Genomic DNA, 230686 nt, shown 5'->3' with positions numbered 1-230686 from the left:
GGTGTGACCCCGCGTCGCCACAGCGTTGAGATTCGCACCCCGGACGCTTCCTCTTACGAGGTCGGCCAGTCCGTTGGTGTCGACATCTTCGGCGAAATTGAGTACGTCGACGTCACTGGTACCTCTAAGGGCCACGGCTTCGCCGGTGGTATGAAGCGCCACGGCTTTGCTGGCCAGGGTGCTGCTCACGGTAACCAGGCTGCTCACCGTCGTGTTGGTGGCATTGGCGCTTGCGCCACGCCAGGACGCGTCTTCAAGGGCAAGCGCATGGCAGGCCGCATGGGTAACGACCGGGTCACGACCCAGAACCTGAAGATCCAGAAGGTTGACGCTGACGCGAACCTGCTGCTCATCAAGGGCGCAGTTCCGGGTGCACGCGGCGGCCTGCTGGTTGTTAAGACTGCCACGAAGGGTGGTGCTCACGCATGACCAACCTCAAGCTAGACGTACACACCGCTGAAGGCGGCGTGAACGGTTCGGTTGAGCTTCCTGCTTCCGTGTTCGACGCGGAGGTGTCCATCGCCCTGATGCACCAGGTTGTTGTCGCACAGCGTGCAGCAGCTCGCCAGGGCACCCACAAGGTCAAGACCCGCGGTGAGGTTCGCGGCGGTGGCCGCAAGCCGTGGCGCCAGAAGGGTACCGGTCGTGCTCGTCAGGGTTCGATCCGTGCTCCGCACTGGACCGGCGGTGGCATTGTCCACGGCCCGGTGCCGCGCGACTACAGCCAGCGCACCCCGAAGAAGATGATTGCAGCTGCTCTGCGCGGCGCACTCTCTGACCGTGCTCGCCACGACCGCATCCACGTTGTCGAGGAACTGGTCCCAGGCCAGACCCCGTCCACCAAGGCAGCTCGTACTTTCGTCGAGCGTCTGACTGAGCGCCGCAACGTGCTCGTCGTTCTGCCGCGCGAGGACGTCAACTCGTGGAAGTCGGTTCGTAACCTGCCAGGTGTCCACATTCTGTCTGAGGATCAGCTGAACACCTACGATGTTCTGAAGGCCGATGACGTTATCTTCGCCGTTCAGGCACTCAATGACTTCATCACTCGCACCGCCGGTAAGGAGGAGAAGTAATGGCTACCATCGCAGATCCCCGCGACATCATTGTTGCACCGGTAGTGTCTGAGAAGTCCTACGGACTCATGGAGCAGGGCGTTTACACGTTCCTGGTCCACACCGACGCTAACAAGACCCAGATCAAGATCGCGGTCCAGGAGATTTTCGGTGCCAAGGTCGCTTCCGTCAACACCCTCAACCGTGAGGGCAAGCGCAAGCGTTCCCGCACCGGCTACGGCAAGCGCAAGAACACCAAGCGCGCCTACGTGACTCTCGCGGCCGGCAGCGATCCCATCGACATCTTCGGCGGTTCGGCAGCTTAGCCGCTAGCCGACGAGGAAGTTAAGGAAGAGCAAAAGTATGGCTATTCGTAAGTACAAGCCGACTACGCCGGGTCGCCGCCAGAGCTCCGTCTCCGAGTTCAGCGAGATTACTCGCTCGACTCCTGAGAAGTCTCTGCTGCGCCCGCTGTCGAAGACCGGTGGCCGTAACGTTCACGGTCACATCACCACTCGCCACAAGGGTGGCGGACACAAGCGCCAGTACCGTGTCATCGACTTCCGTCGTAATGACAAGGACGGCATTCCGGCAAAGGTCGCTCACATCGAGTACGACCCGAACCGTACCGCCAACATCGCACTGCTGCACTATGCAGACGGTGAGAAGCGCTACATCATCGCTCCGAAGAACCTGAAGCAGGGTGCCATCGTTGAGTCCGGCGCTAATGCCGACATCAAGGTTGGTAACAACCTGCCGCTGCGCAACATCCCGACCGGTTCCACTATTCACTGCGTGGAGCTCAAGCCGGGCGCTGGTGCACAGCTGGCACGTTCTGCTGGTGCTTCTATTCAGCTTCTCGGTAAGGAAGGCAAGTACGCAGTTCTGCGTATGCCGTCCTCTGAGATCCGTCGCGTCGACGCACGTTGCCGTGCAACCGTCGGTGAGGTCGGAAACCAGGATCAGATCAATATCCGTTGGGGCAAGGCCGGCCGTATGCGCTGGAAGGGCTGGCGCCCGACTGTCCGCGGTGTTGTCATGAACCCGGTCGACCACCCGCACGGTGGTGGTGAGGGTAAGACCTCCGGTGGTCGCCACCCGGTTTCCCCGTGGGGCCAGAAGGAAGGCCGCACCCGTAAGCCGAACCGTCCGAGCGACCAGCTGATCGTTCGTCGCCGTCGTACCAACAAGAATAAGAAGCGCTAAGGAGGGAACTGAGAATGCCACGCAGCCTTAAGAAGGGCCCGTTCGTCGATGAGCACCTCCTCGCGAAGGTCGATGCACAGAACGAGAAGGGCACCAAGCAGGTCATTAAGACCTGGTCTCGCCGCTCCACGATTCTCCCCGATTTCATCGGCCACACCTTCGCCGTTCACGACGGTCGCAAGCACGTGCCGGTGTTCGTGGATGACTCTATGGTCGGCCACAAGCTGGGCGAATTCGCCCCGACCAAGACCTTCAAGGGTCACGTCAAGGATGACAAGAAGGGACGTCGATAAGCCATGAGCAACGACATTACTTCTGCACGCGCAACTGCGCGCTTCGTCCGCGTTACTCCGATGAAGGCACGTCGCGTCCTGGACACCGTTCGCGGTAAGTCCGTCGACGAGGCATTGAACATCCTGGAGTACGCTCCGCAGGGTGCTGCTGATCCGGTCGCCAAGGTTGTTGCGTCTGCAGCTGCAAACGCTGAGAACAACTTCGGCCTGGACCGTCGTACTCTGGTCATCTCCGAAGCTTACGCCAACGAGGGACCGACCATGAAGCGCTTCCGCCCGCGTGCGCAGGGCCGTGCTTTCCACGTCCGCAAGCGCACCAGCCACATCACCGTGGTCGTCGAGAGCCAGAAGGAAGGTGACCGATAGTGGGACAGAAGATCCATCCACACGGTCTTCGCCTCGGTATTTCCAGCGACTGGAAGTCCCGCTGGTACGCCGACAAGCAGTACGCTGACTACCTGGCCGAGGACATCAAGATCCGCGATCTGCTGTCCACCGGTCTTGAGCGCGCCGGCATCTCCGATGTCGTTATCGAGCGCACCCGTGACCGCGTGCGTGTGGACATCCACACCGCACGCCCGGGCATTGTTATCGGTCGTCGTGGCTCCGAGGCTGACCGCATCCGCGGCCAGCTCGAGAAGCTCACCGGCAAGCAGGTTCAGCTGAACATCCTCGAGGTCAAGAACATTGACGCGGATGCGAAGCTGGTTGCTCAGTCCATCGCTGAGCAGCTCGCCAACCGTGTCGCTTTCCGTCGTGCAATGCGCAAGGCTATCCAGTCTGCAATGCGTCAGCCGCACGTCAAGGGCATCAAGGTTGTCTGCTCCGGTCGTCTCGGCGGTGCCGAGATGGGCCGCACCGAGCGCTACCACGAGGGTCGCGTTCCGCTGCACACCCTGCGTGCGGAAATCGACTACGGCACCCACGAGGCTCACACCACCTTCGGCCGCATTGGCGTCAAGGTGTGGATCTACAAGGGTGACGTAATCGGTGGCCGTCGCGAGTCCGAGATCAACGCCGGCAACGACCGCCAGCGTCGCGGCAACGACCGTCCGCGTCGTGGTGGCAAGCGTCGTCAGCGTGCATCTGAGAAGAAGGAGGGCTAATTCATGCTCATCCCGAAGCGCGTTAAGTTCCGTCGCCAGCACCGCCCGACCCGTTCTGGTATGTCCAAGGGCGGCAACAAGGTGACTTTCGGTGACTACGGTCTCCAGGCTCTCGAGCCGGCCTACATCACCAACCGTCAGATTGAGGCAGCGCGTATTGCTATTAACCGCCACGTCAAGCGTGGTGGTAAGGTCTGGATCCAGATTTTCCCGGACCGTCCGCTGACCCAGAAGCCACTGGGTGTTCGTATGGGTTCCGGTAAGGGCCCGGTCGAGAAGTGGGTTGCAAACGTCAAGCCGGGTCGCATCATGTTCGAGATGTCCTACCCGGACGAGGCAACTGCTGTCGAGGCACTGAAGCGCGCAGGCGCTAAGCTGCCGATTAAGACCCGAATCGTTCGGAAGGAGGATCAGTACTGATGTCGAACGGCATTCCCGCCCACGAGCTTCGCTCGCTGGATAACGATGACCTGGTTGCCAAGCTCAAGGAGTCTAAGGAGGAGCTGTTCAACCTCCGTTTCCAGAGCGCTACCGGTCAGTTGACCAACAACCGCCGTCTCCGCACTGTCCGCAAGGATATTGCTCGCATTTACACCGTTATGCGTGAGCGCGAGCTCGGCCTGTCTGCTGCACCAACCGATGGTGATGCAGCATGAGTGAGGAAAACATGAACACCACCGAGGCTGGCGCACGCAAGGTGCGCACCGGTTACGTCGTGTCCGACAAGATGCAGAAGACCATCGTCGTCGAGCTCGAGGACCGCAAGCAGCACGCCCTGTACGGCAAGATCATGCGCACGAACTCTAAGGTCAAGGCGCACGACGAAAACGAAGAGGCTGGCGTGGGCGACCGCGTCCGCATCGAAGAGTGCCGTCCGCTCTCCAAGGACAAGCACTACCGCCTGATCGAGATCATCGAGAAGGCTAAGTAAGACCCGTCAGCTGAGCAATCAGCTTGGGCTTTACGACGAGAACCCCGCCGCGGGAAACACGAAAGTGTTTTCTGTGGCGGGGTTTTGTTTTTTTAGAAAGCCATGTTCCTTTGTATTTCTAGTCCGCTCAGTCCAGGTTTGATGGGTTTTTATCTCTGATAGCATTGGCCAGGATTTGTGCTTTGTGAGGGGAGAAGTCCGGTGACTACTGACGTGACCAGGATTGATGATCGAGATCTTGAGTCCGCGCTTCGCTCACATGACGTGGCTACGCTGTCGCGGCTCTTAACTGATATTGAACCCAAGGCTGCCGCTCGAAAGATGCGCCGCCTCAGCCATGGGGAACGTGCGCTGTTCTACCGCACACTGCCGAAAGACACGGCGGTTGAAACCTTCGATGAGCTGAACTCGGCTCTGCAGGCGCACCTGATTGACAGCCTCCGTGATCCTGAAGTCACCGCAGTTTTCGCGGAGATGGAACCGGACGATCGAGCAGAGCTGCTCGACGAGCTTCCTGCGTCTGTCGCTGCAAAACTGCTTGCCGATCTGCCGGATGATGAGCGAGAGCTAACCAACATCGTCCTCGGCTACCCCGACGGTTCCATTGGGCGTCGGATGAGCCCGGAGCTGGTGTCGCTTCACGACGATATGACGGTGGGGGAGGCTCTGGAGACCGTCTACAAGCATCTGGATGATGCCGAATCCATCTACACGCTGCCGGTGTCGAACCGGAACCGTCGGCTGGTGGGCGTGGTTAGCCTTCGTGAACTGATGCGCGCCAGCAGTGATATCCATGTTGCGGCTATCTTGCGGAAGGCTGATTACGCAGAAGCTACCGAACTCGAAGAGAAGGTAGCCCGCATGTGCGCTGATCGTAAGCGCCTAGCTCTGCCGATTGTCGACAGCGAGCGGCGTGTTATCGGTCTGCTCACGGTGGACGACGCCCTCCGGATTCTGGAAGAGGCAGACTCCGAGGACCAAGCTCGTATTTCCGGTTCTGAGCCTCTGCGCTTGCCCTATCTCGCGACGCCCATTTTCGAGATTGTTCGCTCTCGTGTGGTGTGGCTGCTCGTGCTTGCTATCGGTGCGACATTGACCGTGCAAGTCCTGGAAACTTTCGAAGAGACTCTTTCTCAGATGGTGGTTCTCTCGGTATTCGTGCCGCTGCTGATCGGTACAGGTGGCAATACCGGTAACCAGGCAGCAACCACGATTACGCGTGCGTTGGCGCTGGGGGATGTCCAACCCCGCGATATATTCAAAGTCATTCTCCGCGAGGTGAGAGTCGGTGCCTTCCTCGGTTTATTGCTTGGTACTCTCGGCCTGCTATTGGCTGGCTTGGTTTACGGCTGGGACATTGGCCTAGTGATTGGCCTGACGCTGCTGGGTATTTGTACTCTCGCGGCAACTGTCGGTGGCATCATGCCGCTGATTGGTAAGAAGTTCGGCATTGACCCAGCCGTCTTCGCTAACCCGTTCATTACAACTCTCGTCGATGCCTCCGGTCTGATCATCTACTTCCTGATCGCTAAGTCAGTATTGGGAATCTAGTCCCGTCGCGCAGGGGACGTCGGCGGTATAGAAAAGAGACCAACTGCGCCATAATGGTGGCCATGAGCAATGGCACCCACAATCACCGCACTTGGAAAGAAATTATCGCCGCCGATCCGCAGCATTCCCGCCGCTACGCCAACCGCTGGCGGGGATTCGTGCGCGAGGGCCGCGATATTGACGGCGAGGCGCGGTTGGTGGATGCAATGGCGCCACGCCACGCTCGAATCCTGGATGCCGGCTGTGGGCAGGGGCGCGTCGGCGGTTACCTGGCGAAGGCTAGTCATCGAGTCGTCGGTGTCGATGTCGACCCCTATCTCATCGACGAGGCAAAGCGACAGTTCCCGGATGCGACGTGGTTGGTAGGGGACTTGGCGCAATTGCCGCATGTGCTTGACGACGGGCTGGAGAACACACCCCACGATGACACGGCATCCGCCTTCGACGTCATCATTTGCCCCGGCAATGTGCTGACTTTCGTAGCGGCAGAAGACCGCGCGAAGGTACTGCAGGGCTTCGCGGAGGTGCTGAATCCGGAGAGCGGTCGTGCCATTATCGGCTTCGGCGCTGGCCGTGGTTGGGACTTTGCCGATTTTGAAACCACTGCGCAGGAGGCTGGGCTCACCGTGATTCAGCGTTATTCCACGTGGGATCTTCGTCCCTTTGACAAAGAGTCTCAGTTCCTGGTTGCAGTGCTTGAGCGAGCTAAATAGAGCGGGCTAAGCAGCGCGGACTAGGAATCTTTAGCCAGGAGTTCTTCGACTTCGGTTTTCGTCGGCGGCTGCGCTCCCTTGCGGGACACAGTGATGGCAGCCGCGGCGGCCGCATAGTGCAGAATCTCGCGCCACTGATCTGGTGATACGGAAGTCAGGTCAGCTGCCGTCAGACCTCGTTCCTCAATTTGCGCCAAAAGTGCGCCCATAATTGTGTCCCCAGCACCGATGGTGTCAACGACATTCGCGTTGACGGCTGGGACATCGATGCGGTTTCCGTCGGCAAGCAAAGTGAGCCCATCGCCACCTCGGGTGATGACGGCGGCCGGAACTTTAGTCAGCGCCTCTTCGCCAAGGAACTCGACTTCCTCGTCCGAGAGCTTCAACAAATTGACGTAGGGGAGCAAGCTCATGAGGAATTCGCGGTGTGCATCCGTTGCGTAAATGGGGCGAATATTTGGATCCAAAGCGACCAGGGTGCCATTGGCCGCGAACTGTTTGAGCAATTCCGCGTACCGGCTGGCACCTGGTTCTAGCGCCAGTGACAGGGTGCCGAAGCATGCGATATTCGCATCGATGTGCTTCGGCTCCACCAACGGGGTGGCCGTGCCGTCGGTGTAAAAGGTGTACGTTGCAGAGCGATCGTCGTGGATGGTGGTTACCGCCAGAATGGTCGGCTCTGGGCCACGCTGAACGTAAGAGGTGTCGACCCCTTCGTTTTCCAAGTGCTTGACCAGCTCATTTCCGAAACCATCCGTGGACAGGCGGGACTGGAAAATAACATCCGCACCGAGGCGAGAGGCCGTAACCGCGACGTTGTAGGGGCCTCCGCCTAGCGCCGGCACGTGGTTATTGAGGCTGCCAGGAGATACCGGAACGAGGTCAACCAGACCTTCGCCGCAAACACAAATAGCCATGACTTCAATAATATCGGGGGGGGGTATGACCTATCGGTCGAATTACCATCTGTCACCGCCACAGGGCCGACTGAATGACCCGAATGGCCTTTTCGTGGACGGCGAGACACTGCATGTGTTCTACCAGCATGATCCATGCTTTCCACATGCGCCGAAGAGAACTGGGTGGGGGCATGCGTCCGCGTCGCTCACGACAGCCGAGCGGTGGCGTCATCACCCCGATGCGCTGTATCCGGACATGCCCTATGACAAGCATGGTTGTTATTCGGGCGGCGCAGTCGTCGATGGCGATGATGTGTGGCTCTTCTATACCGGCAACCTGAAGGTAGACGGGCGCCGCATTCCGTCGCAGAATCGGGTCCGTGCGCTTGCTCCCTCCGGCCCAGAGGGTGGGATTCATCTTGCCGATTCTGGTTATCTCATGGATTCTCGCAACGATTGAGAAGTTCTTCCATAAGCGTCTCAAGGGCACTGTCGACTTCATGCTGACACCACTGTTGACGTTGCTCATCACTGGTTTCATCACCTTTGCCGCCATTGGTCCAGTACTGCGCACTGCAGGTGAATGGCTGGGTATTGGTCTTGCAAATCTGTACGAATTCGCGGGACCTGTGGGTGGCTTCTTGTTCGGCTTGGTCTACTCGCCAATTGTCATCACTGGTCTGCACCAGTCCTTCCCTCCAATCGAGTACATGCTGTGGGATCAGGGAGGCTCGTTCATTTTCGCGACGGCATCGATGGCCAATATCGCTCAAGGTGGTGCCGCACTGGCGGTGTACTTCCTGGCCAAGAGCGAGAAGCTCAAGGGTTTGGCAGGCGCCTCCGGTATGTCGGCACTATTCGGAATTACCGAGCCAGCCATCTTCGGTGTGAACCTACGTTTGCGCTGGCCGTTTTACATCGGCATGGGTGCCTCGGCCATTGCCTCAACCATGAAGGACGAGCCGAAGTCAGAAACTGCTGCGAAACCTGCTGTTACCGCAGAGAAGAAGTAAATCTGCCTCTCTTCGACGGTGAATCGCAGTTCCTGGTTGCAGCGCCTAAGGAGGGGTAGGGCGCTGTGACCGTCGTAAAGCGGTTGCGATTCCGCGTCAGCCTGTCGTTATTCTTTTATGCGAATAACTGCAATTAACGGCACGCAGGGAAAGGCTTCGGCGGTGATGCTATACGAAACGCTGGATACGGCTGGCGACAAGAAACAGGAACTGTTGACGCAGGACTACGGACGATTTGCCGTGCGAGCGGTCCTGGCGGGTATGTACCTGACGCTCGGGACGGCATTTGCTGCGGTGGCCGGGCAAGTAGCAGAGGGCGTCGCGCCGGGGACTGGGGGACTGGTTTTTGCGTGCCTATTCGGGGTTGGACTGTTCGCCATTGTGGTGCTCGGTGCAGAGCTTGCGACCGGCAGCATGATGTTTGTGTCCTGGTCCGCCGCACGCGGACGCATGGCGTGGGGAGTTGCCTTTCGAATGGTGGCCGTCGCTACGTTCTACAACTTCATCGGTGCGGCGATTGTGGCGCTGGTGCTCAGCCAGAGCGCCAAGCTCGGTGGGATTGATGACACACATCTGATTTCCACCTTGACTGAGGGGAAGCTGGCCAAGCCGTTCTTCGGCGCTTTCGTAGAGGCCATGGGTGCGAATTTCGTGGTCAACATGGCTGTCTTAGGTGCGCTACAAGCCAAAGAAATCATTTCGAAGTTCGCTGTGATTCTGCCGATCATTGCAGTGTTCGTCGGGCTCGGACTCGAGCACGTGATTGCGAACTTCTCGTTGTTTTCCTTGGCCTTTTTCGCTGATCCGCATCCTGTAGGCTTCGATGGTCTGCACATAACTGTTAACTGGGTGGCCGTGTGGCTGGGCAACTTCGTAGGTGGTGGCCTGGGAATCGGCGCGGTCTACGCCTGGTTGAACCAGACGAAGACCAGCTATGTTGACTAGTTTTTGAGCTTCGCCGGAGTCTTAGAGTGCCGAGTTTCTTGAGCAGGGCTCTTATGTCAGTCGGTGTGAGCGTTTGTGGAGGCCGGCGCGCGTCAATGTCAACACCGCGGTCAGCGCAATCAATGCACAGGTCAACATCGAAATAGCCATCGAGAGGGGCAGATTGGAACCAAGCCCCACCAACGGGGAAACCGTGGCGGCCGCGAGGAACTGTGTGAAGCCCATGAGACCGGAACCTGAGCCAATTCCGATATCTCGAACCTCCTCAATTCCGAGTGCCGTGGCATTGGCGAAGATTAGCGGCATCATCGGTACCGTAATGAACAGCAACAGCCAAGTAGTGAAGAAGGTAATCCCGACGAGGGCATTAATAATCAGGCCTATCGACGTCACGAGCATGACCGTAAGGGCAACTAAAATGCCTTTGCGGGGATGAAGCCGGTTGATCATCTTTCCGTTGAGGACTGACACAAATGTCAACATCGCTGCATTGGATGCGAACACGAGAGAAAACTGAGTAGGGGTTAGCCCCAGCAGCTCCTGGAAGATAAAGGGTGACGCAGCGATATAGGAAAGCATCACCGAGAAGCCACCAGCGAAAGCCAACAAGTAGCCGACAAATACTGGCCGCCGCAGCAGCCTGCCAATATTGGGCAGGAGATTGCGCAGAGCGCCTGTGGAGCGTCGCTCAGGCGGCAGGGTTTCCGGAACCATCAGGATCACAATCGCGACCATCGCGACGTTGATGGCTGCGAGAAACCAGAACACGCTGCGCCAGCCGAATGTGGGGCCTAGAAAACCGCCCACAAGGGGAGCGATTGCCGGGGCGATGGAGGAAATGCCCATCAGCGTGGAGAAAGCTCTCGCTGATGCCTTGCCCGTCAAGAGGTCTGGTACTACAGAACGAGCCAGAACAACTGTGGAGCCACCAGCTAACCCCTGGAACAGGCGCATTGCAATAAGCGTGCCAATATTCGGTGCTACTGCACAGAGGATTGACGAGCCCAAGAACACCAAAGTCGCAATGAGAAGCAGCTTCTTGCGGCCCAAACTATCGGAAAGGGCGCCAATGACGAGCTGTCCAGCAGCCATGCCAATCATGAAGGTTGTCAGCGTGAGCTGAACCATCGACTCGGTCGTGGAGAACTCGCGTGCAATCTCCACGAAGGATGCCAGATATGTATCTGCGCCGAACGGGGCGGCGGCGGATAATAAGGCCAAGCCGGCAAGTAGCGATACCGGCAGCGTCTGTGCTGGCTGTGTCTGAGCGCTCCCGGAATGTTGATTTGTCACTGTCTTAGTATAGGGTTGCCGCACAAGGCATAAACCATGTTGGGGGCATGAAACTAAGGGATTTTGTTGTCCCGCACGAACGTGCCATAATACACAGGTTGCGCGAAGCGACTGCGTGCTGCTCTCAACGGTCTAGAACCGTAGTAAGCACGAGGTCAAAGCGATAGGAAAGCTACCTCTAGCAGGTGCTTCCGTCGTAAAGCGTAAACGCAAGACATAAAGACCGCGTGCGTTTAGGACGGAAATCTGACGCACAATGCAACCAGGTCAGGAGAAACGCAGTGATTCAGCAGGAATCCCGTCTGCGCGTTGCCGACAACACTGGTGCACGTGAAATTCTGTGCATCCGCGTTCTCGGTGGCTCGACCCGACGCTTCGCTGGCATTGGCGACACCATTGTCGCAACTGTCAAGGAAGCTACTCCGGGCGGCAACGTCAAGGCAGGCGAAATTGTTAAGGCAGTCATCGTCCGTGCGAAGAAGGAGACCCGTCGTCCGGACGGCTCCTACATTTCGTTCGACGAGAATGCAGCTGTCATCATCAAGGCCGACGGCGAGCCAAAGGGCACCCGTATTTTCGGCCCGGTCGCGCGTGAGCTGCGTGACAAGAAGTTCATGAAGATTGTCTCGCTCGCACCGGAGGTGATTTAAGTGAAGATCCGTAAGGGCGATACCGTGCTGGTTATCTCCGGTCCGGACAAGGGTGCTCAGGGCAAGGTCATCGAGGCCTACCCGAAGCGCGACAAGGTCCTGGTCGAGGGCGTTAACCGTATCAAGAAGCACGTTGCAAACTCCGCTGCGGAGCGCGGCGCTTCCTCGGGTGGCATTGTCACTCAGGAAGCTCCGATTCACGTGTCGAACGTCATGCTGGTCGACGAAGATGGTACCCCGACTCGCGTCGGTTACCGCTTCGATGAGGACGGCAAGAAGGTTCGCATCTCCCGCCGTACCGGGAAGGACATCTAAGCATGAGCGAAAATTACACCCCTCGTCTGAAGGCCCGTTACCGCGATGAGATTCGCGGCAAGATGCAGGAAGAGTTCTCCTACGAGAACGTCATGCAGATTCCGGGCGTCACCAAGGTCGTCGTCAACATGGGCGTCGGCGCTGCTGCTCAGGACAAGAAGCAGATCAACGGTGCTATCAACGACCTGACTCTGATTACCGGTCAGAAGCCGGAGACCCGTCGTGCTCGCAAGTCGATCGCTAACTTCAAGCTCCGTGAAGGCGATGCCATCGGCGCTCGCGTCACCCTGCGTGGCGACCGTATGTGGGAGTTCCTGGATCGTCTGCTGACCGTGGCTCTGCCGCGAATCCGCGACTTCCGCGGTCTGTCTGATCAGCAGTTCGATGGTCACGGTAACTACACCTTCGGCCTGTCTGAGCAGACCATGTTCTACGAGATCGACGTTGACAAGATCGACCGCCCGCGCGGTATGGACATCACCGTCGTGACCACCGCTACCAACAACGAGGAAGGCCGCGCGCTGCTGCGCGAGCTGGGCTTCCCGTTCAAGAAGTAGTTTTGCCTCTTCGGTAGCTTTTGCCTGAAGCCCCGGATGCCGCTTGGCCTCCGGGGCTTTTTGCTGCTCTGTTAACTGCTTATGTTCGTGGGGGAGTGAGGTCGCTGTGCGGGGCCTGCGTAAAAGTTACCAGTGTTGCTGGTGGGAAAGTTGACCCTTTTTGGGGGTTGGAAATTAGTAAAGCCACAAGGTTTCTCAGTTGAAAGTTAGGCGTTTGTGATGATTTCGTTGTAAACTGCCATTCGTCATAGTGACGGCCGCCAAAATGCATTGTGGTCGTTATCAATTTGGGCAAGACTTAAGTGACTTCAGCTTCTGTGTGATTGAGCCAGTGGTTCTACACAGAGCGGTTCTTAAGTTAAAACGCAAAGGGATTAACTACATGAAGAACTTCTCCGTGGCCGTCCGCTCGGCTGCTATTGCAACTGTTGCGGCTCTGGGTCTGAGCTTGGGTGCAGGTGCTGCCAACGCACAGCCGGCACTGCCGGAAATGCCGAACATTCCGATTCCGGGTATCGGCGACACCGGCCCGAAGGGCGTCAAGCAAATCGTTACCTTCGGTGACTCCTTCACCGCTAATGCCGGTAAGGGCGGCCCGCGTGGCCTGGCGCCGGGACAGAACGCACTGGTCGCTAACTGCGCTACCGACATGGAAAACTGGCCGAAGATCGCAGCTACGAAGCTGAACAAGTCCCTGGGTGACTGGTCCTGTAACGGTCTTGGCGGCTTCCCGGGTCAGCTCCTCGCATACCTGGAAGCTTCCATCCAGTACGGCGACATCGGAGAGGGCACTGAGAAGGTTGTCCTGATGTACGGCGGCATGGACTGGGTCCAGTGGGTTGACGTGGCAGGCGAGCTTGTCGCAAAGCCGGACCCCAAGGCTCCGTCGCTGTTTAAGCAGACGCTGCGTCAGTTCACTGACCGCGTCCACCAGGTTGCTCCGGGCGCTCAGGTCGTCCTGGCTTCGTACCCTGAGTACGCCACTGATGACCAGCTGTGCCTGGTGAACACCCCGAACCAGACCTTCCCGATCCCGGCACCGGGTGCCAGCGAGGTTCAGGGTGCATTCCGTGACAGCATTCGCTCCGCATCTCAGCACGTAGGTGCCGGCTTCATTGACGTCTACGAGGCAACCCTCGGCCACGGTACCTGCAACCCGAACCCGGATGAGCGCTTCGTCGCCGGTTTCGCAGATCCGGTGATGGGCCCGATGACCAATCACCCGACGGTGGCTGGCGAAAAGGCTATGGGTAACATCATCGCCGACCAGCTCTACTAATTTTCTCCAGCCGGCACCATGTCGGCTAGGAATTGAGTTCCACTGATAATTGGTGGGGCCTCACGCCGCGAGCGGACTAATGTCCGTCTGCGGCGTTTTTGCATTTCGGTCGGTATTTGTTAGTATCACCAGGTCTGCCCTCTGCAAGAGGTGCGGCAGTAAAAATGTAAGAACTTTGCTGTAGGCCCCTCGCCTCGCATCGTCTCTGGCGTCACCTGGGTGGCGAGCTGACTCGGCTATTGAACCGAGTTGGCGAACAGTAGCCCTTAAATCGCCGGAATCACGATATTGGTAGTCGCTCCATCTTAAGCTTTTGCCGTGTGACAGTTGCTGTTTGTGCGGTCATTGGAGTTAGCCACGAGGTGGGAAGGAACCGCAGCGAGAAAGGAAGCGGTCACTAACCATGACCATGACTGACCCAATCGCCGACATGCTGTCGCGCGTGCGCAACGCTAACAACGCGTACCACGACTCTGTCTCGATGCCGTCGTCCAAGCTGAAGGCTAACATCGCCGAGATCCTCAAGTCTGAGGGTTACATTGCGGACTACGCAGTCGAGGATGCCAAGGTCGGCAAGACCCTGACCCTGAACCTGAAGTACGGCCCGTCCCGCGAGCGTTCAATCGCTGGCGTGCGTCGCGTCTCCAAGCCGGGTCTGCGTGTTTACGCAAAGTCCACTAACCTGCCGAAGGTCCTCGGTGGCCTGGGCGTGGCTATCATCTCCACGTCTCAGGGCCTGCTGACTGACCGTCAGGCTTACGAGAAGAAGGTTGGCGGGGAAGTCCTCGCTTACGTCTGGTAAAGGGGGAACTACACAATGTCTCGTATTGGTAAGAACCCTGTCGTTGTCCCGGCAAATGTTACTGCACAGGTCAACGGCCAGGACGTTTCCGTCAAGGGCCCGAAGGGCGAGCTGTCTGTCTCTATCCCGGCTCCAATTACCGTTGAGCTGAAGGACAATGAGATTGTGGTCAACCGCCCGGATGACCACCGCAAGAGCCGCTCCCTGCACGGTCTGTCCCGTTCGCTGATTAACAATATGGTTGTCGGTGTGACCGAGGGCTACACCATCAAGATGGAAATCTTCGGTGTCGGTTACCGTGTCGCCAAGAAGGGCAAGGACCTCGAGTTCTCCCTGGGCTACTCGCACCCAGTCCTGATCGAAGCACCGGAAGGTATCACCTTCGATGTCGACGGCACCACCAAGCTGTCGATCACAGGTATTGATAAGCAGCAGGTCGGACAGCTCGCAGCTAACATCCGTCGTCTGCGTAAGGATGATCCTTACAAGGGCAAGGGCATTCGTTACGATGGCGAGCAGATCCGTCGCAAGATCGGAAAGACGGGTAAGTAATGAGCAACACCAACGAAAAGCGCCTCCCGGTAGGCAAGGACATCTCGACTCGTCGTCGTGTCGCCCGCGCCCGCCGTCACGCACGCTTGCGCAAGAACGTCCGCGGCACCTCCGAGGCACCGCGCCTCGTCGTGCACCGCTCTTCCCGCCACATCACCGCTCAGGTTATCGACGATTCTATCGGTCGTACCCTGGCAGCTGCTTCCACTCTGGACGCAGATCTCCGTGGCTTCGAGGGCGACAAGAAGGCCAAGAGCGCCAAGGTCGGCGAGTTGATTGCTGCTCGCGCTAAGGATGCTGGCATCGAGAAGGTCGTTTTCGACCGCGGTGGCTACCAGTACCACGGCCGCGTTGCTGCTCTGGCCGAGGCTGCCCGTGAAGGTGGTCTGAAGTTCTAATGCGCACTTACAAGTCCAACGGAAGGAATGCGTGATGTCGGAACGCGATAAGCGCGAAGGCGGACGTAACTCCGCTGACAACAAGAACAACAACCGTCGTGGTGGCCGCGGTAACGACCGTCGCCAGCAGGACGAGCGTTCGCAGTACATCGAGCGCGTAGTAACTATCAACCGAGTTTCCAAAGTCGTCAAGGGTGGTCGTCGCTTCAGCTTCACCGCTCTGGTCATCGTCGGTGACGGCGAGGGCATGGTCGGCGTCGGCTACGGCAAGGCCAAGGAAGTACCGGCAGCTATCCAGAAGGGTGCTGAAGAGGCTCGTAAGAACTTCTTCCGCGTCCCGATGATTGCTGGCACCATTACCCACCCGGTTCAGGGTGAGACCGCTGCTGGCATCGTCCTGCTGCGCCCGGCTGCTCCGGGTACCGGTCTGATTGCCGGCGGCGCTGTCCGCCCGGTTCTCGAGTGCGCCGGTGTTCAGGATGTTCTGTCCAAGTCGCTGGGTACCAACAACTCCATCAACGTTGTTCACGCAACCGTTGATGCCCTCAAGCAGCTGGTTCGCCCTGAAGAGGTCGCCGCACGTCGTGGCAAGTCCCTCGAAGAGGTCACCCCAGCACGTATGCTGCGCGCACGCGCAGGTCAGGGAGCGTGATTTCCATGGCACTGAAGATTACCCAGGTCCGTGGTACCGCTGGTACCAAGCAGAACCAGAAGGATTCGCTGCGCACCCTCGGCCTGAAGCGCATCAACGATTCCGCCGTTCGCCCGGATACTCCGGCTGTGCGCGGTCTCGTGAACGTTGTGCGTCACCTGGTCGAGGTTGAAGAAGTAGCGGGGGAGTAGGTAAACCATGAGCGAACCAATTAAGCTCCACGACTTGGCCCCGGCTCCGGGTGCTAAGAAGAAGAAGACTCGCGTCGGCCGTGGTGAGGCTTCCAAGGGTAAGACCGCTGGTCGCGGCACCAAGGGCACCAAGGCCCGCAAGCAGGTTTCGGCAGCATTCGAGGGTGGCCAGATGCCACTTCACATGCGTCTGCCGAAGTTGAAGGGCTTCAAGAACCCGGCGAAGGTCACCTTCCAGGTGGTCAACGTTTCGGATCTGGAGCGTCTGTTCCCGAACGGTGGCGACGTCACCATCGCCGACCTGGTTGCAAAGGGCGCTGTCCGCGCTAACCAGCCGGTGAAGGTCCTCGGCGACGGCGACATCAACGTCTCCGTCAACGTCACCGCAACCAAGTTCTCGGGCTCCGCAAAGTCCAAGATCGAGGCTGCAGGCGGCTCTGTCACTGAGGCCTAAAGCATTTAAGCTTTAACAAAAGAGCTCTTAACCCAAGTGGTTAAGAGCTCTTTTTGTATTGAGGGGGAGGAAAGGGGAGGGGAGGGCAGCGCAAACCGCCCGCTTACAGCAGGCCGGTGTGGCGCAGAGCCTGCTCCAGTCGGTCGATGTCAGCGTCCGTATGGAGCGCGGTAATGGTCAATCGCAACATTGCCTCACCACGGGGAACCGTCGGGTAGCGAATCGCAGGTATGTACACGCCTAGCTCCGCCAACCGTGCTGAGGCGTCCATCGCTTCGGCCTCGTCGCCAACGGGCAGTGGGATGATTGCAGATGCGGGGTCTGACTGTGCGTCAACCAGGGAGCGGACGCGCGCAATATTACGCTGCAATCGCTTGACGACGTCCCCAGCCTCCAACTGCTTCAACGCGGCGCGGATAGCTGCGACGGAACCGGGGTTCATCGACGTTGAGTACACGAAGCTACGGGCTTGATTGCGTAGCAGGTCGCCAACTGGTGCGGAGCAGAGAACGTATCCTCCTTCGACACCGAGAGCCTTGCTCGCGGTGCCGACCACAATGTCCGGGTGAATGCCCAGGTGCGCTGCGGTGCCACGGCCTTGCTCTCCGATAACGCCGACGCCGTGGGCGTCGTCAAGCATCAACCATGCGTTGTGACGGCGACAGGTGCGCTCGAGTGCGGGGCCGTCGATGACCTCGCCTGACATAGAGAACACGGAGTCGGAGATGACAAGCTTGTGGCGGGCGCTCGATGCTGCGAGGAGACGGTCGAGTGCCTGGTAGTCAGCATGTGGAAAGACCGTGACGTTAGCTCGGGCATTGCGGCACCCGTCGATGATGGAAGCATGGTTGGCGGCGTCGGAGAAGATTTCCACGTCGGCGGTGGCGATGGCAGCGATGGTTGAGTGGTTCGCCTGGTAGCCAGTCGCAAAGAGAACGGCATCGTCGAAACCGAAGAACTGCGCCAGTTCATTCTCAAGTGCGCTGTGGATGCTAGTGCCGGTGGTCAGGCGAGAGCCGCCGGACCCGGTGCCGAAATGTCCAATTGCCTCGGTGGCAGCTGAGATGAGTTCAGGGTGCGTGGACAGGCCGAGGTAGTCCGAAGAAGAAAACAGTAGATAGTCGGTTCCGTCAATTCGGCTGTGTGGCAGTTGTCCGGTTTCGAAAGTGCGCAGTGTGCGGGCAAGCCCTTCAGCGGCCCAGGCCGAGTTCCTTTGGGCGGCGATTGCTGAGAGGTCGCTGTTGGGGGCGGTCACGTCCGGCGAGGAACTGGCGTCAGCTGGGAGCTCGACGTAGACCGGCGCGTTCTCCAGGTAATCGATTAGCTCGGGGATATCGGTGCCGGGTTCAACGATGAAGATGCGAGTACCAAGAGTGCTGCCGTGGTCCTTGATATTGGGGATACGGTGAAAGATTCCGTCCAGCGCCAGATATCCCCGCGTGTAAAAGGGGTCATCGGAGAGGCAGATTTCTGCGACGATACCCGGGGCGCTGTGAACCTTAGATGCGAGGATGAGCGCCTCGTGAAAATGATCCTTGGTGCAGTCCTTACTGGGGTGCGAGATGGCATCAAAAGTGGAAACCCGTACACCACGGGCAGGATTTGGGTCGAGCCGTTCACCGGAGGAGGCATCGATGAGAGCGGCACCGCGGAGACCTGTGAGTGAATAGGCCATTTCGACGGCGATGTCGGCTGCTTGTATGCCTGCAGCGTGTAGGCGTTGAGCAATGAGATTGCGTGCGTCCTCAGGGCTGGGGTTCGACTCTAGAAAGGGAGTCAACGCGGACACGGTGCCGATAGTCGACTCTTCAACCTTGTCCACAGTGATGTGAATTGTGTCGGCTCGACCCTTGTCGTGGTGAAGTGCACGGCTAGTCATTGCAGAAGCCAGCTGAGGTAGTTCGACGGCCGGTGCAAGACGCTCAGCGCCAGAGATATGGCAGCCATCGGCGCTGGATCGCATGCGGATGCTGTAGGTACTCACAGAGCAAAACTTTAACACTGTTCAAGTTTTGTCTGGGAAAATTGGGTGAGGCACAGTGAGGGGGCGTGGGCTCAGAGGGGAGGGGGCGCTGGGATCGTCGTCAAGCGAAAAGAGGTGATTGGCGGGGCGCTGTACTAACGGTGATATGGAGGTGTATTGCGACGATGTGGAGAAACGCTGGTAGACTCACTACGTCAAATACTGTCAATTAAAGGTTTGAGGAATACGTCATCCGCGTTGCTTAACTAAAACGGGAGACTACTGGCGGATAAGCGGGTAAGTCTTTCGGGAAAAGCGTGGGAGAAGCGGATTTCTTGACCTCGGGAGGATGCACGTGGCTTCCGGTCTCATTGCGGCGTTGCGCGATCCCGATTTGCGTAAGAAGATCTTCTTCACTCTGACGATGATCATTCTGTACCGAATCGGCTCGCAGATTCCAACCCCTGGTATCGACTACCAGTTGGTCAACGCGCAGCTCGAGCAGATTTCGAAAGATCAGTCCAGCGTTTACTCGCTGATTAACCTGTTCTCAGGTGGCGCTCTGCTGCAGATGGCGATTTTCGGCATCGGCATTATGCCGTACATTACGGCCTCGATTATCGTCCAGCTGCTCACGGTGGTGATTCCACACTTCGAGCAGTTGAAGAAGGAAGGGCAGTCGGGTCAGACAAAGATGACCCAGTACACCCGCTACCTCACAGTGGCGTTGGCGTTGCTGCAGTCTGCAGGCATTGTGGCCATGGCAGACCGAGGTGCCCTGCTGGGTGGCTCGCAGTCGCTGCTGGTTAAGGATGCGGGTGTCTTTGACCTCGTGGTGATGGTCGTTGTGATGACCTCCGGTGCCGTGCTGGTCATGTGGATGGGTGAGCTCATCACTGACCGAGGCGTCGGCAACGGTATGTCGCTGCTGATTTTCTCCGGTATCGCCGCTGGTATGCCGGCGCAGGGAGCGAACATTCTGCGCTCCACCACCGGTGTCGTGTTCGCCACCGTGATTGTTGCCGTGCTGATTCTCATCATCGGCGTTATTTTCATTGAGCAGGGACAGCGCCGTATTCCGGTGCAGTACGCAAAGCGCATGGTTGGTCGTCGCCAGTACGGCGGATCTTCCACCTACCTGCCGCTGAAGGTGAACCAGGCCGGTGTTATCCCTGTCATCTTCGCGTCCTCTCTGATTTACGTGCCGGTTCTGATTACCCAGATTGTTCAGTCCGGTCAGTCGAATCCGAACATGGACAACTGGTGGCAGCGCAATGTCATTCAGTACCTGCTGGCGCCGTCCAGTTGGCAGTACATTCTGCTGTTCTTCCTGATGATCATCTTCTTCTCCTTCTTCTACACCTCCGTGCAGTACGACCCGCACGAGCAGGCGGAGAACATGAAGAAATACGGTGGATTCATTCCGGGCTTCCGCCCGGGACGTCCGACTGCTGAATACCTGTCCTACGTCCTGATTCGCCTGCTGACTGTCGGCTCGCTGTACCTGGCGCTGATTGCTGTTCTGCCAAATGTCGCTCTTGATATGGGGCTTGGCGACGCGAACTCCGGTACAGGCGGTATGTTTGGAGGTACAGCCCTGCTGATTCTGGTCAGTGTTGCGCTGACGACGGTCAAGCAGGTTGAAAGCCAAATGATGCAACGTAACTACGAAGGGTTCTTGAAGTAATGCGACTCGTACTTGTAGGTCCTCCCGGTGCAGGCAAGGGCACTCAGGCAGCTATCCTCTCGGAGAAGCTCGGTGTCCCGCACATCTCCACCGGTGACCTGTTTCGCGCAAACATCGGTGAAGGCACTCCGCTCGGCATTGAGGCGAAGTCCTACATCGACGCCGGCAACCTTGTTCCGGACGACGTGACTGTGCGTATGGTCGAGTCCCGTCTGAATGAGGACGACGCTGCCAAGGGGTTCCTGTTGGATGGCTTCCCACGCACTGTTGGTCAGGCAGAAGAGCTGAAGCGTCTGCTGTCCAACCTCGGCACTGAGCTGGATGCGGTCGTACAGTTCGACGTTTCTGAGGATGTCGTCGTCGAGCGCATGCTGGCCCGTGGTCGCGCAGACGACACTGAAGAGGTCATCCGCAACCGCATGCATGTGTACACCAATGAGACCGCTCCTTTGCTGGATTACTACTCGGAGAAGATCATCAAGATTGCCGCTGAGGGATCCGTTGAGGAGATTAACGAGCGCACGATGGCTGAGCTGGAGAAGCTGAACTAGGCTCCTGGCACACCGGGTAACTAGACGCTCTAGCTTTTTCGCTGGCTGGGGCCGATGGGTTTGCCGGTTGTAGATGGTTGTTGAAGCCGCCCTTTCGAACCGTTGAGGTTTGGAAGGGCGGCTTTTGTGTGTGGCTGGGGTGGGGCGGGGGGCAGCCGATAGTGAGGGCTACTGGAAGTCCTGAATGATCTCGTCGATAAGCGGCTGTGCGGCCTCGGCGCCAATATTCGCGAAAACGAACTCTTGGTAGATGCGGTTATCCTCATCGATGACCATAACGAAAGGGGACCCCTTGTTGATGCCGCTGAATGCGTGCTTGCCGGGTAGCTCGTATGGCGCGTAGTTTTCGACGGACTCAGCCTTTTCGTTAATGCGCTCGACAGTGGCCGGGTCCTCGGCCGTACTGAGCATTGCGGTGCCACCGTCGCCAACTGCCATTACGCAGGTGAAGCCATGTACGCTCTCGCTGCCAAAAATGACGGGTTTAGAGTCATCCGACTCGACGCAGCTGCCAATCGCCTCCTTAATTGAATCAGGTGTGAAGTTTTGGATTGACTCAGGCAGTGCAGAGGTGCCCATGAAACCCGAGCTGCTTCCAGGGGCCTCCGGCGATTCCGAGGCAGGGGAAGTGGAAGGGACAGTCGGCGCTGGCGACGGTTCGGGGTTGCTTGAGCATGCGCCAATCAGGAAAAGCGAGCTGGCAGCAATAACAACGCCAGCAATCTGCGTGGACTTCAACAGTGAATGCATGCCAGTTATCGTAGGGCAGCTCATCTTTGGGTGTAAATTGCTCGGAAGTGGTAGCAATCCGATTGCGGATTAACTGTCACGAATGAACATCCATAAAAATTCCCATGCAACGCGATGCAAAAATGCATGAAGCAAAGTGCTGGCTGAGGTAGCGGTGCCTTCGTAGGTGGTGGGATGCGGCTAGCCGGTGGCTATTTTCTGAGTCAGAGTAGACTCAACCAGCGTGATGAGTTTTCGACGCCGCCGTAAAGTAGTTCCTGCCCGCACCGAGGGAGAGCTGGATGCGATGCAAGCGGCCGGCGAGATCGTCGGTCGTGCATTGCTAGCCTGCCGAGATGCCGCTAAGTCAGGGGTGACCACGGCGGATCTCAATGAGATTGCGCATCAGGTCATTACCGATGCGGGTGCAACGCCATCTTTCCTTGGTTATGAAGGTTTCCCGGCATCTATCTGTGCATCCGTGAATGAAGTTATCGTCCATGGCATTCCGTCCTCGGCCACAGTTCTATCCGAAGGTGACCTGGTCTCGATTGACTGTGGCGCAATTTTGGACGGTTGGCACGGCGATTCGGCACTGACTTTCGGTGTCGGAAAGCTGAGTGAAGATGTCGAAAAACTAAACATCGCGACGTCGGAGGTCCTCGCCGAAGGTATTAAGGCCATGGTGCCGGGTGCTCGCCTCACCGATATTTCATATGCGCTTGAAACGGCCACCCGTGAGGCTGAACTGCGCCACGATATTGAACTCGGCATCGTCGATGGCTACGGCGGGCACGGCATCGGGCGCGAGATGCACATGGATCCCTTCCTCCCCAACGAAGGCAAAGCAGGCAAGGGCCCCCGCATCGTCGAAGGCTCCGTGTTGGCCATCGAACCGATGCTCATTCTCGGCGGCGAGTGGGGTAGCGATGAGCTTGACGACGGCTGGACGGTCGTCAGCGCCGATAGAATGCCGGCCTCCCATTGGGAGCACACAGTTGCCGCCACGGCGGACGGCCCCCGTATTTTGACTCCTCGATATGAATAACCTGTGCGTGAGGAGCCACGCGAAAGGTTAGAACGTTGCCACTTGAGACGCGATGGCCTCTGTCCCCGTGGGGTGAATCCGCCTGCCGTCGCTTGCAACCGGTCCCATAGTGGTCGTATTTGGTAAAAACGCAGGTCGCGTGTAAAGTTGGGCGATGGTGTGGGCGCAGTGTCGCTGCAGTGATGATTATCCCTGCACGGAACTGCTAAAACACCAGGCAGAGTAGAGATTTCCCAACTGGTGCCGGGATTGTCCCGGGTATCCGCCAGAGAGACGTGGAGGACATGGCTAAAAAGGAAGGCGCAATTGAGGTTGAGGGTCGCGTCGTCGAGCCCTTGCCGAACGCGATGTTCCGAGTGGAGCTGGACAACGGGCACAAGGTGCTCGCCCATATCAGTGGCAAGATGCGCCAGCACTACATCCGTATTCTCCCGGAAGACCGAGTCGTAGTGGAGCTTTCTCCGTACGATCTCGAGCGTGGGCGAATCGTCTACCGCTACAAGTAAATCGACCTGACCACTGTTGGTAGTGGTTATGGGCTTATTTACTAACTAGACAGAAACTCCACCGTCCTAGCTGCTTCTGGTGACGGCCGCGTGATGTTGAGACCTGGTGTCTCAGCAGTTCGGCGCGGCGGTTCTTTATGAAAGCTTTTCCACAGAAGTAAGCGAGAATACCTCCGGCAACGGTGGCTGGAGCCTTTCTATAACACTTGCGCGACTCGGCGTCCGACCGAGTAAGCCGGGTCTGGGAAGGATGGCAGTGGAGTAAACCACCGCATCAACCGGAAGGAAATTGCCGTATGGCACGCCTTGCTGGAGTTGACCTGCCACGCAACAAGCGTATGGAGGTCGCTCTTACCTACATCTATGGCATCGGCCCCGCCCGTGCCAATGAGCTGCTGGAGAAGACCGGCATCTCTCCGGATCTGCGCACCGACGCTCTCACCGATGAGCAGGTTGCTGCGCTGCGTGACGTGATTGAAGCTACCTGGAAGGTCGAGGGTGACCTCCGCCGCCAGGTTCAGGCTGATATCCGCCGCAAGATTGAGATTGGTTCCTACCAGGGTCTGCGCCACCGTCGTGGCCTGCCAGTCCGTGGTCAGCGCACCAAGACCAACGCTCGTACGCGTAAGGGTCCGAAGAAGACGATCGCCGGAAAGAAGAAGTAAAACATGGCAGCTCCGAAGTCCGCACGCGGCCGTCGTACCGGCCGTCGCGTTGTAAAGAAGAACGTGGCTCAGGGCCACGCATACATCAAGTCCACCTTCAACAACACCATCGTGTCCATCACGGACCCGAAGGGCGCTGTTATCTCGTGGGCCTCCTCTGGTCACGTCGGTTTCAAGGGCTCTCGTAAGTCCACTCCGTTCGCTGCTCAGATGGCCGCCGAGAACGCTGCTCGTAAGGCCATGGAGCACGGTATGAAGAAGGTTGACGTTTTCGTTAAGGGTCCGGGTTCGGGCCGCGAAACCGCCATCCGTTCCCTCCAGGCCGCTGGCCTTGAGGTGTCCTCGATCTCGGATGTGACCCCTCAGCCGCACAACGGCTGCCGTCCGCCGAAGCGTCGTCGCGTCTAGGAATAGGGTAAGGAGAGAACAGAAATGGCCCGTTATACCGGTCCCGCAACCCGTAAGTCCCGTCGTCTCCGCGTCGACCTCGTCGGTGGCGACATGAACTTTGAGCGTCGTCCCTACCCTCCGGGGCAGGCTGGCCGCGCTCGTATCAAGGAGTCGGAGTACCTGCTCCAGCTCCAGGAAAAGCAGAAGGCACGTTTCACCTATGGCGTGATGGAGAAGCAGTTCCGTCGCTACTACGCCGAGGCTCACCGTCGTCCGGGCAAGACAGGCGATAACCTCGTCGTCCTGCTGGAGTCGCGTCTCGACAACGTTGTCTACCGCGCTGGTCTGGCTCGTACCCGTCGCCAGGCTCGTCAGCTGGTTTCCCACGGCCACTTCACCGTTAACGGTAAGAAGATCAACGTGCCGTCCTTCCAGGTAAGCCAGTACGACATCATCGACGTGCGCCCGAAGTCGCAGAAGATGATTTGGTTCGAAGAGGCACAGGAGAACCTGGTCGACGCTGTCGTCCCGGCATGGCTTCAGGTTGTTCCTGAGTCCCTGCGCATCCTCGTGCACCAGACCCCGGAACGCGCACAGATCGACATTCCGCTTCAGGAACAGCTGATCGTCGAGTTCTACTCGAAGTAATAACCAACTTCGCTTGCATCCATTCATTCCCTATGGCGTCATATAGCGGTCGCCACCTGGAGGATTTTCGAAAATGCTCATTTCCCAGCGCCCAACGCTGACTGAGGACTACATTGATTCCTCTCGCTCCCGGTTCGTCATTGAGCCGCTGGAGCCGGGTTTCGGTTACACCCTCGGTAACTCTCTTCGTCGTACGTTGCTGTCGTCCATTCCGGGCGCTGCAGTCACCAGCATCCGCATTGACGGTGTGCTGCACGAGTTCACCACTATCCCGGGCGTGAAGGAAGATGTCTCCGACATCATCCTGAACATCAAGGGTCTGGTGCTCTCGAGCGAGTTCGATGAGCCGGCTACCGTTTACCTGCGTCGCGAAGGTGCAGGCGCGGTGACCGCTGCAGACATTGAGTGCCCAGCTGGTGTGGAGATTCATAACCCGGATCACCACATTGCTACTCTCAACGATTCCGGTCGCTTGGATATTGAGATGATCGTTGAGCGTGGTCGTGGCTACGTGCCGGCGACCCCGAACTCCGGTGGCGAAATCGGCCGCATTCCGATGGACCAGATTTACTCGCCAGTTCTGAAGGTCAGCTACAAGGTGGAGGCTACTCGTGTTGAGCAGCGCACCGACTTTGACAAGCTGATCATCGATGTCGAGACCAAGAACTCGATCACCGCCCGCGACGCAATGGCGTCGGCAGGCAAGACTCTGGTTGAGCTGTTCGGTCTGGCACGTGAGCTGAACGAGGCTGCTGAGGGCATCGAGATTGGCCCGAGCCCGCGCGAGGCTGAGGATGTCGCTGCGTACCAGACTCCGATTGAGGATCTGGACTTCTCTATGCGCTCCTACAACTGCCTCAAGCGTGAGGAGATCCACACTGTCGGTGAGCTCGCTGCTCGTACCGAGTCGGATCTGCTGGATATCCGCAACTTCGGTGACAAGTCCATCAATGAGGTCAAGGAGAAGCTCGCTGAGCTTGGCCTCGCTCTGAAGGATTCCCCGAACAACTTCGACCCGGCTGCTGTCGCTGATTTGGACGCTGCCTCGGGCGATGACGCTGACTGGACTGATGGCGCAAGCGCTGGCTACGACGAGTAGTTCACCGACGCGACTTCATTAAAACGAGGAGATACCTATGCCTACCCCTAAGCAGGGTTCCCGTCTCGGCGGCTCCGCTTCGCACCAGAAGAAGATTCTGGCCAACCTCGCGAAGCAGCTCATCGAGCACGGCAAGATTAAGACCACCGACACCAAGGCCAAGCTGCTGCGTCCGTACGTTGAGAAGCTGATCACCAAGGCAAAGCGCGGCACTCTCGCAGATCGCCGCAACGTTGCAAAGCTGCTTAACGACAACTACGCAGTTAAGAAGCTGTTCGACGAGATCGGTCCGCAGTTCGCTGATCGCGACGGCGGCTACACCCGCATCATCAAGCTGGGTAACCGCAAGGGCGACAATGCCCCGATCTCTCTGATTGCTCTGGTTGAGGAAGAGACCGCAACTGCTGAGGCAACTCGCGCAACTCGCGCTGCTGCTTCCAAGCAGGCTGAAGAGGCAAAGGCCGAAGAGGCTGAGGCTACTGAGGCTGAGGCTGCAGAGGAGGAGTAATTCCCCTCGCTGACGGCTTCTGACCGTCACAGCTTTGAACCCCCGTTGAGCAGTTCATATCTGAACGCTCTTCCGGGGGTTCTTTGTGCTTGACGACGGTGCATAGCGCCCGACTCCAGTTCTGCCTCCGGTTACACCGACGGATTACGCACCAACATTGAGAGCAATACGGAGACCCTGCGGTGGAAACTGCTGATTATCTAATCCGGGGTCCCGGCTACAATCTGTTAACCGTGACATCACTTACTCCAACGACTCCGGATACCCCGTGCGATTCTCCCGATCGAGCCGCTATGGGGAGCACCGACTCCGACCTGGTTCGGTTGCGTTTTGACATTGCCTATGACGGGACCGATTTCCATGGTTGGGCTGCTCAGCGCGATAAGCCTACTGGAGAACCGGTGCGGACTGTGCAGGCGACGTTGGAATCCACTTTGGAGAAGGTGTTGCGCACTCCCGTGCAACTGACTGTGGCCGGTCGTACAGATGCCGGTGTTCATGCCTCCGGGCAGGTGGCTCACGCAGATGTTCCTGTCTCCTGTTTAGACACACGTTCTATCGCAGGGGACCCGAGTAATTTGGTTCGTCGTGTAGCGCGACTATTGCCCGCGGACGTGACGCTTCGGGGCACCTCGTTTGCGCCCCCGGGTTTCGATGCCCGCTTTTCCGCGTTACGTCGGCACTATGTCTATCGCGTCACTAGTTGCGTCAGTGGCCCGCTTCCTACCCGTGCTCGCGATACGGCCCACTGGCGGCGGTCAGTGGACATCAACCGCATGCAGGTGGCGGCTGATGCCCTACTGGGGCTCAATGACTTTGCCGCTTTTTGTCGACACAAGCCACATGCGACGACCACTAGAGATCTACAGCGGTTCCAGTGGTTCGACGTATCTACGCGGGAAGAACCAGAGCTGTACGAGGCCCATGTGACTGCCGACGCGTTCTGCTGGTCTATGGTGCGCTCACTGGTTGGGGCCTGCCTTAGTGTCGGTGAGGGGCGACGTGCGGTTGGATTCACTGAACAGTTGTTGAGTGAAGAGAAGCGTTCCCCGTTGGTCCCGGTGGCAGAGGCGCGTGGGCTCAGCCTGGTAGGTGTTGATTACCCCGGCGATGCTGATTTGGCGGCCAGGGCGGAGCAGACCCGCGAGCGTCGTGATGCCCGGACAGATGGGGACGAGGCTTAAATGTGCAAGCTCTCGGTAATATTCCCTGAAGAAAGTGACCGTAGGAGGAGTGTTCGGTAGTGGTGTGGGCAATTGTTAGCTTGGTTGCGCTGCTCGTAATCCCCGGCGCTGTTGTAGTGAGAGCCAGCGGCGTTCGTACTCCGTGGGCGCTGGCCCTCGGTCCTGCGGTGACGTTTGGTATCGCAGGTACCGCAGGGTGGGCGCTCGGCGCTATCGAAGTGCGCTTCACCTTGGTCAGTGCGTCTATCTGCTGGGCCGTGACACTACTTCTCGCGCTTTGCTGGAGTGGCGGCAGCGCTTTGATTCGGCGGCGGCGCGGTAGTGTCGATCGCTCAGTGTCGGCCGAGACGCAGCCGCCCGCCGCAAGTCGATGGCGCGAGTTGGGCTATGGGCTAATCGCAAGTATCGGAGTCATCATCGCAGCGGCGGTTCTCACGTGGACCGCTATCGGCCGCATCGCTTCAATGTCCGAGGGGATGGCGACCATCCAGCAAGGCTGGGACACACTCTGGCATGCAAGTGTGCTCCGTTCGATTACGGAAGACGGCATGGCCTCGGCCACTAGAATGGGCGAGATCCAGAATGTGGAAACTCAGGCGGTGTCCTACTATCCCGCCGCATGGCATGCGTTCGGTGCGCTTTGGATATTGATTGTCCGTCTACCAATCACCGAGGCGGTCAATTACCTCGGCATTATCATTCCGGCCGTGACCATACCCACGGCGGCTGCGGCGCTGACCTGGCGAATTATTGATCGCCGAAAGCTGTCCACCGCCGTTGCTGCGGGGGTTGCGGCGCTTGTTTCCGCAGCGCTTCCGGTATTGATGCCCGTCGGGGTCTTCGTGGGGGCCTGGCCGTACCAGGTCTCGATTGCGCTAGCGATTACCGTTTTTGCCTTTGTTACGTCGCTCCCACACGCACCTCAGCGCATCTTGAGCGCTGCGCTTTCGATAATCGGTATCGGAGAGCTCCATCCGGCATCGGTGCCTACAGTCGTTATGCTCGGTGCAATTTGGTGGTTGTGCTACCGCCTGCCGCGTCCCGCGCATCCTGAACTGGGTGCGGTTCGCGCCAAGCTTTACGACGTCGCGGTGATTGCAGCCGCCTTTGTGCCAGCAGTGGCAGTACTACTGCCGCAGTGGCTTACGGGAACTTCTCAGACCGAGGATGTGCGCGCGGTTAGCGCTGAAGTAGACGACCTCGATCGTTTCGATGCGTGGTATCGAGGCGCCACAATGCTGACCCGCCACACTGAGGAATTCCGGCCGTTCTGGCCAATCATCATCCTCGGTTTCATCGGGATGGCGTTTTTGGTTTTCGCGGATACTTCGCGCCGACGGGTGTGGGTAGTACCGGCCTGGTTTGTTTCGGTGTTGATGACGACCCACGCGCTCAATCATTTTGGTGGCGTGCCGGGCGATATTCTCGCGCTGTATACGGATCTTCACTATTCGACGCCTCACCGGTTGGTGATGGTCACCGCGTACCTGTATTCCGCGCTTGCGGGTATCGCCGTTGCGTGGGGCTGCGCGTGGGCGGCTCGAATTAGTGAGTCAAAAGTGCCATCGACGGGGCGAGTTCTGGGGTTGAGCTTAGCGACGGTGAGCTCTGCTGTACTTGTGGTCTATGGAGTGGCGTCTAATGCTAGCGCTGCGGATTTCGCCTACAAGAGCCCTAGGGAATGGCAAATCATTTCCAAGGCTGACTTGAAGGCATTTGATTGGTTGGCCGAGCAGCCGGAGGCACATAAGTACCGCACGTTTACCAATCCGCCGGAGGGGTCCAGCTGGATGTACGCTCGCAATGACTTGCCGGTAGTGTTCCCGCACTATGACTGGCCAGTGGCGAATAAGTGGACTGCTACCTCAATGCTGTACTGGCACGCTGATTACCTCGGTTTTCCAGACCCCGACCGGCCGGATGGGGTGAACGATGTCGATCGCTCAGCCCGAAAGCTGAACGTGGGATTCATCTATTTGTCACCCCCGGGTATTTGGGATTCCAAGGAGGATTTAGAGTTTCCTGGTGAAGGGCTCTGGGTAGCTCCAGGGGTAACCCCTGTTTATCGAGATAGGGAAGTAACTATCTTCGCCTTCAATGACGTGATTACGCCAGAACGCATCGACGAGATGCGAGCTAGTTCTCCGGAAGTAATTCCTCCCTCGGCTACTAGGGGATGGAGCGATGGTCGGGTAGGTTAGGACACCATGCGGATGAATAAATTTATGGCAACGATCGCAGCCGGTGTGATGATGACTTTCGCGCTGGCCGGATGTGGAGACGACGAGCCGGCTAAGCCGGAAGTCTCGAATCGCTCCGTCAGTTCTTCCGCAAAGACTAAATCCTCGACTCCGCCGAAGCCGACTGAAGAGTCGACGACACCGACAAAATCAGAGACGCCGACGGAAACTCCTGCAATCACCCAGGTCAATGATGCGGATTACACCCCGGCGGACGGCCCAAATACTCGACTCTTTCAGTTGGAGGATGGCACGACACGCTGCTTCCTCAACGATCTGAGCGGTGACGCCTACTTGGCCTGCCAGGTGAATCTTGCCAATCCTCCGATGGTCGATGACGGCACGGGAAACAAGGTTCCCGCCAATGCTGTGTCCTGGAACCCGGGGGGAGTTACTTACGAGGTCCTTACGTTCCCGCCGGCGGGTGAGATGAAGACGCTGCCAGCGAATTCTCAGTTGAGCGCATTCGGTTACAACTGCGCGGCCTATGGCCCGTCTACTCTGGAGTGCTCGGGACCAGCGGGCGCTGCCACTATCGACAATGGCAATGTCACTGGTGCACAGATGCCGAAGGAGGATGTGCCTCCTGCAGCAGGCGGTCAGCCGGGTGGCCAAGAAAATGGCGCTCCGAATGACCCGGCGCAGCAGGGGGAGCCTGACGGCTCCCAGGCGCCGGGCGGTCTGCCAGATTTGGGTGCGTTGATTCCGGGACTAAACCGCTAGTTGCCCGCATAGCTAGTGGCTGCAATTCATCGGTAGTGCGGGCGGTAGATAGCGTCCAGGTGAATTCGCCCATCGCCAGTCGAGGGCACGAAGCTGGCATTTCCGCTGCTGCTGCCGTGGGCGAACCTGTACGACTGACCTCGATGATTCTCGCGATTCCAGTACACAGGTCGGGCTCATACTCTTCGACAACAACCACATCGACGGTGTCGTCTCCAGCTCGAGCGAGAAGTACTGCGCCCAGATCAAGAGCCACAGTATAGAAATGTGGACGGGACGTGCGAATCCCGACTCGATAGCCGAGCGAGAGCATTCCGATGAGCAGCTCACAAATGTCCTGATTGCCGCAGTCGACCTCCAATCGGGGGACGTTCGCGGGACACATTGTGATGGTTTGTCCACTGCTCCCGGCTCCTATGACCTGCGCCGGACCATTAGTGATAGCGATGTCACGTTGTCGGCTTAACCACAGGTGCGGTTTGCGTCCCAACGCCGCCACATGATGAGAGCGTCCAGTGCGGCGCAGCTGCACGACCTCCGCAGAGCTCTCAGTCAGAGCACATTCCGGTGCCGTCAATCGCCGTGCGCGAATACCAAGGGTTCCCAGCCGGTGGATGAGGAAGCGTAGGGCTTGGTCAGCGGAGGCTTCCACCGGAAGAGTTGCCACCAGATGTGTCCAGGGTTCAGGGGCTGTGCCGGAGCGCTCGGCTGCTCGGAAGTAGCGGTGCGCATGCTCTCCGCGGACTTCCGGCGCAATGTGATAAAAGCACAGCGCATCCAGGGTCACTGGGCTGTCGTCGGCAAGCGAGACGATATCCGCAGCGCTTAGCTGGCTTCGCAGGCCTGGTGTGAGACGTAGTCCGATGAGTTGTCCTGGTTCGGTGCGTCGCAGGCGGTCACGAAGGCTGCGGCCGCGCACAGGGACATGCGCGCCTGCAGTGATGGTTATTGCTGTAATGAGTAGCCACAATGACAATGGCATGTGAAAATCCCCCCAATATGTTCCCCACTAAAATTCCCCTGGTCGCACAGTAGCGCGGCCTGGCTTACTCTGCAGGGTAGAGATTATTTGGGGGAATAGTTTTGGGGGAAACTCATGCCACGTACGCCGACTACGCCTAGCCAGGTCAGCGGTCATCGATTCTTGATTCGTCGGATTGAGCACGCGCTTGTGCGTGCGGATTCGCGAATGCTGCACGATCCTCTGCGCACGCGTACGCGAGCACTGTTTATCGGCTGTGCGCTGGTGGTTTTACTGGCCGCCGGCACTGCGGTGCTGTCGTTGGTGCGGCCGCAGGGCGGTTCGAGCTCCAATGAGCAGCTGATTGTCGTATCGGGGTCGGAGGGCCTGCATGTACGTGTCAATGGTCGATTGCATCCAGTCGCGAATCTCGCATCGGCGCGGTTAATTTTGGGCAATCCTGCTGAGCCGAAGCGGGTGCGCAGTAGCGAGTTGGACAAAGAGGACATCAGTTTTGCTGTCGGGATTGAGGGCGCACCAGCAGTTCCGGCCGCGCCGGCAGGCTCTGGTGCCTCGGGAGCTGCCAAGAGGGGCAGTGCAGGTGCGCCGGAGTTGGCACTGTCTTTATGCGAGCGGACGGTGCAAGACCTCGGGCAGCCGTGGATTGTTGCAGAGTCGCTTGCGCGTCTTGAAGAAGTCCGTGCGGAACCGCAGCAGCTTACCCGAACCCACTCGGACAGTGCCGTCGTTGCCGATGGCCAAAACCTCTGGCTGATTACGCAGGGCTACCGCTCGCGGCTGGATGTCAACCACCCGGAGCACGCCGCTGTTTCTCGAGCGCTGGGGTTGGAACGCGCCGCAGTCCGGCCTGTCAGCCCTGCGTTGCTCAGAACGATTCCGGAGGTTCCGATTCTGGCCGCGCCAGCAATCCCGAACCGCGGCGCACCCACGCACTTCGCCGCTCCATTCGACACAGTCGGCAATGTGGTTGAGGTCGGGCAGCGGCGCGTTATCGTGCTTGACGACGGTGCCGCGATTCTCTCCCCGGTGCTAGGAGAGCTATTAGCTGCGCATAGCCCAGTTCTGCAGGCCAGTGAGGGGCAGCTGGCGGCAGTTCCCGTTGCGAATGCGCCAGCAGTCCCGGGGCTACCTGAAAAGCCGCTGACGTTTGCCGATGCTGATGGCTGGTTGTGTGCCGGCCGGATAGCAGGACGGCCGCAAGCTCTCGTGCAGTGGTCGCAGCATGCTCCGGAGGGGCGGCACGTGGATTACCCGCATGCCGACGGTTCGGGTGCGGCCGTCGACGGTTTCGTGGATGGTCGCAGCCGTGAGCGCAGCTCGATTGCAGTAAGCGTAAATGGGGCCGTACACGTCATTTCTCCAGAGGGGATGCGCTTTGCTGTGCACGATCGCACGACGTTGGCCGCCCTCGGGTTTAATGCATCAACCAATGCCGATAGCGGTGGCACGCGACCAGTGGACTGGGAAGTGGTGGCCGCGTTGCGCGGAGGCCCTGAGCTGAGTAAGCAGGCGGCGCTAGGGCCGCTGTCCGGGACGCGAGAGCAGCCAGGCACCTAGGCCCAGTGCGCATATCAGGAGCAGTCCAGTCGCCCGGAGCGGTGCATTGCGCTCCTGCGAAGAAAGCAGATCCGGCGGAGCCGGTGCGGCAGCGGGGTTGGCTGCGTGCTGCGCAGCGGTGTCCACAGTGGTCCAAATCAGAGCGTCATAAGGTGCAACGATGCCGCGACCAAGGCCGAGCCCGGAACTAATTGGGCTCGCGGAACTAAGGATGATGTCGCGAACCTGTGCTGGGGAAAGCTCTGGGTTTCGTGCCAGCAGCAGGGCAGCTGTGCCCGACACGGTTGGCGTGGCAAAGCTGGTGCCGGCAATCTGTTGAGCTCGGGTGTTCTCCCCAGACCCGAACACGTGGCGGTCTATGAGACCGGTGGGGGTGCGCGGATCGGGACCGAGTACGGGGCCGCCGGGAGCGGAGACATTGACCCATTGTCCCGTGATTGCATACTCCGCGGGTTGTGCTTGGCCGGCATCGTCGAACTGTACTGCTGATACTGCGATTACCTCCGGCAGAACTGCGGGCCACGCTACGGATCCGTCCTGACAGCTATCGCCCTTATTGCCTGCCGCTGCGACCACTACTGCGCCTGAGACTTCCGCGCGTGCGACGCTCTCGGCAACATCTGTTGCACCTTGGGGCATTACGCCTGCCGGGGCACACGATGTGAGCGAGATATTGATGACCCGCGCGCCCTCCGCGACGGCCCTGTCGATAGCTTGTGCCAGCGACTCCAAATTGCCTTCGCCATCGGCTGTTTGTCTTATCGACAACACGTGCGCGTCGGGCGCCAGTCCGGCGAAACCATCGGCACCGGGCCGGCCTGCAATAATGCCAGCTACTAGAGTTCCGTGACCGTCGCAGTCTACGAACCCGCTGTTGCCGTCGACAAAATCGCCACCGTCGAGAACCTCGCCCAGGCGCTCATTGGGTGAGACCCCGGTATCGATTACCGCCACCGTAATCCCCGCACCCGTCGTCAGTTGCCATGCTTGGCGAAACCGAAGCGCTTTTTCGATCACCGTCGGTTCATGCAGTGCGCTTTCCGACGACAGCATCGTGGCCACGCAGTCCTGGCTGTTCTGGGCAGCCGCTATTGGTGCGATGCCCGACGGTGCTACTGCGGTGGCCGCCGTCAACGTCGAGATAAGCACTGTGGAAAGTGCGGCCGTGGCGGTGAGACGAGTTTTTATGGCATTCATGAAAAGTGGGTTTTTCACTGGAAGAACCCACTTACGAACTCAGGGAATTCGGCAATGATGGCCGCAATGGGCAAAATAACGGCGATACTGCAGGCCTCGGTTAGCTCAGCTATGCGGCGCGTTGTAGGTGAGATGCGTGACGCGGGAAATGCGGCTAAGGCGGTGGCTGCAAGCATTGGGGCGACAAGGCCAGCGGAGACTGGCCAATTACCCTCGAACCACTGTTGAAAAGCGACGGCCACAATGACGGCAAGACCAGCTAAAGCAGTGCAGGTGGAAGCTACTTTCCGGGCTTGGCCACGGGAATGAATTGCACAAAAGACTATGACAGCAGCAGCCATGCCCAGAGGCCACCACCTGTTCCCATAGGCTCCGGAGAAAAGTACCACCAGGGTGAAGATGCTGAGACTTCCGGTGCCACTGCAGAGGATGCCATCGAGAATCCACCCCGCTCGCTTAGGTGCGTTGTGGGATATTTCGGGAGTTTCGCTGTCATCGAAGCTCTCGCCGGCGGCAGGGACTTTGGGTACGCGAATACCGGCAGCCTTGATAGCGATGGAAGGTGCCAGCAGTATCAGGATGACTGCACTAGCAGCGGTGAGCGCTCCTGATTGAACCGAGTTGTGGAAAAGTGCGACAGCCGCAGCGTAAATACCGAAGGTAACTGCAGCACTGAGACTCGCCGCGCCCAGGGTAACGGTGATGCGGTTGTCGCCGTCGCCGGTGTTGGAAATGAGAAAAACCAAACCGATGACGGCAAGCGCGACACTAATCGCAGCAGTCGGCGGCCAGTCGGTGAGTATGCGGAGTAGGTCGAGGCCAACGAAGCAGAGTCCCGAAGCGGTGCCCAGAATGAGCACTTGCAGCTCCAGGGACATGACAATCGCCGGTTTTGCGCTACGCAACAGCGCCAGGCGCAGTCCACCGGCTACTGCCAGCAGCGCGATGAAGCTGATTGCCGCGGCCAGTGTGGAATCGGTACTGCTCAAGCTCAGTGAGGCAGCTGCGATTGAAGCCGTGGCCACGAGGGCGGCGGTACAGCCAACAACCAAATCAGCCGTCCCGATACCGTCGGTATAGGTGGTGTCGGTAATAGCATCGGCGGCATCGAAGAGTCGAGGTTTGGGCACGGGACCTGGGTCGTTGATAACAACCAGGCGTTCGCCTGGCGCAATACCGGCATCGTTCAGGGTGTCGTCGGCAAGCAAAATCGTGCCGGTGGCGGTTCGTAGCTGCCACTGCGCCAGCGGGAAGTCCGCAATGTCGATATCGAAAATTTGCAGGATATCCGGTACAAGTGCGGCGATTGCGACGTTGGTCGGTAACGCAAGGTCTGCGTGTGCTCGGTTGGTGTCTTCGGGCATGTGTGCGGCATCAATGCGCACGCGAATGAGTTCCCCCAGCATGTATTTCCCCCATGAATTCTGCATGCTTTAGTCCCTCTAGAGTGTCGTACAACTCGCTAGAGCGCTACTCGGAGTAGTAACTGCGCGTGCCCCCGCTATCAGTTTCGGTCATGCGCTGCGAGAATCCGGAGTGTGATTTAAGCTATGCGTACACCGATTGGTCGGGGGATTGGCCGTCGAGTGAACACAAGGGGCGACACATAGCGGGGGGGGATTTTTGTGACTAGTGCACAGGCGGAGATTTCGGCTACCCGAAAAGCGGGGCCGCAGCCTATGACAGGCACAATCGCGCCGGATGCGCCTCCAGAAGCGCCGGAGCCACAGCCGGTGCCGCTGATGCGTGCACTCATGCCGTTAATCATGGTCGTGGCGGTGGTCGGCATGGTGGTGTTGATGTTTGTCTCTGGGATGGGACGTAACCCGATGTCGTTTATGTTTCCGCTGATGATGGTGTTTTCCACTGTGGGCATGATGGTGTCGGGCGGGGCGGGAAATAAGGACATGGCACCGGCGCGGAAGGACTATCAGAGGCATTTGTCCAGTATTCGCCGCGCGGTGGCGAAAGCAGCGAGGATGCAGCGTGAATCGGCGCAGTTTATCCACCCTCGGCCTGGAACTCTGTGGCAGCTGGGGGCGATGGGGCGGGCGTGCGAGCGTCGAAAGGGGGACTCGGATTTCTTGCAGCTGCGCATCGGGGTGGCAACGCAGCAGCCCGCAACGCCTGTAACACCACCGGCAATTCCGGCGCCCGAGAAACTGGATCCGGTTTCCGCCGTAGCACTGCGGGAAGTTATTCGATCGGCTCGTCAGGTTGAGGGAGTGCCCTTTGCCATAGATGTGTCGGCCTTTGAGATTATCGCGCTCACTGGAGATACCGCGGCGCAGGGGCTGGCTCGAGCGATGGTCGCCCAAGCTGCTGCGCTGCATCATCCGGAGGATTGCCTGATTGCAGTTGTGGGAGATGAGTGGGAATGGCTGAAATGGACGCCACACCACGGACACCCCGCAGTTACTGATGCCTGTGGCCCAGCGCGGTTGCGGGCGGCGACGTGTGCGCAGCTGACTGAGCTGCTCACGGCTATCGACACACTGCCAGCTGCAGTTCTGATTGTGCTGGCGGATTCGAACGGACAGCACGATGTCACTGAACTGACACCGATTTTTGACGCGGCGGGGTCGGAGACCTCGGTAGTACTACTGACCGTCGTGGAAGCGCAGTCAACGTTGTGGGAGGCAGCGGTTCACCATGGCATCGCGCTGGTTGTTTCCACTACTGCTGTGCATGCGGAAACCGCGTCCGGACGGGAGGAGATTGGCGTACCTGATCAGCTGAGTCCAGCAGAAGCGGAGGTGCTTGGGCGGAGCTTGGCGCGTTTTGAAGTGCCAACAAGCGCAGATGATTCCGTTAAGACCTCGGAAGATCCGGTGATGGAGGAGCTCGGGCTCTATCCGCCTCCGACAACTCTGCGCTACCGACCGCGCTACGGCAGTGCGCGTCTGCGAATTCCTGTGGGGGCTGATGACAGCGGCGCGCCGGTCTATCTGGATTTTAAGGAGAGTGCCGAGGGCGGCATGGGGCCACACGGTTTGTGCGTTGGCGCCACAGGATCGGGTAAGTCGGAATTCCTCCGAACGACCGTGGTAGGGCTCGCAGCCACGCACAGTCCGGATCAGTTGAACTTTGTGCTGGTGGACTTCAAGGGCGGGGCGACGTTTCTGGGCCTGGATCAATTGCCTCATGTTTCGGCGGTGATTACCAACTTGGAGCAGGAGCTTATCCTGGTCAACCGCATGGAAGACGCACTGCGGGGTGAGATGACGCGGCGTCAAGAGCAGCTACGCGCTGCGGGGAATTTTGCCGGTGTCAGCGATTATGAGCAAGCCCGACGCGCTGGGCAGATAGATGCGCCACCCATGCCTGCGTTGCTGATTGTGGTGGATGAGTTTTCGGAGCTGCTCTCCGCACGCCCGGAGTTTGCTGAGCTCTTCGTTGCGATTGGTCGGTTGGGGCGTAGTTTGCACATGCATTTGCTGCTGGCCAGTCAGCGTCTGGAGGAAGGCCGCTTGCGCGGGTTGGAAAGCCATCTTTCCTATCGTATTGGGTTGAAGACCTTTTCCGTCGCGGAGTCCCGCAGCGTGCTGGGCGTTCCGGACGCCTATCATCTGCCGGCCATCCCGGGCATCGGCTATATCAAATCTGCTGCCGCCGAGCCGGTGCGGTTCCGGTCGGCGTATGTTTCCGGACCGGTGGTCCGTCCGCAGCCTATTGACGGTGCGACGGCTGGGGCAGAGCAGGGGCTGCAGGGGCAGGTCGCAGCTGTCGCTGAATTTACCGCTGAAAATTGGACGCGGGAGGCTTTCGGTGCGTCGTCAAGCGATGGCGGAATGGTAGATCCGCCTGCGCAGACATCGGAGCAGACGGTGCTCGGTGCCGTGGTGGCAGCGGTGTCGCACGTACCGACACGTGCGCATCGGGTGTGGCTGCCACCATTGCCGGAGGCCATCGAGCTTCAGCCCGACGAGCAGCTGCCGCGACAGCGATTGACCGGTGTGATTGGGCTGGTGGACAAGCCGCTGTTTCAGCGTCAGGACCCACTGCGTATTGACCTGCGCACGACCGGTGGGCACGTGGCAATCGTCGGAGCGCCGCGGTCAGGAAAGACCACTGCCGCACGCACAGCGATCCTCGCGCTAGCCGACGGTATCAGCGCTCGTGACCTGCATTTTTATATCGTCGATTGTGGTGCGGGCGGCCTGAGCGACCTGGCTGAGTTGCCGCATGTCGCGTCGGTTGCACACCGCGGAGACGAGGAGCTTATTCGCCGTACGATTGGTTTCTTGCGTCGTGAGGTAAGTCGTCGGGAACAGCTCTTTCGCACTAATGGATGGCTCTCTCCGGAAGCAGCACGGGCGGCGGGTCAGCCGGATTCGGTGTTGGTCATTGACGGCTGGGGTGCGTTCAAAACGGAGTTTCCGGCGCTGAGTGACGATGTGCAGGCGCTGGTTGCAGATGGATTGGCGGTGGGAATTCATGTCCTGCTCACGGCCTATCGCTGGACGGACATGAGACCTGCCGTTCGCGACCTGATTGGTACTCGGATTGAGCTGCGGCAGGCGGAGTCGATGGATTCAATGATTGACCGCAAGGCAGCGGAGCTGGTGCCGGAGAGCCCAGGACGCGGAGTCGCGCCGGGCGGGTTTGCGATGCTGGTAGCTCTCACCGGCGCTGCAGACACTAAGCGGATTGCAGAGACAGCGCCGCACGGTGAGCAGGCACCAAAGCTCCAGTTGTTGCCACGGCGGATTGATATTGCGCGTTTGCCGCGACCAGCGGCCGCTGCGAGAGGTGCGATTGCAGTGGGGCTCGAAGAAGCCGGTCTGGGCGCGGTGATATTCCACCCAGATAAGGATCGTCACCTACTGATATTCGGTTCGGCAGGCAGTGGCAGAACCGCCGCGTTGAGGGGCATCGTTCACCAGTTGCGGTACTCGCAGTCGGACTCGAAATTCGTCGTAATTGACTACCGCCGTGGGCTAATGGAGGCCGTGCCCCAAGAGCGGCTGGCCGGCTATGCGGGCTCGGCTGCGGTGGCGACACCCATGCTGGCAGAGCTGGCAGAGGTACTGAAGGCCCGTCTCCCGCAACCGGATATCACCCCAGCGCAGTTGAAGGCCCGAAATTGGTGGAGTGGTCCAACCATCAATGTCATCGTGGACGACTATGACCTCGTGGCCGGCTCGCGGGGTAACCCCTTGCAGCCGCTGGCAGAAGTCATCGCTCACGCCGCCGACATTGGGCTCAATATCTTTTTTGCCCGTCGAATCAGCGGGGCGTTGCGATCCCTCCACGACCCGGTCATGGGTGCGGTTAAGGACCAGGGTGCCAGCGTCTTTGTTATGGACGGCACACGCGACGACGGCCCCATCCTCGGCGTAAAGCCTTGCGAGCAGCCGCCGGGCCGTGGCTATTGGGTGGCGCACGGCCAGAGTCCGCAGATTGTGCAGTTGGGTTGGTTGGATACCGCTGGTGACCAGGAGGACAGTTGATGATTCGGGTCGAATCTTCTTCCACCACCCAGACCCCGACGCTGCGCCACGGCACCTGGCACCTGTGGGGACTCGCGGCACCTGCAGACACCGCAGAACCGGCGGTGCATGGCCCTAGACCGCTTCTCGAGAGCATGCAAACAGTCATTGTGCCCAGCTATTGGGGTGCTGTGCGACAGTGCCGGTTGGCCTCCGCGCTATTGGCTGCTGAACTCAATCCGTACATCCTGACGCTTGCCGACGCCGTTGTGGAACTCGATGAGGCAACTGTGTCTCATAGCGTGTTGGTGGAAGTAGAGGAAACGCGTGTCTGTGTCACTCGTCTGAGCGGGGGCCACATTGCCAGTCGGATGACACATTTGGTCGGAGCGAACGACAGCGCACCATTGGTGGAAACAGTCATTGCGCTGGCTTATCAGCTGACCATGTATCCGGATGCGCCCCAGGGGATACCCGATGATGTGGAAGTTAGTGGTGGGCGCGGTATCACTGAGTATCCGCCCCGCTGGCAGGAGGATATTGAGTTCATCGTCGGCGAAGTTCCACCCGGGCTAGCGAACTCGCGGCGAGCTCTACTAGTCGATCGTCTGCGCGACCGTGGATTTTTAGTCTTCGACTGCCCAGCATCGCGGCTCGGGGAGTGCGTAAATCCGGCCTGGTTGAAAAACATCGGCGACGCTGAAGCCGGTGAAGTGGAGCCGTCGGAGGATTTCGCGGGGCGGCGTCCTGCAGCCAGGGCAGAAGTCAGCTCAGCGTCGAATCAAAGCACAGTTGTGTCAGTAGCTGCCGTTGGTTTGTTGACGGTGGTGGTTCTGATTGTTGGGATTGCTGCATGGCTCTTTAGTGGCGGCATAGTTAGGGAGAACGAAGGGAGACAGAAGCAGCGTGAGACATCGCACGCACAGGCTCCTCCTGTAACTACGCCTCCTGTAACGACGCCTCCATCCACATCGAAACCAGTTCCCGATTCTGCTCCAATAGTCAAACTGACCAATGCGGGCGTGGAAGCTCGGTTTCCCGGCGGGTGGGAGCTTGACTCGGCAAGTCCGTTAGACCGTCTGATTGCGGTGGATGGCGGAGATATGCGCGTCTTGGTGCTCGCTAGCCCGCTTTCGCAGGACATGGCGCTTGAACATCTAGCCGCCGCTTTGAGCAGCTCCGTTGCCGGGGATGAGACAAAGTCCGCGCCGGAACGCAGACAAGTACTGGGCACCGATGTCGTAGTCGTAGAGGAGCGGCTGCCGTCAGGTAATTCGATAGTGCTCTGGCATCACAAAGTGATGGACGGAACTCAAGTCAGTGTGGGGTGCCAGTTCAGAGGAAGGACTATTGCGCCGGTACGACCCGTATGCGACCAGGCAGTAGTAAGCGCTCGGCCGGTGCCGTAATACGCGAGGGGCGTAGAGAAAGTGACTGGGGGATGGGCGGGGGTAGGCAGGGGTAAAGGTTGGAAAACCAAAATGGAACCGAATCGGGGTTTTTCGCGCCAAACAATATGACGGGTTTTTAACGCGGGAAGCTGGCTGGCTCGCGCGGGGAGGTAAAAATGCCGTCGTTAATCAGTCACTCAACACGAATAAGGGGGAAACAGTGGCAAACCTATTTGCAGCCGAATCAGATCAAATGACCACTACCGCGGGGGACGTCGATGGCGTCAACTCGGAAGTACAGGGCGAGCTGGGGCGCATTCGAGGCGTCGTGGACGGTCTGGCGGGGGAATGGAAGGGCCAGGCTAAAGACAGCTTCGATGATCTGATGCTTCGTTGGGATGACGCAGCTATGCGTCTATCCAATGCGCTGACGGATATCGCGGATAACATCCGCGCAAATTCCAGCAGCTTCGATGCGGGCGAGGACGAGGGGGCGTCGTCGTTCAAGCAGGTGGCAGCAGCGGGTGCGTCGTTGCTGAACCTCTAAACGTTTTATCGAATCGCACAACCACAACACTGAATCACACAACACACATCACCTTTTGGGGAAAGGGTTCTTAATGCAACCAATTAGGTACAGTTTTGGCGGCATCGACGGTGCTGCCGATGACATTCGGTCCACTTCTGGCACCATCAACGGGCTGCTCGGAGATTTGAAGAAGCGCATCGCGCCGATGGTCTCTACGTGGGAGGGTGACTCTTCGGATTCTTACCAGGAGGCTCAGCGTGAATGGGACACAGCAGCGGAGGAGCTCAATATGATTCTCACGACTATCGCGGATACGGTCAGCGCAGGTAGCCAGCGAATGGCGGATATTAACCGCCGCGCGGCAGCTAGCTGGGGATAGCTTGGTTCCTGCTTGAGGCACTTTTGATTGAGCTATGTAACCGGGGGAGGGGAGGACATTGCTCAATTGAGATCTTCAGTTAGGTATCTGCCTTTGAAGTATTCTTGCTAGCAGCACTCCAGGGGGGGGAAAGGCCAGTCTCAGCAGTTTGCGGCTGAGACTGGCTTTGGCATTTTTTGTTCTAGTGCCATCTCAAGGTAGAGTAGTCAAACTGTGTGCGCACACGTGAATGTTGCCTCGGGTCTCCACCGGCCGCCGGGGAATAACAACAGTGTGCACGGTGGCTGGCAAATCTACACGGACCCTAAAAGGAGTCATGTTGTCTACTTTCCATCCGAAGGACGGTGACATCGAGCGCAAGTGGTACGTCATCGACGCTACCGACGTTGTTCTCGGCCGTCTGGCTACTCACGCCGCAGACTTGCTGCGCGGTAAGGGCAAGGCTTACTTCGCCCCTAACGTCGACTGCGGTGACCACGTCATCATCATCAACGCCGATAAGGTGCACGTCTCCTCGAACAAGCGGGAACGTGAGATGCGCTACCGCCACTCGGGCTTCCCGGGTGGCCTGAAGTCGATGACCCTGGGTCGTTCCCTCGAGGTTCACCCGGAGCGTGTTATCGCTGAGGCTATTGAGGGCATGATGCCGCACAACAAGCTTTCGCGTGCGTCCATCAAGAAGCTGCACGTCTTCGCCGGTTCCGAGCACCCGTTCGCCGGTCAGAAGCCTGAAAACTACGAGATCAAGGCGGTGGCACAGTGACCAACCCACAGGACGTCAATGAGAACCAGAACGTAGAGGCCACCGAGGCTTCCTACGATGATGTTCAGGCTGCCGCTGCTGCTGCCACTGAAGAGTTCACCTCTTCCATCGGCGACGCAGTTGCTACCGAGACCGAGGCTGAGGCTGCTCCGGCTGCACCGCTGACCCTGGATCGTCCGATTCAGACTGTCGGTCGTCGTAAGCGCGCTGTCGCCCGCGTCGTTCTGACCGCTGGTTCCGGCAAGATTGTCTGCAACGGCCGCGAGCTCGAGGATTACTTCCCGAACAAGCTGCACCAGCAGGAGATCAAGGATCCGCTGGTCCTGGTCGAGCGCGAGAGCCAGTTCGACATCAAGGCCAACATCAACGGTGGTGGCCCGTCCGGTCAGGCCGGTGCTCTGCGCCTGGCTATTGCTCGTGCCCTGAACGAGTTCAACCCGGAGGAGCGCAGCGTTCTCAAGAAGGCTGGCTTCCTCACCCGCGACGCTCGTGCTGTCGAGCGCAAGAAGGCTGGTCTGCACAAGGCCCGTCGCGCACCGCAGTACTCCAAGCGTTAAGCTTTACTGCTTCGAAAAGCACCTCAGTTTGCGTATTACACGCAAGCCGAGGTGCTTTTTTGGTTAAAGTCCGCAGTGACCAGGCATGGCTGCATTTTTGGGACAAGCCCCGTACGTTAGACTTTTATCCGTTAAAAACTGCCGCGAGAATCGTTTATCGCGGTGCGATTGCAGTGCGATGAAAGTGCGATTGCAGTGCGATGGGAAGAAGGAAACCGTATGGCGGTGAGCACCACAGCCACCAAGACCTCCGACGCGAAGAGCTCCTCTAGCTCGTCGTCGGTGGCGAAGCATCCCTTCCGCATTCGACGCGTACCAGGCATTGATGGGCTGCGCGGTCTGGCCGTTGCCACAGTGGTGATCTACCACTACTTCGATAATGTGCTGCCCGGTGGCTACATCGGTGTGGATATCTTCTTCGTGCTCTCCGGATTTCTTATCACCTCGCTTCTGGTGCGCGAACGCGCGGTCACTGGGCGCATCGATCTAAAGGACTTCTGGCTCCGTCGACTGCGCCGCATCGCTCCGGCTGCGATGTTCGTGTTGTTTATTTCCATCGCCGTCGCAGGTCTGGTCGGCGGGGATCCCGCTGTTGGCTTGTCGACGCAGTTTCTCGGCACGGTCTTTTTCGTCAATAACTGGACGCAGATTGCGGGTTCTCAGTCCTATTTCGCGGATTCCGGAGTGCAGCTGTTAGCGCACTACTGGTCACTGTCGGTGGAGGAGCAGTTCTACTTGCTCTGGCCATTGATCTTTGTGGCTCTTCTCGCCCTGAAGCTGGCATCTCGCAAGCTGGCAGCAGTGGCGGGCATTGGGGCGGTTGCTTCTTTCGTGTGGATGGTCTCGCTCTACGATCCGAAGGTCGACCCCACGAGGGTCTACTACGGTACCGATACTCACGCCTTTGGACTCCTGTTTGGCGCGGCCCTCGCATTGTGGTTGACATCGACGTCGTCACGCGCAGAGGCGGACTCCTGGCCACGCACAGAACCCCTGCTGCGGGACTTCTTTGGCAGTTCTGCCCAAGCTTTCGTAGTGGCCTCGCTGCCTCTGATCTTCCTTTCGTTGGTTCTGCTGATGATGTCGGATACTGCGTCGGCGACTTACCGCGGTGGGTTGGTGTTCGCCTCGTTGCTGTCGGTGGCGATTCTCTATCTTGTCGTTCGCGGTGTCTCACCCGTGCGTCAGATTTTTGAGTTCAAGCCACTGTGCTGGCTGGGAAAGATTTCCTTCTCGCTGTACCTGTGGCACTGGCCGGTCATCGTGCTCATCCGCGAACTGCTGGAGCGCAATGAGGCCATGCAGTATGAGAACCTCGCTGCCTTCGCAGGCATCGCGCTATCGCTGCTTTTGGCGAACTGGTCGTACAAGAATGTGGAATCGCCAATTCGCCGGATGGGTTACCGCCGTTGGATGTCGCAGTTTTCGGGCACGCAGTTTGCCGGTTCCTGGAAGCCGCGCGTTGCAGCAGGGCTGGCGCTGGTCGTCGTGGTTGGTGCAGTTGTGGGAATGGCCACGGCGCCGAAGATGACGCGTTTGGAGGCACAGCTACAGGAGGCAGCTGAGCGCCGTGCACAGGCACAAAAGGCGGAGGAAGCCGAGTTGGCCAAGCGCGTTATGCCGCGTGGTGACCAGATCACCGCTATCGGCGACTCTGTGATGCTCGCCTCGGCGTCCGCGTTGGAAGAGAAGCTGCCCGGTATCTATATCGATGCGGCTGTTTCTCGTGGTTATCCGGCTGCGCCAGAGATTATCGCCAGTATGAAGGCGGCGGGTACGCTCGATCCATTCGTCGTGCTGGGTCTTGGTATCAATCAGTCGGCTGCGGCATCGGACGAACACCTGTTGGATGAGATCCTCGATTCGCTGGGTGAAGACCGCATCATTGTCCTCATCAACCCGTACGGTGATCGTGTGTGGATGCCGCAGTCGGAGAGGGAAGTCCTCGACGCGGCAAAGAAGCGCGACAATGTCTATGTGGCTGACTGGTGCCATGGTGTGCGTGATGATTTGTCCAAGCTGCGCGCGGACCTTATCCACCCGACCCCCGATGGCGCCGAGGTCTATGCCAATGCCGTGGTCGATGCTTTCCAGCAGTATGCGAAGAACAAGAAACGCATTCCGGACACCTGCGGAATCTAATAAAAATCTAGTTAGTAGTGTTTCCACGGTAAAGTAAGTGGCTGTGGCCAAACAAAAGTCTTCCTCCAGTCACCGTGGATTAAAGATTTTCCTCGGCATCGTCCTCGGTATCTTCGCGCTCTTCGGTGTGTTTTACGCTGTCGATTACGTGCTGAACAAGGACCATGTCCCGCGCGGGTCTACCGTTGCGGGTATTGACATCAGCACGCTGAGCGCGAATCACGCTGAGGCGAAGCTCGAAGAGCAGCTCGGTGATCTTTCCACTCATCCAGTGGCGTTTCGTGCCGGCGAACGCACGGCGGAGGTTCTGCCCGAGGAGGCGGGGCTGAGCATCGACTGGGAGAAGACGGTCGCGCAGGCGGGTAAGCAGACGGCGAACCCAGTTACCTGGGTGCGCAGTTTCTTTACTACCCGTGAGCTGGATTTGGTCAGCGATATCGATAGCTCTAAGTTCGAGCCGCAGGTCGACCGTCTCGTCGGCGAACTGACTATTGCTCCCGTCGATGGTGAGGTCAAGCTTGTTGACGGCCGCGTGGAAACAACTCCACCGGTCATCGGCCAAGATGTCGACCGCAATGCGGTCAGCGGGGATTTGGCCGCCAAGTGGTTGTCGCCGGAGGGCATCGATGTGGAGACCACCGCGCACGACCCGGCTATCGGTGAAGATCAGGTTCGTGAGGCAGCTGAGGGAGAGGCCGCCGATGCCGTGTCGGGTCCCATTGTTGCCAAGGGCCGCGATGGCAAAGATGGTGTAATTCCTCCGGAGCGCATGGCTGAGATCATCAGCTTTGTGCCGCGCGACGGCGGATTGGCCGCCGATATCAATGTCGACCGCGCACGCGAGATCCTCGAGGAGGGGCTGGCTGCTTCCGAGGTTGATAAGCGCAATGCGTCGATACGCTTCAGCGGTGGTTCGCGTGAAGTGGTCCCCTCGGTTGATGGCGTAGCCGTGAAGTGGGATGAGACTATGAAGGACTTCGCCGAGCGTGTGACTTCGACGGATAAGCGCGAGTTCGATGCGGTCTACGAGGACCAGCCCGCCACCTACACCACCGAACAAGCGGAAAGTGCGACCTTCGATGATGTCATTGGTGAGTTCACCACCGGTGGCTTCAGCTCGGCATCGGGAACAAACATTGCCCTGGTGTCTCAGATGGTCAACGGCGCATTCGTGGCGCCGGGCGATACATTCAGCCTGAACGGCTACACGGGTCCGCGCGGTACTGCGCAGGGCTTTGTCGAGTCGGGCATCATCCTCAACGGCCATGCGGATAAGGCTGTCGGCGGTGGCATTAGCCAGTTCGCCACTACTTTGTACAATGCTTCGTACTTTGCGGGCATGGAGGATGTCGCGCACACTCCGCACAGTTACTACATTTCGCGTTACCCGGCCGGCCGTGAGGCGACGGTGTACGAGGGCGCAATCGACCTGGCGTTTAAGAACAGTTCCGACACTCCGATTCTCATCGAGGCCGTTACTACTGGCTCCGACGTCACTGTGCGCATCAAGGGTGTGAAGAGGGTCAACGTCGAGTCCATCAATGGTGGTCGTTGGGCATACACGCAACCGCAGCGCATGCAGGTCAGTGGCAGCTCTTGCCAGCCGTCGTCGGGTGCGCAGGGTTTTACCACTTCCGACACACGCGTCATTCGGGACCTCTCTGGCGCGGAAATCTCGCGTGAAACTCAGACTACGGTTTATGACCCGCAGCCAATTGTGTCCTGTGGCTAGTCTGGATTCGCCTGCGCGACCGGCTAAAGTAATACAGCATTGACAATGCAACAGTCCGCGATACCAAAACTCATAAACCCCCAAGGAGTGGTCTAGCAACAATGGCACGTCTTTTCGGAACTGATGGCGTCCGCGGTTTGGCGAATAAGACTCTGACCGCACCGCTGGCAATGCGGCTGGGCGCTGCTGCGGCCACTGTGCTGACTAGCGGCACGAATCCATCGGGGCGTCGTCCCCTGGCCATTGTTGGCCGCGATCCGCGTGTCTCCGGTGAGATGCTCGCCGCAGCGCTGTCTGCCGGCATGGCTTCCCAGGGCGTCGACGTCTTGCGTGTCGGTGTGCTGCCCACTCCGGCTGTCGCTTTCCTCACCGACGACTACGGTGCCGACATGGGTGTGATGATTTCGGCTTCTCACAACCCCATGCCGGACAACGGCATCAAGTTCTTCGCCGCGGGCGGCACCAAGCTTGACGACGCGGTGGAGAAGGAAATCGAACACGCTCTCCACAACCTGCCGGAGACCGGCCCCACGGGCACCGGAGTGGGTCGTGTCATCGAGGAGGCCCCAGACGGGCTCGACCGCTACCTGTTCCACCTCTCCCGTGCGGTCAGCACCAAGCTCGACGGCATTCGTGTCGTGGTGGATTGTGCAAATGGTGCTGCTTCGCAGGCCGCCCCCATGGCGTACGCGGCCGCCGGTGCCGACGTCGTCGCTATTCATGACAAGCCGAACTCCTACAACATCAACGACAACTGCGGTTCCACCCACATTGAGGTTTTGCACGCGGCAGTGCTGGAGCACGGCGCGGATCTGGGGCTGGCTCACGATGGCGATGCCGACCGCTGCCTGGCTGTGGACTCGCAGGGCAACATCGTCGATGGTGACCAAATCATGGCCATCCTGGCCGTCGCCATGAAGGAAGAGGGGCTACTGCACCACAACACGCTGGTGGCCACTGTGATGAGTAACCTCGGCCTCAAGCTGGCGATGGAGGAAAACGATATCGCCCTGCGTACCACCAAGGTCGGCGACCGCTATGTGCTGGCTGATTTGAACGCTGGCGGTTACTCGCTCGGCGGTGAGCAGTCGGGGCACGTGGTCATTCCGGATCATGCCACCACTGGTGACGGCACCCTCACGGGTCTGTACCTCATGGCGCGGATGGCACGCACCGGTAAGTCTCTGGCTGAGCTGGCCTCCGTAATGAAGGTGCTGCCGCAGACTCTTATCAACGTGCCGGTGTCCAACAAGGCCGCAATTCTGGAGTCTGATGAGGTCAAGGCCGCCATCGATGCAGCCGAGGAGAAGCTGGGTTCCACCGGTCGCGTGTTGTTGCGCCCGTCCGGCACCGAGGAACTCTTCCGCGTCATGGTGGAGGCCGCCGATGCGGAATCGGCCCGCAAGATTGCCGGGGAGTTAGCTGCGGTTGTGGCCGCAGTCTAGAGTCAGGAGTGTGGAAATGAATGATGCGCCAGAGGACATTAAAGCCCGCTTTGCCCCGGGTGAAGCCGACATCCAGGTAGAGGTAGTCGATCGTGACGGTCGAGTTCTCGGTACCGTCGGCAAGCTTGAAGCACACGTTCCGCCGGGAATTTTGCACCGTGCCTTTTCTCTTTTCCTCTTCGATGAGCAGGGACGCATGCTGCTGCAGCGCCGTGCGGAGTCGAAGTATCACTCACCACTGTTACTGACGAATGCGACCTGCTCGCACCCACTGCCGGGGGAGCCGGTGGCCGATGCCGTTGAGCGTCGTGCGAAGGAAGAGCTCGGTGCGGATGTCTCCCAGTTGGAGGAAATCGGCATTGTTATCTACCAGGTCATCGATGATCGTTCGGGATTGGCAGAGCACGAGTACAACCACGTGTACGCCGGCATCGTCGATCCGAAGTCGGTGGATATCAACCCCGATGAGGTCGATGAAGTGGTGTACGTGACCCCGCAGGAGCTCGCAGAACGTCGTGCGAACGAACCGATGACGGAGTGGTTTAACCACGTCTGGGGTGTCGGGGCGGAGAAGTTCTCCAAGTACGGTTTCGACATTGCGGGTGTGCCGGGTATCCATGGCCCCGCAGAGGCGCAGGCTGCCGCACAGTCGGTTTCGGAAAAGGATGTGTAGCTTCGTGACCAGCGTAGAAAACGCCAGCGTCGACGACTTCGGCCTCGACAAGTCCGAGGAATTGGAGACCGGGGAGTTCTATGCCCTGGCCAATGAACAGGGTGCCGCATTCGGTGAAGGCCATGCCAAGTCGATTTTGTTGGGTGAGCACTCTGTCGTCTACGGCAAGCCGGCTATTGCGCTGCCGGTGACGTCGCTGCGCACGATGGCGTGGATTGACCGCGTGGAGGATTCTCCCGTCCTGTTTTCCATGGACGGCGAGGTCATCGACATCGACGAGCTGCCGGAGCGCTTTGCCTCCATCGCCGCTGCACTCCGCGCTGGCCTGCGCACCTTCGGTATTCCCGAACGCGACCTGCTGGTTCGTCTCCGCTCCGGTATCCCACCCGCTGCAGGGCTGGGTGGTTCTGCCGCAGTGGCACATGCGCTTATCGACGCAGTGCGTGACCTCGCCGATGGCACTCTGACCGAGCGTCAGCGCTTTGACCTGGTGCAGGAAGCTGAGCGTCTGGCGCACGGTAACCCCTCTGGCCTGGATGCCACGGTTGCCCGCGCATCGCGTCCGGTTTACTTCAAGCAGGGTGAGTTCCATCCGCTGAAGGTGGCCAAGAAGATGTGGCTGGTGCTGGGGGATACCGGTGTGCGTGGTTCGACGTCGCTGGCCGTTGCCCGCGTGCGTGGTTTCGTCGATTCCCACCGAGTCCACGGCCAAGAGTTGTTGGACCACTTGGGGCAGCTGGCCGATGGCGCGGTGCACAACCTGGCCAAGGGCGATTTTGCCCGTCTGGGACATCGCATGGACTCGGCGCAGGAAGCGCTAGAGGAACTAGGTGTTGGGCATGAGTCCATTACCGATCTCGTCACTGCCGCCCGACTGGCAGGTGCCCACGGGGCAAAGCTCACTGGTGCCGGTTGCGGTGGCTGTGTGATGGCGCTGGCAGAGTCCGCCGATCACGCGGAACTGATTAGCCATGCCATGATGGGAGCCAATGCCGTTGCTACTTGGACTGTGGAGGTAAATCCCTCGTGACCACGACCGCTACCGCCGTCGCTCATCCCAACATCGCCCTGATTAAATACTGGGGCAAGCGCGATGAGGCCGTGCAGCTACCGGCCACAGGTTCGCTGTCCCTTACTCTGGGCATCGCTCCGACGACGACCACGGTGTCGCTTATCGACGATCCCAGCGTCACCGCCGACTCGGGCACTCTGAACGGCCAGGAGATGGTGGGCAAGGACCTCTCCCGTGTCCAGAAGTTTTTGGATTTGGTCCGCGAGCGTGCGGGCAGCACGAGCTTCGCAGAGGTGACCAGCACCAACGAGATTCCGACGGGTGCGGGTCTGGCTTCGTCCGCGTCGGGTTTTGGCGCTCTCGCGCTGGCCGCGGCGAAGGCCTACGGCCTGGACTACACTCCGGAAAAGCTCTCGGCTCTGGCCCGTCGCGGTTCGGGCTCGGCCTGTCGCTCTATTTTCGGCGGCCTCGTTGAGTGGCTGCCCGGCGATGACGATGCTTCCAGCCACGCAGTGGCTCTGCCGGATTCCGGCCTGGATCTCTCCCTGGTCGTGGCGGTTTTGGCCCCGGGGCGCAAGAAGATTGACAGCCGTGCCGCCATGCGTCGCACGGTCGAGACATCACCGTTCTTCCCGGCCTGGGTGGAGCAGGTGCCTCGTGATATCGAGGACATGAAGGCCGCCATTGCCGCTGCGGACTTCACTGCGGTCGGCGAGCTTGCCGAGGCCAATGCCATGCGCATGCACGCCACTATGCTGGGGGCTCTTCCTCCGGTGCGGTACTGGAATCCGGATTCGGTGGCGGCTCTCGATCTCGTCGCTACGCTGCGTGACGAGGGCACCGAGTGCTACGCCACCATGGATGCCGGGCCGAACGTGAAGGTGCTGTGCCGCAGCGGCGATGCCGAGACCATCGCGGATCGTTTCCGCGCAGAGTTCGAGGATATTGACGTGCTGGTTTCCGGCTCCGGCCCTGGCGCATACCTGGTGTAGCTGGGGGAGTAGTTGAGCAACGCTAAAGGCGGACCTATCGAAGGCGAGTCCATCGGTCGTGGCTGCGGCAAGCTGTACCTCACTGGTGAGTATGCGGTGATGGATGTCGAGGGGCTGGCCGTCATCGCAGGTGTCGACCGCTATGTGACAGTTCGGTGCCGCGATGCCGAACCATCGCAGCCGGTCTCTCGCGTGTACTCCAGCTATTACGGCCCGCGGGGGCGTGTCATTGATATCGATGCACCAGATGACATCGCTACCCATACGATTTCCCTGGTCTATCGCATTGCTGCGGGCGAGTTGGAAAACACCCCAGAGCGCCCCATAAATATCGTCATTGAATCAGACCTCGATGACGCCGACAGTGGTGCGAAGTATGGCCTGGGATCCTCCGGGGCTGTCGCTGTGGCTGTAACTCGTGCGCTGGGGACGCACCTGGGTCTGGAGCTGGATTCACTGGACGTGTACAAGATTGCGATGGTGGCCACGCTTCTGGCTGGTGCAGCTGGTTCCGGCGGCGATATCGCGTGCTCCGCGCACGGCGGGGTGGTGCTCTATCGCCGGCCGAATCCGACGGCGCTCGCAGAGCTCGTGGCGGCTGATCCTGTCGCTGCCGTGGCGGCACCGTGGCCGAATCTTCGCATTGACGCCCGCACCGACCTCGGTGGGCTACAACTGTTGGTCGGCTGGACGGGCAGTCCGGTGAAGACGGACTCGCAGTTGAAGAAGGCCGGTGGCGCAGACCGTGATTTTGTGCGCGGGGTCTCGTCGATAAGCGAAAGACTCTGGCAGGCGCTTGCCGACGGCGACCACACCGCGGCGTTTGCCTGCCTGCGTGAGAATCGGACGCTGCTGCAGGACTATGAGCGTGAGCGTGCTGTATGCATCGAGACGGAGAAACTGAAAGCGCTCGCCGACATCGCCGATGGCGCGGGGGCCGCGGGCAAGAGCAGCGGCTCCGGTGGTGGTGACTGCGGAATCGCGCTGGTGGGAGTCTCAGATGGTGTCGATGCCGAGGAGACTGCCGCGGACATCACCGCGCGCTGGCAAGCAGCTGGCATCCAGCCGTTGCCGCTGAAGCTGGCCGCTCAACTTTGACCACAGTTTTTTGACCGTAGAATTTAAGACAGCTGAAATTTACAGAAGCTGGGAACCGAAGCTGCATGCAGCTAGAAAGGGTCGCATAGGACAATGGCTGAAAAGAGCTCGCACGACCTGGAATATGCACACGTACCGCTGAGCTGGATTGGTCCGGTGCGCATTAGTGGCAACGTCATGAATGACGAGGTGAAGATTCCGCTGGCGACTTACGAGACCCCGCTGTGGCCGTCGTGTGGTCGCGGTGCGAAGGTCTCCCGCATGATCGAAGGTGGCATTACCTGCACTTTCGTCGGTGAGAAGATGACCCGATCGGTGATTTTCACTCTCGACTCGGCAGCGGATGCCGTCATTGCGCGCGACAACATCCTGTCTCGTTATGACGAGCTGAAGAAGGTCGTGGAGTCCTCCTCGCGTTTTGCCAAGCTGGTAGATATTCACTTCCAGATCGCATCGCGTCTTCTCTTTGTCCGCTTTGACTTCTTCTCCGGTGATGCCTCGGGCCACAACATGGCCACGCTGGCGTCTGAGCGTTTGATGTCCTACCTGATGGAGCAGATGCCAGAGTTGGGCTATGGCTCCATCTCGGGCAACTACTGCACCGATAAGAAGACCTCCGCAGTCAATGGCATTCTGGGCCGCGGTAAGTACGTAATCGCCGAGGCCGTCATTCCGGAGCCGGTTGTCCGCGAGCGTCTGCGCACAACTGCCAAGCGCCTGGCTGAGCTCAACGAACGCAAGAACCTCGTCGGCTCCATCATGGCCGGTTCGCTGCGCAGCGGTAATGCGCACTACGCCAATATGCTGCTGGGCTTTTACCTCGCTACCGGTCAGGACGCTGCGAATATCGTCGAAGGCTCGCAGGGGCTGACGCAGGTAGAGGCGCTTGACGACGGCTCCGTGCGCTTTAGCTGCACCCTGCCACATTTAATCGTCGGTTCCGTGGGCAACGGCAAGGGCTTGGGCTTCGTGGAGAAGAATCTCACAGCGCTGGGCTGCAAGGAGGACCGTGAGCCGGGCGAGAATGCCCGTCGTCTAGCAGCGTGCTGCGCGGCAATCGTCTGGTGTGGTGAGCTTTCCCTGCTCGCGGCACAGACGAATCCGGGTGAGCTGATGGAGGCGCACGTTTCTATCGAGCGTGCGAAGTAGCGGTTTGTGAATAGTCGTTTGCGACAATTCGCAAAACCTAAGACAAATCTCAGGTAAACGCGCTAGATTTCTGTAGTAGGCAATTAAAATTTTGTGGGCAAAATATCCCGTGGTCTGATGACTGCTCTGATGACATGGGGATGTTTCGTTGCCCGTTATTTCTTAAAAATCTGTAGAGGTAGTGAAGGCACGGTTTTGATGACAACAAGCAATGTGACCCCGATCGGTATTGATGACATCGCCTTTGCGACGGGTTCGTACTGCATTGACCTCGCCGATATTGCGCCCCGACTCGGAGCGGAACCGGCAAAGTACCACAAGGGCCTGGGGCAGGAACGCTCCAGCGTGGTTGCCTCTGATGAAGATCCGGTGACGATGGCCGCGGCCGCGGTGAAGAAGATCGTTGACCGCCACGGTATCGACGGCGTGCGCACCATCATGTTCGCCACTGAGACCGGTATCGACCAGTCGAAGGCCGCTGCTGTCTATGTCCACGAGCTGGTCGGTCTTGACCCGCACGCGCGATCTGTCGAGCTGAAGCAGGCTTGCTACTCCGGTACCGCGGCGCTGCAGTTCGCGTGCGCTCTGGTGGCCCGCAATCCGGAGGAGAAGGTCATCGTTGTCGCCTCCGACATTGCCCGCTATGACCTGGACTCCGCTGCGGAGCCGACCCAGGGCGCAGGTGCTGTAGCCATGCTGGTGACCGCTAATCCGCGCATCCTGGCTATCGATGCGGCTTCGGGCGTCTTTACCCGCGAAGTTATGGACTTCTGGCGGCCGAACCACCGCAGCCAGGCGTTGGTGGAGGGCAAGCTCTCTATTAGTGCTTACATCGACGCTGTTCAGGGTGCTTACGAGGACTACCGTGCCCGCGGCGGTGTGGACTTCAGCGAGATTGACTACTTCAGCTACCACCAGCCGTTTACCAAGATGGCCTACAAGGCGCACCGGCAGCTTTCGGCCAATAACGGTGTGGAGCTCACCGCGGAGGACGAGGCCCGCCAGCTCGGCCCAACCACCGAGTACAACCGCATCATCGGTAACTCCTACACCGCATCGGCCTACTTCGGCCTGCTCTCGCTGCTGGATACCGAGAAGGACCTGGCTGGTAAGAAGGTCGCTGTTGTCTCCTACGGTTCCGGCTCGGTTGCTGAGTTCCTCACCGGCAATGTGGTCGAGGGCTACGAGTCCCAGTTACGCGCCGCAGATAATGCGCGTGAACTGGCTGAACGCGTGAAGCTCGATGATCCGACCTACTACCGCCACGCTCAGGTGACGCATGAAGATCCGGGTGAGTACTCCAACCTGGGAGACGACGCCCTGATTGGCACCGGCCCATTCAGCTTCACCGGTGTTGAGGGGTGTAAGCGCATCTACCGCGCTCGTTAGCCCCCGGGGGCACCCGCGCTAGTACTTAGACGGAACCGAATCCTCTTTTTTCGCGCCTAACAGTAATAAGAACTGTTTTTCGCGGGGAAGGGGATTTTTCGTGTCCGCACGTTTTACTGGAGGCAGTGGCGGAGGCTTGCTGCACTTTTCGGAAGATGCAGTGACAGCGGCTGCCCGAGAGATCGAGCAGCGCGGCCGTGAAGGCCATGAGCGGTGGGGAAGCGCTCCTGATATTTCCGCAGCAGATTGTGGCCAGGGTTTTGCCGCCCAGGGGCGCCGTCTGCAGCAGGCGGCAGCGAGGCTGCGTGAGCACGGGCAATCGATGTACGCGGGACTTGGCAATCATGCTCCGGCAGTGCGGGAACAGTGGCGTGTCTTTGCAGGCTGTGACAGCGCCGGGAGCGCCGACCTCGGTGGAATTGAGGTAGTGGACTGATGCCATGGGTTGCTCGAATTCTTCCGATATTGGTGCGTGTTATTGGCCGTGGAAGCCGTATTGGAGCCAAGCGCGGGGTTGGCGGCATCGGCAAGAATCTGCCCAAAGTCTTGGATAAGGTGCGACGCGCTGACGGCTGGAAGGGCAGCGCCCTGTCCAAGTTCTCTAACTCCGTGGGGTTGATAGCCTCCGCGATAACTATTGCTATGGCTTTCGATTGGGGCGGTTTGAAAGGCGATGCCGCCGACGCCGCCAAGGAGCGCTGCGATAAAGCTGCGCAGGACTGTGCGAATCAGGATGAGCAGTCCGCCAATGGCGCGCAGAGCGTCGGCGAGTGCGGCAAGAAAGTCGACGAGGTCCTTGAGGATTGCGAGAAGCAGGCCGAAGATATGGCTGAGCAAACCGACGGCATCCTCTCTCAGTGCGAAGCGCTTGTCGACGATCCGGAGGTCGGCGCCGAAGCCGCACAAGTGGCCCAGCAGGTGTGTAACAGTCTCGTCGACTCCACTGGTCAGCTCTACGATGCGCGTAATAGTTGCATCGAGCAGTGTCTTGAGCAGGCAGCGTGTGACACTGAGGCCGCGGTGGTCGCCACCCCGCCGCAGCCTCCTACTGTTCCAGCCAGTTCGGGTGCTACCTCGGCGGCCTGTGCAGAGGTGGCTGAGTCTGGGAGTGGCGAAGGAGCTACTGTAACCGGTGGCAACGGTGCTACCGCTGGTGGAATTGGGGTCGTTGCCAACGTTGATATTGGGATAGAGGCAGGCGTTGCTGCTGGAATATCCGTTGGAGGTGCCATTGGCGCTGCCGGGGTGGCCAGTATCGCTGGAATTGCGGGAGCTGTCGGGGTTGCAGGCAGTGTCGCGTCCTCACTGCTCAACTTAGACATGTGCACGGAGACGGAAGAGCCAGTGTGCGAACAGGCACCTGCGCCAGCACCAGCACCAGCACCAGCTCCTGCGCCGGAGGACTGTGTGCCGGAACCCGAACCAGAACCCAAGCCCGAACCTGAACCCAAGCCCGAACCTGAACCCAAGCCCGAACCTGAACCCGAGCCCGAACCTGAAAATGTTCCTGAACCGCCTCCTCCAGCTGAGAAACTAAAGCACTTGGGAATCGAGCTGCCACAGGAGACGCAAGCAGAACAGCGAGCGGAACCGCAGCCAGAACCAGCTCAGGACTCGGCAGCATCAGTGCAGGAATCTGCTTCAGCTGTGCCCGAGCCCCCTGAGCAGCCCAACGCCCAGGAGCTTGTGGGCGCGGTCAATTCGCCAACGGCAGGTGAGTGGTAATGGGGAGTAAGCATGCCGCGAAATATGACCGGATTGGGCAGGCCTATTACGACGCTGCTGCAATGACTAGGCAGGAGTTCGATACGGCGGTACAGAGGGCACAGAAAGAATTGCAGGGTTTGGAGGAGCGTCGTAAAGCACGCGAAGTTAAGGAGAGGGAGGTGGCGGCGGGCGTCGAAAAGCAACAAAAAACCGCCCGACCGAAGGGAACCGTTACGCGGTTGTTCGGGCGGGCGGGGAAAGGGACGCCGACGGTGAAGTCGATTCGGGGCGTGTCCTGAAGCGTGGCCTAGTGACTACTTGCCGGGAATCAGCGAGTGCTCCGGGTTTTCCGGCAGCTCCTTGATGAGCCACTCCATGTCGCGGTTAGTTGTGCCCTTGATAGTGGCGGTCGGGTCTGCGAAATCCGAGTACTTCTTGTCGTCACCGACCGTGGCCAGCAGGAAGCCTGTGAGTGCGGCGCGCGCAACCTCCTGGTACTTCACCTTGGAGGAAGAGAAGCCCGCTAGACGACGGAGAAGAGTTGTCTCCGAGAAGCTGCCCTGGTCAGCCTTGTCTACTTCGCGGTAAACGACATCGCCCTTCCACTGAACAGCCAGGCGAGCCGGGTTACCGCGATCGAGCCACTGATCCTCGCCAGGGGCCAGGACGAGGCCCGGGGCCGAGACATTAGTTGCAGCGGCGCTGGAGGAAGGCGCGGTAGTTGCGGGGAAGACGCAGCCAACGCCGGAGATGAGGTCGTGACCAGCAGCGGCGAGGACGGCTACACCCGCGCCCATGCCGTGGCCGGCAACGCCGAGTTTCTTCGGGTGGACGACGACCTTGCCCTCTCCGAGGCGGACACCAGCGAGAATCTGGAGCGCTGTCTCCAAATCGTTGGCGAGACCACGGTGGTCTGCCACGATGCCATTTTCGGTGTCCGGAGCAGCGACCGCGATGCCCCACGAAGCTAGGTGACGCAGCGTGGCGTGGTACTCCTCAATCGGTGTGCGCCAATCGTGTGCGAAGGCGATACCGGGGATGCCATTGCCCTCGGCAGGCGTGTAGACCTTTCCCGGCAGGCCAGTAAAAGCGAGATCACCGACCATGACGCGGTGCGGTCCACGCTTGGAAAGATTAGATGTCAGAGTCTTCAAGTTGTCAGCCACAGTGAATAGCTTAACTATAAGGTGCATACCTTTGCTGAAAAAGTGCCAGGATGAGCGAGAATGTCTATTTCGTTATGACGATTTTCCGCTTCGCGGGTTATTCTGTAGGGCATGTGTGGAATCGTTGGATATGTGGGCCATCAGCCCGCCCTGGATATTGCTGTCGATGCGCTACGACGCATGGAATACCGTGGCTATGACTCCGCGGGTGTTGCCATTGTCGACAATCAGGGGCATATCACTGTAGAGAAGAAGGCCGGTAAACTCGCCAACCTCGAGGCTGCCCTTGATGCGGATGGGCGCGACAAAATCACTGGAACCACCGGAATTGGGCACACCCGCTGGGCTACCCACGGTCGCCCAATTGATGAGAATGCCCACCCACACCAGTCCTATGACGGCAAGGTGGCTATCGTCCACAACGGCATTATCGAGAACTTTGCTCCGCTACGTCAGGAGCTGGAGGATGCCGGCATTGAGCTGAAGTCCGAAACCGACTCCGAGGTCGCCGCGCACATGCTCGCCCGTGCCCTGGACGGTTCCGACGGCGGATCTACCGCTGGTGATTTCGAGGCCTCTGCGCTGTCCGTGCTCAACCGCCTCGAGGGTGCTTTTACGCTGCTGTTTACTCATGCAGACCACCCGGATCGCATCATCGCTGCTCGTCGCTCCACTCCGCTGATTGTCGGTGTGGGCGAAAACGAAATGTTCCTCGGCTCCGATGTTGCGGCTTTCATCGCGCACACCCGCGAGGCCGTGGAGCTGGGCCAGGACAACGTCGTCATCATCACCGCAGATGATTACCGCATCCTGGATTTCGCCGGCAACGAGCAGCAGGGTCGACCATTCACCATCGACTGGGATCTCGCCGCAGCCGAAAAGGGTGGCTATGACTCCTTCATGATGAAGGAAATCCACGAGCAGGCTGCCGCCGTCCGCGATACGTTGGCCGGTCACCTCGTTGACGGCCGCATCGTTCTCGACGAGTCCCGCCTGAGTGACCAAGATCTGCGTGACATCGAGAAGGTCTTCGTCGTCGCCTGTGGTACCGCATACCACTCTGGTTTGTTGGCCAAGTACGCCATTGAGCACTGGGTTCGTATCCCGGTCGAGATTGAGGTCGCGTCCGAGTTCCGCTACCGCGATCCGGTGCTGGACCGCCAGACGCTGGTGGTCGCTATTTCGCAGTCGGGTGAGACTGCGGACACCCTTGAGGCCGTGCGACACGCAAAGAGCCAGGGCGCCCGCGTGCTGGCTGTCTGTAACACCAACGGTGCACAGATTCCGCGTGAGTCTGACGCCGTGCTCTATACGCACGCCGGCCCGGAGATCGGTGTTGCTGCAACCAAGTCGTTCCTGGCGCAGGTTGCCGCAAACTACTTGGTCGGATTGGCTCTGGCCCAGGCGCGCGGCACTAAGTACCCGGATGAGGTCACTCGCGAGTTTGAAGAGCTGGAGACCATCCCGGCACTGATTGACAAGGTCGTCGCTAAGGGCGATGAGTTCATCGACATGGCCAAGGAAATCGGTGCTATTCCGACGATGCTCTTCCTCGGCCGTCACGTTGGTTTCCCAGTCGCACTTGAGGGTGCGCTGAAGCTCAAGGAGCTTGCCTACATTCACGCAGAGGGGTTCCCGGCAGGCGAGCTCAAGCATGGCCCAATTGCACTCATCGAGGATGATCTTCCGGTCGTCGTCGTAGTGCCATCGCCGAAGGGGCGCGCCGTGCTGCACTCCAAGATTGTCTCCAACATCCAGGAGATTCGAGCCCGAGGTGCCAAGACCATCGTGATTGCCGAAGAAGGGGATCAGTCGGTGGTTCCTTTTGCGAACTACCTGATTGAAATCCCGGAGACGTCCACGCTGCTCCAGCCGCTGTTGTCTACGATTCCGATGCAGTTCCTGGCAGCTGAGATCGCTCGCCAGTGCGGTAACGAGGACATCGATAAGCCGCGCAACCTGGCTAAGTCAGTCACCGTCGAGTAGTTCGTCCTGCTTTCGTCGGTACTGCTCAATCTCCGCATCGAGTTCTTCATCCGTGAGGGACTCGATGCGTTTTTCTTCTTCCTCGGATAGGTCCCAGACCTCATCGGATACATGGCAAAATGACAACATCCAATCGAGGTTGCGTTTCTGAATCGTCTTCATCTTCCGTGTCACACGCTGATGAAAAGTTTGCTTGCCGACGTTCTTTAGCGGCCCAACCGGAACGCTAGTCGCGGTGTCCCCATTACGGGAAGTCCACACTTCTGTTCCGTCGGGGTATCTGTCGATATCCCAGCCCTCGTGCGTTTTTAGATTGTGGTGTCGGCGGCAGAGACAGTGCAGATTCTCCGTGTCAGTCGGCCCGCCCTGCTCGGGATTGTCGTGGTTGTACGGCTGAATATGGTCCAGGTCGCACTTGGCTGCCGGGACGTCGCAGCCGGGGAAGCGGCAGGTACCGTCACGCCCACGGACGCGAGCCACCTGGCTCTCAGTGGGGCGGTAACCATCCACCTTGCTGTCGGCGGAGATACGGATGTGAGTTGCGCGAGCAAGCCATTCTTCGGTGGCTACCTCGCTCAACCAGCCGACGCCATCAATCCATGCTGGCCCACCACCGACCTCGCGGTAGACATTGATGACAATCTCGGCATTGGTCGAATTCTGTGCCAGCTGTAGTAGCGCTTCCGCCTGCGTGCACTGTTCACCGCGATTGATTGCTGTGTTGCGAATCCCCTGAATCCTGGCCATGAGCTCGGTCGCGCGGTCGTTTTCAAGGATTGCTGTGACCTTTTTGTGCTTGCCATCGCCCGTGTCGGCGAGTGCGACCGCTTCGCCTTCTGGAACCCGTTGGGTGCCGTCGTTGCGGGCGCAGTCGTTGTACTCAGAAACCAAGTCGCCGATTAGACGAGACAGCGTGTAGACACCAACCATTGCTTGTCGAGGTCGCGTCGGAGTGAGCATTTCCAAAAGATGGGGCTCTACCGTGTCGAACTGATCTGGTGACAGCCCGGCAACGCCATTGGCGATGGCGCGGAGATGGGCTAACGAGAAACAGAAGGTGGATTCGATGAGAGCCCGGACTTTTGGTAGGCGCTCGAACATCAGCGCAATTTCGCAGAGCGTAGAGCACTTGCCGCGGCTAAGACCGGTTCGAATGCTTATGCGGGCAAGATGGTGATTGACATCGACCTCCTCACCGGGAGCGCAGATATCGATCAGTTGAAGGTCTGCGGCGTTGATGGCACGGGCCGCGCTGCTAATGGGATCGTCGGATTGCTGGTTGGCCCATGAGGGCTTTTGACCTGGAGCTGGAAGTTCTGTGGGCGACGATGACATTGGTTATCCCCCTGATTACTACGTGTCCGCCGGAGAATTGAAGATTGAGTTCTGTGTTGGAGAGAAGCATGGAGAGGCTGTGTCAACCAGTCCCGCCAGCCCCTGTGCACCGGACAAAGAACTTTCGCTTACAAATTTTCCCTACAACCCAAATCGTACACCTGTTTGAAAAACTGTCAATAGAATTCTGGAAATATGTTCTAAAATTCTGTGCTGAATTAGATCCGGCCCCTCCGTCCGAGACCCCTCCGCCCGAGCCTCCTCGGCAGGGCACCGTACATAGGCAGGACTCGCTGTCGCGGATGATGCGGAACATCACCAGCTTCAGCGCCATCCAGTTCCTCCAAGAACTCGTGAATGCGTTCGAGCGTATTGGGGGAGTAGAGCAGTGCGAGGTGATCAGACCAGTCGCCACCGCCAGTGGCATTGTTGACGTTCGTAATGTGGTGCCCCTCTTGTTCGGGCAAAAAGGCGCCGGTCCACGGGCGAACCACGGTGTCAAAAGGGGTGCCGATATTCAGGTAGTGCGGACCACGTCGGGTAATGCCACGCGCTGCGCGGTTCAGAGTCGCAATGTAGTCAGAGTCCAGCAGCTGTTGAATGCAGGCACGGCCGACAAGGCGGTCGACGAGTTTGTGCATCGGTAGGCCGCATCGCTCAAGGGCACTGAGCCTTCGGCGCATGCCCCACGCAGTAGTGCCTCGGTGGTTTCCCGCAAGAGAGATGACTGCCCGCACGGGGCTGTTGTCGGAGGCGTACTGCTCGGCTGCTTCTTCGTTGAGGCCACGGTTCAGAGCTTCGTCGTAAAGCGAATCGATGCTCGCGTTGGCGTAGCTGCGGCAGTGTAGACCGCCCTGGGAATGACCGATGAGGTCGATGCGGGGTAGGGAGAGGTGGGCACGGAAGCGGTCGAGAAGGTCGGTGACTTCAGCGAGCGCATCGCTCAAATCGGTGGTGGCTTTGACGCTACGGAGACGGCTGACCAGCGCGGCGGGGTCGGAGCCGTAATCGAGTGAGAATACGGGGCGATTCCGGGCGAGGAACGGCCCCAACATGGCGAAGGAGTTGAACGAGTTCATCCAGGTGCCGTGAACCAGGACAATTGGTGTGCGACCGTTGTATCTGTCCAGGTCAGGAGTGACTTTGCCGTCGAGGATTTCGCGAACGTCCTGCACGCCGTGGGGGATCCATTCGGGATGACGCAACGAGCGCAGGTATGCCTGCGGAAAGGCGCGCAGTAGAGGGCCGAAAACTCGCGTGCTCGGGGAGTAGTCATCCATAGGGGCTAATCGTAGGCTGGGTTTATGACGTACTGCTACACAGCTGCCGAAATTCGCGCCGCGGAACAGCCCTATCTGGACGCACAAACGCGTGACGACGAACTCATGCGCCACGCAGCCGCCGCTGTGTCGGAGGTGGCGGAGCGGATGCTCTCAGAGGCATCTCCGGAGCCTGGTCGCGGTCGCGTGCTGCTGTTGGTCGGATCGGGAGGCAATGGTGGCGATGCACTCTATGCTGGCCGAAACTTGTCCTCGGATGGGCATGGCGTGGATGCGGTTTTGCTGGGCTCGAAGCCGCATGAACGGGCGCTGAAAGCTTTTGAACTCGCAGGTGGGCGGGTGCTGCCGTTGGGGTGTGACCGGGAGACGGATTTATCGAAGATTCTGTGGTCGATTAGTGAAGACTACGCATTGATCATCGACGGCATCGTGGGGCTCGGAGGTCACGGCGCGCTGCGTGAAGAGGCCGCGTGGTTGGTGCGCGAAGCGCGGTTGGGCAAAGTTCCCATTCTCGCGGTTGATGTGCCGAGCGGCGTAGAAGCCGATACTGGGCGTACTTTTGACCCGCCTGCCCAGACCATCAATCCAGACCCTGATTTGGAGGAGGGACAGAACCCGTACTTGCCATCTCACGTCGAGGCCACGACAACGGTGACTTTCGGCGGTCTGCGCTACGCGCACTCGCTGTCCGAATCCTGTGGCACCGTCGAATTACACGAAATTGCGCTCGATGCCTTCTCCCTCGAACTTCCAGGACTGGGGCAGACGCTCTATGAAAACGGTACCTACAATGCCGTCCACCACCAGACTCCGACCGTGGAGTTCTACGAAGCCCTAGGCGGGAGCTTTCCGGCACCACTTGGCGCGATGACCCCGCTCGAACCCGGTGCTGCAGACCACAAGTACTCCACTGGAGTTACAGGAATCGCCGCCGGTAGCGAGGCGTATCCCGGCGCAGGTCAGCTGTGCGTCACCGCTGCCGTGCATGCGACCAGTCCCGCGGTCATCTATGTCGGCGACGCGGCCGCACGTAACCGCATCACCGCAGCCTTGCCGACGGTCATTACGCAGCAGGACTCGGTGGATCGCAAAGAGGTACGCGTCGATGCCTGGGTCGTCGGTCCCGGTCGGGGCACTGATGAGAAAGCCGCCGAGGAACTGCGAGACATTCTGGCCACTGACAAACCAGTGGTCATCGACGCTGACGCACTGACACTGCTGTCGAAGCATGAGGACATCCGACAGCTCGTTCGTGAGCGCGGCCAGGAGCGCAACCTGCGCACTGTTCTCACGCCGCACGCCGGTGAATTCGAGCGCCTGACCGGGCACGAGGTCACTAACCCCATCGCAGATGCGCGTGAACTTGCCGAGCAGTTCTCCTCCGAAGTGTTGCTCAAGGGACGCCGCACTGTGATGGTCAATCCGACAACGCAGCGCACAGTCGTGATTGACGCGGGTAGCTCCTGGGCAGCCACGCCGGGCTCTGGCGATGTACTGTCCGGGCTCCTCGGCGCCTGGGTAGCGCGTGGCGAAGCCCTCTATCTACCAGCAATTATTCATGCGCGCGCCGCATTTTTGGCCGCGCAGACAGAGTTCGGACCAGCACCCTGCAGCGCCCAGGACATCGCCGAATCCATCCGAGATGCCACCGCATGGTTCACCAACGAAGGCAGCAGTGGCAAAATACGGCTATGACTTCCTCGGCACCAGCCATCCTGACCCATACTGTTAATCTCGACGCGATCACCCACAATGTGAAGACCGTCAAGGCCATCGCAGGGGTGTCGGAATTCATGGCCGTCGTCAAGGCGGACGGCTACTCGCAGGGTGCGCTGCAGACCGCGCGTGCCGCGCTGGCCGGCGGGGCAACGCAGCTCGGTGTCGCAACAATCGACGAGGCGCTCTCCCTCCGCGAGGAACTCCGCGCCACGCTTGACGACGGCCACACCATCCCCATCCTCGCCTGGATCTGGGACGCAGCGGCCACCTCATTGGTGCAGCGAGCTGTGGCTGCAGATATTGACCTCGGTCTGCCGTCGATGGCTCATGCGCTGGCCGTGGCCAATGCCGGGCGGGCGCTGTCGGTGACACCACGTGTGACGGTGATGGTCGATACGGGTTTGGGCCGCTCGGGATTCTCTATGGCCAATGGGGACTTTGAGCATGCGGTCGCTCAGCTGGTCGAGCTGCACAAGACCGGTGCTCTGAACGTCACCGGTACTTTCACGCACTTTGCGTGCGCGGATGAGCCGGGCCACGAGAGCGTCGATAAGCAGGCGCAGAATTTCCGTGCTGCGATTGCGGCACTGCGTGAGGCGGGGCTGGACGAGCTGATTAACCATGCGGCGAATTCGCCGGCATCGTTGTCGCGCCCGGACTTGGCCTTCGACATGGTGCGCCCGGGGCTGGCTATTTATGGTGGTGAGCCAATTGTGGGTGCCACCCATGGATTGCGTCCCGCGATGCGGTGGGAAGCGTCGGTCATTTTGGTCAAGAAGCTGCCGGCGGGAGAGTCGGTGTCCTACGGCCAGACGTGGACAGCTGACCGCGACACCACCATCGGCATCGTGCCCTGCGGCTACGCCGACGGCATGATGCGCTCGGCCTCCGGGCATTTCGAGGTCAGCATCAATGGCACACGCTACCCGCAGGTAGGACGCGTGTGTATGGATCAATTCGTCGTCGACCTGGGGCCCGACACCGAAGTCGAGGCCGGCGACACTGCGGTTATCGTTGGTGATCCCGCACTGGGGGAGCCCGGTCTCGATGACCTCGCGAAGGCATCCGGCACCATTAACTACGAAATCCTCACTGCGCCAAAGGGACGCAGCGAGCGAAAGTGGGTGCGCAGCCGCATCGCGCCAACCGCAGAGGACATGCGTGACCTCGGCGAGGAAATTGGCCGGGAGCTAGCCGCCGGGGATTTGGTGATTCTCGATGGCCCACTCGGCGCGGGCAAAACGACCCTCACGCAGGGCATCGCCCGCGGCATGAATGTGCGCGGTCGCGTGACGTCGCCGACGTTCACCATCGCCCGCGAGCACCGTCCGCTTGCAACCGACGGTGTCACCCTCATCCACGTCGACGCCTATCGACTCTTCGGCGAAGAGGGACCCGGCTCCGATGGCGAGGCCTTCGATGCGCTGGACTCGCTCGATTTGGACACCGACCTCGAGGACAGCGTCGTGGTCGCCGAGTGGGGAATGGGGCTCGCCGAGGTGCTCTCCGAGCGCTATCTACAGGTGAATATCGATCGTTCGCGTGACGACGATGCCCGCGTCGTCACCTGGAAGTGGAGCAAGTAGCTTCAAGTCGGTTCAAGTAGGTTACTGAGTATGAACATTTTGGCCGTTGACACATCGACTCCACAGGTCACCGCGGGAATTGTCCGCGATGGTGAAACCGTGGCCGAAAAGCTGCACCTGGATGCCCGTGCGCACAACGAGGTGCTGGTGCCGCTGATTCAGCAGTGCCTTACTGACAGTGGGGTGGCGGCAACCGAGCTGGACGCCGTGGTTGTCGGCTGTGGGCCGGGGCCGTTTACGGGCTTGCGCGTTGGTATGGCCACCGCAGCCTCCTTCGCCGACGCTCTGGGAATTCCCTGCTACGGCATCTGCAGCCTGGATTCGCTTGCGGGTGGGGTTGGCGATGAACTGGTCGTCACCGATGCCCGCCGCCGCGAGGTGTACTTCGCCGCCTACCGCGATGGCCAGCGAGTTTTCGGCCCGGGAGTGGCCAAGCCAGCCGACGTCATGGAGCTGCTCAAGGAAGAACTTGCAGCAGAAGCCGCCGACTTCGCGCCGAGCCAGGCCCGCGGCAGTCTCAGCCACATCGAGCAAATTGCCGGGCTTGAGGTTGCTGCCGAACAAGTCTTTCCCACTCCGACAGCCATGGTTGAAGCGGTCGACTTTGACTCCGCGCCGGGCCCACTGGTGCCGCTGTACTTGCGCCGTCCGGATGCCGTTGTCCCGAAGGCTATGAGATGAGCGTCGTCAAGCTAGTGCGTCTCGGACCTCCTGCGGCCAAGGCGTGTGCGGCGATTGAGGCGGAGCTATTTGCCGGCGACGATCCCTGGTCGGAATCGGCCTTTATGGCCGAGCTGGCCGCGCCGAACAATTTCTACGTCGGGCTGATTGCAGATGTAGACGAGGACGAAGAACTGTGCGGCTATGCGGGGATTACCAAGCTGGGGCCTGCGGGTGCCGCCGAGTACGAGATTCACACCATCGGGGTGGGGAAGAAGTGGCAGCGCCGGGGCTTTGGGACGCAGCTGATGGACGCGCTGATGGCAGCTGTGGCGGAGGATTCGGGCCCGGTGTTTTTGGAAGTTCGCACAGATAACGAACCCGCAATCGCCATGTATCGGCGCTATGGCTTCGAAAATATGGGGCTGCGAAAGAACTATTATCCGGGCTCTGGGGCGGATGCGTACACGATGTGTCGGCCTGAGTTGGCCAGCTAGATGTTGACGTATTGACTAATCTGCGTTAAACCAGGCACATGGCTAAAACCTTTGCAAAACAGCTCGTAGAAACCCTAGAGAAGCAGGGTGTCAAGCGAATCTTCGGACTCGTTGGAGATAGTTTGAACCCCATTGTCGACGCTGTGCGCGAGTCCTCCATTGAGTGGGTGCACGTTCGCAACGAAGAGGCTGCCGCCTTCGCCGCCGGCGCGGAGTCCCTGGTCACCGGCGAATTAGCAGTGTGTGCGGCCTCCTGTGGCCCGGGTAATACCCACCTCATTCAGGGCCTGTATGACTCCCACCGCAACGGCGCAAAGGTGCTGGCGCTGGCATCGCACATTCCTTCCCGCCAGATTGGCTCGAGCTTCTTCCAGGAGACCCATCCGGAGTTCATCTTCAACGAGTGCTCCGGTTACTGCGAGATGGTCAACTCCGCTGAGCAGGGTGGCGTCGTTTTGCATCACGCTATCCAGTCGACCATGACTGGCCACGGTGTTTCCGTGCTGGTTCTGCCGGGCGACATTACAACGCATGAAGTGGAAAATGATGAGTTCGTCACCTCCACAATCAGCAGCGGTCGCCCAGTCGTATTCCCTGACGCCGGCCAGGCCGCCGCGCTTGCCGACGCAATCAACGAGGCTAAAACCGTCACGCTTTTCTGTGGCGCAGGTGTGAAGGACGCCCGCGAACAGGTGCTCAAGCTTGCGGAGAAGATTAAGTCGCCGGTGGGGCATGCGCTGGGCGGCAAGATGTACATCCAGTACGACAACCCCTATGACGTCGGCATGTCCGGCCTGTTGGGCTACGGCGCCTGCCACGATGCCTCCAACGATGCTGATCTGTTGATTCTGCTCGGTACTGACTTTCCGTACAACGACTTCCTGCCGACTAAGAACGTCGCACAGGTCGATATCGATGGTCGTGCCATCGGTCGTCGTACCACGGTGAAGTACCCAGTCGTCGGCGATGTGGCTGCCACAATTGAAACCATCCTTCCGCACCTGGATGAAAAGACCGATCGCTCCTTCCTGGACAAGCAGCTGCGGAACCACGAGCGCCTGCTCAGCCACGTCATCGAGGCATACACCCACGACGTTGAGAACATGCGCCCGATTCACCCGGAGTATGTAGCCGACCTGATTGATAAGTACGCCGATGACGATGCCGTCTTCACCGTGGATACCGGCATGGGCAATGTCTGGGCTGCACGCTACGTCACGCCGAATGGCAAGCGAGAGCAGATTGGTTCTTTCCGTCACGGCACCATGGCCAATGCACTGTCGCAGGCCATTGGTGTGCAGGCTGCTGACCGGGACCGTCAGGTCATTACCTTCAACGGTGACGGTGGCCTGTCAATGCTGCTCGGTGAGCTCATCACCGTGAAGCAGGAGCAGCTGCCCATCAAGATGTTTGTGTTCAATAACTCCTCGCTCGGCATGGTCAAGCTGGAAATGCTGGTTCAGGGGCTGCCGGAGCACGAGACCGACCACGACGCAGTGGACTACGCCGGAGTCGCAGAGTCGTTGGGTATCAAGGCCATCCGAATTGAAGATCCGGCCGATGCGCCTCGCCTGATTCAAGAGGCGCTGGCATACGACGGCCCGGTGCTGGTGGATATGATCACCGACCCGAATGCCCTGTCCATCCCGGCAAACATCACCTGGGACATGCTGATGGGATTCTCCAAGGCCGCTACTCGCACCGTCTTCGGCGGCGGCGTTGGTCAGATGATCAACATGGCACGGTCGAACCTCCGCAACATCCCGCGGCCATAGTGGGGGTAGCGCTCTCGAGATGCGGGAGCGGGTGCGGTGCGGTACCTCTGTTTCCATGATTAAAGGTTTTCTGGTGAACCCTGACCTGACGCATCGCATCGTCGAATTTGAGTTGGAGGCCGCTGCTACATTCCTCGGCGGAGTTTCCTCCGACCGTGTTTCGGTGGCGTTTCAGGAAGACGGCGCCGATTACGCCGCTCTCTACAACCCGACGGCCAAGGCTGAGGGCGCTGAACCGAATCCGGTCGCGTCCCTCGGCCGCAATGAGGCTGCTACGGGCAACTCGGCTTTCTTTACCGACCCCACCACCGCAATTTGCGGAACGGTCGTATTTGTCGACGCCGAGGGCAAGGATATCGGCGACGAGGAAATCGAGCGTATTAAGCACGGTATGCGCGCCGTGCGTCACTACCGCGATGACTACCCAGAGGAATACGCTCTCTGGCGTGCCGCTGTGCGGAACCTCGGTCGCCTCGAAATTTAAACTCGGTCGCTGGTAAGTGACCCGGTGGTGCGCTAGTACCATGACTGCTATGACCGAGTTGACCCTGCTGGCAATCGAGAGTTCCTGCGATGAGACTGGCGCTGCAGTGATGCGTGTGCGCTACGACGACACCGACACCAGCGCCCCCGCCATTCCCGAGGTGGAAGTGCTTGCCGACGTCGTCGCATCCTCCATGGAACAGCACGCCCGCTTCGGTGGTGTGGTCCCGGAGATTGCTTCCCGCGCTCATTTGGAAGCCCTGCAGCCAGTAGTCTCCGAGGCGCGCGCGCAAGCAGCTGCCAAGCTCGGTATCGATACTTTTATCCCAGATGCCGTCGCCGCTACCGTGGGACCCGGTCTCGCCGGTGCGCTGCTGGTCGGTTCGGCAGGCGCGAAGGCTTATGCCGCCGCCTGGGGTGTGCCTTTCTACGGCATTAATCACCTTGGTGGCCACGTTGCTGTCGGAGCTCTCGACGGCGCGGATCTATCCAACGCAGTGGCGCTCTTGGTTTCCGGCGGGCACACGCAGCTGCTGCGCGTGCAGGGGGTTGGTCGTCCGATGGAGGAGCTCGGATCGACGCTTGACGACGCAGCCGGAGAGGCATACGACAAGGTTTCGAGGTTGCTTGGGTTGGGTTACCCGGGCGGCCCGATTATCGATAAGTTGGCTAAGCAGGGAAATCGCAAGGCCATCGCGTTTCCTCGCGCCATGATGCGCCAGCAGGATGCGCGCCATGACTTCTCCTTCTCCGGCTTGAAAACCGCCGTGGCCCGCTATGTCGAAGCGGCAGAGAAGGAAGGTCGTGAATACTCCGTAGAGGACGTCTGTGCTTCCTTCCAGGAGGCGGTCTGCGATGTATTGACCAAGAAGGCCGTTCGCGCAGCTCAGGATGTGGGGGCCACTACGCTGCTGCTCGGTGGTGGTGTGGCTGCGAACTCGAGGTTGCGTGAACTCGCAGCGGCGCGAGCTACCTCGGCAGGAATTACGCTGCACGTGCCACCGATTAAGTTGTGCACCGACAACGGTGTCATGATTGGCGCAGCTGCCGCCTACCTCATTGCCGCGGGGGTCAAGCCCTCTGGCTACGCCTGCCCGACCGACCCCTCCATGCCTGTGGAAGATCCTGTAATGCAATAAGCAGTGATTGCCCCTCGGATCCATGTTAAATTTCGTTAACTGACTTTGACTTGTTTCTCTGCCATGGATTGCAAGACAATTACAGGAAAGCGCTTGCCCAAAAATGAGTAAAGACTACAGCGAGTGGGAACTTCAGCCATCCGATAATTCGCATAATCAGACTGAGCTGTTTGCGCCGCAGGGTGAACTGCAAACAACGCAAGCACCGCAAGTTGAACTCCAGCGCGGTCGTGGTCGGGGAGTGTTATGGGCAGTCGTCGCGCTGTTGCTTGTGGTGATCGTCGCTGTGGCAGCGGTGCTTTACCTAGTTGCGAGTGGTCGAGGTGAGCAATGGTTTGGTGCAGGTGCCAAGGATGAAGTAACGCCGAAGCTCACTGTTACTGCGACTGCGACGGAGACCGTGAAGGTGAAGTCGCCGGAGAAAACCAAGACGAGGGAAACCACGAGTACGGCTGCGCCCGATTATCCGATTAGTGGGGATTGCGAGGCGTCGGCGTTCCCGACTACGGAGGAAAACTCTACGATCGTCGCCTGTGACGGATGGTGGGCGCTGGGTGGGCGCGCAAACAGTGGTGGACTGGCGGTCTACCAATGGGACGAAGGTGCCTGGCAAAGGAGGGAGCCAGACAGTCGTTACACAACCGGTTCTGGTGGTCCGTGCTTTAGCGATGAGTACATCAAGGAACACGGAATGACGGTTACTGCGTTCGGTCGTATGGCGTGTAACCCCGACAAGCTGACCAATTAGCATTAGCGCTCACTATTGTTGAGTGTTAGCACTTGCAGGGGTAGAGTGCTAACGAAGGTTGTTTGACACACAGTTGTTCACCCGCGACGACGGCTGTGCACGGCAGACCAACCGGCACAAGAACATCACATCACCGCATGTATGGAGGAATTCATCGTGGCGAACGTCAACATCAAGCCGCTGGAGGACCGCGTCCTCGTCCAGATCAACGAAGCAGAGACCACCACGGCTTCTGGCCTGGTTATCCCGGACTCCGCTAAGGAGAAGCCGCAGGAGGCTACCGTTATCGCAGTTGGTCCGGGTCGTTGGGCCGATGACGATGACCGCATTCCTATGGACGTCAAGGAGGGGGACATTGTCATCTTCTCCAAGTACGGCGGCACTGAGCTGAAGTACCAGGGCGAAGAGTACCTGCTGCTGTCGCAGCGCGACATCCTGGCTGTTATCGAGAACTAAAGGGAGGACGTACCCACACATGGCGAAGCTTATTGCTTTTAACGAAGAGGCTCGCGAAGGCCTCAAGCGCGGTGTGGACACGCTTGCCGACGCAGTCAAGGTCACGCTTGGCCCGAAGGGTCGCAACGTTGTCCTGGACAAGGCCTTCGGCGGTCCGCTGGTCACCAATGATGGTGTGACCATCGCCCGCGACATCGACGTTGAGGATCCGTTTGAGAACCTCGGCGCGCAGTTGGTTAAGTCCGTTGCGGTCAAGACCAATGACGTTGCCGGTGACGGTACTACTACCGCAACGCTGCTGGCACAGGCGCTGGTCCACGAGGGTCTGCGCAACGTTGCAGCCGGCGCAAACCCGATTTCGCTGAACCGCGGTATTCACGCTGCATCCGACAAGGCGGTTGAGCTGCTGAAGCAGCGCGCCACCCCGGTCAGCAGCTCTGGTGCCATCGCACAGGTGGCAACCGTTTCCTCGCGCGACACTGAAATCGGTGACCTGGTTGCAGGTGCCATGGACAAGGTTGGCAAGGACGGCGTCGTCTCTGTGGAGGAGTCGCAGTCGATTGCCACCGAGCTGTCCGTGACCGAGGGCGTGTCCTTCAACAAGGGCTTCCTCTCGCCGTACTTCATTACCGACGTTGAGGCTCAGCAGGCAATTCTCGACGGTGCACAGGTGCTGCTGGTCCGCGAGAAGATTTCCTCCCTGCCGGAGTTCCTGCCGATTCTGGAGAAGATTGCCGAGTCCGGCAAGCCGACTCTGATCATGGCTGAGGATATCGAGGGCGAGGCTCTGTCCGCGCTGGTCATCAACGCTATGCGCAAGACCTTGAAGGTTGCCGCAGTGAAGGCACCGTACTTCGGTGACCGTCGTAAGGCGTTCATGGATGACCTGGCAGTTGTCACCGGTGCAACCGTCGTTACGGCTGACACTGGCATGCAGCTGAAGGACGTTGGACTTGAGGTGCTGGGTAACGCACGCCGCATCACCATTACCAAGGACGAGACCGTCCTAGTTGACGGTGCTGGCACCGCTGAGGCTGTGGAAGAGCGTCGTAACCAGATCCGTGCCGAGATTGAGCGCACTGACTCTGACTGGGATCGCGAGAAGCTGGAAGAGCGTCTGGCGAAGCTCTCTGGCGGCGTGGCTGTCATTAAGGTCGGCGCTGCTACCGAGACCGAGGTCAACGAGCGCAAGCTGCGTGTCGAGGATGCCATTAACGCTGCTCGTGCGGCAGCTCAGGAAGGCGTCATCGCCGGTGGCGGTTCCGTACTGGTGCAGATCTCCCGTGAACTCGAGGCATTCGCTGACGAGTTCGAGGGCGACGAGGCAGTCGGTGTCCGTGCAGTTGCCAAGGCTCTGACCCGTCCGGCTTTCTGGATTGCTGAGAATGCTGGTAAGGACGGTGCTGTCGTTGTCTACCACATTGGTGAGCTGGAGAACGGCAACGGCTACAACGCTGCTACTGACACTTACGAGAACCTGATTGAGTCCGGCGTCATTGACCCGGTCAAGGTCACTCACTCCGCAGTCGTCAACGCAACCTCCGTGGCTCGCATGCTGCTGACCACCGAGGCTTCTGTTGTGGACAAGCCGGAAGAAGAGCCACAGCACGACCACGCTCACTAACTGCCAGTGAGCTAGTGCCCTGGCCTTTGGCACGTAAAATGCTCCCCACCTTTCAATCTGAGGGTGGGGAGCATTTTGGTTTTTATGTGAACTGGCTGGAGTCCGAGAGAGGAGAGGGACTACATGGCAGTAACTAGAACGCGTTCAAGTTCGCGTTCACGTGCGGCCGGCTTAGCTCGAAGGATTTCATTTCGTTCAGATTCGCTGAGACCGCCCCAGACACCGTATGGCTCACCAACCTTGAGTGCGTGACTACGGCACTGCATAAGAACAGGGCAAGAACGGCAGATAGCCTTCGCACGGGCTTCACGCAGGCTGCGTGCGCGTCCGCGCTCGCCTTCCGGGTGGAAGAAGGTCGCGGAGTCCTGCCCGCGGCAAGAGCCGTGCAGCTGCCAATCCCACAAATCCGCATTGGGCCCGGGCAAGTGGTCGATGTACGTCATCGGAATTGATGTCTCCTTCATTGAGCTTTCTTGAAGCAGTGAGCTCAAGTGTGGAGGCCAACAATGAACGGTTGGTAAACCTAAGGAGGCCAGCCGGGATACTACGCAAACAATTCCGTCAAACTCTTACCAAATTTTTAGAAACGGCCAGGTCGTCGAGAACGCAGACCGTCGACAAAGCCTGCGCAGTAGTCCCATGGGGCGTAACGGGAGGGGTCTGGATCGAATTGTGGCTCGTGAACCGGAGATGCCTGTCCAGACAGGAGCATCAGGTAGTGGTTTTCCAAAACCTCCCAGTTATAAAAGTGCTCGTCACCGCAGTCCTCACACAACATGCAGACGCCCAGTAATCCCTCTGGGCTCAAAGCGGTGCGGAATAGGCGAACTGCGGCCAGATCTTCAAGAACCTCTCGACGTTCCTGGTCTGTCAGTGGAGCAAACGGCTCATCCGGCTCGAGAAAGCTTGCCGGGTCATTGGGATCTCCTTCGAACGGATCCCGCGGCATGGATGAGAAAAAGTTGTGGTTCACAACCACTACCGTAACAGCTCTGTACGGCAATCCTGTCGATTGGCGATGCACTTAGTTGGGGTTTAGTTCACCTTGGAATAACCCTCAGCTAGCTTTCGGCTAACCCTTGTCGGGCACCTGTCGCTCCGCCTAATTGTCGCGTTTCATCACTGAAGGACTACCCTGTATATAACGTTTGGCAACCACGAAGCGATAGCGCCCCTGGCCGGATGTCGGCAAGGGTGGAGCAGGAGGAGTCCATGACCAACCCCACGGGAATTAGCCTCGGCGGAGACAATCCCAACAAGATTCCACTAGTCGGCCTTACATTCGATGACGTCCTGCTGCTGCCGGATGCTTCGGACGTTATCCCCTCCGGCGTTGATACTTCGACGCAGCTCACTCGTGAGCTGCGTCTGAACATTCCGGTTGTGTCCGCTGCTATGGACACCGTCACCGAGGCCCGCATGGCTGTTGCTATGGCCCGCCAGGGCGGTATGGGTATCCTGCACCGCAACCTGTCCATTGAGGAGCAGGCGCAGCAGGTCGAGATTGTGAAGCGCTCTGAGGCTGGCATGGTGTCCGACCCGGTGACCTGTTCCCCGGATGACACCATCGCCGAAGTAGATGCCAAGTGCGCTCGTTACCGCATCTCGGGCCTGCCGGTCGTCGACAAGGACGGCAAGCTGGTCGGTATCTGCACCAACCGCGACATGCGTTTTGAGGCAGACCTGAACCGCAAGGTTTCCGAAATCATGACCCCGATGCCGCTGGTCGTGGCTGAGCAGGGTGTGTCTGGCGATGCGGCGCTGAACCTGCTGCGCGCTCACAAGGTGGAGAAGCTGCCGATCGTCGATGGCGAAGGCCGCCTGACTGGTCTGATTACCGTCAAGGACTTCGTCAAGAAGGATCAGTACCCGAATGCTTCCAAGGATGGTTCCGGCCGTCTGCTGGTCGGTGCTGGCATCGGTACCGGCGAGGACTCCTGGAAGCGCGCGCACGCATTGGCTGACGCAGGCGTAGACGTGCTCGTTGTTGATACCGCTCACGCCCACAACTCAGGTGTACTTGAGATGGTCTCCCGCGTTAAGAAGGAATTCGGCGAGAACATCCAGATTATCGGCGGCAACCTGGCTACCCGTGGCGCTGCACAGGCCATGATTGACGCGGGTGCAGATGCCATCAAGGTCGGTATCGGCCCAGGCTCGATTTGCACCACTCGCGTTGTCGCAGGTGTGGGCGCCCCGCAGATCACCGCCATCATGGAAGCCTCTGTCGCAGCTAAGAAGGCTGGCGTTCCGATTATCGCCGATGGCGGTATGCAGTTCTCCGGCGACATCGCCAAGGCTCTGGCAGCCGGGGCATCCTCCGTCATGCTCGGTTCGATGCTGGCCGGTACCGCTGAGGCTCCGGGTGAGGTCACCTTCGTCAACGGCAAGCAGTACAAGATGTACCGTGGCATGGGCTCGCTGGGTGCCATGCAGGGCCGCGGCCTGACCGGTGAGAAGCGCTCCTACTCCAAGGACCGCTACTTCCAGGCTGATGTCAAGAGCGAAGAGAAGCTGGTTCCGGAAGGCATTGAGGGTCGTGTTCCGTTCCGCGGCAGTATCGACTCCATCGTTCACCAGCTGGTCGGTGGTCTGCGTGCAGCTATGGGCTACACCGGTTCCGCTACCGTCGAGCAGTTGCACGACGCACAGTTCGTCCAGATCACCGCTGCAGGCCTGCGCGAGTCGCACCCGCACGATATCCAGATGACTGTCGAAGCGCCGAACTACTACCAGCGCTAAACTGGCTTAGTCGAGTTAAATTCCACGGAAAGGGCATGTGAGGAAAGCTCATGCGCGACATCGTTGAAATCGGTATTGGCCGCGAGGCACGCCGGACCTACGAGTTGGACGATATTGCACTCGTTCCCACTCGTCGTACCCGGTCGTCCAAGGACGTCGATACCTCCTGGCGAATTGATGCCTACGATTTCGAACTCCCGATGATGATGCATCCGACAGATGCCATCGCCAGCCCGGAATCCGTCGCTGAGTTTGCTCGCCTGGGCGGCTTGGCGGTTCTCAACGCCGAGGGCATCTGGGCCCGTCATGCCGATGCGCAGGACAAGATCGCCGAGCTGGTGGAGTTGGCAAAGAATGCCGCCACCAAGCGTGAATCCGAGGCAGTGAACCGCAAGCTGCAGGAACTGCACTCTGCTTCAATTGATACTGACCTGTTGGTTGAGCGCATCAAGGAGATTCGCGCAACCGGCGCGATCACTGCAGTTCGTGTCTCCCCGCAGCATGCCCGTGAGCTGGCTCCGCTGGCTATCAAGGCCGGCATCGACTTGTTGGTTATCCAGGGCACGCTGATTTCCGCAGAGCATGTCACGGCTCAGGGTGAACCACTAAACCTCAAGGACTTCATCGGCAGCCTGGACGTTCCAGTTATCGCCGGTGGCGTTGTCGACTACCAGACTGCGCTGCATCTGATGCGTTCAGGTGCCGCTGGTGTGATTGTCGGTACGGGCTTTACGACGTCCCCGGATGCGCTCGGTATCGATGTGCCAATGGCTACCGCTATTGCGGATGCTGCAGCTGCTCGTAAGGACTACCTCGATGAGACCGAGGGGCGCTACGTCCACATCATTGCTGATGGTGGCATCGATACCGCCGGGGACATTGCTAAGGCAATCGCCTGTGGCGCAGATGCTGTGGCGCTGTCCAGCGTGCTGGCAACCGTCAATGAGGCTCCGGGGCAGGGCTACGCCTGGCCGTCTGTCGCGGCACACCCGAAGTACCCGCGCGGTGCCGTGTGGCCGGTCGTCGACGATGAGAAGGAATTGGTCAGCCTGGAAGAGGCTCTGTTTGGCCCTTCCGCTTCGCCGTTCGGTGACCGCAATCTCGCCGGTGGCCTGCGTCGCGCAATGGCCAAGTGCGGCTTTACCAACCTGAAGTCCTTCCACCGCGTTGAGCTGTCGGTACGTCCAAAAGGTTTTTAATTAAAGTAATCGGATGGTTTTTTCGCAAAACTACCTTACTGAAAAGCCACCTCCGCTTAGGGTTAGGAACATGAGTTCCGCGCATTAGCGTTACGCCCTTAGAGAAGGTGGCTTTTCCCATGAGTAAACAACGTGATTTCGATGTTGTAATCGTCGGTTCCGGTTTTGGTGGTTCTGTTTCTGCTTTGCGGTTGACCGAAAAGGGCTACCGAGTGGCAGTTCTCGAAGCTGGTCGACGGTTCGAAGATAAAGACTTTGCCAAGACCAGCTGGCGGCTTCACAAGTACCTGTGGGCTCCTAAGCTGGGACTCTTTGGTGTCCAGCGTGTGCACATGTTGAAAGATGTCATGATTCTCGCTGGTGCCGGCGTCGGCGGTGGTTCTCTTAACTACGCAAACACTCTGTATAAGCCGGGTACTGAATACTTCCAGCACCGTCAGTGGGGGCACATTACCGACTGGGAGTCAGAACTCACTCCGCACTATGACAATGCATCTCGCATGCTCGGGGTGGTCACCAACCCATCCGACACGCCTGCCGACGTCGTCATGCGTGAGGTAGCCGAAGATATGGGGGTGGGTCATACTTTCCGCTCGACTCCGGTGGGTGTGTTCTTCGGAGCCAAGACAGGTGGACAGGGTGCGCCAGGGCAAACAGTTTCCGATCCTTACTTCGGGGGGATCGGCCCGGACCGTACTGCTTGTACGGAATGTGGTGAGTGCATGACTGGTTGCCGTCACAATGCCAAGAACACCCTGGTTAAGAACTACCTCTACTTGGCGGAGAAGTTTGGTGCGCAGGTCTTTGACCGCACTACCGTTACTGGCCTGCATCCTCAGGCTGATGGCTCCTGGGTTATTGACACTGAGCGCACTGGCCGTTGGGTAGCTAAGGACAAGCAGCAGTTTAGCGCTAAGCGCGTCATTCTCGCCGCCGGTGCCTGGGGCACACAGAATTTGTTGCATCGCCAGCAGGCCGATGGGCACTTGCCGCTGCTGCCGAAATCTTTGGGCAAGCTGACCCGCACCAACTCCGAGGCTATTTTGGGCGCGATGGGTACGAAGGTGGACCCGGAAAATGACTTCTCTAACGGTGTAGCCATCACTTCGTCATTCTTCCCGGACGAGGACACCCATATCGAGCCAGTGCGCTACGGTAAGGGCTCTAATGCCATCGCAATGCTGCAGATGATTATGACCGAAGGAGGTCGTCGGACTCCGCGATGGTTGCAGGCTGTGGGAACCGTCGTAAAGCATCCTAACTACCTGACGCAGCTCGTGAATCTGCGTAAGTGGTCGCAGCGCACCGTGATTTCTCTGGTGATGCAGAATCGCGACAACTCGATTACGACGTACCTGCAAAAGATCGGGCCGGTGCGTTTCCTGATGAGTAAGCAGGGCGAGGGGGAGCCGAATCCGACGTGGATTCCGTCGGGTAACGAAGCTACGCAACGTGCGGCGGACAAGCTCAGTGCACGTGGTCGGAATGGTCGTGTGCTGGCTGGGGGCACTATCGGTGAGTTGGCAAACATTCCTTTGACAGCTCACTTCATTGGCGGCGCAACGATTTCGGATTCACCCGAAAACGGCGTTGTTGATCCGTACTTGCGTGTGTGGGGTTACCCGACGCTCTCGATTCACGACGGTTCGGCGATGGCAGCCAACCCGGGAGTGAACCCGTCACTGTCGATTTCCGCGAATGCGGAGCGTGCAACGTCGCTGTGGCCGAATAAGGGTGAGGAAGATCAGCGTCCGGCGCAGGGTGAGTCCTACGTGCGCCTGGATCCGATTGCTCCGGTGAACCCGGCTGTGCCGGAAGATGCTCCGGCTGCACTGAACCTGGGTATGCCTGCAGTCCGTAAGTCTTGATAAGCTTTAGGGCGTGTCTGAACAGGTGACTAAGCCCGTCCTCGTCGTGGACTTCGGTGCGCAGTATGCGCAGCTCATCGCGCGACGTGTGCGCGAGGCAAAAATTTATTCCGAAGTGGTCTCGCATGATGCGACGACCGAAGAAATTAAGGCCAAGAACCCGGCTGCGCTGGTGCTGTCCGGCGGCCCGTCCAGTGCCTACGCCGAAGGTGCCCCGAAGCTCAACCCAGAGTGGCTTGAGCTGGGCATTCCGGTGTTTGGTATTTGCTACGGCTTCCAGGCGATGACTGAGGTGCTCGGCGGCACGATTGCTGCTACCGGTGACCGTGAGTACGGCCGCACGCAGCTGAACGTCGTCGACGGTGGCGGTGTCGCTCACACTGGTGTGCCGGAGACACACGAGGTGTGGATGAGCCACGGTGACGCGGTGTCTAAGGCGCCGGAGGGCTTCACCGTTACGGCGTCCACCAAGGGTGCTCCGGTAGCGGCTTTCGAGTGCTTGGAAAAGCGCATGGCCGGTGTGCAGTACCACCCGGAGGTCAACCACTCGCCGTATGGTCAGCAGGTTCTGGAGAAGTTCCTGTATGAGATTGCTGGCCTGGAGCCGGACTGGACTGCCGCTAACATCGCGGAAGAGCTGATTGAGCAGGTCCGTAATCAGGTCGGTGAGACCGGTCGCGCAATTTGCGGTCTGTCTGGCGGCGTTGACTCCGCAGTTGCCGCCGCACTTGTGCAACGCGCTATTGGTGACCGTCTGACCTGTGTCTTCGTCGACCATGGGCTGCTGCGCCAGGGTGAGCGCGAGCAGGTTGAGAAGGATTTCGTTGCCGCAACTGGTGCGAAGCTGATTACCGTCGACGATTCCAAGGTCTTCCTGGATGCTCTGGCTGGTATCACCGATCCGGAGACCAAACGTAAGACCATCGGCCGTGAGTTCATCCGCTCCTTCGAGCGCGCTGTCGCACAGGCGCTGGAGGGCGCTCCGGAGGGCGAGACCGTGGACTTCCTGGTCCAGGGCACCCTGTACCCGGATGTGGTTGAGTCCGGTGGCGGTTCTGGTACCGCCAACATTAAGAGCCACCACAACGTCGGCGGTCTGCCGGATGACGTTGAGTTCACCCTCGTTGAGCCGCTGCGCCTGCTGTTTAAGGACGAGGTCCGTGCGGTCGGTCGCGAACTGGGGCTGCCGGAAGAAATCGTCGCTCGCCAGCCGTTCCCGGGTCCGGGTCTTGGTATCCGCATCATCGGCGCTGTCGATGAGGGGCGTCTGGATACCCTCCGCCGCGCCGACGCCATTGCACGCGAGGAAATGACGGCCGCAGGTATGGACGAGGTTGTCTGGCAGTGCCCGGTCGTCCTGCTTGCCGACGTCCGCTCGGTTGGTGTCCAGGGTGATGGTCGTACTTATGGCCACCCAATCGTGCTGCGCCCGGTTTCCTCTGAGGATGCGATGACCGCTGACTGGACTCGTGTTCCCTACGATACGCTGGAGAAAATCTCCACTCGTATCACCAACGAGGTGCCTGAGGTCAACCGCGTGGTCCTGGATGTGACTTCCAAGCCACCGGGAACCATTGAGTGGGAGTAAGCCACTAGTTGGCAAGGGCCGTGTCTGTGAGTTGTGCAAACTCGCGGGCACGGCCCTTTTCCGTCAGGGCCGAATTGTTCTTGGCGATGGTGATGCGCTTATCGGCGGCTAGGGTGTGGAGAGCTGCGCTCACGGTATCGTCGTCAAGCATGGCGAAATAGGGGAGCTGGTCGGTGAAGAAGACGTAGCCGTCGCGTAGACGTGCGATGAAGAGGACTGTGAGGATGCGGGCCTCTGGTGAGTCGGCGGGGTAGGGGCAGCGCTGGGCGAAATTGTCAGGAAGATGCGCGGCGAGAGGGAGGAATCCGAATTGCCGCGGCAGGATTGCGCAGGTAGCGGTGATGGCGGACAGAACTAGGGTCATTATGCAGGCGACCGGTGTAGAGGAAATTCGTTCGGCGACGGCGGCAATGATCCATGCTCCGGGGAAGATGAGCAGCACGCTTATACTGCTATTCCAGGAGAGGTCGTTTGGTGACTCACGCATTGGCTCGGCGAAGTAGGAGGGCCGAGTTTCTTTGGTGGGTGTTTTTGCCTGGCGCACGAAAAGTGTGGTGCCGATGAGTACCAGTAAAAGCGCTATCATGATCCACCAGCCAATGGAGCCGATGATGTGGGCTTTAAGCAATGCGAGCAGTGCGATCACTGCGGTGGTGACGCCAATTGCCGTCCCCAGGCGCACGGGACTATTGATAAATTTTGTCGTGCGTTCGGCCCCGTCTTGGTAAGAGCCTGAAGAGTGTTGGTGCCGGCTGGAATCTGTCATACTTCTTAATTTTAGTAGCGATGGAACTATAGATTGTTGAGAGTTGTGTGGCTAGTGTTATGACCATGAGCATTGTAAAAATTAACGCTATTACCGTTCCTGAGGGTTCGGGAGAAGAGCTCGAACGTCGCTTTTCCGCAAACTCTTCAAAGATGAGCGATGTGCCGGGCTTCATTGGTTTCCAGCTGCTGCGTCCAACTGCAGGAGAGAGCCGCTACTTTGTCTTTACCGAGTGGGAGAGCGAGGAGGCCTACCAGGGGTGGCGTGAGGGCCGTGCCTTCAAGGCTTCGCATGAGGGCGAAAAGCGCAAGCCGGTGTCGTCGTCGGCTGATTTGCTCGAATTCGATGTAGTTCTCGATGTGAAGGCCTAAGTAGTACGAAATGTAGTACTCGGCTGAGGTTAGAGCGTCGCGCGGTGGTGTGCGGCGCTTTTCTTCGCACATTAATATCGAACGTACATTCTATTTAGGGTAGTGTTTAATCCGCTTGTTGGGAAAGAATATTCGAGCAGTGTTCGTGGTGGGCAGGGCAGTGGGGATGGCAGTGAGATGGCAGTGGGATAGCAGCGGGATGAGGTGGAACAAGAAGTGACAACGGCGGTCAATATTGCTGCGGGGCAGTCTAAGGAACAGACTATTGCGGCATTGCGGCAGGCGATGGCAGCCCAGTCTGGTGGGACTGCAACTGGTGCAACCTTTGGGCTCGGTGAGGCTCTGCCGGTGCCGGAGGCGTTGGAAAATACGTTGGCGGGAGCAGTGCGAAAAGGGGCTGTCAGTGTCATTGAACAGCCCGGTGCGGTATTGGCAGGTCTAATCGCGGAAGTTACGAAGACAGGTCATGTTGCGCTAGTTGGACTCGCTGAACAGGGGTTGCTCTCCGTGGTGGAGTTGGGCGGGAAGCTATCGAACATTGTCTGTGTGCCAGATCCTGGAATGCAGCCGCTTGAAGTAATTGGGCTGTTGGCGGACGGCGTTGACTTGGTGGTGGCTTCGTTGGCGCGCACTCCGCCGCCGTCGCAGGCACGTCCGCTGCAGGCACGACTGCGCACGAGTGGTTGTGCTCTGGTTTTTGTCGGGCAGCAGTGGCCGGGCGCTGCTGCGGAAATTTCCAGCTCTGTCGCTGGTGTTTCCGGGCTTGGCACTGGTTATGGCCGGATTCGAGCAGTGGATTACCAAGTCAGTGTGTCGGGGACGCGGTTTCCGCGGAGGCAGTGCCGTTGGCGGGTGGGGGAACAGGTGGAACAGAACAATGTGGTCGCGTTTCCCGCGCAGAGGAGGTCCTAGTGGTAGCGGCGGAATCGAGCCGTGTGGTGGCGCTATGGCTTCCTGATTGGCCAGTGCAGGCAGCACATCTAGCATCTGTGACGTCGCAGGCTAATCCGCTCAGTCCAGTTGCGATTGTGGGTGATAGCGGAGTAGCTGCTTGTTCTCCGAGTGCGCGCCGTGCAGGGGTACGGCGCGGGCAAAGCCGTCGCCATGCGGAAGCGTTGTGCCCGGAGCTGGAGGTTGTCGAGGAAAGTGCGGTGCGCGACGCTGCAGAATTCGAGTCCGTGCTGCAACGGTTGGAGGCGGTGGCAGCTGGGGTCGAAGCTCTACGGCCAGGCTTGGCGGTTGTGGCAGCGCGAGGGGTAATGCGTTATTACGACGGACAGGATGTGGCCTTGGAAAAGCTGCTTGATGCCGCTGCGGTACCGGGCGTGGACTGCAGCTTGGGGCTCGCGGACGATATTGTGACAGCTATTTTGGCAGCGCGCAGGGGAGTGCTGGTAGCTCCCGGGGAAGATGAAGGCAAAAGATTTCGGCAGGGAATCTCTCTGGTGGAGCTGAGGGCGGAAAGTGCACTGGAGATGCCCGCAGAGCTTGCGAAGTCGTGGCAGGAACTCGGCCTGCGCACATTGGGGGATGTCGCTGCGTTACCGAAGCGGGATATAGCCAACAGGTTTGGGGCGCAGGGGGCTAGATGGCACGATTTGGCCTGCCGTGGGGAAGTGCGGTTGGTGGCGCCGCGATCTTTGCCGCCCGGACTGGCTGTGAGTTACCAGTCTTGGGAGAGTCCACTCCGGAGAGTGGACGAGGCCTCATTCGTGGCGCGTTTTCTAGCTGGGCAACTGCATGAACAGCTTTTTAACCATGGGTATTCGTGTTACCGCTTAGCGGTGGTGGCGCAGTTTAGTGACGGCTCAGAGGTGCGCAGAGTATGGCGCTGCACTGAGCCACTGGCAGAACAGACTACGGCTGACAGAGTTCGGTGGCAGCTCGATGGCTGGCTGAATAACAGGAATCGGCAGCAGCCACGAGGGAACAGCGACACTGGTGCTGGAGTTGTTGGCTGCGCTGAGGAAAATGACGGAGATGATAGCCGCGGAATCGTAGAGCTGCAGTTAGAGCCACTGGATGTGGTCGCCGCCGGGACTGTAAAGCAGGATTTGTGGCACGGTAGTGATGATGCGCGAGCTAAAGCGCGCCGGGCTGCAGAGCGTGTGCAGGGGTTACTGGGGCCAGAGGCAGTACAGCAACCAGTCATGCAAGGCGGGCGTGGCCCAGGCGAAAGAGTGGGATTTGTCGCTTTCGGAGAAAACCCCAAAAACACAAAAACCGCGGAAATTAATCAGCCATGGCCGGGAGCTGTTCTTGCCCCCAATCCGGCAATTATTCCCGCGACTGCAAATGCAGAGGTGGAAGTGCTCGACGCCGATGGGCACACCGTGGGCGTAACTGGGCGAGCGACCATGACGGCGGAACCGTCCCTGGTGCGACATGGAGTAACAACATATCGCGTGTCATCGTGGGCTGGGCCCTGGCCGATTGATGAGCGCTGGTGGGTACCCGATGAGGCTCGCCGAGCGGCAAGAATACAAATCCGTGCGGTAGCGAATGACGGTACCATCGCCGCCTGGTTGCTCATAGTGCATGCCGGCGCATGGAGAATCGAGGGTGCTTACGCGTAGAGACGCAGTGGAGGAGGAGTGCGTCGGTGGGCAAACCGATTACTTCGATTGGAAGTCAATAACCAGGCGGTTCGGATTGCTCAACGAGAAAACCTTGAACGGGGTCTTATCTCCCTTGAGCCCGACGACATACTGAGTCTGCCCCTCGAAGGTTCCGGCACCGACGACTTCCTTAATAACGGAAGTCGATGTCGGCTTGACCGAGTCAGAGGGGAAGTCCTCCATCTGGAAATCAAAGGGGTAGCCCATGCCCCGCAAGTCGATTACCAGCTTGGCTGTGCCGTCGACAGAAATCGGCTTGCCGGAGCCCTGCTGGGTTGGGACATCCTCGTAACGGACGAAGTATCCCGGTGTGCCCTCGCCGGTGAGTTCAAAGACAATACGGTCATAACCGTCGTGGGAACCGACGCGGACATCTTGAATACCCAAGTAAGCGCCATCGGAAGGAGCAGCTTCTGCAGAAGAGCTATTGAAATCGCCCTCCGGAGCAGCATCGTCATCCATGGTGGTCTGCGCCGCCGCAGACGAGCTAGTGGAGCTGCTAGAGCTGCTCGACAAATCGGAGGTGCCAGCGGTTGAGTCAGTTTTCATAGACAGTGCAGCAGCCGAGTCTGAGGAGGAGTCAGAGGAGCAGGCACCGAGAGCTAGACCCAATGCGAGGCACAGGGATGCCGCGATACGGGTACGAGTGCGCGAAGCATCCAGCGATTTCGTATTCATACGTCCGACGGTATGTGCGCAGTTGCGGAATTTCAACAAGTTGAACTGCAAAAGTCGAGGTCAAAGTTATTTGTTGTCAAAGTGTTGCACAATAGTAATAAAACAGGGGTGAACGCTGCGACCTAAGACCCAATCGCAGAGGCACTCAATTACGCTTAGGCGTATGAGCCAGGCCAAATTTGATACCACCTGTTCCGCTCAGATGGCTGAGCCGCTTCCCGGTACTGCAAAAGCCGGAAAGCTCTTTATTGCGTTGGAGCACCAACTCGGTTGGTCTCACGATATTTTTGACGGCGGGGTATGGGGAGCAGAGATCACCGGTCAGGTAGAAGCCTGGTTATCTGAGCGCGGTGGCGCGTTGCAGCTAATTCGCAAACCAGGCCGAATCGGCCAGCAGCCGTGTGATGGCGTTAACGTCTATATCGCGCATTGCGAGTCAGCGGATGGCTCTGAGGTTTTCCTCGAACATCGCATGGTTGCCGATGTTAAAGGCCTGATGACTCTGGATATCCGGCTTGGACAGCCCACCGAGGGGGCCACTCGTCTAGACCATCCACTGTTTCTCATCTGTACGCACGGTAAGCGCGATCGTTGCTGTGCGATTAAAGGTCGCCCGCTCGCTGCGGCGATGCACAACCTCTACCCAGAGGTCGTGTGGGAAACTTCCCACTCTAAGGGGCACCGCTTTGCGCCGGCTAGCGTACTGCTGCCATGGAATTACAGCTTTGGACGTCTGAGTGCGGTGGACGCCAAGGGGGTTATCGAAGACGCTCAGCGGGGCATCGTGCATGCAGAGGGCTGCCGCGGCCGTGGTATCTACACCCCGCAGGGGCAGGCAGCCGAGTTGGCTGTGCGTCGTCAAGCAGATGCGTGGGGCGTAGACGACGTCGCACGCGTTGACGTCGACGGTACGACTGCGGTCGTCGTGCTTTACGACGGCCCCAGCGACCGCGACAAGGTCGTGGAATACGAAGTGGCCCTGGAGAAAATCACCACGGAAGGCGTTGTGTCTTCCTGCGGTGATGCTCCAGGGCCAAAGAAGGGCTGGGCTGCGGTCGAAGTAACCCGCCGCTAGCTAGTGGCTAGCTAATGTGCGCGGCTACCTGCGCATAATCTTCTTGGAGAGCCAGTTGCCGAAGATCTGCGCCAACTGGACGATGAAGATGATGACCAGGGTTGTCACCAGGGTGACGTTCCAGTCGAATGCCTGGTAACCGTAGGTGATTGCGAAATTGCCCAGTCCGCCACCGCCGATGTAGCCGGCCATAGCTGACATGTCGACCACGGCGATGAAGGCGAAGGTGTAGCCCAGTACCAGCGGGCCCAGTGCCTCCGGCACGACGACCGTGCGGATGATGCGCCACGGACTTGCGCCCATCGCACGGGCGGCCTCAATCACGCCGGGGTCGATGGACATCAAGTTCTGCTCCACCAGTCGCGCGATGGCGAATGTGGCGGCAATCGACATGACGAACACCGCGGCTTCGGTGCCGATCGTGGTGCCGACCACGTTCTTTGTCAGTGGGCCGATGGCCGTAACCAAGATGATGAACGGGATTGGGCGAACAAAGTTAATCAGGACATTGAGGACCTGGTAGACAAACTTGTTGCGCAACACGCCACCGTCGCGGGTGGTGTAGAGCAGCACGCCGATTGCCAGACCTGCAACACCACCAATCAGCATGGCGACACAGACCATGTAGAGCGTCTGGCCGAATGCCTCGCCCAGCATTGGGCCGAGGCTATCCCAGTTGGTGTCCTTGCCACTCACCGATGGCAGAGAGTTTAAGAGACCGATCATGATGCAAGCTCCTCTACCTGTGTCAGTTCGGAAATAGCAGCAATGGCGGCATCGAAATCAGAGGAATCCGAGGCGGAATTACCTGTCAGCGGAGTCAACCGCAAAGTAAGGCGACCATAGGACTTCGCCTGCACATTGGCGACTGCGCCGTGTGCCACCGAGGCGGCGACACCGTGGGCACTAGTGGCCTGTGCTAGGGCACCGAGGTCAACACCGTCATTGATAGTGATGGTGACCAGGCGAGCCGCTGCGCTCTCGGCAGACTGATTCACCGAATCGCGTTCACGGCCAATTGGAACATCGCGCAGTGCGGTGGTGGCGAAGCGGCGGCCAACCTCAGTCTTGGGGTTGGCAAAGACCTCGTGGACCGTACCGGTTTCGACGATGTGACCATTTTCCATGATGGCCATGCGGTCAGCGATACCGCGTACAACCGACATGTCATGAGTAATCAGCACGATAGTGACACCCATTTCGCGATTGATGCGACGCAGCAGATCCAGGACGCCGGAAGTAGTTTCCGGGTCGAGTGCCGAGGTGGCTTCGTCGGCAAGCAAGAGCGTCGGTTCGGTGGCGAGCGCACGGGCGATGCCGACACGCTGCTTCTGCCCACCCGAGAGCTGCTCGGGGAAGGACTCCGCCTTGTCGCCGAGACCGACGAACTCCAGCAGTTCCTGGGCGCGAGCGCGGCGCTTGGCCTTCGGCATACCGGCCAGTTCCAGCGGATATTCAACGTTGCGAATCGCGTTGCGCGAATGGAAGAGGTTGAAGTGCTGGAAAATCATGCCGATATTGCGGCGCAGACCCCGTAGCTGGCGCTCGGAGATGCCGACGATGTCGGTGTCATCTAGCAAAACCTGCCCGGAGGTTGGCTTTTCCAGGCCGTTAATCATACGGATGAGCGTTGATTTACCAGCGCCGGAATAACCGATGACGCCGAGGATTTCGCCGGGTTCAACGGTTAGGTTGATGTCGGCGAGCGCGGTGACGTCGCCGAATTGCTTGTTCAGCTCGCGGAATTCGAGCTTCGTTCCCTTGTTGGTCACGAGTGAATCAGTGCCCCTTGGTCTGTGTTCCCTGGTGTTGGGCGGTGCTTAGGTGGCAGTGGCGTTAGTTCTGCTCGCGCTGCTGCTCTTCGACGCGATCCAGAATGTCCTGCAGCTCCTTAGCCGAACGGTCAACCGGAACCGAGGTGCCCTTGGAGTCCTCAGCGACTGCGTCCTGGACCTCCTTGGAGTGCCAGATCTTGGAGAGCTCCGCGTACTTCGGGTTGTCAGCATTTTCAGCCTTGGTGACAAAGACGTTGATGTACGGCTCTGCCTCCGTGGAGTTCGGGTCATCCTGGAAGATGGCGGTGTTCGGGTCGATGCCAGCGCGGTCCAGGAAGGAGTTATTGATAATGGCAGGCTTGCCCTCACCGTAGGCGGCCGGAGTCTGAGCGGCATCCACCGGCAGAACCGTGACCTTGGAAGCTTCCTTATCGATGTCAGCAGGGGACGGGGTCAGCAGGTCATCCTGCTTCAGCTTCAGCAGGCCAGCCTGAACCAGCACGTTAATAGCGCGGCCCTGGTTGGACGGGTCGTTCGGGATGACGACCTCGGTGCCCTTCTCCAGCTCATCAACCGACTTGTGGTCCTTCCAGAACAGAGCCAGCGGGACAATTTCGCTCGAGCCAATCGGAGTCAGGTCCGACTTAGCGCCGACGTTGTACTCAGCCAAGAACTTGATGTGCTGGAAGAGATTGACGTCGAGCTGGCCCTCATCGAGTGCACGGTTCGGGGTCTGGTAGTCGGAGAAGGGCTGAACATCCAGATCGATGCCCTGTTCAGAAGCCTTCTGCTCGAAAACGGTCCAGGCCTTCTTGCCGGCATCCGTGGTGCCGATACGAATGGCGTCATCCGAGCTGCCACAGGCGGTAAGGCCGGTTGCGGCGAACGCGACAGTAAGTACACCGGCGGAAAAACGCTTGAGGTTCATCGAGGGGTCTCCTTATTTAATGGGATTTGTTAGCTGAAGTTTTAAGGCAGAACTAGACCAAGCTGTCTTTAATTCTGGGGTTAAGGCTAGCACTTGCCCAGGTAGTGCTGAAAATTCAACTTCAGCCTAAACAGTCGAACGTGGCTGAGGTGTGACTTACGGATGCGTCCCGGGGGTGGCGCTTAATGCACATACTAATCGAAAATACGTTTGAATGCAGTCCGTAGGGTGGGTTAATGTTCATGGCATGGAAAACATCTCGGACGGACAGTCGGAGCAGTCCGGTCGGCCACTGAGCTGGTCGCGGATTGAGCGTATTCTATCGGGTAAATTTTCAGGAAAACTACAGCCTAATGGCAGCTTCAATGGCTGGCGGGGGCAGCTGTCAGATTCCATCGTTGGGGCTTTTGAAGCTCCGGAAAGCGGTGTTAGTGGCGGAGGTGGCGTGTCATTTTCGCCTGCGGATATTAAGGCGGAATTGCACTGTCGTTCGAGCTATTCATTCCTGCATGGCGCATCGGATCCGGAAGAATTGGTGTCCGAGGCTGCGCGTTTGGGGTTAAACGTGTTGGGGCTCGCAGATCGCGATGGTTTCTATGGAATCGCTCGTTTTGCCGAGGCTGCAGCGGAGGCTGGTATCGCCACAATCATCGGCGCGGAGCTGGGGCTTCCGCAGCGGCCCCTCACAGTGCTGGGGCGGGGGCCCGAGGGCTATCGGCGCCTGAGCCACACGCTGTGTGATGCGCATATGTCGGCAGGGGAGAAGTCCGTCGTCCGCTATCCCTCGCTGCCAGAGTTAGGGGAGGCTGCAGGTGGTTTCTGGCAGGTGCTTGCCGACGTTAACTGGCTCGGCGACCTGGAAGAACTTATTGCGGCCTTCGGTGCGGAGAATGTGGCACTCGAACACCGCGTGAGCCCCACCGCGCAGGCGGCCGATGACGCGGAAGCTATTTCAGCCGCAGCTGTGAAGTATGGCCTGCGGGAGGTGGTTTCCTCTGCTGCGACGTCAGCTTCGCCTGCGACAAGCCGGTTGGCTGGGGCTAAACAGGCTCTTGCTGTGAGAGAGGACTTAGGCGGGTTCGAGTCACGACTGGAGCCGGCAGGCGGAGCTTGGTTGCGTTCGTGGGAGGAGCTAGCGGCGGCAACACGGTATCTGGGGGTGCAGGTGCTGCGGTCAACACAGGACATTGCAGGTGAGTGTGCTTTTACGCTTGACCTCATTGCGCCTGAGTTGCCTCGCTGGGAGGTTCCTGCTGGTCACGATGAGGATTCGTGGCTACGGGAAATTGCTCGTGCAGGGGCACGGCGGCGGTATGGTCCGCTCGATGGAGCTGGGGATAGCTCCGTGCAAGCGCGGGCGTGGGCGCAGTTAGAGAATGAGCTGACTGTGATTCGAGAGCTGGGTTTTCCGGGCTACTTCCTCATCGTGCATGACATCTGTGAGTTCTGTCGCCGGGCGGGAATTCTGGCACAGGGCCGCGGTTCGGCCGCTAACTCGGTGGTGTGTTTTGCGCTGGGGATCACCAATGTTGACCCCATTAGTGCCGGGCTGTTGTTCGAGAGGTTTTTGTCGCCAGAACGGGATGGGCCACCGGATATCGATGTAGACATTGAGTCTGGTCGTAGGGAAGAGGTCATCCAATACGTCTATGAAAAATATGGTCGTGACAATGCCGCGCAGGTGGCCAATGTCATTACCTACCGGCGGCGCGGTGCATTGCGCGATGCGGCGCGGGTGTTGGGGTACTCGCCGGGCGTTATCGATGCGTGGGTCAGAGACCGGGAGGCGTGCCCTCCGGAGCCGGTGCAGCAACTGGCGGAGCAGCTTCGTGGGCAGCCTCGTCATTTAGGCATTCACTCTGGCGGAATGGTGATTTGTGATCGGCCGATTGCGGATGTCGTGCCAGTGGAATGGGCACGCATGGAAGGTCGCTCGGTAGTGCAGTGGGATAAGGATGACTGTGCGGCAGCGGGACTGGTGAAGTTCGACCTGCTTGGCCTCGGAATGCTGGAGGCCATCCACCATTGCATTGACTTGGTCTATGAACAGCATGGGCGCCGAGTGAACCTGTGGGAAATAGATGTCGCCGAGCCGGGGGTCTATGAGATGTTGGCACGCGCGGACGCGGTGGGCGTGTTTCAGGTGGAATCGCGCGCGCAGCTGGCCACCTTGCCCCGACTGAAGCCGAGGGAGTTCTTTGATCTGGTGGTGGAGGTGGCACTCATTCGCCCAGGCCCCATTCAAGGCGGTAGCGTGCACCCCTACATTCGCCGCCGAAATGGACTCGAACCAGTGACCTATGAGCATCCAGTGCTGGAGAAGTCCCTCGGGAAGACACTGGGCATCCCGCTATTTCAAGAGCAGCTGATGCAAATGGCCGTCGATGCGGCGGGTTTCAGTGGGGCGGAAGCGGACTCGCTGCGTCGCGCTATGGGGTCGAAGCGCTCAGTGGCCAAAATGGAAGCGCTTCATGCCCGTTTTCTGGCTGGGCTGGAGCGCACCAGTGGCATTGATGCGGATATTGGGGAACAACTGTGGAACAAGATAGTGGCCTTTGCCGCCTACGGTTTCCCGGAATCACACGCGCAGTCGTTTGCCTCCTTGGTGTATTTCTCGGCTTGGTTTAAGTACCACTATCCGGCGGAGTTCTGTGTCGCATTGCTCCGTGCTCAGCCCATGGGGTTTTACTCTCCGCAGTCGTTGATTGCCGATGCCCGCCGGCACGGTATCGGCTGCGATGGTCCGGATATCGCGGTTTCAGGCGTGGAAGCCCGCGTCATCGATGGGCGTATTCGTTTGGGGCTCGGCGCCATTGCCAGTGTGGGCAATGACGTGGCGGAACGTATCGTTGCAGCGCGGCCATTTGTCAACGCAGCAGATGTCGCCCGCAGAGCTCGGCTGGGTGTTGGGCACATGGAAGCACTGGCGCGTGCAGGGGCACTTGGGTCGCTGGGGATTGACCGTCGTCAAGCACTGTGGGCGGCGGGCGTGGCGGCGACGGAAAGTGAGGGCATGCTGCCGGGGCTCACGCTTGCCGACGCACCTGCGTTGCCCGGCATGACGGAGTTTGAGCTGGCAGCTGCCGATTTGACTGCAACGGGAGTGACTCCGGGGCAGTACCCGGTGGCCGCGTTGCGGGCAGACCTGCAGGAACGTGGAGTGGTGCCTGCGGCGGAACTGAAAGCAGTGCCCGACGGAACACGAGTAGAAGTGGCGGGAGTCGTGACGCATAGGCAACGTCCGGGGACCGCTGGCGGAGTGACATTTTTGGGAATGGAGGACGAAACTGGGCTGGTGAATGTGCTATGTACGCCGGGGCTGTGGAATCGATTTCGGCCGGTAGCGGTGAATTCGCGGGCGATGGTGGTGCGCGGTATCGCGCAGACAGCCTCTGGTGCGGTGACAATCGTGGCCGATCGTCTGGTGGATATGTCCGAGGCTCTGGGGCAGCCAGTGGTGGCAGGTCGAAGTAGAGATTTTCGCTGACTACTAGAATGGATTGTCATGCGCCAGACCTATGAATCCTCGTTAGCACCGGATGGGAGTGCAATCGCCTTTATTGTCCGCGATAGCGGCTACCCGCGTGCGGTACAGCAGGAGATTACTCCGGAGGGGCTAGGGGCGGAGCGCCCCGTGAAACTGCCGGTGGAAGGCCCGGTTACCAGGGTGCTGCACTCCCCGGATGGAAAGTGGATCGCCTGCGAGGTCTCTCCGTACGGTACGGAGCGACTGCAGACCTGGCTGGTATCCACCGATCCGGAGGTCGACGGTGCCCGCCCCCTGCGTATGGATGCGGATATGCGCGCCACACTGGTGGAATGGGATAACGATCTCCTAGCGATGAACGCGGTCGATGCCCAGGGCATTAACTATGCGCGTTTGGTCAACCCGACGAACTCAAAGTATGAGGTCATTGATAAACGCACTGACAGCCAGCTGGTAGCGGCTGAAGGCGGGTTTGGCCTCGTGCGGGTGGGGCCGCGAGGCCACCGTGAGCTACTGCTGGTCGGACCGGGGCAGCAGTGGCAGCCGCTGCTGCCGTCCGACCCAGGTTCCACCACAGATGCCGGTGTCTTATTGGCGCATCCGGGGCAGGAGAAGCTGACCGCGTTCGTGCTCTCAGATCATGGCGCGGAACAGCGTCGCATCCTGCGCCTGGGTATTACTCCCGATAGCGGTATCAGCACTACTGAGCCGCGCACAGCGGAATCGACCGCAGCGGAGATTTTGGATATGAAGATCGGCATCGAAGTTGATGTCGAGGAGTTCATTGGCAATCCGGATCAAGACGTCGAAGAATTTGTCATCAGTGAGGATTCCTCCACTGCGGCTGTGCTGTGGAACAGCGGTGGGGTCAGCACGCTTGAGGTGCTTACCCTTGGCCTTCACCCGCAGACTGACGACATGCGGGTGATGGTGCGCCGCAATGTGGAATTGCCGGGCATGGTTGCGCGCGAGCTGTCAATCTCCGGGGACGGTGAGCTGATCTCCCTGACAGTAGAAGGGCCAGGCCTTGCGCCAACGGTGGAGATTCTGCGCAATATCGGTGGTGTCATTGAGCCATTGGATATGGAACGCACCGAACGGATTTTGGCTCTGGAAGAGAAGAACCTGGAGACCATGCCGGCCCCAGAACTGGTCTACTTTGTCTCCCGCGATGGGCTGGAACTCTCTGGCTGGCTCTACCTTCCAGAGTCGGTGCGCAATAGTTCTAATGACGTTTCCGGAAACGCACTACCGCCGGCTTTCATCCACATCCACGGCGGCCCAGAACTGCAGGCAAAACCCATTCACCACGATGTTCTAGCCAGCATTGTGGAGGCGGGATTCGTGGTGTTCACACCTAATGTGCGCGGTTCCTCGGGGTCCGGTAGGTCATTCGAGCACGCGGGCGACCGCTATGGACGCTTTGCCGCTATTGCGGATATCGCAGCGGCGCGTGCCTTCCTCGTTGATGCCGGGTTGGCGGACCCAGAACGCATTGCCCTGGGTGGGCGATCCTACGGTGGCTTCATGTCGCTGTTGGCCTCGGCGTGGTACCCGGATCAGTTTGCTGCCATCGTGGATGCCTGCGGAATGACAAGTTTTGAAACCTACTACCAATCCACAGAACCCTGGTTGGCGCAGGCCGCGTTCCCTCGATACGGCTACCCGTACCAGGATGCTGAGCTTCTGCGCGATATCTCGCCACTGCACCGTGCGGAGGAAATGAAGGCTCCAACCCTATTCATCCACGGCGAGTGGGATACCAACGTGCCTCCGCGAGAGTCCGGTCAGATGCGCAACGCCATGGACGCCTATGGTGTGCCCACTGATTTTCTGGTGGTTGAGGGAGAGGGCCATAAGTTCTCGAAGCCGAGGAGCCGAGCGCTCATCGGTGAGACCATCATCGCGTTTTTCGCCGAGCACGGCGTGTGTGATGCGGCACCCAGCGCGTCAACGGCAGTAGAAACTAACAACGATCAGTAATAGAAGCAGCGGAAAAGAACTGACAGAAGAAATGAATAGCGCCACGACCGAGCCGACGAACGCCGAGCCAACCAACTCCACAGACTGGATTAAGAGCCACACCTGCCACGTGCTTTTTGACCGGCCTGTCATCCCGCCGAACACCGGAAACGCTATCCGCATGTGTGCGGGCTCTGGAGCTATGTTGCATCTGGCCAAGCCACTGGGGTTCAACTTCGATGACAAGAATCTGCGTCGCGCCGGGCTGGATTACCATGACCTGGCCGATGTGCGTATTCACGATTCCATCGATCAAGCGTTGGAGACCTTTGCCAGCCAAGGGTGCCGCATCTTTGCCTTTACCGCACACGCTGACACTTGGCACACAGACATTGAGTACACGAACACCGATGTACTGCTCTTTGGCCCGGAGCCAACCGGGTTGGAACAGTCAGTGCTCGATGATTCGCGAATTACGCAATTAATCCGAATTCCCATGTTGCCCGCTCGTCGCAGCATGAATCTTTCCAACGCCGCTGCAGTGGCTGCTTATGAAGTCTGGCGTCAGCAGGGCTTTGTGGGCGGTAAATAGGGCCAAGGCGAGGGCGGTTACGGGGCGTTTCTGGGCATTATTCGCTCCTGTGCCTAAGATAAATGCCATGGCAGCGACAAAGCTTGATGGCAAACTCTACCGAGACGAAATCTTTGAAGACCTGGAAAAGCGCGTTGAGCGTTTGATGGAAGCCGGCCACACCCCGGGGCTGGCCACCGTGTTGGTTGGTGATGACCCAGGCAGCCACTCTTACGTCAAGATGAAGCATCGCGACTGTGAGCAGATTGGTATCGCCTCTATCCGCCGTGACCTTCCGGCTGACACCACGCAGGAAGAGCTCGAGGCAGTAATCACCGAGCTGAATGAAAGCCCGGAGTGCACAGGCTACATTGTTCAGTTGCCACTGCCGAAGCACCTGGATGAAAACCGTATTCTGGGGCTCATCGATCCGGAGAAGGATGCCGATGGCCTCCACCCGGTAAACCTGGGCAAGCTGGTCCTCAATGAGCCAGCACCACTGCCGTGTACTCCAAACGGCTGTATCCACCTGCTGCGACGCTTCGGCGTCGAGCTCAACGGTGCCAAGGTTGTTGTTATCGGCCGCGGTGTCACCGTTGGTCGCCCAATCGGCCTGATGCTCACTCGCCGCAGCGAGAACTCCACCGTGACGCTATGTCACACCGGCACCAAGGACTTGGCCGCTGAAACCCGTCAGGCTGATGTCATCATCGCAGCCGCTGGTGTCGCTCATATGCTTACTGCAGACATGGTCAAGCCTGGCGCTGCTGTACTCGACGTGGGAGTTTCGCGTGTCGACGGCAAGCTGGCCGGTGACGTTGCTGATGACGTCTGGGACATTGCCGGTTACGTATCCCCGAACCCAGGTGGTGTCGGCCCACTGACTCGCGCTTTCCTCGTACGCAATGTCGTCGAGCGCGCTGAAAAGCTCGCTGGTCTGGCCTAGCCAGCCAGGAGGAACAACTCGTGTCGAAAAGGGAAATTGCGCAGCGTGCCCGGCGGGAAGATCTGCCGGATCCAATGCTGAACCCGCACAGCCCGAAGACCCCGCCGCCGGGGGCATCGTGGCCAATGTGGGTGCAGTATACGATTTACGGCGCGCTCTTTTTCGGCATGTCCGCCTTCGTTGTGTTCCTGGGGCTGGAGCGGTGGCGACGTGCCACATTCATGCTGGGAAGCACAATGATGCTGCTCGGCGTGGCTAGGCAGTACCTGCCGGACAGCATTTTAGGTGTGTTCTCTGTGCGATCCCGGGCCTTTGACCTATGGTTTTGCTCCATAATCGGGATGGGAATCGTATTCCTTGCAGTCAGCGTGGATGCGCTGGGAAGCTAGCTGACATTAGCTGACATCGCGGGCGAGGAAATTACGCACAATCGAATCCACTCGTTCGAACTCCGTCAAGAATCCGTCGTGCCCCACGGCGGATTCAATCTTTTCTAGCCCCAAGCAGTTGCCCAGATTGCGGGCGAGGTGCTCCTGCTGGTGGAAGGGGTAGAGAATGTCTGTGTCCACACCGGCAACCATGGTCGGCACGGTTGACGAGTGCAGCGCCTCGTTGAGGCCACCGCGACCACGGCCAATATTGTGCCGATTCAAGGTATCGGTGAGCACGACATACGAGCCGGCATCGAAACGCTGAGCCAGCTTCTTCGCCTGATGATCCAAGTAGCTTTCTACCTGGAATCGATCTTCCGTGCGCATCGCGCCCAACGGATCCTCACCGGGCTGCGCTGCCGCGCCAAAGCGGTCATCCATCTCCAGCTCGCCACGGTACGTCAAATGCGCGACCCTGCGTGCAAAACCCAGACCTCGGGCCGGAGTCACACCGCGGTCGTAGTAGTCGCCGCCATGCCAATCGGGATCGGACTCAATGAATTGAATCTGCGCAGACTGAATACCAATCTGCCAAGCAGACGCACGTGCGCCGACACACATCACCAATGCCTTGCCGACGAAATCCGGGTGCATCAGTGACCATTCAAGTGCGCGAGCCCCACCCAGGGAGCCACCAATGACAGCTTGGAGGCGGGAAATTCCCAGTTCTTGCAGCGCCAGGTGCTCCACCGTCACCGTGTCGCGCACGGAGATTGCGGGGAAGCGAGAGCCCCAGGGCTTGCCGTCGTCCGGATGTGGACTGGAAGGGCCGGTTGTACCGCGACAGCCACCGATGACGTTGGTGCAGATAATGCAGTACTCGTCGGTATCCAGTGCGCGGGCAGAGCCAATCATCCCGTTCCACCAACCCGCAGTCGGGTGGTACTCATCCGAGGGGCCGGAAGCGTGGGCGTCGCCGGTTAGAGCGTGCTCGAGGAGGATGACATTCGAGCAGTCGTCGTTAAGCCGACCCCAGCGTTCGAACTCGACAGTGACGTCGGGGATGACCGCGCCAGCCTCGGTTGTGACATCGCCGATAAAGACACGCCCCGGCTCGCCCTCGGGTGGGAGGGCGGCCGGGGTAGATGGGGAAAAGCTCATGCCTTATAGACTACTTAGTCCGTTCTGTGTCTGTGTACAAACGGTCTACGCGAGTGCTGCGAAGCCGCTCTCGAGATCGGCGATGATGTCATCGATGTTCTCGATACCGACGGAGAGACGCACGGTGGCCTGGGAAATGCCGGCGCGGGTCAGACCCTCCTCATCGGACTGGGAGTGAGTGGTGGTGGCCGGGTGGACAACCAGCGAGCGGACATCACCGATGTTGGCGACGTTGGAGTGCAGCTTCAGAGCGTCAATGAACTTCCACGCCTTGGCGGTGTCGGCGTCCTTCAGGTCGAAGGAGAGCACGCCGCTGGCACCGGAAAGGCCCAGCTTGGTCAGGGTCTCGTACCACGGGGAGCTCGGCAGGCCAGCGTAGTTGACCTTGGCGACCAGCGGGTGGTTCTCGAGGAACTCAGCGACTGCCTTGGCGTTTTCATTGTGGCGCTCGATGCGCAGAGCCAGGGTGTCGAGACCCTGAGCCAGAACCCACGCATTGAACGGAGCTGGAGCAGCACCGGTGTCGCGGAGAATGCCAGCGCGAGCGCGCAGAGCGAAGGCCGGGGCGCCCAGGTCAGCGAACTTCAGGCCGTGGTAAGCCTCGTCGGCCTCGGTGAAGTTCGGGAAGATGGAGCGGCCGTTGCGGGTCTGAGTCCAGTCGAACTTGCCGCCGTCGACGATGACACCGCCGAGGGAGGAGCCGTTACCGGTGAGGAACTTGGTGGTGGAGGAAACCACGACGTCAGCACCGTGCTCGAGTGGGCGCAGCAGGGCCGGGGTCGGAACCGTGTTGTCGACGATCAGCGGAACGTTGTTGCGGTGTGCAACCTCGGCGATGGCAGGGATATCGAGGACGTCGATCTGCGGGTTGGCGATGGACTCACCGTAGAAACCGACGGTGTTGTCCTGAACTGCTGCCTGCCAGGACTCCGGGTCATCCGGGTTCTCGACGAAAGTGCAGTCGATGCCAAGGCGCGGCAGGGTGACCTTGAACAGGGTCTCAGTACCGCCGTAAAGGCGTGGCGAAACGACGAAGTGGTCGCCTGCACGAGCCAGGGTGAGGACAGCAGCGGTCTCAGCTGCCTGGCCGGAGGAGAACAGTACGGCAGCGACGCCGCCCTCGAGGCTGGCGATGCGCTGCTCGACGGCATCCACAGTCGGGTTGGTCAGGCGGGAGTAAATCGGGCCTGCATCCGAGAGGTTGAAGCGGTTGGCAGCGTGCTCAGCGGAATCGAAGACGTAGGAGGAGGTGTTGTAAATCGGCAGGTTGCGCGCGGAGGTCTGTGCGTCCGGAGCGAAACCGGCGTGAATAGCGCGAGTGGACAGGCCCCAGTTGGCGGCGTTGCTGTTGTCGTACTTGGTGGTCATTTCAGATACTTCCTTGCGGTTTTTGAGATTGTTCAAAACGTTGCTTACAAACAATAGTGAACCAAGCTGTCTATTGCAAAGTTTTGGAAAAACCCAAGGTAAGAGGGTGTGTGTATCTGTGTCGAGAGTGCTATAGCCCGCTTAGTACGGATTGGCTTGATTGGTTCTGAGGACGTGGTCGGTTGCGGGGGTGGGGTGTGTAGGGAGCTGTGGCTAGTTGTGTGTGGGGCTGCTGCGTATAGGGGGCGTGGGTGGCGCGTGGTGGGTGGTGGGTGGTGCGTGGCGAGTGGTGTTCGACGGGTGGCGGTTTGCCGAAGGAGTTAGTGCCTACCTTTATGACAGTTTGAAGGCAATTTTTTGGACAAAAGTGTCATAAAGGTAGTCAGTAACTCATGGGGTGAGGCACTGCGGTGCCGGGGCATCGGGCGCTGCGGTGCCGAGTGTCGAGGTGAGCCAAACAGGGGACTGAGTATGGGCGAAGGGTACCGTAAAGCGCCGAAAAGCACTGGGTACTGTCAAGACCGTTACGGAAGTCAGGGCATAGAAAAAGCCCCTCGCGCCATGTGCATCAAATGCAACATGAGCGAGGGGCTATCGCCCGAAACCGGCGGTCAGCCTAGGTCGGCCTAGACCAGCCTGGGCCAACCAGGTCAGCCAGACCAGCCAGGAGCAAGCAGCTAGTCCTACTTCTTCAGACCGTCGATGATCTCGTTGAACTCAGCGGACGGACGCATAACTGCGGAGGTCTTCTCATCGTCCGGCAGGAAGTAGCCACCCAGATCAGCTGGGGAACCCTGAGCATCAATCAGGGTCTTGGCGATGGACTCTTCCTTCTCCGTGAGAGCCTTAGCGACCGGTGCGAAAACTTCCTTCAGCTCGGAGTTCTCGTCCTGCTTGGCCAGCTCCTGTGCCCAGTAGAGAGCCAGGTAGAAGTGGGAGCCGCGGTTGTCGATTTCGCCAGCCTTGCGGGACGGCGACTTGCCCTCGTCGAGCAGGGTAGCGGTTGCCTTGTCCAGGGCCTCAGCCAGGACGCGTGGACGTGGGTCGTCGTCATGCTCAGCGGCGTAGCGCAGGGACTCGGCCAGTGCCAGGAACTCGCCCAGGGAGTCCCAGCGCAGGTGGTTTTCTTCCTGAACCTGCTGGACGTGCTTCGGTGCGGAACCGCCTGCGCCGGTCTCGAACAGGCCGCCCCCGGCCATCAGCGGCACGACCGACAGCATCTTGGCGGAGGTGCCCAGCTCCATGATCGGGAACAGGTCGGTGAGGTAGTCACGCAGAACGTTACCGGTTACGGAAATGGTGTTCTCGCTGCGGCGAATCCGCTCGAGGGAGAACTTGGTAGCGGACACCGGATCCATGATGCGGATATCCAGACCCTCGGTGTCGTGGTCTGCCAGGTACTCGTTGACCTTGCTGATCAGGTTGTTGTCGTGCGCACGCTGCGGGTCCAGCCAGAACACTGCAGGGTCGCCAGTGATACGAGCGCGGTTGACGGCCAGCTTCACCCAGTCGCGGATTGGGGCGTCCTTGGTCTGGCAGGAGCGCCAGATGTCACCCTCGGCGACGTGGTGCTCAATCAGAACCTCGCCAGCGGAGTTGATGACCTGCAGGACACCGTCAACCGGGATCTGGAAAGTCTTGTCGTGGGAGCCGTACTCCTCAGCCTTCTGAGCCATCAGGCCGACGTTCGGGACAGAGCCCATGGTGGCCGGGTCGAAAGCGCCATTGGCGCGGCAGTCCTCGATAACAGCCTGGTAGACGCCTGCGTAGGAGGAGTCCGGGATGACTGCGAGGGTGTCGCGCTCCTCACCATCCGGGCCCCAGCCCTTGCCGCCGTTGCGGATTAGTGCAGGCATGGAGGCGTCAACGATGACGTCAGACGGAACGTGGAGGTTGGTGATGCCCTTATCGGAGTTGACCATGTAAAGGGCCGGACCTTCCTTCAGGTCCTTCTCGATAGCGGACTTGACGGCCGCCGCAGTAGCGTCGTCAAGCTTGTGTAGACCATCGAGCATAGCGCCCAGGCCGTTGTCCGGAGTTAGGTTGGCGGCAGCCAGCTTGGACTCGAACTTCGGGAAAACAGATGGCAGGAAGGCCTTGACAACCTCGCCGAAGATTAGCGGGTCGGAGACCTTCATCATGGTGGCCTTCAAGTGGACGGAGAACAGGATGTTCTCGCGCTGTGCGCGACGGATCTGAGCGCGCAGGAAGTTGTCCAGGATGTGGACGTTCATGCCCGTGCCGTCAATAATCTCGCCCTTGAGGACCGGCATGTCCTTCTTCAGGGTGATGATCTGGCCGTCGTTAGCCTCGAGCTGGTAGGTCAGCTTGTCGTCGGCCGGCATGACAACGGACTTCTCGTTGTGGCGGAAGTCGTTGGAGGCCATGGTGGCGACGTTGGTCTTGGAGTCTGCGGACCAAGCGCCCATGCGGTGCGGGTGCTTGCGGGCGTAGTTCTTCACCGGCTCCGGAGCGCGGCGGTCGGAGTTGCCCTCACGCAGTACCGGGTTAACGGCAGAGCCCTTGACCTTGTCGAACTTGGCGCGGTCGGCGGTCTCTTCCTCGCCTTCCGGCTGCGACTTGTACTTCGGAATGTCATAGCCCTTTTCCTGCAGCTCTGCGACAGCGCGCTTAATCTGCGGGACGGATGCAGAGATATTCGGCAGCTTGATGATGTTGGCGTCCGGCTCCTTGACCAGCTTGCCCAGGGCTGCCAGCGCATCCTCTACCTTCTGTTCGTCCGAAAGACGCTCCGGGAACTGAGCCAGAATGCGGCCTGCGAGGGAGATGTCGCGGGTTTCAACATTGACACCAGCCTGGCTTGCAAATGCCTCCACGATTGGCTTCAGCGAGTAGCTCGCCAGCAGAGGGGCTTCGTCAGTACGGGTCCAAATAACTGTCGCCATAATTCATGTCTCCTATCTGTTTTGTTCCACGATAACCCAGTTTTGAATCTTGGGTTGTGTCGGGGCATAGCGCAAAAACAGTGATAGTGATATGAATAACGCAATTATGTGAGGTAAGTCACGAAATGCGCAATTATTTGTCGCTTATTCGCCGCTTTTCATTCCATTTTTCGCTTTACGACGGCCCCCGCGCTCAAACCCTTCAAATACGAAAAACCGCGCTGGGGTGTCGTGCACGCCGGCGCGGTTGTTCAGGGCAGCCTATTTAGTTCTGTGTATTGTTCGGAGGATTGTTCTGGCCGAACTGGTAGCCCTGAGTGTTCTGAGACTGTGGGTACTGCGGAGCATAGCCCTGCCCCGGGGCCGACTGGGTAGTCCTGACCAGTTTCTGGCCGCGGAACCATGCGCGCATGTCCTTGAGGAACATAAGAACGCAAGCCGCGATCAGCATGGCACCTGCGAGGAAGAGGACTACATCCACCCAGGAGCTCAAGAACAGGAGGGGGATGATGGTCATAGCCAACGCCAGTGGTGCCACGGTGACGCAGAAAAAGATTGGTGCCGTCGAGTCTTCACCGCGGAGGATGGAGTGAATCCAGTATGCGGTCAAGGTGACAAGCATCATTCCCATCAGTAAGAGGACTGGAACAAGAACGAGGGCGGCTGCAGCGCCCATAATGTAGCCGATGTCATCCCAAGAATCACCCAACGATGACTCTAGGCTGCCGAGATCGTTGGCGCCCTGGATGCCGAGCGTGATTGCGTACAGAACTGCGATGATGCCAATCAGAGTTGAAAAACCGACCAAGCCGGTAGTGATTCGGGGGATGAGTGGCATGCGCTGCCACATGTTCTGCAGTGTGGCGTTTGCAGGCAGCGGTGGTACATCCGTGGTCACCGTGGTGGTTACTGTCGCAGGACTGGTTTGAGTTGGGGCGGACCACTGTGCTTGTTGGGTTTGCGTCTGGAACGAGGATTCCTGCGCAGTGGGTGCCGGGCGATGTGCCAGCCCGCGCAGCGTCGCAATGGTGATGGTGGCGTTCTCATCGGCCAGCAAAGCGTCGTATTCGCGACGACGTCCCTCATCGCCAAGCACTTGCAGCGCAGTGAGCTTTTCCTGGAACTCGCCGGAGTACTCCGAGACGCCAGCATCTCGCAGTTCGGAGAGTTGATTAGAAAGATTTGTATGGAGTTCTTCGGTGCTGGCTTCGCTATCCAGCGTCAGAGACTCGTAGAGGTTATAGCGGTCGCCCATAGTGAATCAAGATCCTATCGGTATTGCAGTTCGAAATATCTTTTAAAACAATTTACCTGGTAGCTAGTACGGCAGCATCGAAGACCCGGAGCGCTCGATGGTAGGAAGTCCGTCACGCTCGAAGGGAATCGTAGTCCTCGGCAAACAATGCCGATTACAAAATGCATTGGGAAGAACTTGAGTGAGCGACTTCCACTAATGGTCGCAGATGTTATTCCGCGCACAAATACCCGGGGAACAGGCGGATTAAATAGCGAAATTTTTGTGTTGCGGAGTAGAGTCTCGTTTTTCCCTTGCGGCTCCCCTCACGGTTTTGCGAGCCCGTCTTGGGTCGAAAGTCGAGGGGAACTGAGAGTCCACCAACTGGCGTAAGAAGAGAAAAGGAGACGGTCGCAATGACGTCGTCAAGCGAAGTAACAACCCACAACGACGACCACAAACCGCGTGCGCGTCGTGCGGGAGCGTTTAGCTCGCATCGCCGTCCTGTTCCGGTGCAGGACGACATCTCTGATTTACGCCGAATCTTGGTGATTGTGGCTCTGTCGGTCGGTGCATTCGGCATCGGCGTTACCGAGTTTGTGGCCATGGGCCTGCTGCCTTACATCGCTGATGCCTTCGGACGTGATGAGGATGCCGCAGGGCGCATGATTTCGATGTACGCACTCGGTGTTGTCGTGGGCGCACCGCTAATTACCGTGCTGACCGGCTCGATTCCGCGCAGGCGCATGCTCCTGCTGCTGATGGCGGCATTTACCATCGGCAATGGTGCCACGGTTTGGGCAGGCACACTGGGCTCTTTCGAAGCGGTCATGGTCTCGCGCTTCATCGCCGGTCTGCCGCACGGCGCGTATTTCTCGGTGGCGGCGCTGGTGGCTGCCTCCCTGGCTAAGCCGGGACAGCGCGGCAAGATGGTGGCTCTGTCGGGCGTGGGGTTGTCGGTGGCGACTGTGATTGGTGTGCCGGCCGCGCAGGTGCTGGGACAGATTTACGGTTGGCGCAGCGCCTTCGCGTTTGTCGCGGTCATCGGGCTGATTGCATTTGTTTCGCTGTGGTTCGCCGTGCCGCATATGAACCGCATGCCGAAGACACGTCCGATGGATGAGCTCTCGGCTCTGGTGACACCGCAGGTGCTGCTGACCGTCGCAATCGGCACCGTTGGTTTCGGCGGCATGTTCGCGGTTTACACCTACATCACCTGGACTATGACTCGCGAAGCGGGCATGAGCGAAAACCACATCTGGATTGTGCTGATGGCCTACGGCATCGGCATGGTTGTCGGTACTTACATCGGTGGCTGGCTCTCCGACCGCATCGGGGAGTGGGGCATCATGGTTGCGCTGGTGCTGATGGTAATCATGCTCAGCGTCTTCTACTTCACCTCACAGAATGCTGTGCTGGGCACGATCAGCTTCCTCCTTATCGGTCTGCTGGGATCGGTATTGGTGCCTAATCTGCAGACTCGTCTGATGGATGTCGCCGGTCGCGCACAGACGCTGGCGGCAGCTCTCAACCAGGCCGCATTGAACATGGCCAACGCCTTTGGAGCGGCGCTCGGTGGTTGGGTCATTGCGTCCGGTTATGGCTACCGCGCACCGGCTTTGGGCGGCGCGACGTTGGCGATGTTGGCTATCTTCATCGCTCTGCCGACCATTGTTCTTTACCGCCGCTCACAGGCGAAGAAGGCTGAGCGCATCGAACTGCGCTAGGGGTCTTCAAGGCGTAGTGCACGCATAGGTAACGTATGAGGGCATGAGCCTTACAATCGCGACAATCAATGTCAACGGCATCCGCGCCGCCGTCAAGGAGCGCAGCGAAACCAATCTGGGATTGCTGGAGTGGTTGAAGCACACCAGTTCCGATGTCGTTTTGTTGCAGGAAGTCCGCGCCACCGACGACCAGGCACGCAAGGCCCTCGCGCCCGCTTTTGATGCCGGATGGCATTGGGTCGGCGCTGAAAACCTGGGTGCAAAGGGGCGCGCCGGCGTGGGCATTCTCTCGCGCTTTCCGCTTAACGACGTCCAGGTGGGCATCGGCTCCGAGGAGTTCGAAGAATCCGGTCGGTTTATCAGTGGTATTGCCCCGGCAGCGGACACCGGCCTGGATGTGGATGTCCAGATTGCCAGCCTCTACCTGCCCTCTGGTGCTGCCCTGAGCGAGAAGCAGGATGAGAAGTACCGCTTCCTCGATGCCTTCTCCGACTACCTGGCGGAACTGGGTGCCAAGGGGCGCGACGGTCACCACGCAGTCATCGGCGGCGATTGGAACATCTGCCACCGCGAACAGGATTTGAAGAACTGGAAGACCAACCGCCGCAAGAGCGGTTTCCTACCGCAGGAGCGTGCCTGGATGGACTCGGTCTTCGGCTGCTGGCCCGATGAGGTTCCCCAGGATTCGCAGGTTCAGGCCAGCGAAAAGGAGCTGGAATCCGGTGCCTTCTCCGATGGTTCTGTGTGGGAGGCCCCGAAGCTCAATGCAGATCCGGTGTGGTTTGATGTCACTCGCCGTCTGCACCCAGAGGCCGACGGCCCCTGGTCCTGGTGGACCTACCGCGGTAAGGCGTTCGATACCGATGCCGGCTGGCGCATCGACTACCAGGCGGTAACCGAACCAATGCTCAAGCGTGCCGTCAGCTCGGTAGTGGATAAGCCTGCCGCCTACGACCTTCGCTGGACGGACCACGCGCCGGTGATCGTGGAGTACGCCTAAACCCGGCATACGCCTAAACCCGAGCGGACTAGTGTGCTCCGAGGTCAGCGAACTCTGGGATTATCTCAGGCTCGGGAGCGGTTACGAGATGCCGGTTCTGCCGCAACATGGAGGCGATGCCGTCAACGATGGCGTCGGCCCATTTGTCCTGCATAGCGGGGTCGGCCAAATCGCGGGTGAGTTTTTCAGCGCCCACCGCTCCCAGCGATAGCGCAATTGTCGGCGCATGCGGCCGCGAACTCTGGTTCACCGCCACTGCCGGCGCCAGGCCGGTGCGAAACTCGGTTGGCACCCCGTTTGTGCTGTAACTGCTGTGCGGATTGAAACCTCGGTAAACCATTCCGTCGCGAACACCTGCCGCCAACTGCCAATCGGCAGGAGCATCGTCCTCAGGTTCGAGAGACTTCACCACAGCGGATACCGAAAAGCCACGATCGCCGATGTTATCCCCAGAAAGAGTCTGGCCCTCTGATGAGCGACCGACGATTACGGTGGCTGCGCTCGCCGTGTCGTCGGCAAGCGAATGTGCGCCAACGATTGCGCCGCGCTGACGGAGCTTGTCGCTGGCGCGTTGCACGATGCTGTCGATGTGAGCGGAAGTATCCCCACTCAAACGCAGCGCGCGAGGCAGGTCGGCGTTGATAGCCTCGATGGCCTCGCGGCGAGAGTCGACGGTGATGTGCGCGCCGGCGAGCGGATCGACAGCCTCGTCAGGGGAGGGGACGATCGGCTGGCGCGGAGGCATCCACAGCGGATTGGGGCGCGCCGGGCGGTGTGGGGAACTGTTGACAACAGCGTGCAACTCTTCAGGTGAAAACATCTTGTTGACCGCGAAAATCATCACCGAACTGTCGTGATACACAGGCGTGAGCCCCGGCGCGTGCCATGCCCAGGAACGCATCGACAGCGCCTCCGTGCCATCCGTGTTCACACCCGGCGGGGAACTAATGATGTAGTGCACTCCCAATTTCTTCGCCATGGCATCGAACTCTGGATGTGAGCCCAGCAGGTCAACGTTTATCGGCAGCTTGTTGCTCGCCTCGGCAGTTTTGTCGGAGAAGGAGAAATGGCGGAACAGGGTCGGCAGTCCGGCGATGGCATACATCCACGCAGAACCGTCACGACGGTCATTGAGAATATGCCCCTCAAACGCATGCGGCTGTGCGGACAGCCAATCAATAGCTTCCATGTCCGCAGCGGTCACAAACGTGCTTCCGAAACTCTGGCGAATTGCCTCGCGCTGAGCAGGCCCACTCGCCCAGGTCGCAGGCACAATCGCCAGTGCCGCTACGAGCCCCATCGCCAGCGCAGGATTCCACGACTTGGTCGGCTGATCTCGCTTTGCGACGATCCACTGCGCCGCAGCCACAATCCCGACAACGGCAGCCGCGACTGCGTAGCCGACCAGCACTGCGCGCAGAATTCCCATAACCGCCTGCATGCGGTACGGCATGTCGTAGAAGAAAGTGCCAATAAACTTCAGATAGGTGCCGAACGGCTCAGACCAACGGGACTGCGCACTATCGGACACCACAAAGAGCAGCCCGAAAACCAGTGCCGGCCACGGAGCCCATGGGCTGTCTGGCAGGCGAGAGACAAGCGCCACCACCAGGCCGATGAGCACAAGAACCAGAACAGTCCGGGAAAAGATGGGCTCGTCAGCATAGCGGGAAAACCCAATCAGAGTTCGCCACAGTGATTCGGAGCGGGAAATCTCAATTTGGCCGGTAAAGCCCGCAACGGATTCGCCTTGCCCCCTCGCGGACAAAGCTGCCGGGAGAGTCATCACCAGGGCGAGCGCGCCGATAATTAGCGTGCGAACTAGGCCACTGACGCTCGGTTGGGTAATCAACCACAAGCCAACAAAGAGCACGGCAGCAATTGCGCCGGCCGGGTGGGTGATAAACGTGCCGACCAGGGCAAGCGCAGCGGGGACAATATAGCCCCGCATGGTCAAAGCCGCAGCAATCGGCAAAGCGGCCACCGCGAGCAGATACGGCATGGAGGAGGTGCGCCAAAGGGCCACCCAAATCTCCGGAAGCATCAGCGTCGCGACGGCAGCTGCGGGACCGGCATAGGCCGCCCACTTAGGACCAACTGCGGTGCGGGCTAGCACCGCAGTTGCTGCGGGAACAAGCAGCGCCGGGGCCAAGAACGCAAACACGTTGGAATCGAGGAAGACCGAGCCGGGCAGCAGCCCCGCCATGGCATGCCAGCCGGTGGGGTAGAACATTTCGGCCCCGGTCTCCTGATTCATCAGGTCACCGGCCGCGGTGGGCGAGGCTATTGCATGCTCGTCAATGAACCGGAGGAAGTTGGTATGCCAGAGCATGTCCCAGGCTTCGCGGATAGCGCCGGGGCCGCCAGGGACGTCGTTAAGCACGAGCATGGCGCGCATCGAGCCGACTACCGTAACTCCGACGACAATCATCGCGGTGACAACGCCGGAATCGAAGCCGTCTTCGGGCGTTGCTCGGGGGACGAATCTGCGCATCAGATAGCCAATAGCACAGAACCATGCCCACATGCCGGCCACGAAGAGCCAGGTGTAATCCAGCCCGAGCGCGTGAGACAACCATGCGGAAAAACCGGTCACACCCAGCATTAATGGGCCGGCAGATGCCAACGCGAGCGTGGGACGTAGCCCACTGGCCCAACCGAGAACTGCGCCTGGGACCAGCAGGATGAAGACGGCAACCGCAATGGCAGCGAGCATGGGACTCCTGACGGATAAGAGAATTGAATTAGTCCAATAATACCTGTGGGTTAGTTCGGCACTTGGGACGCGAGCGCCTAAGATTTGAAGAAGGACTGATGGGACTTCAGCCGCTGTAAAACCCAAGCGCGAATCTGCGCGGGACTTGAAGCGAGCTCGGTGCGGACCAGGAAAGGAGAGGACATCCCCAGTGAAAAACGGCGAGAGCGATAACAAGCGGCACCAGATGGCCGATTTGGAAGCCATCGCACGGAGTCTGCAGAACGACCCTGGCACTGCTGTCAATGTCCCAGTGGTCGTGACTTCCGGTGTCATTGTTGCGTTTATCGTGCTGTCTTTTGCCTACGCGTGGCCACTGTGGATTTCCCTCGGACTCATTGTTCTGCTGGGAGCCGTGATGGTCGTGTCCTACACCCGTAGGCCACCCGTAGCCCCGCTCGAGTTGACCCAGGGGGAGCGTGAGCGTGTTCGCCGTGTTCTCTCTGAACACGGCATTCGCCCAGCGATCACGTTGGTGCGCGCACTGTACCCCGAGGAATCGCCAGCCGCTGCGGCGCGCACCGTCAAATTGCTATCCGATCGAATGCTTGTGGAGCAGGGGGACGAGGGGCGTCGGGGCTAGCTTTTGGCAGTCGGTTTCCTGCAAAAGCCCGTGGTGTTGTCGAAACGGGTACGTCGTCGACTCTCAACTGCGGGCCTCGCGCTAGACTTATTGGCTATGAGTGAAAGCAAGGGTCCTGAGGCAACTAATCCTGCACCGAGTGCTCGTAAGCAGCGCGTTCTGTCCGGCATTCAGCCGACCGCAGATTCCTACCACCTGGGCAACTACCTGGGTGCATTGAAGAACTGGATTAATCTGCAGGATGACTTCGACGCTTACTACTTCATTCCAGACCTGCACGCCATCACTGTCGAGCAGAATCCGAAGGAGCTGCGTCAGCGCACTATCGCAGGTGCCGCACAGCTGATTGCACTTGGTATTGATCCGGAGAAGTCGGTGCTCTTCGTGCAGTCGCATGTGCCCGAGCACGCGGAGCTCGGATGGGTGTTGACCTGCTTGACTGGCTTTGGTGAAGCCAGCCGTATGACGCAGTTCAAGGACAAGTCCTCTCGTCAGGGCGCGGAACATACCTCCGCTGGTTTGTTCGCGTACCCCATGTTGATGGCTGCCGACATCTTGCTCTACCGCCCACAGCTGGTGCCGGTGGGGGAGGATCAGCGCCAGCACCTCGAACTGACGCGTAACCTGGCGCAGCGCTTCAACTCCCGCTACAAGAAGACCTTCGTGGTGCCGGATCCACACATCATGGAAGGCTCCGCGAAAATTTACGACTTGCAGGATCCGACCTCGAAGATGAGCAAGTCGGGTGCAAATCCGAAGGGCATTATTAACCTCTTGGACGACCCGAAGGTCTCCGCCAAGCGCATTCGCTCGGCCGTTACCGACAATGACGGAGAGATCCGCTTCGACCGTGAGAACAAGCCGGGCGTTTCCAACCTGCTGGTCATTCAGTCGGCGTTGACCGACAAGCCTGTCGACGAGCTCGTTGCCGGCTACGAAGGCGCTGGCTACGGCCAGCTGAAGGCTGATACCGCAGATGCGCTGGAGGCATTCACCACGCCACTGCGTGCACGCTATGAGGAGCTCATGGCCGATCGTGGTGAGTTGGAACGGATCCTGGCCGAAGGCGCTGACCGTGCCCGTGAAGTTGCCGCCAAGACACTTGCAGATGTGTACGAGCGAGTCGGGTTCCTGAAGGCCGCCAACCGTTAATTCAGCTGTAGACTCTGCGCTTCAGTCTCCGTACCGAAAGCTGGCACGTTAAGGTAGGGGACATGGCAACCTCTACTCAAAAAGATCCGAAGAGAACGGACCGCTATGGCATCGAGCGTGTACACGCCGATGAACCGAGCGCAATCGACCGCCTCCGCGAAAAGTGGGCGTGGTTCGATCACGTTATGCGGATGCAGGAGCGCTACTCCGAGCAGGGCGGTAACTTTTTTGCCGCCGCTGTCACGTACTTCTCCGTGCTGTCGATTTTCCCCCTAATCATGACGGCATTTGCCATCCTCGCGCTTGTGCTGCGTGGCAATGAGCAGCTGCTTGAGCAAATCCAGTCCGCTATCACCGACTCCATCGATGGGTCGATGGGCGACACCATCAACGCAATTATCGAAGGCGCGATCGATCAGGCAGGTGGCGTCTTCACCGTCGGTTTCATTGCCACCCTGTGGTCGGGTCTTGGTTGGATGGGCAACCTCTCCAACGCAGTGACACAGCTGTGGAAGCGCCCGCTGGGCGCTAGCAACTTCGTGGTGGGAAAGGTTCGCGACCTGCTGCGTCTGCTGGGCATGCTGGTTATGATCCTGCTGACCTTCGCTGTCACCGCAGCCGGCTCTTCCGGACTGACCCAGTCCCTGCTGGACAAGATTGGTCTGGCTCATGTCCCGGGAATCACAATTATTGCGGGATTGATTGCCATCGCCATTGGTCTCGTTGCCAACTGGCTGCTGTTCTTCTGGATGCTCGCTTTCCTGCCGCGCGGGGGCGCCCCGTTCCGCTCTGCGGCAAAGGGTGCGATTATCGGTGCGATTGGCCTTGAGGTTGTCAAGCAGCTCGGTAGCGTTTTCTTCTCCAACGCCCTGTCGAACCCGGCCGGTGCAGTTTTCGGTCCGGTCATCGGTTTGATGGTCGTTTTCTACCTCATCTGGCGCATCACTATGTACGCCACCGCCTGGACGGCGACGACCGAAGAAGCGCTTGCCGACGAGGAGCTGGATGCACCTGCTCCTGCTGTCATTAACGTCCGTGCGGAAGCGGCCAACCCGTCCGGATTGAACCGCCTGCTCGGTTCGAAATAATTAGCCGCGATCGCGTCTGCCGAAGCGGTAGGTGACCATCGCAATCAATGCGATGACACCTACGATGGCAGCGCTGACAGTAATTTTTAGCCCGGTTCCTGTTGACTCGTTGTCCAGGATATCGGGCAATTTTTCTACCAACTTATCCTCAGTCGCTTCCGCTTCGAGGACACCGACAGAGCTGTCCTGCGGTGCCGCGAAGCCGGCGTCGAGAAGCGATGCCGCCTGCTCCCAGGGGCGCGGTGAATCCTCCACAGTGACGTCGAGAACGATGACGCCGAGACGACGGCCATCGCGCTCAGCCACCCCAGCGAAGGTGTGACGGGCATCGTCGGTAAAACCAGTCTTGCCTCCAAGGGCGCCGGGGTAGTCCTGGGCAATCAGCTGATTGTCGTTGGCGATTTCGAAGTCATCGACCTCGAGAGCCTTGTCTCCGGGGATGGTGGCCAGGCGGGTGGCCGAGAGCTTGCGATAGGTCTCATTGTTGAATGCGTGCTGGAAGAACAGTGACATGTCGTATGCCGACGTCATCTGTCCCGGAGCATCGAGACCAGTCGGGTTGACCACTCGCGTATCCGTCGCCCCCAACTTCTTTGCCAGGGCATTGACCTTCTCTGTGGTCTTATCCATGCCACCAAGTTCGCGAGCCAAGGCGTGGCCGGTGTCGTTGCCGGAGTTAAGCAACAGACCAGTCAGGAGCGTTTCTACCGAGTAGTTCACGTCCTCGACGATGCCGACACGAGAGCCCTCCATGTTCGCGTCCTCGAAGGTCGCCTTGACTGGGGTGTCGAGCTTCAAATTCTCGATTGCCTCCATCGCCAGCAGCACCTTAATAATCGATGCCGGACGGTAGCGGCCGTGCGGGTCCTTCGCCGCAAGGACATCGCCGGATTTCAAATCGAACACCGTCCATGCAGAGGCGGAGAGGTCCTTCGGAACGTCAAACCCCTCACCGCTGACAATGCCGCAGGCGGACATCTTGCTACCTCCAGCCGGCTTTTGAGGAACCGGAAGTGGAGCGGGAGATGTTTCGCCGGGAGCCGGAACCTCAGAGGAATCCACTGGTGCTGGTGGAAAGGTCTTGTAGGGGCAGCCCTCCGTGTCACGGATATCAGGTGCGGGACCGACAATCGGGGCGTCGTCGGTAAGCGAGGTGCTCTGCGCCATGGCTGCGGGGGCGGTGCTCGGCAGAAGCAGAGCGCTGGTAGCTAGCAGCGTAACGGCAGATGAGAAGCGGCGAGAGGGAAACATGATGAGATAAGGGTAGTAAAACGTCACCCGAAATGACGTATTCGTCGTGTGTGGATGGGGGAAAACGGGGGAGCGGAAGCCTTTGTACAAAGCAGAATTACGATTCACCGGCAGTGAAGTAGAAGCGGAGGGCACAATACCGATAGTCTGGCCATTATGACTAATTCTTTGCACAGTGATGCTCAGTCTCTGGACACACAGTCTTCGGCATCGAATCTCGATGAGATGCGCAAGGTTGTCGCCAGCCTGCCCAAGGTACTGCTTCACGATCACCTCGATGGCGGCCTGCGCCCGCAGACCGTTATCGACCTGGCCGCGGACTGCGGTTACACCGATCAGTTGCCCACCACCGACGTGGATGAACTGGAGAAGTGGTTCATTGATACCGGCAACTCTGGCTCGTTGCCGAGCTACCTGACCGCCTTCGCGCACACCTGCGCCGTCATGCAGACCGCTGAGTCGCTGACGCGCGTGGCGCGTGAGGCCGTCGAGGATCTGGCCGCCGACAACGTCGTCTACGCTGAGCTGCGCCTGGCTCCGGAAAACCATTTGGAAAAGGGCCTGGATATGCAGGCTGTCATCGACGCGCTGGTCGAAGGCCTGGCGCAGGGTGAAGCCCATGCCGCCGCTGAGGGAAAGCACATCACCGCACGTCTGCTGGTCTGTGCGATGCGCCAGAATGACAATTCCAAGGAAGTCGCACAGCTGGTCATCGACAACTACGGGAAGAACTCCGACGGGTACGTTGTCGGTTTTGACATCGCTGGACCGGAAAACGGCTTCCCACCGGCTAACCATGCCGAAGCATTCACCATGCTGCGGGAAAACCTCATTCCGGTCACCATTCACGCAGGTGAAGACGCCGGTGTGGATTCGTTGCAGGACGCTGTCGTGCAAGGTGCTCGCCGCCTGGGTCACGGCGTGCGCATCTACGAGGACTTCGGTGCTTCCCTCGAGGGCATCGAATGCCAGGAGGTTGCCTCCGCTATTCGTGACCGCCAGATTCCGCTGGAAATCTGCCCGACCTCCAACGTTCAGACTGGTGTCTGTGACAGCGTTGCGGATCACCCGTTCTCGCTTCTCGACGATATGAGTTTCGCCTGCACGGTCAACACGGATAACCGTCTGATTGGTGCGACTTCCATGACCCGGGAGTGCATGGAGTTGGTGGAGAACTTCGGTTACGGCTACAGCGAGCTGTTCGAACTGACCTCGAATGCGCTAAACAATGCATTCGTGGATCTGCCGACCCGCGAGCACATCATGGACACCATTATTTACCCCGCTTACCTGCAGCTTATCGACAACAGCGACGAGGACATCGAAACTGATGTCAACGGTGCGGGTTTCGGTGCCGAAGATGAGCTGAACCTGACGCTGGACTAGCCAGCGCCGGCCAGCTTTGCTGGGAGGAGCTAGATCTTGGTCGTGAACCGAGCGGCCAAGTCCTTCTCCAGCTGCCTCCAGCCCTCGGCCTCATCGTCGTAAGGCGGAACTGGCTCGGACATTTCTCCGGTGTCCAGCAGGAAGTTCAGCAGCCACTGCAGCTGCTGGTTGCCCGCCAGTACCTCGTTCACGGCATCATCTCCAGCCCAGTCAGCGGCGTCTGCGAGTAGCTCGTACGCGCGGGCGAGCTGGGCGGTGTCCACGGCGTTCGGGCCCTTTTCAATGTCCTCGGCCAGACCGGTAAACGAGTACTCATTGTCCTCGTGCACTACGGCCTCCAGTTCACCTGCGTTGGCCGCGGTGATGATTTCATCCCACGTCGTCAGCGCCGACATGTCGTGATGCTTGTGCTCCAGCAGCCAACGCACCATCGTGCGGGGCTGTGAGAACGTGTGAATCTCACCGGCGCTGCCCAGGAATAGCGGGCGACGTCCCATGTAACAACGCAAGGTGTAGAGCGTGCGGCCAGCGATGGAGATCTTGATCGGGTCGATGCCAGCGTTGGCCCACACCGTCTGATCGTACGGATCGCCGGCGGTCTCCTCTGCGGACTTCTTTTCCTCTTCGCGCTTCTTCTCCGCCGCTTCACGACGCTCACGCTCCGCGGCCTCCGCCTCCTTTAATGCGGCTGCAGCAGCGGTTTCAGACTCTTCATCGATGCTCGGAGTATTTGCGCCGATGGCGTCGATAGCGTCAATGCAATTGTCCCAGTTGGTCAAGATGACATTACCGATAGCCGACCACTGAGCGGCGCCACTGCCCTGGAAGTGATCAGCACCATTTTGCGTGGCAGCCAGGACAGAGTGAGAGGCGAACATCTGGTTGATCGGAGTGAGATCCGCGATCGCACCAATCGAGCGAGTGATGGCAAGAATGCGATCAGCGCGCGAAACATGGTCGTAGTCGGCCCGGCCGGCCAGAATCTCTGGCAGCCCAATCAGGTCATAGCGGTGGCGTGGCGCCGCGATGGCAGCTCCCGGTAGCTGCTGGTTGAAGTTGCGCCAGCTGGGGTGCTGCGTGAAGTCGTGAGGAGCATCCGACTGTAGGAAAGCCAGGAGCTTTGCCGCCGATGAGAACAAATAGATGTCATCACCGCGGCCGAGCAGAGCCTGCCACTCGGAGCCACCCTCACGCCAGCTTGGAGCCCACAACGTGTAAAAGGTGCCCGAGGTCAGCTCGAGTTCGATAGGAACGATGCCTTTCCTGGCCATAGTTTTCGTCGCAGCCCTTCTGCTTGTCGGTGATTATTAAAACTCAAAAATTGTCATACCTGCAGCGCCCCCACGGGTGGCAAGTTTGCGTATTCCTATCTTAGAAGTTTTACGACGCAGATACCCACCGCACTATCCGGTCGGACGGTAGAACCCCTTAAACGGCATGCCGATGTTGGTCGTACGCACGGGGTTTACCTGCACCGGATCGCCCGCTTCGACCATCTTTCCGTCACCGATAACCATGGCGACATGGCCGTCCCACACTGCAAGATCGCCAGGTAGCAGTTCATCCTGGCTCACCTGTCTGCCGACGGCCTGTGCTTCTGCCGTGCGGGGAATATCAACACCAGCTTGCCCGTAGGCCCAGTGCGTTAAGCCTGAACAATCGAGCGCCTGCCCCGGAGTATTTCCGCCCCAACCATAGGGCGTTCCGACGGCACTGAGTGCAGCCTTCACCGCAGCTTGGGCCTCTGGTGTGGGCGCGCCAGCTCCAGCATCCGCAGGTACCGGCGCGCTGCCCGAATCGGACGACGCCTCCGAACCATCTGCAGCGTCGGTAGCGCTAGCCGAACCTGGGGTGTTCGTAGACGTAGAAGCGAGGGCGGCTTGAGTGATACCTGGGGCCTCCAACTGTGCCGAGTGAGGTGGGGTAGGGGTGTCCACCGCGGTACTCGCTTGCTGTATCAGCGACTGCACCAGAGGTCGCAGTTCTTGCTCGAGTTTCATGAGCCGCGCAATGGCCTGGGAGATCGCGGAACTGGCCGCTGAGGCTAGGCTGGCGCCGGTCGCGGCGAGACCAGCGGGCCCCGCAGCCGTCGCAGTCAACGAGCCCATGGCGGAAGTGACAAAATCCATGGCAATCCGGGCCAAATCAGTGGCCGCTGACATTACTGCGGCCAGCCCCTTGGCAATGTCACTGTCAATGGTTCCGGCGCGAGTTTCCAAGTCGGCTGCCGCATTTGCAGCCCGTTTGAGACTTGTTCCCGCGGCCCCTGCTCCGGAACCAGCACCATCGCCCCAGTTGCGGTCAACGGAATCTGCCACTGAGCGCCAGGCGGTACTCGCGGCGGGTATTGCGGCCCCAGCAAGTCCTGCCAGTGCGGGTGCGATGGCAGGACTTAGCTGTTGTGCAATCGCGGTGGGGACCTCCGTAAGTAGATTGGTGGGAAGCATCACGCACCGCCCATTCCGCGAGTTGCAACGGCTCCCATTTTCGGTGAGATGGACTGCAGCGCATATGCGCCGGCATCTTCAGCAGTGGACACCGCAGAGACAAGAGCGTTCAGTGCACGAGCAGCGCTGGTGCCGTACTCATTCAGCTCAGCTACATGCTCGTGTTGGTGCTGTAGAGCAGTGGCTGCAGCGTGACAGAAGGGCCCAGCAAACGGGACGTCGCCAAGCGAGAGCAGTGCGCTGATGCCCAAGTCAGCGCCGCTGACCTGCTGCGACAACGCGTCAAGGCGCGTGGCATCGGCAGAAATCAGCTCTGGCACCAGCGTAAAGACTGAGTCATTCCCGCTAGTGGTCGGAGAGAGAAAAGATTGGCTGTGGGAACTGTGTGGTGATGGACGGGACAATGTTGACGGCCTCTCTAGGAAATTCGCGTGTGGTTCAACACTCAGTGCTGTGGCAGAACGGCTAGCGGGGTTCGGACGGCGACTGAGTGGCAAGTGGTTTGGTAGTAGGCGGACTTGTGCAAATAGGGCGCAGTAAATAGCCCTCGTATTGTTAGGCGCGAAAAAGGCCGATTCGGTTCCATTTTTTTTGGGGAACGCGTTTTCAGAAATTTGCTTTTGCCGGCACCAGAGCAGCAAAAGCAAAGCAATGTATTTTGGAAGGCATGGAGATTACCGTTGTCAACCATCCCTTGGCACAGTCACGTTTGACCATTCTGCGCGACGCGCGCACTGATAACGCGGGCTTCCGTGCGGCACTCGCCGATCTGGGCGCAATGCTGATTTACGAGGCAAGCCGGGAGCTGCCCGTCGATAACTTCGATGTTCAGACCCCAATCACTACCGCGCCGGGTTACCGTCTGCAGGATCCGCCGATTATTGTTCCCGTCATTCGTGCGGGTCTTGGCATGATTGATCCGTCGCTGTCGATGATTCCGGATGCGCAGGTGGGCTTTATTGGCTTGGCTCGTAATGAGGAAACCCATGAGCCGGTGCCGTACCTCGAGGCGCTACCGGAGGATCTGTCCGGGCGCACTGTCTTCCTGGTCGACCCAATGCTGGCAACCGGCGGTTCACTGCTGCATGCCCTGAAGCTGTTGGTGGATCGCGGCGCGGACAACATCACGGCCGTGTGCATCATTTCCGCACAGCAGGGTGTCGACGCCTTGAAGGAATCCGGTTTCCCGGTGCGTCTTGTCACCACAGTGGTGGACCCGGATCTTAACGAGGATGCCTACATCGTGCCGGGGTTGGGAGATGCGGGCGACCGCCTCTACGGTCCCCGCAACATTGATCTTTAAATTGATCTCTTAGGCAGTTCCCCAGGCTTCTGCCGCGTACTTCTTGACGACCTCGTTGTCCTTGGTCACAAGAACTCCGTCGGGGGACATCTGGTACTTGTACGAGCCGTTTTGTGCAACAACGCGGTCGCCCTCATCGACGATGATGTCCATCGATCCGGAACCCTGTGGTGTATCCGAGCGGTAGTACTTCTCGCCGGAGCGCGTCTCACAAGCAGCAGCCTTAATTCCCTGTTCAGCGGCGATAACAGCAAAGGCGCGGTCACCGTTGTCGCAGCGTGCGGAGCTGCCCACGAAGCCCAGGCCGTCTAGGTCGGAGCGGCCAGTGCCGAAGTCCTGCCCCTCCGGAGCTGATGTCGGCTCTGAGCTCGTCGTCGTGGATGGCGAAGACGTGGTGCTCGGCGTCGACGACGAGGACGATGTCGAAGTGCTCGGCGTGCTTGACGACGTCTCGGAGGACTTCGACGTAGTTGTGGTCGTGGTGGTCGTCTTGCTCGTAGAAGTCGAACTCGTCGAGGACGGCGGTGTCGAACTGGGCGACGTCGGCTGCGAGGAGGAGGGGACCTCCGGACGCTGGGGCTCATCACTATTGTTCAGCGACAGGCCGATGGCGATGCCGATGACGACCACGAGTGCGGTGGCCACGATGATGATGGGGATGCTGAGAGACTTAGGTGTGCCATTGCCGGACATGCCTATTATCATCGCAGACTTCCTCAAAATGTGAAACATCTGATAATTGAAGAGGCCAAAGTTAAAGAAGTGACTCCTGGTCATGCGTACGTCTGGCGCTGACATTCAAGCGCTTGCCGGCCACTGCTGTCGCTGGCGCAGTCGTCGGTAGGCCTCTTGTTACGGCCTGTCGATGGAGCGCTTACACTGGAGAGTTGTGATTGAGGAGTTTATTAAGCACTGGTGGGCCGAGCACGCGAACGAGATTCTCGAGTGGCGGCGGCATCTTCATGCGCACCCAGAGCTATCTCACATGGAGCACGCCACCACGGCTTTTGTGGAGGAGAAGCTGCGTGCTGCAGGGCTGAAACCAGTGCTGTTTCCCAACACCGGCCTGATGGTCGACATTGGTGAAGACGAACTCGCCGGTAGCGAAGCCGGAGGTGAACTCCCGGGACGTCTCGCTTTCCGCGGTGATATCGACGCGCTTCCAATTACAGAGAGCACGGGGCTGGAGTTTGCCAGCACCAATGACGGCGTCATGCATGCCTGCGGGCATGATTTCCACACCGCGATCACGCTCGCGACGGCACTGGCTATGGCTGAGTACCACGAAAAGCACACGTTGCCGACGCCGCTGCGTTTCATTTTCCAACCCGCCGAGGAGGTCATGGTTGGCGGTGCACCCGAGGTTATCGCTGCCGGTGCGCTCAATGGCGTTGAGCGTATTTTTGCCGTCCATTGTGAGCCGAAGCTGCGCGTAGGTCACGTCGGCGTTCGAACAGGTGCCATCACCTCTGCGGCCGACACGCTGGAGATTCAGGTGCATGGCCCGGGCGGGCATACCTCCCGTCCGCAGATGACAGCCGATGTTGTCTATGCACTGGGTAAATTGATTGTAGATTTGCCGGGCTTGCTGTCGCGACGCGTCGATCCTCGTACAGGCACCGTGCTGACGTTCGGCTCCGTTCACTCCGGGTACGCGCACAACGCGATTCCGTCGGAAGGCAGCGTCAGTGGCACCCTGCGCACCGCGGACATCAAGACCTGGCGCGACATCGATCCACTGGTGCGCGAACTGATTGAACAGGTCCTCGCTCCGACCGGCGCCGATTGCACCATCAACTACGAGCGTGGCGTGCCGCCTGTGCTTAACGACGAATACTGCACCGCCCTGATTGCGGAAGCGGTGCGACGAGTGGACGAGAATGCTGTCATTCAGGCCCCACAGTCGTCCGGCGGCGAGGACTTCGGTTGGTATCTCGAGCACGTCCCGGGTGCGATGGCTCGTCTGGGCTGCTGGTCCGGTCGTGGAGACAAGCACGATTTGCACCGAGATGATCTAATCGTGGACGAGCGTTGCCTGGGCGTTGGTGTGAAACTCTTCGCTGGCATCGTCGCACGCTATGAGGATGGCGCGCAGTCAACCATGACTGTCCGTTAGACTATTGGGGCAAAGCGGGGAAAACGCCTCCCGCGGTAGTTACATTGTGATATCCACGGCAACTTTGGAGGATTTGTGGCACAGAGGATCGTAATCATTGGCGGCGGCCCAGCCGGCTACGAAGCAGCGCTGGTTGGCGCCAAGTACGGTGCTGAAGTCACTGTGGTTGAGGATGCCGGTATGGGCGGTTCTTCCGTCCTGTGGGATTGCGTTCCCTCTAAGGCCTTCATCGCGGCGACGGGCGTTCGTACCGATATGCGCCGTGCGGACGAGATGGGTCTTCGCCCGGACTTCTCCCAGCGTAAAATCGACTTCACTGCGGTCAACGAGCGCGTTAAGCGCCTGGCGCAGCAGCAGTCTGACGATGTTCGCGCACAGATGGAGCGCGAGGGCATCAAAATGCTGCAGGGCCGCGGTCGTCTCGATGACCACGACCCGGGCCGTGTAACTCACTACGTCACCGTCGACTTGCTCGAGGGCGGCGAGGTCACTCTTGAAGCCGACCTGGTGCTGGTCTGCACCGGTGCGTCCCCACGTATTCTGCCGGGTGCAATTCCTGATGGTGACCGTATTTTGACCTGGCGTCAGGTTTACGAACTGGAGGAGCTGCCGGAGCACCTCATTGTGGTCGGTTCTGGTGTTACCGGTGCTGAGTTCGTATCCTCGTTCACCGAGTTGGGTGTGAAGGTCACCATGGTCGCTTCGCGTGACCGTATCCTGCCGCACGAGGATGCTGACGCTGCAGATGCCCTGGAGGAGGTCCTGCTGGAGCGCGGTGTGGACGTTGTGAAGAACGCCCGCTGTGATCTTGTCGAACGCACTGAGGACGGCGGCGTTCGCGTCGTCACTTCCGACGGCCGTGAGGTCTTCGGCTCCCACGCGTTGATGACCGTCGGATCGATTCCGAACACTGCGGATATGGGTCTGGACGCAAGTGGTGTGAAAATGACCCCGTCTGGCCACATTCACGTTGACCGTGTTTCCCGCACCAACGTGCCGGGTATCTACGCTGCCGGTGACTGCACCGACTTGTTCCCGCTGGCTTCCGTTGCAGCTATGCAAGGTCGTATTGCGATGTACCACGCCCTCGGTGAAGGTGTTTCGCCAATTCGCCTGCGCACCGTTTCCTCGGCAGTGTTCACCCGCCCGGAGATTGCGACTGTTGGTGTCTCCCAGGCTCAGATTGAGTCCGGTGAGGTCTCCGCTCGTGTTGAGGTTTTCCCGCTGGCAGGTAACCCGCGTGCGAAGATGCGCTCGCTGCGCCACGGCTTCGTCAAGCTGTTCTGCCGTAAGAATTCCGGCATGATTATCGGTGGTGTGGTGGTCGCTCCGACCGCCTCGGAGCTGATTCTGCCAATTGCTGTGTGTGTCTCCAACCAGCTCACCGTCGATGACCTGGCAAGCTCCTTCTCTGTCTACCCGTCGCTGTCTGGCTCGATTACTGAGGCTGCTCGTCAGCTGATGGCACACGACGATCTGGACTAATGCTGGTATCGCGACTGGCAACATGACCGGCCGCACTCGTAATTAAAACAAGCCGAGCCCCGAAAGTGGGGCTCGGCTTTTTGGCTGTGCAATAAGAACGTACCGATGCGCTTATGCTGCGCTTACTTGCTGGAGAGTTCAGCGTACTTAGCGGTGACTTCCTCCACAGACGGATTCGTGGCGTGCTCGCCATCGGAGTACAGCACAGTCGGCACAACGCGGTTGCCGTCATTGACGGACTCAACCCACTTCGAAAGGTCGTCGTGCTTTTCGACGTCCCAAGCCTCAAACGGAGTGCCGTTTTCCTTCAGGCCAGCAATGAGGTTCTGGCAGAAAGGGCACCAGGCCGCAGCGTAAATGGTCACGTGTTCGGTGGTCTGTGGAGTCTTCACATCAGTCATACTTAGTCCAACGCGCGGACCAAGGCCGATATTCCATTGCGCAATACGTCCGCCGGGCAGTAGCCCCACCTCAGAGCCTTGCTCGGCACCCTTCCCAGATGCTCTTCGGAGGCTTTCCTTCCGAGGCTTTTAAAGGAAGCTAATCCTCTAGACGCCGCCACGTGCAGAAGCGGTAGCGTAGGCCGGTCGTTGACGTCTGCCACGGGCCATCCTCGACACGAACCCAGTCGTAGAGGTCGGGAGCCATGACCGGTACCGGGACATTGACATCAGTATCAATGTCGGTGACCACGCATTCGTCGGCAAGCGAAAGTGCATCGCGATAGACACGTCCGCCCCCGATAATCCATGCTGCGGGCTCGTCGGCGACGGCTGCGAGTGCCGCTTCGAGGCTGGCTGCGGATTCAGCGCCGGGGAAATCGGACACGGAGCGCGAAAGGACGATGTTTCGACGACCCGGGAGTGGACGGAACTTGGGATTCAGCGAGTCCCACGTGCGACGCCCCATGATGACTGGTGCGCCCATCGTCGTTGTTTTGAAATGCTGAAGATCTTCAGGCAGATGCCAGGGCATAGTCGCGCCGTCGCCGATAATGCCGGCCCGAGACTGCGCCCAAATCATCCCTACAAACGGGGGCTTTGCGCTGGTGGAAGCGGTGGACTCGTTCATGTCGACACTCACCTTTCGCTGACTTAGACAGCCACCTGACCGCGAATCAGAGGATGCGGGTCGTAGCCGATGACCTCGATGTCCTCGTAAGCGTAGTCGAAAATGCTGTCGGCCTTCCGAAGCTTCAGCGTGGGGTAGGGGCGTGGCTCACGGGAGACCTGCAGTTCGCACTGTTCAATGTGGTTGTCGTAGATGTGGCAATCACCACCGGTCCAGATGAACTCACCAACGTCCAAGCCCGCCTGCTGCGCCATCATGTGCGTCAACAGTGCATAGGAAGCGATGTTAAATGGCACGCCCAGGAACATGTCCGCGCTGCGCTGGTAGAGCTGGCAGCTGAGCTTGCCATCTGCGACGTAGAACTGGAACAGCAGATGGCATGGCGGCAGCGCCATATTGGAAATCTCGGAGACATTCCATGCGCTGACGATGTTGCGGCGGCTATCCGGGTTGGACTTCAAAGTCTCCAGCGCCTGTGCAATCTGGTCGATGTGGTGCCCATCCGGAGTGGGCCAGGAGCGCCACTGCACGCCATAGACCGGGCCGAGGTCGCCGTTGTTGTCTGCCCACTCATCCCAAATAGTCACTCCGCGGTCCTGGAGCCACCGGACGTTCGAATCGCCGCGGAGGAACCACAGCAGCTCGTACACGATGGACTTCAGGTGCACCTTCTTAGTGGTGATCAGTGGGAAGCCCTCGTTCAGATCAAAGCGCAGCTGGCGGCCGAACACTGAGCGAGTGCCCGTGCCAGTGCGGTCTGATTTAGCTGCTCCGTCAGCGAGAATTTCGCGCAGCAAATCCTCGTACGGAGTCTGAATGCCCTGATGAGCCTGTGTTGTGATGTCAGTGGAGTCGGTCATAGCCGCCCTAGCTTACCTACTTCTGCTCTTGATTCTTGAATTCCTTCACCGCTGCCAGAATCTCCTCCGACAGGTCCGGTCGGCAGAACAGCATATCCGGCAGGAAAGTATCGACATTATTGTAGGTCGGCGCGGAGCCGTCTAGGCGGCTGACATGCAAACCGGCGGACTTAGCGACACCAACCGGCGCTGCCGAATCCCACTCGTACTGACCACCGTCGTGGATGTAGGCGTCGTAGTCACCGAGCAGTACGTGCATTGCCTTCGCACCAGCGGAGCCCATCTCTACCAGCTCCATGCCCAGCTTGTCAGCGACGTACTTTGCCACAGCCGGTGGGCGAGTACGCGATACGACAATCTTGCCCGCACGCGGCCCCTGGACAGCCTTGGCCTCACCCGTGTGGAAAACCTGGCCGTGATCCGGCAGACCAACAGCAGCGTGGGTCGGCTGACCGTCCTCTACCAGAGCGACATGAACTGCCCAGTCCTGGCGGCCCGAAGCGAACTCACGCGTGCCATCGAGTGGGTCAATAATCCACACCCGCTTTGAGTCCAGGCGCTCACGGTTATCCGCGGCTTCCTCCGACAGCAGTCCGTCGTCCGGACGGTGCTGCTCCAGTACGCGGGCAATCCACTCCTGTGCCAGTGCGTCGCCGGCATCTCCCAGAATGCGGCCACGCAGCAGGCCTACGTTGCGGACACCCTTGAGAATTTCACTGGCGCCCACGGCAAGTCGATAGGCAAGAACATCATCTTCAATGTAGGCAGACATGACTTAGATACTATTAGCTTTTTCCCAACCCCGCTTTGCGACGGGATGCCGCGCCCCATCCTCACCGCATCCGAGTGGCTCCATGGGCTTAATGCCTCACTTTGCGCAGGCGTTAGGTGAGCTGCGCTAACTCCAGATGCCGACTACGCATCCTGACTAGACTTAAGTGGCATGAAGACCTTGCTGAATATCATTTGGCTGTTGTTCGGTGGCCTGTGGCTTGCTTTGGGCTACATTTTCTTCGGCGTTCTTGCCTGTATTTTGATTGTCACAATTCCCGCTGGTGTGGCCTCGTTCCGCATGGCTTCTTATGCACTGTGGCCGTTCGGACGCTCCGTGGTGGAGCGTTCCGGACGGGGCGCGGTCGGTGCCGTTAGTGCCGGTGTGATGAATGTAATCTGGTTCCTCATCGCCGGTCTGTGGCTGGCCATCGGTCACATCATGACTGCGGCGGCGCAGGCTGTCACCATCGTTGGAATTCCACTGGCGGTGGCCAACGTCAAGATGATTCCGGTGACCTGCTTCCCATTCGGCAAGGACATTGTGAAGGGCTACCGTGTGGACGGCTACGCGGTGAAGATTTAGAGGGATACAAATAACAACAGCCCGCCCGCAGCGAGAATCAGTTCAAGCCGAGGGCGGACTGTTAGTTATCTAGGCCAGTTGGCCAGAAGACGTTAGCGCTTGTCGCGGTACCAGGTCAGCAGCGCATCGGTGGAGGCATCGCCCGAATCCGGTGCAACTTCACCGGTAACAGCAGGCAGTAGGTCGCCAGCCTGCTGCTTGCCCAGCTCGACGCCCCACTGGTCGAAGGAGTTCAGGCCCCAAACAATGCCCTCGACGAAGGTGATGTGCTCGTAGAGTGCAATCAGCGCACCGACAGCGTCCGGGGTCAGTTCCTCGGCCATGATGGTCGTGGTCGGACGGTTACCTGGCATGACCTTGTGCTCTACGAGTTCCTCGGCAACGCCCTCTGCGCGAATTTCTTCTGCGGTCTTACCGAAGGCCAGCACCTTGGTCTGTGCGAAGAAGTTACTCATCAGTAGGTCGTGCATAGAACCTTCGCCGGAAGCCGTCGGCAGATCCTGGCGTGGACGGGCAAAGCCGATGAAGTCAGCCGGAACTAGGCGAGTTCCCTGGTGAAGGAGCTGGAAGAAAGCGTGCTGGCCGTTCGTTCCCGGCTCACCCCAGAAGATTTCTCCGGTGTTGTAGTCCACCCTCTTGCCGTCGGTACGCACGGACTTACCGTTCGATTCCATGGTGAGCTGCTGAAGGTACGCCGGGAAGCGAGAGAGATCTTCAGAGTAGGGCAGCACGGCATGCGACTGAGCGTCGAGGAAGTTTGAGTACCAGACATTCAGCATGCCCATCAGTACCGGCACGTTCTGCTCCAGCGGAGCGTTGAGGAAGTGCTCATCCATTGCGCGGAAGCCCTGCAGGAAGCGCATGAAGTCCATCGGACCAACGACGGCCATGATGGACAGGCCGATGGCGGAGTCGACGGAGTAGCGGCCGCCGACCCAGTCCCAGAAGCCAAACATGTTCTCAGTGTCGATGCCGAATTCGGCGACCTTTTCGGCATTCGTGGAAACGGCGACGAAGTGCTTGGCGACGGCATCTTCGCTACCCAGCTGCTGGATAAGCCAGCGGCGAGCTGCGTGAGCGTTGGAGAGCGTCTCCTGCGTGGTGAAGGTCTTGGAAGCGACGATAAACAGCGTGGACTCCGGATCGACCTCATCCAGAACCGCATGTAGATCAGATGGGTCAACGTTAGAGACAAAGCGGGCATCAATGCCGGCAGTGGCGTAGGTGCGCAGCGCCTTGGTCACCATTGCCGGGCCCAAGTCGGAGCCACCGATGCCGATGTTGACCACAGTCTTAATAGTGTGACCCGTGTATCCCAGCCAGTCTCCACTGCGGAGGCTGCGAGCAAAGTCGCGCATGCGGCCGAGCACCTCATGCACGTCGGCAGCAACATCCTGGTCGCCGACGGTCAGATTTTCCTCTGCTGGCAGGCGCAGCGCTGTGTGCAGCACGGAGCGGTTTTCAGTGGTGTTGATCTTGTCACCGCGGAACATCTTCTCGCGTGCTTCTTCGATGCCAGCGGCGCGAGCGAGCTCAACCAGCTCGGCAAAACCGTCGAGGCACATCAAGTTCTTGGAAAGGTCAACGTGGAGAGTGCCCGCATCGAAAGTCAGCTTCTCAGTGCGGCCATCTTCATTGGCGAAAAGCTCACGCAGCGAGGTGGCGCGAACATTGTCCACGCGCTTAGCCAGCTGAGCCCACTGTTCGGTTGCGGTGATATCTACAGTCATTCCTGCTCCCAGGTGAGTTTTGACGAAATGCACTTTATACCTCCCCAGACTAGTTGCGTTTTGGCGCTCTCGCCGGGCGACAGTATTCGATCAGGCGTGACCACAATCTGCTGGCAGCTCGATTCCGCGGTGCCTATGCTCCGCCTATGCGCCGACCATCCGTCGACTATCCGCCACCTACGAGTCCCTAGCCCGCTTCAGCAAAGGCACCTACCCTGGAAAATATGACTGATTTCACCCCTGATTACGACAACATCCTCAAAGATGTCCCCACAGGCCTTCTCCTCGGCGGCGAGTTCCGTCCCGCGTCGAATGGTGAGACCTTCGATGTCGTTAACCCCGCGACAGATAAGCCGCTGGTCCAGGTCGCCTCCGCCACAGAGGAGGACGCCAGGCAGGCGCTTGACGACGCCGTCGCAGCCCAGAAGGAGTGGAAGGTAACCCCGCCCCGCAAGCGCAGCGAGATTCTTTACCGCGCTTTTGAACTCATCCGTCGGGATGCAGACAAGTTGGCCCAGCTGCAGTCCCTGGAGATGGGCCGTGCGTTGCCGGATTCCAAGGCTGAGGTCGGCTACGGTGGCGAGTTTTTTCGTTGGTTCGCTGAGGAGGCCGTGCGTATCTCCGGCGATTACCGAATTTCTCCGAGCGGAACCTCGCGCGTCGCGGTGATTAAGCAGCCGGTCGGCCCGGCTTTGGCTATTACGCCGTGGAATTTCCCGCTGGCTATGGGTACCCGCAAGATCGCCCCGGCACTCGCCGCCGGCTGCCCGGTCATTATTAAGCCGGCGTCCAAAACTCCGCTGACCATGCTCTACCTGGGCAAACTGCTTATCGAAGCCGGTGTCCCCGCAGGCGTAATCTCCGTGCTGCCAACAGGACACTCAGCCAACGTTTCGGCCCTGCTTTCCGATGACCGCCTGCGCAAGTTCACCTTCACCGGTTCCACCGAAGTTGGCCAGATGCTCGCTGCGAAGGCCGCGGAAACTTCGATGAAAGTTTCCCTTGAGCTCGGCGGGAATGCTCCGTTTGTCATTCTCTCTGATGGTGATGTTGATAAGGCTGTGCAGGCAGTCAGTGACGCCAAGCTCCGCAATGGCGGCCAGGTGTGTATCGCCCCGAATCGCTTTATTGTTCATGAATCCAAGAAGGATGCGTTCGTCGAAGGCGTCGTCAAGCGTTTTGCGGAGCTGAAGTTGGGCGAGGGTACCGATCCGGCGACGGACCTTGGGCCACTCGCGCTGCGTGATCAACAGGAAAAGGTTCGTGATCTGGTTGACGATGCGGTCAAGCGCGGTGCGAAAGTAGAGTGCGGCGGCAAGATCCCAGATCTCGGCGGCGCGCTTTCCGACGGCTACTTCTTCGAGCCCACAGTTCTGACCGATGTGCCCGAGGATGCGGATATTGTCCGCGAAGAGATTTTCGGTCCGGTGGTTGCAGTGACAACCTTCACGGACGATGAGCACGCGATTGAGCAGGCAAATGACACGATCTTTGGTCTGGCGGCGTATGTGTTCAGTGAGAACCTGACCAAGGCACTTGGTGCGGCAGAGGCATTGGAGTCCGGCATGGTTGCGGTCAATAAGGGCTCGCTGTCGGACCCGTCGGCGCCGTTCGGTGGTGTCAAGCAGTCCGGTCTTGGCCGTGAGGGCGGCTTCACCGGTATCAATGAGTTCCTAGAGGAAAAGCTGATTTCCCTGGAAGGCTAGCAGGACAGGTAGCTGGCGAGGGTTAGCCCAGGCGACCGCGTCCCATGCGCAGCAGCGCCGACGCGATTGCCGGGCCCTCTGGGCCAAGTGCGTCGCGGAACTCGTTGATGATCTGCACCTCTCGGCCGTGCACGAGACGCGTGCCGCCAGATCCCAGGCGGGTTTTGCCGACGGCCTTACTGATTGCGGTGCGGCGTTGAATGGCATCGATAATCAGCCCGTCAAGGCGGTTGATTTCCTTGCGGTACTGTTCGATCTCCGCGGAGCTCAACGGGTCATCGGTACCGGTGGGGGTGCGGACTTCAAAAGGGGATACTGCCGCCGCCTGCTGGCTGTGCTCGGCGCCGTCGGTGTTGTCGGTGTGTGCGGCGCGAGTGTCCGCAGGGTTTTCGCTCATAGTTCTTATTGTGCCAAAGGATTCGAACAGTCCAATCCGGGGGCTCGGCTACTGTAGTAGCCATCATGGGAAATGAAACTGGAATGCTGTTCGGGTCCTTCAATGCTGACGATGGACGTAGTGGCGATAGCCATGCTGGTTCGAACCACGGTGAGGCGGGCGGTGCTACGCCTGGCCGTGGTGGGTTCGGCCACTTCGCCAGCGCTGGTAGCAATAGCGCACCGAGTGACGCTGCCAGCTTTGGCGGCGGTTTTGGCGGTGGCTTCGAGCCCAGTTTTGATTCAGAGTCGCTGCTAGAGGGGCTTAATCCGCAGCAGCGCCAAGCAGTGGAGCACATTGGTTCACCACTGTTGATTGTGGCTGGAGCGGGTTCAGGAAAGACATCTGTGCTGACGCGCAGGATTGCATACCTGATCGGTGCGCGTGGGGTCCTGCCAAGCCAAATTTTGGCTATTACCTTTACCAATAAGGCCGCAGCCGAGATGCGCGAGCGTGTGGCGGGACTGGTCGGTGACCAGGCGCGGCGTATGTGGGTGTCCACGTTCCACTCCATGTGTGTGCGCATACTGCGCATGCAGCATGCGCTAGTACCGGGGCTTAATTCCAATTTCTCTATTTATGATTCGGACGACTCCCGGCGTTTGCTGTCCATTATCGCTAAGGACATGGACCTAGATGCCAAGAAGTTCACCGGCCGCGTGCTCTCGTCGCGTATCTCCAATCTCAAGAATGAGTTGATTGACCCGGAGAAGGCCCTCGCGGACGCGTCGACGACGCGCAATCCTTTTGATGACGTCGTTGCACGGGTTTACCTGGAGTACCAGACCAGGCTACGGGCGGCTAATGCCGTGGACTTTGACGATCTAATCGGTGAGGTCGTTCGGATTTTCACCAATCACCCGCAGGTTGCAGAGTATTACCGTCGCCGTTTCCGGCATGTGTTGGTGGACGAATACCAGGACACCAACCATGCGCAGTATGTTTTGGTCTCGACGCTCGTCGGCAAGCCCGGTGGAGATGTGCCTCCGAGTGAGCTGTGTGTGGTGGGCGATTCGGACCAGTCCATTTATGCCTTCCGTGGTGCGACTATTCGCAATATTGAGGAGTTTGAGAAGGACTATCCGGAGGCCACGTCGATTCTGCTGGAGCAAAACTATCGCTCGACGCAGACGATTCTGTCGGCGGCCAATGCGTTGATTGCGCGCAATGAGAACCGCCGGGAGAAGAAGCTGTGGACCGATCTCGGTGAGGGCGGCAAGATCAAGGGCTACGTGGCGGACAATGAGCACGATGAGGCTCGGTTTATCGCTAACGAGATTGAGCAATTGGTCGACTACGGGCCGTACTCGTATTCAGATGTGGCGATTTTCTACCGCACCAATAATTCCTCCCGTGCGCTAGAGGATGTCTTCATTCGTATGGGCGTTCCGTACACGGTGGTTGGTGGCACCAGGTTCTATGAGCGTAAGGAAGTACGCGATATTGTCGCCTACCTGCGCGTTATTGAGAACTTCGACGATGATGTTTCGCTGCGTCGCATTATCAATACGCCGCGCCGCGGAATCGGTGACCGTGCGGTGGCTCATGTGTCGCTCTATGCCGAGGACGAGAGGTGCTCGTTCGGCACGGCGCTACGTGCCGTAGCGGAGGGTAAGGTTCCGGCGGTGGCGGCGCGGAGTCGAAACGCGATGGCGGCGTTCGTCGAGATGATTGATGGCTTGGCGGCGGATATGGCATCCGGTGAACTGGCCGATATCGGTGATTTGGTCAACGCGATTATTGATCGCAGTGGGTACAAGTCGGAGCTCGAGCGCTCCAATGATCCGCAAGATGCCACGCGCCTGGACAACCTCAATGAGCTCGTCAGCGTTGCGCGGGAGTTCTCTGCAGAGGCGCGGATGATGTCGTCGGTGGATATTAGCGCTGATGTAAATGAAGGCTCTGGCGCTGCAGCTGATGCTGAAAGCGGTGCTGATACTAGTGGCGAGTCCGAGGTGGAATCTGGAATCGCGAATGACCTCGCGCGTGATTTCGCGGCCGACTTCGACAACGATGGGGAAGCGGAACCGGGAAGTCTGCAGGCATTCCTCGAGCGAGTTTCTCTGGTGGCCGATGCGGATCAGATTCCGGATGATGACACCGGTGTAGTGACGTTGATGACGCTACATACGGCTAAGGGCCTGGAGTTTCCGGTGGTATTTCTCATTGGCTGGGAAGACGGACTGTTCCCGCACCTGCGCGCCCTGGGCGATCCGAAGGAGCTGGCTGAAGAGCGACGTCTGGCCTATGTGGGTATTACCCGAGCTCGCAAGCAGCTGTATCTCACGCGCGCTGTGACTCGGTCCTCGTGGGGTTCGCCGCAGAATAATCCGCCTTCACGTTTCCTGGGGGAAGTCCCAAGCGACCTGATCGATTGGCTGCGCGAGGCTCCGGCTCGCAGCTGGGGCGCCGGTTCTGGTGGTTTTGGTTCTGGTGGCTACGGCGCGGGCAGCGCGTTTGGTCGTGGCCATGGTGCCTCGTCGGGCTTCGGTTCCAGCTCGGGCTTCGGCTCTGGTGGATCCTCTAACTCTGGTGCGTCATCCCGAAAGAAGAATCAGGTCTTGCACCTAGAGCCCGGTGACAAGGTTGTTCACGACAAGTACGGCTTAGGCACTGTGCTTGAGGTCCAAGGGGCCGCGCCCCGGGCAACTGCGATGATTGACTTTGGATCCGCAGGTAAGGTCCGCATGATGCTTATCGGCGGCGTGCCCATGGAGAAGTTGTAAAAGAACAACCACCGCCCGACTGGCCGTCCCTACCCGCGGCCGTGCACGTGCCACTATCGCGTGGAGGCTACTTAGGCTTCTTCGCTGTCACCCAGCAGTTGATGGTGGCATCTTGTACTTCGGTGCCGTTGGCATCGGTCAGCACGATGTGGACGGGAAAATCTACCCCACCAGTCTCCGGTGTGATGGTGGAGAAGTCCGGCAACTCAGCCTTGGCCACAGCCGTCAGGCCACCAACGGAGATGCGCTTGTAGTTCGTCGTCATGCCCTTTGGAACCCAGCGATGCGTTGTCGGTACGCTGGCCTCACAGAGCATGCCCATCGCGAATTCAGCGAGGTTACACGCAGCAATCGCATGCACGGACTTAATGTGATTACGCACGCCCCACCAAGCGGGCATGCGCGCTACCGCCAGTCCAGGCTGCATCGTCTCTAGCTTGGGACAGATTGTGCGGAAATATGGCGCCGTCAATGCGGCGGTTAAGGAAAATAGACGCTTGCCGACGACTGGAGTCGCAGCCAACTTCTTCCACATGCGGAATGTTTGAGTCTCTGCCATGTGTCAAGAGTAAAGCCCCAGTACCGGCGGCGATGCCGGTTTCTGAAAAATTTAATCAGGGGAGGCTTGCAGCCGCGGTCAAACAGGGGCCGGTGCACAGGTAGGGCCTTCGCAGAGCGGCCAGGCTTGCTCGTACCTGTGCCGATACCTGATTAGTTCAGGTTCAGACCACGCTGGATGAACCAGGTCACCGGGTCGACCGGAGTGGTGCCATCCGGGTGGATCTCGAAGTGGAGGTGCGTACCGGTGGAGAAGCCGCGGTTGCCCATACCGGCGATGACCTGACCAGCTCGGACAGCTTCTCCGACAGCAACGTAGATGGACTCGATGTGGCCGTAGACGGAAACAGAGCCGTCGTCATGGCGAACGCGAATCCACTGGCCGTAGCCCTGAGCCGGGCCTGCATCGATAACAGTGCCGTCCATGACGGACATGATTGGGGTGTTGGTGACGTTAGCCAGGTCGACACCGTAGTGGAAGGTTCCCCAGCGTGAGCCGAACGGTGAGGTCAGCAGCCCCACGGTCGGGATGGAGAGTTTCGGAGCGCGGGCAGCCTGGTCGCGAGCAACGCGCTCCTGGTTGTACTGCAACGCCGTAGCGAGGTGGTCGCTGAGGTTAGTGCTCGGATTGAAGGAGCTGGAGGCCAGCACCATCGGAGCGTTGTTCTTCGGCTGAGCAGCGCGGGTCTGAGTCGAAGCTGAGTTCTCCGGAGCCTTATTCTCGGTCTCAGCTGCGTGGGCGACCGCGTTGGAGGAAGCGATCGTCGATGCGGACAGTGCGACCAGTGCTGCGCGAGAAGTTGCGGAAACCTCTACCTTGCGGTGCTTTCCGCCTCCGCGACGAGCATTGAAAAACGTCACTTCAATCTCCCTGCCAACGAAACTCTTTGTAACCCAACTGTTATCTAACTTCTGCGATAATAACGGTTCGATATAGGGCAAGCAACTTGTTTTTAGAGAACTTGTTCGCTGATTCGTCAGTTTCAGTTCAATAGGGCCGTGCTGTGGCCGTGGGGCTGTTGTCTTGTATCACGGATCCGGTGAAGCGCAACCGGTGTGTTGCCAGGGGATTTATGGCGGATGCCCCTTAATCGAGGGGCTGGGTAGGGGGATCGGCAAGTAGTTTCCGGGTGAACTAAGGGTGTGGTCGCGGGGGTGGCAAAAAGTAACCCATCGGCGTTGACAAATGGAAACCAAAGGTGAAGCCACTTTGGGGGGGGGAGGGGGCAAAAGGAGATCGGACTCAACGGATACCGTCCGTCCTGGGATCCGTACCTTCAAATTAGACTCTGCAATGCCTAAACAAAGAGGCGTTGTATGTATGGCACTATATGGCCATGGCTGTGACGCACCCTTGCGTGGCACCCTATCTATATAGGTGGGCAATCAGCTGTCAATGATTAGACGCGGGAAGGACGATGTCACTGTGAAAGGCGCGGATTCGCGGAGAGGTTCCTCCGGTAGCGATCGAAATCGGCGAAGCCGCACCGGTGCCGGTGGCAGCGGCGGGGGTTCCCGTAGCGTCCGCAGCGAGCGCACTGCCCGCGCATGGCAGAATACGCAGGCCGGTCAGACTGGCGGTGCGCGCAGCGTCGGTGCCGACAGCAATCGAGCCGCCACGACGAAGATGAAAGCGGGGGGCTCCGGAACGTCGTCACGCAAGGGGCGTCCCTCGGGGTTCCGTCGTTTCATTAACTCGCCTCGTACACGCCGGTTTGGGCTGTCTGTTGCCGGTTCTTACGGCGTCGTATTGCTGTTCATCATCTCGGTAGCTCTGATTGGCGTCATCGTCAGTGGCGCTGGAATGTCTCCGCTTCCAGCGAGTATCGCGTCGATGTGGATGATGTTTAACCTTGCCCCGTTCCGCTTTAACGGCACGACGCTGGGGCTCACGCCGGCGCTACCCGCAGTGCTGATGGTGGCATTCATCGCTTGGCGGGTGCGCCGCGAGGTCGCTGACCGCATCAGCATCAAGGATGTGCGCGCGTTGGTCGGCGCGTATCTGGGCACGCCCATTGTTCTCACCATCATCGCGTGGCTCATGCTTTACGACGCGTCGAAGGTGTTTCCCCGCGTTCAGACCCCTAGTTTCGGCCTTGCGATTGCAGCCGCGCTGCTTGTAAATCTCGTGGCCTTGGTGCTGGGAATGGGGCAGCGGTTGCTGCGTGCACTACTGCTGCGCCGGAAGCTGCCGGAGTGGTTGCTCGGGTCGGCCCGTCTGGCGGGCAGCTACGTGGCATGGCTGTGGCTGGCCGGTGTTGTGGTGACACTCGTTTCGCTGATTTGGCATCGAGAGTTGCTGGCAGAGACATTTGCAATCACGGATACCGTCGGTGAAAGTGTTGCGGTCAGCGGCCTCTCGCTGCTGTACCTGCCAAATGTGGCCTTCGGTGCTGTCGGTGTGCTGGTGGGCGGAAAATCGACGTTTGGGCCAGCGGAGGCTGGGCTGTTCGCAGTGCACCCGGCTCAGCTGCCACCGCTGCCGATTTTGGCTGCCATGCCTCAGTCGCTGGTGCACTGGGCTTTCGGAGTGCTGATTGTGCTACCGCCAGCCGTTGCGGCTTGGCGCGTCGTGGCATTCCTGAAGAAATCTGCACCGAAGCAGCCCTACCTGGTCGTCGTTCTCGCTGCCGTGTGGTCGATCATCTTCCTCATGGGGCTGGCTTGGCTGCTCGGCGGTGAGGTTGGCATCTTTGGGTGGGCCGGTGCCTCCTGGTGGCTGACTGGACTGCTCGGCTCGATGTGGCTGGTTGTTCCGGGGGCCATCGTGGTTGTTGCGATGACCGGTGTGCCGTCACTTGGTAGGGACAAGGGAGTCTCGGAAGTGGCCGCCGAGAAGTTCCCGCCGAAGCCTGCGGGAGATGGAAACGGTCATGCTGAGGCTGAGGATGCCGGCGACGCCGATAAGTCCGACAATGACGGGAGCGGTTCGGAGGAGTCGGAGGAGATTGTCGACGGGGAAGTCGTAGCGACCTCCGAAGATGAAGCGACCTCCGAAGATGAAGCGACCTCCGAAGACGAAGCCGAGTCCGACACAGAGGAGGAATCAGAGTCCGGTGCTGAGTCTGAAGACACTTCAGAAGACGCTGAGGAATCGGACGACTCTGAAGAGGATTCAGAAAGCGCCGCAGGCGGAGAAGCATCGGGCGAAGTAGATGCGACCGACGAGGACGAATCCGATGAGGACACCGAAGACTCGGAGGAAGGCGGCGACGGGGAACCGTCGTCAAGCCAAAAGAGCTAAGCCAACTTAGGGGGAGCGGAATTTGGGGTCTCTGCCGGGCTGGGTAAGCTAAACGCCGTGACTGAAGCACAGCCCGTCGCAGAAATTTCGCACAATAATTCCTCCAGCAAGCAGCTCCGCATCGTAGTCCTGGCCTCTGGCCTGGGCTCCCTTTTGCAGTCGATGCTGGAACTGCTGGACGCTGAAAAGGTTCAGATTGTCGCGGTTGGTTCGGACAAGGATTGTCCGGCGCTGGAGAGGGCTCAAAACCTCAATATCCCAACTTTTCGGGTGCCTTTCGATGCTGAGGCAAAGAAGGACCGAGAAGGTTGGGATATTCGTGTTTTAGAGGCCGTGAACAGTTTTTCGCCGGATATCGTTGTCTCGGCGGGTTTCATGCGCATTCTGGGGCCATCATTTGTGGAGGCCTACAGCAATCGCATCATTAATACGCACCCAGCGCTGCTGCCGTCCTTCCCAGGGGCGCGTGCGGTACCGGATGCACTTGACTACGGGGTGAAGGTCACCGGCACGACCGTGCATATCGTTGATAATGGAGTGGACACCGGGCCGATTCTGGCGCAACAGCCAGTGGCCGTCGAGGACGACGACACGGTGGAGACCCTGCACGAACGAATCAAGGTTGTCGAACGCCGACTCCTGGTTGATGTATTGCACTCGATTGCCGATCACGGAATTGAGCGTGACGGACGAAAGGCTTATCTGAAATGACCAACGACAACACGCAGCGTAAACCGATCAAGCGCGCTCTGATTAGCGTCTACGACAAGACTGGGCTCGAGGAGCTGGCTCGCGACCTGCACGAGGCTGGCGTGGAAATCGTTTCCACCGGTTCCACGGCTGGCAAGATTGCTGCAGCTGGCGTGCCTGTGACCCCGGTTGAGGATCTCACTGGTTTCCCGGAGTGCCTCGAGGGCCGCGTGAAGACGCTGCACCCGCGTGTTCACGCCGGCATTCTGGCTGATACCCGCAAGGAAGACCACCTGGCTCAGCTGAAGGAGCTCGGTGTGGAGGCTTTCCAGCTCGTTGTCGTTAACCTGTACCCGTTCCGGGAGACCGTTGCCTCGGGCGCTTCCTACGACGAATGCGTGGAGCAGATCGACATTGGAGGCCCGTCGATGGTTCGCGCTGCGGCGAAGAACCACCCGTCGGTTGCCATCGTCGTCGACCCGGCTCGTTACGGCGATGTCGCTACCGCCGTGAAGGAAGGCGGCTTCACCCTCGAGCAGCGCCGTGAGTTCGCTCGCGACGCATTCCTGCACACCGCTGATTACGACGCAGCTGTGTCCAACTGGTTTGTTGAGCAGCTCGGTGGCGCTGAGGGATCCACTCCGACTCCGCTGCGCTACGGCGAGAACTCTCACCAGTCGGCAACTCTGACCCGCATTGGTACCAAGGGGCTGGCAAACGCCAAGCAGCTGAACGGCAAGGAGATGTCGTACAACAACTACCAGGATGCCGACGCCGCATGGCGTGCCGCCTGGGATCACGAGCGCCCGTGTGTGGCAATCATCAAGCACGCTAACCCGTGCGGCATCGCAGTCTCGGATGAGTCCATCGCCGCAGCTCACCGCGCAGCTCACGCATGTGACCCGATGTCCGCATTCGGCGGTGTCATTGCCGTCAACCGCGAGGTCTCCGTTGAGATGGCCGAACAGGTCAAGGACATCTTCACCGAGGTCATCGTCGCTCCGTCCTACGAAGACGGTGCCGTTGAGGTGCTGAAGGCCAAGAAGAATCTGCGTATTCTCGTCGCCGAGTACGAAGCACCGACCACCGAGAACAAGTTTATCTCGGGTGGTCTGCTCACCCAGGATCCGGATACTTACCAGGCAGAGGGTGATAAGCCGGAGAACTGGGAGCTGGCCACCGGCGAGGCATTGAATGCTGAAGAGCTGGCTGAGCTCGAGTTTGCATGGCGCTCCGTCCGCGCTGTGAAGTCCAACGCCATCCTGCTGTCCAAGAACAACGCCACCGTCGGCGTCGGCATGGGCCAGGTCAACCGCGTGGACTCCGCAAAGCTCGCCGTTGAGCGCGCAAATACGCTTGCCGACGGAGAAAACCGTACTCAGGGGGCCTACGCTGCGTCCGATGCCTTCTTCCCGTTCGCTGACGGTCTGCAGGTCCTGATTGATGCCGGTGTGAAGGCAGTTGTCCAGCCAGGTGGTTCCATCCGTGACGAAGAGGTCATAGCTGCTGCCAAGGAAGCTGGCGTCACCATGTACATGACAGGTACTCGTCACTTCTTCCACTAATTCCTTACTGGATTAGGGGCTAACCGCCGCGGTGCTAACTGTCACCTCGGCGGTTTTTCTCTACCCGGACGTGTGGGGACCTGTGGGCGAGGATGTGTGTCTGTTGTCGAGCCGTGGTCTATGTGAACACACGCTGAGGGCAGGCGCTGGTGATAATTATGCAGACGAAATGGCTCCAATGCGTTTAACATAAGGGCTTATGTCACGTAGAACCGAAGCGCGACGGCGTCGAGAAGCAGAGATTCTCTCCGCTGCTGCTGCGATCCTGGCCGACCGAGGGTTTCATCAGACTCGGTTGGAGGATGTTGGCTCCGCTGTCGGCATTTCTGGCCCAGCTCTTTACCGTTACTTCAGCGGCAAGGAAGAGCTGTTGGCGCAGATCCTCATCGATATTTCTATCCGACTTGTCGATGGTGCGCGAGCAGTTCTCGATCGAGCAAAGAGCAATGATTGGGAGCCAGAGGAGACTCTTCGGGGCCTCCTTGCGCATCACGTGCATTTTGCAGTCACGGAGCCCGATCGCATTCGTGTCCAAGAGCGCGAAGGGGGAAATCTGGCGCCAGAGCAGAGCGCAAAAGTGCGTTCCTTGCAGCGTCTTTACATGGTCTTATGGGTGGACGCTCTGCGTGAACTACAGCCCGAACTCACCTCCGACGAGGCGCAGCTTAAAGTCCAGCTCACCGCTGGGTTGATTAACTCTTCCAGGCATGTGCTCAAATGGGCGGGCCCCGAGGCGACAAGGGAAAATGCCTTTGAGATGGCCCTCGCTGCGCTGGGCATTAACAACCAATAATCCGTATTCATTCTTCTGCCGTCTGGCCTCACTGTGCTCAGCAGTGTGAGGTCAGGCGGCTTTGTTGTGCGGTGCAGGGCGCTCACATTCAGTTGAATTCACCCCCGAAACAGATTTCTAGGGGAAACATAAATCTCTATTGGAAACATGTTGCGACCTCGGGGAGAGGTGTGTATTTCAAGCTGCATAAAAGACTTCCGGGGGTGAAAGTGTGGTCTAAGAAACAAAATTTGTTGTGAGGTGACTGGGGTCACATTAATCTTTTCGTCAAGAAAGTTAATAGTCATTAACGGAAAGTATTTCGCCCATGACTCACGCTCCAGCATTGACCAACCGACAGCGCCACGAAGAGCTCGTCGCAGAGCTCAAAGAGCTGCTTAGCACAACAGCACGCGGTGGTTCCGAACGTGCCCGTGCTCGCCATATTTCCCGCGGTAAGCTGCTGCCACGTCAGCGCATCAACCAACTGCTTGACCCCGGCAGCCCTTTCCTTGAGGTCGCACCGCTAGCGGCCCACGAAATGTATGGCGGCAAGGTTCCGGCTGCTGGCGTCATCGCCGGCATTGGCATCATCGAAGGTCGTCGCTGCCTGGTTGTAGCCAATGACGCAACCGTTTCCGGCGGAACGTACTACCCGTTGACTGTCAAGAAGCACCTGCGCGCACAGGAGATTGCCAGCCTTAACCACTTGCCGTGCATTTACCTGGTCGACTCCGGCGGGGCCATGCTTCTCAACCAGGATGAAGTTTTCCCTGATCGCGATCATTTCGGTCGCATTTTCTACAACCAGGCCAACCTTTCCGCTCGCGGGATTCCGCAGATTGCCGCCGTGATGGGATCCTGTACCGCCGGTGGCGCCTATGTGCCGGCGATGAGCGATGAAGCGGTCATTGTGAAAAACCAGGGCACCATCTTCCTGGCAGGCCCGCCACTGGTTAAGGCTGCAACTGGTGAAGATGTCACACCAGAGGAACTCGGTGGCGGCGAACTGCACTCCAAGACCTCCGGCGTTACTGACCACCTCGCGGTTAACGATGCCGACGCACTGCGTCGTGTCCGCGATATCGTCGCAACGCTCCCCAAGGACCCGGAAGTTCCGTGGGACACAGAATCCACCGTCTCGCCGACTCGCAACCAGACCGATCTTTACGATGTCGTCCCCGTCGATGCCAAAGTGCCTTACGACGTTCACGAGGTTATTGAAATTATTGTGGATGGAGGTCAATACCAGGAGTTTAAGGCCGAATTTGGTACGACCCTGGTCACTGCTTTCGCCCGCATCCACGGCCACCGCGTCGGCATTATCGCCAACAACGGCATTCTCTTCGCGGAATCTGCGCAGAAGGGCGCGCACTTCATCGAGCTGTGTGATCAGCGCGGCATCCCACTGGTATTCCTGCAGAACACCACGGGCTTCATGGTTGGTCGCGAATACGAGGCCGGCGGTATCGCAAAGCACGGCGCCAAGATGGTCAACGCCGTGGCTACCACCCGCGTGCCCAAGTTCACCGTAGTCATCGGTGGTGCCTTCGGCGCCGGCAACTACTCCATGTGCGGTCGCGCATATTCGCCGCGCTTCCTCTGGATGTGGCCGAATGCTCGCATTTCCGTCATGGGCGGTCCACAGGCGGCGATGACGCTGTCGGCGGTTCGTCGCAACCAGATTGAACGCTCAGGTGAGAGCTGGTCGCAGGAAGAGCAGGAGGAGTTTGAAGCTCCGATCCGCGAGCAGTTTGAGCGCCAGTCGCACTGCTATTACTCATCGGCTCGCCTGTGGGATGACGGTGTCATCGATCCCGCAGATACCCGCCGAATTCTTGGCATGGCCCTCGATGTGGCAAGTGGCGCGCCCCTGGATGAACAGGGCTTCGGCGTCTTCCGCATGTAGTAACCAGCTAAAAACTCTCGACACCGCATTTTCTGGAAAGGAAACACAGGGCACATGACAGCGCACAACACGCAGCCCCACGCAGCTGGCGGCAGCCTGAGTACCGTATTGGTCGCAAACCGCGGGGAGATTGCCTGCCGCATTATTCGAACCCTTCGTGACAACGGAATTCGCTCCGTCGCGGTCTACTCGGATGCCGATGCCGACGCCCCTCACGTCCGCATGGCGGATATGGCCATCCACATTGGCCCATCTCCGGCACGTGAGTCCTACCTGGTTATCGACAAGATTATCGATGCCGCTCGCCGCTGCGACGCAGACGGAATCCACCCCGGTTACGGCTTTCTGTCTGAAAACGCAGACTTCGCGACCGCCTGTGAGGAAGCAGGTATTGAATTCATTGGCCCACCGGCCAGTGCCATCAACACCATGGGTGACAAAATCTCCGCCCGCGCTGCCGTCGAAGCCCGCGATGTTCCCACCGTGCCGGGTCTGTCTCGCCCCGGGCTTAGCGACGAGGACCTCATTGAGGCAGCCCCATCGATTGGCTTTCCGGTACTGATTAAGCCGTCGGCAGGCGGTGGCGGCAAGGGGATGCACCGCGTGGAAAACGCTGCTGACCTGCCGGCTGCGCTCGCGACGGCCCGTCGTGAAGCGGCGGGTGCCTTCGGCGATGACTCCCTGTTCATCGAGCACTTCGTCGACACCCCGCGGCATATCGAGGTGCAGATTCTCGCAGATAAACACGGCAATGTAATCCACTTGGGCGAGCGTGAGTGCTCGCTGCAGCGACGCCATCAGAAGGTCATCGAGGAAGCACCGAGCCCTCTGCTGGATGAGGAAACGCGGAGCGCAATTGGTGAAGCGGCCTGTGACGCGGCCCGCTCGGTTGGCTACGTCGGTGCGGGCACGGTGGAGTTCATTGTGCCGGCGAAGGACCCGTCGTCGTTCTTCTTCATGGAGATGAATACGCGCCTGCAGGTTGAGCACCCCGTGACTGAGCAGGTCACCGGCCTGGATCTGGTGGCGCTGCAGGTTGACATTGCCTCGGGACGCCCACTGCCGGTTGCTCAGGAAGATGTAACTCTCACCGGTCACTCGATTGAAGCTCGCGTGTATGCCGAAGACCCGGCGGCGGGATTCCTGCCCACCGGTGGCACGGTCACACGTGTCGTCGAGCCGAGCGGGGCGGGAATCCGGGTGGATTCCGGCATTGTCGACGGTTCCGAGGTCTCATCTCTCTATGACCCGATGTTGATGAAGATCATCTCCCATGGGGAAAACCGTGAGCAGGCGCTCGAGCGGTTGGACCGAGCGCTCGGAGACACCGTTGTCGCAGGTGTCGGAGTCAATATCGACTTTTGTCGCTACCTGCTGAACGTCCCCGAGGTTCGCGCCGGCGATCTTGATACCGGTCTGCTCGACCGCGTGGCGGAAGGCTTCGCCACCTCCGAAACACCGGACGATGTCTACCTCGCCGCTGCGATGGACTGGCTGACTTCCCGCTTTGAACAAGCCACCGACTCACCGTGGCTGACCCCGGATGGCTGGCGTGCCAGTGCGCCTGCCGCGCAGCGCATTCGCTTTGGGGCAGGGGAGGACTCGCGTCTGATCTCGATTGTGGGCACCCCGGCGAGTGCTGACGTCGTTGTCGGTGACGTAGTCGCAGGTCTGTCGGCCGAAGCGGAGAACGAAGATATCGACGTTCCAGAACCGCGAAATTACAAAGTTTCGGTCTTTCGCGACGGGGAACATCTGCGCATCGTCCGCGACGGAGTCGCACAGCACTTCCTGGTCGAGACCATCGACAATGCGGGGTCGGCGAACCACGAAGAGTACGTCGTCGCCGGTGCCCACGGCACCTGGGTATTGCCCCGCACCGAGGTAGTCACCACCGGTGCCGAAGCCGATGCAGGCGGCTCTGGCGTCATCCAAGCTCCGATGCCCGGCGCGATTATCGCGTTGGCGGTGGAGGAGGGAGCCCGCGTCGAAGCTGGTGAGGCTCTGTTGGTCATGGAGGCCATGAAGATGGAGCACACTCTCACTGCCGAAATTGCAGGTGAGGTTAGCTTCACCGTCGCGCCGGGCGATCAGGTCGCCGGTGACCAGCAGCTGGCCGTCATCACCGTGGCCGAAGCCGAAGAATAAAAGCCCACACAAAACGCACCAATCAGGTCCTACACCTACAAAATCTTTAAGGAGCACTCATCATGTCCGAAAGCACCAAGATTGCAACCGCCATCCTCGACGACGAATACGTGGAACTGCAGAAAGTAGTTCGCGAATTTGCCAACGAAGTTGTCGATCCGGTTTCCGCCGAGCACGACCGCAACCACACCTTCCCGTACGAGATTGTCTCGCAGATGGGAGAAATGGGCCTGTTCGGTCTGCCATTCCCTGAGGAAGTCGGTGGAATGGGCGGCGACTACCTGTCCTTCGGTATCGCTCTGGAGGAGCTGGCTAAGGTCGATCAGTCGGTCGCTATCACCCTGGAAGCGGGCGTTGGCCTAGGTGCCATGCCGATCTTCCACTTCGGCAATGACAAGCAGAAGGAGACCTACCTGCCCGAGCTGACTGCTGGTAAGAAGCTCGCCGGTTTTGGTCTCACCGAGCCGGATGCAGGTTCCGACGCCGGTGCCACCCGCACCAACGCCCGTGAAGACGGCGATGATTTCGTCATCAACGGTGCCAAGCAGTTCATCACCAACTCCGGCACGGATATTACTTCGCTGGTTACTGTCACCGCAGTCACCGGCCAGAAGGACGATGGAAAGAAGGAGATTTCTACCATCATCGTCCCGAGTGGCACGGAGGGCTTTGTCGCGGAACCGGCTTACGACAAGGTCGGTTGGAATGCCTCCGACACCCACCCACTGACCTTCACCGATGTCCGCGTCCCCCAGGAGAACCTGCTGGGCACCCGTGGACGCGGCTTCGCTAACTTCCTGTCCATCTTGGCGGAGGGCCGAGTCGCGATTGCAGCGCTTGCCACCGGTGCCGCCCAGGGCTGTGTCGATGAGTCGGTCCGTCACGCCAAGGAACGTCAGTCCATGGGCCGTGCAATTGGCGAGTATCAGGCTGTTTCCTTCAAGATCGCACGAATGGAAGCGCGTGCGCATGCCGCACGCATGGCGTGGTACGACGCAGCCGCAAAGATGGCCGCGGGCGCAGATTTCCGTCGTGAAGCGTACATCGCCAAGATGATCGCCTCCGAGGCAGCGATGGACAACGCGCGCGACGCGACACAGATTTTCGGTGGCTACGGATTCATGAACGAGTACCGCGTGGCACGTCACTACCGCGACTCCAAGATTCTGGAGATTGGCGAGGGCACCACCGAAGTTCAGCTCATGCTGATCGCACGTGGATTGGGGCTGTAAAAATGGCTGACAACAACGCAACCGAAGTCACCCACGACGTCGTCCAGCGCGGACTGTGGTTCGAAGAGTACGAGGTCGGCGCGCGCTACCTGCACCGTCCGGGGCGAACCGTCACTGAAACCGATGACGTCCTCTTCACGACGCTGACCATGAACACCCAGCCACTGCATCTGGATGCGCACTGGTCGAGCCAGCAGCCGGGATTCGGCGGCGAGCGTCTGGTCAACTCCATGTGGACGCTGTCGACGGTTGTCGGGCTGTCCGTCGGGCAGCTGACGCTCGGCACCATCGTCGCCAACCTCGGCTTCACCGAAGTGGCGTTTCCCGCACCGATGTTCCACGGCGACACCCTGTATGCAGAGACCGTCTGCCGTAACAAGCGTCGGTCCAAGTCTCGCCCCAACCAGGGCATTGTCGAGCTCGAGCACATCGGTCGCAATCAGGACGGCACGATCGTCTGCCGCGCCGTCCGGTCCACGCTCGTCCAATGCGCACCGACTTCGCTTGACGACGGCTCCGAGAACGCAGCTTCAGCGGGGAAGTGAGTGGCTCATGTCTACGCATAAATCCTGGCAGCCGCTGGGCCCTGCAATTCTGTTTGCGCCGGCAGACAGGCCGGAACGATTCGCTAAAGCTGCTGACCGTGCCGACATGGTGATTCTGGACCTGGAGGACGGCTGTCGCGCAGAAAACCGTGAGGCTGCCCGCGAGGATATCGCCTCCTGTGACCTCGACCCGGCCCGCACGATTGTGCGTGTCAATCCACCGGAGGTTGAGGACTACGCAGCGGATATTGACATGCTGCGTGGCACCGCTTTCCGCCAGGTGATGCTGCCCAAGGCTTCCTCGGCTCAGCAAGTGGATGAGTTGGTAGCGGCACTGGGGGAGAAGACCCAGGTCATTGCCCTTATTGAAACTCCGCTTGGGGTCATGCGCGCCGAAGAGCTGGCGCAGGCCGATGGTGTCGTTGCACTGTTCTGGGGCGCAGAGGACCTGGTGGCGGGATTGGCGGGAACGTCATCACGCTTTAGCGAAGCAGAGGCTGCACTCGCGCCGGGCCGTATCCATGCGGGTAGCTACCGCAGTGTGGCGGTACATACCCGCAGCCACGTTCACCTGGCTGCAGCGGCGCACGGTAAGGCCAGTCTGGATTCCATCTACGTCAATATCTCCGACGCAAATGGGCTAGCTGCGGAGGCCGCAGATGCCGCTGCGTTGGGATTTGCCGCCACCGTCTGTATCCACCCCGGTCAGGTCCCGACAATCCGCAAGGCTTACCGCCCCAGCGACGAGGAGATTGATTGGGCGCGTCGGCTCTTGGCGGAAGCGGAAAAGAACACCGGTGCCTTCAGCTTTGACGGCCAGATGGTGGATGCGCCGCTCTTCCGTCAAGCAGAAGCCATTGCTCGGCGAGCTGCTGTAACCGGTTAGTCCCACGGCCGGTAACGACCACTGATTTATCCCCCTAAAGAACACATTTTCCTCTCACACACTCCGCACTCTGCGGAGTCACTTAAACCAAGGAGATCTCCCCATGACCGCGACATTGAAGAACCACGCAGAACAGCGCACTGCTGATCCTTCGAAGCTGCCGGAGGGCTTCACCACTGTGCCGGCACCATACGGCAAGGATGTTGTCGATGCCGATGGCAACAAGATGAGCCACGTGTTCGGCGCCGGTGTCGAGCAAGGCGCCGCTCCACTTCGCGATGAGACCCTCGGTGAGAACCTGCGTGCGATTGTGGAGAAATTTCCTTCCCGCGACGCCGTCGTTGACGTCTACGCGGATGTCTCCTTTACCTTTGAGCGTTTCTATAACCGGGTTCTGCGCCTGGCCAGCGCTTTCATCCGGGAGGGCTACCGTCCAGGAGACCGCATCGGCATTTGGTCCACCAACCGCTGGGAGTGGACCGTGGTGCAGTACGCCTGCCACCACATCGGCCTGGTGCTGGTCAACATCAACCCGGCTTACCGCCAGCACGAACTGAACTACGTGCTGGAAAAGGCAGGTGTGCGTATGGTGTTTGCCGCTCGCCGCTACAAGGACTCCGATTACCGAACCATGCTGATTGAGGCCTCCAAGCAGCGCGGTGTGCGCTTGGACAAGGTCATTTACTTCGGTTCGTCCGAATGGTACGAGCACATGCACAGCGAAATCGACGACCTGAGCGAGTACACCTCCCAGCTGAAGCCGGATGATCCAATCAACATCCAGTTCACCTCGGGCACGACAGGCTTTCCCAAGGGCGCTACGCTAACGCACCGCAACCTGCTGAACAATGGATACTTCATCGGTGAGCTGTTGGGCTACACCGAGACCGACCGCATCTGTGTGCCGGTGCCGTTCTTCCACACCTTCGGCATGGTGATTGGCACCTTCGCCGCCTTCACCCACGGTGCCGCTATTGTCATCCCGGCCCCGTCGTTTAAGGCGCGTGAAACACTCAAGGCTGTGCACTCGGCCAAGGCCACCAGCCTCTACGGCGTGCCGACGATGTTCATCAATGAGCTTGAAGAAGCTCATGATCAGGAGGAATACGGATCCCCCTACGACCTGTCGCTCCTGCGCACAGGAGTGATGGCAGGTACCTCGTGCCCGTCGAAGACCATGCGTGATGTGATGGATAAACTCAATATGCGCGAGATTGCCATCTGTTACGGCATGACGGAGACCTCGCCGGTGTCCTTCCAGACCCGCGCAGATTCTCCTCTGGAAAAGCGCGTCAACACCGTCGGCCAGATTATGCCGCACTTGGAAGCCCGCATCATTTGTGAAGAAACGGGTGAGACGCTGCCGCGAGGCGAACAGGGCGAGGTTGTCGTTCGCGGTTACTCCGTTATGAAGGAGTACTGGGAGCACCCGGAAAAGACCGCCGAGGCCATCGACGCCGACGGTTGGATGCACACCGGCGACTTGGGTGTGCTTGACGACGAGGGCTACCTGTCCATCACCGGACGTATTAAGGACATGCTCATCCGTGGCGGTGAGAACATCTACCCGCGCGAAATTGAAGAGTTCCTGTTCACCCACCCGGCTGTCGTCGATGCGCAGGTCATCGGTGTGCCGGATGACAAGTACGGCGAAGAGATTATGGCATGGGTAATTCTGCACGACGATGTGGAAGACTTCACCGCTGACGATGTGGCGGCCTTTGCCCACGGCAAGCTGTCGCGTCACAAGATTCCGCGCTACGTCTACGTCGTCGAGGAGTTCCCGATGACCGCGTCGGGCAAGGTCCGCAAGGTCGAGATGCGTGAGATGGCTCCGCGAATCCTGGGCTGGGTGTAGAAGAATGTCAAAAACAACTGATCAGACCGGCCGTGAGCTTGTCGCAGGCCTTGTCACTGATGGAATGACCCTGGCAGTTGGCGGCTTTGGCCTGTGTGGTGTGCCATATACCCTCATCGAAGGCGTGCGCGACTCCGGGGCAAAAGACCTCACCATCGTGTCCAACAACATGGGCATTGACGGTACTGGGCTCGGCATTCTGTTGGAGAACAAACAGGTGGCAAAGGTAGTGGCCTCCTACGTCGGCGAGAACAAGGAGTTTGCCCGCCAGTACCTCGAAGGAGAAATCGAGGTGGAGTTCACCCCTCAGGGAACTCTGGCTGAGCGGCTTCGCGCAGGGGGCGCAGGTATTCCGGCGTTCTACACCGCAACCGGCGTCGGCACGCTCGTTGCAGAGGGCAAGCCCCACGCCGACTTCGACGGGCAGACCTACGTGCAGGAGCGTGGCATCGTTGCCGACATTGGCCTGGTGCACGCCTACCACGGCGATATCGACGGCAACCTTGTCTATCGCCGGACCGCGCAGAACTTCAACCCACTGTGTGCAGCATCCGGCAGGGTGACCGTTGCGGAGGTGGAGCACTTGCTTGGCCGCGGTGAGATCGACCCGGATCTGGTGATGACTCCGGGTGTGCATATCCAGCACATCGTCCGCGGTGACGGCCGCGAGAAGCTCATTGAAAAGCGCACAACTCGGCAACGCAATACCGATTCCAGCCACGATGCCGGTGACGCGGCAGCAGGGGAGGAGATTTAAATGGCACCTGCGAAGACAATTATGGACAAGGGCTGGAGCCGTGACGAGATGGCACAGCAGGCCGCCGAAGAGCTGCGCGATGGCGACTATGTGAATCTGGGTATCGGCATTCCGACACTGGTGGCAAACCATATTCCCGAAGGTGTGCGTGTTCTGCTGCAGAGTGAAAACGGAATTTTGGGAATGGGCGCCTTCCCATATGAAGGTGAAGAGGACGCCGACCTTATCAATGCGGGTAAGCAGACCGTGACATTGGTGCCGGGCGCGGCAATCTTCGACTCCGCCACCAGCTTCGGCATGATTCGCGGCGGTGCTGTGAAAATGGCCGTGTTGGGCGCAATGGAGGTTAGCCAGTGCGGTGACCTGGCCAACTGGATGATTCCGGGAAAGATGGTAAAGGGCATGGGCGGCGCGATGGACTTAGTCGCTGGTACCCCTCGAGTGGTGGTTTTGACCGATCACGTTTCCAAAGATGGCAAACCAAAATTGGTAAAAGCCTGCGAACTGCCCCTCACAGGTGCAAAAGTAGTGAAAAGGATTATTAGCAACCTGGGAAGCTTCGATGTCGCTGATGATCACCTGGTGCTACGCAGGCTGGCACCTGGAGTGACGCTAGCCGATATCGAGGCCAACACCGAAGCCGCATACGTGGTTGACCTCGAGAATTAAATACGCAGCAATCATGGTCAGTCCACACTCATCAGATTTGACTTAGGAGAATCCATCCATGAGTAACCTTCCAGCTCCCAGCCCGAATGATGTCGTTATCCTCGCCGGTGCCCGCACCCCGCAGGGCAAGCTGCTCGGCCAGCTGGCACCGCTTACTTCCGTCGAACTCGGCGCACATGCTGTCAAGCACGCTGTCCAGCGTTCCGGCGTTGCCCCGGAAGAGGTTCAGCACGTCGTTCTGGGCCAGGTGATTCTCGCAGGTGCTGGCCAGAACCCGGCTCGACAGGTCGCCATTAAAGCAGGTCTGCCATGGAATACGACCGCTGAGATCGTTAACAAGGTCTGCCTCTCGGGCCTAAACGCTGTCATTCACGCCGCTCGCTTGATTCGTCTCGGTGATGCAGACGTCGTCGTTGCAGGCGGTCAGGAGTCCATGACGCACGCTCCGCACGTTGCACGCGGTGTTCGTCAGGGCCAGTCCTTCGGTGCGCTGAAGCTGGAGGACACCTTGGAGCGCGACGGTCTGGTCGACTCCTTCGATGGTGTGTCCATGGGTACGCTTACCGACGGTCCGAACAGCGACCTCGGCATTAGCCGCGAGCAGCAGGACGAGGTTGCGGCCGCTTCTCACCAGCGTGCGGCTAAGGCGCAGGAAGACGGTATTTTCGCGCAGGAAATCGCTCCAATCGAGATTCCGCAGCGCAAGGGTGACCCGGTAGTTGTCGACACCGACCAGGGCATTCGCCCGGAGACCACGGTGGAGACCCTGGCTAAGCTGCGCCCGGTCTTCCTGAAGGAAAACGGCACCATCACTGCCGGTAACTCCTCGCCGATTTCCGACGGTGCCGCAGCAGTTGTGCTGGCATCGCGTGCTTACGCAGAAAAGCACGGCCTGGACTACCTCGCAGTTGTGGGCAAGGCTGGCCAGACCGCAGGTCCGGATAACTCCCTGCACGCTCAGCCTGCGGACTCTTTGAAGGAGGCCCTGCGTCGCGCTGAGTGGGACGCGCAGGAGCTCGACTTCATCGAGATCAACGAGGCATTTGGTGCGGTGGCCGTCAAGTCCCTGCGTGAGCTGGACTACCCGCTGGAGAAGACCAACATCCACGGTGGCGCGATTGCCCTCGGCCATCCGATTGGCTGCTCTGGTGCCCGCCTGACTCTGACCGCTGCGATGGAGCTGAACCGTCGCGGTTCGGGTCGCGCTGGTGTGTCCCTGTGCGGTGGCGGCGGTCAGGGCGATGCGCTGCTGCTGTACCGCGACTAATCGCGAAAGGCTGAAAAACTCAGCAAGCCCGCGTTGTGGTTTCCACTCTATGGATGCCACAACGCGGGTTTTGTTGTCTCCTGGGGGAGCCCCTGCGCGAAGGTGATTCGAGTTTTCAATTAGGTTAGGAGCTATGACAGGCTTTAGCTCCCTCGATGGTGAACAGACCTTCCCTTGGCTTCCCTCTGGCCCGGCGCTACTCTTCGCCCCGGCTGACCGTCCGGAACGTTTCCAGAAAGCTGCTGAACGATCGGACATGGTCATCATTGACCTGGAAGACGGCGCTGCCGTTGACAATCACGAGCAGGCACGTGCGAACATCATCAACAATCCGCTCGACCCGGAGACGACTATTCTTCGGATCACCGGTCCCGGGACTCCGACCTTCGCGGAGGATGTCGCCTTTGCCCGTGCATGTGATTACGACATCGTCATGGTGCCCAAGATTCGAGACTCCATCCCCGCAGAGCTCGAGGGGTTGAAGATCATCGCGATGATTGAAACCCCGCAGGCCATGATTAATATCCAGCAGATTGCCACGCACCCGGACGTTGTGGGTCTGTTCTGGGGTGCCGAAGACCTGACCGCCGAACTCGGCGGGGTGTCCTCGCGGCAGAGTGTGGATGAAAACCCACGTCGCCACTACCGAGACCCGCAGCGTCTGGCGCGAGCACTTGTTCAGGTCCATGCAGCTGCAGCGGGCATTGCCGCCATTGATGCCATTCACGCTGATTTCCGGGATGAGCGTGGCCAGTATCTCGAGGCACTCGACGCAGTGGGGTGCGGATTCCTGGCTACTGCCTGTATTCACCCGGCGATGGTGCCGCCGGTGCGCAAGGCATATAAGCCGTCGGAAGCAACGCTCGCCCGCGCCCGGAAGATTGTCGATCACGCAGGTACGCACACTGGCGCCTTTCAGCTCGATGGCGAGATGATTGACGCGCCCGTCGTAAAGCAGGCGGTGGCAGCGCTCGCGCGTGCGGGAATTACGGAGTAACTAGCGGCGAGATTTCGCCAGGTTCTCGGTGACCTTCCGATCGATGCGGCCGAAGTTGTAGTACGCCGCACAGGCACCTTCGGGGGAGACCATGCAGGTGCCGATGGGGGTCGCCGGGGTGCAGGCAGTGCCGAAGACCGCGCACTGCCAGGGCTTGATGTGGCCGGTGAGCACAGAACCGCATTCGCAGGTCACGGGGTCTGGGATACGGCGCCCCGGCACCTGGAAACGACGCTCGGCGTCGAATGCCGCGTATTCCTCAGAGATGCCGAGGCCGGAGTTTTCAATCCAGCCGAGGCCACGCCACTCGAAGGTGTCGCGGAGAGAAAAGACGCGGTCCATAAGTTTCTGCGCGGTGGTGTTGCCGGAGGAGCGAACGACGCGCGCGTACTGGTTGTCCACCCGCGACTTACCGGCAGCAACGTCGCCGCTGACGAATTGATCCAGCAGCATGACGACGGCCTGGAGCACATCCAATGGCTCAAAACCGGTGACCGCCACTGGCAGATTAAACTCGCGCGGCAGGAACTCAAAGGCGTCCGTGCCGGTGGTTGTAGCCACGTGACCTGGGCCGATGAAACCATCGACCTTGGTTTCGCCGCCGTTGACGATGGCGCGCAGTGGCGGCTCGATGAGTACGTGGTTGGAAAATACGGAGAAGTTTTCCACTCCCTGCCGGCGCGCGGCCTCAATGGTCACGGCAGTCGACGGGGCGGTTGTCTCAAACCCAACGGCGAAGAAAACGACCTGCTTATCGGGGTTATCGGTGGCGATCTTCAGCGCGTCGAGAGGCGAGTAGACAAAGCGCACATCGGCGCCGCGCGCACGTGCCTGCATCAGCGACGTTTCGGACCCCGGCACGCGCATCATGTCGCCGAAGGTCGTGAAAATGACGTCTTCCTGCTGTGCCAGCCAAATGGCATCGTCGACGCGACCCATGGGGATGACGCAGACGGGGCAGCCGGGTCCGTGGATCAGCTCGATGTTTTCGGGTAGGAGGTTTTCCAAGCCGTAGCGGTAAATGGTGTGCGTGTGCCCGCCACAGACTTCCATCAGCGCGATGGGCTTTTCCAGCTTGGTGGCCTCGCGTTCAATGCGTGCGAGCAGCTTCTTCGCAGCGGCGGGGTCGCGGAATTCGTCAACGTATTTCATGGTGCCGTCCAGCCCCTCAGTTGATCTGTGACGATGAGAAGGATTCCAGCTCATCCTCGTAAGTGTCGCCGCCTAGCTGTTTGATTTGCTGGAGCGAAAGTCTGGCTTCTTCCTCGTCGATCTTGCTCATGGCGAAACCGACATGTACGAGAACCCAGTCACCGGCGGTGAGGTTCTCGTCAACAAGTAAATCGGTGGAAATCATGCGTGCGACGCCACCAATTTCCACTGTTGCACGGGCAGCATCGTGGACTTCTGTGATGACGGCAGGGACACCAAGACACATACGCTTCTCCTCGTTTGCAATACTTATCGAGACTACCATCAGAGGCAGCGAGCCTCGTTTTCGAAGGACGAGTGACGCAAGCAGTTTTGTCCGCCACCAGCTGTGAAGTTAGGGATAGTGAGCATGCAGCCGAAGAATCGTCTGAACACCAACGAAGCCAAGGTAAACACCAATATTGGTCGCGTTCGGGCACGTCCGTTCAGGCTTCTCGACGATTACGTCACCTTGCAACACGGCTCCGGTGGAAAGGCATCCGCAGCTCTGGTTGAAAAGGTCTTTTTCGACGCCTATGGCAATGAAATTCTAGGGCAGGGTGGCGACTCCGGGCTCTTCGCTGCCGATGCCGTCGTCGAGGCTGCGGCAGCTTCTGCACATGGTGGGGCGCGGTTGGCAATGTCCACCGACTCCTATGTGGTCAATCCCATCGAGTTCCCGGGCGGCGACATCGGGGATTTGGCCGTCAACGGCACGATTAACGATCTGGCGGTAGCCGGAGCCAGGCCGCTGGCGCTGACCGCATCGTTCATCCTAGAAGAGGGGCTGTCGATCGCGACTCTGCGCCGCATCGTGGCGAGTATGCGCACCGCTGCCGATGCCGCAGGGGTGAGCATCGTCGCCGGCGATACCAAGGTTGTGCCGAAGGGCGCAGGTGACCAGGTCTACATCACCACGGCCGGGGTGGGCGTGGTCCGCGGCGACTACGCCGGTGCCGCTACGGCAGGATCTGTCTACGCAAACATCGAGGCCGGAGACCGCATCCTCGTCTCCGGTCCAATTGCCGATCACGGCATGGCCGTCATGCTCGCCCGCGGCGACTTGGCTCTGGCCGCGCCTATCGAGTCCGATACCCGTGCCGTCAACGGCCTGGTCGAAGCGCTACTCGAAGCTGCCCCCGGCACTCGCTGGATGCGCGATGCCACCCGCGGCGGCCTCGGGACCGTTGCCAACGAGCTCGCCCGCGGCACCGGACTTGGTGTCGTGCTTGACGACGAATCCATTGCGGTCCGTGAAATGACCCGTGGTGCCTGCGACATGCTCGGCATCGATCCGCTCTACGTCGCCAATGAAGGCACCTTCGTCGCCGTTGTCCCCGCCGAGCAAGCCGAGGCAGCGCTCAGTGCGCTCCACGCAGCCGGAGCTTCCGAGGCTCGTGATATCGGCTCCATCGAGGACGAGCCCGCCGCTTCCGTGGTGCTGGTCACCGGATTCGGCGGCACCCGCATGGTGGACATGTTGGTCGGCGACCCGCTGCCGCGCATCTGCTAGACATCCATGCCCGTTGCCGCCAGCAGGCGGCCGGCCACCGCCTGACCAAGACTCAAGCCGCCATCGCCCGGTGGCACAATTTGATGCTGCAACAGAGTAAAGCCCTCAGCTGCAACTTCGCGCCGCAGCAGCTCCATCAACAGCGCATTATTCGCGCAACCCCCGCTGACGCCGACAACATCGGTGCCGGCTTCCTCCGCAGCCTGCACCAATCGCTTGCCGACGACACCCGCGACCCCACAGTGAAACACAAATGCGGCCTGCTCAGCGTCGGGCGATGCTACCGCCTCCCGGATAACCTCCTGGAGGGGCACTGGTCTGGTCTCTGAACTGACCGCTTCAAGCGCTTCCGCATGTGACCTCACGTAGCGAGTCGCCGCTGCCTCCAACTCCATGGCCGCTTGCGCCTCGTAGCTGATGGCCCCGCCACCGCGCCAGCGAGGAAGCAGCAGAGCTGCGGCGGCATCGAATATGCGGCCGAGAGATGAAGTTTGCACTGTGCCAACTCCCGTCGCCAACTGGCTTTCAACCAGGGTTACTTCGCGCTCGTTTGAGAGGTTGCGCAGGAGGTGGTCGTCGTCAAGCTCCCACTCGTGCGCGAGACCGAGGGCGAGCCGCCACGGGTGCGTGACGGCGCGATCGCCTCCGACCAACGGGAAAGTGGGGCAGTGCCAGGTGCGTTCCCAGGTTGTGGAACTGCGACTGAGCGTGAGGATCTCGCCGCCCCAGATGGTGCCATCGGTGCCATAGCCGGTCCCGTCGAGAGTGGCGACAACTGCATGACCCGCATTGGGGGAGAGGAGACGGTGCTCCGCGAGTAGGGAGAGCGCGTGTGCGAAGTGGTGCTGAACTGCGAGGAGTTCGATGTCGTGCTCGGCGGCGAAGCGTTCGGCGAAGGCGGTCGTGGCGTAGCCCGGATGAAGATCGCAGACGACAAGGTCCGGGGTCGCATCGCGCATGGAAAGGAGCTGGTCAACTGCTCTCTGGTAGGCCTTCTGGCTGGCCCACGAACCCATGTCGCCAATGTGCGCGGAGACGTGAGCGAGGTCCCCATGCGCGATAGCGAAAGTGTTCTTCAGCTCTCCGCCGGTCGCGAAAATGGTGGGTTGGGACGTGCTCCGGACGCTGGTGCCAGGGCCAGGGCCAGGGCCAGGGCCAGTGCCAGGGGCAGGGCCAGTGTGGCTACGAGAATCGGTGGGCGTGATTGAAACGGGGACGGGAGCGAAGCCGCGGGACCGGCGCGATGGGGCGGTGCTGATGAAAACCGAATCTTCAACGGGTACGTGGATTTCGCGGTCGTGGAGGATGAAAGCGTCGGCGATGTGACCGAGCTTCTTCAGCACGTCGGCATTGTCGGTACAGACGGGCTCGCCACTGAGGTTGCCGCTGGTGACCACGAGCGGGCGATCGCAAAGCAGCAGGTGAATGCCTGAGTACGGAAGCATAATCCCGAAGCTGTCGAGGCCCGGTGCGATGAGATTGGAAAGCGGCCCCGACCGCTGCTTCGGTGCAATCACAATCGGTGCCTCAGGGGAGTCGAGGAAACGCTTCTCCTGCTCAGTTAACTCAACCAGTTGGGCAGCGGTGTCAACAGTGGGGGCCATTACCGCTAACGGTTTGTCGGGTCGACGTTTGCGCATCCGTAGTTTCTCGCAGGCAGCGTCATTGGTGGCATCGCAGACCAGGTGAAAACCACCAATACCTTTGACGGCGAGCAGGGCGCCGTCGTCAAGCAGTGCGTGTGCGCGACGAAAGAGCGCGAGAACCTCCTCGCGGGAGGTGGCGGTGGCGGTGCCGCCTGCATCGTGCCAGCTCAGACGCGGGCCACAGTCGAAGCAGCTGATTGGCTGAGCGTGATAGCGGCGGTCGGTGGGGTCGGTGTACTCGCGCTCGCACGGGGTGCACATCGGAAAGGCCGCCATAGTGGTGCGCGGGCGGTCGTAGGGCAGTTCAGTGATGATGGACAGGCGCGGTCCGCAGTTGGTGCAGGAGATGAAAGGGTAGAGGTAGCGCGGGTTGGTAGGGTCGAAAAACTCACGGCGGCAGTCCGGGCACAGTGCAGTGTCGGGCGGAAGCAGTGCGCGGCCGGAGTAGCTGTGGCGAGAGGGCACGATGGTGAACTCGCGCTCATGGCCCAGTGTCGCGATGTGCTCGGCGGAGTGATTGATGATGCGGGCAAGCGCCGGCAGTTCGGTGAAAAGCTGGCTGCGGAAGGCAGCGAGGGCGTCCGGTGGGCCTTCTACCTCGATGAATACGCCCTGCTCATCGTTGCCACAGAAGCCGACGAGACCCGCGCGCCGGGCGATGGTGGCGACAAAAGGGCGGAATCCGACCCCCTGGACGATACCTTCGATACGCCAGCGAATGCGTTGAATACTCGTACCCATCCCCGCCCCGGTCGCGCCTGCCTTTTCCATGCATTCAACTTTACGTAAGCGGCTCGGGTCCGTTCGCACTGCTAGTTTGGAGATTGTGCACGAAGTAGCGTTGAGCATGCAGTTAGCGAAGGTTGTCACGAGAGCAGCCGAAGGTCGAACTGTACGCACTGTGCACCTGCGGATAGGCGCTCTACGGCAGGTTGTGCCAGAAACCCTTTCATACGCGTGGGATTTCGTCAGTCGCGATACCGGTTTGGGGGACGCGAAATTGGATATTGACTGGGTACCTGCGGTTGTCGAATGCGCGCACGGGCATCGCGAACAGGTGGGGCCACTCGACGGCCTGCTGTGCCCCACGTGTGGAAAGCCAGGACGCGTAATCTCGGGGGAAGAGTTCACAATCGTCGACATCGACGTCGACACGCACAAGTAGGAAAGACGGTTTTATCATGGGACGTTTCCACCGGCATGACGGCGATGACGCACACCACCATCACCACCATCATCATGACCACGACCATGACCACCATCACGGCCATGACCACGTTCATCTCGCCGATCCCGATGACACTAGCCACGGCGACCACTCGGGTTATGAAACCGGCGTGGAACGCGTGACCATCCTCGAGGACATCTTCAGCGAGAACGACCACCGCGCGGAGCATAATCGCGAGCTGCTTGCTGAGCATGGCGTGGAAGCCATCAACCTGATGAGCTCCCCGGGTTCAGGCAAGACTGCGCTGTTGGAGAAGACACTGGCGGCTGCGCAGGGAAAGCTGCGCGTCGGCATTATCGAGGGCGATATTGAGACGGCTCTCGATGCCGACCGCTTGGAGGGTTACGGGGCACAGATTTCGCTGCTGAACACGGGCAACGGATTCGGTGGTGAATGCCACTTGGACGCCCCGATGGTCTCCCGCGCGCTCGAGGGGCTGGATTTGGCCACGCTTGACCTGGTCATGATTGAAAATGTGGGAAACCTTGTCTGTCCGGCTGAGTTTGAGGTCGGCGAGACTCGCAAGGCAATGGTCTACTCCATCACCGAGGGGGAGGATAAGCCGGTCAAGTACCCGGTGATGTTCCGCTCTGTGCAGGTAGTGGTTATCAACAAGATGGACCTTGCCCCGTACCTTGACTTCGACATGGAGCTCTTCCGCGCCAACCTGGAAAAGGTCAATCCAGGCGTGAAGGTGATTGAGGTCTCCGCTAAGACCGGGGAGGGCATCGACGAATGGCTCCGTTGGGTCAACCCTGCGCTGGTTGATTAAGCGCGCGCCGGGGGCCGTCGTGAAGCAATGGGAGGCGTCACGGCATGCTTGACGACGGCTCCGTTACCCCCCCCCTCGCTTCGCTCCACCTTAGTGGGGGATAGGTGATATCCCGCTGTAATCTGTGGCGGTTTTTCACGTTCACTACCTGTACCTGGAGCTATATTTACGCAACATTTATCTTGCATATTATTTTGTTATAACCGCAGCGCAGCACCATTATTCAGGTTGTTCTTAGGTCGCTATACTTGGCCATGTATAGGCAATGGGCCTTGGTAGTTGTAAAACCTCGAAACCAATATTCCTAATAACTAAGCAGAAGGCGCAGCGAAAAAATGATTAGTGGCGCGAATTGGCAGGAAGGGACCCTCGGCGAAAACCTCGCTAGAGCTGGTGTCTCACGGCGCAGTTTCATGAAGTTTTGTGGCACTATGGCGGCAATTTTTGCCGCCGGAACTCCGAATGTCGGTGAGGCTGCGGCGCAGTCACTGACTCCCTCGGCGGAGGAAATCGCAGATAAGCTCTCGGCTGTAAAGAAGCCGAAGGTGGCTTGGCTGCAGTTGCAGGAATGTACCGGATGTATGGAATCCGTATTGCGTTCCGGAGGCACCACTGCTGAAGATGTGGTGCTGAACCTGGTTTCGATGGACTACAACGAGCTGCTCATGGCACCGTCCGGGCATGCGGCTGAAAAGGCTTTGGACGACATGAATGCCGAGGATCACATTCTGGTGGTCAATGGCTCGATTCCGACCGGCGAGAACGGTGCGTACTGCACCATTGGCGGTAAGTCGGCAGAACAGGTGCTGCTCGAGGCTGCTGAGAAGGCCACGGCAATCCTGGCCGTTGGTGCCTGCGCAGTCTGGGGTTCTGTCCAGGCTGCTAAGCCGAATCCGACCGGTGCCAAGGGTGTCGATGAGATTATCAAGGGCAAGCCGGTGATTAACGTCTCTGGTTGTCCGCCGATTGGTGAGGTGATTACGGCCACCCTGACGTACGTACTCACTTATGGCAAGACACCGGAGGTCGACGCTGAGGGGCGGCCAAAGTTTGCCTATGACCAGCGTATTCACGACTCCTGCCCGCGTCGTGCGCATTACGATGCCGGTCAGTTCGTGAAAACCTTCGACGACGAGGGCGCACGCAACGGTTGGTGCCTTTACGAGGTCGGCTGTAAGGGGCCATCCACGTTTAGCCCATGCCCAATCGTGCAGTGGAACCTTAAGTCCGGTTGGCCAATCGGTGCTGGTCACCCATGTATTGGCTGTACTGAGAAGGACTTCTTCGACCAGTTCACTCCGTTCTACGACAAGCTGCCGGGAATCCCGGGTATTGGAGTGGAGTCCAGCGTGAACAAGGTCGGCGTTGGACTGCTGGCTGCCACTGCCGCGGGTGCCGCGGTCCATGGCGGACTCACACTGGTGAAGGAACTGAAGATAAGGCGCTCCAACGGCGAAGAAAAGGTGTTGGCTGCGTTTGGTGGTGTGGAAGGCCGGAAGCCACCGATGGTCGACCTTCCTTCAAACGCACCAGGCACGCAGAGCGAGACAGCATCCGATTCGAAGGACAACTAAGGGGGCATAGGACATGGCTACGGAAAAAGTTGTAATCGACCCGATTACCCGAATCGAGGGACACCTTCGCATTGAGCTGGAACGCGAGGGAGACCAGATCAAAACCGCGTGGAGTGAGACTACTCAGTTCCGCGGTATCGAAACCATTGTGAAAAACCGCGATCCTCGCGATGTCTGGGCATTCGTTGGTCGTATCTGTGGTGTGTGCACGGGTACTCACTCGGTGGCGTCCATTGCCGCTGTCGAAGATGCCATTGGCTCGACACCGCCCCCGCAGGCACGTCGTATTCGCGACCTGGTGATTGGCTCGCAGGAGATTCACGACCACGTCGTGCACTTCTACCATCTTCACGGTCTGGACTGGATTGATGTCACGAAGGCTCTCGAGGCAGATCCGAAGAAGACCGTTGAGTTCGCGCAGTCGATCGGCTCGACGTGGAAGGGCAACAACGAAGAAACCTTCGCCCGGGTCAAGGAGACCGTGCAGGGCATTGTGGACTCCGGCCAGCTGTCCATCTTCACCGGCGGCTACTGGGGACATGAGGACTACCGCTTGCCGCCTGAGGCCAACCTGATGGCAGTGTCGCACTACCTCGACGCCTTGGCTTTCCAGCGCTCTATCATCCGCATTAACACCGTCTTCGGCGGTAAGAATCCACACCCGAACTTCCTGGTCGGAGGCATGGCGTGCTCCATCGACCCGGAACGCTCTGAGACGGTCAACCAAGTCGGCATTGATCAGATCAAGTCCTGGATCGACGAGATTGTGGAGTTCGTCAATGACTGCTTCTACCCAGATGCAGTCGCCATCATGAGCGTTTACAAGGACTACTTCGACATCGGTCGCTCCTCCGACAGCTTCCTGGCGGTAGGCATGGCCGGCGCCACTTACTCCGGCGACCCGGCTAAGTCCCGTGTCCAGACCGTGCATCCAGACATCAAGCCCGGTGTCATTCTCGACGGTGACTACACCAAGCTCCACCCATTCCAGCCGGAAAAGATCGAGGAATTCATCAACTCCGCCTGGTATACGCAGGAAGCCGGCGATGATGTCGGCCTCAAGCCGTATGACGGCGAAACAACTGTGAACTACACCGGCCCGAAGCCGCCGTACGAGTGGTTGTCGGACAATGAAAAGTACACCTGGTCGAAGGCGCCGCGTTACGACGGTCGCGCTGTTCAAGTTGGCCCGGTTGCTCGTGTGCTGTTGGCATACCTGCAGAAGGAGCCGGAGACAATGCGCCTGGTCGACGAGGTCATGGATAAGCTCGACCTGCGCATTGAGCAGATGAACTCCACTGCGGGACGCACCTACGCACGTGCTGTGGAGTCTGTGACCACCGCCAATTACTTGGCAGATCACATTTTCCCGGAGTTCGTTGAGGCCCTGAAGAACGGCGACATCGATGTCTTCGACAACAGCCGTTGGGAGCCGACCACGTGGCCGGAAAAGTGCCAGGGCGTGGGCTTCCTCGAGGTCGCTCGTGGCATGCTCAGCCACTGGGTCAAAATTGAAAATGGCAAGGTGACCAACTACCAAGCCGTGGTTCCCACCACGTGGCTGGCCGGTGGCCGTGACTCGAAGGGGCAGCTTGGCCCATACGAGCACGCGCTGGCTGGCGATGGCACACATCCGCTGGTTGATCCCGAGCAGCCGCTTGAACCACTTCGCACGATTCATTCCTTCGATCCATGTATGGCCTGCGCAGTCCACATTTTGGATCCGGCTGGTCAGGAAATGTTTAAGGTGACGACGGCATGACACCCCCAGTGAGTGAAAATCCGGAACTGCGACTAAAAGATTCCAAGGGCAACCCCCTGGTTATTGCGGTTATTGACGCACACACCAGCCACTGGTTGTCGCCATCCGAGGTCATTCAGGCCGCAGCAATTGTCCCGGACGACTCCCGCGATCCTGTCGACCTTGCGCTAAAGGTCAGCTTGCGTCGTCGTCGTGACGATCTTTTCCACCTCGACGGCACGCCACTGATGAAACTGACCCCGGATTCCTACGACCCGGCGACGCCTGACCGCCGTTACTCCATTGCCAAGGTGCACGGCCTCAACATTGCGGATCAAACGGTCGATGTCGCCATCATGCGCGGTGAATTGAATGCGGTCGTTGAGGCATCCACGATGTCCCGTGAGGAAGGCGTTCTACTTCGTCGTAACGCGAACATGCATCATGGTCGCGGGCACCGCAGCATGGGCGTCGCGCTTGCGCCCATTGACAAAGACGGAAATATCATCGGAGAGTTCATCTTCGAAGGATTCGTGGCAATGGGGCTGCGGAAACTCGACGAGGCCATTGCGGAGAACAAGAAGGGCTCCGGTTCGTGGGTTGAGGTTCACCTGTGGGGATGGGCGCTGCGCGTTCAACATTGGTTGAACCTGGCGCTGATGCTGGTGATGACCTTTACCGGCTGGTACATCATGCAGCCCTATTTGACCGAGCGTACTTATGACGGTTCGGCGGCGGGATTCGCGATGGGATATGTCCGTTTCGCGCACTTCTTAGCCGGATTCCTATGGATTGCGGTGGGGCTGTGGCGTGTCATTCTGTTGTTTGTTACCCACGACCGACAAACCCGATGGCGTGCGCTATGGCCGATTTATAACAAGCAGGATGTTAAAGACCTCTGGCACACGATGCAGTACTACCTCTTCCTGCGCAAGGAAGGGCCGTTCTACTTCGCTCACAATCCGCTGCAGCAGCTGGCGTACACCGGCATTTATGCGATGTGTTTCATCCAGATGCTCACAGGTTTGTCGCTATACGCGATGATGGATCAGTCCAACTGGTTCTTCCAGCTGTTGGCTATGCCCACGCACTGGATTGGCATCGGTTACTTCCGCCTGATTCACACAATCATCATGTACTTGATTTGGCTCTTCGCCGTCATTCACGTTTACCTGGTCATCCGCTCCGATGCGGTGCACAATCACGGTGGTCTGTCCTCGATGATTGGTGGCTCTGTCTGGCTACCGCGCGGCACGCAACCGGTTGACTCTCCACGCATTGGATAGGAGATCATTGGGTAGCGATAAGACGTCCGACGCAGCCACCGGCGCCGATACTGGAACCCCGTTGGTGACGGTTCTTGGCATCGGCAACCCCGTCATGGGCGACGACGGCATTGGTCTCGAACTGCTGAGGCGCCTCGCCCCGGAACTGGAATCTGCAGGCATGAGGCAGGCAACTCAGGCCGGAGATTCTGCGCATTTGGTCTGGTCGCCCTCTAATCTCGATGATCCTGCGAACATCGCCGGGCGAGGGGACGAATGGACGGGTGCGGTTGCCTACATCGATGGCGGCACCTGCGGTATGGAGTTGCTGCCCATCGTGCAGGAGGCCAAGAACTTATTGTTGCTCGATGCTCTCGCTGGTCCGGGGGATCCCGGTACCGTCGTCAAGCTTGTCGGTGACCAGATTCCTCGACTATTGGCGGCAAAGCTGTCCGCGCACCAGGTCGGCTTGTTGGATTTGCTCACCGCGGCGCGCCTGTTGGGGCAGGAGCCTGCGCGCGTCGGTGTGGTGGGAGTGGTCTACGAGTCGGCTGACATGGTGGTGGGGCTCAGCGACACGGCACTTGTCGGCATTGAGGAAGCGACTGAGGTTGCGCGTGAGCTCATCGACAGCTGGCTTGCCGACGAGCGCGACAGTGACGTCTAACCCTCGCCCTCAGCGCTGACCTCAATACTGGAGATTTCAAACTCGCGGCCGTGCCGCAAATCCGCAGTTGGGGTGCCGCAGACAGGGCAGGTTAGAGCATAGAATTCATCAATTTCATGCTCAGCCTCGCAGGTGGGGCAGTAGACCGTCGAGACAATGAGCTCGGCATCTAACTCGGCGCCCTCACACTGCGTCGCGGCACTGGCCACAGGCCATGCGGCGATGAGGGAATCGTAGACGACCCCGGAGCGGTCGCCCACACGCATTGACACCTTTGTCACGGTACGTCCCGGGCAGACCTCGGCAATCTTTTCCACCACGCTGGTCAACAATCCAAGCTCATGCACAGATACCATTATGGCGAAGCACTCAGCGCGAAGGAGGCGCAGGCGGACCATGTCATCCAAATCCGTTCCGGTTACCCAGCACATCCAGCTCGATGAGCTTGTTGACCCATTCGAGGCACGACTGGATGTCTATCGCGATGACAACGGCGCCATCACACAGGTGTCCTTCGACCTTTCAGGGCTGCCGCGTATCGACGGGATGCTCGTGGGCAAGCAGGCATTAGATGTGCCAGATATCACCAAGCGGCTGTGTGGCCTGTGCCCGGTTGTGCATCATCTTGCAGGTGTACGGGCGGTGGAGGACCTCTACGGGATTTCCGATATTCCCCGCACCGCACAGTTGATTCGAGAGCTGCTGGCGGCCGGGTCGACCTTGGATAATCTAGCGACCAAGTTTGTGGCCGCCGACCGCGAGGGGGCGCGGGCAATGAAGCGTGCGGGAAAAGCTCTGATGCGTGCAGCGGGGGAACCGTCGCACTTCCCGGATGTCGCCGTCCCCGGCGGTGTGCGCGCGGCAGTGGATAAGACGCTTGTTTCTGAGGCCGAAAGTGCTCTGGAGGCGCTGGCTGAGACGGCGGTAATCAAGGAAGTGGAGCTTCTTGCCGCCCCCGATGCTTCTGGTGCTTGGACGGATACTTTTGACGGTCTCGACGTCGCAGTCGTCGACGCTGACGGTGAACTTGCTCCGCTGGGAAATTACCTGGCAGTCGCGCGGCACGACACCGATACCGCAGCGCAGATTTTCCCGGCTGCTGATTGGCCTACACGTGTTCGGGAATCCCGTCCGGGCGATGCCGCTCCCAGGCCGGTGTTTGATGCCTCGAAGGAGCTGGGCAAGGATGGTTGTGAAGGTCAGCGGGCAGATTTTTACCGGGTGGGGCCGGTCTCCAGGCAGGTTGTCGTCGATAAGCGTGGAATCAGCCCACGCGACGCCCAACGCCAGCTTCTCGCCGACACCGTGGCCTGGGCGAAGCGGGTGCTTGCCGACGGGGAGCTGCTCGGCGACCATGTGTGCAATCCGAATGCTGCGACGGCGATTGAGAATGCTGACTTTGAAGGACATCGCAGTGGTGTCGGGATGATTGACGGGCCACGTGGGCTGTTAGTGCATCGTTATACGGCAGGAGCTGACGGCATCATTACGGATTGTCAGATTATGACACCGACTGCGCAGAATGAACCCTGGCTGACGCGTATGCTTACCGAGCAGCTGTGCGGTGGCGGGGAGACTGCGGGGGTCGAGAAGTCGATTTGGGCCGCTGATCCGTGCCTACCGTGTAGTTCGGCACCTGCGGGAGTGATGACATTCACGATGCAGGAACATGCCGGTGCACCTGCGGACAATATAACAACGGATAGCCCTGGTTCGGCGGACGCCCGACTGTAGTGGAGAGGACGAAGTAACACGATGTGTCTTGGAATTCCTGCCCGGGTTTTGGCAATCGCCGATGGTCCATTGCCGATGGCGACGGTGGATATGGCGGGGCAGAAGCGGCAATGCTCGGCAATGTACGTGCCTGAGCTGGTGGCAGGTGATTGGGTGTTCGTCCAGAACGGGTTCATCATGAACGTGCTGGACGAACAGGAGGCCAAGGAGGCCTTGGCCGCAATTGAGGAATATAACCTCATCGAACATGTCGCTGAGGTCTCCCCGAAGGGACGGGCCTAGTTCACGCAGGTCACGCCGGCGGCGTCGATAGCGGGGCGATCTTCCTGCGGAATTGCCCCGCCTTCCTGGCCGATGACATCGCCATTGGAACCATCTTCGACTTCAGGCGCGGGTTCGGCACCGTCGCCCGAATCAGCGGCCATTCCCTCTGATGTCAATCCCGGGCCTTCGTAGTCACCGGCAATTGTCACTGAGATGTGGTGCGGGTCGAGGTATGGATCGTGGACAATCGGTACGCCACCGAGTGCCTCAGAGATGGCCTGCGCTGCCGGATCCTCTGGGTCAGCCGCATTGATCTGGCTGGAGGCAACGCCGGCGAACTCAGCGTTGCCGACCTCGCCCTGGGTGTAGCCCTTTTCCGTTAAGAAACCTGAGACGCCGCTGGCCAAACCTTCAATGCCTGTGGCGTTGTAAACGCTGACCGTAGTTTCAGCCGCGTTGGGGTCAGCCTTCTTTTCGTCTTCTTCCTTCGCCGGAGCTTTTTCTTCCTTGGTGCCCAGCAGGGTCTCGAAGTACTTGTGAACCTGGCCCTTATCGATTGTGACCACCGACTCGCCATAGTCACCGACACCGTCAATCGAGGTCACCGGGATAGTTTCAAACTTCACGTTGCCACCACTGAGGCCCTGCATCTGGGTGGCAAATCCGGTGACATCCCAGTTGTCGTCGAGCACCACCGAACGCTGGACGGCGTTGCCCAGTTCAGACAGCTTCGCGGGATTAGACAGCGTGCCAGCGCCGAGCAGCTTATTGGTGAACGAGGCCATGAAGACCTGCTGGCGAGTAATTCGGTCGAGGTCACCGCGGGGCAGACCATGGCGCTGGCGGACGAATGAGAGCGCGTCGGCGCCCTTCAATGTCTGTGAGCCCGCTGGGAAATCTGCACCCGAGAACTCGTCGTAGACAGCCTCATTCAGACATACATCGACACCGCCGATGGCGTCGGTGAGCAGGACGAAGCCGAGCAGGCCAACTTCTGCGTAGTGGTCAACGGTGATACCGCTGAGGTCGCTAATGGTTTCAATCAGAGCTCTGCGCCCGGCCTCAGTCGAGCGACGCTCAATGTCTTCCGGCGAGGCCCCGCTTCCTGCGAGTTCTTCTTCCACCATCTGCTTTGTATTGCCGTAGACACCATTGATCTTTGTGTTGCCTAGGCGATTGGTGTGGACATAGGTATCGCGCGGAATGGAAATTGCCGTCGCTGAAGAACCATCGGCAGGAACACGAATCACAATAATCGTGTCTGTATTCGTGGCTTCTTCGTCGCCGGCACGCAGAAGCTCAACTTCTTCCGGAGTCAGCGGGTTGCCCTGGGCATCGGTGCGGGAGTCGGAGCCGACGAGCAGAATATCGGTTGCACCGTCCTTCTCACTGCCCAGACCGAAGTCGCCACCCGAACCCAAGTTGTCGGTGGTCCTACCGAGTGTCCACCAGCCAACTGCGGAAATAACCAGGATAATGGCCGAGAGCAGCACAAGCGCATTGCGCAGCATCGGCGGCCAAGCTTGGGCGGTACTCTCTGCAGAGGACGGTGGCGCTTGAATATCGCGTGCGTGACGCGCGCGTGGCGTGTGGCTGCTCAAACCGGGGCTCCTCTTAAACCGTTTTCGAAAATATAATTTGTGCTGCATGTCTGCGTGGGCATTCCACACATCGTGGAGAGCAGTAAGCAGCTGCGGAAACTACATAAACCTTAACCGTCCAACCGTGTGCGGTGGCACCTCAACACAGTGTCAATCCGTATCCGGTTGCACCTCAACACAGTGTCAATCGTATCTACGATAGTGATAAAGAAGAATATGTCTGAAATATCAGTCTCGCATTTCGCCACTCATGGACCAACCCACAGCAATTCGCGGCGTCCCATTGTCGCCATAACTGGTGCTGCTGGACAGCTGGGTACTGCGCTTCAGCGTGATTCTTTCGCCGCCGATGTTGAGGTGCTCGCTCTTACGCGGGCACAGTTGGATATCACTGATTCGGATGCTGTGGAGGCAACGCCTCTGCTTGACGACGTCGACATCATCATTAACGCGGCAGCGGCGACCGATGTCGATGGTGCAGAATCCGATCCCGGTTCGGCACACCTAATCAATGCACTCGGACCGAAGTACTTGGCGGCTCGGGCGAAAAAGGAAGACGCGTATCTCATTCACATCTCCACCGACTATGTCTTCGGTGATGTAGCAATCGATGAGATGACGGGGCAGCGCCGAGCGCTGCGAGTTGATGATTTCACCGCACCTCAGACTATGTATGGACGTACCAAGTTAGTGGGGGAGAACAATGTGCGTGATTCGGGCGCGCGTTCCGCTATTTTGCGTACGGCGTGGGTCTGGTCGGGCCCCACACAGCCAGAGGCCAAGGACTTCGTCTCCACGATGATGCGTCTGGCGGAGACGGCGACTGATGACAAGGGCAATCCGGCAATTATTAAGGTCGTTGACGATCAGCACGGCAACCCCACCTTTGTTGGTGACCTCGCCGGAGCTATCTGGGAGTTGTGCGATCGCGTGTTGTCCGAACCGAGCAGCGCACCGACCGGCACCTTCCATGTCACGGGCAGCGGTGAGTCAACATGGTTCGAAGTGGCTCGCGAAGTGTTTCGGCTCATCGGTCACGATCCACAGCGTGTGGTGGCGTGTACCAGCAGTGAGTTCCCTCGTCCGGCCCCGCGTCCGGCCTGGTCCGTGTTGGATGGTTCCGCATGGAGTGAGGTAGGTCTACATTCACTTCCGGAGTGGCAGGACACTTTGCGGGCAGTCCTGACCTAGGGTCTAGGTTTGTGAATGCAACCTCGAATTCCCCGCAACCCTCGCAGCTTCCGCTCGGTGTGGTCACCGTGACCTTTTCGCCCGGTGAGCACCTGAGCAAGCTGGTGGATTCGCTGGGCTCCGCCGCCAGTGCCTCCACGCGTCTGATCATGGCCGACAACGGCTCGACGGATGGTTCCGTGGAGAAGGAAGAAGCTCGGGCTAAGGAGACCGGAGCGGATGTTCAGCTTCTGCGCACCGGCGGCAACATTGGCTATGGCGCGGCCGCCAACCGTGGCATTGCGGAGCTGGGACGGGCTCGCCGTGCCGGTGAGATTAATCCTGACTACGTCATGCTGGTCAACCCTGACGTGGTGTTTGCCCCTGGCGCAATCGATGTTCTGTTGGAATGCGCGCAGCGCAATCCCAAAGCCGGAGCGATTGGTCCGCTGATTCGCGAGGCGGATGGCAGCGTGTACCCGTCGGCACGCGCGGTTCCTGAGCTTGTCAGCGGTATCGGACACGCGCTGCTCGCCGACATCTGGCCTACTAACCCTTTCTCACGGCGCTATCGGGATGACGCGGATATGGATCGCCAGCGACCGGCCGGCTGGTTGTCGGGCGCATGCCTGCTGCTGCGATGGGATGCGTTCGACCAGATTGATGGCTTTGATACCCGCTACTTCATGTACATGGAGGACGTGGATTTGGGCGACCGACTGGGCAAGGCTGGTTGGAGGAATATTTTCTGTCCTCGTGCAGAGATTCGTCACGCGCAGGGGCATTCTGCCAGTAAGCACCCAGAAATTACTGTAAAGGCCCATCACGAGTCGGCATACCGTTTTATGTCAGATCGCCTGCCGGGGCCGGCGCTGGCACCTGTGCGACTGGCATTGCGTTTGGGGCTGTTCCTGCGTGGCAAAGTCATAATCGCGGTCAAAAAGCGTAGGAATTAATTAACTGTTGGAATAATCCATCGAAGAAAGTTACCGATTTCATGACTACCGAAGTTCGTCCGAGTGCTGGGAATGGCTCCGCCTTCCAGCCGGGAGCGGATGCTGCACAGCAGGCGGGAGCCACGTTGGCTGAACAGACTGACGCTGTCATTCTGGTCGGCGGGCAAGGTACGCGTTTGCGCCCCCTTACTGTGAATACGCCGAAGCCGATGCTGCCCACGGCAGGGCATCCATTCCTGGAGCACCTGCTTGGCCGCATTCGTGCAGCAGGTATGAAGCACGTGGTATTGGGTACCTCCTACCGAGCTGAAGTATTTGAAGAACACTTCGGCGACGGTTCGGATTTGGGTCTCGAAATTGAATACGTCTTTGAGGCTGAGCCGCTGGGTACCGGTGGCGGTATCCGAAACGTCCTAGACAAGCTGCGCTATGACACCGCAATGATTTTCAATGGCGATGTCCTCGGCGGTACCGACTTGCGCGCGGTGTTGGGCACCCACGCGGAGAAGGATGCGGACGTTACGATGCACCTCGTCCGTGTGCCGGATCCACGCGCGTTCGGCTGTGTTCCGACCGATGAGGATGGGCGCGTCCTGGAGTTCCTGGAGAAGACCCAGGATCCGCCGACCGATCAGATTAATGCCGGTATCTACGTGTTCCGCCGCGAGATTATCGAGTCGATTCCGGCTGGTCGCCCCATCAGCGTTGAGCGTGAAATCTTCCCAGCGCTGCTTGACCGCGGTATGAACGTCTACGGTCACGTTGATTACGCCTACTGGCGTGACATGGGGACTCCGGGCGACTTCGTCCGCGGCTCCTCCGATTTGGTCCGCGGTATCGCGCCGTCACCACTTCTAGAGGGTAAGCACGGCGAAGCGCTTGTCGACGAATCTGCGTCGGTCGGTGGCGGTGCTCTTCTCTACGGTGGCTCTGTTGTCGGCCGTGGGGCGGAGATTGGTGCGGGAGCTCGGATTGATCAATCGGTGATCTTCGACGGCGCACGCATCGGTGCCGGTGCTGTGATCGAGCGCTCTGTGATTGCCGATGGCGCCGATATCGGCCCGCGAACGGTCATCAGTGATGCCATTATCGGCGAGGGTGCCGTCGTTGGTGCGCGCTGTGAATTGATCAACGGTATCCGTGTGTGGCCGGGCGTCCAGATCCCCGATCGCGGAGTACGTTTTTCGACGGATGTCTAGTCTGCAGCCTTCGGCGTGTCAGACTTTTGTCGGCAATATCTGATTAGAGTTGCCGAAGTGTCGTCAAAGTTGCTGGTGAGAGGCATGTGGCGAATGTGATTGAGTTCAGGTGGCAGGTTTGGGGTTCGGGCACCATCCTTCAACCTGAACTTAATCCCCAACGCGGGGGGAGGGGCTTCAGGGGCAATGAAAACTATTGGGGCAAATTCTCTATTCGGCTTGACCGATGGTGGGTTACACGTGTGTAATCACAAATGTGTGTTTCGCACACTAAGCCCAATTTAAAGACCCGCAGCAACAACCATCAGGAGGCCCTCGGCATGGAAAAGTCCAGCATGTTTGATGGCGGCTCTGCTGTGGATAGTGAGACGAATGCGGGTGACATCGCTGTGAATGATAGCTCCTCTGAAAACCAGCCTCGGCCGTTGACAGAGTGGGCAGATGACCTTTCGGGGTTGTTTGAAGCCGTCGATCAGGACTGGCAGGAGCAAGCTCTGTGTGCCCAGACCGATCCAGAAGCTTTCTTCCCTGAGAAGGGTGGATCTACTCGCGAAGCAAAGCGTATTTGTCGTGCTTGTGGTGTGCGAGATGAATGCCTGGAGTTTGCTCTCGAGCATGATGAGCGCTTCGGTATTTGGGGCGGCCTCTCTGAGCGTGAGCGCCGCCGTTTGAAGCGGCAGATTGGCTAGGGCAGCCGGGTCTGCATTTTATCCTTCGCTCGACCTCGCAGTTTCCCCTTGGGTAATACCCTGGGGGATTTTTCGGTGAACGAGTTTTTCCTGCTCTCTAGAGAGCTCCCTAGGAGAAAGCTTTCTACAGGAAGTTCTCGTCGAAACTAGGGTCCACCTCAACCGGGTCAATGCCCAGATATACCGCCACCAGGCGGATCAGTACATATTGCAGCATCTGGTCCAGTTCCACTCGGCCCGAGACACGGCGCTCAATGGGGCGGCGGAACACTACTACGCAGGGGCGGGTGGGGTTGCCTACGCGGTCAATGCCAGCAGGGATAAGTCGTCCCAGCGGAACAGGTCCATCAGCGACAATCTCTTCCGGGAAGTACATGTCCGGGCGCAACTGCATGCGAGGAATCGTGTCGATGGCGATGTCCAGGTGTGACAGTTGTCGGGACCAGCGCTGATCCAATGGGGCGTAGGCGTCAATAACCGCCTGGTCAAAAGCTTCTGAACGGCTCTTCCAACGAGGTACTTCCGGCGGCAACAGAGGTCCCCGAGGTCCGCGACCGCGTCGCAGTGAGCGTCGCAAAGAGCGCGGAGTATAAGCCGATGAATTCATATTTGTTGAGCTTAATCGGTTGGATCGTCAACGTGGGTGAGGTCAGCTTCCGGCCATGTCGCAGGTTTACTGGGTAAGGCTGGGGTGCCCCGGGGGAGCGTCGGAAAGCGAAAAACGCCCGAGTGGGAGAAAAACTATCGAAACTTAAAGTTAGGGTCTAGACTTTGATGCCGTGAGTGTTTTTAGACGTTGTTGCCGGCCCGGCTGTGGCAAACCTGCCGTAGCTACGTTGACGTATGCCTACGCGGAGTCGACGGCTGTGGTGGGTCCGCTCGCCGCCGCGTCCGAACCGCATAGCTGGGATCTCTGTGAGAAGCACGCGCGTTCCATCACCGCACCGCTGGGTTGGGAGCTCGTGCGTTACGACGTGCCGACGCCCGCCCAGGACGATGATGATTTGACCGCACTGGCGGAAGCCGTCCGTGAGGCTGGCCGCAACGCGACTGGCCTGGTGCTGCGGGATGAGGTCGACAACCGTCCTCAGACCTACAAGATTGATTCCAGCCGTCACCCGTCGACGCGGAAATCCGCGCGCGGTCACCTGCATGTAGTTCGCGATCCGGAGGATTCGGACGACTAACGGGCCGGGCGCCGTGCCCCAGCTCATGCCATCTTGCCGCGGCATTTCTTTGTGAGAGCCTCTCTGTGGCTAGTATCATTTTTTCACAAAACTGATACTTACCCAGAGAGGTTTTTCGTGGGCACTTACAATCGTTCCGATTTGGATGCCGTCATCAAGGCCTATGACGTGCGCGGTGTTGTCGGTGAGGGCATCGACGCGGATCTTGTCGGAGCCATCGGCGCCGCCTTCGGACACATCATGCGTTCAGAGGGCGCAACACGTGCCGTAGTTGGCCACGATATGCGTGAGTCCTCACCGGAGTTGGCGGCTAGTTTCGCCGACGGCGCGGCTGCACAGGGGCTCAACGTCACCCTGCTCGGCCTGACCTCTACGGACGAGCTGTATTTCGCCTCCGGAGTAAAGGAATGCCCGGGCGCGATGTTCACTGCCAGCCACAACCCAGCTGAATACAACGGCATCAAGATGTGCCGTTCGCTCGCCCGCCCGATCGGGCAGGAGACAGGGCTTGCTCAGATTAAGGATCTGCTTGTCGACGGAATCCCGGAGTACACCGGCACTCCGGGCGAAATTGATCACGAGGATGTTCTGCAGGATTACGCGGCGTTCCTCCATGGGCTGGTCGACATCCGCTCTGGCCGTCGCCTGAAGATCGCAGTCGATGCCGGTAACGGTATGGGGGGACTGACAGTCCCGGCAGTGCTCGGGGAAGACATGGATGTTGCTGACCTCTACTTTGAGCTCGACGGCAACTTCCCGAATCACGAGGCCAACCCATTGGAGCCCGCCAACCTCGTTGACCTGCAGAAGTTCACGGTGGAGCAGGGCGCAGACATCGGTATTGCCTTCGATGGCGACGCTGACCGCTGCTTCGTCGTCGACGAGAAGGGCAACCCGGTCAGCCCATCGGCCATCTGTGCGTTGGTGGCCACCCGCTACCTGGAGCAGAACCCGGGCGCGGCTATCATCCATAACCTGATTACCTCGCACGTCGTGCCGGAGATGATTGTGGAAAACGGCGGAACCCCGGTTCGTACCCGTGTTGGGCACTCCTTTATTAAGGCGCAAATGGCCGAGCACAGTGCTGTTTTTGGTGGCGAGCATTCGGCACACTACTACTTCAAGGAATTCTTCAACGCTGACTCCGGCATGCTCGCCGCCATGCACGTCCTGGCCGCACTGGCAGAGCAGGACAAGCCACTGAGCGAATTCATGGCCGAGTACAACCGCTACGAGGCCTCCGGCGAGATTAATTCCCGCCTGGGCAGCGCAGAGGAGCAGCAGGCAAAGCAGAAGGAAATCGAGACTGCCTTTGCCGATCGCACCGAGTCCTCGGACTGGATGGATGGCCTGACCATTGAGCTGGCGGACTCCAAGGCGTGGTTCAACGTCCGGGCCTCCAATACGGAGCCGCTGCTGCGTCTGAACGTCGAGGCGCCGACGCGTGCTGAGGTCGACGCTCTTGTCGACGAAGTTCTCGGCATCATCCGCGGTTAATCAACCCCACACGCCCGTTTTCAGGCATGCTTGGGAGTATGACCTCGTCATTCGACTCCTCTCATAACCCGCGCCAAGAGGCCCTGTTCTACCGTATGGCCACTGCCGGCGCAGGTCTCAGAGCTGCTGCCTCCGCGACTCGCGGGGGAGCGTTTGCTCAACTTCCACTGCCGCGCAGCGCGGTCATCCTCGTGGGAAATCGTCGGGCGCAGCTCGCCGCCGAATCCGTGCGCGCGCTTGCCGACGACATCCGCTGCCCGGTCGTAATTGCGCATCAGTTGCCCAGTTATGTCGGCGCCCTCGATTTGGTCATCGTCTGTGACGACAACCCCGGCAGCCCACTCGGTGCAGCTCTGGCTGAAGCTCATAGGCGAGGAGCAGCCACGGTCGTGGTGGATCCCGGTGAAGGGCCATTGCGTGCCGCAGGTAGCCCCGATACGGTTGTGGTTCCGCGCCCGGCGATGGCGGAGTCGGCGTCCTTTACCGCCTATGTCGGTGCCATCGCCAGCGCGCTCACCGAATGTGGCGCCACCGCTCTGGCTCCGGCTGGGATAGTCGAGGAAGTCGCCGATGCGGTGGACGCCGATATTGCCGCTTGTGCTCCGCAGCGAGATGAAACAGTTAACCCCGCGCGGCAGGTAGCGCAGTGGGTGGCAGGCCGCAGAATGCTTGCAGTGTCGACGACCTCGGCGCTGGCGCCGGTAGCGGAGCTGGCATCGTTACAGATGCTCGAGGCAGGCGTGGTCTCGGCAGCGTCGTCGATAAGCGAATTGTCTCTTAGCGTGGGCGCATTGCTCGCTGCAGAACCCCAGGCAAGCCGGGATATTTTCTATGACCCGTTCATTGATGGTGGGGATGAAGGGGCGACAGTGCTACCGTTGGGGGCGATTGTTTTAGCTGCGCCGAACAATGTGAGCCACTACCGGGACCACTACGGCGAAGCTGGATGGGCTCGTGTGGAGTGCCCTGCGCTCGATGCGGAGACTCATCATCCACTGGTTGAAGTATGTGTTACTGCAGCCAGAGTTGGTGCGATTGCGGCGTTTTCTGCGTAATCGCCGGGTGTCACCGAAGGCTTTTGGGGCTTCGGTGAGATTGGCGTGCTTGCGCCAGTAGTGACTATTAGAGGAGTGATACGGGCATGGAGCTGTTGGACCCCGTGCTGCAGTCGTACCCCTGGGGGTCTCGTACACATTTGGCGAGAATCACCGGTGCGGACGCTCCCACATCGAAGCCCTGGGCGGAACTGTGGTTTGGTGCGCATGCACTGGCATCGGCCACCGTAGCCGGCACGCCGCTGGATGAGCTCATTGCGCAGGATCCGGCGGCTGCGCTCGGATGCGCAATTGACACCGACAACGGCAGGCTGCCGTTCCTGTTGAAACTGCTCGCAGCCGATGAGCCGCTGTCGCTGCAGGCACACCCCACCTTGGCAGAAGCTCAGGAGGGATTTGCACGCGAAAATGCGGAGGGCATTCCGGCCACTGCACATTTCCGCAATTACCGGGACAATAACCACAAGCCAGAACTCATTGTCGCCCTGACTACCTTCGACGCGTTGGCCGGATTCCGCCCGGTGGAGCGCACGAAGGAGTTGCTCGCGGCGCTGGCGGTACCGGAGTTCGACCACTACATGGGACTGCTCGATGCCGCCGATGACGAGAGCGCTCTGCGGGCATTGTTTACAACGTGGTTGACGTTGCCCCAGGATGTCCTCGATGAGCTGGTCGAAGCCGTGGCTGCCAAGTGCGCGGATTACAGTGGCGAGGACGAGGAGTTCTCGCGAGTAGCCGAGACCACCTGCGAACTGGCTCGAAAGTATCCGGGGGACCCGGGAGTCCTGGGCTCGATGCTGCTTAATCGCCTTCGCTTACAGCCGGGCGAAGCCATCTACCTTGGTGCGGGACAGCTGCATGCTTACCTCAATGGCATGGGCGTGGAAATCATGGCCAACTCCGACAACGTGCTGCGCGGAGGCCTGACCTCTAAGCATGTCGATGTCGTAGAGCTACTGCGCGTGCTCTCTTTCCGCCCGCTGCCAGATCCGGTGCTGCAGTCGCGGCTGACCGATGATGGCTGGAATGACTATGACGCGCCGGTGCGCGAGTTCCGCCTTCGTTCGCGGGACCTGGAGCCGGGCGAACATGTTCTGCTCGACGAAGATTCCGCCACGGTTGTGCTGTCTACAGCGGGCACGGTTACGTTGCGTCACGACGACTCCGTGGTTGAGGTTCCCAGCGGCCATGCGGCCTGGGTTCCGGCTGTCGACGCAGCCGATATTGAGCTGACTGCGCGCCAAGACGGGGCAACCGTCTTTGTCGCGACCGTCCCGCGGGTGGGTTAGTCCTCGTCGTTATCGAAGAGATTTCCCAGGAATCCGGAGTCCTTTGGCTTTTCCGGGATTGGGGAAATCTTGCTATTGCTAGCCCCATTGCCGCCAGCGGTGTCCTTCTCCTTCGAAGGGGCCTGGTTGTTCGGAGGTGTCGGCCCCTTCGGGGACGTCGGCTCGTTCGAAGGAGTTTTCTGAGGAGTCTCGGACGGAGTTGTGGTTTGCGTACCCGACTGAGACTGCGCCTGCGATGAAGGCGGCTTCGGCTCAGCTGCTGCGTCACCGTCGCCTTCCGGAAGACTGTCGTTCGGCTTTTCCGAGTTATCTTCCGGTAGCAGTGGCACCGGCTTGCTGGGCGTCGGCGAAGAAACGTCGTCAGACGTGGGCTCTGTGGTCTCCGTGGTCGTCGGAGGTGTTGATGTGGTCGACGTCGGAGTTGTCGTACTTGAGTTTGTGGAAGTCGGCGGGATGTACGCCTGCGGTGGCAGGTACGGATCCTCTACAATCTCGGTGCTCGATGGCGTGGTCGGACGAGGTACCAGACTGCCAGTCGTCTCAGTCAGCGAGGAATCTGAATTCGATTCAGTGCTCTGCTGCAGCTCGGCATCACTAGGAACTGGAGGCAGCGGAGCAGAGGTCTCCATTTTCGACTGAGAGCCGGCGTTTTCCGGATTCGCCCCCTCGGCAGCACTGCTATCGGAGCAGCCAACGAGCGAAACGCTCAGGGGAAGGGCTGCGAGCAGAAGAGCTCCAAAGGCCTTCTTCACCATGGTAGGTACTCCTTTCGTGTCATGCGTGAAATCGCCCTGTAACGAAAAAGATAACAGTTACATTACGAGGTCTGGGAACTAACTTAACATGCCCGTTATCTTCTCTCTAGGGTGAAAATTGTGTTGAGGGGATTAAATAAGTCTCTCGCACTGTAAAAGTGGCGAAAAGTCGGGTAGAACTTCGGTAAGGCCACATGCGGTTTTCCGGCTAGCGGTACGTGCAGGCGACAGCTATTTGGTCGGCGGCCAGATTACCGTGGGCTCGTCGAAAAGCGCTCTTTGGAAAGCGCTCGTCGAAGACGAAAACTGGCAATTGGTTCGAAGCGCGAAAGGAGCGTGGCCACCTATCATGTCCATCTGGGAGACTGAGGTTTTTGGTAGCGATTCGGTCATTGAACTGTTCGATGAGGTTCAGGATCTCGACTCGCAGGATCGCGTTGGTGCATTGATTGATGCTGGCCGCATTGGGGTGGATTCCGAAAGTAGCGATGAGAAAGCATGCGCACTCGCGGCGGCTGTGATTATTGCAATTTGGAATGGTGCGCCATTTAGCGGCGGTGACATTGTGGAGGACTACAGCTTCATTCGGGAGGGAATCTCGGAGGCACACGGCAGCGAGGAGGATGCGTTGGCTATCGCCTCCGAGGTGTTCGATAGTCTTCTGGGGGAACTCAGTGAGTCTGACCAGGCGGCGCTGGAAAACTGCGTCGAAGCGGTAGAGTAATTCTCGCGTCCCCAGTAGTGATTCTTTAAGAAGAATCTCACGTCAAAGAATCTAGAGAAAGCGTTACATGTCCTCGAAGAACATTGATTTCAAGGTTGCAGACCTCTCCCTGGCTGAGGCCGGTCGTCACCAGATTCGTCTGGCTGAGCACGAGATGCCAGGCCTAATGGCGCTGCGCGAAGAGTACGCAGAGCAGCAGCCACTGGCCGGTGCCCGTATTTCCGGCTCCATTCACATGACGGTTCAAACCGCAGTGCTCATCGAGACCTTGACGGCGCTGGGCGCAGAGGTCCGCTGGGCCTCGTGCAACATCTTCTCCACTCAGGATGAGGCCGCTGCGGCTGTCGTCGTTGGGCGAAACGGCACTCCGGAGGATCCGCAGGGTGTTCCGGTTTTCGCTTGGAAGGGCGAGACGCTGGAGGAGTACTGGTGGTGCCTCGACCGCATCTTTGACTGGGGCGATGAAGATGCCAACATGATTCTGGACGACGGCGGCGACGCCACCATGGCTGTCATTAAGGGTATGGAATTCGAGGATGCTGGCCTGGTGCCGCCTGCAGAAGAGTCGGATTCGGACGAGTTTATTGCCTTCAAGGACATGCTTCGCGCCAGCTTGGAGAAGGATGCCGGCCGTTGGCACCGAATTGCAAAGTCGGTCAAGGGTGTCACAGAGGAGACCACCACTGGTGTCCACCGCCTCTACCACTTCGCAGAGCAGGGCGTGCTGCCATTCCCGGCCATGAACGTCAACGATGCGGTCACCAAGTCCAAGTTCGATAACAAGTACGGCACCCGCCACAGCCTTCTGGACGGCATCAACCGCGGTACCGACATGCTGGTTGGCGGCAAGAATGTGCTGGTTTGCGGTTACGGCGATGTGGGAAAGGGCTGCGCGGAGGCGCTGGCGGGTCAGGGCGCTCGCGTTCAGGTCACCGAGGCCGACCCGATTAACGCATTGCAGGCATTGATGGACGGTTTCGACGTCGTCGCTACTGAGAGCGTCATCGCAGATGTCGACATTGTCATCACCGCCACAGGCAACAAGGACGTCATCACTTTCGAGCACATGCAGCAGATGAAGAACCACGCGCTGCTGGGCAACATCGGCCACTTCGACAACGAGATCGACATGCATAGCCTGCACCACCGCGATGATGTCCGTCGTGTGGAGATCAAGCCGCAGGTCACCGAGTACATCTTCCCGCATGCTGACGGCGAGGAACGCTCTCTGATTGTGCTTTCCGAGGGGCGCCTGCTCAACCTGGGTAATGCCACCGGACACCCGTCCTTCGTAATGTCGACCTCCTTCGCCGACCAGACAATCGCGCAGATTGAGCTCTACTGCAACGGTGATAAGTACGACAACACTGTCCACCGTCTGCCGAAGATTCTGGATGAGAAGGTCGCTCGCATTCACGTCGAGGCACTCGGCGGTGAGCTCACCCGACTGTCCAAGGAACAGGCCGAATACATCGGCGTTGACGTCGAGGGCCCGTATAAGCCAGAGCACTACCGCTACTAGTTCTAGCCAAGGCTAGGCCGCAGCCATGTGTGCGAGGAGAAGAATTTGATTATCGCAGTCGAAGGAATCGACGGTGCTGGCAAGAACACGCTTGTCACAGCTGTTACCAATCAACTCCGAAGTCAAGGACACTCCGTTTCTTCGATGACCTTTCCGGCGTACCGGCAGACAATCTTCGCTGATTTCGCCGATCAAGCCTTGCACGGTCAGCTCGGCGACACCGCGGACTCCGCTTGGGCAATGGCACTCCTGTTCGCTCTGGACCGCAAAGAACGTCGTGAAGCGATTGTTGATGCAGCGCGCGAGAACGATGTTCTGATTATCGATCGCTACGTCGCATCCAACGCGGCATACTCCCTGGCGCGCACACAGGATCCGGCGATTGTCGGGTGGATTGAGAAGACCGAATTCGGAGATTTCCAACTTCCGCTTCCCGACGTTCAGGTCTGTCTGGCCACGTCGGTGGGAGTGGCAGCCGACCGCGCACGCAAGCGGGAAGCCTCTGATGTGCAGCGAACGAGGGATGCCTACGAAAAGGACTCGGGTTTGCAGGAGCGCACACTAGCGGCGTACCAGAAGTTCGCGGAAGGCTCGTGGCAGTCACCATGGCTGATGCTTACGGGGGACGATGGGGCGGACCGCCTTGTGGAATGGATCAGTGCACGCCTGCGCTAGCCACCTCAACGGGAAACTACAGAACTAGATAGCTTTACGTTTAGAATATGACGCATGAGCTCAAAAATCCTGGTTGTTGATGATGATCCGGCCATCGCCGAAATGCTCACGATGGTGATGGAGCGCGAGGGCTTCGACACAGTAGTAGTCGACGATGGCCTCGAAGCTGTCAAGGCAGCAGAGCGGGAGAACCCAGATTTGATTCTGCTGGATCTCATGTTGCCGGGCATGAGTGGTGTCGATGTCTGTCGCACTGTGCGAGAGACATCGGCGGTGCCGATCATCATGTTGACTGCGAAGACCGACACGGTTGATGTGGTCCTCGGCCTGGAATCCGGTGCGGATGACTATGTCACGAAGCCCTTTAAGCCGAAGGAGCTCGTGGCGCGCGTGCGCGCTCGGCTGCGTCGTCAAGAGGACAGCCCGAGTGAGACTCTCGAGGTCGGCGACTTGACTATCGACGTGCCCGGTCACGCCGTGTTCCGTGATGGCAAGGAGATTTCTCTGACCCCGTTGGAGTTTGACCTATTGCACACTCTTGCATCCCGTCCGAAGCAGGTCTTTTCCCGTGATGAGTTGTTGGAAAAGGTCTGGGGATATCAGCACACCTCGGATACTCGACTCGTCAACGTTCACGTTCAGCGTCTGCGCTCGAAGATCGAACTGGATCCGGAAAACCCCCAGATTGTGCTGACCGTCCGCGGTGTCGGGTACAAGACGGGTGACTAAACAAGGCCAGTCAGCTTTAGTGGGAGCCGATTCTTGCGTCGATTAATAACGAAGCTTCGAGACTTCACCAATAGGGGAGTGACCTGGGCGGTTACACTCTGGCGCACGTCTATCCAAGCGCGCATTCTGACCTCTGTGGTGGTACTGAGCGCGATGGTGATTGCGGTACTCGGTTTCGCGCTGGCGACTATTGTTACCCAGCGGCTTATCGACGCAAAGGTTACCGCTGCCGACGAGGAAATTGACCGTGCTCGCGCGGTGGTGGAGCAGGCGATTGAGAACTCTTCGTCCAACGAGCTGCAAGCTCTTCTCAACGTGGGGCGCGATGCCCTTGTGAACCGTGCAGCCGGTTCCGGTGCTGCGCCACTGACAAGTTATGAACCGCTGCTCGTGGCGCCGGTGCCACGAGGCACGGTGTTGGCTTCATCGCCGATTAAGGCCGATGTTCCAGAACGATTGCATGAAGTAGTCCGACAAGGGCAAATTGCGTATCAGGTACGCCAAGTCACTGATAACCGCGGCGATACGTACTCGGCGTTAATTATCGGTAGCCCTACTTCTACCTCGGTTGATGGGCTCGAGCTCTATCTGGTCACCTCTATGGCTGCAGAGGAATCGACTATTAAGTTGGTTCGTGGTCTCCTCGCCGGTGCGACAGTAGTCATCATGGCGCTTCTCGGCGGTATTACTTGGTTCTTCTCCAATCAGGTGACGACACCAGTGCGTTCCGCCGCCCAGATTGCCCAGCGCTTTGCCGACGGCCACTTGCGCGAACGCATGGTCGTGCAGGGTGAAGATGACATGGCGCGACTGGCCATGAGCTTTAACAAGATGGCCGAATCGCTGTCGACGCAGATTAGACAGCTGGAGGAATACGGCAGTCTGCAGCGACAGTTCACCTCCGATGTCTCGCATGAGTTGAGGACGCCTCTGACCACGGTGCGTATGGCCGCCGACCTTATTGCTGACGGCGCTGAGGACCTCGATCCGGCGACTCGCCGCGCAGCTGAGCTGATGAATGAGGAGCTTGAGCGTTTTGAGATGCTTCTCAATGACCTGCTTGAGATCTCACGCCACGATGCCGGCGTTGCTGACCTGTCTGCAGAAAAGGTCGATGTCCGTCGCTGTGTGGATGCTGCCTATCAGCAGGTAACAGTCGTGGCTAAGGAGACCGGTACGCCCATCCGCTTCCACCTGCCCGATGAGCCGGTAATGGCAACAGTCGACTCGCGTCGTATCGAGCGCGTGCTACGCAATCTTATGGCCAACGCTGTTGATCACAGTGAGGGCAATCCGGTGGATGTCACAGTGCGGGCGAGCGATTCCGCGGTTTCGTTTACGGTAGTTGACCACGGTGTGGGGCTAAAGCCGGAACAGCAAGAGCTGGTGTTTAACCGGTTCTGGCGCGCTGACCCCTCGCGTGTCCGACGCACCGGCGGGACCGGACTTGGCTTGGCGATCGCGCGTGAGGACGCACAATTGCATGGTGGGGAACTGGAGGCATTTGGCGTGCCGACGGTCGGTAGCTGTTTCCGCCTGACTGTGCCACTGGAGCCTGATGCGAGCTTCGGTGAGCATCCGCTCGGCCTGGAAGTTCCGCCGCTGCCCGATCAGATTCCGCATCAGCAGGAAATTGGTGCACGGGAGTTGGAATCGGATTCGATTGCACCGCAAGTCAAGAGCCAGGATCAGGGTAAGGGGCAGCCGACTAGCGATAGCGAATCCCGACAGGCACGAGAGGAGGATATTTAAATGACGGCGCAGCAACAGTCAAAGGCTCGTCGCGTCCTGCGTAAGACAGTGGCGCTTAGCTCAGTGATCATTTTGGGCACGGCCGCAGGATGTACCACCATTCCGAGAAACACCAGCCCCCAGGTGCTGCGTCCGTTTGAGCCGCCCCAAGTTCGTATTGAAGTTCCTCAGCCACGACCGAATGTCAATGCAGACATTGTCCTGCGCGACTTTTTCGCCGCGGCCGCGCATCCGGTTGATGATTTTCAAGCTATGCGTGCCTTCATGACCCCGGAACTTGCGGCCAGTTGGAAACCGCAGGATAGTGCCCGCATTCTCGACGGTGTCAACCTCATCGCCCAGAGGGATGAAGGAGGATCGCGACAGTCCTTCGTTGCCCGAGGTCGCAGCGTTGGTCAATTCGGTACTGATGGTGCGTATGAGCCCCAGTCCGGTGACTATGAGGAAACCGTGGAGATGAAGCTTGGTTCGGATGGGCAGTGGCGCATTTCCTCGCTGCCCGACGGTGTTGTCATGGAGCGTCAGGCATTCCTGGAAAACAATGTGCCTCGCAATATCTATTTCCTCGATCCGGCGGGTAATCATTTGGTCACAGATCGTCGTTGGCTCTATCGTGGCGTCACCGATGGCGCGACCAATCTGTTGACAAAGCTGAAGAACGGACCATCAGCACCACTGCGACCGGGCGTCACCACCGTGCTCAAGCCCAATGCCTCAATTGCGGTGGAAGCAGGACCTGTGTCCAACGCGGACGGTCGCAGGGTCGAAATCACCGGGTTGGGTGATGTTTCCGAGGAACTGCGTGTCATGCTCGCGGCGCAGATTATCTGGACTCTCGACTCGGCAGATTTCCGTGGTCCGTGGATCCTCATGGCCGACGGCGAACCACTGGTTGCCAGCCACGACGAGCCGTGGACGAAGGACACTGACGCAATCCAGCTCTACGACCCGAATCATCTACCGGCTGATAACGCACCGTTGCGGACGGTCGACCGCAGCGGTATCTACGAGATTGCTGACGGCCACGCTACACCTGTGGGACGCGGCTGGACCGCCAGCGGCAGCACTGCGGTGTTTTCCGCGGCAGTGGGCACCAACCCCAATGGCAGCGAGCTTATTGCCGCCGTGTTCCGTTCGGCCGTGGATGGTCGTGCCGGTTCGTACGACCTCGGGGAGTCCACATTGATGCTGGGCGGAATACAAGATCAGCCGGTTCCTGTGCTGACTGGCGAGAGCCTCACCCGTCCGACATGGTCTCCAGATGCCGAGGCGGTCTGGACGGTGAAGGACGGTACAACCGTCGTACGTCTGGTTCGGCAGTCGACGTCGTCCCGGATTCAGCAGGAGGAGGTTGATACCTCTGAGCTCAGCCACCTTCTTGACGGCGGCGAAGGCACGGGGCGCCCGAGCGCCGGCATTTCTGAATTCCGCGTCGATTCTTCAGGCACGCAGGTAGCGATGATTATCGCTGGTGAAGTCTATATCGCCACCATCGAAAGGCATGACGATAAACCGTGGAAGTTGACGCACCCGCGTGCTCTGCCGCTCCCTGAAAACGTTTCCCCGGTGTCGCTGACGTGGTCGCCGAATCAAACGGTCACGGTGGGTGGTTACAGCGGAGACACCCCGATGTGGAGTGCCTTCCCGGACGGTGCGACTAGCTCCGTTCTGCCGAAGCTCAACCTGACACCGCCAATTCCTGTAGTTACCGCGACCTCGTCGAAGCGTTACGCATTGGATGCCACCGGTGTCATGGAGCTGATCTCCAGCGAGGGGCAGCAGCAGTTCTGGCGCCAGGTTCCGGGTGCGCGCGGTCGAATGGCCCCGGTGTCTGTGGAATAAGCGCAAATCGGGGAGGGGATTAATGGCGCAGGGGAGGTCATCGCAGGAATTTCTGCGCGCGCTTTACGACGTCACTCGCGACGCGATCGGCCTCGTGATACCGGAAACCTGTCCGGTGTGCGGCTGCTCCGGGGCGCTGTGTCGCGGTTGCAAGGACGATCTTCAGCAACCTCCAGTGCGGTTTTCACCGCGGGCTGCGTTACGCGCAGCAGCGTGGACCTGCGGTCCGTACTCGGGTGCGAGGAGACATCTCATTTTGTCGGCCAAAGAACGGGGCAGTGGTGAAGCCAGACGAATCATGGGGGCCGTGTTCGCCGCTGCGGTACGAAGGCTGGCCTCTGATGGCCATATAATGCCCCCGGAAATTACCCCCGTCATTTTGATTCCCGCGCCGACAAGATCGTCATCCCGTCGACAACGGGGTGGGGACCCGGTAACAATTGCCTGCGACTTTGCTTGCAGTCAGCTCCCCTCCAGTTCGGTATTGCCCCTGGTGCGCATTGGCGGGCGCACGCGGGATTCCGCGGAGCTGGGGGCTTCTCAACGCAGACGAAATCTTTCTGGCCACATTGTGCCGCTGACGCAATTCAAGCGCGGAATTAGCGACAAGCTGCGACAACGCTGTGCGCAGGCGACAGTAATTCTGGTTGATGATGTGGCCACCACTGGTGCCACTGCAGCGGAAACCGAGTTGGTGGCAGCGTCATTGGGGATTCGCATCGACATGGTGTTGGTGCTCGCCCGGGCGTAGACGCAGGGGGTGTCGTCGGCAAGCGAAAAATAAACGAGGGGAACGTGGCATTGGTTACCCCCGGAACTGTATCCTGGGGGTGCAGAAAGACTCGTCACCGTAGACGCCGTGAGTAATCCCGCTCACGGAAGGGCGGTGGCCATACCGGGAGGTAGGTAGCAAGTGTCCACACCTGCTGACAACAACGAGGTACTCAGCCCGAACGCTCAGGTGACCATCACCGGGCGCAATGTTGAGGTTCCAGAGCACTTCGCAGATCGTGTTAAGGCGAAGCTGGCGAAGATTGAGCGCCTCGACCCGACTTTGACCTTCTTCCACGTGGAGCTCCAGCACGAGCCGAATCCGCGCCGTGCAGACCGCTCTGACCGTATTCAGATCACCGCTACTGGCAAGGGTCACCTGGCTCGTGCGGAAGCCAAGGAAGATAGCTTCTACGCTGCACTGGAGTCTGCTCTGGGCAAGATGGAGCGCTCCCTGCGTAAGGTGAAGGCTCGCCGCAAGATTAGCCGTTCTGGCCACCGTGCACCGATGTCCGTCGGCGAGGCAACTGCTTCGCTGGTTGCAGAGGCTGAGGCAGCGGCTCCGGAAAAGGCTGATCCGTACGAGGATCTGGTTGAGGACGTGACCCCGGGCCAGGTTGTGCGTACCAAGCAGCACTCCGCAACTCCGATGACGGTGGAAGATGCTCTGTCTGAGATGGAGCTCGTCGGTCACGACTTCTACCTCTTCGTTAACGAGGCAACCTCTCGTCCGTCCGTGGTCTACCGTCGTCACGCGTACGACTACGGTCTGATTGAGCTGGCAGACGAAGACGAGAAGTAAGTCTTCACCAAAAAGAGCACGCAATACCGCGCAGAGCTGTGTATTGGTAAGTAATTGCTCACATGAGCCCGTCTTCTCTTAGAAGGGAAGGCGGGTTCGTCGTATAATCAACCGTTGCACATTAAAGTTCGACGTGAATCGGCCGGAAAGGTCCCAATTTAGTGTTTTCGCTCAGCAAGTTGCTCCGCATTGGTGAAGGCCGCGCTGTCAAGAGGCTTGGCAATATTGCAGATCAGGTCATCGCCAAGGAAGACGAGTACGCAGCTCTTTCAGACGATGAACTCCGTGCCAAGACCGAGGAGTTTAAGAAGCAGCTGGCTGACGGTGCCGATGTAGACGATTTGCTTCTGGATGCTTTCGCCACGGCGCGCGAGGCATCCTGGCGCGTGCTGGGGCAGAAGCACTACCGCGTCCAGGTTATGGGCGGTGCGGCACTGCACTTCGGCAACGTTGCCGAGATGGGTACTGGTGAAGGTAAGACCCTGACCTGTGTGCTGCCCGCATACCTCAATGCGTTGGCAGGCAAGGGCGTTCATGTCGTTACGGTTAATGACTACCTGGCTAAGCGTGACGCGGAGTGGATGGGTCGAGTCCACCGCTTCCTGGGGCTTGAGACTTCCGTGATTCTCTCTGAGCTCAGCCCGGATCAGCGCCGCAAGGCCTATGCTGCCGACATCACCTACGGCACGAACAACGAGTTCGGCTTTGACTACCTGCGCGATAACATGGCGCATTCGCTCGACGATTTGGTGCAGCGTGGGCACCACTTCGCCATCGTCGATGAGGTTGACTCGATTCTGATTGACGAGGCCCGTACTCCGTTAATCATTTCCGGTCCGGCAGATGGCGATCCGCACTGGTACTTGGCGTTCTCCAAGATTGTGCCGCGTATGAAGCGCGATATTCACTACGAAGTCGATGAGCGAAAGCGCACCATCGGTATTCGTGAAGAGGGTGTTGAATTCGTTGAGGATCAGCTGGGCATTGCCAACCTGTATGCTCCGGAAAACTCTTCGCTGGTCAGTTACCTGAACAATGCCCTGAAGGCCAAGGAGCTGTTCACCCGCGACAAGGATTACATTATCCGTAATGGTGAGATTCTCATCGTTGATGAGTTCACCGGTCGCGTGCTGGCAGGCCGTCGCTATAACGAGGGCATGCACCAGGCAATTGAGGCCAAGGAAGGGGTGGAGATTAAAAACGAGAACCAGACGCTGGCAACCGTTACGCTCCAGAACTACTTCCGCCTCTACGACAAGCTGTCCGGTATGACCGGTACGGCTGAGACTGAAGCGGCTGAGCTGCACCAGATTTACAAGCTGAATGTCATGGCGATTCCGCCGAATCGCCCGAAGCAGCGTGAGGATCTGCCCGACCTGATTTACAAGACGCAGGAGGCAAAGTTCGCCGCTGTTGTCGAAGACATCCGCGAATGCCATGAAAAGGGGCAGCCAGTTCTCGTTGGTACGACGTCAGTCGAGAAATCCGAGTACCTTTCCAAGCTCCTGCAGCGCGAAGGTATTCCTCACTCTGTGCTGAACGCTAAGCACCACGAGAAGGAAGCTGAGATTGTCGCAGTGGCGGGTCGTCTCGGAGGCGTTACCGTGGCAACTAACATGGCCGGTCGTGGTACTGACATCGTGCTGGGCGGTAACCCGGACATTATCGCTGACCTGAATCTGCGCTCTCGTGGTCTGGACCCGGTGGAAACTCCGGAAGAGTACGAAGAGGCGTGGGACGCTGAGATTGAGCGTGTTCGTCAGCAGTCGAAGGAAGAAGCTGACAAGGTACGTGAGGCCGGTGGCCTCTACGTCCTGGGTACTGAGCGTCATGAGTCACGCCGCATTGACAACCAGTTGCGTGGTCGTACCGGTCGTCAGGGTGACCCGGGCGTTACCCGCTTTTACCTGTCCATGCGCGATGATCTCATGGTTCGCTTCAACGGTCAGCGCATGGAAGCGCTGATGAACACTCTGAATGTCCCGGATGACGTTCCTATTGACTCCAAGGTTGTTTCCAACTCCATTAAGAGCGTTCAGGCTCAGGTGGAAAGCCAGAACTTCGAAATCCGTAAGAATGTTCTGAAGTATGACGAGGTTATGAACCAGCAGCGTAAGGTCATCTACGCTGAGCGCCGTCGCATCCTCGAAGGTGAGGATTTGAAGACTCAGGTCCGTGACATGCAGGACGACGTCGTCGATGCGTATGTCAACGGTGCCACCGCTGACGGTTACGTGGAGGATTGGGACCTCGACGAGCTGTGGAATGCCCTTGAGCAGCTCTACAGCCCGACGTTTACGGCGCAAGAGCTTATTGATGGCTCTGACTTCGGTACCCCAGGTGACCTCTCGGCCGATGAGCTGTCCAAGGCTCTGCACACGGACATCTCGGCCAGCTACGACCAGCTTGAGGATGCGGTCTCCGCAATTGGCGGCGACGACCAGATGCGCAACATCGAGCGCTTCACCATCCTGAACGTCATGGACCAGAAGTGGCGCGAGCACCTCTACGAGATGGACTACCTCAAGGAGGGCATTGGCTTGCGCGCCATGGCCCAGGCTGACCCGCTGGTGGAGTACCAGCGTGAGGGCTACGACATGTTCACCGCGATGATGGACGGCATCAAGGAAGAATCGGTTCGTCAGTTGTTCCTGATCCGTAAGCAGGTTATGCCCGCAGTGGAAAACGCCGAGGGGCAGGAGAACCAGGCTCCAGCTCTGCCAACGGAAGCTGCTGAGCAAAATCAGCAGATGACTTACTCCGGCCCCAGCGAGGACGGCAGTGCAGAGCAGCAGCGCGTGGATCAAGAGTCTGAGGGCAACCGAGCGCAGCGTCGGAAGGCGGCTCGCAAGCGCCGTCGCTAAGCACTAAAGCACCCGAAACGCGGTCATGGTCCATGGCCGCGTTTTTGCTGTTCCGCGGCGGAAAGTGCCCGTGAACGCGCGAACGCGCGGACCGACACGGCAACTACCCAGGAACTCGACCTTCTTGCCGTCCGCGGAAGCGCTGGCGTGAAAGGATTGCAACGCGACACCCTTGAGGCTGGTGTTTTTCGACAGCGTGAGTATCGCAGCGTGAATAATCGGGTCGATATTGATGCGACGTAGATCGTTGACTCGCCTGCGACCCGCGATGATGTCGAAGACGCGGCGAGTAATCGTGCCAAGCTCCTGTCTCAGATTCTGTTCACAGTGCTGGACGACGTGCGGTGTTTGCGGCGTCTTTTTTGCAGCAGGAGCGGCCGCGACGGGCGGTAATGCCGTCATGACAGCGGCTCCGGTGGCAGCCGAGCATCCGCTGTAGGTCGGTGCCACTTTTGCGGTTTGAGAGGCGGCGGCATTAGCTGACTGGCCGAGTTGAATTGTGTGGAGAAGCGAAAAGCCCGTTGCCGGTTCAATGGATTCCCTGCCACTGGAGCGGTGCTCAGCGGCGTGCGACAGCGCGTAAGGCATCGGTGTCTGAGATTTTGGTACGTGAGACGTTGGTGCCATGGATTAATCCCCCTAAAAACTCTCCATTGGCAAGTTCCCCCTTGCTGAAGACCATTGTCCTACAAGTGCTTTAAGTGTGCAGCTTGTGAAGGGGAATTCACGGCCGGCGTGGGGGGATTGTGGAGAAGGCGCAGTCGCGAAATGGGCTGAGTGTTTCGCTGTTAATGGTCCTATCGGTTTCCGTCAAGGCCGTTCTGGTCGTCTACAAATGGGCGTAACGAACAGCCAATTAACACGCTGAACTGGAAAAAAGGCAAACGTGCAGGTCATGCGATAAACTACAGGCCATGCGCGGAATGATTATCGATTACTGTGGTGTCCTTGACGGCACGGATGAAGACCAGGCACGTTGGCGTAATTTGCTGGTAGAGGCGCGTGCAAATGGTGTTGGCCTGGCAGTCCTGTCGAATGACCCAGGTGGCCCATCGGCGGATCCGATTCGCAAGCTCGAAGATGAGGGCCTGGTAGACGCAGTTGTGCTCTCTGGTGAAATTGGCCATGAGAAGCCTTCGGCAGAGGCTTTTAATGCAGCCGCTGCGGCTATTGAACTGCCGGCACGGGACTGCGTGTTGGTAGATGATTCGATTGAGAACATCCATGCGGCCGTCTCTAACGGCATGGTGGGAGTCTTCTATCAGCAGTTCGACCGCGCAGTGGTCGAGATTGCCGGTCTGCTGGGTCTCGAGGGCGAGTTCTAATGCGCGTCTATATCCCAGCGACTTTCTCCATGCTTGAGGCGCTTAAGGAGGATGAGCTCTTCCACGCCCGCGGTGGTTGGGGCTTTGCTGTCACTGAAGCGCTGCGCGATTTCTTTACTGAGGGCGATGATGAGGAACTGGCAGACGTAGCCTTTGATGAGGCTGCGCGTGCGTCGCTCCGTCTGCTCGATGCCGCAGAAGAGAAGTTCCCGCACCGTCGAGTGGTCATTTCCGTTGATGTGGAGGCGGAGCCGCAGTCGGATATGGGAGATGCTGTGGTTAAGGTCGGCGGCCCAATTTCGCTTGCCGACGTTGCAGCTCTCCACATTGATGTGGAAGAGGCGGAAAGCAAGGTTGAGGCTGCGATTGATGCCGTCGATAAGGCAGATCTCGGTGACGAGGATGCGGAGCTCACTGTCGGCGATGCGCTGGAGATCCCGCTGGCGTGGTACGACGTAGCTGAGCTCGGCATGGTGGTCGACTTCCTGTAGTAGCGCGTGCTCGGCGTTAAAGAAGGGGACTGGGTTTAGGAACCCAGCCCCTTTTTTGTATGGCACAAGTGTTTTCAGTGGGGGTATAAAAGACGGGATTGTTTTGTGTGGATAAGCTCCATGTCAAAGGGGGTGTTTCGCACGGGAGTGGGGGTAATGACAATTTCGCTATTTGTGTCAAAATCATTTGTTTCTCTTGACCAATAACTTACCGCTCCGTAGTCTACGTCTAAGTAACCTACGGACACGTAATAATGAATCGGGTGGGGCATGCCTACTGATGAACAGCGTTATTACTTGTTCGCCCGTGACAGTCAGGAGGGCCAAAAATGGGGCTTAAGACCAAAGTTTCCCGGGTATTCAAGCATTTATCCACGCCACTTTTGCCCGATGATTACACGCATTTGCTAAATCCGCTGTGGTCAAGTCGCGAGCTGCGCGGTCAGATTGAGGCCATTAATCCCACATCTCCTACTTCAGCAGAGTTGATAATCCGTCCGGGTTGGGGGATGCCAACAGACTTCAAGCCAGGCCAGTTCATCGGACTTGGCGTAGAGGTCAAGGGGAAATACCTGTGGCGTTCCTACTCGCTGACAAATGCGCCGCGGCCTCATGACGGGCTGCTGACTATCAACATCCGTGCGCTCAACGACGGCTACGTGTCCCAACACCTCGTCGCCAATGTCAAGCCGGGTACTGTCGTCCGCCTGGCTGCCCCGGCTGGGGATTTCCATCTTCCGGAGCCGCTCCCAGCCCGCATTGCGTTTGTTACCGCAGGCTCCGGCGTAACTCCGGTGATTTCCATGCTGCGTGATCTTTCAGCTCGCAATGCCTCAGTGGAAGTCGAGCACATTCACTCCTACCGCGGCGAGGCAGAAGCTGTGTTTGTCAATGAGCTTCGCGAGCTGGAACAGCGCAGTGCTACTAGCGCGTTGAAGTATCGCCTGCATGCCCGGAATACGGAGACGCAGCCGCGGATTGACGCTGCGGCGGTTACCGACATCATTGCTGACTTTGGAGCGCTGGCATCGTCGGCAAGCGCCTATGCCTGTGGTCCGGTTGAACTGCTGAAAAACCTTGAGCCGGAGTTTCCCGGGCTGCGGACGGAACGTTTCACCGTTGACCGCTCGGCGGCGGGGGAGATCGGCGGCACGGTGAGTTTCGGCAGCCGAGGCGATATCGGCGTAGACGGTGCAACCACCATCCTGGAGGCGGCAGAGAGCGTCGGGGTTGACCTGCCGTACGGCTGTCGGATGGGAATTTGTGCGACGTGTGTGCAGCAGCTCTCCGACGGCGCAGCACGGGACATCCGCACCGGTGCGACGTTTGTGGCGGGGGAGCGGGTCCGAACGTGCGTCTGTGCGCCGGCGGGGCACGCGCGTATCGAACTGTAAGTTCGCCCCACATCTATCTCAACCTGCATTAACCAGGAGAAACTACCTAAAGGAGTTGGGACCCTTCCCATGGCAATTTCCGATATCGCATCGTATGCGCACTTGAGCGAAGAAGACGTCGCAGAGATTGGGCGTCGGTTTGAGGAAATCGAAAAGCAACACCGCGATTCGCTGGGACAGAAGGATGCTCGCTACATCCGCACGCTCATCCGCATTCAGCGCACCCTTGAGGTGACTGGTCGAGGTCTGCTGATGGTGCCGACGGCAGGCATGGCCTTAAACAAATTAGGGATGCTGCCGAAGTCGTGGAAGAACACCGCGCACTGGGGTTTCAAATGGGCGGGTGCCTCAGCGCTGGGGCTGGCAAAGATTTTGGAAAACCTCGAAATCGGACACAACACCATGCACGGTCAGTGGGACTGGATGAATGACCCCGAGATTCACTCGGCCACCTGGGAGTGGGACAATTCCTGCCCATCCAGCGGGTGGAAGCACTCCCACAACTTTGTCCACCACAAGTACACCAACGTGCTCGGTATGGACAACGATGTGGGATACGGCATTCTCCGGGTGACTCGTGACCGCCGTTGGAAGCCATCGACGCTGCTGCAGCCGGTGACAAACGTGGTGTTGGCCAGCCTTTTCCAATGGGCAGTGGCCTTCTACGACGTCGAGCTCGGGCGCGTGTTCGCAGGTAAGAAATCCTGGGATGAGGCCCGACCGCAGCTCATGGAGGTGCTCAACAAGTCGGGGCGCCAGGTGCTCAAGGACTACGTTCTCTTCCCGGCGATGGCGGGTCCGCGTTACCGTGAGGTGGCCTTTGCGAACATGATGGCCAACCTCGCCCGTAATCTTTGGGCCTACGCGGTCATCTTCTGCGGACACTTTCCGGATGATGCCGAGACTTTCACCAAGGAGCAGTACAACACCGAGGACAAGAGTGAGTGGTATTTGCGCCAAATGCTGGGCTCGGCGAACTTCCACGGTGGGCTGGCGCTGTCGGTGCTCTCAGGAAATCTGAATTACCAGATTGAGCACCACCTGTTCCCGGACATGCCATCCAACAGGCTTGCGCAGATTTCGAAGCAGGTTCAGCAAATCTGCCGGGAATACGACCTGCCATACAACACGGGGTCGTTCCCGAAGCAGTTCTTCCAGGTCCAGCGCACGCTGCTGAAGTTGTCGCTGCCGGATCGTTTCTTAGTCGCTGACCCGGACAACGCCCCAGAGGTACGTTCGGAGGCGGCGTTCAAGAAGTATCCGCAGGTTGAAGCGGAGCTCCAGTCCAGTTCCCCGCAACGCAAGGGCTTAGCGACGGGGCTGCGAATGCTCCGCCGTCTTCGCCCAGGCGTCCGGGAAATTGTCCGGGCCTACACAGGTCGCTCGACGCACACTGTTGCGCGCGGTTAGCCCTCGGCCCGCTTGCGGACCACAGCCGCGACTGCTGGTTCGCGGTTCCATGGCATTGATTGCTTGTGGGGGAGCCGTAGCCAGGCGCGAATTATGGTCACAGTTAGTGTCGCAGTTGCACCAGCGAGGAAGAGCGCTAAGTAAGCCGAGGAATTCTGGCCGGTAAACTCCACGGTCACGATCAGTGCGAACAGTGGAGCTGCCATGGACGCCGACAGGAAGGCCGCCGCGCCGAGAATCGCAAAGTCGCTCAGCGGAACTGAGGGCATCAATGGCTGTACGAAGCAGCCGACGATGAAACCGCTGAGCGCGCCAAGGGCAAAGCCGGGAGTCAAGAGACCACCGACGGCCCCCGAACGGAAAGTAACGAGAACCGCGATAGCTTTCGCAATCAGCAGGATGACAGCAAAACCCAGCAGCGGGCGGTCCATGAGAACTGTGGTCGCAGCGATACGGCCATTGCCCAAGACTTCTGGAACCCACAGTGAAATCACACCAACCAGCGTAAATGCGAGGGGGATGGCCCAGGCAGAGTGCCAGCCAGTCGGTGCTTTGTCCGACATCCGCGAGCTGAGAATGCGAAATGCGTAGCCGATGGCACCGCAGATAACACCGATGAGCAGTGCTGCCCCGAGGTTGCCCCAGCCGTCCGAGAGATTAATTGGGCTGTAGAGCGGGCTACTGCCGACCACGATGCCCGACGTCACCGTGGCAATGGCTGAACACGCCAGCACCACCATCACCGCGGTAATACTCAGCGAGCCCAGCAGAATCTCCAACGAGAAAACCGCTCCAGCCAACGGGATGTGATAAATCGCCCCCAGGCCGGCACCGGCCGCTGCTGCGACCAAAATACGGCGGTGTAGTGGATCGATGCGCAGTCGATGCGACATCTGCGAGGCCACCATTGCACCGAGCTCACGCGGGGCATTCTCGCGTCCCATGGATGCACCTGCAGCGACGGTCGCCATCTGCAAAAACACATTGACAAGAGTTGACCACACAGGCATGGGGCGGCCGTGCATGCCCGCTTCAACGCTTTCAACAGGCTTCGCCTTTGTGCGAAGAGCTGCCCACACCGGTCCTGCAATCAGTCCCGCCAACACAATTCCGACAAAGCGCTGGAGGCCAGTGGTGCCATCGGTCACGACGGCTACGTCGCCCTCATGTTGTCCGTAAACTGCGTACTCGATGCCGTGCATGATCAGCGCGAGCCCGGCAGCTCCGAGCCCCGTCGCAAGACCCACGATAAGCGTGTAGATGCACAGCCGAATCCAACTGCCGGGAGCGGGGTAGAGTCTGGAGCCCGCTTTGTCCGACTCAGCACCAGCCGCGGCTTCAGAGGGCGTCTCCACAGAATCGGTGTGGCTAGTCTCTTTCAATGTCCAGCTCCCAATCCTCGTTGTCGCTGATTGCACTCAACAGGCGACGCACAGCCATCGCTCGGCGGTGCTGAACTCCCTCCAGCTTGTCGAGGGCACACTCTGGATCCGCGGGCGGTCCCAAATGGGTGCAACCACGTGGGCATTCATCTGTCGCTGCCTGGATATCTGGAAACGCCGCCAGCAGCGTCTCCGGTGTCACATGAGCCAGACCAAAGGAACGAATGCCCGGGGTATCAATAATCCACGACGCCGCATCGTCATCGCTTTCCGACGGCAACATCAGCGCCACCGACTGCGTGGAGGTATGGCGGCCCTTACCCACACCACTAACTTCGCCGGTCTCACGGTTGGCTTCAGGAACAATCCGGTTGACAAGGGTCGATTTCCCCACACCGGAATGCCCAACCAAAGCTGTCACTCGTCCGGGGACATCGATGAGCTCTGACAAGGGAGCCAAGTCATCATTAATACCGCAGACAACGACATCCACTCCGAGTGCCGAGAACTCCCCGGCAAATTCTTCTGGGTCGGCCAGATCGGATTTAGTCAGACAGAGCACGGGGCGGACACCGCCGGCGTAGGCCGCGACCAGCGCGCGTTCGACAAAACCGGTGCGAGGTTCAGGATCGGCGACTGCGCACACAATGAGCAGCAGGCTGGCATTGGCCACGACGATGCGCTCATACGGGTCATTGTCATCGGCGGTGCGACGCAAAACCGTGCTGCGCTCTGCCAGCTTGACGATGCGGGCCAGTGTGCCCGCACGGCCGCTGACATCGCCTACGACACCGACACGGTCACCGACAACGATATTGGTGCGGCCGAGCTCGCGGGCACGCATGCATGTCACTGCAACATCAGGGTTGTTATCGAGGACTACACCCCAACGACCACGATCCTTGGTCACCACCATGCCCCAGTGGGCATCGGCGTGGCGGGGGCGATCCTTCGTCCGTGGCCGCGACCCTTTACCGGGGCGGATGCGTACATCGGACTCGTCCCATTGCCGTCCACGCCTGCGTGCCGCCACTGTTATTTCCCTGCCTCGGTTCCGTTGTCCACGCCATCAATTCGAGCTTCGACTGACTTTTCCAACGAACTAGGGCTGGGGGAGGCCAGTCCGAGCATCTCCAGCCAGCGCAGGTCGAATCCAGGCATGGTCTTAGCAGTGGTACCGATATTTTCGACTTCCACGCCCTCCGTGCGCAGGCCAACAATGGCACCAGCGGTGGCCATTCGATGGTCGGCGTAGCTGTGCCAGAGGCCACCGTGGAGCGGAACGGGGTCGATCGCAATGCCGTCGTCAAGCTCGGTCGCGCGACCGCCGAGACGGTTGATTTCCGTGGTGAGCGCGGCGAGACGGTTGGTCTCGTGACCGCGCAGGTGTGCGATACCCGTCAGCTCGGTGCGGGTAGTGGCCAAGGTGGCGATGGCGGCGACAGTGGGGGTCAGCTCGCCAATCTCGGACATGTCCATCGTGATTCCGCGCAGCTCCGACGGCTTTGGGCCCACGACGGTGAGGCTGGTGCGGTCACTCTCGAGACGGTTCAACGTCACGGTAGCGCCCATAGCGGTGAGGATCTCGCGGATGCGGTCGCCCGGCTGCGTGGTGTGCTCTGGCCAGTCGGGCACGGTGACGCTGCCACCAGTGACAGCCGCAGCGGCCAGGAAAGCGGCGGCGTTAGACAGGTCGGGTTCGACCTGCCAAGTACGACCCATCATTTCGGTCGGGTGAATGGTGAACGTTGTGCGTGGTCCCTCAGGTGTGTCGGCCGTGGTCTCCTCGACCTGCACACCGGCCTCGCGAAGCATGTCCAGGGTCATGTCAATGTGCGGGCGGGAAGGAATCTCACCGGTCGGGCGAAGTACCAGGCCACGGCCGTAGCGCGGTGCTGACAGCAACAGACCAGAGACGAACTGGCTCGAAGCCGAAGCGTCAATTTCCACTTCGCCGCCGATGTCCGGCAGATCCTGCTCCTGGACCGAGTCACCGAGGCGGTTGCCCTGATTCGGACCCTGCGGATTGACCGTGAAGGGAAGCCCATTGCCCGCGATGTTCACACCGAGGCTGCGCAGGGCATCCAGCACGGCCGACATCGGGCGAGCCTTGGCCTCTACGTCGCCTTCGAAGAACACCGACCCCTGCGCAAGAGCTGCGATAGGTGGCACGAAGCGCATAACCGTACCTGCGAGACCACATTCCACGACACCACCGCGAAGCATGCGTGGAGTGACGCGGAGCGTGTGGTTCGGGGCACCCGAATATGTCGAGTCGGCATTGATGTCAGTTCCCAGGGCCTGCAGTGCGCGAATCATAAGATCGGTATCGCGAGAGCGCAGAGCACCATGGATAACCGATGGTGTCGAAGATATCGCCGCGATGACAAGGGCACGGTTCGTAATCGACTTCGAGCCGGCAATCTGCACCGTGGCGCTAAAAGGCTGTCGACCGGCCTCGGCACCGTCGACACTTACAGTAGGGGCGGACCAATTCTGATTTTGGGAACACACACAACCAATTATGGAACACTTTCACTCCATACCTCGACTAGAGGGGGAGTCAACGGCACAATCAGTTGGTATGTGTGGTCGTTTCGTCAATTTCACAGTCGCCGAAGAACTGCTCAGCACCACGGCTGAGATTCCCGGTTTGGCGCCCGTGCGTGCCGACGGCCCGTTGCCCACCTCCCGCTACAACATCGGACCGACCATGCCAATAGTTGCTCTTGCCCGCGAGCACCCCGGCCGCACAGGAACCATTGCTGCCACCGTGCGCTGGGGTTTAATTCCGCAGTGGGCCCGCGAAGTGCCAACAACACCTTTCTTCAATGCTCGTGCGGAAACCTGGCAGTCCAAACCGACTTTCCGGGATGGCCTGCCCTGCGCAATCCCCATGAACGGTTGGTATGAGTGGAAGAATCGCCAGCCCTACTTCGTCAGCTTCGGCGATGACGCACCGCTTTTCACCGTCGCGGGGCTGTGGGCGCGCTGGGGCGATATCGTTTCCGCCACAATTCTCACCACCGACGCCGTGGGACAGCTCGCGGATCTTCATCATCGTATGCCGCGCGTGCTTGCCGACGACGAAGTCAGTGACTGGTTGGATCTCTCGGCCTGGGCAGCAGACGGAGATGTTGGCATGACCAGCGCAGAAGTGGTGGACAAGCTGACCATCCGACCGGTCAACCGCGCCGTCGGCAATGTTGCGAATGAAGGGCCGCACCTGCTGAATGGGCCCGATGGAGCAGCACCCGGCCACAACGAGGAGCTGTTTTAAGGTCGTATCAGTGGGGAGGTTGCAGGAGTAGCCGCCGGATTAGCGGGCGATGTCGGCGACCGTGGCGTCGCAAAGCGAAACCAGATCAGCGGGTGACAGTTCGATGTCCCACCCGCGGCGACCACCGGAGACGAACACCGTGTCGGCGAGAGTAGCTGTCTCATCAATGACAGTCGGGAGCTTGCGGCGACCGCCAAGCGGGGAGATGCCGCCGGGAACGTAGCCGGTGGCAAGTGACGCGTCATGGGGGTCGGCCATCATGGCCTTGGAAGCCCCGACAGCCGCGGCGGCGGCCTTGAGGTTGAGCATTCCGGTGGCGGGGACGACGGCGATGGCCAGCCCAGTGCGTTTGCCGGATAGCTCGATAATGAGAGTTTTGAAGATGCGTTCGGGCTCGACTCCGAGATGCTCTAGTAGCCAAGAGGCGGCCTCTTCGCCGGAGTTGTCGCTGCCGTGGGGGAATTGGTGAACGTGGAAGTCGATTCCGGCGTTCTGACAGACGGCGATTGCCGGGGTGGCGGCAGCGGATTTCTTGGCGGACTTCTTCGACATAATTTCCCATCGTTGCACACCAGTGCCGCCACGCTACGAAATGCCTGGTGACGGGGGTCTGGCCGACTCGTGGGTGCGGATGTTTTAGGATAGGTAGCATGTCAGGTGATCAGACAGGAACATCGGCCATCCGGACTGATGAGTCGGATGAGGAGCTTGCGCAGCGCTTTGAGCGTGACGCCATGCCGCTTTTGGATCAGCTCTATGGAGCGGCGCTGCGGATGACGCGCAACCCCGCCGATGCCGAAGACCTGGTGCAGGAGACCTATATCAAGGCTTTTCAGGGCTTCCGCTCCTACAAACCGGGCACGAATCTGAAAGCGTGGCTCTACCGCATTCTGACGAATGCGTACATCAACAACTACCGCAAGGCGCAGCGTCGTCCTGCCGAGTACGCCACCGATGACATCACGGATTCACAGATCGCGGAAACCGCGTCGCACACTTCGATAGGGCTGCGCTCTGCTGAGGTTGAAGCGCTGGAAAAGCTTCCTGACGAGGAAATTCGTGACGCTTTGATGAGTCTCAAAGAGGACTACCGGATGGTGGTCTACTACGCCGATGTCGAGGGATTGCCCTACAAGGAGATCGCCGAAATCATGGGCACGCCCATCGGAACTGTGATGAGTCGGCTCCACCGTGGAAGAAAACAGCTCCGAGACGCGTTGCACAACGTAGCCGTGGAACGTGGATTCTTGAAAGAAGAGAAGGGAGATTCTCCGCGATGAGCCGAGAGTCGAGCCAAGATATGGAGCAGACGCCAGAGCGCGGGCACGCCTGTGAAGATGCTTTCTGTCAGGATGTCCACTCGCGCCTACACGCATTTTTGGATGGAGAGTGTGATTCGGAGGAGCGTCGCTTTCTCGAGGAACACATTCACAAATGCCCTCAGTGCTTGGAAGAGTTCGGTTCCGAGCAAGCTATACGACGGCTGCTACGCCGGTGCTGCCAGCAACCTGCCCCTGAGGACCTCCGTCAGCGCATTACCACTCGGATTCGCGTGTCCTATACGCGGGTGGAATACCGCAGGTAGCTGCTGGCGGCTAGGTTTTGGTGCGTCATCTTTTGGCTCGTATTCCTTTGATGCTTAATGCGATGTTGCGTAATACGGTAATGCGGTAATGCGTAATGGGAAAATCTCAGGTCACGGTGATGTGGCCTGGGATATTTTTGTGGAGCTATTTGTGGAGCTAAGGGGAATCGAACCCCTGACCTTCGCATTGCGAACGCGACGCTCTACCAGCTGAGCTATAGCCCCATTGCTTTCGAGCAACCTAGCTGGAGCTGCTGTAAAAGCTCTGTTTTCAGACGTTACTCCGGTGGGGTTTGGGCTCCAAACTCGCTGGTAAGGTTCTGGCGGATGGTTAATCCGGAAAGCGAGGATGCGGTATCGACGAGGCATCGAAAAGGTGTTGAAAGTGACTAGGTTTATGACAAAAAACCGCGGGTGAATTCAATTCATGTGTCATAAACCTAGTCACTTTCAGACCTGCTACCCGTTGGGGTATCCGCTGGAGGCATAAAAAACTCCACCCCGTCCCTCGGTGCAATACCGAGTTGTGCTGGAGTGGAGTGAGATGTCTTAGCCGGTGATGGCTAAGACTGCTGCAACTAAGGGCAACTTAGCTGTTCGGACGCTTGCCGTGGTTAGCCTTGTTCTTACGGCGGTCCTTGCGCTTACGGCCACGCTTGCTCATAGCTGGGCTCTCTTTCTATCGGGTTAAACAGGTATCAACCGGTATAGATTACACGGTACGAGGGTAAGTCCTTTAATTAGACCGTGGTGCTGGTGCGAGTGCGACGGGTGCGGCCGCGGTTGCGACGGCGCTTCAGTGCGCGACGCTCATCCTCGCTCATGCCGCCCCAGACACCTGCATCCTGGCCGGTCTCAAGTGCCCAGGCCAGGCACTGAGCAGTAACGGGGCAACGGTTGCAAACGACCTTGGCCTTAGCAATCTGGGCGAGAGCCGGGCCGGAGTTACCGACCGGGAAGAACAGCTCCGGATCCTCTTCACGACAAACGGCCTTGTGACGCCAATCCATGACAAACTCCTAAAACATTACGAGCCCCGGGTGAGGGCAGGGTTAAATTTCCTTGCGGGAAGGCAGCTCCGGAAATGGATTTCGTCAGACACGACAAATCGCCGTATCTCAACGAAGGTTGGGGTTCATTCCCGGTTGCCCAGGGGTATTAGGCATCTTGGGAGGGGCCACCTGTTCCATCGCCTATACGACGTGAAAGGTAGTGGGGACTCACCAAAGAGTTTGCGCCTAAAAAGGCGAGACTTGCATGGTTACACAACCAGTGAACTGCGTGCCTGTCTCGCTGACGATTTACATGTTTTCACGACTGGGGCGGTTCGTAAAGAGCAAAATGAATAAAAGTGCCAAACCTCACAGAAAAGTGAAGTTTTGGTTAAAACGCCAGGTCAAAACTAGCCCTTTGTGGGGGTAAAATTAGTTTTGGTAATTGCAGTAGTGAGGGTGTATGGCGCATTTTTGTTGGCTTGTCAGTAAACAGTTGCAGTTTAAGTCGGGTTTGCCTTGGCTTTTTGGCTAGTACTGAACAGTCGGCGTGTGCGATCCATGACCTTTTTGGTCACCACAACGAGCAAGCGCTCGTCCACGGGGCGGGTAGCGACTTTCTTGGTGAACTGGTCCTCGGTGTAATCGTCGGCACGCGCCACAAAATTGATAGCGCCTTGCTTAACACGGATGTTGAGGGACTCACACTGATTGATGTACTCGCCGTCCAACTGGAGACGAAGTGGGGCAGTAGCGGTGAGCTCGATGTGCTGGACGTTGTCGACGCGTCGTTCGCGGGCTTCGACGTGGAAGGGGGAGCGCAGTCGGGTGAAGAAACCGGCCAAATTGGCTGCGGCGACAAGCCCCGTCACTCCCTTTAAAGAAGTGAAGCCATAAAACCCCAGGCCCCTGCGCAGTGACACAGTGGGGTTGGTGACGATGGGGAGGTCGCCGAGGAATGTCCATGGATTGGAGTTGGACACCACAGCCATTGCGAGATCGCGGCCAAATTCCTTGCCGTCGATAGTTGCGGTGATTTGTGGCGGGCTTTTGCGCAACTCGTTCCATGCGGTGAAAATTGCCGGCAAATAGCGCACGGCTTTGGCGCGGGTGCCGTTATGTCGGAGCTGTTCCATGGTGGAAATGACTTCCGCATCGATGCCGATACCGGCATTGACGACGAAGCATCGCTCTGCTGCATGTCCAACGCTAATAGCGCTGCGGGTTCGGGAGCGCAGCAGGCTTGCGATGTACCACGCGGCATCTACGGGGTCGCGGGGAATACCCAACGCACCCGCCAAGACGTTGGCGCTGCCTGTGGGAATTGTTGCGATGGCAGGCAGGTCAGTGGCAGGCAGTGCGGAGAATGGGTTGGAGTCCATGAGCCCATTGACAATCTCGTTAATGGTTCCGTCGCCGCCGAGGGAAATAATGACGTCGTAATCGCGAACCGTTATTCCCGCCACCATTTCCTCAGCATGGCCGGGGTAAGCGGTGAACATGGATGTTAAGCGGATCCCCTCGACTGAGCGAAGCGCCCGCACAATGCTGGGCATGCGTCGAGCAGAGTTACTGGTCGAATTCGGATTGGAGATTAGCAACGCACGCACAGGCACCAAGAGTAGTGCATGAATAGACTTGTGATGGGTGCATCGGTCGACTTGCCTCCAGGGTGTATTCATCGGTTCGCACCGGGCTAACATGTAGGGCGTGAGTAACCAGAAAAACAGCAGCAATGTGCCCAAATCGCGTACTACCGAACAGCTTGCGGCAGCCGACGGGCCGATGGCCGCGCCTCAGGTTGTCATGGTCGGTGCGTGGATCGGTGTCGCCGAATGTGCCCTCGGTCTGGGCTACGGAGTCTTCCTTCTGATTCGTGATTTGATGGGGTACCGCGACGAGGCCGCGGTCATTTCCGGTTGGGGTACCGCGCTGTGGTTCCTTCTCATTTTCGGCGCTGTTTTCGCTGGTGCGATTATGTTGCTGCGTGGCGCCCGTTGGGGGCGCGGGCCGATTATTATGCTCAACCTCTGCTTGCTGGGGGTGGCCTATTACATGTTCCGCTCGAGCGCTTTTCTGCTGGCTCTGCCGACGGCGGCAGCTTCAATTGCTGCGCTGGCCTGTATGTTTAGTCCGAAGGCGATTGATTGGGCTGCCCGCTCTTTTTAAGCTTCGATGGCGAACGCGTCGACTGACTCACCGCGCTGAACCAGTAGAGTGTCACCGACAACTGCAAGGCGCACGGGCAGTTCCGGCTTGTCCGCATCATTTACATGAGTGGACTTCGCAGCTGCAGGCAACGGGAGTGTGCCGATAATTTCGAGAGTTGAGGCATTCAATACCGCAACTCCGTCAGTGACTGGCATGAAAACATGCTCACCCCATGGAGCTGGGGTTCCTGTGGCCTCAGGAAACTCGAAATCCGGCGCCAGGGTGCTCGGGCGGAAGCCAAGTAATCCACGTGGCGACCACCACGTCATGTGATGGGGGAGATCCGTTGTAAAAGGCGCACGCGGGGCGTCGTCGTCGGAGTTAGCTTCAGCCGGTGCTGGACGCAGAGTAGTCTCACCCAGCGCCAACTCAGTTAGCATCGTGCCGTCCATACGAAAAACGCGGATGCGATTGTCTGCCAGTACCGCTGCCGTGTCCTGGCCAATCGATACCAGCGACATATCTGCAGTTACTGGACCAAGGTCAATATCGCTCTTGACCTCTGGTTTCCGCGATTCCTCCGGATTTGCCACCTGCATGACCAGGCGTCCGTGACCATCGCAGTTGTTGACAACGGCCAGCAGCTCCACGCGTGTGAGCGCACTGATAATCGAACACTCTGGGTGTGGCTGCATCTTCGGTTCCGGGGATGCTGGAATCTTGCCGTACTCGACTACTCGGACCAAGTCAGAACGCCACAGCTCCAGGAATCCAGAGTCGTAGACACCCGCGTATGAATTCGAGCGCACGGCGGCAGGGCTGTCAGCCGCAATCGATTTTCGGGTCGCGACATACTGCCCCGAATCGGGTTTGAGTGCAACGGTCTCACCGCAGCCAGCTGCCCCGCGAAAAGTCGCGAAAACTTGGCCATCACTGCCCGAGAGCGCACACAGCGGAATATCTCGTCGATAGTGCCATCGCTCCGTGCCGTCGTTAAGCGAGATAGCACGCACGCCCCGGTCCTCAGCAACGATGAGGGAGTTGTCCATCACCAGTGGCGCCGGGGAGATGGTGTGCGTGCTTGTGCTTGCCGACGATTCGGTGGACCACACCGGCCGGAGAGTATGTGGCATTGCCTCCGGATCGTTCGCAGCCGGGGCTTGCATTGCCGAGCCGGCAGAAGCCGTCGTTTCAGTGCGATCGACCTTGCGGGCCGGGGAAGCGACCCATGTCCAACCGATGACTAGCACTACGGCGATGATGAGAATGACTGATGCGATTCGATTTCGACGCAGTCGGGTCTCTGCAGTGGTGGGCTCAGCGTTGGCTTGTGGTGACTGCAGCACGGTTGGAATGTCCTGTCGACGAGTGGTCGTGGAGAGAAGTGAGGCGGGGGAGTTGGCACGCGCAGCAGTTTAGCGGCGGCGATGAGAATTGGAGTGGCCGTCCCGCCGTGAGTTTCGTCCTTGGCCGCGATTGCGATGATGAGGCTGTGAGCGGTTGTTTCGCGGACCTCTTCCGCCACGCCCGCGAGGCGGTCGGGACCCCAACACCGGACGGGCTGGCCCGACCTTCTCATCGATTCCCTCGGGGATGTCAAGAGCTTCGGCGAGCTCGGGGGAGGTGGAAAACCACGTCGGAATCTCGGCCATGTCCAGGTCGAGAGCATCTGAAATAGCCTTCCACTTTGCGGTCTCATCCCAGCCGACGAGCGTAACGGCGACACCGCTGTGTCCCGCGCGTCCGGTACGGCCGATGCGGTGGACATAAGTCATTTCGTCATCGGGCACCTGGTGGTTGATGACGTGGGTGACATCGTCGATGTCGATACCGCGAGCCGCGACATCGGTTGCGACCAGGACGTCGACGTCGCCATTGCGGAACGCCGTCAGTGAGCGCTCACGTGCAGGCTGGCCCATATCGCCGTGGACGGCGGTGACCAGGAAGCCCCGCTCGCCGAGCTGCTCAGCAACGGAAGCGGCACCACGCTTTGTACGAGCAAAAATGATGGTGCGACCACGACCGTTGGCTTGCAGGATGCGGGCAATGACTGAAACCTTATCCATTTGGTGCGATTGGAAAACAATCTGCTTAGTGGTCTCATGGACTGTGGCCTCTTCCTCGCCTGATTCAGCGCGGATGTGCACCGGGCGATTCATAAAGGTACGTGCGAGAGTCAGAATAGGGCCCGGCATTGTTGCCGAGAAGAGCATGGTCTGACGTTCATCCGGCACCGCAGCCAGAATCTTCTCGATGTCCGGCAGGAAACCCAAGTCGAGCATTTCGTCGGCCTCGTCGAGAACCAAAATCTTTACGCCTGACAGCTCTAGATTATTGCGCTGGTAAAGATCGATGAGACGGCCCGGAGTGCCGACGATGATGTCCACGCCGCGGTCTAGCTGTTCAATCTGTTCCTCATAGGGGCGGCCACCGTAAATGGTGCATACACGCAGATTGGTTGAGTGCGCAGCGCGGGCTAAGTCCTCGCCGACCTGCACGCACAGCTCACGGGTGGGAACGACGATGATTGCGCGGGCAGTGCCATCCGGTTCTGGAATGCGGGCGTCATCAAAGACGCGGTCAATGAGGGGGACACCAAACCCAAGGGTTTTTCCCATGCCAGTACGGGCTTGGCCGATGATGTCCGTGCCGTCGAGCGCCAAGGGCAGCGTCAGTTCCTGGATGGCAAATGTGCGGTTGATTCCTTCGTCGGCGAGTGCGTCGCAGATTTCCGCGGCGACCCCCAATTCGACGAATGTCGGGGACTGGGACTCTGCCACGGCGACTCCTTTGCTGTTTGTAACCTCACGTGACACGACGGCTTAATCGGTCTCTCTAATCCTAGCCGCTTTGGGAATGGTTATGATGTCACCTATGGACATCACTATTGGATTTGCAGACAATACGCGTGAGCTGAGCATTGAAAACGTCGCTGGTGGCGAGGAGGTCAAGGCTGCGATCTCCCAGAAGCTGGCTGCTGGCGAAGGTGTGATTGAGCTCAGCGACGGCGCTGGTCAGGAGTACCTGATTAATGCTGACAAGGTCGCCTACGTCCGTACCGGTAATAACGCAGACCGTAAGGTTGGCTTCTTCGCCTAATGACGCAAGAACCCTTTCTCGTACGCATTGCAAGGAGTTGGGGGTGGCGAGCCTATGCCATCCCTGTACTTGTGGTGCTCACAGTCATCATTCTCTTCGACATCTTCACTGCTGAAGATGATTCTTCAGGTTCCGGCACTGGCACTGTCGCCTCGCAGAGTGGCAATGGTCGCCCTGGTCCGGTGCCCGGTGAGGGATACGGTGATGGTTACGAGGGAGGGCAGTTGCCACCCGGTCCGGCCTTTGCCACGGAACCCTCGGGAAATTTTAAAGATGTCACCGTGGCGCATCCCCGTGTTGGGGAGGGGCGCGACAATGCGGTCAGGTATTCCGTGGAAATTGAAGACAACATTGATGTTCCTTCGATTGGTGGCGAGCGCGCCTTTGCAGAGACGGTGAACTCGATTCTGGCCGATCCACGTGGCTGGACAGCTAATCCAGATTTTTCTTTCGAGGCAGTGCCTCGCGACCAGGATCCGACGATTGTCGTGCAGCTTTCCGCGACTGGAACCGCACATCAGCTGTGCGGCAACACCTTGGGAATGGAGACCTCCTGTTACCGGTCTGGGCAGCGGGAAGGTGAGCCTGGGCGCGTGGTCGTCAGTATCGCCCGGTGGGTTCGAGGTGCCCTGCCTTTTGAGGGGGACCTGGGATTGTATCGCCAATACCTTATTAATCACGAGGTTGGTCACGGACTTGGGTACGCGGTTCACGAGCCCTGTCCGAGGGACGGCGGTATCGCGCCAATCATGATGCAGCAGACCCTGAGCGTGTCGAACGATGAACTGCACAAAATCGACAGCAGCGAGGTCTATCAGGTCGATGGTAAGACGTGTTCTGTCAACGGCTGGCCGTACCCATTTGGGGCGGACGACGATACGGCCGCACCGACTCAGAAAGCAAGGTAGTAGCAGATTATGATCGCCACTCCTCCCGACCGTGTTTTAGAGGCCTTTGGTGCCGAGGGCGAGCCGCATCGTGCCGGGCGAGCTTGGGACAATGGCTGGGTCTACGACGATTCCATTGTCCTTTCGCCGGTACATAATTCGGCGCAGGCGCTGTGGTCTGCAAAGGTTCGCAGTGCGCTAGATGTCGATGGCGTCCGAGTGGCGAAATCCGTGCGTACCAGTGACGGCCGCTTAGTCATTGCTGGGTGGCAGGCTCGTCATTTCATCCCGGGGGGATTCGCGCCACGTGCCGATGAAACCATTGTGGCCGCTGGTCGCGTGGAAGAGTCGCTTGCCAGTATTGAACGGCCACAGTTCCTCCTTGATAAAGAGCCCGATTACTTCGTCATGTGTAATCGCGCAGCTTGGGACTCTGACCCAATCGGCATCCTCGAGCAGCTTCTCGACGCGGATAGCGTCCCCCGCGCCGATTGTGCCGAGGCTCTCACGATCTCCGGTGATCTTCTCCAGCTGCGGGCAGAGATGGTTGTGCCAACGGAGCTTCTGCAGGTCTGTCACGCAGACCTCGTCGGCACGCTGCTTTACGACGGCACGGCCGCCCCGGTTCTCACCGATATCGTGCCAGCGTGGCATGTCCGTGGTTGGACAGCTGCCTTGGCGGCAGTGGATTGTCTGTCCATGATGGGGGCTGATGAGGAGCTACTGCGGCGCTTCGATCACCTGCCGGATTTCGGTCAGTTGCTCGTTCGTGCGATGTGTTATCGACTTTTTGTCCACGCTGTTAGTCCAGAATCGCAGCCGAGTGCGTATCGCGGTCTGTTCCGCGCGGCTTCGCTAGTTCGCGCGTTTGTGTCTAAGTAACGCCGGGCAGTATTTACGGGAGTTTTTGGGACGGGGGTACTTTTCTCCTTATTTCGAATGGGTGTTCGAGTATCGGTCCGGAGGTTGTGCCACAATGGTGCACATGAACGTAGATGGAATGCCGAAGGTTCGGTTCGTCCAGGAGGAACCTCCTCGTCGTCGGCAGTGGTTGGGTACTGCGGTAGAGGCGCTTTTCCCTTCCCATAATCAGGCGCTCGTGGTAGAGAACAAGCTTGTAAACCAGCCTGTTGTGCGCGTTTTAGGCGGCCCAGGGACTGGAAAGAGTTCGCTGCTGGCAGATCTCGCGGTGGACTACATGCAGGCGGGCATTCCGGCGGACAGTATTTTGGTGGTGTCACAGTCAAAAGAGGCCGCTGCGGAATTGAGGCGGGATATTGACAGGCGTTTTTCCTCTGAACTGGGGGAAGGCGGTTCGGTCGGGGCAGGCCAAGGTGGCATGGTGCGTGCCGTGCATTCACTTGCCTATGCAGTAGTACGTGATGCCGCCGTGAGTCGGGGAGAGCCTGAACCATCGTTGACCACTGGTGCACGCCAAGATGCTGTCGTGCGGCAACTTTTGGCCGGACATGCGGAAGATGGTGGTGCGTATTGGCCAGAGCGGTTGCGCCCGGCTCTCCCATTAGTCGGTTTTTCCCGTGCAGTTCGTGACTTTCTGCTGCGTGCAGCTGAGCGGGGGATTGATGCCCCGAGGCTTCAGCAGCTCGGCGTGGACTATGGCATTGAGTCGTGGTGTGCGGCTGGCAAGTTTATGGCGGAGTATCAGCAGACTATGCGGTTGGCGTGGGAGCCCAGCCTGAACGCTGCAGAGATTGTCTCTGCGGCATTGATGGAGCTGGATGCAGACGCGCAAGCACTGGCTCGGTGGGGAAAGTCGGTGGTGCTGGTCGATGATGCTGAACACCTATCCCCGGAAGCTGCGCGTCTTGTGGATCGGTTTGTGTCGCAGGCGGCGGTAGCCGTCATTACTGGTGATGAAGATCAATCGGTATTCCACTTCCGCGGTGCTAATAATGACTATCTCCGGAGGACTGGTGAGGTCGAGTACAAGGCAATCCACTTGCAGCAGTCTTACCGCTGTAACGCTGATATCGCGGATTTAGTCAACGCAGTTTCTCAGCGCTTGCCTAAGGCTCCTGCATACCGTGGCATTGTCGGTTCAGTTGGAGCACAGGAAGCTCGTGAATCCGAAGTTGGAAACAACAGCGATACCGTCGCAGCGGAAAACTCGTACGCAGCTAAAAGTGCAGTAAAAATAGCTATTCATCCTTCTGAACGTGCACAGCGAGCCACAGTCGCGGACTACTTCCGGCGCCTTCATATTGACGAGGGAGTGGCATGGAAGGATATGGCGGTCATCGTCCGGTCCGGTGCAGGGGAGTCCTCTCTGTTCCGTGCGTTGTCGCGTGCGGGTGTGCCTGTGCAGATTGACCCAACGGACATCGTGCTAAGTCATCAGCGATTGGTGCGAGCGCTGATGGTGGCGTTGCGGGCAACTATGAACCAGCTCGATGACGTGGAGTGGGACGAGTTCCTCTCCGGCCCATTGGTCAACATGGATCCGATTGTCAAAGAGCGTCTGCTGCGCGGAATCCGAAAGGCCGACCTGTTCGGCGGGGCCGCGATGACTCAGCTCATCGGAATCTTGAAGGCAGAGGGACTCACAGCTGAACATCTGGAGCTTATTGAGTCTCTGTCGCAGCGTGAACGTCAGGCGCTGCAGGTGCCGCTGGATCTGTTGAGCGCAGCTCGTGAAGCGTTGCGCGATGGTGTGGAAGCAACTTTGTGGGCAATTTGGCAGTCCACTGGTTTGGCAGACCATCTGGTGGCGGCATCGTTGCGCGGCGGTACAGCTGGCGCATCGGCTGACCGCGATTTGGATGCTGTGATGGCACTGTTCGACTTTGCTGGTGACCGTGTGGAGCTGAATCCAAAACTGACGGTTGACGGTTTTATCGCTTCTGTGGAAGAGCAGGAGCTGCCCATCGGCGCACGTGACCGTAGCGGGGTAGAGCGCGATGCCGTGCGCATTCTCTCAGCCCATGCGGCTCTGGGCAGGCAGTGGAAAGCAGTAGCGGTTGTCGGAGTCCAGGAAGGCCAGTGGCCCAGCCTCGGTGTGACTGGCTCGGTGATGAAGCAGAACGAGTTCATCGGTCTCGTCGATCACGGAATTGAGCCGCGGGAGTACATCAATTCCATGGCGGATGCGCTGGCGGAGGAACGTCGTTTGCTGCACGTCGCGGTATCACGGGCGAGCGACAGGGTACTGCTGACCGCAGTCGATTCTCCTGACGATGTTGGAGTTCCCAGTCCGTTTATTATCGAGCTCGTTGAAAAGCTCGGTAATTCGGTGACGGAGCTGGCGAAACAATCGGAAGCCTCGTCGTCTGCGAACGGAGTCGGGGCTACGGCTAATGAAGTAAACGCCGGCAATCCGGATGTTGCAGAGGCAGAAGATGTCGCATGGGCCGGTGAAGGCCTGCCACGGGTGCTCTCTGTGGAGTCACTGCTGGCAGAACTGCGTGCAGCCGTTGTGGACGATGCGGAGACTGAGACGCGGCGTCGACAAGCTGCACGTCAACTCGCGCGATTGGCGCAGGTTGAGGTTGCTGGCGCACATCCAGACACCTGGTGGGGGCTCCGTGCACCGTCGACTTCGAAGCCGGTAAATGACAAGAAGCCGATGAGGATCAATCCCTCCAAGGTGGAAGCAACCCTGAGTTGTCCGTTGAAGGCCATGTTGGATAAATCAGCACCGACATCGGCCATGTATCTGGGCTCTCTACTGCATCAGGCGGTAGAAGCAGTCGCGAAGGGAGTGACTGTGCCTGAGGCTCAGTCTGAGATCCGGCGTGTTTTTGGGGACCTGTCCGATGATCCGGAGTGGCGTAAGCGTACTGAGGAAGAGACCTGGTTGACCGGGCTGGAGGATTGGCAGCGGTGGATTGAGACTAAGAAAGATATCGGAACCGAGGTCCCAGTAAATGTCAACATCAACGATGACATCGTGATTGTCGGACGAATCGACCGGTTGATTGAAGACGCTGATGGTGCAGTTCAAATCGTCGATATCAAAACCGGTAAGACAGCGCCCTCCGGTAAAGAAGTAGAAGGACACGCACAGCTAGCTACATATCAACTAGCGCTGTCGAAGGGGAAGCTCGTTGAAAGCGGAGATGGGCTCGCTGTGGACAACGGCGAAGGCATTGAACAATCTGGGGCATACCTGGTATTTCCGCGAAAGTCACACAATAAGACCATTATCACTAGCCGAGAACAGTCAAAGCTCACGGAAGACAAGTTGGCTGACTGGGAGCGTCGCGTGGAGCAGGTAGCACGTGCGACGTCTGGCCCGCGTGCCTTGGCGCTCGCTGGTGATCATTGCAAGTTCTGCACGCTTTCGAAGGCGTGCCCGGCAGCAGAAGGGAATCGGTAGTCATGTCGGAGGAACGAACCATCATTGATCCCGTCACCCTGTCGGAGATGATGGGGCAGGACTTTCCGCCCACTCCGCAACAAGCGGCGGTAATCGGTGCACCGATGGAACCAATGCTTGTTGTCGCCGGTGCCGGTGCTGGTAAAACAGCGACAATGGCTGCCCGTGTCGTGTGGTTGGTCGCCAACGGCTTTATCCGCCCAGAAGAAGTTCTAGGTTTGACCTTCACCAGGAAGGCAGCGCGCGAGCTCGGCGTCCGTATCCGCCAACAGCTGAATGCGCTTGCTTCCTCCGCTGCATTTCGTGCACAAGCTTCACCAGAGGTATTAGCAAGCCTCGAGGTCATTGCCCCAACCACGCTTACTTACGATGCTTATGCCTCTGAAGTCGTGAGCAATTATGGTCTTTTGCTGCCGACGGAGCCGGGGGTCACCATTATGGATGGCGCGACGCAGTGGCAGTTGGCCTGGGAAACAGCTCGCAATGTGACCGAAATTGATGTCGATATTGCACCATCAACGCTGGCTAGTCGCATTATTGAGCTGGGGTCGAACATCGACTCAAACTTATCTACCCCGCAGGCGATTCGCGAGGAAACCGAAGCGTTCATCAGCAATATTGAGCAGACCCCGCAGAAGGGTAAACGCGAGGGACTAATTGGCGATCTACAGGGCATCGTCGATAAGCAGCGGGAGAGATTAGAGATTTTGCCGCTGGTAGAGCAGGTTCGAGCTCGGTGCAATGAAGAAAATGTCGCCACCTTTGGTATGCAGATGGCTCGGGCGGCCCGGCTAGCCACCGACTTCGTGGAAGTCGGGGAGGAGGAGCGGCGTCGCTTTAAGATCATCATGCTCGACGAGTACCAGGACACGTCGCACACACAGCGGCTGTTCCTGCGTGCGCTGTTCTCCGGTGGTTGTGTCACCGCTGTCGGCGATCCGATGCAGGCAATTTATGGCTGGCGAGGAGCAACGGCCGAAAACCTTGTGCAGTTTGTCAATGATTTTCCGCGGTCGGATGGGCAGCCAGCGGAGAAAAAGCAACTGACCATTTCTTGGCGAAACCCGCAGTCAGTGCTGCAGCTTGCTAACGCAGTCTCCGACCGTGCTTTTGCGGGGCAGGCTCGTACGGTAGAGGCACTGGATGCGGGGCCAAAAGCAGGTCAGGGCGAGGTGCAGCTTGCTTTCACTGCAACCGGTGAGGAAGAAGTTGCATACATCGCAGATTGCATGGAGGCGCAATTACGCGAATGTGAAGCAGCTGGCAACAAGCTCGATGCTGCCATCCTGGTTCGGACAAATGCTGAATCGGCTGTCTATTTAGATGCACTGTCTGAGCGGGGTGTGCCTGCAATCATTGTGGGACTCGCTGGATTGCTGCACTTGCCCGAGGTCATGGATATCACCTCGGTGATGAAGATATTGGTCGACCCCAGTTCAGACCAGGATGCTCTGCGTCTGCTACTCAGCCCACAGTTCAATTTGGGTGCCGCAGACGTGGAGGCACTTCGCACTCGTGTAGATCAGCTGGCAATCGCAGGAAAGGACGAGTTGGCCCGCAAGAAGGGCAACGTCGAAGAGACTTCAGACTCCTCACCGCTTTCCCAGCTCGCTCGCCAGTATGACAAGCTCGTGGAAGATGCCGAAGCAGCATCGTCCGCGGTGGGGCTGGGGCACGCCATCGCCGACCCGGATATTCGTTTTTACGACGGCACCCCGCTGGCGCGCGGCAGTGTGGAAAAAAATGGGCGGTTGGTCTGCAGCGAGTCACTGAACTACACAGATGAAGCAATGGTGCGCATCGCACAGTTGGGTGCAAGCCTACGAAAACTACGCCGGTTCTCGCTGAATAAGCCTCTGCCGGAACTGGTCGAGGACATCGCTACTGAGTTTGGAATTCGCGTAGAAGCAGCGGCTGGACAGTACGGTTCCGCTACCGCGATAACCAGGCCGACAACCGCACATCTGGATAGGTTTGTCGATATCGCTGCGACGTATTCTCAAAATATCTCGGACGATGTGACAGGGTTTTTGAACTATCTGGAATTCGCTGTCGAACACGATGATGGCTTGGAACGGGCACCTATGAACATGCCGGAAAACTGTGTCCAAATCATGACTATGCACAAGTCAAAGGGCTTGGAGTGGGAAACCGTTGCTGTTCCGGGCATCACCACCAGCAAGTTCGACAAAGTTGATTTGTCATCGTGGCTCACCAATTCAGTTCAGCTTCCTCCTGGGGCAATTACCCAGGTGGATCCGCTAACGGCTAGTGCAGAACCAACAGAGGATGCAACACGGCTTGCAGCAGGCGATTGGGCTCCTGTCGCTGATTCTGTCGATAGCAACGCCCCCGAACTGGACATATCAGGCACCGATAACCAGACCGACCTCAACAAGGTGATCAAATCCTACAAGGAAGAGCTGCGAGAAGTGGAGAGGGAAGAAAAACAGCGCCTCTTCTACGTTGCCATGACTCGCTCCGCGAAAAAGCTCATTGTCACTGCAAGCAGGCGGCCTAATCCGAGCTTGAAGAACCCCACCGACGTGTCGGCGGACTTCGCAGCCATCGCCACTCAATTCAGTGACTATGTGGTGTCGTGGACAGATGGGGAGGACCCTGAGGTAGAGGACACTGAAGTCGATTTGGACTGCGACACTGCGGTTGATGGGGTGGTCTGGCCCGTCGATACCCTGGGCAACCGCCGAGATAGTACGCAGCGAGCAGCCAAAAGCGTCATGCGCTACATGAGAGAAGACCAGGATGAGCGCCCCATTGCAGGTGACCTGTCTGAGGTATGGGAAACGGAAACGACCATTCTTGTGGATGAAATCCTTCGAGCTAAGGCCGCGGAGATTCATCTACCAATGCCGACAAGCATGTCCACTAGCGAATACCAAGCCATGATTGCGGATCCGGTCGCGTTTGCTCGTCGGAAAGCACGCCCGGTGCCGTTTAAGCCAAACCGATTCGCGCGCCGAGGTACGGCATTCCACGCTTGGTTGGAGAATCGCTTCGGTGCACACAGTCTGCTGGACGATGAGGATCTCTTCGGGGATCAACTGGATGACTTCCTCGGCACAGAACAAGTCGCGTCCGAACGCGAACTGGAGAAATTGAAGGCGAACTTCGAGGCATCTGTGTGGGCTGACCGCACGCCAACGCATGTAGAGGTGCCGTTTGAAATTGCCATCGGGCAGAGGCGGGTCGTCGGCCGAATCGACGCGGTGTTTAACGACAACGGGAAGTGGAGCGTCATTGACTGGAAGACAGGCCAGATGCCGCGCGGAAAGGAAAGGGAAGTAGCGGCGCTACAGCTGGCGATTTACCGCCTGGCGTGGTCGGATAGGCTGCGCGAGATGGGAATGGAAACTGCCCCCGAAGACATTGAAGCCGGGTTCTTCTACGTTTCGGCAGGACGGACGCTAATACCAGATGAAGCGCTACTGCCAAGCAGGATAGAGTTAGACAGGAAAATGCGCGAGCTGATTGGATAATCATCTACGTATGTAACTGCCGCGTGGCCGTGGCCAGTTATCCAGGTGAAAGCAGCAGTTTGTATGCGCTATTTTTCACCGGGAGGAGTTTTCATGAAAGGCAGGCGAGGAGCGGTTGCGTAATCCAATTCGGAAATCTTCGGGATACGAAACCGGGCTCAATGATCTTCCCGGGCATGCACTGCTGGGAGTCATTGGCCTGCCTGAGTCCGCGCCGAAGAATCCTTGGCGGCTAATCATACGTCGTTTGAACTACGCCGTATTTTTGCTGCTGATTGCATCCGTCGTGGTCTACTACGACCGCAACGGATATACGGAGCCTCTCACCTTCATCGATGCGGTGTATTACTCGGCTGTCAGCCTGTCGACGACGGGTTACGGTGACATCACGCCGGTGACACAGAGGGCTCGATTACTCAATATTTTGATCATTACGCCACTGCGCGTGGCCTTCCTTGCTCTCTTGGTCGGTACTACTCTGACCGTTTTGACCCAAGAATCTCGGAAAACCCTGCAAATTCAGCGCTGGAGGAGACAGTTGCGCAACCACACCGTCGTTATCGGATACGGCACCAAGGGTCGTTCTGCCATTGCAGCTCTTCTCGCGGACGGCGTAGATCCGGCAGAAATCGTTGTTATTGATACGGACAAGGAAGCACTCGATCACGCTTCGAATCAAGGCTTGGCGACGGTGCATGGGTCGGCTACCAAATCCGATGTGCTGAAGTTAGCTGGTATTCAGCGTGCCCGCTCTATAGTCGTTGCACCGAACAAAGATGACACAGCGGTGCTGGTCACGTTGTCGGTCCGTGAGTTGGCGCCGGGTGCCTCAATTGTGGCCTCGGTGCGTGAATCAGAAAACCGCCACTTGTTGACGCAGTCAGGTGCAGACCAAGTGGTTATTTCTTCTGAAACCGCCGGCCGAATGCTGGGGCTGGCCACGGTGACTCCTTCGGTGGTTGAGATGATGGAAGACCTCCTGAGCCCGGATGAAGGATTCTCTGTTGCAGAGAGGCTGGTCACCGAAGAGGAAATCGGTGCCAGCCCACGGCACCTCGCGGATATTGCACTCGGCGTGGTGCGCTCGGGTGAGCTGTACCGAATTGATTCACCGGAGTGTGAGTCGGTGGAGCCAGGCGACCGGCTGCTGTACGTCCGCCGTGTCTACAGCAATGACGAATAGCACTCGACCAGTTTAAAAATGGGGTCTAACAACTTTTGACTTACTCAGAGGCGGATGTGAACAAGCCGGATTATCTAGCTGGGCTGGATCCAGACCAGCGCGAGGCAGCAACGGCTCCGATGGGGCCGGTGTGCATTCTTGCTGGAGCCGGTACAGGTAAGACCCGAACAATTACTCATCGCATCAAGTACCTCATTGACCAGGGGTTTGTGCAGCCGCAGAAGGTATTAGCGGTGACATTTACCTCGCGTGCAGCAGGGGAGATGCGCGACCGCCTGGCAAAGATGGGAACGCCTGGAGTCCAGGCGCGTACTTTCCACTCGGCAGCTCTTCGCCAGCTGCGCTACTTCTGGCCCCAAGTCGCCGGTGATATGCCCTGGCAGCTGTTGGATGACAAGAAATTCCGTGTCGTCGCCCAAGCAGTACGCCGGGTGGGCCTGGACACCTCCAAGGAAACGATCCGCGATGTCATGGGCGAGATTGAGTGGGCGAAGGCCACTCTGGCCGGTGCGGATCAGTACCAGGCCGCGCTGCGGGAGCATGGGCGCACGGCACCTCTGTCTGCGGAAAAAATTGTCGATTGCTATCACGCTTACGAGGACATAAAAACCACTCCTGACGGGCTATTGCTTGACTTCGACGACCTGCTCATCCACACCGCCGGTGCGATGGAGAATTCCCGTGCAGTGGCGGAGGAATTCCGCAACCAGTATCGGTGCTTCGTCGTCGATGAGTACCAGGATGTCACCCCGTTACAGCAGCGAGTTCTCAACGCCTGGCTGGGAGACCGTGACAACCTCACAGTTGTCGGGGACGCCAACCAGACGATCTACTCCTTCACAGGGGCGACTCCGCAGTACCTAATGAACTTCTCTCGGGACTACCCGGAAGCCACAGTTGTCCGCCTGCAGCGGGACTACCGATCGACCCCACAGGTCGTCGAGCTGGCCAACAATGTCATCGGCCGTGCGCAGGGGCGTATCGCCGGCTCGCGGCTGAAGCTGATTGGGCAGCGTGAAGACGGCCCGGAGCCGACTTTTAACCAGTACGACGATGAGCCGATGGAAGCTCGCGCGACCGCGCGCAGCATCAAGCGGCTTATCGACGCAGGAACGCCGGCATCGGAGATTGCCGTTTTGTACCGCATCAACGCACAGTCCGCAGTTTTTGAGCAGGCTTTGTCCGAGGTAGGAGTCGCCTACCAGGTTCGTGGCGGGGACGGTTTCTACCAGCGTCCCGAGATCCGCGATGCCATCGCTGCACTTGTGCGAGTTTCCCGTTCCTCACGGACTGTTCCGACATTGCAGGGCACGAATCTGTTGGATTTGGTCAAGCAGGTTTTCGCGGGTCTTGGCATGACTGACCAAGAGCCGGAAGGCGCTGGTGCCAGGGAACGTTGGCAGTCACTACGCGCCCTATTTGACCTGTGTAAAGACATCGTTCATGCCAACACCGAGGTCAATATCCAGGCGCTCCTCGGCCAATTGCACACCCGGCAGCAGGCCAAACATCCACCGACGCTGGATGGCGTGACGCTGGCTAGCCTGCATGCAGCCAAGGGGCTGGAGTGGGATGCGGTGTTCCTCGTTGGGCTTACCGACGGTTCGCTGCCTATCCAACATGCGCTGAATAAATTCGACCGTTCTCCTGCGCAGGGGGCGGAAGCCATCGAAGAAGAGCGCCGTCTGTTCTATGTCGGCATTACTCGAGCCCGCGAACATCTGGAGCTATCTTGGTCATTGTCGCGGACAGAAGGCGGCCGCAGGTCACGTCGCCGCACACGATTCCTCGATGAACTCGACATTGATGTCTCTGACTACTCGGCTGAGGCACAGCGAAGCTCAAGGAGCTCTAGTTCCCGCAGTAAGCGTCAGCAGTCCAAACAGTGCAAGGGCTGTACTAAGCCATTGCACACCGATGCCGAGCGGATTTCAGGGCGTTGTGAAGAGTGCCCAGTCAGTGCGGATCCTGCACTACTGGAAGCATTGCGTGCATGGCGCTTGGAAATGTCGAGGGAAATGACGGTCCCCGCATTCGTAATCTTCTCCGATGCGACCCTTCTGGCCATCGGTGAGCAGCAGCCGACTACGCCGGAGGAACTTCTGCAGATTCCCGGAATTGGAGAAGCGAAGCTCAATCATTTCGGCGAAGGCATCTTGGGAATCGTCAATTCTTTCGTGAATTCCTAGTCAGATTCTGCTCAAGGCACTTCGAATTACATGAACTGCATCTGCGAGTTTCCATGACCACACACTGGGCACTGCGGGTGGGGAGCAACAGTAGTGCGAGTGATATCGAGGCTTTCCAGATCTATGCGCACCTCCGTTGCACATAGATCTGAGAGATCCGGCCGCCGCAGCTGCCCAACCAACAGTGGCACCGCTGTGTTCAGCCATTCCGGTGCGGCCACGGGCGTAAAAGTGCGAAGCTGTAGCGCAATCAGTGCCCGGACGGGGTCGCGGTCTCGTCGATAAGCTTCGAAACACATCGAGCAGGGTCCTTGACCTGGTTGAACAAGTGGCCCAAGAATCAGTGCCCCATCGCGGAAATGCGTGTGCAGATGCTCAATTCCACGATGAAACAGAGCGCGAACCAAGGGCATGCTCGGTACTTCCATGCCCGTGACCACCGCGAGCCCGATCTCTTCCGGTGTGGATTGAGATATTTTCAGCGTCGCATTGCGGGTGGGCGACATTGCCGTCGTCCAACTACCACAACCCGTGCGACGAAGCTCCTTTAAAAGTCCGGTGCGCAAGCTGTCCCGACCAATCAGCGTAATCCTCCGCCGTGTCGGTGGTTTTTGGACCAGTGCGGCTCGGTGAAGGTCGGAGATAAGTGCGGTAATGAACTGCGGTGACAGTTTGTCGTGACTGTCAGTAAAGGCCTCGCTTAAGGTGCTACCTCTATGAGCTGCAAGAAGCGCCGAGAAGACAGGCCCCGGCGGGGTGCCGTCGGAAAGCGGCAGAATCATGCTGCGCTCCGGTTCCACGCCGAACTGAATCCGCGCGCCTGGGCGCATGACAATCGGTACCTCCGGCCGCAGCGCGTAGTCCGTGGCAGGCGCGGCAAGTGTTTGTGCCGCGGGTGTGTGCGAACCTATTACGCCAGCCGTACCATCCCGCCCCCGAGACGTATCCCTGTATTCCCCCATAAAAATATCTTTTACCCCGGGGCCAGCTTTTACGCAATCGCAGCGCAGAGCATATACGCTTAAAAAGCATGAGCACCAAGCGACCTGAGTACGGCCCGGATGTTGAGGTTCGGCGCTCGAAGCGCCGCCGCCGTACTGTGTCCGCCCGCGCGGAGGGAAACCGGATCATTGTCATGGTTCCGGACGATCTCAGCGCCGCTGCGGAAAAACAGCAGGTCAATGAAATTGTTGCGCGAGTGCGAAAGAAAGTTGGCAGCAACCTGGATAATTCCGAGCTGGAGCGCCGCGCACGGCTGCTCTCTCGTACGGTGCTGGAAGATCGCCCGCGGTTCGAGTCAATCAAATGGGTCAAGAACATGTCGCGCAGGTGGGCATCCGTCACCGGCGGTGTCGATAGTCCTGGGCGCATTCGCATTTCGCACAGGCTTGCCGACGTCCCGGGGTACGTCCTCGACGACGTCATTGTGCACGAACTGGTGCACACTTTCGTCGACGGTGGTCATACCGAAGAGTTTTGGTATTGGGCGGCAAAAGCCCCGTACCACGAACGGGCACGGGGCTATTTAGAGGCGTATCAGCGCTGGGGAACCCAGAGCTAACTCGCTACTTATCGTCGTCGGCGTCGCCAGAATTGTCCTCGTCGGCGTCACTGTCGTTGCCGTCAGCCGCGCGCTTTTCGGCTTCTTTGCGCAGCTGCTCTTCAAGCTCTGCGATCGGGTCGAAGTCATCGTTTTCCGAGCCGCCAAGAACCGAGTCAATAAAGGCCGCGGGTTCATCCAAATCCTCTGCCACGGGCAGGAAGTCCGGGTGATCCCAGACCTTGTCGCGTCGCTCGATGCCCACAGCGGTGGTCAGACGGTGCCACAAGTTGGTTGCCTCACGCACCTTGGGGGATCCGAGGTCAATGCCGGTGGCTTTCTCCAGTGCCTGTTCAGCACCTTCGGTGGCGCGGCGACGACGCCAGGCTTCATCCAGCTGTGCGGCACCCGATAGACGCTCACCGAGGGCATCGGTGACAACCATGTCCACCCATCCTTCGACCAGTGCTAGCAGCGTCTGGAAACGAGTACGAGCATTCTCGTTACGAGAACGAATCTTCGGGCTCAGATCCATATTCTGCAGCTCGCTCATAGCCTCCTGCATACGCTGCGGATCCTGCATGTTCTCAATATCCAGACCGCGGGCGGCCTCTTCAATCGCCGAGTAATCGATGACGATGCCGGCAGCGTATTCCTCGACAGAGGAAATCATGCGTTCAGCCAGCCATGGCACGCGGTCGAAGAGACGTTGGTGGGCAGCTTCGCGGGCAGTGGCGTAGATAAACAGATCGCGCGCTGGAACCTCGAGTTCCTCCGCGAGAGCGACGAGATGCGTTGGCAGCAGCACCGCCGCACCAGTGGTGTGTAGCGGCAGCCCGAGGTCAGAACCAGTCAGGCTCGTCTGTGCCAACTCCGCCAGCGCATTTCCTAGCTGAGTACCGAAACTCATCGAGTTCATCTGGCGCATGATGCCCAGCATCGGCCCCATCATCTCGCGAGCTTCCTCTGGAACACCCTCGAGGGAGGCATCACTCATGCGGCTGGCGACGGGATCGACAAGGCGAGTCCATGTCGACTTGGTGTTCTCCAACCACTGCAGGCTATTCCACGCTTCTACGCGGTTGACACCAGCCGGCAGGGAGGTGACGTCATCTAGCCACAGTTCGGCCAGGCGCAAGGAATCAGCCAGCGCCTCGCGGGCCGAGTCCTTCACCGGAGCCGGGTTACCAAGACGGGTCCGCGCAACGCGCTCGGCCGCGTCGTAGTTGACAGGGCCAGAGTTAGACTCCTGGAATCGCTGCCCCATGCCGGAGAACATCTCGCCGAACTGGTTGAGAATATCGCCCAAGTTCGGCTGGTCCCCCTTGCCGGAGGCGCCGCTGCCGGGCTGCCCGGGGCCGCCGAAACCGAAGCCACCGGCGCCGCCCATGCCACCGAAGGGAAACCCGAAGAAACCGAAAGGACCGCCCTGGCCGCCCTGACCGCCCTGACCGGAGTCATTGTTGCCAGCGTCGTCGCGATCGTCATCATTGTCGTTCGGACCAAAGCCAAATCCGTTAGAACTCATGCTCCCACCGTACCGGGCAATGACCCGCGTGAGTACTTAAAAGCACCACTTTATTGGCAACTTCGCGCCCAGCGAACAGACACGGACAAGATTCATCAGGTGTCCAGTAGGCAGATAGCGAGAATGTAGGGTGTTATTTGTGAATCGTCGTACCCAAACTCTTGTTGCGGGCGCTGTGCCCATCGCCGCGTTGGCAACTGTGCTCTCGCTGCCAACGCTGACAGTGCCCTATGCCGCGCAGGGGCCTGGCCCGGTCTTCGATGTCCTCAGCGATGTCGAGGGCAAGAGCATTATCTCGGTCAGTGGCAGTGCTGCGGACTCCGAACTCTCTAAGGGCACGCTGGATATGACAACCGTCGCAGTCAGACATAACCTGACATTGCCGCAGGTCATTGGCCTGTGGTTCGATCGTGACAACGATATCGTCCCCATTGAGGCGGTCTTCCCTCCGGGCCAGAGTCAGGACGAGGTGGAAGAGGAGAACAAGGCTGCATTCACCGAGTCAGAGGCCAACGCCACCTCCGCTGCGCTGGCACATCTCGGGTTGCCGATGGAAGTCACCGTCGCCTACACAGTGCCGGATAGTCCCGTCGATGGGCGACTGCATGAAGACGATGTGATTCTCGCCGTGGATGGGGTGGCCGTAAGCAAGCCTGAGCAAGTCAAGGCGATTATTGCCGGACGCAACCCGGGCGATACTGTCACGTTGAGGGTCAAGTCTGCGACCGTCGACAAGCAGAAGACTGCTAAGGGCGAGGACTCTGACCCCGAGAAAGCCGTCGATATTTCTGTGACACTGGCGGAAAATCCGCATCAGAAGAATGCCGCGCTGCTCGGCGTTGGGATGGGGGCGCAATCCGCGGACGACACCAAGGTTGAGTACCAGCTCAGCGGCATTGGAGGTCCGTCTGCGGGTCTCATGATGACGCTCGGAGTGATTGACAAGCTGAGTCCAGGCGATCTGACCGAGGGGCAGCACCTCGCTGGCACTGGCACTATTGACGCTGCCGGCAACGTGGGCGAAATCGGTGGCATTACACACAAAATCTCGGCTGCCCGAGATGAGGGCGCCGAGATGTTCTTCGTGCCGGAAGGCAATTGCGCAGAAGCTGTGACTGCCGACCGAGGCGATATGAAGTTGGTAAAGGTCTCTGTGCTTGACGACGCGCTTGCGGCAATCGAAAAGCCGGAGACCGCGCAGACCTGCTCGTAGTTTTGCCGTAGCCCTTACGGGCAGCAGGTAGTTTCAGTTAGTTCTTGCTGAAAGCCTCGAAGTCTTGCTGAGACTGCCACTTGTCGATTTCCGCAGCCGTTGCGCGAAGTTGAGGGTCAAATTCGAGGTATGCCTTTGTCTCACGCGCGATGAGCCCGGACAGGACAATCAGACCGATGAGGTTCGGCAGCGCCATCAGGCCGTTGAGGGCCGAGGCGACGGACCAGACGGTTTCCAGCTGAGTTACCGCGCCGACGAAGACCACGCAGGTGAAGACTGCACGGTAGAGGCCGGTGCCGCGGCGACCGACCAGGGACTCGAAGGCGCGCTCACCGTAGTAGGACCAGCCCAGCATGGTGGAGAATGCGAAGAAGACAACCGACAGCGTGACGATGGTGCCACCCCAGTGGCCCGGCAGACCGCGGGAGAATGCCTCAGCAGTCAGAGCGCCAGTGTCGACGTTGCCATCCTGCCAAACACCGGTGCTGATGATAACCAGGCCGGTGAAGGACACGACGATGATGGTGTCAATGAAGGTCTGAGTCATGGAGACCAGACCCTGACGAACCGGGTGAGTGGTCGATGCGGCGGCAGCGGCGATAGCACCGGAACCCAGGCCCGACTCGTTGGAGAACAGGCCGCGGGCAACACCCATCTGCAGGGCGAGAATGAGCGTGGAGCCTGCGAACCCACCAACGGCCGCGGTGCCGGTGAAAGCATCGGTGAAGATGAGCTTGAAGGTCTCGGGCAGCGCCGAGACATTGGCGACGAGCACCCACACGGCCGCACCGATGTAGAGCACAATCATCATCGGCACAAAGCCGGCGGTGATGCGGCCAATCGACTTAATGCCACCCATCAGCGCCGCACCTACCAGGATGAACATGATCATGCCGGAGAGCGTCGGATCGATGTCGAAGCTGTTTTCCAGGTTCGAGGCCACGGCATTGCCCTGGGTCAGGTTGCCGATACCAAACGCTGCCAGCGCAGCAAAGACGGCGAAGAGAATACCGAGCGTCTTACCAAAACCATTCGGGATGGCCTTGCGCAGGTAGTACTGCGGACCACCGGACTGTTCGCCAGCTGCATCGGTCTGGCGGTACTTCACGCCCAGGAATGCCTCGGAGTACTTCGATGCCATACCTAGCAGGCCGGTTACCCACATCCAGAACAGCGCACCGGGTCCACCTAAACCAATTGCGGTAGCGACACCGACAATGTTGCCGACACCGACAGTTGCCGCGAGAGCCGTCGCCAGCGCCTGGTAGTTGGTGATATCTCCCTCGGCGTCGTCGTCGTTACGGTCGATGAGTCCGAGGCGCAGTGCCGGGCCGAGTTTGACCAGGTGAATTGCGCCCAGGCGAATGGTCAAGATGATTCCGGTGCCGATCAGCGCGGGGATGAGGAGGTATGGACTCCAAATAAAACTATCCGCCGCTGAGGCAAAATCGCTGAAGCTTTCCATGCTGTGGAACTTTACTGGTAGAAAGCCTAAACCCGATTATTAGATTCTCAGAAAATGATTATTGTGCTACTAATTCGCCACAAGTGGGGGTAAACGTATTCCGGCGAAAGCAAAAATCATTCCGCCAATCAGTGTGAGAGCAACGTACCCACATGCCCTCCAAAAGTGTTGGTTTTTAAGGCGTGTGATCTCTCCGGCGAGTGTGGACCACGTCGACAGGCCGCCGGCGAAGCCAATCATTACCGTCGCATAGGCCAGGGCAGGTGTCATGCCATTGCTTATCGACGTTCCCCGCGACCACACCACAGCAGCGACACCGGCGACGAAGCAGGCAATCATATTCGCGGTCCACGTTCCGGGCAGTTTGGAATCAGCCCACTTCACCGCAAGCTCGGCCAGCGCATAGCGCAGCGCACCACCTACTGCCGCGCCAACTGCGATAGCGAGGATGGCAGAGAGCTCGGAGGAAAAAGAACTGAGGAGATCGCCGGTCATTCCGCGACCTCCCGTGCGCACTTGGTCCCCAGCCAGTAGGCGAGGGGACAGCACAGTAGGTGAATAAGCCCAACGCTCACAATCAGCACGACTGACGTGTCCGCCTGTGCCAATAGGAGAATGACAAAGGCGGAGAAAGTGGTGAAGCCGCCACAAAAGCCAGTACCGCAGAAAGCGGCGAGCCGGGGATTATCAAACGCGATACTGCTGACCAGACCGAAGAGAAGGCAGCCCAGTAAGTTGATGACAGTCGTCGAGATTGCGCTAATTCCCGAGCCAACGATTGCATCGATCGCCGCTCCGAGCAGAAAGCGACATACTGCGCCAACAGCGGCACCGCCGGCCACGGCCAGAGCCATGAGAACCTGCGCTCGTCCTGCTGATGGCAGTTTCGCAGCGACAGATTCCTCATTCACGGTGAAAATGCTAGCACAGTGGTTAAAAGGGGAGGTAGGCGCCGACAATTCGGAATCTTTCACGAAAAGGTGTTGCCGTCGGCACGCGACAATCTACCTACTGCACCCTATTGCAGGGGCGAGTTTGCCTTACCGAGTGGTTCTTGCCATGCGCGCTGTCCCTAAAACGGGGACACTGGAGAGGAGGAAGCGCATCTAAGTTCGGTTTCCCCATTCCGGCCGGCTGGTCGGCGGTGAAATCGGTGGTTGCGCAGTTCGCCGATTCAGCAGGAGGATACCCACAATGGCTCATGAGCGCGCCGGGCAATTGGCCCAGCCATCCGACCTTATCGATGTCGCGGAACTGGTCACTGCTTACTACACAAAGCACCCGGACCCGAATAACCCCGACCAGAAGGTTGTCTTCGGTACTTCCGGTCACCGCGGTTCCTCCCTCGACGGCGCTTTCAACGAAGACCACATTCACGCCACTACTCAGGCCATCGTGGATTACCGCAAGGGCCAGGGCATTGAAGGCCCACTGTACGTTGGCCGCGATACCCACGGCCTGTCCGAGCCGGCAATGATTTCCGCTCTCGAGGTGCTCACGGCCAACGGCATTACCGTGATGGTTGACGCTCAGGATCGCTACACGCCGACCCCGGCTGTCAGCCACGCGATTCTGACGTATAACCGCGACGTGGAGGGCGGTCCGTCGGGTAGTAGCTCCGCGCGTGCCGACGGCATCGTGATTACCCCTTCCCACAATCCGCCACGGGATGGTGGTTTTAAGTACAACCCGCCGACCGGTGGTCCGGCGGATGCAGATGCGACGGACTGGATTGCAGCTCGTGCCAATGAATACCTGGCTAAGGGCCTGGATGGGGTTAAGCGCCAGCTGGTGGATAAGGCAGGAGACCTCGTCGTAAAGCACGACTACCTCAATGCGTACGTGTCGGACCTGCCAAATGTTGTCAACCTTGACGCCATCCGTGATGCCGGCGTGCGTATCGGCGCCGACCCAATGGGTGGTGCGTCGGTGGATTACTGGGGCGCAATTGGCGATGCGCATAACCTAAACCTGACTGTGGTCAATCCGCTGGTTGATGCGACCTGGCGTTTTATGACGCTGGATACAGACGGCAAGATTCGTATGGACTGTTCCTCGCCGAATGCGATGGCGTCCCTGATTGGTAACCGCGATAAGTTCGACATCTCCACCGGCAATGACGCGGACTCGGACCGCCACGGAATTGTGACACCGGACGCGGGTCTGATGAACCCGAACCACTACCTGGCCGTTGCCATTGACTACCTCTTCGCACACCGTCCGGGCTGGTCGCAGGAGACCGCGGTCGGTAAGACGTTGGTGTCTTCGTCGATGATCGACCGCGTCGTTGCCAATTTGGGTCGCAAGCTCGTGGAAGTTCCAGTCGGCTTCAAGTGGTTCGTCCCGGGTCTGCTCGGCGGCACCATCGGTTTCGGTGGTGAAGAATCCGCTGGTGCATCGTTCCTGCGTCACGACGGCACTGTGTGGTCTACCGATAAGGACGGCATCATCCTGGACCTCCTGGCCAGCGAGATTAGGGCTGTGACCGAGAAGACTCCATCGCAGCTCTACGCAGAACTCGCCGATAAGTACGGTGCCCCGGCTTACGCTCGCACCGATGCGGACGCAACCCGTGAGCAGAAGGCAATCCTGAAGAAGCTCTCGCCAGAGCAGGTCAAGGCCGACACCCTGGCAGGGGAGACCATCACAGCCAAACTGACCGAAGCGCCGGGCAACGGCGCTGCGATTGGTGGCCTCAAGGTGGTTACGGAAAACGCATGGTTCGCGGCGCGTCCGTCGGGCACTGAAGATAAGTACAAGATCTACGCGGAGTCTTTCAAGGGCGCGGATCACCTGGCACAGGTTCAGGCTGAGGCACAGGACGTGGTCTCGGCGGTTCTGAACGGGTAAACGGTATCCGTTGGGCTAGCTGTAAACAGTTAGCCTGTACTAATATTTCTATGCATGAAGAATTTCGTAGGCGTGGTGGCACGATTCGGCCTGGCTGCAGTTTGGTTGTACTCGGGTCTAATCAAACTGCTGAACCCGCTGGAATCGCGTCAGGCAGTGCAAGCTTATGAGCTGCTGCCGAGTGATTTGGTGCCGATGGTAGCGGTTGCGCTGCCCGCTTTCGAAGTTATCCTCGGACTCCTGCTGGTATTGGGGCTTTTCCTGCGCCCGGTAGCGGTGTTGTCTGGCGCGCTCTTGCTGGTGTTTATCGGCGGCATTATCTCGGCGTGGGCGCGCGGCCTGCAGATTGACTGCGGGTGCTTTGGTGGCGGTGGCTACGACGAGAACGCTGGCCCCGCTACGTATCTGACGGAAATCGCCCGAGATATAGGTTTTCTGGCCTTGGCTGTATTTGTGTACGTGTGGCCGTGGAAGAAGTTTGCCATTTACGCCTAGCCCGCTGGCTAGAGGGGAAGCCTAGGGGATAGGCCAGGGGAATGGGGCAAGGTGATGGGGCCTAGCGATGCGGCCTAACAACCATTTCCGTTTTCTCAGGCGCAATTGTGTCATTGGCAAGAAAACACCGCTATCGTAAGCGGTGTGAGTCAGAAGATTAAGAATCCAAATGAAAAGGGCAGTGGCTTCGTCGTCGGCCTGATTGCTCTTCTTGCTGTCGTTGCAGTTGTTATTGGTGGCGTTATCTACATCGGCCGGTCGCAGCCGATTGAGGGACTGCCAGATGAGGACGTCGACTTCTCCGTCGCACTCGACGGCGATGTCATCCGACTGAGCAAGGACGGCGCCGAAGGGGCTAAAACAGCCACGATTTTTGAGGACTTCTCGTGCCACTACTGTGCTCAGATGAGCGAAGAGGGCCACGATGATGAGCTCAAGGCGCTAAACGACGGCAAGCTTGTCGCTGAATACCGCACGCTGAACTTCCTGGATGGTCAGGAGAAGGAGCAGCGTGACGGTCACTCCACTCGCGTCTTCGCGGTTGCCCGCAAGATTGCTGAGACCGGTGATGCTCGCGCATATTGGAACTTCCGCACAATGATGATGGCTGACCAGCAGAACTCTGTCACGTGGAGCGATGATGAGTTGGCTGACCGTCTGGAGCAGCTCGGTGTTGCTGACGAAATTGTCAGCGAAGTCCGTTCCGGCATCGACACCACCGAGGCTAAGGCAAGCGCAAATGCCAACTTCGATGACCTTGAGAAGCGCTTGGGCAAGGTTTCCTCGCCGCACGTCTTTGTCGACGGCAAGGATATTCTGGAGACCATTTCCGGTGATGGCGGACTGGGGCAGTGGGTCAAGGTAGCCCTGCGCTAGGATCCGTGCACGCTCACACGATTCATCCTCGGTTCATGTTCGGCAGATCCACTCTGGGGCACTCGGCGAATTCGTAAAAGAGTGTTCTACATGCGGATTTGGTGATACATGACAGTGCCATGTAGCCTATGAGGAGTCCACAGCGGAGGGGGAAAGCCACTTCGATGTTGATTCTGGGGCTATGGCGCAGCTGGTAGCGCACCACACTGGCAGTGTGGGGGTCACGGGTTCGAGTCCCGTTAGCTCCACCAGTATGAAATCCCTCGGTCGAAATGACCGGGGGTTTTCTTGTATCTACCCCTGGGTAGTGTGCTCGCCGTTTACCTCAATGATTGGTAATCCGTATGGCTGTAGCAACTTTGTCTGAACGGTGGAATACTGGGGGTATGGCAAACAACGACTCCGTTATTCAGAAACTGTCCACCGAAGAATCCCTTGAGCTGCTGGCTACGCAGACTTTTGGGCGACTGGTTGTTCGTCGTAAAGACGATATGGACCTTTTCCCGCTGAACTACGTCGTTCATGAGGGAAGCATTTACTTCCGCACTGCCGAGGGGTCGAAGCTCTTTACTGTTTCTCTGAACCACGATGTTCTTTTTGAGGCCGACTTTGTTGACAAGGATGCTCAGAAGGCCTGGTCGGTCATCGTAAAGGGTGACGCAGAGGTTCTCACCTCCCGCGCGGATATTAACGCTGCAGATGAGCTGCCGCTGAAGCCCTGGCTGCCGACGTTAAAGTACAACTACGTGCGCATTACCCCGAACGATGTTTCGGGTCGCCATTTCCACCTCGGGGAGGAGCCGAATCGCTACGAAGTGTAGCGGTGGCATACGGCACTTTTGCTTTACGACGGTGGGGCTCCGTCGTGAAGCAAAGCTTGTAGCGTGCAAAGGCAGCTTTTAGTGACTGAGCACCGCCGTTAGCTGTTTTTTAAAAATTGTTGGGTTAAATTACCCAAAAGCGCCCTAAGTGAGATTCAACCCGTTACAGTCGCAAATGTGACGTGCACCATAGAATCGACCGATGGGGTGCCAGCGCAGCCCGATGTGCGCAGGCAGTCTCCACGTATGCAGAAGATCGTAGATGAAGCGCGCGCGATGCTGCGCGAATCGGGCTGGAGTGCTATCAGCATGCGCCGCCTAGCGGCGCGGCTCGATGTGAAGGCGCCATCGCTGTACAAGCACATCAGCGGTAAAGAAGAGCTCCTTCAGCTGTTGCTGACCGAGAGCCTCGAGAATCTGGGCAAGCGTATTCATGCTGCCATTGATGAGGAATGCACTTCGGCGTCTCTGCTGCAGGCGTACCGCCAGGCAGTTCTCGACGATCCGCATGGTTACCGGCTGATGAGTCGCACTAATTTCGTGAATGTCGTCTCGCCTTCGTCGTTGGATGCCTGGATTCGCGATGCATTCATTAAGGTTGCCGGCGATGAGCCTAAGGGATTGGCCATGTGGGCGTTCGCCCACGGTTTGGTGACCGCCGAGCTCGTCCAGGATGGTTCACCTGCGCTGGAACCCAGCGCCGAAGCCGGTGCGGCAGACAGCTTGGCCGCAGTTGGGGCTATTTGGGACGCTGGCGCGGAGGCCTTCTCTTAAGGGGTTTGCTGCTCTGTCCGGGACGCTAGATCGGTGGCCCGGGGCAGTAGCCTAGCGCCACCAGGAATCGGCCGGTCCGGGCGGGACGGCTCGCTTGTGCCGGGAAATGGAGTAGAGGTGCTCGATTCGCGCGGCATCCTCATCTGAGACAGCCTTGCCTTCGAGGTAGTCGTCGATGGCGGTATAGGTCACCCCGAGCGCAACTTCGTCGGGAAGCGCAGGGCGGTCTTCTTCCAGGTCGGCCGTCGGCACCTTCTCCCACGTACTGGCTGGTGCGCCGAGGTGACGGAGTAAGGCCGCGCCCTGGCGCTTGCTCAGCCCCTGCAGCGGGACGAGGTCGCAGGCGCCGTCGCCGTGCTTGGTGTAGAAGCCGGTGACCGCCTCCGCGGCGTGATCTGTGCCGATGACCAAAGCGCCGTCAACACCCGCCACTGCGTACTGGGCAATCATTCGCATGCGGGCCTTAATATTTCCCTTGTTGAAATCGCTGATAGCGCTGCCGGCCAGGGCATCGGTGACCTGGGTGGTTATCGCGGCGGTGGCCGGTGCGATATCGATAGTTAGCCTTTGGTCAGGCTGAATGAATTGCAGTGCCACCTGTGCGTCGTCCTCATCGGCCTGGACGCCGTGGGGGAGGCGAATGGCAATGAAAGTGGCATCCTCACCGCCGTCGCGAAGCTTTTCGACGGCCAACTGCGCTAGACGCCCGGCCAGCGTGGAATCTTGACCGCCGGAAATTCCGAGCACGAATCCCTTGGCGTGCGCGGCGCGGAAATAATCGCAGAGAAAATCGACTCGGCGGCTGATTTCCTCGGCGGCATTGATGGTGGGCTGGACGTGGAGGTCGTTAATAATCTCCGACTGGAGGGGGTGTGGGAAATCCTGTGTGCCTACTGGTGTCATGAGCCTCACTCTACCGCTAGTTCAGGACGGGAAAAGGGATGATTTTCCTGCCAGAAGAGTGCCAAAACTCTCATCTTTATCGAGTAAGTGCTGTTCGGATAGGGGGTCTTTGGCCGGACGGTGGCAAGATTTCCAGCGTGAGTACAACCGAACAGAATAAGACTGGACCGAACCGGGAAACCACCACAACTCGGTCGATAGCCGTGGCTATCATCGCCGCTCTGGGCGGCCTCCTCTTTGGTTACGACACCGGTGTCATCTCGGGCGCGCTGCTGTATATCCAGCGCTCTTTTGAGCTGACTCCAGGACAGGAGTCCACTGTCACCGCCATGCTCTTGGTCGGTGCGGCTATCGGTGCGTTCCTGGGCGGTCGCGTAGCGGACTCCCTGGGGCGCCGTGGCACCATCCTGCTCGGAGCGGTCGGCTTCATCATCGGCAGTATCTGGTGTGCTTTCGCTACTAGTGCGTTTTCGCTGGGTGCTGCGCGTACTTTGCTCGGCGTCTGTATCGGTGGTGTTTCCATCGTCGTACCGATGTACATCTCCGAAATGGCACCACCGCATGTGCGTGGACGCCTGGTCAGCCTGAACTCGCTGATGATCGTGATTGGTCAGCTGGTGGCGTTCCTCACCAACTCCGCCCTAGCCTCCTCCGGTAACTGGCGACTCATGCTTGGACTCGGCGCTGTCCCCGGCATCGTGCTGCTCATCGGCATGCTGGTTCTGCCGGACACTCCGGCCTACCTCGTCCGTCGAGGACAGGAGGGCAAGGCGCTGGCCGTGCTGCGTCAGATGCAGGGAGATGAGGCGACCCTGGCTGAGGTTGCCGTTGATGAGGCGTCGTCAAGCGCCGATCAGCGTGCAGCCGAGCGCCTTGCCGTGAAAACCCCGTGGGTGCGACGCACCGTCATTATTGCGATGCTCATTGGTGTGACGCAACAGGTCACGGGCGCGAACGCGATTATGTATTTCGCGCCGACGATGATGAACAAGGTTGGCTTGTCGACGGAAAGCTCTGTCTATACCTCCATCATCATCGGTATCGCCTCGGTGATTTCGTGTGCAATTGGTATGAGCATCATTGACCGCGTTGGTCGTCGGCGAATGCTGATTATCGGTTTGGTGGGCTGTGCAAGCTCGCTGCTCGTGCTGGCGCCCGTCTATGGTTTGTCGAGTAACTCTTCGACGGGTGCCATGATGTCGCTTCTGCTGATGACCGTATTTATCGTGTTTCAGCAGGCGGCTGTGTCGGTGGCGACCTGGCTCCTGATTTCCGAGATCATCCCGACAGAGGCTCGTGGCCTGGGTATGGGGCTGGCAGGGCTCGCGCTATGGGTTGCGAATTGGTTTGTGGCGCAGGCTTTTCTTCCGATGGTGGATGCTGTCGGTGGTGCGTGGTCGTTCTTCTTCTTTGCCATTACGGGCGCAATTGCGCTGGTATTCACCATCAAGGCGGTGCCGGAGACCTCAGGTAAGACGCTTGCCGAGGTCCGCGAGTACATGATTGCCGCTGCCAAGTAGAGAAGTGGAAGCAGTTGCAACGTGGGGAGTCGCGATCTTGGGGTTGCCCGTCAAAGAACATGTTTCCCCCGGATTTTTGGAGTTATTCCGCTTATTAGGTAGTATGGCAACTCGTGTCGTAACGCATCCTCTTTGATATTTCTTCGGATTATCAGGAAGGGTGCGTTGCCAGGCAGTCACTGGGGTGATTGTCCGGGGAGAGTGCAGTGTGCACATTCCCGTTTCGGAGCCGAGTAGAAAGGAGCGCCCGAATGAAGGTCCGCAAGTCCCTTCGGTCGCTGAAGAACAAGCCGGGCGCTCAGGTCGTGCGCCGTCGTGGCAAGGTCTACGTGATCAACAAGAAGGAGCCGCGCTTCAAGGCCCGTCAGGGCTAAGCCTTATTTAGGCTAGCGCGAAGCAAATAGCTTCCTCATTTATTGCCAAAACCGCAATCTGAAGTCGCAGTTTTACTGTGGCCAAAGGTTGCGGTTTTTGGTTTTTGGAGGAGGTAGGTTCAGGCGGTGAATGCATCACCACTTTCGACCAGGAGAAGTAGTGAAGCAAACCCGCCGAACGAAATACAG

212 protein-coding genes, 2 tRNA genes and 3 pseudogenes (1 of these 217 cut by a window edge) are annotated in these 230686 nt (G+C 59.1%); 156 read left to right on the top strand and 61 right to left on the bottom strand.

Going from position 1 to position 230686, the window contains the following annotated elements; genetic code table 11:
- The 12 genes from rplC to QP982_RS03500 form a co-directional block, all read left to right on the top strand.
- A protein-coding gene (gene rplC, locus QP982_RS03555; RefSeq protein WP_005509762.1) for a 50S ribosomal protein L3 crosses the window boundary here: on the top strand, positions 1 to 429 show its 3' portion. The gene continues 228 nt to the left of window position 1, outside the view; only the last 429 of its 657 coding nucleotides appear in the window; the start codon falls outside the window, past its left edge; its stop codon occupies positions 427 to 429.
- Positions 426 to 1073: a 50S ribosomal protein L4 gene (gene rplD / locus QP982_RS03550; RefSeq protein WP_049190610.1), complete on the top strand. Its 648-nt coding sequence runs from the start codon at positions 426 to 428 to the stop codon at positions 1071 to 1073. Before rplC ends, rplD begins: the two co-directional genes overlap by 4 nt.
- Entirely contained in the window at positions 1073 to 1378 is a 306-nt protein-coding gene (gene rplW / locus QP982_RS03545) for a 50S ribosomal protein L23 (protein ID WP_005509869.1), read from the top strand. The genes rplD and rplW overlap by 1 nt, the downstream gene beginning before the upstream one ends.
- Positions 1379 to 1415: 37 nt before the next feature.
- The gene (gene rplB, locus QP982_RS03540) at positions 1416 to 2258 is read left to right on the top strand and encodes a 50S ribosomal protein L2 (RefSeq protein WP_016422056.1); all 843 of its coding nucleotides are present in this window, start codon (positions 1416 to 1418) and stop codon (positions 2256 to 2258) included.
- Between the two features lie 14 nt (positions 2259 to 2272).
- Positions 2273 to 2551, top strand: coding sequence for a 30S ribosomal protein S19 (gene rpsS, locus QP982_RS03535; RefSeq protein WP_005509882.1), 279 nt, complete (start codon positions 2273 to 2275; stop codon positions 2549 to 2551).
- Between the two features lie 3 nt (positions 2552 to 2554).
- Positions 2555 to 2917 carry a 50S ribosomal protein L22 gene (gene rplV, locus QP982_RS03530; protein ID WP_005509775.1) on the top strand — a complete coding sequence of 121 codons (363 nt, stop codon included), beginning with the start codon at positions 2555 to 2557 and terminating at the stop codon, positions 2915 to 2917.
- Complete coding sequence (gene rpsC, locus QP982_RS03525; protein ID WP_016422058.1) at positions 2917 to 3657, top strand: 30S ribosomal protein S3; 741 nt, start codon at positions 2917 to 2919, stop codon at positions 3655 to 3657. The genes rplV and rpsC overlap by 1 nt, the downstream gene beginning before the upstream one ends.
- Positions 3658 to 3660: 3 nt before the next feature.
- The gene (rplP, locus tag QP982_RS03520) at positions 3661 to 4077 is read left to right on the top strand and encodes a 50S ribosomal protein L16 (protein WP_016422059.1); all 417 of its coding nucleotides are present in this window, start codon (positions 3661 to 3663) and stop codon (positions 4075 to 4077) included.
- A complete protein-coding gene (rpmC, locus tag QP982_RS03515) occupies positions 4077 to 4313 on the top strand; it encodes a 50S ribosomal protein L29 (protein ID WP_005509851.1) in 237 nt (78 codons plus the stop codon). Before rplP ends, rpmC begins: the two co-directional genes overlap by 1 nt.
- Entirely contained in the window at positions 4310 to 4588 is a 279-nt protein-coding gene (gene rpsQ / locus QP982_RS03510) for a 30S ribosomal protein S17 (RefSeq protein ID WP_042388398.1), read from the top strand. The genes rpmC and rpsQ overlap by 4 nt, the downstream gene beginning before the upstream one ends.
- A 201-nt stretch (positions 4589 to 4789) precedes the next feature.
- Positions 4790 to 6139 (top strand): magnesium transporter, encoded by a 1350-nt coding sequence (gene mgtE / locus QP982_RS03505; protein WP_016422061.1) that lies wholly within the window; start codon positions 4790 to 4792, stop codon positions 6137 to 6139.
- Between the two features lie 53 nt (positions 6140 to 6192).
- Positions 6193 to 6852, top strand: coding sequence for a class I SAM-dependent methyltransferase (locus QP982_RS03500; RefSeq protein ID WP_083296841.1), 660 nt, complete (start codon positions 6193 to 6195; stop codon positions 6850 to 6852).
- Positions 6853 to 6872: 20 nt separating this feature from the next.
- On the opposite strand, the gene QP982_RS03495 is transcribed toward QP982_RS03500, so the two are convergent.
- A complete protein-coding gene (locus QP982_RS03495; RefSeq protein WP_070604479.1) occupies positions 6873 to 7769 on the bottom strand; it encodes a carbohydrate kinase family protein in 897 nt (298 codons plus the stop codon).
- A 25-nt stretch (positions 7770 to 7794) separates the two neighbouring features.
- On the opposite strand from QP982_RS03495, the pseudogene QP982_RS03490 reads away from it, so the two are divergent.
- From QP982_RS03490 to QP982_RS03480, 3 genes and pseudogenes are all read left to right on the top strand, one after another.
- A pseudogene (locus QP982_RS03490) lies at positions 7795 to 8178 on the top strand (glycoside hydrolase family 32 protein); the annotation flags it as partial.
- A pseudogene (locus QP982_RS03485) lies at positions 8162 to 8704 on the top strand (PTS transporter subunit EIIC); the annotation flags it as partial. The pseudogenes QP982_RS03490 and QP982_RS03485, both read left to right, overlap by 17 nt.
- Positions 8705 to 8926: 222 nt before the next feature.
- A complete protein-coding gene (locus tag QP982_RS03480; protein WP_502870629.1) occupies positions 8927 to 9709 on the top strand; it encodes a formate/nitrite transporter family protein in 783 nt (260 codons plus the stop codon).
- Positions 9710 to 9760: 51 nt separating this feature from the next.
- On the opposite strand, the gene QP982_RS03475 is transcribed toward QP982_RS03480, so the two are convergent.
- Entirely contained in the window at positions 9761 to 11002 is a 1242-nt protein-coding gene (locus QP982_RS03475; protein WP_284870224.1) for a multidrug effflux MFS transporter, read from the bottom strand.
- 281 nt (positions 11003 to 11283) lie between these two features.
- Here QP982_RS03475 and rplN point away from each other — a divergent pair, with 281 nt between their 5' ends.
- The 10 genes from rplN (at position 11284) to rplO (ending at position 16852) form a co-directional block, all read left to right on the top strand.
- A complete protein-coding gene (rplN, locus tag QP982_RS03470) occupies positions 11284 to 11652 on the top strand; it encodes a 50S ribosomal protein L14 (protein WP_016422069.1) in 369 nt (122 codons plus the stop codon).
- Positions 11653 to 11967 (top strand): 50S ribosomal protein L24, encoded by a 315-nt coding sequence (gene rplX, locus QP982_RS03465; protein WP_005509963.1) that lies wholly within the window; start codon positions 11653 to 11655, stop codon positions 11965 to 11967.
- A 2-nt stretch (positions 11968 to 11969) separates the two neighbouring features.
- Positions 11970 to 12524 carry a 50S ribosomal protein L5 gene (gene rplE / locus QP982_RS03460; RefSeq protein ID WP_005509901.1) on the top strand — a complete coding sequence of 185 codons (555 nt, stop codon included), beginning with the start codon at positions 11970 to 11972 and terminating at the stop codon, positions 12522 to 12524.
- A gap of 382 nt (positions 12525 to 12906) precedes the next feature.
- The gene (locus tag QP982_RS03455) at positions 12907 to 13803 is read left to right on the top strand and encodes a GDSL-type esterase/lipase family protein (protein ID WP_284870223.1); all 897 of its coding nucleotides are present in this window, start codon (positions 12907 to 12909) and stop codon (positions 13801 to 13803) included.
- A gap of 403 nt (positions 13804 to 14206) precedes the next feature.
- A complete protein-coding gene (rpsH, locus tag QP982_RS03450; RefSeq protein WP_005509822.1) occupies positions 14207 to 14605 on the top strand; it encodes a 30S ribosomal protein S8 in 399 nt (132 codons plus the stop codon).
- 15 nt (positions 14606 to 14620) lie between these two features.
- Complete coding sequence (rplF, locus tag QP982_RS03445; protein WP_005509895.1) at positions 14621 to 15157, top strand: 50S ribosomal protein L6; 537 nt, start codon at positions 14621 to 14623, stop codon at positions 15155 to 15157.
- The gene (rplR, locus tag QP982_RS03440) at positions 15157 to 15555 is read left to right on the top strand and encodes a 50S ribosomal protein L18 (protein ID WP_005510009.1); all 399 of its coding nucleotides are present in this window, start codon (positions 15157 to 15159) and stop codon (positions 15553 to 15555) included. The genes rplF and rplR overlap by 1 nt, the downstream gene beginning before the upstream one ends.
- Positions 15556 to 15589: 34 nt before the next feature.
- On the top strand, positions 15590 to 16207 hold the full coding sequence (rpsE, locus tag QP982_RS03435; RefSeq protein WP_005510059.1) for a 30S ribosomal protein S5: 618 nt from the start codon (positions 15590 to 15592) through the stop codon (positions 16205 to 16207).
- Positions 16208 to 16212: 5 nt separating this feature from the next.
- Positions 16213 to 16398 (top strand): 50S ribosomal protein L30, encoded by a 186-nt coding sequence (gene rpmD, locus QP982_RS03430; protein ID WP_005509843.1) that lies wholly within the window; start codon positions 16213 to 16215, stop codon positions 16396 to 16398.
- A gap of 7 nt (positions 16399 to 16405) precedes the next feature.
- Positions 16406 to 16852 (top strand): 50S ribosomal protein L15, encoded by a 447-nt coding sequence (gene rplO, locus QP982_RS03425; protein WP_016422071.1) that lies wholly within the window; start codon positions 16406 to 16408, stop codon positions 16850 to 16852.
- Between the two features lie 103 nt (positions 16853 to 16955).
- Here rplO and QP982_RS10690 read toward each other — a convergent pair whose 3' ends face one another.
- On the bottom strand, positions 16956 to 18107 hold the full coding sequence (locus QP982_RS10690) for an aminotransferase class I/II-fold pyridoxal phosphate-dependent enzyme (protein ID WP_370449630.1): 1152 nt from the start codon (positions 18105 to 18107) through the stop codon (positions 16956 to 16958).
- 48 nt (positions 18108 to 18155) lie between these two features.
- Positions 18156 to 18815 (bottom strand): annotated as a pseudogene (locus tag QP982_RS10685) (6-carboxyhexanoate--CoA ligase); the annotation flags it as partial.
- Positions 18816 to 19170: 355 nt separating this feature from the next.
- Here QP982_RS10685 and secY point away from each other — a divergent pair.
- Positions 19171 to 20502, top strand: a complete 1332-nt coding sequence (secY, locus tag QP982_RS03415) for a preprotein translocase subunit SecY (protein ID WP_088611995.1) — start codon at positions 19171 to 19173, stop codon at positions 20500 to 20502.
- Positions 20502 to 21053 (top strand): adenylate kinase, encoded by a 552-nt coding sequence (locus QP982_RS03410; RefSeq protein ID WP_005509947.1) that lies wholly within the window; start codon positions 20502 to 20504, stop codon positions 21051 to 21053. The genes secY and QP982_RS03410 overlap by 1 nt, the downstream gene beginning before the upstream one ends.
- A 168-nt stretch (positions 21054 to 21221) precedes the next feature.
- Here QP982_RS03410 and QP982_RS03405 read toward each other — a convergent pair whose 3' ends face one another.
- Positions 21222 to 21803: a hypothetical protein gene (locus tag QP982_RS03405; protein WP_150960749.1), complete on the bottom strand. Its 582-nt coding sequence runs from the start codon at positions 21801 to 21803 to the stop codon at positions 21222 to 21224.
- 226 nt (positions 21804 to 22029) lie between these two features.
- Here QP982_RS03405 and map point away from each other — a divergent pair, with 226 nt between their 5' ends.
- The 9 genes from map to QP982_RS03360 all read left to right on the top strand — a co-directional run bounded on the left by map (position 22030) and on the right by QP982_RS03360 (position 30031).
- Positions 22030 to 22830: a type I methionyl aminopeptidase gene (gene map, locus QP982_RS03400; protein ID WP_187400014.1), complete on the top strand. Its 801-nt coding sequence runs from the start codon at positions 22030 to 22032 to the stop codon at positions 22828 to 22830.
- A gap of 284 nt (positions 22831 to 23114) precedes the next feature.
- Positions 23115 to 23336, top strand: a complete 222-nt coding sequence (gene infA, locus QP982_RS03395; RefSeq protein WP_016422077.1) for a translation initiation factor IF-1 — start codon at positions 23115 to 23117, stop codon at positions 23334 to 23336.
- A gap of 296 nt (positions 23337 to 23632) precedes the next feature.
- Positions 23633 to 24001 (top strand): 30S ribosomal protein S13, encoded by a 369-nt coding sequence (gene rpsM / locus QP982_RS03390; RefSeq protein ID WP_005509836.1) that lies wholly within the window; start codon positions 23633 to 23635, stop codon positions 23999 to 24001.
- Between the two features lie 3 nt (positions 24002 to 24004).
- Positions 24005 to 24409, top strand: a complete 405-nt coding sequence (gene rpsK / locus QP982_RS03385) for a 30S ribosomal protein S11 (protein WP_016422078.1) — start codon at positions 24005 to 24007, stop codon at positions 24407 to 24409.
- Between the two features lie 24 nt (positions 24410 to 24433).
- Entirely contained in the window at positions 24434 to 25039 is a 606-nt protein-coding gene (gene rpsD / locus QP982_RS03380) for a 30S ribosomal protein S4 (protein WP_005509964.1), read from the top strand.
- A gap of 73 nt (positions 25040 to 25112) precedes the next feature.
- Complete coding sequence (locus QP982_RS03375; RefSeq protein WP_016422079.1) at positions 25113 to 26138, top strand: DNA-directed RNA polymerase subunit alpha; 1026 nt, start codon at positions 25113 to 25115, stop codon at positions 26136 to 26138.
- A gap of 37 nt (positions 26139 to 26175) precedes the next feature.
- Complete coding sequence (rplQ, locus tag QP982_RS03370) at positions 26176 to 26646, top strand: 50S ribosomal protein L17 (protein WP_016422080.1); 471 nt, start codon at positions 26176 to 26178, stop codon at positions 26644 to 26646.
- Positions 26647 to 26939: 293 nt separating this feature from the next.
- A complete protein-coding gene (locus QP982_RS03365) occupies positions 26940 to 27830 on the top strand; it encodes a tRNA pseudouridine synthase A (protein WP_126108248.1) in 891 nt (296 codons plus the stop codon).
- Positions 27831 to 27889: 59 nt separating this feature from the next.
- Positions 27890 to 30031, top strand: coding sequence for a DUF6541 family protein (locus tag QP982_RS03360; RefSeq protein WP_016422082.1), 2142 nt, complete (start codon positions 27890 to 27892; stop codon positions 30029 to 30031).
- 589 nt (positions 30032 to 30620) lie between these two features.
- On the opposite strand, the gene QP982_RS03355 is transcribed toward QP982_RS03360, so the two are convergent.
- Positions 30621 to 31775, bottom strand: coding sequence for a hypothetical protein (locus QP982_RS03355; RefSeq protein WP_016422084.1), 1155 nt, complete (start codon positions 31773 to 31775; stop codon positions 30621 to 30623).
- Between the two features lie 114 nt (positions 31776 to 31889).
- Here QP982_RS03355 and eccB point away from each other — a divergent pair, with 114 nt between their 5' ends.
- Entirely contained in the window at positions 31890 to 33332 is a 1443-nt protein-coding gene (gene eccB / locus QP982_RS03350) for a type VII secretion protein EccB (RefSeq protein ID WP_070545647.1), read from the top strand.
- Here the strand turns inward: eccB and mycP are convergent.
- Complete coding sequence (gene mycP, locus QP982_RS03345; RefSeq protein ID WP_222865580.1) at positions 33291 to 34529, bottom strand: type VII secretion-associated serine protease mycosin; 1239 nt, start codon at positions 34527 to 34529, stop codon at positions 33291 to 33293. The two genes, eccB and mycP, sit on opposite strands and share 42 nt — an antisense overlap.
- A gap of 14 nt (positions 34530 to 34543) precedes the next feature.
- On the bottom strand, positions 34544 to 35959 hold the full coding sequence (gene eccD, locus QP982_RS03340) for a type VII secretion integral membrane protein EccD (RefSeq protein ID WP_284870222.1): 1416 nt from the start codon (positions 35957 to 35959) through the stop codon (positions 34544 to 34546).
- A gap of 195 nt (positions 35960 to 36154) precedes the next feature.
- On the opposite strand from eccD, the gene eccCa reads away from it, so the two are divergent.
- From eccCa to QP982_RS03250, 18 genes are all read left to right on the top strand, one after another.
- On the top strand, positions 36155 to 39982 hold the full coding sequence (gene eccCa, locus QP982_RS03335; protein ID WP_284870221.1) for a type VII secretion protein EccCa: 3828 nt from the start codon (positions 36155 to 36157) through the stop codon (positions 39980 to 39982).
- On the top strand, positions 39982 to 41370 hold the full coding sequence (locus tag QP982_RS03330) for a type VII secretion-associated protein (protein WP_284870220.1): 1389 nt from the start codon (positions 39982 to 39984) through the stop codon (positions 41368 to 41370). The genes eccCa and QP982_RS03330 overlap by 1 nt, the downstream gene beginning before the upstream one ends.
- A gap of 202 nt (positions 41371 to 41572) precedes the next feature.
- Entirely contained in the window at positions 41573 to 41899 is a 327-nt protein-coding gene (locus QP982_RS03325; protein WP_005510029.1) for a WXG100 family type VII secretion target, read from the top strand.
- Positions 41900 to 41972: 73 nt separating this feature from the next.
- A complete protein-coding gene (locus QP982_RS03320; RefSeq protein ID WP_016422090.1) occupies positions 41973 to 42260 on the top strand; it encodes a WXG100 family type VII secretion target in 288 nt (95 codons plus the stop codon).
- Positions 42261 to 42579: 319 nt separating this feature from the next.
- On the top strand, positions 42580 to 43023 hold the full coding sequence (gene rplM / locus QP982_RS03315) for a 50S ribosomal protein L13 (protein ID WP_005509852.1): 444 nt from the start codon (positions 42580 to 42582) through the stop codon (positions 43021 to 43023).
- On the top strand, positions 43020 to 43580 hold the full coding sequence (gene rpsI, locus QP982_RS03310; protein WP_016422091.1) for a 30S ribosomal protein S9: 561 nt from the start codon (positions 43020 to 43022) through the stop codon (positions 43578 to 43580). Before rplM ends, rpsI begins: the two co-directional genes overlap by 4 nt.
- 219 nt (positions 43581 to 43799) lie before the next feature.
- Positions 43800 to 45722 (top strand): acyltransferase family protein, encoded by a 1923-nt coding sequence (locus QP982_RS03305; RefSeq protein WP_147722360.1) that lies wholly within the window; start codon positions 43800 to 43802, stop codon positions 45720 to 45722.
- Positions 45723 to 45765: 43 nt separating this feature from the next.
- Positions 45766 to 47454 carry a VanW family protein gene (locus QP982_RS03300; protein WP_284870219.1) on the top strand — a complete coding sequence of 563 codons (1689 nt, stop codon included), beginning with the start codon at positions 45766 to 45768 and terminating at the stop codon, positions 47452 to 47454.
- Between the two features lie 101 nt (positions 47455 to 47555).
- Positions 47556 to 48899, top strand: a complete 1344-nt coding sequence (gene glmM, locus QP982_RS03295; RefSeq protein ID WP_284870218.1) for a phosphoglucosamine mutase — start codon at positions 47556 to 47558, stop codon at positions 48897 to 48899.
- A gap of 16 nt (positions 48900 to 48915) precedes the next feature.
- Complete coding sequence (gene idi / locus QP982_RS03290; RefSeq protein WP_016422095.1) at positions 48916 to 49572, top strand: isopentenyl-diphosphate Delta-isomerase; 657 nt, start codon at positions 48916 to 48918, stop codon at positions 49570 to 49572.
- 4 nt (positions 49573 to 49576) lie between these two features.
- Entirely contained in the window at positions 49577 to 50602 is a 1026-nt protein-coding gene (mvk, locus tag QP982_RS03285) for a mevalonate kinase (RefSeq protein ID WP_101687816.1), read from the top strand.
- Positions 50599 to 51576 (top strand): diphosphomevalonate decarboxylase, encoded by a 978-nt coding sequence (gene mvaD / locus QP982_RS03280; RefSeq protein WP_049190390.1) that lies wholly within the window; start codon positions 50599 to 50601, stop codon positions 51574 to 51576. The genes mvk and mvaD overlap by 4 nt, the downstream gene beginning before the upstream one ends.
- A 12-nt stretch (positions 51577 to 51588) precedes the next feature.
- The gene (locus tag QP982_RS03275; protein WP_070862802.1) at positions 51589 to 52674 is read left to right on the top strand and encodes a phosphomevalonate kinase; all 1086 of its coding nucleotides are present in this window, start codon (positions 51589 to 51591) and stop codon (positions 52672 to 52674) included.
- Positions 52675 to 52767: 93 nt separating this feature from the next.
- On the top strand, positions 52768 to 53823 hold the full coding sequence (locus QP982_RS03270; protein ID WP_070429832.1) for a hydroxymethylglutaryl-coenzyme A reductase family protein: 1056 nt from the start codon (positions 52768 to 52770) through the stop codon (positions 53821 to 53823).
- 198 nt (positions 53824 to 54021) lie between these two features.
- The gene (locus tag QP982_RS03265) at positions 54022 to 55212 is read left to right on the top strand and encodes a hydroxymethylglutaryl-CoA synthase (protein ID WP_070429831.1); all 1191 of its coding nucleotides are present in this window, start codon (positions 54022 to 54024) and stop codon (positions 55210 to 55212) included.
- A gap of 100 nt (positions 55213 to 55312) precedes the next feature.
- The gene (locus tag QP982_RS03260; protein ID WP_049169972.1) at positions 55313 to 55648 is read left to right on the top strand and encodes a hypothetical protein; all 336 of its coding nucleotides are present in this window, start codon (positions 55313 to 55315) and stop codon (positions 55646 to 55648) included.
- Positions 55649 to 55680: 32 nt separating this feature from the next.
- Complete coding sequence (locus tag QP982_RS03255) at positions 55681 to 56937, top strand: hypothetical protein (RefSeq protein ID WP_284870227.1); 1257 nt, start codon at positions 55681 to 55683, stop codon at positions 56935 to 56937.
- Positions 56937 to 57218, top strand: a complete 282-nt coding sequence (locus QP982_RS03250) for a hypothetical protein (protein WP_284870217.1) — start codon at positions 56937 to 56939, stop codon at positions 57216 to 57218. The genes QP982_RS03255 and QP982_RS03250 overlap by 1 nt, the downstream gene beginning before the upstream one ends.
- Before the next feature lie 15 nt (positions 57219 to 57233).
- On the opposite strand, the gene QP982_RS03245 is transcribed toward QP982_RS03250, so the two are convergent.
- Positions 57234 to 58085: a dienelactone hydrolase family protein gene (locus tag QP982_RS03245; RefSeq protein ID WP_049169967.1), complete on the bottom strand. Its 852-nt coding sequence runs from the start codon at positions 58083 to 58085 to the stop codon at positions 57234 to 57236.
- Positions 58086 to 58196: 111 nt separating this feature from the next.
- On the opposite strand from QP982_RS03245, the gene glmS reads away from it, so the two are divergent.
- On the top strand, positions 58197 to 60071 hold the full coding sequence (gene glmS, locus QP982_RS03240) for a glutamine--fructose-6-phosphate transaminase (isomerizing) (protein ID WP_005509815.1): 1875 nt from the start codon (positions 58197 to 58199) through the stop codon (positions 60069 to 60071).
- On the opposite strand, the gene QP982_RS03235 is transcribed toward glmS, so the two are convergent.
- Together QP982_RS03235 and QP982_RS03230 are read right to left on the bottom strand one after the other, a co-directional pair.
- Positions 60054 to 61406: an HNH endonuclease signature motif containing protein gene (locus tag QP982_RS03235; protein ID WP_126107882.1), complete on the bottom strand. Its 1353-nt coding sequence runs from the start codon at positions 61404 to 61406 to the stop codon at positions 60054 to 60056. The genes glmS and QP982_RS03235 overlap by 18 nt on opposite strands.
- A gap of 218 nt (positions 61407 to 61624) precedes the next feature.
- Positions 61625 to 62686, bottom strand: a complete 1062-nt coding sequence (locus QP982_RS03230) for an esterase/lipase family protein (RefSeq protein WP_284870216.1) — start codon at positions 62684 to 62686, stop codon at positions 61625 to 61627.
- A 24-nt stretch (positions 62687 to 62710) separates the two neighbouring features.
- On the opposite strand from QP982_RS03230, the gene QP982_RS03225 reads away from it, so the two are divergent.
- The 10 genes from QP982_RS03225 (at position 62711) to groL (ending at position 73373) form a co-directional block, all read left to right on the top strand.
- Positions 62711 to 64381 carry a bifunctional ADP-dependent NAD(P)H-hydrate dehydratase/NAD(P)H-hydrate epimerase gene (locus QP982_RS03225; protein ID WP_016422108.1) on the top strand — a complete coding sequence of 557 codons (1671 nt, stop codon included), beginning with the start codon at positions 62711 to 62713 and terminating at the stop codon, positions 64379 to 64381.
- Positions 64378 to 65991 carry an alanine racemase gene (alr, locus tag QP982_RS03220; protein WP_284870215.1) on the top strand — a complete coding sequence of 538 codons (1614 nt, stop codon included), beginning with the start codon at positions 64378 to 64380 and terminating at the stop codon, positions 65989 to 65991. Before QP982_RS03225 ends, alr begins: the two co-directional genes overlap by 4 nt.
- A gap of 30 nt (positions 65992 to 66021) precedes the next feature.
- Positions 66022 to 66672 carry a tRNA (adenosine(37)-N6)-threonylcarbamoyltransferase complex dimerization subunit type 1 TsaB gene (tsaB, locus tag QP982_RS03215; RefSeq protein WP_284870214.1) on the top strand — a complete coding sequence of 217 codons (651 nt, stop codon included), beginning with the start codon at positions 66022 to 66024 and terminating at the stop codon, positions 66670 to 66672.
- On the top strand, positions 66669 to 67148 hold the full coding sequence (gene rimI, locus QP982_RS03210) for a ribosomal protein S18-alanine N-acetyltransferase (protein ID WP_016422111.1): 480 nt from the start codon (positions 66669 to 66671) through the stop codon (positions 67146 to 67148). The genes tsaB and rimI overlap by 4 nt, the downstream gene beginning before the upstream one ends.
- 38 nt (positions 67149 to 67186) lie before the next feature.
- Positions 67187 to 68923: a pyruvate dehydrogenase gene (locus QP982_RS03205; RefSeq protein ID WP_284870213.1), complete on the top strand. Its 1737-nt coding sequence runs from the start codon at positions 67187 to 67189 to the stop codon at positions 68921 to 68923.
- A 55-nt stretch (positions 68924 to 68978) separates the two neighbouring features.
- Positions 68979 to 69407 (top strand): hypothetical protein, encoded by a 429-nt coding sequence (locus QP982_RS03200; RefSeq protein WP_042388422.1) that lies wholly within the window; start codon positions 68979 to 68981, stop codon positions 69405 to 69407.
- 58 nt (positions 69408 to 69465) lie between these two features.
- Positions 69466 to 70545 (top strand): tRNA (adenosine(37)-N6)-threonylcarbamoyltransferase complex transferase subunit TsaD, encoded by a 1080-nt coding sequence (gene tsaD, locus QP982_RS03195; RefSeq protein WP_049170057.1) that lies wholly within the window; start codon positions 69466 to 69468, stop codon positions 70543 to 70545.
- Between the two features lie 103 nt (positions 70546 to 70648).
- Positions 70649 to 71293, top strand: coding sequence for a hypothetical protein (locus QP982_RS03190; protein WP_284870212.1), 645 nt, complete (start codon positions 70649 to 70651; stop codon positions 71291 to 71293).
- A gap of 156 nt (positions 71294 to 71449) precedes the next feature.
- Positions 71450 to 71749, top strand: a complete 300-nt coding sequence (groES, locus tag QP982_RS03185; protein ID WP_005510054.1) for a co-chaperone GroES — start codon at positions 71450 to 71452, stop codon at positions 71747 to 71749.
- Positions 71750 to 71768: 19 nt separating this feature from the next.
- The gene (gene groL, locus QP982_RS03180; protein WP_070566161.1) at positions 71769 to 73373 is read left to right on the top strand and encodes a chaperonin GroEL; all 1605 of its coding nucleotides are present in this window, start codon (positions 71769 to 71771) and stop codon (positions 73371 to 73373) included.
- Between the two features lie 119 nt (positions 73374 to 73492).
- On the opposite strand, the gene QP982_RS03175 is transcribed toward groL, so the two are convergent.
- Positions 73493 to 73816, bottom strand: coding sequence for a WhiB family transcriptional regulator (locus tag QP982_RS03175; RefSeq protein ID WP_016422117.1), 324 nt, complete (start codon positions 73814 to 73816; stop codon positions 73493 to 73495).
- A 137-nt stretch (positions 73817 to 73953) separates the two neighbouring features.
- The gene (locus tag QP982_RS03170; RefSeq protein WP_038629374.1) at positions 73954 to 74322 is read right to left on the bottom strand and encodes a DUF5319 domain-containing protein; all 369 of its coding nucleotides are present in this window, start codon (positions 74320 to 74322) and stop codon (positions 73954 to 73956) included.
- Positions 74323 to 74585: 263 nt separating this feature from the next.
- Between QP982_RS03170 and guaB the strand changes: the two genes are divergently transcribed.
- From guaB to guaA, 4 genes are all read left to right on the top strand, one after another.
- Positions 74586 to 76115, top strand: a complete 1530-nt coding sequence (guaB, locus tag QP982_RS03165) for an IMP dehydrogenase (protein ID WP_016422119.1) — start codon at positions 74586 to 74588, stop codon at positions 76113 to 76115.
- 50 nt (positions 76116 to 76165) lie between these two features.
- Positions 76166 to 77314: a GuaB3 family IMP dehydrogenase-related protein gene (locus QP982_RS03160; protein WP_284870211.1), complete on the top strand. Its 1149-nt coding sequence runs from the start codon at positions 76166 to 76168 to the stop codon at positions 77312 to 77314.
- A 119-nt stretch (positions 77315 to 77433) separates the two neighbouring features.
- Positions 77434 to 79182 (top strand): FAD-dependent oxidoreductase, encoded by a 1749-nt coding sequence (locus QP982_RS03155; protein WP_070549717.1) that lies wholly within the window; start codon positions 77434 to 77436, stop codon positions 79180 to 79182.
- 13 nt (positions 79183 to 79195) lie between these two features.
- On the top strand, positions 79196 to 80770 hold the full coding sequence (gene guaA, locus QP982_RS03150) for a glutamine-hydrolyzing GMP synthase (protein ID WP_048731530.1): 1575 nt from the start codon (positions 79196 to 79198) through the stop codon (positions 80768 to 80770).
- A 4-nt stretch (positions 80771 to 80774) separates the two neighbouring features.
- Here guaA and QP982_RS03145 read toward each other — a convergent pair whose 3' ends face one another.
- Positions 80775 to 81536, bottom strand: coding sequence for a hypothetical protein (locus QP982_RS03145; protein ID WP_284870210.1), 762 nt, complete (start codon positions 81534 to 81536; stop codon positions 80775 to 80777).
- Positions 81537 to 81601: 65 nt separating this feature from the next.
- Here QP982_RS03145 and QP982_RS03140 point away from each other — a divergent pair, with 65 nt between their 5' ends.
- The 3 genes from QP982_RS03140 to QP982_RS03130 all read left to right on the top strand — a co-directional run bounded on the left by QP982_RS03140 (position 81602) and on the right by QP982_RS03130 (position 84483).
- Positions 81602 to 81907 (top strand): antibiotic biosynthesis monooxygenase family protein, encoded by a 306-nt coding sequence (locus tag QP982_RS03140; protein WP_070549744.1) that lies wholly within the window; start codon positions 81602 to 81604, stop codon positions 81905 to 81907.
- A gap of 216 nt (positions 81908 to 82123) precedes the next feature.
- Positions 82124 to 82819, top strand: coding sequence for a DnaE2-dependent mutagenesis accessory factor ImuA' (imuA', locus tag QP982_RS03135; RefSeq protein WP_048731702.1), 696 nt, complete (start codon positions 82124 to 82126; stop codon positions 82817 to 82819).
- Entirely contained in the window at positions 82819 to 84483 is a 1665-nt protein-coding gene (locus tag QP982_RS03130) for a Y-family DNA polymerase (protein ID WP_284870209.1), read from the top strand. Before imuA' ends, QP982_RS03130 begins: the two co-directional genes overlap by 1 nt.
- A 39-nt stretch (positions 84484 to 84522) precedes the next feature.
- Here the strand turns inward: QP982_RS03130 and QP982_RS03125 are convergent, their stop codons facing one another.
- Positions 84523 to 85203, bottom strand: coding sequence for an AMIN-like domain-containing (lipo)protein (locus QP982_RS03125; protein WP_049190345.1), 681 nt, complete (start codon positions 85201 to 85203; stop codon positions 84523 to 84525).
- A gap of 163 nt (positions 85204 to 85366) precedes the next feature.
- Here QP982_RS03125 and QP982_RS03120 point away from each other — a divergent pair, with 163 nt between their 5' ends.
- Positions 85367 to 86278, top strand: a complete 912-nt coding sequence (locus tag QP982_RS03120; RefSeq protein ID WP_070606720.1) for a sucrase ferredoxin — start codon at positions 85367 to 85369, stop codon at positions 86276 to 86278.
- A 24-nt stretch (positions 86279 to 86302) separates the two neighbouring features.
- Here the strand turns inward: QP982_RS03120 and QP982_RS03115 are convergent, their stop codons facing one another.
- The 3 genes from QP982_RS03115 to QP982_RS03105 all read right to left on the bottom strand — a co-directional run bounded on the left by QP982_RS03115 (position 86303) and on the right by QP982_RS03105 (position 88981).
- The gene (locus QP982_RS03115) at positions 86303 to 86935 is read right to left on the bottom strand and encodes a methionine ABC transporter permease (RefSeq protein WP_224433327.1); all 633 of its coding nucleotides are present in this window, start codon (positions 86933 to 86935) and stop codon (positions 86303 to 86305) included.
- A 65-nt stretch (positions 86936 to 87000) separates the two neighbouring features.
- The gene (locus QP982_RS03110; protein WP_049190340.1) at positions 87001 to 88050 is read right to left on the bottom strand and encodes a methionine ABC transporter ATP-binding protein; all 1050 of its coding nucleotides are present in this window, start codon (positions 88048 to 88050) and stop codon (positions 87001 to 87003) included.
- A 64-nt stretch (positions 88051 to 88114) separates the two neighbouring features.
- Positions 88115 to 88981, bottom strand: a complete 867-nt coding sequence (locus QP982_RS03105) for a MetQ/NlpA family ABC transporter substrate-binding protein (protein ID WP_016422131.1) — start codon at positions 88979 to 88981, stop codon at positions 88115 to 88117.
- Between the two features lie 247 nt (positions 88982 to 89228).
- Between QP982_RS03105 and QP982_RS03100 the strand changes: the two genes are divergently transcribed.
- From QP982_RS03100 to QP982_RS03080, 5 genes are all read left to right on the top strand, one after another.
- Complete coding sequence (locus QP982_RS03100; RefSeq protein WP_284870208.1) at positions 89229 to 92468, top strand: error-prone DNA polymerase; 3240 nt, start codon at positions 89229 to 89231, stop codon at positions 92466 to 92468.
- 18 nt (positions 92469 to 92486) lie between these two features.
- Complete coding sequence (locus QP982_RS03095) at positions 92487 to 94451, top strand: alpha/beta hydrolase family protein (RefSeq protein ID WP_284870207.1); 1965 nt, start codon at positions 92487 to 92489, stop codon at positions 94449 to 94451.
- 31 nt (positions 94452 to 94482) lie between these two features.
- Positions 94483 to 95022 (top strand): tRNA (cytidine(34)-2'-O)-methyltransferase, encoded by a 540-nt coding sequence (locus tag QP982_RS03090; protein WP_284870206.1) that lies wholly within the window; start codon positions 94483 to 94485, stop codon positions 95020 to 95022.
- Between the two features lie 67 nt (positions 95023 to 95089).
- Positions 95090 to 95947, top strand: coding sequence for a bifunctional methylenetetrahydrofolate dehydrogenase/methenyltetrahydrofolate cyclohydrolase (locus QP982_RS03085; RefSeq protein WP_284870205.1), 858 nt, complete (start codon positions 95090 to 95092; stop codon positions 95945 to 95947).
- 20 nt (positions 95948 to 95967) lie between these two features.
- Positions 95968 to 96336, top strand: coding sequence for a DUF3017 domain-containing protein (locus QP982_RS03080; protein ID WP_005510063.1), 369 nt, complete (start codon positions 95968 to 95970; stop codon positions 96334 to 96336).
- Between the two features lie 6 nt (positions 96337 to 96342).
- Here QP982_RS03080 and metX read toward each other — a convergent pair whose 3' ends face one another.
- The 4 genes from metX to QP982_RS03060 all read right to left on the bottom strand — a co-directional run bounded on the left by metX (position 96343) and on the right by QP982_RS03060 (position 103008).
- Positions 96343 to 97479 carry a homoserine O-acetyltransferase MetX gene (gene metX / locus QP982_RS03075; protein WP_070595947.1) on the bottom strand — a complete coding sequence of 379 codons (1137 nt, stop codon included), beginning with the start codon at positions 97477 to 97479 and terminating at the stop codon, positions 96343 to 96345.
- Between the two features lie 45 nt (positions 97480 to 97524).
- Positions 97525 to 98847, bottom strand: coding sequence for an O-acetylhomoserine/O-acetylserine sulfhydrylase (locus QP982_RS03070; RefSeq protein WP_070595948.1), 1323 nt, complete (start codon positions 98845 to 98847; stop codon positions 97525 to 97527).
- 683 nt (positions 98848 to 99530) lie between these two features.
- On the bottom strand, positions 99531 to 101753 hold the full coding sequence (locus tag QP982_RS03065; RefSeq protein ID WP_284870204.1) for an NADP-dependent isocitrate dehydrogenase: 2223 nt from the start codon (positions 101751 to 101753) through the stop codon (positions 99531 to 99533).
- Between the two features lie 265 nt (positions 101754 to 102018).
- Positions 102019 to 103008: a molecular chaperone DnaJ gene (locus QP982_RS03060; protein WP_284870203.1), complete on the bottom strand. Its 990-nt coding sequence runs from the start codon at positions 103006 to 103008 to the stop codon at positions 102019 to 102021.
- A 395-nt stretch (positions 103009 to 103403) separates the two neighbouring features.
- Between QP982_RS03060 and QP982_RS03055 the strand changes: the two genes are divergently transcribed.
- Both QP982_RS03055 and QP982_RS03050 read left to right on the top strand, forming a co-directional pair.
- Positions 103404 to 104714, top strand: coding sequence for an MFS transporter (locus tag QP982_RS03055; protein WP_284870202.1), 1311 nt, complete (start codon positions 103404 to 103406; stop codon positions 104712 to 104714).
- A 43-nt stretch (positions 104715 to 104757) separates the two neighbouring features.
- Positions 104758 to 105714, top strand: coding sequence for an exodeoxyribonuclease III (locus QP982_RS03050; protein WP_049171950.1), 957 nt, complete (start codon positions 104758 to 104760; stop codon positions 105712 to 105714).
- 28 nt (positions 105715 to 105742) lie between these two features.
- On the opposite strand, the gene QP982_RS03045 is transcribed toward QP982_RS03050, so the two are convergent.
- Complete coding sequence (locus QP982_RS03045) at positions 105743 to 108430, bottom strand: DUF6541 family protein (RefSeq protein ID WP_284870201.1); 2688 nt, start codon at positions 108428 to 108430, stop codon at positions 105743 to 105745.
- Positions 108431 to 108620: 190 nt separating this feature from the next.
- Here QP982_RS03045 and QP982_RS03040 point away from each other — a divergent pair, with 190 nt between their 5' ends.
- From QP982_RS03040 to QP982_RS03030, 3 genes are all read left to right on the top strand, one after another.
- Positions 108621 to 109052: a hypothetical protein gene (locus QP982_RS03040; protein WP_016422144.1), complete on the top strand. Its 432-nt coding sequence runs from the start codon at positions 108621 to 108623 to the stop codon at positions 109050 to 109052.
- Between the two features lie 96 nt (positions 109053 to 109148).
- Positions 109149 to 110204: a tryptophan--tRNA ligase gene (gene trpS / locus QP982_RS03035; protein WP_049171954.1), complete on the top strand. Its 1056-nt coding sequence runs from the start codon at positions 109149 to 109151 to the stop codon at positions 110202 to 110204.
- Positions 110205 to 110266: 62 nt separating this feature from the next.
- Positions 110267 to 111292, top strand: a complete 1026-nt coding sequence (locus QP982_RS03030) for a YhjD/YihY/BrkB family envelope integrity protein (protein WP_016422146.1) — start codon at positions 110267 to 110269, stop codon at positions 111290 to 111292.
- Here the strand turns inward: QP982_RS03030 and QP982_RS03025 are convergent, their stop codons facing one another.
- Positions 111293 to 112543 (bottom strand): D-alanyl-D-alanine carboxypeptidase family protein, encoded by a 1251-nt coding sequence (locus QP982_RS03025; protein WP_193394157.1) that lies wholly within the window; start codon positions 112541 to 112543, stop codon positions 111293 to 111295.
- A gap of 156 nt (positions 112544 to 112699) precedes the next feature.
- Between QP982_RS03025 and QP982_RS03020 the strand changes: the two genes are divergently transcribed.
- Positions 112700 to 113929 (top strand): adenosine deaminase, encoded by a 1230-nt coding sequence (locus QP982_RS03020; RefSeq protein WP_016422148.1) that lies wholly within the window; start codon positions 112700 to 112702, stop codon positions 113927 to 113929.
- Between the two features lie 29 nt (positions 113930 to 113958).
- Here QP982_RS03020 and QP982_RS03015 read toward each other — a convergent pair whose 3' ends face one another.
- The 3 genes from QP982_RS03015 to QP982_RS03005 all read right to left on the bottom strand — a co-directional run bounded on the left by QP982_RS03015 (position 113959) and on the right by QP982_RS03005 (position 116696).
- Positions 113959 to 115200, bottom strand: coding sequence for a SatS C-terminal domain-containing protein (locus QP982_RS03015; protein WP_016422149.1), 1242 nt, complete (start codon positions 115198 to 115200; stop codon positions 113959 to 113961).
- A gap of 132 nt (positions 115201 to 115332) precedes the next feature.
- Positions 115333 to 116376, bottom strand: a complete 1044-nt coding sequence (locus QP982_RS03010; RefSeq protein ID WP_070429887.1) for a C40 family peptidase — start codon at positions 116374 to 116376, stop codon at positions 115333 to 115335.
- The gene (locus QP982_RS03005; protein WP_016422151.1) at positions 116376 to 116696 is read right to left on the bottom strand and encodes a hypothetical protein; all 321 of its coding nucleotides are present in this window, start codon (positions 116694 to 116696) and stop codon (positions 116376 to 116378) included. The genes QP982_RS03010 and QP982_RS03005 overlap by 1 nt, the downstream gene beginning before the upstream one ends.
- A 347-nt stretch (positions 116697 to 117043) precedes the next feature.
- Here QP982_RS03005 and upp point away from each other — a divergent pair, with 347 nt between their 5' ends.
- Positions 117044 to 117679, top strand: a complete 636-nt coding sequence (gene upp, locus QP982_RS03000) for a uracil phosphoribosyltransferase (protein WP_016422152.1) — start codon at positions 117044 to 117046, stop codon at positions 117677 to 117679.
- 9 nt (positions 117680 to 117688) lie between these two features.
- Here upp and QP982_RS02995 read toward each other — a convergent pair whose 3' ends face one another.
- Complete coding sequence (locus QP982_RS02995) at positions 117689 to 118372, bottom strand: hypothetical protein (protein ID WP_141744775.1); 684 nt, start codon at positions 118370 to 118372, stop codon at positions 117689 to 117691.
- Between the two features lie 196 nt (positions 118373 to 118568).
- On the opposite strand from QP982_RS02995, the gene QP982_RS02990 reads away from it, so the two are divergent.
- Both QP982_RS02990 and QP982_RS02985 read left to right on the top strand, forming a co-directional pair.
- A complete protein-coding gene (locus QP982_RS02990) occupies positions 118569 to 119795 on the top strand; it encodes a M20 family metallopeptidase (protein WP_070549729.1) in 1227 nt (408 codons plus the stop codon).
- Between the two features lie 75 nt (positions 119796 to 119870).
- Complete coding sequence (locus tag QP982_RS02985) at positions 119871 to 121280, top strand: NAD(P)H-quinone dehydrogenase (protein ID WP_038627803.1); 1410 nt, start codon at positions 119871 to 119873, stop codon at positions 121278 to 121280.
- Between the two features lie 122 nt (positions 121281 to 121402).
- Here QP982_RS02985 and QP982_RS02980 read toward each other — a convergent pair whose 3' ends face one another.
- The 4 genes from QP982_RS02980 to QP982_RS02965 form a co-directional block, all read right to left on the bottom strand.
- On the bottom strand, positions 121403 to 121681 hold the full coding sequence (locus tag QP982_RS02980; RefSeq protein ID WP_038627805.1) for a mycoredoxin: 279 nt from the start codon (positions 121679 to 121681) through the stop codon (positions 121403 to 121405).
- 139 nt (positions 121682 to 121820) lie between these two features.
- The gene (locus QP982_RS02975; RefSeq protein ID WP_070545717.1) at positions 121821 to 122351 is read right to left on the bottom strand and encodes a dihydrofolate reductase; all 531 of its coding nucleotides are present in this window, start codon (positions 122349 to 122351) and stop codon (positions 121821 to 121823) included.
- Positions 122352 to 122374: 23 nt separating this feature from the next.
- Entirely contained in the window at positions 122375 to 123211 is an 837-nt protein-coding gene (locus QP982_RS02970) for a thymidylate synthase (RefSeq protein ID WP_070545720.1), read from the bottom strand.
- A gap of 16 nt (positions 123212 to 123227) precedes the next feature.
- The gene (locus QP982_RS02965) at positions 123228 to 123983 is read right to left on the bottom strand and encodes a 3'(2'),5'-bisphosphate nucleotidase CysQ (RefSeq protein ID WP_038627816.1); all 756 of its coding nucleotides are present in this window, start codon (positions 123981 to 123983) and stop codon (positions 123228 to 123230) included.
- A 171-nt stretch (positions 123984 to 124154) separates the two neighbouring features.
- Here QP982_RS02965 and QP982_RS02960 point away from each other — a divergent pair, with 171 nt between their 5' ends.
- A complete protein-coding gene (locus QP982_RS02960) occupies positions 124155 to 124568 on the top strand; it encodes a YccF domain-containing protein (RefSeq protein WP_049171975.1) in 414 nt (137 codons plus the stop codon).
- A 92-nt stretch (positions 124569 to 124660) separates the two neighbouring features.
- On the opposite strand, the gene pgi is transcribed toward QP982_RS02960, so the two are convergent.
- Entirely contained in the window at positions 124661 to 126298 is a 1638-nt protein-coding gene (gene pgi / locus QP982_RS02955; protein WP_070545722.1) for a glucose-6-phosphate isomerase, read from the bottom strand.
- A gap of 224 nt (positions 126299 to 126522) precedes the next feature.
- Here pgi and QP982_RS02950 point away from each other — a divergent pair, with 224 nt between their 5' ends.
- Positions 126523 to 128004, top strand: coding sequence for an NAD-dependent succinate-semialdehyde dehydrogenase (locus tag QP982_RS02950; RefSeq protein ID WP_070429817.1), 1482 nt, complete (start codon positions 126523 to 126525; stop codon positions 128002 to 128004).
- A gap of 22 nt (positions 128005 to 128026) precedes the next feature.
- Here the strand turns inward: QP982_RS02950 and QP982_RS02945 are convergent, their stop codons facing one another.
- Positions 128027 to 128401, bottom strand: coding sequence for a chorismate mutase (locus QP982_RS02945; protein ID WP_049171980.1), 375 nt, complete (start codon positions 128399 to 128401; stop codon positions 128027 to 128029).
- A gap of 65 nt (positions 128402 to 128466) precedes the next feature.
- Between QP982_RS02945 and QP982_RS02940 the strand changes: the two genes are divergently transcribed.
- Positions 128467 to 131166, top strand: coding sequence for a UvrD-helicase domain-containing protein (locus QP982_RS02940; RefSeq protein ID WP_016422162.1), 2700 nt, complete (start codon positions 128467 to 128469; stop codon positions 131164 to 131166).
- Between the two features lie 67 nt (positions 131167 to 131233).
- Here the strand turns inward: QP982_RS02940 and QP982_RS02935 are convergent, their stop codons facing one another.
- Positions 131234 to 131725, bottom strand: coding sequence for a hotdog fold domain-containing protein (locus QP982_RS02935; RefSeq protein ID WP_038627827.1), 492 nt, complete (start codon positions 131723 to 131725; stop codon positions 131234 to 131236).
- 152 nt (positions 131726 to 131877) lie between these two features.
- A complete protein-coding gene (locus QP982_RS02930) occupies positions 131878 to 132585 on the bottom strand; it encodes a M23 family metallopeptidase (RefSeq protein WP_016422164.1) in 708 nt (235 codons plus the stop codon).
- A gap of 535 nt (positions 132586 to 133120) precedes the next feature.
- Here QP982_RS02930 and QP982_RS02925 point away from each other — a divergent pair.
- The 14 genes from QP982_RS02925 to QP982_RS02860 all read left to right on the top strand — a co-directional run bounded on the left by QP982_RS02925 (position 133121) and on the right by QP982_RS02860 (position 150263).
- Complete coding sequence (locus QP982_RS02925) at positions 133121 to 134968, top strand: cell division protein PerM (RefSeq protein WP_284870200.1); 1848 nt, start codon at positions 133121 to 133123, stop codon at positions 134966 to 134968.
- A 57-nt stretch (positions 134969 to 135025) separates the two neighbouring features.
- The gene (gene purN / locus QP982_RS02920; protein ID WP_016422166.1) at positions 135026 to 135679 is read left to right on the top strand and encodes a phosphoribosylglycinamide formyltransferase; all 654 of its coding nucleotides are present in this window, start codon (positions 135026 to 135028) and stop codon (positions 135677 to 135679) included.
- The gene (gene purH, locus QP982_RS02915) at positions 135676 to 137223 is read left to right on the top strand and encodes a bifunctional phosphoribosylaminoimidazolecarboxamide formyltransferase/IMP cyclohydrolase (protein WP_016422167.1); all 1548 of its coding nucleotides are present in this window, start codon (positions 135676 to 135678) and stop codon (positions 137221 to 137223) included. The genes purN and purH overlap by 4 nt, the downstream gene beginning before the upstream one ends.
- A 199-nt stretch (positions 137224 to 137422) precedes the next feature.
- Positions 137423 to 138016 (top strand): TetR/AcrR family transcriptional regulator, encoded by a 594-nt coding sequence (locus QP982_RS02910; protein WP_016422168.1) that lies wholly within the window; start codon positions 137423 to 137425, stop codon positions 138014 to 138016.
- Positions 138017 to 138323: 307 nt separating this feature from the next.
- A complete protein-coding gene (locus QP982_RS02905; protein WP_284870199.1) occupies positions 138324 to 139904 on the top strand; it encodes a carboxyl transferase domain-containing protein in 1581 nt (526 codons plus the stop codon).
- Between the two features lie 54 nt (positions 139905 to 139958).
- Positions 139959 to 142052 (top strand): acetyl-CoA carboxylase biotin carboxylase subunit, encoded by a 2094-nt coding sequence (locus QP982_RS02900; protein WP_049172756.1) that lies wholly within the window; start codon positions 139959 to 139961, stop codon positions 142050 to 142052.
- Between the two features lie 62 nt (positions 142053 to 142114).
- A complete protein-coding gene (locus QP982_RS02895; RefSeq protein WP_049193284.1) occupies positions 142115 to 143284 on the top strand; it encodes an acyl-CoA dehydrogenase family protein in 1170 nt (389 codons plus the stop codon).
- Between the two features lie 2 nt (positions 143285 to 143286).
- Entirely contained in the window at positions 143287 to 143829 is a 543-nt protein-coding gene (locus QP982_RS02890; protein ID WP_049172760.1) for a MaoC family dehydratase, read from the top strand.
- 7 nt (positions 143830 to 143836) lie between these two features.
- Complete coding sequence (locus tag QP982_RS02885) at positions 143837 to 144715, top strand: HpcH/HpaI aldolase/citrate lyase family protein (RefSeq protein WP_049172762.1); 879 nt, start codon at positions 143837 to 143839, stop codon at positions 144713 to 144715.
- A 103-nt stretch (positions 144716 to 144818) separates the two neighbouring features.
- A complete protein-coding gene (locus QP982_RS02880; protein ID WP_284870197.1) occupies positions 144819 to 146573 on the top strand; it encodes an AMP-binding protein in 1755 nt (584 codons plus the stop codon).
- A gap of 4 nt (positions 146574 to 146577) precedes the next feature.
- Positions 146578 to 147330, top strand: coding sequence for a CoA transferase subunit A (locus QP982_RS02875; protein ID WP_049172764.1), 753 nt, complete (start codon positions 146578 to 146580; stop codon positions 147328 to 147330).
- Positions 147331 to 147999, top strand: a complete 669-nt coding sequence (locus QP982_RS02870; protein ID WP_005509864.1) for a CoA transferase subunit B — start codon at positions 147331 to 147333, stop codon at positions 147997 to 147999.
- A 58-nt stretch (positions 148000 to 148057) separates the two neighbouring features.
- Complete coding sequence (locus QP982_RS02865) at positions 148058 to 149266, top strand: acetyl-CoA C-acetyltransferase (RefSeq protein ID WP_049172766.1); 1209 nt, start codon at positions 148058 to 148060, stop codon at positions 149264 to 149266.
- Positions 149267 to 149399: 133 nt separating this feature from the next.
- A complete protein-coding gene (locus QP982_RS02860; RefSeq protein ID WP_284870196.1) occupies positions 149400 to 150263 on the top strand; it encodes an HpcH/HpaI aldolase/citrate lyase family protein in 864 nt (287 codons plus the stop codon).
- Here QP982_RS02860 and hypD read toward each other — a convergent pair whose 3' ends face one another.
- A complete protein-coding gene (gene hypD, locus QP982_RS02855; protein ID WP_049193290.1) occupies positions 150264 to 151415 on the bottom strand; it encodes a hydrogenase formation protein HypD in 1152 nt (383 codons plus the stop codon).
- A gap of 16 nt (positions 151416 to 151431) precedes the next feature.
- On the bottom strand, positions 151432 to 151701 hold the full coding sequence (locus QP982_RS02850) for a HypC/HybG/HupF family hydrogenase formation chaperone (RefSeq protein WP_049172773.1): 270 nt from the start codon (positions 151699 to 151701) through the stop codon (positions 151432 to 151434).
- Between the two features lie 123 nt (positions 151702 to 151824).
- On the opposite strand from QP982_RS02850, the gene hypE reads away from it, so the two are divergent.
- Positions 151825 to 152967: a hydrogenase expression/formation protein HypE gene (gene hypE / locus QP982_RS02845; RefSeq protein ID WP_284870194.1), complete on the top strand. Its 1143-nt coding sequence runs from the start codon at positions 151825 to 151827 to the stop codon at positions 152965 to 152967.
- On the opposite strand, the gene QP982_RS02840 is transcribed toward hypE, so the two are convergent.
- Complete coding sequence (locus tag QP982_RS02840) at positions 152964 to 155384, bottom strand: carbamoyltransferase HypF (protein ID WP_284870193.1); 2421 nt, start codon at positions 155382 to 155384, stop codon at positions 152964 to 152966. The genes hypE and QP982_RS02840 overlap by 4 nt on opposite strands.
- Between QP982_RS02840 and QP982_RS02835 the strand changes: the two genes are divergently transcribed.
- The 6 genes from QP982_RS02835 (at position 155383) to QP982_RS02810 (ending at position 161860) form a co-directional block, all read left to right on the top strand.
- On the top strand, positions 155383 to 155778 hold the full coding sequence (locus QP982_RS02835; protein ID WP_049172778.1) for a hydrogenase maturation nickel metallochaperone HypA: 396 nt from the start codon (positions 155383 to 155385) through the stop codon (positions 155776 to 155778). The two genes, QP982_RS02840 and QP982_RS02835, sit on opposite strands and share 2 nt — an antisense overlap.
- A 16-nt stretch (positions 155779 to 155794) precedes the next feature.
- Entirely contained in the window at positions 155795 to 156613 is an 819-nt protein-coding gene (hypB, locus tag QP982_RS02830; RefSeq protein ID WP_070566216.1) for a hydrogenase nickel incorporation protein HypB, read from the top strand.
- Positions 156614 to 156948: 335 nt separating this feature from the next.
- Positions 156949 to 158187, top strand: a complete 1239-nt coding sequence (locus tag QP982_RS02825) for a hydrogenase small subunit (RefSeq protein ID WP_070549734.1) — start codon at positions 156949 to 156951, stop codon at positions 158185 to 158187.
- Between the two features lie 13 nt (positions 158188 to 158200).
- Entirely contained in the window at positions 158201 to 159949 is a 1749-nt protein-coding gene (locus QP982_RS02820) for a nickel-dependent hydrogenase large subunit (RefSeq protein WP_049193295.1), read from the top strand.
- On the top strand, positions 159946 to 161214 hold the full coding sequence (gene cybH, locus QP982_RS02815; RefSeq protein WP_284870192.1) for a Ni/Fe-hydrogenase, b-type cytochrome subunit: 1269 nt from the start codon (positions 159946 to 159948) through the stop codon (positions 161212 to 161214). Before QP982_RS02820 ends, cybH begins: the two co-directional genes overlap by 4 nt.
- Positions 161215 to 161275: 61 nt before the next feature.
- Complete coding sequence (locus tag QP982_RS02810; protein WP_076771733.1) at positions 161276 to 161860, top strand: hydrogenase maturation protease; 585 nt, start codon at positions 161276 to 161278, stop codon at positions 161858 to 161860.
- On the opposite strand, the gene QP982_RS02805 is transcribed toward QP982_RS02810, so the two are convergent.
- Positions 161857 to 162216, bottom strand: a complete 360-nt coding sequence (locus QP982_RS02805) for a hydrogenase maturation nickel metallochaperone HypA/HybF (RefSeq protein ID WP_172954599.1) — start codon at positions 162214 to 162216, stop codon at positions 161857 to 161859. The genes QP982_RS02810 and QP982_RS02805 overlap by 4 nt on opposite strands.
- 40 nt (positions 162217 to 162256) lie before the next feature.
- Here QP982_RS02805 and QP982_RS02800 point away from each other — a divergent pair, with 40 nt between their 5' ends.
- Together QP982_RS02800 and QP982_RS02795 are read left to right on the top strand one after the other, a co-directional pair.
- Positions 162257 to 163594, top strand: a complete 1338-nt coding sequence (locus QP982_RS02800; protein WP_284870189.1) for a nickel-dependent hydrogenase large subunit — start codon at positions 162257 to 162259, stop codon at positions 163592 to 163594.
- A 21-nt stretch (positions 163595 to 163615) separates the two neighbouring features.
- Positions 163616 to 163876: a HypC/HybG/HupF family hydrogenase formation chaperone gene (locus tag QP982_RS02795; protein WP_016422191.1), complete on the top strand. Its 261-nt coding sequence runs from the start codon at positions 163616 to 163618 to the stop codon at positions 163874 to 163876.
- Here QP982_RS02795 and QP982_RS02790 read toward each other — a convergent pair.
- Positions 163873 to 165507, bottom strand: a complete 1635-nt coding sequence (locus QP982_RS02790) for an LCP family protein (protein ID WP_370449627.1) — start codon at positions 165505 to 165507, stop codon at positions 163873 to 163875. The genes QP982_RS02795 and QP982_RS02790 overlap by 4 nt on opposite strands.
- 168 nt (positions 165508 to 165675) lie before the next feature.
- Here QP982_RS02790 and rfbD point away from each other — a divergent pair, with 168 nt between their 5' ends.
- From rfbD to QP982_RS02770, 4 genes are all read left to right on the top strand, one after another.
- Positions 165676 to 166650, top strand: coding sequence for a dTDP-4-dehydrorhamnose reductase (gene rfbD / locus QP982_RS02785; RefSeq protein ID WP_284870188.1), 975 nt, complete (start codon positions 165676 to 165678; stop codon positions 166648 to 166650).
- Between the two features lie 11 nt (positions 166651 to 166661).
- Positions 166662 to 167585 (top strand): glycosyltransferase family 2 protein, encoded by a 924-nt coding sequence (locus QP982_RS02780; protein ID WP_049193297.1) that lies wholly within the window; start codon positions 166662 to 166664, stop codon positions 167583 to 167585.
- A 41-nt stretch (positions 167586 to 167626) separates the two neighbouring features.
- The gene (manB, locus tag QP982_RS02775) at positions 167627 to 168784 is read left to right on the top strand and encodes a mannose-1-phosphate guanylyltransferase (RefSeq protein WP_284870187.1); all 1158 of its coding nucleotides are present in this window, start codon (positions 167627 to 167629) and stop codon (positions 168782 to 168784) included.
- A 320-nt stretch (positions 168785 to 169104) separates the two neighbouring features.
- The gene (locus tag QP982_RS02770; protein WP_005510060.1) at positions 169105 to 169473 is read left to right on the top strand and encodes a WhiB family transcriptional regulator; all 369 of its coding nucleotides are present in this window, start codon (positions 169105 to 169107) and stop codon (positions 169471 to 169473) included.
- Positions 169474 to 169597: 124 nt separating this feature from the next.
- Here the strand turns inward: QP982_RS02770 and QP982_RS02765 are convergent, their stop codons facing one another.
- On the bottom strand, positions 169598 to 170080 hold the full coding sequence (locus QP982_RS02765; protein ID WP_070439494.1) for a metallopeptidase family protein: 483 nt from the start codon (positions 170078 to 170080) through the stop codon (positions 169598 to 169600).
- 172 nt (positions 170081 to 170252) lie between these two features.
- Between QP982_RS02765 and QP982_RS02760 the strand changes: the two genes are divergently transcribed.
- From QP982_RS02760 to manA, 4 genes are all read left to right on the top strand, one after another.
- Positions 170253 to 170660 carry a DUF3499 domain-containing protein gene (locus QP982_RS02760; RefSeq protein ID WP_005509890.1) on the top strand — a complete coding sequence of 136 codons (408 nt, stop codon included), beginning with the start codon at positions 170253 to 170255 and terminating at the stop codon, positions 170658 to 170660.
- 117 nt (positions 170661 to 170777) lie between these two features.
- On the top strand, positions 170778 to 172157 hold the full coding sequence (locus tag QP982_RS02755; RefSeq protein WP_080985611.1) for a phosphomannomutase/phosphoglucomutase: 1380 nt from the start codon (positions 170778 to 170780) through the stop codon (positions 172155 to 172157).
- A 38-nt stretch (positions 172158 to 172195) separates the two neighbouring features.
- On the top strand, positions 172196 to 173212 hold the full coding sequence (locus tag QP982_RS02750) for a hypothetical protein (RefSeq protein ID WP_284870186.1): 1017 nt from the start codon (positions 172196 to 172198) through the stop codon (positions 173210 to 173212).
- Positions 173213 to 173298: 86 nt separating this feature from the next.
- Complete coding sequence (gene manA, locus QP982_RS02745) at positions 173299 to 174501, top strand: mannose-6-phosphate isomerase, class I (protein WP_048731660.1); 1203 nt, start codon at positions 173299 to 173301, stop codon at positions 174499 to 174501.
- Here the strand turns inward: manA and QP982_RS02740 are convergent.
- Positions 174498 to 175256: a hypothetical protein gene (locus QP982_RS02740; RefSeq protein WP_048731662.1), complete on the bottom strand. Its 759-nt coding sequence runs from the start codon at positions 175254 to 175256 to the stop codon at positions 174498 to 174500. The genes manA and QP982_RS02740 overlap by 4 nt on opposite strands.
- Positions 175257 to 175605: 349 nt before the next feature.
- On the opposite strand from QP982_RS02740, the gene QP982_RS02735 reads away from it, so the two are divergent.
- From QP982_RS02735 to secA, 9 genes are all read left to right on the top strand, one after another.
- Entirely contained in the window at positions 175606 to 175980 is a 375-nt protein-coding gene (locus tag QP982_RS02735) for a DUF4259 domain-containing protein (protein WP_049191146.1), read from the top strand.
- A 67-nt stretch (positions 175981 to 176047) separates the two neighbouring features.
- Positions 176048 to 177502 carry an adenosylhomocysteinase gene (ahcY, locus tag QP982_RS02730; RefSeq protein ID WP_049172800.1) on the top strand — a complete coding sequence of 485 codons (1455 nt, stop codon included), beginning with the start codon at positions 176048 to 176050 and terminating at the stop codon, positions 177500 to 177502.
- Between the two features lie 45 nt (positions 177503 to 177547).
- Positions 177548 to 178177 (top strand): dTMP kinase, encoded by a 630-nt coding sequence (locus tag QP982_RS02725; RefSeq protein WP_284847196.1) that lies wholly within the window; start codon positions 177548 to 177550, stop codon positions 178175 to 178177.
- Positions 178178 to 178231: 54 nt separating this feature from the next.
- Positions 178232 to 178906 (top strand): MtrAB system response regulator MtrA, encoded by a 675-nt coding sequence (mtrA, locus tag QP982_RS02720; RefSeq protein ID WP_016422206.1) that lies wholly within the window; start codon positions 178232 to 178234, stop codon positions 178904 to 178906.
- A 78-nt stretch (positions 178907 to 178984) separates the two neighbouring features.
- A complete protein-coding gene (gene mtrB, locus QP982_RS02715; protein ID WP_070439514.1) occupies positions 178985 to 180658 on the top strand; it encodes an MtrAB system histidine kinase MtrB in 1674 nt (557 codons plus the stop codon).
- Positions 180659 to 182500: an LpqB family beta-propeller domain-containing protein gene (locus tag QP982_RS02710; protein ID WP_284870185.1), complete on the top strand. Its 1842-nt coding sequence runs from the start codon at positions 180659 to 180661 to the stop codon at positions 182498 to 182500. It begins immediately after the preceding gene.
- A gap of 493 nt (positions 182501 to 182993) precedes the next feature.
- On the top strand, positions 182994 to 183251 hold the full coding sequence (locus QP982_RS02705) for a hypothetical protein (RefSeq protein WP_141737802.1): 258 nt from the start codon (positions 182994 to 182996) through the stop codon (positions 183249 to 183251).
- A 162-nt stretch (positions 183252 to 183413) separates the two neighbouring features.
- Positions 183414 to 184073, top strand: a complete 660-nt coding sequence (gene hpf, locus QP982_RS02700; RefSeq protein ID WP_016422210.1) for a ribosome hibernation-promoting factor, HPF/YfiA family — start codon at positions 183414 to 183416, stop codon at positions 184071 to 184073.
- 161 nt (positions 184074 to 184234) lie between these two features.
- On the top strand, positions 184235 to 186937 hold the full coding sequence (gene secA / locus QP982_RS02695) for a preprotein translocase subunit SecA (RefSeq protein WP_049193304.1): 2703 nt from the start codon (positions 184235 to 184237) through the stop codon (positions 186935 to 186937).
- A 3-nt stretch (positions 186938 to 186940) separates the two neighbouring features.
- On the opposite strand, the gene QP982_RS02690 is transcribed toward secA, so the two are convergent.
- A complete protein-coding gene (locus QP982_RS02690) occupies positions 186941 to 187564 on the bottom strand; it encodes a hypothetical protein (RefSeq protein ID WP_049172812.1) in 624 nt (207 codons plus the stop codon).
- A gap of 287 nt (positions 187565 to 187851) precedes the next feature.
- Here QP982_RS02690 and QP982_RS02685 point away from each other — a divergent pair, with 287 nt between their 5' ends.
- The 4 genes from QP982_RS02685 (at position 187852) to QP982_RS02670 (ending at position 191557) form a co-directional block, all read left to right on the top strand.
- Positions 187852 to 188262, top strand: coding sequence for an HAD-IA family hydrolase (locus QP982_RS02685; protein ID WP_038627918.1), 411 nt, complete (start codon positions 187852 to 187854; stop codon positions 188260 to 188262).
- Entirely contained in the window at positions 188262 to 188753 is a 492-nt protein-coding gene (locus QP982_RS02680; RefSeq protein ID WP_049172814.1) for a DUF6912 family protein, read from the top strand. Before QP982_RS02685 ends, QP982_RS02680 begins: the two co-directional genes overlap by 1 nt.
- Positions 188754 to 189082: 329 nt before the next feature.
- Complete coding sequence (locus QP982_RS02675; RefSeq protein WP_070595964.1) at positions 189083 to 190147, top strand: flavin reductase family protein; 1065 nt, start codon at positions 189083 to 189085, stop codon at positions 190145 to 190147.
- Between the two features lie 69 nt (positions 190148 to 190216).
- Positions 190217 to 191557, top strand: coding sequence for a fatty acid desaturase family protein (locus QP982_RS02670; RefSeq protein ID WP_284870183.1), 1341 nt, complete (start codon positions 190217 to 190219; stop codon positions 191555 to 191557).
- Here QP982_RS02670 and QP982_RS02665 read toward each other — a convergent pair.
- Genes QP982_RS02665 through aroA form a run of 3 tightly spaced genes read right to left on the bottom strand, consistent with a single transcriptional unit; the run spans position 191554 to position 195453 of the window.
- On the bottom strand, positions 191554 to 192939 hold the full coding sequence (locus QP982_RS02665) for a chloride channel protein (protein ID WP_284870182.1): 1386 nt from the start codon (positions 192937 to 192939) through the stop codon (positions 191554 to 191556). The two genes, QP982_RS02670 and QP982_RS02665, sit on opposite strands and share 4 nt — an antisense overlap.
- Complete coding sequence (rsgA, locus tag QP982_RS02660; RefSeq protein ID WP_070566230.1) at positions 192926 to 193972, bottom strand: ribosome small subunit-dependent GTPase A; 1047 nt, start codon at positions 193970 to 193972, stop codon at positions 192926 to 192928. The genes QP982_RS02665 and rsgA overlap by 14 nt, the downstream gene beginning before the upstream one ends.
- Positions 193973 to 193974: 2 nt before the next feature.
- On the bottom strand, positions 193975 to 195453 hold the full coding sequence (gene aroA / locus QP982_RS02655; RefSeq protein ID WP_070566232.1) for a 3-phosphoshikimate 1-carboxyvinyltransferase: 1479 nt from the start codon (positions 195451 to 195453) through the stop codon (positions 193975 to 193977).
- 70 nt (positions 195454 to 195523) lie between these two features.
- On the opposite strand from aroA, the gene QP982_RS02650 reads away from it, so the two are divergent.
- Positions 195524 to 196219 (top strand): SOS response-associated peptidase, encoded by a 696-nt coding sequence (locus tag QP982_RS02650; RefSeq protein ID WP_069359461.1) that lies wholly within the window; start codon positions 195524 to 195526, stop codon positions 196217 to 196219.
- Between the two features lie 39 nt (positions 196220 to 196258).
- On the opposite strand, the gene ybaK is transcribed toward QP982_RS02650, so the two are convergent.
- The gene (gene ybaK, locus QP982_RS02645) at positions 196259 to 196771 is read right to left on the bottom strand and encodes a Cys-tRNA(Pro) deacylase (protein WP_284870181.1); all 513 of its coding nucleotides are present in this window, start codon (positions 196769 to 196771) and stop codon (positions 196259 to 196261) included.
- A 98-nt stretch (positions 196772 to 196869) separates the two neighbouring features.
- Here ybaK and QP982_RS02640 point away from each other — a divergent pair, with 98 nt between their 5' ends.
- Complete coding sequence (locus QP982_RS02640) at positions 196870 to 197499, top strand: sigma-70 family RNA polymerase sigma factor (RefSeq protein WP_016422221.1); 630 nt, start codon at positions 196870 to 196872, stop codon at positions 197497 to 197499.
- On the top strand, positions 197496 to 197804 hold the full coding sequence (rsrA, locus tag QP982_RS10655) for a mycothiol system anti-sigma-R factor (protein ID WP_016422222.1): 309 nt from the start codon (positions 197496 to 197498) through the stop codon (positions 197802 to 197804). Before QP982_RS02640 ends, rsrA begins: the two co-directional genes overlap by 4 nt.
- A gap of 152 nt (positions 197805 to 197956) precedes the next feature.
- On the opposite strand, the gene QP982_RS02635 is transcribed toward rsrA, so the two are convergent.
- From QP982_RS02635 to QP982_RS02625, 4 genes are all read right to left on the bottom strand, one after another.
- A tRNA-Ala gene (locus tag QP982_RS02635) sits at positions 197957 to 198029 on the bottom strand.
- A gap of 364 nt (positions 198030 to 198393) precedes the next feature.
- Entirely contained in the window at positions 198394 to 198468 is a 75-nt protein-coding gene (locus QP982_RS10680; protein WP_014300525.1) for a 50S ribosomal protein bL37, read from the bottom strand.
- Positions 198469 to 198544: 76 nt separating this feature from the next.
- The gene (locus QP982_RS02630) at positions 198545 to 198814 is read right to left on the bottom strand and encodes a WhiB family transcriptional regulator (RefSeq protein ID WP_016422223.1); all 270 of its coding nucleotides are present in this window, start codon (positions 198812 to 198814) and stop codon (positions 198545 to 198547) included.
- Between the two features lie 485 nt (positions 198815 to 199299).
- Positions 199300 to 200499 carry a diacylglycerol/lipid kinase family protein gene (locus tag QP982_RS02625; protein WP_284870180.1) on the bottom strand — a complete coding sequence of 400 codons (1200 nt, stop codon included), beginning with the start codon at positions 200497 to 200499 and terminating at the stop codon, positions 199300 to 199302.
- Positions 200500 to 200506: 7 nt separating this feature from the next.
- Between QP982_RS02625 and QP982_RS02620 the strand changes: the two genes are divergently transcribed.
- Positions 200507 to 200965 (top strand): hypothetical protein, encoded by a 459-nt coding sequence (locus tag QP982_RS02620; RefSeq protein ID WP_239393021.1) that lies wholly within the window; start codon positions 200507 to 200509, stop codon positions 200963 to 200965.
- Here the strand turns inward: QP982_RS02620 and QP982_RS02615 are convergent.
- Together QP982_RS02615 and QP982_RS02610 are read right to left on the bottom strand one after the other, a co-directional pair.
- Positions 200962 to 202293: an Rv3212 family protein gene (locus tag QP982_RS02615; RefSeq protein ID WP_070601193.1), complete on the bottom strand. Its 1332-nt coding sequence runs from the start codon at positions 202291 to 202293 to the stop codon at positions 200962 to 200964. The two genes, QP982_RS02620 and QP982_RS02615, sit on opposite strands and share 4 nt — an antisense overlap.
- 69 nt (positions 202294 to 202362) lie before the next feature.
- Positions 202363 to 203727, bottom strand: a complete 1365-nt coding sequence (locus QP982_RS02610) for a DEAD/DEAH box helicase (RefSeq protein ID WP_049182189.1) — start codon at positions 203725 to 203727, stop codon at positions 202363 to 202365.
- Between the two features lie 94 nt (positions 203728 to 203821).
- Between QP982_RS02610 and QP982_RS02605 the strand changes: the two genes are divergently transcribed.
- The 7 genes from QP982_RS02605 to QP982_RS02575 all read left to right on the top strand — a co-directional run bounded on the left by QP982_RS02605 (position 203822) and on the right by QP982_RS02575 (position 216138).
- Positions 203822 to 204046 (top strand): DUF3107 domain-containing protein, encoded by a 225-nt coding sequence (locus tag QP982_RS02605; protein WP_065423001.1) that lies wholly within the window; start codon positions 203822 to 203824, stop codon positions 204044 to 204046.
- On the top strand, positions 204046 to 204954 hold the full coding sequence (locus QP982_RS02600) for a DUF3152 domain-containing protein (protein WP_284870179.1): 909 nt from the start codon (positions 204046 to 204048) through the stop codon (positions 204952 to 204954). Before QP982_RS02605 ends, QP982_RS02600 begins: the two co-directional genes overlap by 1 nt.
- A 9-nt stretch (positions 204955 to 204963) precedes the next feature.
- Positions 204964 to 205815, top strand: coding sequence for a TIGR02569 family protein (locus QP982_RS02595; protein ID WP_048733339.1), 852 nt, complete (start codon positions 204964 to 204966; stop codon positions 205813 to 205815).
- Between the two features lie 103 nt (positions 205816 to 205918).
- Complete coding sequence (locus QP982_RS02590) at positions 205919 to 209269, top strand: ATP-dependent helicase (protein WP_284870177.1); 3351 nt, start codon at positions 205919 to 205921, stop codon at positions 209267 to 209269.
- A gap of 2 nt (positions 209270 to 209271) precedes the next feature.
- Positions 209272 to 212766, top strand: coding sequence for an ATP-dependent helicase (locus QP982_RS02585; RefSeq protein ID WP_147722467.1), 3495 nt, complete (start codon positions 209272 to 209274; stop codon positions 212764 to 212766).
- Between the two features lie 115 nt (positions 212767 to 212881).
- Entirely contained in the window at positions 212882 to 213949 is a 1068-nt protein-coding gene (locus tag QP982_RS02580) for a potassium channel family protein (protein WP_016422233.1), read from the top strand.
- 119 nt (positions 213950 to 214068) lie between these two features.
- Positions 214069 to 216138: an ATP-dependent DNA helicase UvrD2 gene (locus QP982_RS02575; RefSeq protein ID WP_049191161.1), complete on the top strand. Its 2070-nt coding sequence runs from the start codon at positions 214069 to 214071 to the stop codon at positions 216136 to 216138.
- A 26-nt stretch (positions 216139 to 216164) separates the two neighbouring features.
- On the opposite strand, the gene QP982_RS02570 is transcribed toward QP982_RS02575, so the two are convergent.
- A complete protein-coding gene (locus QP982_RS02570; RefSeq protein WP_016422235.1) occupies positions 216165 to 216968 on the bottom strand; it encodes a TOMM precursor leader peptide-binding protein in 804 nt (267 codons plus the stop codon).
- A 200-nt stretch (positions 216969 to 217168) separates the two neighbouring features.
- Between QP982_RS02570 and QP982_RS02565 the strand changes: the two genes are divergently transcribed.
- Positions 217169 to 217699, top strand: a complete 531-nt coding sequence (locus QP982_RS02565) for a YgjP-like metallopeptidase domain-containing protein (RefSeq protein ID WP_016422236.1) — start codon at positions 217169 to 217171, stop codon at positions 217697 to 217699.
- A gap of 4 nt (positions 217700 to 217703) precedes the next feature.
- On the opposite strand, the gene QP982_RS02560 is transcribed toward QP982_RS02565, so the two are convergent.
- Positions 217704 to 219206, bottom strand: a complete 1503-nt coding sequence (locus tag QP982_RS02560) for a zinc-dependent metalloprotease (RefSeq protein ID WP_284870175.1) — start codon at positions 219204 to 219206, stop codon at positions 217704 to 217706.
- Positions 219207 to 219345: 139 nt separating this feature from the next.
- Between QP982_RS02560 and QP982_RS02555 the strand changes: the two genes are divergently transcribed.
- Entirely contained in the window at positions 219346 to 220419 is a 1074-nt protein-coding gene (locus QP982_RS02555) for a YlbL family protein (RefSeq protein ID WP_048733327.1), read from the top strand.
- Between the two features lie 37 nt (positions 220420 to 220456).
- Here QP982_RS02555 and QP982_RS02550 read toward each other — a convergent pair whose 3' ends face one another.
- The 3 genes from QP982_RS02550 to QP982_RS02540 all read right to left on the bottom strand — a co-directional run bounded on the left by QP982_RS02550 (position 220457) and on the right by QP982_RS02540 (position 222795).
- Positions 220457 to 221884, bottom strand: coding sequence for an alanine/glycine:cation symporter family protein (locus QP982_RS02550; protein WP_284870174.1), 1428 nt, complete (start codon positions 221882 to 221884; stop codon positions 220457 to 220459).
- Between the two features lie 69 nt (positions 221885 to 221953).
- On the bottom strand, positions 221954 to 222379 hold the full coding sequence (locus QP982_RS02545; protein ID WP_070603421.1) for a fluoride efflux transporter FluC: 426 nt from the start codon (positions 222377 to 222379) through the stop codon (positions 221954 to 221956).
- Positions 222376 to 222795 carry a fluoride efflux transporter FluC gene (locus QP982_RS02540; protein ID WP_232250855.1) on the bottom strand — a complete coding sequence of 140 codons (420 nt, stop codon included), beginning with the start codon at positions 222793 to 222795 and terminating at the stop codon, positions 222376 to 222378. The genes QP982_RS02545 and QP982_RS02540 overlap by 4 nt, the downstream gene beginning before the upstream one ends.
- Before the next feature lie 283 nt (positions 222796 to 223078).
- On the opposite strand from QP982_RS02540, the gene pgm reads away from it, so the two are divergent.
- The 6 genes from pgm (at position 223079) to QP982_RS02510 (ending at position 227700) form a co-directional block, all read left to right on the top strand.
- Positions 223079 to 224734, top strand: a complete 1656-nt coding sequence (gene pgm / locus QP982_RS02535) for a phosphoglucomutase (alpha-D-glucose-1,6-bisphosphate-dependent) (protein WP_284870172.1) — start codon at positions 223079 to 223081, stop codon at positions 224732 to 224734.
- A gap of 54 nt (positions 224735 to 224788) precedes the next feature.
- Positions 224789 to 225229, top strand: coding sequence for a MauE/DoxX family redox-associated membrane protein (locus QP982_RS02530; RefSeq protein ID WP_016422243.1), 441 nt, complete (start codon positions 224789 to 224791; stop codon positions 225227 to 225229).
- A gap of 144 nt (positions 225230 to 225373) precedes the next feature.
- A complete protein-coding gene (locus tag QP982_RS02525; protein ID WP_284870171.1) occupies positions 225374 to 226105 on the top strand; it encodes a DsbA family protein in 732 nt (243 codons plus the stop codon).
- Positions 226106 to 226280: 175 nt separating this feature from the next.
- Positions 226281 to 226356 (top strand) — tRNA-Ala (locus tag QP982_RS02520).
- A 135-nt stretch (positions 226357 to 226491) separates the two neighbouring features.
- Positions 226492 to 226926, top strand: coding sequence for a pyridoxamine 5'-phosphate oxidase family protein (locus QP982_RS02515; protein ID WP_048732964.1), 435 nt, complete (start codon positions 226492 to 226494; stop codon positions 226924 to 226926).
- Between the two features lie 246 nt (positions 226927 to 227172).
- Positions 227173 to 227700 (top strand): TetR/AcrR family transcriptional regulator, encoded by a 528-nt coding sequence (locus QP982_RS02510; protein WP_049172854.1) that lies wholly within the window; start codon positions 227173 to 227175, stop codon positions 227698 to 227700.
- A gap of 51 nt (positions 227701 to 227751) precedes the next feature.
- On the opposite strand, the gene nadE is transcribed toward QP982_RS02510, so the two are convergent.
- On the bottom strand, positions 227752 to 228603 hold the full coding sequence (nadE, locus tag QP982_RS02505) for an NAD(+) synthase (protein ID WP_187404039.1): 852 nt from the start codon (positions 228601 to 228603) through the stop codon (positions 227752 to 227754).
- A 38-nt stretch (positions 228604 to 228641) separates the two neighbouring features.
- Here nadE and QP982_RS02500 point away from each other — a divergent pair, with 38 nt between their 5' ends.
- Both QP982_RS02500 and ykgO read left to right on the top strand, forming a co-directional pair.
- Entirely contained in the window at positions 228642 to 230123 is a 1482-nt protein-coding gene (locus QP982_RS02500; protein WP_141744329.1) for a sugar porter family MFS transporter, read from the top strand.
- A gap of 251 nt (positions 230124 to 230374) precedes the next feature.
- Positions 230375 to 230497: a type B 50S ribosomal protein L36 gene (ykgO, locus tag QP982_RS02495; RefSeq protein WP_005511141.1), complete on the top strand. Its 123-nt coding sequence runs from the start codon at positions 230375 to 230377 to the stop codon at positions 230495 to 230497.
- A gap of 7 nt (positions 230498 to 230504) precedes the next feature.
- On the opposite strand, the gene QP982_RS02490 is transcribed toward ykgO, so the two are convergent.
- Positions 230505 to 230686: hypothetical protein (locus QP982_RS02490; RefSeq protein WP_284870169.1), on the bottom strand; the 182-nt coding region annotated here is incomplete at its 5' end.

This window comes from Corynebacterium sp. MSK019 (assembly GCF_030232425.1).
In the GTDB taxonomy this organism is placed as follows: Bacteria; Actinomycetota; Actinomycetes; order Mycobacteriales; family Mycobacteriaceae; genus Corynebacterium; species Corynebacterium jeikeium_D.
This window is presented reverse-complemented; position numbering and strand designations above follow the sequence as displayed.

Bases quoted from the DNA above. Each gene is read 5' to 3' on its own strand.
- QP982_RS03320 (WP_016422090.1), top strand. From the start codon at position 41,973: ATGCAACCAATTAGGTACAGTTTTGGCGGCATCGACGGTGCTGCCGAT.
- trpS (WP_049171954.1), top strand. From the start codon at position 109,149: ATGAGTGAAAGCAAGGGTCCTGAGGCAACTAATCCTGCACCGAGTGCT.
- QP982_RS03455 (WP_284870223.1), top strand. From the start codon at position 12,907: ATGAAGAACTTCTCCGTGGCCGTCCGCTCGGCTGCTATTGCAACTGTT.
- QP982_RS02595 (WP_048733339.1), top strand. From the start codon at position 204,964: ATGATCGCCACTCCTCCCGACCGTGTTTTAGAGGCCTTTGGTGCCGAG.
- QP982_RS02790 (WP_370449627.1), bottom strand. From the start codon at position 165,507: ATGCAGCACAAATTATATTTTCGAAAACGGTTTAAGAGGAGCCCCGGT.
- QP982_RS02870 (WP_005509864.1), top strand. From the start codon at position 147,331: ATGGCACCTGCGAAGACAATTATGGACAAGGGCTGGAGCCGTGACGAG.
- QP982_RS03205 (WP_284870213.1), top strand. From the start codon at position 67,187: ATGGCTAAAACCTTTGCAAAACAGCTCGTAGAAACCCTAGAGAAGCAG.
- QP982_RS02510 (WP_049172854.1), top strand. From the start codon at position 227,173: ATGCAGAAGATCGTAGATGAAGCGCGCGCGATGCTGCGCGAATCGGGC.
- QP982_RS02770 (WP_005510060.1), top strand. From the start codon at position 169,105: ATGGAAAAGTCCAGCATGTTTGATGGCGGCTCTGCTGTGGATAGTGAG.
- QP982_RS02880 (WP_284870197.1), top strand. From the start codon at position 144,819: ATGACCGCGACATTGAAGAACCACGCAGAACAGCGCACTGCTGATCCT.
- QP982_RS02965 (WP_038627816.1), bottom strand. From the start codon at position 123,983: ATGTCTGCCTACATTGAAGATGATGTTCTTGCCTATCGACTTGCCGTG.
- QP982_RS03050 (WP_049171950.1), top strand. From the start codon at position 104,758: ATGAGCCTTACAATCGCGACAATCAATGTCAACGGCATCCGCGCCGCC.
- QP982_RS02590 (WP_284870177.1), top strand. From the start codon at position 205,919: ATGAACGTAGATGGAATGCCGAAGGTTCGGTTCGTCCAGGAGGAACCT.
- QP982_RS02860 (WP_284870196.1), top strand. From the start codon at position 149,400: ATGACAGGCTTTAGCTCCCTCGATGGTGAACAGACCTTCCCTTGGCTT.
- QP982_RS02875 (WP_049172764.1), top strand. From the start codon at position 146,578: ATGTCAAAAACAACTGATCAGACCGGCCGTGAGCTTGTCGCAGGCCTT.
- rplD (WP_049190610.1), top strand. From the start codon at position 426: ATGACCAACCTCAAGCTAGACGTACACACCGCTGAAGGCGGCGTGAAC.
- rplO (WP_016422071.1), top strand. From the start codon at position 16,406: ATGAGCGAACCAATTAAGCTCCACGACTTGGCCCCGGCTCCGGGTGCT.
- QP982_RS03090 (WP_284870206.1), top strand. From the start codon at position 94,483: ATGAATAGCGCCACGACCGAGCCGACGAACGCCGAGCCAACCAACTCC.
- rfbD (WP_284870188.1), top strand. From the start codon at position 165,676: ATGTCTGAAATATCAGTCTCGCATTTCGCCACTCATGGACCAACCCAC.
- QP982_RS02575 (WP_049191161.1), top strand. From the start codon at position 214,069: ATGGGGCCGGTGTGCATTCTTGCTGGAGCCGGTACAGGTAAGACCCGA.
- QP982_RS03055 (WP_284870202.1), top strand. From the start codon at position 103,404: ATGACGTCGTCAAGCGAAGTAACAACCCACAACGACGACCACAAACCG.
- QP982_RS03405 (WP_150960749.1), bottom strand. From the start codon at position 21,803: ATGCATTCACTGTTGAAGTCCACGCAGATTGCTGGCGTTGTTATTGCT.
- ybaK (WP_284870181.1), bottom strand. From the start codon at position 196,771: ATGTCGAAGAAGTCCGCCAAGAAATCCGCTGCCGCCACCCCGGCAATC.
- QP982_RS02605 (WP_065423001.1), top strand. From the start codon at position 203,822: ATGGACATCACTATTGGATTTGCAGACAATACGCGTGAGCTGAGCATT.
- QP982_RS03145 (WP_284870210.1), bottom strand. From the start codon at position 81,536: ATGACAGATTCCAGCCGGCACCAACACTCTTCAGGCTCTTACCAAGAC.
- rpsH (WP_005509822.1), top strand. From the start codon at position 14,207: ATGACCATGACTGACCCAATCGCCGACATGCTGTCGCGCGTGCGCAAC.
- hypD (WP_049193290.1), bottom strand. From the start codon at position 151,415: ATGAAATACGTTGACGAATTCCGCGACCCCGCCGCTGCGAAGAAGCTG.
- QP982_RS02650 (WP_069359461.1), top strand. From the start codon at position 195,524: ATGTGTGGTCGTTTCGTCAATTTCACAGTCGCCGAAGAACTGCTCAGC.
- QP982_RS03060 (WP_284870203.1), bottom strand. From the start codon at position 103,008: ATGGGCGACCGCTATAACCTCTACGAGTCTCTGACGCTGGATAGCGAA.
- purH (WP_016422167.1), top strand. From the start codon at position 135,676: ATGACCAACGACAACACGCAGCGTAAACCGATCAAGCGCGCTCTGATT.
- alr (WP_284870215.1), top strand. From the start codon at position 64,378: ATGACTTCCTCGGCACCAGCCATCCTGACCCATACTGTTAATCTCGAC.
- QP982_RS02805 (WP_172954599.1), bottom strand. From the start codon at position 162,216: ATGGTATCTGTGCATGAGCTTGGATTGTTGACCAGCGTGGTGGAAAAG.
- QP982_RS03270 (WP_070429832.1), top strand. From the start codon at position 52,768: ATGGCTGAAAAGAGCTCGCACGACCTGGAATATGCACACGTACCGCTG.
- QP982_RS02890 (WP_049172760.1), top strand. From the start codon at position 143,287: ATGGCTGACAACAACGCAACCGAAGTCACCCACGACGTCGTCCAGCGC.
- QP982_RS03365 (WP_126108248.1), top strand. From the start codon at position 26,940: ATGGGGAGCACCGACTCCGACCTGGTTCGGTTGCGTTTTGACATTGCC.
- QP982_RS02905 (WP_284870199.1), top strand. From the start codon at position 138,324: ATGACTCACGCTCCAGCATTGACCAACCGACAGCGCCACGAAGAGCTC.
- rsrA (WP_016422222.1), top strand. From the start codon at position 197,496: ATGAGCCGAGAGTCGAGCCAAGATATGGAGCAGACGCCAGAGCGCGGG.
- rpsQ (WP_042388398.1), top strand. From the start codon at position 4,310: ATGAGTGAGGAAAACATGAACACCACCGAGGCTGGCGCACGCAAGGTG.
- QP982_RS03330 (WP_284870220.1), top strand. From the start codon at position 39,982: ATGATTCGGGTCGAATCTTCTTCCACCACCCAGACCCCGACGCTGCGC.
- QP982_RS02995 (WP_141744775.1), bottom strand. From the start codon at position 118,372: ATGTCCGGCAATGGCACACCTAAGTCTCTCAGCATCCCCATCATCATC.
- QP982_RS02960 (WP_049171975.1), top strand. From the start codon at position 124,155: ATGAAGACCTTGCTGAATATCATTTGGCTGTTGTTCGGTGGCCTGTGG.
- QP982_RS03155 (WP_070549717.1), top strand. From the start codon at position 77,434: ATGAGTAAACAACGTGATTTCGATGTTGTAATCGTCGGTTCCGGTTTT.
- QP982_RS02895 (WP_049193284.1), top strand. From the start codon at position 142,115: ATGTCCGAAAGCACCAAGATTGCAACCGCCATCCTCGACGACGAATAC.
- QP982_RS03030 (WP_016422146.1), top strand. From the start codon at position 110,267: ATGGCAACCTCTACTCAAAAAGATCCGAAGAGAACGGACCGCTATGGC.
- rplW (WP_005509869.1), top strand. From the start codon at position 1,073: ATGGCTACCATCGCAGATCCCCGCGACATCATTGTTGCACCGGTAGTG.
- QP982_RS02570 (WP_016422235.1), bottom strand. From the start codon at position 216,968: ATGCGCCCAGGCGCGCGGATTCAGTTCGGCGTGGAACCGGAGCGCAGC.
- QP982_RS02685 (WP_038627918.1), top strand. From the start codon at position 187,852: ATGCGCGGAATGATTATCGATTACTGTGGTGTCCTTGACGGCACGGAT.
- QP982_RS02565 (WP_016422236.1), top strand. From the start codon at position 217,169: ATGAGCACCAAGCGACCTGAGTACGGCCCGGATGTTGAGGTTCGGCGC.
- QP982_RS02680 (WP_049172814.1), top strand. From the start codon at position 188,262: ATGCGCGTCTATATCCCAGCGACTTTCTCCATGCTTGAGGCGCTTAAG.
- QP982_RS02690 (WP_049172812.1), bottom strand. From the start codon at position 187,564: ATGGCACCAACGTCTCACGTACCAAAATCTCAGACACCGATGCCTTAC.
- ykgO (WP_005511141.1), top strand. From the start codon at position 230,375: ATGAAGGTCCGCAAGTCCCTTCGGTCGCTGAAGAACAAGCCGGGCGCT.
- glmS (WP_005509815.1), top strand. From the start codon at position 58,197: ATGTGTGGAATCGTTGGATATGTGGGCCATCAGCCCGCCCTGGATATT.
- QP982_RS03125 (WP_049190345.1), bottom strand. From the start codon at position 85,203: ATGAATACGAAATCGCTGGATGCTTCGCGCACTCGTACCCGTATCGCG.
- QP982_RS03095 (WP_284870207.1), top strand. From the start codon at position 92,487: ATGCGCCAGACCTATGAATCCTCGTTAGCACCGGATGGGAGTGCAATC.
- QP982_RS02530 (WP_016422243.1), top strand. From the start codon at position 224,789: ATGAAGAATTTCGTAGGCGTGGTGGCACGATTCGGCCTGGCTGCAGTT.
- hypE (WP_284870194.1), top strand. From the start codon at position 151,825: ATGCAGCCGAAGAATCGTCTGAACACCAACGAAGCCAAGGTAAACACC.
- QP982_RS02515 (WP_048732964.1), top strand. From the start codon at position 226,492: ATGGCAAACAACGACTCCGTTATTCAGAAACTGTCCACCGAAGAATCC.
- QP982_RS03085 (WP_284870205.1), top strand. From the start codon at position 95,090: ATGGCAGCGACAAAGCTTGATGGCAAACTCTACCGAGACGAAATCTTT.
- rplB (WP_016422056.1), top strand. From the start codon at position 1,416: ATGGCTATTCGTAAGTACAAGCCGACTACGCCGGGTCGCCGCCAGAGC.
- QP982_RS02980 (WP_038627805.1), bottom strand. From the start codon at position 121,681: ATGACTGATGTGAAGACTCCACAGACCACCGAACACGTGACCATTTAC.
- QP982_RS03020 (WP_016422148.1), top strand. From the start codon at position 112,700: ATGACTAATTCTTTGCACAGTGATGCTCAGTCTCTGGACACACAGTCT.
- rpsS (WP_005509882.1), top strand. From the start codon at position 2,273: ATGCCACGCAGCCTTAAGAAGGGCCCGTTCGTCGATGAGCACCTCCTC.
- QP982_RS02560 (WP_284870175.1), bottom strand. From the start codon at position 219,206: ATGAGTTCTAACGGATTTGGCTTTGGTCCGAACGACAATGATGACGAT.
- QP982_RS02885 (WP_049172762.1), top strand. From the start codon at position 143,837: ATGTCTACGCATAAATCCTGGCAGCCGCTGGGCCCTGCAATTCTGTTT.
- QP982_RS03160 (WP_284870211.1), top strand. From the start codon at position 76,166: ATGCGCGACATCGTTGAAATCGGTATTGGCCGCGAGGCACGCCGGACC.
- QP982_RS03025 (WP_193394157.1), bottom strand. From the start codon at position 112,543: ATGTTTCCCTCTCGCCGCTTCTCATCTGCCGTTACGCTGCTAGCTACC.
- QP982_RS03355 (WP_016422084.1), bottom strand. From the start codon at position 31,775: ATGCCATTGTCATTGTGGCTACTCATTACAGCAATAACCATCACTGCA.
- rplQ (WP_016422080.1), top strand. From the start codon at position 26,176: ATGCCTACCCCTAAGCAGGGTTCCCGTCTCGGCGGCTCCGCTTCGCAC.
- QP982_RS02970 (WP_070545720.1), bottom strand. From the start codon at position 123,211: ATGACCGACTCCACTGACATCACAACACAGGCTCATCAGGGCATTCAG.
- manA (WP_048731660.1), top strand. From the start codon at position 173,299: ATGGAGCTGTTGGACCCCGTGCTGCAGTCGTACCCCTGGGGGTCTCGT.
- QP982_RS02800 (WP_284870189.1), top strand. From the start codon at position 162,257: ATGTCATCCAAATCCGTTCCGGTTACCCAGCACATCCAGCTCGATGAG.
- QP982_RS03010 (WP_070429887.1), bottom strand. From the start codon at position 116,376: ATGCTTCCCACCAATCTACTTACGGAGGTCCCCACCGCGATTGCACAA.
- QP982_RS03015 (WP_016422149.1), bottom strand. From the start codon at position 115,200: ATGGCCAGGAAAGGCATCGTTCCTATCGAACTCGAGCTGACCTCGGGC.
- QP982_RS03105 (WP_016422131.1), bottom strand. From the start codon at position 88,981: ATGAACCTCAAGCGTTTTTCCGCCGGTGTACTTACTGTCGCGTTCGCC.
- QP982_RS03200 (WP_042388422.1), top strand. From the start codon at position 68,979: ATGATTAAAGGTTTTCTGGTGAACCCTGACCTGACGCATCGCATCGTC.
- QP982_RS03140 (WP_070549744.1), top strand. From the start codon at position 81,602: ATGAGCATTGTAAAAATTAACGCTATTACCGTTCCTGAGGGTTCGGGA.
- rpmD (WP_005509843.1), top strand. From the start codon at position 16,213: ATGGCACTGAAGATTACCCAGGTCCGTGGTACCGCTGGTACCAAGCAG.
- mtrA (WP_016422206.1), top strand. From the start codon at position 178,232: ATGAGCTCAAAAATCCTGGTTGTTGATGATGATCCGGCCATCGCCGAA.
- QP982_RS03250 (WP_284870217.1), top strand. From the start codon at position 56,937: ATGGGGAGTAAGCATGCCGCGAAATATGACCGGATTGGGCAGGCCTAT.
- QP982_RS02740 (WP_048731662.1), bottom strand. From the start codon at position 175,256: ATGGTGAAGAAGGCCTTTGGAGCTCTTCTGCTCGCAGCCCTTCCCCTG.
- QP982_RS02795 (WP_016422191.1), top strand. From the start codon at position 163,616: ATGTGTCTTGGAATTCCTGCCCGGGTTTTGGCAATCGCCGATGGTCCA.
- QP982_RS02675 (WP_070595964.1), top strand. From the start codon at position 189,083: ATGGGGCTTAAGACCAAAGTTTCCCGGGTATTCAAGCATTTATCCACG.
- QP982_RS03225 (WP_016422108.1), top strand. From the start codon at position 62,711: ATGACGTACTGCTACACAGCTGCCGAAATTCGCGCCGCGGAACAGCCC.
- rplF (WP_005509895.1), top strand. From the start codon at position 14,621: ATGTCTCGTATTGGTAAGAACCCTGTCGTTGTCCCGGCAAATGTTACT.
- QP982_RS03045 (WP_284870201.1), bottom strand. From the start codon at position 108,430: ATGCTCGCTGCCATTGCGGTTGCCGTCTTCATCCTGCTGGTCCCAGGC.
- rpsK (WP_016422078.1), top strand. From the start codon at position 24,005: ATGGCAGCTCCGAAGTCCGCACGCGGCCGTCGTACCGGCCGTCGCGTT.
- upp (WP_016422152.1), top strand. From the start codon at position 117,044: ATGGAGATTACCGTTGTCAACCATCCCTTGGCACAGTCACGTTTGACC.
- metX (WP_070595947.1), bottom strand. From the start codon at position 97,479: ATGAGCTTTTCCCCATCTACCCCGGCCGCCCTCCCACCCGAGGGCGAG.
- QP982_RS03120 (WP_070606720.1), top strand. From the start codon at position 85,367: ATGAGCCAGGCCAAATTTGATACCACCTGTTCCGCTCAGATGGCTGAG.
- QP982_RS02585 (WP_147722467.1), top strand. From the start codon at position 209,272: ATGTCGGAGGAACGAACCATCATTGATCCCGTCACCCTGTCGGAGATG.
- QP982_RS02670 (WP_284870183.1), top strand. From the start codon at position 190,217: ATGGCAATTTCCGATATCGCATCGTATGCGCACTTGAGCGAAGAAGAC.
- QP982_RS03190 (WP_284870212.1), top strand. From the start codon at position 70,649: ATGAGTAAAGACTACAGCGAGTGGGAACTTCAGCCATCCGATAATTCG.
- QP982_RS02630 (WP_016422223.1), bottom strand. From the start codon at position 198,814: ATGGATTGGCGTCACAAGGCCGTTTGTCGTGAAGAGGATCCGGAGCTG.
- mycP (WP_222865580.1), bottom strand. From the start codon at position 34,529: ATGAATGCCATAAAAACTCGTCTCACCGCCACGGCCGCACTTTCCACA.
- rplV (WP_005509775.1), top strand. From the start codon at position 2,555: ATGAGCAACGACATTACTTCTGCACGCGCAACTGCGCGCTTCGTCCGC.
- glmM (WP_284870218.1), top strand. From the start codon at position 47,556: ATGGCACGTCTTTTCGGAACTGATGGCGTCCGCGGTTTGGCGAATAAG.
- QP982_RS03065 (WP_284870204.1), bottom strand. From the start codon at position 101,753: ATGGCGACAGTTATTTGGACCCGTACTGACGAAGCCCCTCTGCTGGCG.
- eccD (WP_284870222.1), bottom strand. From the start codon at position 35,959: ATGCAGAATTCATGGGGGAAATACATGCTGGGGGAACTCATTCGCGTG.
- rplP (WP_016422059.1), top strand. From the start codon at position 3,661: ATGCTCATCCCGAAGCGCGTTAAGTTCCGTCGCCAGCACCGCCCGACC.
- QP982_RS02935 (WP_038627827.1), bottom strand. From the start codon at position 131,725: ATGGCAGAGACTCAAACATTCCGCATGTGGAAGAAGTTGGCTGCGACT.
- rplR (WP_005510009.1), top strand. From the start codon at position 15,157: ATGAGCAACACCAACGAAAAGCGCCTCCCGGTAGGCAAGGACATCTCG.
- QP982_RS03495 (WP_070604479.1), bottom strand. From the start codon at position 7,769: ATGGCTATTTGTGTTTGCGGCGAAGGTCTGGTTGACCTCGTTCCGGTA.
- QP982_RS02550 (WP_284870174.1), bottom strand. From the start codon at position 221,884: ATGGAAAGCTTCAGCGATTTTGCCTCAGCGGCGGATAGTTTTATTTGG.
- QP982_RS02900 (WP_049172756.1), top strand. From the start codon at position 139,959: ATGACAGCGCACAACACGCAGCCCCACGCAGCTGGCGGCAGCCTGAGT.
- rpsM (WP_005509836.1), top strand. From the start codon at position 23,633: ATGGCACGCCTTGCTGGAGTTGACCTGCCACGCAACAAGCGTATGGAG.
- QP982_RS02945 (WP_049171980.1), bottom strand. From the start codon at position 128,401: ATGAGCGAAAACCCTGCGGACACTCGCGCCGCACACACCGACAACACC.
- map (WP_187400014.1), top strand. From the start codon at position 22,030: ATGAGTTTTCGACGCCGCCGTAAAGTAGTTCCTGCCCGCACCGAGGGA.
- cybH (WP_284870192.1), top strand. From the start codon at position 159,946: ATGACACCCCCAGTGAGTGAAAATCCGGAACTGCGACTAAAAGATTCC.
- eccB (WP_070545647.1), top strand. From the start codon at position 31,890: ATGCCACGTACGCCGACTACGCCTAGCCAGGTCAGCGGTCATCGATTC.
- QP982_RS02940 (WP_016422162.1), top strand. From the start codon at position 128,467: ATGGGAAATGAAACTGGAATGCTGTTCGGGTCCTTCAATGCTGACGAT.
- tsaB (WP_284870214.1), top strand. From the start codon at position 66,022: ATGAACATTTTGGCCGTTGACACATCGACTCCACAGGTCACCGCGGGA.
- QP982_RS02710 (WP_284870185.1), top strand. From the start codon at position 180,659: ATGACGGCGCAGCAACAGTCAAAGGCTCGTCGCGTCCTGCGTAAGACA.
- QP982_RS02640 (WP_016422221.1), top strand. From the start codon at position 196,870: ATGTCAGGTGATCAGACAGGAACATCGGCCATCCGGACTGATGAGTCG.
- QP982_RS02825 (WP_070549734.1), top strand. From the start codon at position 156,949: ATGATTAGTGGCGCGAATTGGCAGGAAGGGACCCTCGGCGAAAACCTC.
- pgi (WP_070545722.1), bottom strand. From the start codon at position 126,298: ATGACTGTAGATATCACCGCAACCGAACAGTGGGCTCAGCTGGCTAAG.
- QP982_RS02545 (WP_070603421.1), bottom strand. From the start codon at position 222,379: ATGACCGGCGATCTCCTCAGTTCTTTTTCCTCCGAGCTCTCTGCCATC.
- QP982_RS02950 (WP_070429817.1), top strand. From the start codon at position 126,523: ATGACTGATTTCACCCCTGATTACGACAACATCCTCAAAGATGTCCCC.
- QP982_RS03070 (WP_070595948.1), bottom strand. From the start codon at position 98,847: ATGACCACCAAGTACGACAACAGCAACGCCGCCAACTGGGGCCTGTCC.
- QP982_RS03265 (WP_070429831.1), top strand. From the start codon at position 54,022: ATGACAACAAGCAATGTGACCCCGATCGGTATTGATGACATCGCCTTT.
- idi (WP_016422095.1), top strand. From the start codon at position 48,916: ATGAATGATGCGCCAGAGGACATTAAAGCCCGCTTTGCCCCGGGTGAA.
- rplE (WP_005509901.1), top strand. From the start codon at position 11,970: ATGAGCGAAAATTACACCCCTCGTCTGAAGGCCCGTTACCGCGATGAG.
- QP982_RS03115 (WP_224433327.1), bottom strand. From the start codon at position 86,935: ATGCTGGGCGAGGCATTCGGCCAGACGCTCTACATGGTCTGTGTCGCC.
- QP982_RS03235 (WP_126107882.1), bottom strand. From the start codon at position 61,406: ATGTCATCGTCGCCCACAGAACTTCCAGCTCCAGGTCAAAAGCCCTCA.
- groL (WP_070566161.1), top strand. From the start codon at position 71,769: ATGGCGAAGCTTATTGCTTTTAACGAAGAGGCTCGCGAAGGCCTCAAG.
- QP982_RS03175 (WP_016422117.1), bottom strand. From the start codon at position 73,816: ATGACGTACATCGACCACTTGCCCGGGCCCAATGCGGATTTGTGGGAT.
- ahcY (WP_049172800.1), top strand. From the start codon at position 176,048: ATGTCCTCGAAGAACATTGATTTCAAGGTTGCAGACCTCTCCCTGGCT.
- QP982_RS02865 (WP_049172766.1), top strand. From the start codon at position 148,058: ATGAGTAACCTTCCAGCTCCCAGCCCGAATGATGTCGTTATCCTCGCC.
- QP982_RS02925 (WP_284870200.1), top strand. From the start codon at position 133,121: ATGATTAGACGCGGGAAGGACGATGTCACTGTGAAAGGCGCGGATTCG.
- manB (WP_284870187.1), top strand. From the start codon at position 167,627: ATGACTACCGAAGTTCGTCCGAGTGCTGGGAATGGCTCCGCCTTCCAG.
- QP982_RS02975 (WP_070545717.1), bottom strand. From the start codon at position 122,351: ATGAACGAGTCCACCGCTTCCACCAGCGCAAAGCCCCCGTTTGTAGGG.
- QP982_RS02820 (WP_049193295.1), top strand. From the start codon at position 158,201: ATGGCTACGGAAAAAGTTGTAATCGACCCGATTACCCGAATCGAGGGA.
- QP982_RS02850 (WP_049172773.1), bottom strand. From the start codon at position 151,701: ATGTGTCTTGGTGTCCCTGCCGTCATCACAGAAGTCCACGATGCTGCC.
- QP982_RS02500 (WP_141744329.1), top strand. From the start codon at position 228,642: ATGATTTTCCTGCCAGAAGAGTGCCAAAACTCTCATCTTTATCGAGTA.
- QP982_RS02840 (WP_284870193.1), bottom strand. From the start codon at position 155,384: ATGGAAAAGGCAGGCGCGACCGGGGCGGGGATGGGTACGAGTATTCAA.
- pgm (WP_284870172.1), top strand. From the start codon at position 223,079: ATGGCTCATGAGCGCGCCGGGCAATTGGCCCAGCCATCCGACCTTATC.
- QP982_RS03100 (WP_284870208.1), top strand. From the start codon at position 89,229: ATGGAAAACATCTCGGACGGACAGTCGGAGCAGTCCGGTCGGCCACTG.
- rpsE (WP_005510059.1), top strand. From the start codon at position 15,590: ATGTCGGAACGCGATAAGCGCGAAGGCGGACGTAACTCCGCTGACAAC.
- hypB (WP_070566216.1), top strand. From the start codon at position 155,795: ATGGGACGTTTCCACCGGCATGACGGCGATGACGCACACCACCATCAC.
- QP982_RS02910 (WP_016422168.1), top strand. From the start codon at position 137,423: ATGTCACGTAGAACCGAAGCGCGACGGCGTCGAGAAGCAGAGATTCTC.
- QP982_RS03375 (WP_016422079.1), top strand. From the start codon at position 25,113: ATGCTCATTTCCCAGCGCCCAACGCTGACTGAGGACTACATTGATTCC.
- QP982_RS03305 (WP_147722360.1), top strand. From the start codon at position 43,800: ATGGCGGTGAGCACCACAGCCACCAAGACCTCCGACGCGAAGAGCTCC.
- QP982_RS02835 (WP_049172778.1), top strand. From the start codon at position 155,383: ATGCATTCAACTTTACGTAAGCGGCTCGGGTCCGTTCGCACTGCTAGT.
- rpsD (WP_005509964.1), top strand. From the start codon at position 24,434: ATGGCCCGTTATACCGGTCCCGCAACCCGTAAGTCCCGTCGTCTCCGC.
- rimI (WP_016422111.1), top strand. From the start codon at position 66,669: ATGAGCGTCGTCAAGCTAGTGCGTCTCGGACCTCCTGCGGCCAAGGCG.
- guaB (WP_016422119.1), top strand. From the start codon at position 74,586: ATGACCAACCCCACGGGAATTAGCCTCGGCGGAGACAATCCCAACAAG.
- QP982_RS02735 (WP_049191146.1), top strand. From the start codon at position 175,606: ATGTCCATCTGGGAGACTGAGGTTTTTGGTAGCGATTCGGTCATTGAA.
- QP982_RS02750 (WP_284870186.1), top strand. From the start codon at position 172,196: ATGACCTCGTCATTCGACTCCTCTCATAACCCGCGCCAAGAGGCCCTG.
- rpmC (WP_005509851.1), top strand. From the start codon at position 4,077: ATGTCGAACGGCATTCCCGCCCACGAGCTTCGCTCGCTGGATAACGAT.
- QP982_RS02765 (WP_070439494.1), bottom strand. From the start codon at position 170,080: ATGAATTCATCGGCTTATACTCCGCGCTCTTTGCGACGCTCACTGCGA.
- QP982_RS03230 (WP_284870216.1), bottom strand. From the start codon at position 62,686: ATGGATGACTACTCCCCGAGCACGCGAGTTTTCGGCCCTCTACTGCGC.
- QP982_RS03410 (WP_005509947.1), top strand. From the start codon at position 20,502: ATGCGACTCGTACTTGTAGGTCCTCCCGGTGCAGGCAAGGGCACTCAG.
- QP982_RS02600 (WP_284870179.1), top strand. From the start codon at position 204,046: ATGACGCAAGAACCCTTTCTCGTACGCATTGCAAGGAGTTGGGGGTGG.
- nadE (WP_187404039.1), bottom strand. From the start codon at position 228,603: ATGACACCAGTAGGCACACAGGATTTCCCACACCCCCTCCAGTCGGAG.
- infA (WP_016422077.1), top strand. From the start codon at position 23,115: ATGGCTAAAAAGGAAGGCGCAATTGAGGTTGAGGGTCGCGTCGTCGAG.
- QP982_RS02625 (WP_284870180.1), bottom strand. From the start codon at position 200,499: ATGTTAGCCCGGTGCGAACCGATGAATACACCCTGGAGGCAAGTCGAC.
- QP982_RS03170 (WP_038629374.1), bottom strand. From the start codon at position 74,322: ATGCCGCGGGATCCGTTCGAAGGAGATCCCAATGACCCGGCAAGCTTT.
- QP982_RS03500 (WP_083296841.1), top strand. From the start codon at position 6,193: ATGGTGGCCATGAGCAATGGCACCCACAATCACCGCACTTGGAAAGAA.